This is a genomic window from Pseudomonas sp. W5-01 (assembly GCF_046540435.1).
In the GTDB taxonomy this organism is placed as follows: Bacteria; Pseudomonadota; Gammaproteobacteria; order Pseudomonadales; family Pseudomonadaceae; genus Aquipseudomonas; species Aquipseudomonas graminis_B.
Genome location: NZ_JAXCIP010000002.1, coordinates 572478 through 803163, shown reverse-complemented (window position 1 = coordinate 803163; position 230686 = coordinate 572478). Strand labels below are relative to the sequence as shown.

181 protein-coding genes, 6 pseudogenes and 2 riboswitches (2 of these 189 only partly in view) are annotated in these 230686 nt (G+C 62.0%); of the genes and pseudogenes, 102 read left to right on the top strand and 85 right to left on the bottom strand.

The window, feature by feature from the left end; translation table 11 throughout:
* Together SLW75_RS08895 and SLW75_RS08890 are read left to right on the top strand one after the other, a co-directional pair.
* Positions 1–2711: the 3' portion of a transporter substrate-binding domain-containing protein gene (locus SLW75_RS08895; RefSeq protein WP_410934201.1), read on the top strand. The gene continues 967 nt to the left of window position 1, outside the view; the window shows 2711 of its 3678 coding nt (coding positions 968–3678); its start codon lies off the left edge, out of view; it ends in the stop codon at positions 2709–2711.
* Positions 2708–3175 carry a GNAT family N-acetyltransferase gene (locus SLW75_RS08890; RefSeq protein WP_410934200.1) on the top strand — a complete coding sequence of 156 codons (468 nt, stop codon included), beginning with the start codon at positions 2708–2710 and terminating at the stop codon, positions 3173–3175. The genes SLW75_RS08895 and SLW75_RS08890 overlap by 4 nt, the downstream gene beginning before the upstream one ends.
* 22 nt (positions 3176–3197) lie before the next feature.
* Here SLW75_RS08890 and SLW75_RS08885 read toward each other — a convergent pair whose 3' ends face one another.
* Positions 3198–4139 (bottom strand): LysR substrate-binding domain-containing protein, encoded by a 942-nt coding sequence (locus SLW75_RS08885; RefSeq protein ID WP_410934381.1) that lies wholly within the window; start codon positions 4137–4139, stop codon positions 3198–3200.
* A gap of 106 nt (positions 4140–4245) precedes the next feature.
* Here SLW75_RS08885 and SLW75_RS08880 point away from each other — a divergent pair, with 106 nt between their 5' ends.
* Positions 4246–5430, top strand: coding sequence for an MFS transporter (locus SLW75_RS08880; RefSeq protein WP_065991483.1), 1185 nt, complete (start codon positions 4246–4248; stop codon positions 5428–5430).
* A gap of 146 nt (positions 5431–5576) precedes the next feature.
* Here SLW75_RS08880 and SLW75_RS08875 read toward each other — a convergent pair whose 3' ends face one another.
* Positions 5577–5990 (bottom strand): winged helix-turn-helix transcriptional regulator, encoded by a 414-nt coding sequence (locus tag SLW75_RS08875; RefSeq protein ID WP_296306249.1) that lies wholly within the window; start codon positions 5988–5990, stop codon positions 5577–5579.
* 83 nt (positions 5991–6073) lie between these two features.
* Here SLW75_RS08875 and SLW75_RS08870 point away from each other — a divergent pair, with 83 nt between their 5' ends.
* The 4 genes from SLW75_RS08870 to SLW75_RS08855 all read left to right on the top strand — a co-directional run bounded on the left by SLW75_RS08870 (position 6074) and on the right by SLW75_RS08855 (position 8859).
* Entirely contained in the window at positions 6074–6931 is an 858-nt protein-coding gene (locus SLW75_RS08870) for an SDR family oxidoreductase (protein ID WP_410934199.1), read from the top strand.
* Positions 6932–7048: 117 nt separating this feature from the next.
* Positions 7049–7357: an RcnB family protein gene (locus SLW75_RS08865; protein WP_410934198.1), complete on the top strand. Its 309-nt coding sequence runs from the start codon at positions 7049–7051 to the stop codon at positions 7355–7357.
* 84 nt (positions 7358–7441) lie between these two features.
* Positions 7442–7762, top strand: a complete 321-nt coding sequence (locus tag SLW75_RS08860) for an RcnB family protein (protein ID WP_065991479.1) — start codon at positions 7442–7444, stop codon at positions 7760–7762.
* 167 nt (positions 7763–7929) lie between these two features.
* Positions 7930–8859, top strand: coding sequence for an AEC family transporter (locus tag SLW75_RS08855; RefSeq protein ID WP_192131106.1), 930 nt, complete (start codon positions 7930–7932; stop codon positions 8857–8859).
* Positions 8860–8940: 81 nt separating this feature from the next.
* Here the strand turns inward: SLW75_RS08855 and SLW75_RS08850 are convergent, their stop codons facing one another.
* The gene (locus SLW75_RS08850) at positions 8941–9921 is read right to left on the bottom strand and encodes a serine hydrolase domain-containing protein (RefSeq protein ID WP_410934197.1); all 981 of its coding nucleotides are present in this window, start codon (positions 9919–9921) and stop codon (positions 8941–8943) included.
* A 175-nt stretch (positions 9922–10096) separates the two neighbouring features.
* Between SLW75_RS08850 and SLW75_RS08845 the strand changes: the two genes are divergently transcribed.
* Complete coding sequence (locus SLW75_RS08845) at positions 10097–13465, top strand: P-loop NTPase fold protein (RefSeq protein ID WP_410934196.1); 3369 nt, start codon at positions 10097–10099, stop codon at positions 13463–13465.
* A 211-nt stretch (positions 13466–13676) separates the two neighbouring features.
* Here the strand turns inward: SLW75_RS08845 and SLW75_RS08840 are convergent, their stop codons facing one another.
* Both SLW75_RS08840 and SLW75_RS08835 read right to left on the bottom strand, forming a co-directional pair.
* Positions 13677–13982, bottom strand: a complete 306-nt coding sequence (locus SLW75_RS08840) for a hypothetical protein (RefSeq protein WP_410934195.1) — start codon at positions 13980–13982, stop codon at positions 13677–13679.
* A 254-nt stretch (positions 13983–14236) separates the two neighbouring features.
* Positions 14237–15256, bottom strand: coding sequence for a branched-chain amino acid aminotransferase (locus tag SLW75_RS08835; protein WP_296306259.1), 1020 nt, complete (start codon positions 15254–15256; stop codon positions 14237–14239).
* A 280-nt stretch (positions 15257–15536) separates the two neighbouring features.
* On the opposite strand from SLW75_RS08835, the gene SLW75_RS08830 reads away from it, so the two are divergent.
* Together SLW75_RS08830 and SLW75_RS08825 are read left to right on the top strand one after the other, a co-directional pair.
* On the top strand, positions 15537–16361 hold the full coding sequence (locus SLW75_RS08830) for an HDOD domain-containing protein (protein WP_410934194.1): 825 nt from the start codon (positions 15537–15539) through the stop codon (positions 16359–16361).
* A gap of 260 nt (positions 16362–16621) precedes the next feature.
* Complete coding sequence (locus tag SLW75_RS08825; protein ID WP_410934193.1) at positions 16622–17464, top strand: NAD-dependent protein deacetylase; 843 nt, start codon at positions 16622–16624, stop codon at positions 17462–17464.
* A gap of 68 nt (positions 17465–17532) precedes the next feature.
* Here the strand turns inward: SLW75_RS08825 and SLW75_RS08820 are convergent, their stop codons facing one another.
* Complete coding sequence (locus SLW75_RS08820; protein ID WP_410934192.1) at positions 17533–18648, bottom strand: DUF2817 domain-containing protein; 1116 nt, start codon at positions 18646–18648, stop codon at positions 17533–17535.
* A gap of 1198 nt (positions 18649–19846) precedes the next feature.
* On the opposite strand from SLW75_RS08820, the gene SLW75_RS08815 reads away from it, so the two are divergent.
* The 9 genes from SLW75_RS08815 to SLW75_RS08775 all read left to right on the top strand — a co-directional run bounded on the left by SLW75_RS08815 (position 19847) and on the right by SLW75_RS08775 (position 31653).
* Positions 19847–20701: an energy transducer TonB gene (locus SLW75_RS08815; RefSeq protein ID WP_410934191.1), complete on the top strand. Its 855-nt coding sequence runs from the start codon at positions 19847–19849 to the stop codon at positions 20699–20701.
* Positions 20702–20753: 52 nt separating this feature from the next.
* Complete coding sequence (locus SLW75_RS08810; RefSeq protein ID WP_141695229.1) at positions 20754–21461, top strand: MotA/TolQ/ExbB proton channel family protein; 708 nt, start codon at positions 20754–20756, stop codon at positions 21459–21461.
* Positions 21461–21862 (top strand): ExbD/TolR family protein, encoded by a 402-nt coding sequence (locus tag SLW75_RS08805; protein ID WP_410934190.1) that lies wholly within the window; start codon positions 21461–21463, stop codon positions 21860–21862. Before SLW75_RS08810 ends, SLW75_RS08805 begins: the two co-directional genes overlap by 1 nt.
* Positions 21863–22079: 217 nt before the next feature.
* Entirely contained in the window at positions 22080–24818 is a 2739-nt protein-coding gene (locus tag SLW75_RS08800; protein ID WP_410934189.1) for a TonB-dependent receptor, read from the top strand.
* A gap of 59 nt (positions 24819–24877) precedes the next feature.
* The gene (locus tag SLW75_RS08795; protein WP_410934188.1) at positions 24878–26818 is read left to right on the top strand and encodes an extracellular solute-binding protein; all 1941 of its coding nucleotides are present in this window, start codon (positions 24878–24880) and stop codon (positions 26816–26818) included.
* 1 nt (position 26819) lies between these two features.
* Positions 26820–27890, top strand: a complete 1071-nt coding sequence (locus tag SLW75_RS08790; RefSeq protein ID WP_410934187.1) for a microcin C ABC transporter permease YejB — start codon at positions 26820–26822, stop codon at positions 27888–27890.
* Positions 27890–28912, top strand: coding sequence for an ABC transporter permease (locus tag SLW75_RS08785; RefSeq protein ID WP_410934186.1), 1023 nt, complete (start codon positions 27890–27892; stop codon positions 28910–28912). The genes SLW75_RS08790 and SLW75_RS08785 overlap by 1 nt, the downstream gene beginning before the upstream one ends.
* A gap of 8 nt (positions 28913–28920) precedes the next feature.
* On the top strand, positions 28921–30513 hold the full coding sequence (locus SLW75_RS08780) for an ABC transporter ATP-binding protein (protein WP_410934185.1): 1593 nt from the start codon (positions 28921–28923) through the stop codon (positions 30511–30513).
* A gap of 84 nt (positions 30514–30597) precedes the next feature.
* On the top strand, positions 30598–31653 hold the full coding sequence (locus SLW75_RS08775; protein ID WP_410934184.1) for a permease: 1056 nt from the start codon (positions 30598–30600) through the stop codon (positions 31651–31653).
* A 693-nt stretch (positions 31654–32346) separates the two neighbouring features.
* On the opposite strand, the gene mnmH is transcribed toward SLW75_RS08775, so the two are convergent.
* From mnmH to treS, 4 genes are all read right to left on the bottom strand, one after another.
* Complete coding sequence (gene mnmH, locus SLW75_RS08770) at positions 32347–33456, bottom strand: tRNA 2-selenouridine(34) synthase MnmH (protein WP_410934183.1); 1110 nt, start codon at positions 33454–33456, stop codon at positions 32347–32349.
* Entirely contained in the window at positions 33456–34490 is a 1035-nt protein-coding gene (gene selD, locus SLW75_RS08765; RefSeq protein ID WP_410934182.1) for a selenide, water dikinase SelD, read from the bottom strand. The genes mnmH and selD overlap by 1 nt, the downstream gene beginning before the upstream one ends.
* Positions 34491–34724: 234 nt before the next feature.
* Positions 34725–35873, bottom strand: coding sequence for an MFS transporter (locus SLW75_RS08760; RefSeq protein ID WP_244160403.1), 1149 nt, complete (start codon positions 35871–35873; stop codon positions 34725–34727).
* Positions 35874–36053: 180 nt separating this feature from the next.
* Positions 36054–38123, bottom strand: a complete 2070-nt coding sequence (gene treS, locus SLW75_RS08755; RefSeq protein WP_065991461.1) for a maltose alpha-D-glucosyltransferase — start codon at positions 38121–38123, stop codon at positions 36054–36056.
* Between the two features lie 215 nt (positions 38124–38338).
* Between treS and SLW75_RS08750 the strand changes: the two genes are divergently transcribed.
* The 5 genes from SLW75_RS08750 (at position 38339) to SLW75_RS08730 (ending at position 44566) form a co-directional block, all read left to right on the top strand.
* Complete coding sequence (locus tag SLW75_RS08750; protein WP_410934181.1) at positions 38339–39784, top strand: PLP-dependent aminotransferase family protein; 1446 nt, start codon at positions 38339–38341, stop codon at positions 39782–39784.
* A gap of 617 nt (positions 39785–40401) precedes the next feature.
* Complete coding sequence (locus SLW75_RS08745; RefSeq protein WP_410934180.1) at positions 40402–41508, top strand: Gfo/Idh/MocA family protein; 1107 nt, start codon at positions 40402–40404, stop codon at positions 41506–41508.
* A gap of 273 nt (positions 41509–41781) precedes the next feature.
* On the top strand, positions 41782–43365 hold the full coding sequence (locus tag SLW75_RS08740) for an aldehyde dehydrogenase (NADP(+)) (RefSeq protein ID WP_410934179.1): 1584 nt from the start codon (positions 41782–41784) through the stop codon (positions 43363–43365).
* Positions 43366–43572: 207 nt separating this feature from the next.
* Positions 43573–44151, top strand: coding sequence for a DUF1349 domain-containing protein (locus SLW75_RS08735; RefSeq protein ID WP_410934380.1), 579 nt, complete (start codon positions 43573–43575; stop codon positions 44149–44151).
* Positions 44152–44224: 73 nt separating this feature from the next.
* On the top strand, positions 44225–44566 hold the full coding sequence (locus SLW75_RS08730) for an FKBP-type peptidyl-prolyl cis-trans isomerase (RefSeq protein WP_065991456.1): 342 nt from the start codon (positions 44225–44227) through the stop codon (positions 44564–44566).
* Between the two features lie 287 nt (positions 44567–44853).
* On the opposite strand, the gene SLW75_RS08725 is transcribed toward SLW75_RS08730, so the two are convergent.
* The 11 genes from SLW75_RS08725 to SLW75_RS08675 form a co-directional block, all read right to left on the bottom strand.
* The gene (locus SLW75_RS08725) at positions 44854–47229 is read right to left on the bottom strand and encodes a hybrid sensor histidine kinase/response regulator (protein WP_065991455.1); all 2376 of its coding nucleotides are present in this window, start codon (positions 47227–47229) and stop codon (positions 44854–44856) included.
* 68 nt (positions 47230–47297) lie between these two features.
* Positions 47298–47759, bottom strand: coding sequence for a response regulator (locus SLW75_RS08720; protein ID WP_065991454.1), 462 nt, complete (start codon positions 47757–47759; stop codon positions 47298–47300).
* Between the two features lie 19 nt (positions 47760–47778).
* Positions 47779–50034, bottom strand: a complete 2256-nt coding sequence (locus SLW75_RS08715; RefSeq protein ID WP_410934178.1) for an ATP-binding protein — start codon at positions 50032–50034, stop codon at positions 47779–47781.
* 158 nt (positions 50035–50192) lie between these two features.
* Entirely contained in the window at positions 50193–52133 is a 1941-nt protein-coding gene (locus SLW75_RS08710) for a response regulator (protein WP_369320074.1), read from the bottom strand.
* The gene (locus SLW75_RS08705; protein ID WP_083233199.1) at positions 52123–53022 is read right to left on the bottom strand and encodes a sensor histidine kinase; all 900 of its coding nucleotides are present in this window, start codon (positions 53020–53022) and stop codon (positions 52123–52125) included. The genes SLW75_RS08710 and SLW75_RS08705 overlap by 11 nt, the downstream gene beginning before the upstream one ends.
* Complete coding sequence (locus SLW75_RS08700; protein ID WP_410929070.1) at positions 53015–54040, bottom strand: ATP-binding protein; 1026 nt, start codon at positions 54038–54040, stop codon at positions 53015–53017. The genes SLW75_RS08705 and SLW75_RS08700 overlap by 8 nt, the downstream gene beginning before the upstream one ends.
* Positions 54031–54435, bottom strand: coding sequence for an anti-sigma regulatory factor (locus SLW75_RS08695; RefSeq protein ID WP_065991451.1), 405 nt, complete (start codon positions 54433–54435; stop codon positions 54031–54033). The genes SLW75_RS08700 and SLW75_RS08695 overlap by 10 nt, the downstream gene beginning before the upstream one ends.
* Positions 54432–54794: an STAS domain-containing protein gene (locus tag SLW75_RS08690; protein WP_037010489.1), complete on the bottom strand. Its 363-nt coding sequence runs from the start codon at positions 54792–54794 to the stop codon at positions 54432–54434. Before SLW75_RS08690 ends, SLW75_RS08695 begins: the two co-directional genes overlap by 4 nt.
* Positions 54795–54798: 4 nt before the next feature.
* Complete coding sequence (locus tag SLW75_RS08685) at positions 54799–55650, bottom strand: STAS domain-containing protein (protein ID WP_065991450.1); 852 nt, start codon at positions 55648–55650, stop codon at positions 54799–54801.
* Between the two features lie 266 nt (positions 55651–55916).
* Positions 55917–56396 carry a hypothetical protein gene (locus SLW75_RS08680; RefSeq protein WP_065991732.1) on the bottom strand — a complete coding sequence of 160 codons (480 nt, stop codon included), beginning with the start codon at positions 56394–56396 and terminating at the stop codon, positions 55917–55919.
* 156 nt (positions 56397–56552) lie between these two features.
* Positions 56553–57674, bottom strand: a complete 1122-nt coding sequence (locus SLW75_RS08675; RefSeq protein WP_296308949.1) for a DUF1615 domain-containing protein — start codon at positions 57672–57674, stop codon at positions 56553–56555.
* Positions 57675–57958: 284 nt separating this feature from the next.
* On the opposite strand from SLW75_RS08675, the gene SLW75_RS08670 reads away from it, so the two are divergent.
* The 5 genes from SLW75_RS08670 (at position 57959) to SLW75_RS08650 (ending at position 62545) form a co-directional block, all read left to right on the top strand.
* Positions 57959–58501, top strand: a complete 543-nt coding sequence (locus tag SLW75_RS08670) for a cysteine hydrolase family protein (protein WP_065991448.1) — start codon at positions 57959–57961, stop codon at positions 58499–58501.
* A gap of 14 nt (positions 58502–58515) precedes the next feature.
* A complete protein-coding gene (locus SLW75_RS08665; protein WP_065991447.1) occupies positions 58516–59469 on the top strand; it encodes a 2-hydroxyacid dehydrogenase in 954 nt (317 codons plus the stop codon).
* 232 nt (positions 59470–59701) lie between these two features.
* Positions 59702–60346, top strand: coding sequence for an HAD family hydrolase (locus SLW75_RS08660; RefSeq protein WP_065991446.1), 645 nt, complete (start codon positions 59702–59704; stop codon positions 60344–60346).
* A gap of 82 nt (positions 60347–60428) precedes the next feature.
* Positions 60429–61649 (top strand): putative DNA modification/repair radical SAM protein, encoded by a 1221-nt coding sequence (locus tag SLW75_RS08655; protein ID WP_065991445.1) that lies wholly within the window; start codon positions 60429–60431, stop codon positions 61647–61649.
* Positions 61646–62545, top strand: coding sequence for a TIGR03915 family putative DNA repair protein (locus tag SLW75_RS08650; RefSeq protein ID WP_410934177.1), 900 nt, complete (start codon positions 61646–61648; stop codon positions 62543–62545). Before SLW75_RS08655 ends, SLW75_RS08650 begins: the two co-directional genes overlap by 4 nt.
* A gap of 34 nt (positions 62546–62579) precedes the next feature.
* On the opposite strand, the gene SLW75_RS08645 is transcribed toward SLW75_RS08650, so the two are convergent.
* From SLW75_RS08645 to SLW75_RS08635, 3 genes are all read right to left on the bottom strand, one after another.
* Positions 62580–63647 carry an alpha/beta hydrolase family protein gene (locus SLW75_RS08645; RefSeq protein WP_296308940.1) on the bottom strand — a complete coding sequence of 356 codons (1068 nt, stop codon included), beginning with the start codon at positions 63645–63647 and terminating at the stop codon, positions 62580–62582.
* Positions 63648–64126: 479 nt separating this feature from the next.
* Positions 64127–64732 (bottom strand): FMN-dependent NADH-azoreductase, encoded by a 606-nt coding sequence (locus SLW75_RS08640; protein ID WP_410934176.1) that lies wholly within the window; start codon positions 64730–64732, stop codon positions 64127–64129.
* 911 nt (positions 64733–65643) lie between these two features.
* Complete coding sequence (locus SLW75_RS08635; protein WP_369320080.1) at positions 65644–66579, bottom strand: LysR substrate-binding domain-containing protein; 936 nt, start codon at positions 66577–66579, stop codon at positions 65644–65646.
* A gap of 175 nt (positions 66580–66754) precedes the next feature.
* Here SLW75_RS08635 and SLW75_RS08630 point away from each other — a divergent pair, with 175 nt between their 5' ends.
* The 3 genes from SLW75_RS08630 to SLW75_RS08620 are packed head-to-tail and all read left to right on the top strand — an operon-like array spanning position 66755 to position 69812.
* Positions 66755–69019, top strand: a complete 2265-nt coding sequence (locus tag SLW75_RS08630; protein WP_410934175.1) for a heavy metal translocating P-type ATPase — start codon at positions 66755–66757, stop codon at positions 69017–69019.
* The gene (cueR, locus tag SLW75_RS08625) at positions 69016–69423 is read left to right on the top strand and encodes a Cu(I)-responsive transcriptional regulator (RefSeq protein ID WP_065991439.1); all 408 of its coding nucleotides are present in this window, start codon (positions 69016–69018) and stop codon (positions 69421–69423) included. Before SLW75_RS08630 ends, cueR begins: the two co-directional genes overlap by 4 nt.
* Before the next feature lie 44 nt (positions 69424–69467).
* Positions 69468–69812, top strand: a complete 345-nt coding sequence (locus SLW75_RS08620; protein ID WP_410934174.1) for an MmcQ/YjbR family DNA-binding protein — start codon at positions 69468–69470, stop codon at positions 69810–69812.
* Positions 69813–69842: 30 nt separating this feature from the next.
* Here SLW75_RS08620 and SLW75_RS08615 read toward each other — a convergent pair whose 3' ends face one another.
* Positions 69843–70286, bottom strand: a complete 444-nt coding sequence (locus tag SLW75_RS08615; protein WP_410929062.1) for a DUF1294 domain-containing protein — start codon at positions 70284–70286, stop codon at positions 69843–69845.
* Positions 70287–70293: 7 nt separating this feature from the next.
* On the bottom strand, positions 70294–71124 hold the full coding sequence (locus SLW75_RS08610) for an undecaprenyl-diphosphate phosphatase (RefSeq protein WP_410934379.1): 831 nt from the start codon (positions 71122–71124) through the stop codon (positions 70294–70296).
* Between the two features lie 358 nt (positions 71125–71482).
* Here SLW75_RS08610 and pnuC point away from each other — a divergent pair, with 358 nt between their 5' ends.
* The gene (gene pnuC, locus SLW75_RS08605; protein WP_296309595.1) at positions 71483–72046 is read left to right on the top strand and encodes a nicotinamide riboside transporter PnuC; all 564 of its coding nucleotides are present in this window, start codon (positions 71483–71485) and stop codon (positions 72044–72046) included.
* 5 nt (positions 72047–72051) lie between these two features.
* Positions 72052–72576, top strand: a complete 525-nt coding sequence (locus tag SLW75_RS08600) for an AAA family ATPase (protein WP_369320065.1) — start codon at positions 72052–72054, stop codon at positions 72574–72576.
* Between the two features lie 51 nt (positions 72577–72627).
* Here the strand turns inward: SLW75_RS08600 and SLW75_RS08595 are convergent.
* Together SLW75_RS08595 and SLW75_RS08590 are read right to left on the bottom strand one after the other, a co-directional pair.
* Positions 72628–73539: pseudogene (locus tag SLW75_RS08595) on the bottom strand (sigma 54-interacting transcriptional regulator); the annotation flags it as partial.
* Between the two features lie 69 nt (positions 73540–73608).
* A pseudogene (locus tag SLW75_RS08590) lies at positions 73609–73980 on the bottom strand (VpsR-related response regulator); the annotation flags it as partial.
* Between the two features lie 388 nt (positions 73981–74368).
* On the opposite strand from SLW75_RS08590, the gene SLW75_RS08585 reads away from it, so the two are divergent.
* Positions 74369–74635: a hypothetical protein gene (locus SLW75_RS08585; RefSeq protein WP_065991433.1), complete on the top strand. Its 267-nt coding sequence runs from the start codon at positions 74369–74371 to the stop codon at positions 74633–74635.
* 21 nt (positions 74636–74656) lie between these two features.
* On the opposite strand, the gene SLW75_RS08580 is transcribed toward SLW75_RS08585, so the two are convergent.
* From SLW75_RS08580 to cobW, 4 genes are all read right to left on the bottom strand, one after another.
* Positions 74657–75283 carry a vWA domain-containing protein gene (locus tag SLW75_RS08580; protein ID WP_296309608.1) on the bottom strand — a complete coding sequence of 209 codons (627 nt, stop codon included), beginning with the start codon at positions 75281–75283 and terminating at the stop codon, positions 74657–74659.
* Positions 75284–75336: 53 nt separating this feature from the next.
* A complete protein-coding gene (locus SLW75_RS08575) occupies positions 75337–76377 on the bottom strand; it encodes an ATP-binding protein (RefSeq protein ID WP_410934173.1) in 1041 nt (346 codons plus the stop codon).
* Between the two features lie 88 nt (positions 76378–76465).
* Complete coding sequence (cobN, locus tag SLW75_RS08570) at positions 76466–80230, bottom strand: cobaltochelatase subunit CobN (RefSeq protein ID WP_410934172.1); 3765 nt, start codon at positions 80228–80230, stop codon at positions 76466–76468.
* 2 nt (positions 80231–80232) lie between these two features.
* Positions 80233–81306 carry a cobalamin biosynthesis protein CobW gene (gene cobW / locus SLW75_RS08565; RefSeq protein WP_065991429.1) on the bottom strand — a complete coding sequence of 358 codons (1074 nt, stop codon included), beginning with the start codon at positions 81304–81306 and terminating at the stop codon, positions 80233–80235.
* A gap of 126 nt (positions 81307–81432) precedes the next feature.
* A riboswitch (cobalamin riboswitch) is annotated at positions 81433–81658 on the bottom strand.
* Positions 81659–81783: 125 nt separating this feature from the next.
* A riboswitch (cobalamin riboswitch) is annotated at positions 81784–82017 on the top strand.
* 96 nt (positions 82018–82113) lie between these two features.
* Between cobW and SLW75_RS08560 the strand changes: the two genes are divergently transcribed.
* The 4 genes from SLW75_RS08560 to cobM all read left to right on the top strand — a co-directional run bounded on the left by SLW75_RS08560 (position 82114) and on the right by cobM (position 84419).
* A complete protein-coding gene (locus SLW75_RS08560) occupies positions 82114–82323 on the top strand; it encodes a CbtB domain-containing protein (protein WP_410934171.1) in 210 nt (69 codons plus the stop codon).
* 11 nt (positions 82324–82334) lie between these two features.
* Complete coding sequence (locus SLW75_RS08555) at positions 82335–83054, top strand: CbtA family protein (protein WP_410934170.1); 720 nt, start codon at positions 82335–82337, stop codon at positions 83052–83054.
* 2 nt (positions 83055–83056) lie between these two features.
* A complete protein-coding gene (locus SLW75_RS08550) occupies positions 83057–83491 on the top strand; it encodes a cobalamin biosynthesis protein (protein ID WP_410934169.1) in 435 nt (144 codons plus the stop codon).
* Positions 83492–83672: 181 nt separating this feature from the next.
* Positions 83673–84419 carry a precorrin-4 C(11)-methyltransferase gene (cobM, locus tag SLW75_RS08545; protein ID WP_410934168.1) on the top strand — a complete coding sequence of 249 codons (747 nt, stop codon included), beginning with the start codon at positions 83673–83675 and terminating at the stop codon, positions 84417–84419.
* A 78-nt stretch (positions 84420–84497) separates the two neighbouring features.
* Here the strand turns inward: cobM and nfuA are convergent, their stop codons facing one another.
* The 3 genes from nfuA to SLW75_RS08530 form a co-directional block, all read right to left on the bottom strand.
* Entirely contained in the window at positions 84498–85091 is a 594-nt protein-coding gene (nfuA, locus tag SLW75_RS08540; protein WP_065991425.1) for a Fe-S biogenesis protein NfuA, read from the bottom strand.
* 105 nt (positions 85092–85196) lie between these two features.
* A complete protein-coding gene (locus tag SLW75_RS08535; RefSeq protein ID WP_065991424.1) occupies positions 85197–86216 on the bottom strand; it encodes an acyltransferase family protein in 1020 nt (339 codons plus the stop codon).
* A 231-nt stretch (positions 86217–86447) separates the two neighbouring features.
* Positions 86448–88748, bottom strand: a complete 2301-nt coding sequence (locus tag SLW75_RS08530; RefSeq protein WP_410934167.1) for a fatty acid cis/trans isomerase — start codon at positions 88746–88748, stop codon at positions 86448–86450.
* Between the two features lie 170 nt (positions 88749–88918).
* On the opposite strand from SLW75_RS08530, the gene metH reads away from it, so the two are divergent.
* Positions 88919–92629, top strand: a complete 3711-nt coding sequence (metH, locus tag SLW75_RS08525) for a methionine synthase (RefSeq protein WP_410934166.1) — start codon at positions 88919–88921, stop codon at positions 92627–92629.
* Positions 92630–92845: 216 nt separating this feature from the next.
* On the opposite strand, the gene tssF (SLW75_RS08520) is transcribed toward metH, so the two are convergent.
* From tssF (SLW75_RS08520) to tssL, 7 genes are all read right to left on the bottom strand, one after another.
* Complete coding sequence (gene tssF / locus SLW75_RS08520; RefSeq protein WP_410934165.1) at positions 92846–94612, bottom strand: type VI secretion system baseplate subunit TssF; 1767 nt, start codon at positions 94610–94612, stop codon at positions 92846–92848.
* Positions 94613–94664: 52 nt separating this feature from the next.
* Entirely contained in the window at positions 94665–94928 is a 264-nt protein-coding gene (locus SLW75_RS08515; RefSeq protein ID WP_410934164.1) for a PAAR domain-containing protein, read from the bottom strand.
* A 111-nt stretch (positions 94929–95039) separates the two neighbouring features.
* A complete protein-coding gene (locus SLW75_RS08510) occupies positions 95040–96485 on the bottom strand; it encodes a hypothetical protein (protein WP_410934163.1) in 1446 nt (481 codons plus the stop codon).
* Positions 96482–97765, bottom strand: coding sequence for a DUF6396 domain-containing protein (locus tag SLW75_RS08505; RefSeq protein ID WP_410934162.1), 1284 nt, complete (start codon positions 97763–97765; stop codon positions 96482–96484). Before SLW75_RS08505 ends, SLW75_RS08510 begins: the two co-directional genes overlap by 4 nt.
* The gene (locus tag SLW75_RS08500; protein WP_410934161.1) at positions 97765–99687 is read right to left on the bottom strand and encodes a phospholipase; all 1923 of its coding nucleotides are present in this window, start codon (positions 99685–99687) and stop codon (positions 97765–97767) included. The genes SLW75_RS08505 and SLW75_RS08500 overlap by 1 nt, the downstream gene beginning before the upstream one ends.
* On the bottom strand, positions 99684–102410 hold the full coding sequence (locus tag SLW75_RS08495; RefSeq protein WP_410934160.1) for a type VI secretion system Vgr family protein: 2727 nt from the start codon (positions 102408–102410) through the stop codon (positions 99684–99686). Before SLW75_RS08495 ends, SLW75_RS08500 begins: the two co-directional genes overlap by 4 nt.
* Positions 102411–102412: 2 nt before the next feature.
* Complete coding sequence (gene tssL, locus SLW75_RS08490; RefSeq protein ID WP_410934159.1) at positions 102413–103096, bottom strand: type VI secretion system protein TssL, short form; 684 nt, start codon at positions 103094–103096, stop codon at positions 102413–102415.
* A 1200-nt stretch (positions 103097–104296) separates the two neighbouring features.
* On the opposite strand from tssL, the gene SLW75_RS08485 reads away from it, so the two are divergent.
* Both SLW75_RS08485 and SLW75_RS08480 read left to right on the top strand, forming a co-directional pair.
* Positions 104297–105955: a nitrite/sulfite reductase gene (locus tag SLW75_RS08485; RefSeq protein ID WP_065991414.1), complete on the top strand. Its 1659-nt coding sequence runs from the start codon at positions 104297–104299 to the stop codon at positions 105953–105955.
* Positions 105939–106433, top strand: a complete 495-nt coding sequence (locus SLW75_RS08480) for a DUF934 domain-containing protein (protein ID WP_192135702.1) — start codon at positions 105939–105941, stop codon at positions 106431–106433. Before SLW75_RS08485 ends, SLW75_RS08480 begins: the two co-directional genes overlap by 17 nt.
* Before the next feature lie 196 nt (positions 106434–106629).
* On the opposite strand, the gene sohB is transcribed toward SLW75_RS08480, so the two are convergent.
* Entirely contained in the window at positions 106630–107652 is a 1023-nt protein-coding gene (sohB, locus tag SLW75_RS08475; RefSeq protein WP_410934158.1) for a protease SohB, read from the bottom strand.
* 206 nt (positions 107653–107858) lie between these two features.
* Here sohB and SLW75_RS08470 point away from each other — a divergent pair, with 206 nt between their 5' ends.
* The 5 genes from SLW75_RS08470 to SLW75_RS08450 all read left to right on the top strand — a co-directional run bounded on the left by SLW75_RS08470 (position 107859) and on the right by SLW75_RS08450 (position 112274).
* Entirely contained in the window at positions 107859–108569 is a 711-nt protein-coding gene (locus tag SLW75_RS08470) for a histidine phosphatase family protein (protein ID WP_410934157.1), read from the top strand.
* A gap of 57 nt (positions 108570–108626) precedes the next feature.
* Positions 108627–108941, top strand: a complete 315-nt coding sequence (locus SLW75_RS08465; protein ID WP_065991410.1) for an SCP2 sterol-binding domain-containing protein — start codon at positions 108627–108629, stop codon at positions 108939–108941.
* 207 nt (positions 108942–109148) lie between these two features.
* Positions 109149–110216: a phosphotransferase family protein gene (locus SLW75_RS08460; RefSeq protein ID WP_410934156.1), complete on the top strand. Its 1068-nt coding sequence runs from the start codon at positions 109149–109151 to the stop codon at positions 110214–110216.
* A gap of 24 nt (positions 110217–110240) precedes the next feature.
* A complete protein-coding gene (locus SLW75_RS08455; RefSeq protein WP_410934155.1) occupies positions 110241–111008 on the top strand; it encodes an SDR family oxidoreductase in 768 nt (255 codons plus the stop codon).
* A 126-nt stretch (positions 111009–111134) separates the two neighbouring features.
* Positions 111135–112274, top strand: coding sequence for a Gfo/Idh/MocA family protein (locus SLW75_RS08450; RefSeq protein ID WP_410934154.1), 1140 nt, complete (start codon positions 111135–111137; stop codon positions 112272–112274).
* Positions 112275–112435: 161 nt separating this feature from the next.
* Here SLW75_RS08450 and SLW75_RS08445 read toward each other — a convergent pair whose 3' ends face one another.
* The 10 genes and pseudogenes from SLW75_RS08445 to tssA form a co-directional block, all read right to left on the bottom strand.
* Positions 112436–113458: a serine/threonine-protein kinase gene (locus tag SLW75_RS08445; RefSeq protein WP_410934153.1), complete on the bottom strand. Its 1023-nt coding sequence runs from the start codon at positions 113456–113458 to the stop codon at positions 112436–112438.
* Entirely contained in the window at positions 113455–114183 is a 729-nt protein-coding gene (locus SLW75_RS08440; RefSeq protein WP_065988889.1) for a PP2C family protein-serine/threonine phosphatase, read from the bottom strand. The genes SLW75_RS08445 and SLW75_RS08440 overlap by 4 nt, the downstream gene beginning before the upstream one ends.
* Positions 114183–117494, bottom strand: a pseudogene (tssM, locus tag SLW75_RS08435) (type VI secretion system membrane subunit TssM); the annotation flags it as partial. The gene SLW75_RS08440 and the pseudogene tssM, both read right to left, overlap by 1 nt.
* A pseudogene (gene tssH, locus SLW75_RS08430) lies at positions 117446–119716 on the bottom strand (type VI secretion system ATPase TssH); the annotation flags it as partial. The pseudogenes tssM and tssH, both read right to left, overlap by 49 nt.
* On the bottom strand, positions 119713–120735 hold the full coding sequence (tssG, locus tag SLW75_RS08425; RefSeq protein WP_065988881.1) for a type VI secretion system baseplate subunit TssG: 1023 nt from the start codon (positions 120733–120735) through the stop codon (positions 119713–119715). The gene tssG and the pseudogene tssH, both read right to left, overlap by 4 nt.
* Positions 120699–122486 carry a type VI secretion system baseplate subunit TssF gene (gene tssF, locus SLW75_RS08420; RefSeq protein ID WP_410934152.1) on the bottom strand — a complete coding sequence of 596 codons (1788 nt, stop codon included), beginning with the start codon at positions 122484–122486 and terminating at the stop codon, positions 120699–120701. Before tssF (SLW75_RS08420) ends, tssG begins: the two co-directional genes overlap by 37 nt.
* 107 nt (positions 122487–122593) lie before the next feature.
* Complete coding sequence (tssE, locus tag SLW75_RS08415; protein WP_065988879.1) at positions 122594–123013, bottom strand: type VI secretion system baseplate subunit TssE; 420 nt, start codon at positions 123011–123013, stop codon at positions 122594–122596.
* Positions 123014–123026: 13 nt separating this feature from the next.
* Positions 123027–124502, bottom strand: coding sequence for a type VI secretion system contractile sheath large subunit (tssC, locus tag SLW75_RS08410; RefSeq protein WP_065988878.1), 1476 nt, complete (start codon positions 124500–124502; stop codon positions 123027–123029).
* 25 nt (positions 124503–124527) lie between these two features.
* Positions 124528–125031, bottom strand: coding sequence for a type VI secretion system contractile sheath small subunit (gene tssB, locus SLW75_RS08405; RefSeq protein ID WP_065988877.1), 504 nt, complete (start codon positions 125029–125031; stop codon positions 124528–124530).
* A gap of 32 nt (positions 125032–125063) precedes the next feature.
* Entirely contained in the window at positions 125064–126620 is a 1557-nt protein-coding gene (gene tssA, locus SLW75_RS08400; RefSeq protein WP_410934151.1) for a type VI secretion system protein TssA, read from the bottom strand.
* A 681-nt stretch (positions 126621–127301) separates the two neighbouring features.
* Here tssA and SLW75_RS08395 point away from each other — a divergent pair.
* Complete coding sequence (locus tag SLW75_RS08395; RefSeq protein ID WP_065988875.1) at positions 127302–127820, top strand: Hcp family type VI secretion system effector; 519 nt, start codon at positions 127302–127304, stop codon at positions 127818–127820.
* Positions 127821–127997: 177 nt separating this feature from the next.
* Positions 127998–128279, top strand: coding sequence for a hypothetical protein (locus SLW75_RS08390; RefSeq protein WP_410934150.1), 282 nt, complete (start codon positions 127998–128000; stop codon positions 128277–128279).
* Positions 128280–128290: 11 nt separating this feature from the next.
* Here the strand turns inward: SLW75_RS08390 and SLW75_RS08385 are convergent, their stop codons facing one another.
* A complete protein-coding gene (locus tag SLW75_RS08385) occupies positions 128291–129118 on the bottom strand; it encodes a DMT family transporter (RefSeq protein WP_065988873.1) in 828 nt (275 codons plus the stop codon).
* A gap of 77 nt (positions 129119–129195) precedes the next feature.
* Complete coding sequence (gene gcvA, locus SLW75_RS08380; protein WP_410934149.1) at positions 129196–130101, bottom strand: transcriptional regulator GcvA; 906 nt, start codon at positions 130099–130101, stop codon at positions 129196–129198.
* 97 nt (positions 130102–130198) lie between these two features.
* On the opposite strand from gcvA, the gene SLW75_RS08375 reads away from it, so the two are divergent.
* The gene (locus SLW75_RS08375; RefSeq protein ID WP_167355792.1) at positions 130199–130354 is read left to right on the top strand and encodes a hypothetical protein; all 156 of its coding nucleotides are present in this window, start codon (positions 130199–130201) and stop codon (positions 130352–130354) included.
* Positions 130355–130500: 146 nt separating this feature from the next.
* Here the strand turns inward: SLW75_RS08375 and SLW75_RS08370 are convergent, their stop codons facing one another.
* On the bottom strand, positions 130501–131421 hold the full coding sequence (locus tag SLW75_RS08370) for a LysR family transcriptional regulator (protein WP_410934148.1): 921 nt from the start codon (positions 131419–131421) through the stop codon (positions 130501–130503).
* Between the two features lie 194 nt (positions 131422–131615).
* Between SLW75_RS08370 and tcuA the strand changes: the two genes are divergently transcribed.
* The 3 genes from tcuA to SLW75_RS08355 all read left to right on the top strand — a co-directional run bounded on the left by tcuA (position 131616) and on the right by SLW75_RS08355 (position 135581).
* Complete coding sequence (gene tcuA / locus SLW75_RS08365) at positions 131616–133070, top strand: FAD-dependent tricarballylate dehydrogenase TcuA (RefSeq protein ID WP_410934147.1); 1455 nt, start codon at positions 131616–131618, stop codon at positions 133068–133070.
* The gene (gene tcuB, locus SLW75_RS08360) at positions 133057–134214 is read left to right on the top strand and encodes a tricarballylate utilization 4Fe-4S protein TcuB (RefSeq protein ID WP_410934146.1); all 1158 of its coding nucleotides are present in this window, start codon (positions 133057–133059) and stop codon (positions 134212–134214) included. Before tcuA ends, tcuB begins: the two co-directional genes overlap by 14 nt.
* Before the next feature lie 62 nt (positions 134215–134276).
* A complete protein-coding gene (locus SLW75_RS08355) occupies positions 134277–135581 on the top strand; it encodes an MFS transporter (RefSeq protein WP_065988868.1) in 1305 nt (434 codons plus the stop codon).
* A gap of 84 nt (positions 135582–135665) precedes the next feature.
* Here SLW75_RS08355 and SLW75_RS08350 read toward each other — a convergent pair whose 3' ends face one another.
* Complete coding sequence (locus tag SLW75_RS08350) at positions 135666–137156, bottom strand: MmgE/PrpD family protein (protein WP_410934145.1); 1491 nt, start codon at positions 137154–137156, stop codon at positions 135666–135668.
* Positions 137157–137273: 117 nt separating this feature from the next.
* On the opposite strand from SLW75_RS08350, the gene SLW75_RS08345 reads away from it, so the two are divergent.
* The 8 genes from SLW75_RS08345 (at position 137274) to SLW75_RS08310 (ending at position 146373) form a co-directional block, all read left to right on the top strand.
* Positions 137274–138170, top strand: coding sequence for a LysR family transcriptional regulator (locus SLW75_RS08345; RefSeq protein ID WP_192130515.1), 897 nt, complete (start codon positions 137274–137276; stop codon positions 138168–138170).
* 292 nt (positions 138171–138462) lie between these two features.
* Entirely contained in the window at positions 138463–139623 is a 1161-nt protein-coding gene (locus tag SLW75_RS08340; RefSeq protein WP_410934144.1) for a transporter substrate-binding protein, read from the top strand.
* On the top strand, positions 139620–140204 hold the full coding sequence (locus SLW75_RS08335; RefSeq protein ID WP_065988865.1) for an ANTAR domain-containing response regulator: 585 nt from the start codon (positions 139620–139622) through the stop codon (positions 140202–140204). The genes SLW75_RS08340 and SLW75_RS08335 overlap by 4 nt, the downstream gene beginning before the upstream one ends.
* Positions 140201–141049, top strand: coding sequence for an ABC transporter permease (locus tag SLW75_RS08330; protein WP_265385353.1), 849 nt, complete (start codon positions 140201–140203; stop codon positions 141047–141049). Before SLW75_RS08335 ends, SLW75_RS08330 begins: the two co-directional genes overlap by 4 nt.
* The gene (locus SLW75_RS08325; protein WP_065988863.1) at positions 141049–141975 is read left to right on the top strand and encodes an ABC transporter permease; all 927 of its coding nucleotides are present in this window, start codon (positions 141049–141051) and stop codon (positions 141973–141975) included. The genes SLW75_RS08330 and SLW75_RS08325 overlap by 1 nt, the downstream gene beginning before the upstream one ends.
* Positions 141976–142001: 26 nt before the next feature.
* Positions 142002–143609 carry an ABC transporter substrate-binding protein gene (locus SLW75_RS08320; RefSeq protein WP_410934143.1) on the top strand — a complete coding sequence of 536 codons (1608 nt, stop codon included), beginning with the start codon at positions 142002–142004 and terminating at the stop codon, positions 143607–143609.
* A gap of 77 nt (positions 143610–143686) precedes the next feature.
* Entirely contained in the window at positions 143687–144634 is a 948-nt protein-coding gene (locus SLW75_RS08315; RefSeq protein WP_410934142.1) for an acetamidase/formamidase family protein, read from the top strand.
* Positions 144631–146373 carry an ABC transporter ATP-binding protein gene (locus SLW75_RS08310; RefSeq protein ID WP_410934141.1) on the top strand — a complete coding sequence of 581 codons (1743 nt, stop codon included), beginning with the start codon at positions 144631–144633 and terminating at the stop codon, positions 146371–146373. The genes SLW75_RS08315 and SLW75_RS08310 overlap by 4 nt, the downstream gene beginning before the upstream one ends.
* 16 nt (positions 146374–146389) lie before the next feature.
* Here SLW75_RS08310 and SLW75_RS08305 read toward each other — a convergent pair whose 3' ends face one another.
* Positions 146390–146941 (bottom strand): cytochrome b, encoded by a 552-nt coding sequence (locus SLW75_RS08305; protein ID WP_410934140.1) that lies wholly within the window; start codon positions 146939–146941, stop codon positions 146390–146392.
* A 189-nt stretch (positions 146942–147130) separates the two neighbouring features.
* Here SLW75_RS08305 and SLW75_RS08300 point away from each other — a divergent pair, with 189 nt between their 5' ends.
* The 15 genes from SLW75_RS08300 (at position 147131) to SLW75_RS08230 (ending at position 168406) form a co-directional block, all read left to right on the top strand.
* Entirely contained in the window at positions 147131–147853 is a 723-nt protein-coding gene (locus SLW75_RS08300) for a thermostable hemolysin (protein WP_410934139.1), read from the top strand.
* Entirely contained in the window at positions 147843–149324 is a 1482-nt protein-coding gene (locus tag SLW75_RS08295) for an AMP-binding protein (RefSeq protein ID WP_410934138.1), read from the top strand. The genes SLW75_RS08300 and SLW75_RS08295 overlap by 11 nt, the downstream gene beginning before the upstream one ends.
* Positions 149321–150010 carry a TenA family transcriptional regulator gene (locus SLW75_RS08290; protein ID WP_410934137.1) on the top strand — a complete coding sequence of 230 codons (690 nt, stop codon included), beginning with the start codon at positions 149321–149323 and terminating at the stop codon, positions 150008–150010. The genes SLW75_RS08295 and SLW75_RS08290 overlap by 4 nt, the downstream gene beginning before the upstream one ends.
* Positions 149997–150806, top strand: coding sequence for an SDR family oxidoreductase (locus tag SLW75_RS08285; protein WP_369319613.1), 810 nt, complete (start codon positions 149997–149999; stop codon positions 150804–150806). The genes SLW75_RS08290 and SLW75_RS08285 overlap by 14 nt, the downstream gene beginning before the upstream one ends.
* Complete coding sequence (locus tag SLW75_RS08280; protein WP_410934136.1) at positions 150803–151444, top strand: tetratricopeptide repeat protein; 642 nt, start codon at positions 150803–150805, stop codon at positions 151442–151444. Before SLW75_RS08285 ends, SLW75_RS08280 begins: the two co-directional genes overlap by 4 nt.
* Positions 151445–151454: 10 nt before the next feature.
* Positions 151455–152117 carry a response regulator gene (locus SLW75_RS08275; protein ID WP_410934135.1) on the top strand — a complete coding sequence of 221 codons (663 nt, stop codon included), beginning with the start codon at positions 151455–151457 and terminating at the stop codon, positions 152115–152117.
* Positions 152114–153490, top strand: coding sequence for an ATP-binding protein (locus SLW75_RS08270; protein ID WP_065988853.1), 1377 nt, complete (start codon positions 152114–152116; stop codon positions 153488–153490). Before SLW75_RS08275 ends, SLW75_RS08270 begins: the two co-directional genes overlap by 4 nt.
* A 127-nt stretch (positions 153491–153617) precedes the next feature.
* Entirely contained in the window at positions 153618–162263 is an 8646-nt protein-coding gene (locus SLW75_RS08265; RefSeq protein ID WP_410934134.1) for a GH36-type glycosyl hydrolase domain-containing protein, read from the top strand.
* Positions 162264–162327: 64 nt separating this feature from the next.
* Positions 162328–163050, top strand: a complete 723-nt coding sequence (locus tag SLW75_RS08260) for a Crp/Fnr family transcriptional regulator (protein WP_192130315.1) — start codon at positions 162328–162330, stop codon at positions 163048–163050.
* Positions 163051–163145: 95 nt separating this feature from the next.
* Positions 163146–163907 carry a YoaK family protein gene (locus tag SLW75_RS08255; RefSeq protein WP_410934133.1) on the top strand — a complete coding sequence of 254 codons (762 nt, stop codon included), beginning with the start codon at positions 163146–163148 and terminating at the stop codon, positions 163905–163907.
* Positions 163908–163995: 88 nt separating this feature from the next.
* Positions 163996–164271: a metal/formaldehyde-sensitive transcriptional repressor gene (locus SLW75_RS08250; protein ID WP_192130313.1), complete on the top strand. Its 276-nt coding sequence runs from the start codon at positions 163996–163998 to the stop codon at positions 164269–164271.
* Between the two features lie 20 nt (positions 164272–164291).
* A complete protein-coding gene (dmeF, locus tag SLW75_RS08245) occupies positions 164292–165239 on the top strand; it encodes a CDF family Co(II)/Ni(II) efflux transporter DmeF (RefSeq protein WP_410934132.1) in 948 nt (315 codons plus the stop codon).
* Between the two features lie 35 nt (positions 165240–165274).
* A complete protein-coding gene (locus SLW75_RS08240; RefSeq protein WP_410934131.1) occupies positions 165275–165631 on the top strand; it encodes a hypothetical protein in 357 nt (118 codons plus the stop codon).
* 2 nt (positions 165632–165633) lie between these two features.
* The gene (locus SLW75_RS08235) at positions 165634–165804 is read left to right on the top strand and encodes a DUF1289 domain-containing protein (RefSeq protein ID WP_410934130.1); all 171 of its coding nucleotides are present in this window, start codon (positions 165634–165636) and stop codon (positions 165802–165804) included.
* Positions 165805–165946: 142 nt separating this feature from the next.
* Positions 165947–168406 (top strand): mechanosensitive ion channel family protein, encoded by a 2460-nt coding sequence (locus SLW75_RS08230; RefSeq protein WP_410934129.1) that lies wholly within the window; start codon positions 165947–165949, stop codon positions 168404–168406.
* A gap of 32 nt (positions 168407–168438) precedes the next feature.
* Here SLW75_RS08230 and SLW75_RS08225 read toward each other — a convergent pair whose 3' ends face one another.
* A complete protein-coding gene (locus tag SLW75_RS08225; protein ID WP_410934128.1) occupies positions 168439–170076 on the bottom strand; it encodes an EAL domain-containing protein in 1638 nt (545 codons plus the stop codon).
* 98 nt (positions 170077–170174) lie between these two features.
* Positions 170175–170579 (bottom strand): hypothetical protein, encoded by a 405-nt coding sequence (locus tag SLW75_RS08220; protein WP_296311974.1) that lies wholly within the window; start codon positions 170577–170579, stop codon positions 170175–170177.
* 357 nt (positions 170580–170936) lie between these two features.
* Between SLW75_RS08220 and SLW75_RS08215 the strand changes: the two genes are divergently transcribed.
* The 6 genes from SLW75_RS08215 to SLW75_RS08190 all read left to right on the top strand — a co-directional run bounded on the left by SLW75_RS08215 (position 170937) and on the right by SLW75_RS08190 (position 176960).
* Entirely contained in the window at positions 170937–171092 is a 156-nt protein-coding gene (locus tag SLW75_RS08215; protein WP_410934127.1) for a hypothetical protein, read from the top strand.
* Positions 171093–171629, top strand: a complete 537-nt coding sequence (locus SLW75_RS08210; RefSeq protein ID WP_410934378.1) for a bacteriorhodopsin — start codon at positions 171093–171095, stop codon at positions 171627–171629.
* 26 nt (positions 171630–171655) lie between these two features.
* Positions 171656–172489 carry a Brp/Blh family beta-carotene 15,15'-dioxygenase gene (locus SLW75_RS08205; protein WP_410934126.1) on the top strand — a complete coding sequence of 278 codons (834 nt, stop codon included), beginning with the start codon at positions 171656–171658 and terminating at the stop codon, positions 172487–172489.
* Between the two features lie 335 nt (positions 172490–172824).
* A complete protein-coding gene (locus SLW75_RS08200; protein WP_065988842.1) occupies positions 172825–173676 on the top strand; it encodes a phosphate/phosphite/phosphonate ABC transporter substrate-binding protein in 852 nt (283 codons plus the stop codon).
* A gap of 31 nt (positions 173677–173707) precedes the next feature.
* A complete protein-coding gene (locus tag SLW75_RS08195) occupies positions 173708–176626 on the top strand; it encodes an EAL domain-containing protein (RefSeq protein ID WP_410934125.1) in 2919 nt (972 codons plus the stop codon).
* Positions 176627–176720: 94 nt separating this feature from the next.
* Positions 176721–176960: a hypothetical protein gene (locus SLW75_RS08190; protein WP_065988840.1), complete on the top strand. Its 240-nt coding sequence runs from the start codon at positions 176721–176723 to the stop codon at positions 176958–176960.
* Positions 176961–176983: 23 nt separating this feature from the next.
* On the opposite strand, the gene SLW75_RS08185 is transcribed toward SLW75_RS08190, so the two are convergent.
* The 9 genes from SLW75_RS08185 to SLW75_RS08145 all read right to left on the bottom strand — a co-directional run bounded on the left by SLW75_RS08185 (position 176984) and on the right by SLW75_RS08145 (position 187677).
* Positions 176984–178138: an ATP-binding protein gene (locus SLW75_RS08185; protein WP_410934124.1), complete on the bottom strand. Its 1155-nt coding sequence runs from the start codon at positions 178136–178138 to the stop codon at positions 176984–176986.
* Between the two features lie 213 nt (positions 178139–178351).
* Complete coding sequence (locus tag SLW75_RS08180; protein ID WP_410934123.1) at positions 178352–179185, bottom strand: phosphodiesterase; 834 nt, start codon at positions 179183–179185, stop codon at positions 178352–178354.
* A gap of 22 nt (positions 179186–179207) precedes the next feature.
* Positions 179208–180239: an ABC transporter ATP-binding protein gene (locus SLW75_RS08175; RefSeq protein ID WP_410934122.1), complete on the bottom strand. Its 1032-nt coding sequence runs from the start codon at positions 180237–180239 to the stop codon at positions 179208–179210.
* Positions 180236–181030, bottom strand: a complete 795-nt coding sequence (locus tag SLW75_RS08170) for an ABC transporter permease (protein ID WP_065988836.1) — start codon at positions 181028–181030, stop codon at positions 180236–180238. The genes SLW75_RS08175 and SLW75_RS08170 overlap by 4 nt, the downstream gene beginning before the upstream one ends.
* Positions 181027–181848: an ABC transporter permease gene (locus SLW75_RS08165; RefSeq protein WP_197985849.1), complete on the bottom strand. Its 822-nt coding sequence runs from the start codon at positions 181846–181848 to the stop codon at positions 181027–181029. The genes SLW75_RS08170 and SLW75_RS08165 overlap by 4 nt, the downstream gene beginning before the upstream one ends.
* A gap of 48 nt (positions 181849–181896) precedes the next feature.
* Positions 181897–182901: an ABC transporter substrate-binding protein gene (locus SLW75_RS08160; protein WP_410934121.1), complete on the bottom strand. Its 1005-nt coding sequence runs from the start codon at positions 182899–182901 to the stop codon at positions 181897–181899.
* A complete protein-coding gene (locus SLW75_RS08155; RefSeq protein WP_410934120.1) occupies positions 182885–183916 on the bottom strand; it encodes a substrate-binding domain-containing protein in 1032 nt (343 codons plus the stop codon). The genes SLW75_RS08160 and SLW75_RS08155 overlap by 17 nt, the downstream gene beginning before the upstream one ends.
* Positions 183917–184196: 280 nt before the next feature.
* Entirely contained in the window at positions 184197–186779 is a 2583-nt protein-coding gene (locus SLW75_RS08150; protein ID WP_410934119.1) for a M10 family metallopeptidase C-terminal domain-containing protein, read from the bottom strand.
* Between the two features lie 151 nt (positions 186780–186930).
* Positions 186931–187677 carry an SDR family oxidoreductase gene (locus SLW75_RS08145; RefSeq protein WP_410934118.1) on the bottom strand — a complete coding sequence of 249 codons (747 nt, stop codon included), beginning with the start codon at positions 187675–187677 and terminating at the stop codon, positions 186931–186933.
* Between SLW75_RS08145 and SLW75_RS08140 the strand changes: the two are divergent.
* The 3 genes and pseudogenes from SLW75_RS08140 to SLW75_RS08130 all read left to right on the top strand — a co-directional run.
* Positions 187583–188167 (top strand): annotated as a pseudogene (locus tag SLW75_RS08140) (cupin domain-containing protein); the annotation flags it as partial. The gene SLW75_RS08145 and the pseudogene SLW75_RS08140 overlap by 95 nt on opposite strands.
* Positions 188168–188261: 94 nt before the next feature.
* On the top strand, positions 188262–188681 hold the full coding sequence (locus SLW75_RS08135) for a helix-turn-helix transcriptional regulator (RefSeq protein ID WP_410934117.1): 420 nt from the start codon (positions 188262–188264) through the stop codon (positions 188679–188681).
* Between the two features lie 190 nt (positions 188682–188871).
* A complete protein-coding gene (locus SLW75_RS08130) occupies positions 188872–189255 on the top strand; it encodes a DinB family protein (RefSeq protein WP_410934116.1) in 384 nt (127 codons plus the stop codon).
* A 133-nt stretch (positions 189256–189388) separates the two neighbouring features.
* Here the strand turns inward: SLW75_RS08130 and SLW75_RS08125 are convergent, their stop codons facing one another.
* On the bottom strand, positions 189389–189703 hold the full coding sequence (locus tag SLW75_RS08125; RefSeq protein ID WP_065988829.1) for an RcnB family protein: 315 nt from the start codon (positions 189701–189703) through the stop codon (positions 189389–189391).
* 266 nt (positions 189704–189969) lie between these two features.
* On the opposite strand from SLW75_RS08125, the gene SLW75_RS08120 reads away from it, so the two are divergent.
* Positions 189970–190527, top strand: coding sequence for a GNAT family N-acetyltransferase (locus tag SLW75_RS08120; protein WP_065988828.1), 558 nt, complete (start codon positions 189970–189972; stop codon positions 190525–190527).
* Positions 190528–190629: 102 nt separating this feature from the next.
* Positions 190630–191808 carry an MFS transporter gene (locus SLW75_RS08115; RefSeq protein WP_192130298.1) on the top strand — a complete coding sequence of 393 codons (1179 nt, stop codon included), beginning with the start codon at positions 190630–190632 and terminating at the stop codon, positions 191806–191808.
* 8 nt (positions 191809–191816) lie between these two features.
* Here SLW75_RS08115 and SLW75_RS08110 read toward each other — a convergent pair whose 3' ends face one another.
* Entirely contained in the window at positions 191817–192227 is a 411-nt protein-coding gene (locus SLW75_RS08110; protein ID WP_410934377.1) for a MerR family transcriptional regulator, read from the bottom strand.
* A 68-nt stretch (positions 192228–192295) separates the two neighbouring features.
* On the opposite strand from SLW75_RS08110, the gene SLW75_RS08105 reads away from it, so the two are divergent.
* Positions 192296–192751, top strand: a complete 456-nt coding sequence (locus tag SLW75_RS08105) for a hypothetical protein (protein WP_410934115.1) — start codon at positions 192296–192298, stop codon at positions 192749–192751.
* Between the two features lie 52 nt (positions 192752–192803).
* Here the strand turns inward: SLW75_RS08105 and SLW75_RS08100 are convergent, their stop codons facing one another.
* The gene (locus SLW75_RS08100; RefSeq protein WP_410934114.1) at positions 192804–193691 is read right to left on the bottom strand and encodes a LysR family transcriptional regulator; all 888 of its coding nucleotides are present in this window, start codon (positions 193689–193691) and stop codon (positions 192804–192806) included.
* A gap of 103 nt (positions 193692–193794) precedes the next feature.
* Between SLW75_RS08100 and SLW75_RS08095 the strand changes: the two genes are divergently transcribed.
* The 3 genes from SLW75_RS08095 (at position 193795) to SLW75_RS08085 (ending at position 195677) form a co-directional block, all read left to right on the top strand.
* The gene (locus SLW75_RS08095; protein WP_410934113.1) at positions 193795–194457 is read left to right on the top strand and encodes an NADPH-dependent F420 reductase; all 663 of its coding nucleotides are present in this window, start codon (positions 193795–193797) and stop codon (positions 194455–194457) included.
* A 95-nt stretch (positions 194458–194552) separates the two neighbouring features.
* On the top strand, positions 194553–195182 hold the full coding sequence (locus tag SLW75_RS08090; RefSeq protein WP_410928882.1) for a LysE family translocator: 630 nt from the start codon (positions 194553–194555) through the stop codon (positions 195180–195182).
* A 60-nt stretch (positions 195183–195242) separates the two neighbouring features.
* The gene (locus SLW75_RS08085; protein WP_410934112.1) at positions 195243–195677 is read left to right on the top strand and encodes a GNAT family acetyltransferase; all 435 of its coding nucleotides are present in this window, start codon (positions 195243–195245) and stop codon (positions 195675–195677) included.
* A gap of 87 nt (positions 195678–195764) precedes the next feature.
* On the opposite strand, the gene SLW75_RS08080 is transcribed toward SLW75_RS08085, so the two are convergent.
* Entirely contained in the window at positions 195765–196106 is a 342-nt protein-coding gene (locus tag SLW75_RS08080) for a DUF305 domain-containing protein (RefSeq protein ID WP_065988821.1), read from the bottom strand.
* A gap of 452 nt (positions 196107–196558) precedes the next feature.
* Here SLW75_RS08080 and SLW75_RS08075 point away from each other — a divergent pair, with 452 nt between their 5' ends.
* The gene (locus SLW75_RS08075; RefSeq protein ID WP_410934376.1) at positions 196559–199045 is read left to right on the top strand and encodes a PAS domain-containing protein; all 2487 of its coding nucleotides are present in this window, start codon (positions 196559–196561) and stop codon (positions 199043–199045) included.
* A 30-nt stretch (positions 199046–199075) separates the two neighbouring features.
* On the opposite strand, the gene SLW75_RS08070 is transcribed toward SLW75_RS08075, so the two are convergent.
* The 9 genes from SLW75_RS08070 to SLW75_RS08030 form a co-directional block, all read right to left on the bottom strand.
* Positions 199076–204301, bottom strand: a complete 5226-nt coding sequence (locus SLW75_RS08070; RefSeq protein WP_410934111.1) for a DUF4011 domain-containing protein — start codon at positions 204299–204301, stop codon at positions 199076–199078.
* A gap of 179 nt (positions 204302–204480) precedes the next feature.
* A complete protein-coding gene (locus SLW75_RS08065) occupies positions 204481–205674 on the bottom strand; it encodes an ABC transporter substrate-binding protein (protein WP_410934110.1) in 1194 nt (397 codons plus the stop codon).
* Complete coding sequence (locus SLW75_RS08060) at positions 205671–206675, bottom strand: CobW family GTP-binding protein (RefSeq protein ID WP_410934109.1); 1005 nt, start codon at positions 206673–206675, stop codon at positions 205671–205673. The genes SLW75_RS08065 and SLW75_RS08060 overlap by 4 nt, the downstream gene beginning before the upstream one ends.
* A complete protein-coding gene (locus tag SLW75_RS08055; RefSeq protein ID WP_065989066.1) occupies positions 206672–206971 on the bottom strand; it encodes a hypothetical protein in 300 nt (99 codons plus the stop codon). Before SLW75_RS08055 ends, SLW75_RS08060 begins: the two co-directional genes overlap by 4 nt.
* 64 nt (positions 206972–207035) lie before the next feature.
* Positions 207036–207782 carry an SDR family NAD(P)-dependent oxidoreductase gene (locus SLW75_RS08050; RefSeq protein ID WP_065988816.1) on the bottom strand — a complete coding sequence of 249 codons (747 nt, stop codon included), beginning with the start codon at positions 207780–207782 and terminating at the stop codon, positions 207036–207038.
* 60 nt (positions 207783–207842) lie between these two features.
* Positions 207843–208604 carry an SDR family NAD(P)-dependent oxidoreductase gene (locus SLW75_RS08045; protein ID WP_410934108.1) on the bottom strand — a complete coding sequence of 254 codons (762 nt, stop codon included), beginning with the start codon at positions 208602–208604 and terminating at the stop codon, positions 207843–207845.
* A 24-nt stretch (positions 208605–208628) separates the two neighbouring features.
* A complete protein-coding gene (locus SLW75_RS08040; RefSeq protein ID WP_410934107.1) occupies positions 208629–209969 on the bottom strand; it encodes an MFS transporter in 1341 nt (446 codons plus the stop codon).
* A gap of 27 nt (positions 209970–209996) precedes the next feature.
* Positions 209997–210878 carry a polysaccharide deacetylase family protein gene (locus tag SLW75_RS08035; RefSeq protein ID WP_065988813.1) on the bottom strand — a complete coding sequence of 294 codons (882 nt, stop codon included), beginning with the start codon at positions 210876–210878 and terminating at the stop codon, positions 209997–209999.
* A complete protein-coding gene (locus SLW75_RS08030) occupies positions 210878–212290 on the bottom strand; it encodes an amidase (protein WP_410934106.1) in 1413 nt (470 codons plus the stop codon). Before SLW75_RS08030 ends, SLW75_RS08035 begins: the two co-directional genes overlap by 1 nt.
* A 341-nt stretch (positions 212291–212631) precedes the next feature.
* Between SLW75_RS08030 and SLW75_RS08025 the strand changes: the two genes are divergently transcribed.
* Positions 212632–213624 carry a GntR family transcriptional regulator gene (locus tag SLW75_RS08025; protein ID WP_410929049.1) on the top strand — a complete coding sequence of 331 codons (993 nt, stop codon included), beginning with the start codon at positions 212632–212634 and terminating at the stop codon, positions 213622–213624.
* 575 nt (positions 213625–214199) lie between these two features.
* On the opposite strand, the gene SLW75_RS08020 is transcribed toward SLW75_RS08025, so the two are convergent.
* Entirely contained in the window at positions 214200–215252 is a 1053-nt protein-coding gene (locus SLW75_RS08020) for a GGDEF domain-containing protein (RefSeq protein WP_192130287.1), read from the bottom strand.
* Between the two features lie 263 nt (positions 215253–215515).
* Between SLW75_RS08020 and SLW75_RS08015 the strand changes: the two genes are divergently transcribed.
* Positions 215516–216541, top strand: a complete 1026-nt coding sequence (locus SLW75_RS08015; protein ID WP_065988809.1) for a YrzE family protein — start codon at positions 215516–215518, stop codon at positions 216539–216541.
* Positions 216542–216639: 98 nt separating this feature from the next.
* On the opposite strand, the gene SLW75_RS08010 is transcribed toward SLW75_RS08015, so the two are convergent.
* Complete coding sequence (locus tag SLW75_RS08010; protein WP_296313147.1) at positions 216640–216939, bottom strand: ArsR/SmtB family transcription factor; 300 nt, start codon at positions 216937–216939, stop codon at positions 216640–216642.
* Between the two features lie 85 nt (positions 216940–217024).
* Between SLW75_RS08010 and SLW75_RS08005 the strand changes: the two genes are divergently transcribed.
* Positions 217025–218116, top strand: a complete 1092-nt coding sequence (locus SLW75_RS08005) for an NADH:flavin oxidoreductase/NADH oxidase (RefSeq protein ID WP_065988808.1) — start codon at positions 217025–217027, stop codon at positions 218114–218116.
* A 130-nt stretch (positions 218117–218246) separates the two neighbouring features.
* On the top strand, positions 218247–219125 hold the full coding sequence (locus SLW75_RS08000; RefSeq protein WP_410934105.1) for a LysR family transcriptional regulator: 879 nt from the start codon (positions 218247–218249) through the stop codon (positions 219123–219125).
* A gap of 17 nt (positions 219126–219142) precedes the next feature.
* On the opposite strand, the gene SLW75_RS07995 is transcribed toward SLW75_RS08000, so the two are convergent.
* Positions 219143–219568, bottom strand: a complete 426-nt coding sequence (locus SLW75_RS07995; protein WP_369319969.1) for a VOC family protein — start codon at positions 219566–219568, stop codon at positions 219143–219145.
* A gap of 300 nt (positions 219569–219868) precedes the next feature.
* Between SLW75_RS07995 and SLW75_RS07990 the strand changes: the two genes are divergently transcribed.
* The 6 genes and pseudogenes from SLW75_RS07990 to SLW75_RS07965 all read left to right on the top strand — a co-directional run.
* Entirely contained in the window at positions 219869–220381 is a 513-nt protein-coding gene (locus SLW75_RS07990) for an acyloxyacyl hydrolase (RefSeq protein ID WP_410934104.1), read from the top strand.
* A 333-nt stretch (positions 220382–220714) separates the two neighbouring features.
* Positions 220715–221749, top strand: a pseudogene (locus SLW75_RS07985) (cache domain-containing protein); the annotation flags it as partial.
* A gap of 15 nt (positions 221750–221764) precedes the next feature.
* A complete protein-coding gene (locus SLW75_RS07980) occupies positions 221765–222604 on the top strand; it encodes a methyl-accepting chemotaxis protein (RefSeq protein ID WP_410929048.1) in 840 nt (279 codons plus the stop codon).
* A 137-nt stretch (positions 222605–222741) separates the two neighbouring features.
* Positions 222742–223953 carry a sensor domain-containing diguanylate cyclase gene (locus tag SLW75_RS07975; protein WP_065988804.1) on the top strand — a complete coding sequence of 404 codons (1212 nt, stop codon included), beginning with the start codon at positions 222742–222744 and terminating at the stop codon, positions 223951–223953.
* A 434-nt stretch (positions 223954–224387) separates the two neighbouring features.
* The gene (locus SLW75_RS07970) at positions 224388–230003 is read left to right on the top strand and encodes a putative Ig domain-containing protein (RefSeq protein WP_410934103.1); all 5616 of its coding nucleotides are present in this window, start codon (positions 224388–224390) and stop codon (positions 230001–230003) included.
* A 669-nt stretch (positions 230004–230672) separates the two neighbouring features.
* Positions 230673–230686: the beginning of an iron-containing redox enzyme family protein gene (locus SLW75_RS07965; protein ID WP_410934102.1), read on the top strand. 1342 nt of this gene lie beyond the right edge of the window; only the first 14 of its 1356 coding nucleotides appear in the window; the start codon lies at positions 230673–230675; the stop codon falls past the right edge of the window.

The following is a 230686-nucleotide window of genomic DNA, read 5'->3' as shown; positions in this document are numbered from 1 at the left end:
GCAATTTCAGCGGCGTCACCGCCGACTTGCTCGAACTCATCCGCCTGCGCACCGGGCTCACCTTCAAGGTCAGCCATGCCGCCAGCATGAACGACATGACCAACCAGTTGAGCCAGGGCCAGGCCGACCTGATTGGCGCGATGATTCCCAGCGAAGAGCGCCAGAACCGCTTCAATTTCAGCCGGCCGTACATGGATAACGTGTTCGTGCTGGTCACCCGCAAGGAAACCTCGGCGCCCTCCAATCTCGATCAACTGGACGGCAAGCGGGTGGCGCTGGCCCTCAGCAGCCCGATCCTGCCTTTCCTGCGCGACCAGCACCCGGGCATTTATCCGGTGGAGGTCGACAACCCGGCGCAAGCCCTGGACCTGCTGGCCCACGGCCGTACCGAGGGCGCCATCACGTCGCTGTTCAGCGCCAGTTATTTCCTCTCCTCCCGGGCGTTGAACGACACGTTGCAGATGCGCGTGACCGTCGGGCAGGAACCGGCGCGCATTGCCATGGCCACGTCACGCAATGCGACCGAACTGACCTCGATTCTCGACAAGGCGCTGTCGAGCATCGCCCCGGAAGACCTGGCCGCGATCAACAATCGCTGGCGCACGTATACGCCGCCGAGCAGCGGCGCGTGGCACGACTATGAGCTGTTGATCTATCAGATCATCGGCGGCGCCAGCCTGTTGCTGCTCGGCTCGCTGGCCTGGAACGCGTGGATGCGCCGGCAGATCAAACAGCGCGAACGCGCCGAGCGGGCGCTCAACGATCAGTTTGAATTCATGAGCGCGCTGCTCAACGGCACGCCTCATCCCATCTATGTCCGCGACCGCGACGGCCTGCTGAAAATGTGCAACGAAAGCTACCTCGCCGCCTTTGCCGAGCGGCGCGAGGACGTGATCGGCAAAAGCATTCTGGACGGTGTACTGAGCAACACCGAAGAGGCCCAGGGTTACGTCGAGGATTACAAGCGCGTCATGGCCGACAACGAGCCCTTGATTCTCGACCGCTCGCTGCACATCGGCGGCCGCGAGCTGACGATCTACCACTGGATCCTGCCGTTCCGCGATTCCCTCGGCAAAGTGCAAGGCATCATCGGCGGCTGGATCGACATCAGCGAACGGCGGCAACTGATCGAGCAACTGCAGACGGCCAAGGACCTGGCGGACGATGCCAACCGCGCCAAAAGCACCTTCCTGGCAACCATGAGCCATGAGATCCGCACGCCCATGAACGCCGTCATCGGCATGCTCGAGCTGGCCCTGAAGCGTGCCGACCACGGCCATCTCGACCGACCGGCCATCGAAGTGGCCTACAGCTCGGCGAAGGATTTGCTCGAACTGATTGGCGATATCCTCGACATCGCGCGCATCGAGTCGGGGCGACTGAGCCTGAGCCCCGAGCGCGCCAACCTGCGCCAGCTGGTCGAATCCGTGGTGCGGGTGTTCGACGGTCTGGCCCGGCAGAAAAGCCTCACGCTGGCCCTGGATCTGGACGCGCGGACCAACACCGATGTGCTGATCGACCCGCTGCGCTTCAAGCAGATCCTCTCCAATCTCATCAGCAACGCCATCAAGTTCACCGAAATGGGTCAGGTCAAGATCACCCTGCAGACCGAAGCCGGCCGCAGCCCCCAGCAAATGCGCGTGCAAGTGGTGATTCACGACAGCGGCATCGGCATCACCGAGCAGGACCAGCAGAGGCTGTTTGCGCCCTTCTCTCAGGTCGATCAATCCGGGCAACTGGCGCGCACCGGCGCCGGCCTGGGTCTGGTGATCTGTCGAAGCCTGTGCGAAATGATGGGCGGAAAGCTGAAGCTGAGCAGCCGTCCCGGGGATGGCACGCGCATCGAAATGACCTTCGAGTTCACCACCCTGGAGCCGCTGGAGGCGAAAAGCATCGCCCGTGAAGCGGTCCCCCATGCCTCGGGACAGCTGCATGTTCTGATCGTCGACGACCACCCGGCGAACCGTCTGTTGCTGTTCGAGCAACTGTGCTTTCTCGGGCACCGCTGCGACATGGCGCTTCAGGGTGCCGAAGCGCTGGAACGCTGGCGTGCAGAACGTTTCGATCTGGTGATCGCCGACTGCAACATGCCGGTCATGAACGGCTACGACCTCACCCGGGCCATCCGTCAGCTGGAGCAAACCGAGGCGCGTCCGCGCTGCACCGTGCTGGGCTACACCGCCAATGCGCAACCGGAGGAAAAGCAACGCTGCCGTGATGCCGGGATGGATGACTGCCTGTTCAAACCCATCAGCCTGACCGCGCTGAACGACCGCCTGCGCAAGGTCATGCCGCTGCGGACTTCGTCTGCGCCGGCCACGCTCCCGTCCCTGTCCGCTCTGCCGCCCCAGGCTGTGTTCGACCCGCACACCATCGAAGCGTTGACCGGTGGCAGGGCCGACATGAATGAGCGACTACTGGATCAGCTCATCGCCAGCATGCGTCAGGACCGCGCCGAGCTGAACGCGACCACGCTGCCAAGCCAGCTGAAAGACATCGGCCACAAGGTACGCGGCGCCGCGAACATCATTTCGGCAACCGCGGTCATTCAAGGCTGCGAAGCGCTGGAAGCGGCCTGCGAGGCCGACGCGCCGGAGGCCATCGTCGGCGAGCGGCAGTCTGCACTCAATGCGGCGATGGGCGCGCTGGAGCAGGCGCTGGTGGCTTATCGCGGGAAAGCGCCCGCGTCACAGGCAGGGCCGCAGGTATGAAGCTGATCGCGATGAACGCGGCTGATTTTCAGGGGTTTGCTGCCCGTTCGGTCGCCGGGTACGCCCGGGACATTGCGCGGACCTACGGGCTGCCTGATGCGCTGGCCTGCACAAGCGCAAACGCTGACTTCAATGAACTGTTGGAGGACGGTCTGGACACCGAGGGGCATTACTTCTACCGCGTGTGCAACGCCGATGACACTGAGGTGGGCAGCCTCTGGATAGGGATTGTGGAGAATTCGCCGTTGCCCACCCGACTGTTCGTCTACGACCTGGAAATTGATCAGGCCTTCAGAGGTCAGGGCCTGGGCAGGCAGGCACTGATCGCCGTCGAAGCGTGGGCCCTCGAGCGCGGCATTCGGCGTCTGGAGTTGAACGTGTTTTCGGACAACGTTGCCGCGCGGACGCTCTACGAGACCTCGGGGATGGCGGTCTGCGAGATGACCATGGGCAAGGATTTATAGCCCGCCGCTGTGTGCGCCCGGATCAGGCCGGCCCGGCAGCAGAATCGACGCTGCCGTAGGGCGCCAGATGCTCGCTGAGGTACTTGAGCAGGATGCTGACCTTCGGCAGCGCCTCTCGGGCTTTCAGCCAGACCAGGTTCATCGGCAGGCCATCGGTCGCAAGCTCCGGCAGCACTTCCACCAGCCGACCTTCGTTGAGGTGGGTTTGCACCAGCCAGGTCGGTAACTGGGCGATGCCATGCCCGGCCAGCGTGGCCGATACTTCGCCCTCGCCGTCGCCGACGGCAATGCGCGGATGAATGACCCGCCGCTCCTGATCACCCGGCACGCGCCCGCGAAAATACCAGGGTCCGACCTGCCCGTCGGACTGGCCGTAGGCGATGCAGTGATGATGCTCGAGATCGGCGTCGGTCTGCGGCCGACCGTGCTCGGCGATATAACTCGGCGCGGCACAGAAGACCAGTCGCTGGGCGCCGATGAACCGATGCCCCAGCCCCGCGGCCCAGGCGTCGCGCCCACCGATCCTGACCACAATATCGATGCCTTCATGCACCGGATCGACAAACCGGTCAGAGAACGAAATATGCGGTTGCAGCAGCGGGTACTCTTTGACGAAATTGAGAATCAGCGGCAACACATGGAGGCGCCCGTAGGACGCGGGCAAATCAATCCGCACCCGGCCATGGGGTTCATGCCGCTCCGAGGCGAGGGCCAGCTCGGCTTCTTCGAGGTCTGCCAGCACGCCGCTGCAGGTGGCGTAGAACTTCACACCGGCTTCGGTGAGGGACAACCGGCGAGTGGTGCGGTTGAACAAACGCTGGCCCAACCGTTGTTCCAGGCGGGCGATGCCTTTGCTGACCGCCGAGGCTGTCAGGTTCAGCTTGAGTGCGGCATTGGCGAAGCTGCCGAAATCGGCCACTGCCACAAATACGTCAATGCCTTTGAGACGCTCGGAGGAGAACAACGCGAACACCATTACTGAATTGGATTCGCGATAGTAAGTCATTTATGTCGCGGATGAGAACACAGATCTCCAATAGGCTATGGCATCGTCTTTTGGAGCTTCACCTATGCAACCCTCACACTCCGCAACGGCGTCAGCGCCGGATGCCACGTCTCGGTCAGGGATACAGATCCTGATCATGGCGATCGCCGCCTTCATCATCGTCACCACTGAGTTCCTGATCGTCGGACTGCTTCCGGCGATGGCACACGACCTCGGTGTCTCCATCGCCGTGGCCGGCCAAGTGGTGACGCTGTTCGCCTTTACCGTGATGCTGTTCGGGCCGTTCCTCACGGCAAAACTGGCCGGCGTGGAACGCAAAAAGCTGTTCACCATCATCCTGCTGGTGTTTGCCGCCTCCAACGTGCTGGCGGCGCTGTCCACCAACATTTGGGTCATGGCCCTCGCGCGCTTTATTCCGGCGCTGGGCCTGCCCGTGTTCTGGGGCACGGCCAGCGAAACCGCCGGACAACTGGCAGCACCCGGCAAGTCGGGTCAGGCGGTGTCGCGGGTTTACCTGGGCATTTCCGCCGCCCTGGTGTTCGGCGTACCGCTGGGCACCGTCGCCGCCGATACCCTCGGCTGGCGCGGCAGCTTCTGGGTGCTGGCCGTTATCTCCCTGGTCATCGCCATCCTGATGCAGCTGTGCATGCCGACCTTGCCCTCCTCGCCGGCCAAGCACGGCGAGAAGCAGACCGACATTCTGAAACAGCCGCGCTTTCTCGCCCACGTGTTGCTGTCCGTGCTGGCGTTCACCGCGATGTTCACGGCCTACACCTACTTGGCCGATATCCTCCAGACCCTGGCCGGCGTGCCGACCAATCAAGTGGGCTGGTGGCTGATGGGCTTCGGCGCGGTCGGCATGATCGGCAACCAATGGGGCGGAAAGTTGGTCGACCGCAGCCCGCTGGGCGCCATGGTGCTGTTTCTGGTGATTCTGAGTGTCGGCATGGCCGCCGCCATTCCACTGGCCACTGATCATATCTGGCTGATCGCCGCGCTGGTGCTGTGGGGCGTTGCGTACACCGCACTGTTCCCGGTGTGCCAGGTGCGTGTGATGCAGGCCGGCTCCAAGGCTCAGGCGTTGGCGGCGACCATGAATATCTCGGCGGCTAACGCCGGTATCGGTTTGGGTGCGATCTTTGGTGGCCTGGGCATTGGCCACTTCGGACTTGGGTCGCTCGGCTGGATCGCGACCGGGATCGCCGCCCTGGCGATTGTGGTTGCGCTGTTGATGATGCGTAAGCGTTAAGCGTCTGATCGGTCTGTAGACCGACTGCACGTTGGTTTGGCTGGCAGTGAAGCGAGGGTGGGCTGCTGCCTGGCCAGGCCGAACGCGCAGAGTCGGGATGCCGCTTTTTGAGCGCCCCAGCCCGCCTCTGCAACGAGAAGCACCGCTCACTCCAGCGCCGGTGCTTTCCCTTCCCGCGCCGCCAGAATGCGCGACAGATTTTCCTCGATCCAGGACGTTAACCCGTCCATCTGCAAGGCGACCTCCTCGCCCATCGCGGTCAAACGGTATTCGACGTGGGGCGGCACCACCGGCAGCGCTTTGCGATCGACAAACCCATCTTGTTCCAGGCTCTGCAGCGTCTGCGACAGCATCTTTTCGCTGACCCCGCCGATCTTGCGCCGCAGCTCGCTAAACCGGTGCATGCCGTCCAGCAACACCACCAGCACCAACACCCCCCAGCGGCTGCACACATGATTGAGGATTTCCCGCGACGGGCAATCCCGGGCCAGCACCTCACCGGTACGGATTCGCTCGAGCAACGAGACGCTCCCGGCAGAGGGAGGGGACATATCGTTCATGACACTTACCTTTTCGTACGTACTTACGAAAGGTTAGCACGGTGACTATGCTGATCGCTCAATCACTTCTCTCGGGAATCATCATGATCGTCATCACCGGTGCCTCAGGCCAGCTTGGCCGCCTCGTCATCGCTCAACTGCTCGAAACCGTGCCTGCCTCGCAGATCGTCGCGGCCGCCCGTGACCCGGAAAAAGTGGCCGACCTTGCTGCCCAGGGCGTGCAGGTTCGCCAGGCCGATTATTCGCAGCCGGACACGCTCGACCGCGCTTTCGAAGGCGCCGAGAAGGTCCTGCTGATCTCGTCCAGTGAAGTAGGCCAGCGCGTGGCTCAGCATCGCGCGGTGATCGATGCCGCCCAACGCGCCGGTGTCAAACTGCTGGGCTACACCAGCGTGCTGCATGCCGACTCCTCGGCGCTGGGCCTGGCTGAAGAACATCAGCAGACCGAGGCGGCGCTGGCGCAGTCCGGCGTTCCGGCGGTGGTGTTGCGCAACGGCTGGTACCACGAAAATTACACGGCCGGCGTCGCCCACGCGGTGGCGAACGGCGCGCATTACGGCAGCGTGGGCGAAGGCCGGATCAGCTCCGCCGCGCGGGTGGACTATGCCGCGGCGGCGGCCATGGTGCTGACTTCGCCTGACGATCAGGCCGGCAAGGTGTATGAACTGGCCGGCGACGAGTCTTACACGCTGAAGGAATTCGCCGCTGAAATCGCGCAGCAATCCGGCAAGCCTGTCGTCTACACCGATCTTCCAGAGGCCGATTACAAGGCTGCGCTGCTGCACGCCGGGCTGCCGGCATTCGTCGCCGAGTTGCTCGCCAACTCCGATGCCGCCGCGGCCAAAGGTGCGCTGTTCGACAACGGTCGGCAGTTGAGCCGTCTGATTGGCCGGCCGACCACGCCGTTGTCGGCCAGCGTTGCCGATGCGCTGTCCCTTTGATATTCGTGACCGCCGCCCACCAGAACGGGCGGCGCGCCAGCACCTGCACTGAATGATTTGCGCGGCCCACGGTCGGAACTAATGACAGCGCACCACGCGCTGGCCAAGGAGTTTCGAATGAACAGCAAATCGCTCATTGCCGGTCTGGCGATTCTGGGTAGCATTTCCGTTGCGAGTTTCACGGTGCAGGCCGCCGATGCAACGGAGCCGACCATTCAACCTTCCAGAGACAACATGCGGGAGCTCGAAGTCGGCAGCCGATCGCCGCAGGAATTTCAGCGCCCGGATGCAGCGCTGAAGGACTGGAAAGCCAAGGGCCTGGAAGAGCCGGCAAAGATGAGCCAATGGGTGCGCATCAACAACAAATACGTTGAAGTGCAGACCACCAATGGCCAGATCACCAAGATTGTCCCGATCGAGAAATAAGTCGGGGCAGCGACCCAGCGCGCCGGGTTTGCGTGGCGCCCACCATCTCTTGAAGAACTTATAAGAACGACCAGAGGAATTCCCATGAACATGAAGAAACTGATGGCCTGCGCGGCCGTGTTTACTTGTTTGGGCGGGGCCAGCTTCGCCGCGGCGGCACAGACCCCAGCGACGAAAAGCGTGCAGGCAGAACACACCAATGAGCAGTACAAGGTGGGCGACACCACCCATGACCTGTACAAAGACGAGCGCGTCGGCGTCAAGGACTGGGAGGGCAAGGGCCTGCACGCACCAAAGGAAGGTACCCAATGGGTGTTGATCAGCGATAAATACGCGCTGATCAACATGGAAGACGGCAAGGTCCTCGACATCGCGCCGGGCAACCTCAAACCGCTGAAAAAGTAGTGACCGCTACGCCCGTTACCGTGCCCGACACCCGTCGGGCATCGCTTTGCCAGCACCCTGTCCAAACGCCCGCCCCCGCTGCTTTTCGCTGACAAGAAAAGTTGCACCCTGGCGATGGCGCCCTCTACTCTGCGCCTCTCGTTTGTTGCGCCATAGGCCCGGGTTCGATGTCTTCCGTTTTGAATGTCTTGCTGCCGATCTTCGCTCTCATCCTGGTGGGCTACCTCTGTCGCCGCACCAACCGCCTCGGACCGACCGCCGCGTCTGAAATCAATCGAATGGTGGTCTGGCTGTGCTTGCCGGCCCTGCTGTTCACCGCCACAGCCCACGCCACCTGGGCACAGATCTGGCACCCGGGCTTCGTGCTGACCTTCACCCTGTCGACCCTCGCGATGTTCGTCATGACCTTACTGCTGCGGCGCCGCAAGGCCGGCCATTTCGCCGATGCCAGCATTGATGCCCTCAGCGCGTCCTATGCCAACACCGGCTACATCGGCATTCCGTTGTGCGTCATGGTGCTGGGGCAGGAAGGCCTGGAACCGGCCCTCATCGCCTCGTTGCTGGTGGTCTGCGTGGTATTCGGCATCGCCTTGGTGTGCATCGAAGTCGGCCTGCAAAGCGAGGCCCGGGTGCACCGCATCGTCCTCAAAGTGCTGTTGGCGCTGGCGAAAAACCCGCTGGTGGTGTCGCCCATCCTCGGCGCCTGCTGGGCATCGACCGGCGTGGCATTGCCCGGCGCGCTGGATACATTCCTCAGCCTGCTGGGGGCTGCGACGACACCCTGCGCGCTGATTTCCCTGGGCCTGTTTCTCGCCCAAAAGCAGCAAGGCCCGCGCGAGGGCACGACGTTGCTGGTGCTGATCAAACTGATCGCTCACCCCCTGCTCACCTGGTTTCTGGCGTATCGGGTGTTCCACCTGCCGCCGCTGTGGGCCAACTCTGCCCTGCTGTTGAGCGCCCTGCCCACCGGCACCGGGCCGTTCATGCTGGCCGAGTACTACAAGCGCGAGGCGTCGGTGGTGTCGAGCACGATCCTGATCTCGACGCTGGGCTCGCTGGTCACGCTGTCGCTGTGCATTTATTACATCAACGGATGAGGTGCCCATGCCCGCCTCTTGGCAGGCAAACGCGCGCCTGCAGGTCAGGCGTGCGCGGTGGGGCCAGCGATGCATACAAGGTCACTTCAACGCCGTGACCACCGCATCGAAGAAGGCCATCGGGTCGATGGGCTCTTTGTCCACCGGCTTGGGCTGTGCGCCGAAGGTGACGATCACGACGTTATTGGCCGGGTTGACGTAGATGTTCTGGCCCTGGATGCCGACCGCCGAATAGGCGCCGTCTTTGACGGAGGGCGCGGTCCAGGCGGTCCACCACATGTAGCCGTAATCCAGGCTTTTGCCGCCCTTGAGGGTGGTCGGCAGCGTCGCTTCCCTGACCCAGCCGTCGGGCAGAATCGAGGTGCCGTTGATCTTGCCGTCGTTCATGAAGAACAGCCCGAAGCGCCCGTAATCCCGTAGCGTGGCGCTGATGCCGCTGCCGCCGATCTCCACGCCGTCAGGCGAGTCCAGCCACCAGGTGGCGTCGCTTTCCATGCCGAACGGCTGCCAGATCTTCTTCGACAGGTACTCGGCCAGCGGCATCTTCACCGCACCCCGCACAATCTCGCCGAGAACCTGGGTTTCACCGGTGCTGTAGTTGTTCACCGTGCCGGGCTCGGCAGCGCGCGGCAGGCTTGCCATCAGCGCCATGGCCGAGTGAGGCTGCTGGGAAATCTGCGCCTTGAGCAACGCCCGCCGGTCCGACGCCGGATCGGTGTAGGTCTCGTTCCACTTCACCCCCGACGACATCATCAGCACGTTGCGCACGGTCACCCCGTCGTAGGCGCTGCCTTTGAGGGCCGGCACGTAGTCGACCACCTGGGCGTCAAGGCCCTTGATCAGGCCATCCCTGATCGCCGCCGCCGTCAGGGTCGAGGTGATGGACTTGGCCATGGACATCGACATCCAGCGGGTCTTTTCAGTGTTGCCGCGCTGGTAGGTTTCGAAGACGATCTTGCCGTCCTTGATCACCAGCATCGCGGTAATACTGTCCAGCGCCACGAAGTCGTACAGGTCGTACTTTTTGCCGCAGCTGCACTCTAGACCACCAACGAGAGGCACCGTTCGGGGACTCGTCAATCGATGGACACCATCGGTCTCAGGCATTCCTTCGCAAAATCGACCACTGAAACGCTGGACTCAATTTCTCAGAAAGCAATCGGGCACTTGGCCATCAAAACCAGTATCCTCACACCTATCGGCCACGTCGTAGGGCCTGGAAAGGTGCAAAGGACTGATGAACATCTTAAATTTCCAAAGCGAAAACCCGTCTGAACGTGATGCCTTCAAGGGCGAGAGCCACGATAGAGTCGCACAAGCCATCCATGACTACATTAGTAGCGGAAAAAATCACCGTGTAATTGGCCTTGATGGTGAGTTCGGCTCGGGAAAAAGCTCCATACTCCAGATGCTCGAACGAAAGATCAAGGACAAAGGCTCGAAGTCCGTGCTATGGATATTTGATTGCGAGCAAAACTACCAAGGCTCTATTAAGAGTAATTTTATCGAGCTATTTACCGATCAAATCACTTCTCTCCTCACAAAGACTGGGGACAAAGCTGCTATCCCAGAGGCCCTCAAAACCCGAGACATCGCCTTAGGTCGACACTTCAGCTATACGAAGGACACAAGAAGTCACATAAGCGTCTGGGCTGTATTGCTTATCGCAAGTGGCGTGCTTAGCCCTACCTTTATTCGGGATTATCTGCCTCAGCTTCGGGGAAGTCTGGAATTGTCGTGGTGGCAACATCTACTCTATCTAGGTACAAGTCTTGCACCGCTAATAATTCTGACGCTTGCTTACTTCTTCAATGGAAAGGCGCAAGTTGGTAAGAAACGGTGGAATATCAGCAGCCTCCTGAAGGGCAGCTCGGATGATCAGATCACTGAAACGATCGAGATCAGCAAAGAAGTCAGCCCATTAGACTTGAAAAGGGCCCTGAGGAACCACCTTCACGCTGTTAAAGATCATCACTTCATAATTGTCATCGACAACCTCGACCGGTTACCTCGGGACGTACTTCGTTCGGTTTGGAGTGACCTTGAAATTTTCACTTCAGTAACGGGAACCGAGAACTTAAGCGTAATTGTTCCTTTCTGCTCAACAAAGGTTTCGCAATACCTTAACGGAGACTCTGAGCAAAGCTATGACTCAAGGGACTTCATCGCAAAGAAGTTCCCCGTGGTATTTCGTACACCACCTATTATCACCTCTGGGTGGAAAGACGCATTTAGGGCACTTTGGGCTCAAACCTTCGGCCTAGGGAGCCAAAACGATGCAGATACCTGTAGCGTTATTTTGCAACGCCACAGTCCCATGGCAGCAGGTTTGGTTACCCCTCGACTACAAAAAAGATTTATCAATGACATCGCGACGACCATGTTAGTCACAGCTGGCCGACCGAGCGTGGTGTGCATCGCAGCTTACATCGCAATCTGCAAATACAATAACATTTCTATTGAATCTTTGCTAAAAGAACCGGTTGCGCCTTCAGCCGAAGATACCGCCGCTAGTGGCAAACCTGATGAGAATGAACAGAATGAAAAGAACAGCGCCAATTTAGCCAGGACGAAACGTACTCTTCAAACATTGTTAGGCGAGGACATGGATCAAGGCTGGCCCATTCAAGTCCTTCAGATACACTTCCAAACATCCCCAGATATTGCCATCGCAGAATTGATAGACCAACCCTTGGCTACTGCCATTGAATCCCAAGATGGAAAACAACTAGCTTCGCTAGCAGGGTACTTCGGATTTACCGACTCGTTCCTAAGAGAGCTCGAAGGAGAAGTATCACCTAACAATCTTTTCCTAACACTTCACGAGGCCGCAACCTCAGAAAATTGCGACATTGCCATGTTAATTCCTCATATAAATAAGAAATTTACAGAGAATAATTTACTGGCAGGTCACGTTCCAGAGACCGGTTTTTTTGAAGCGGCAAAAGAGCTGATTAGCCTAGGGCTTAGTAAAACCATATTCGATGGAGAGCTGAAAGCTGCGGGAGACGCATTTTTGCAGATGAATAAGCAGGCATATGACCCAGACGCTACGGATGCCTATCAAAAAACAGTGAACATGTATGACAGCTATCTACACGCATTGGATGAGCCGTTCCCAGAAATCGCTATGGACAGCTCAGAAATTCTCTTTCATACCTTAGTTCCGGATCCTGATCTCCTCGTAGTCGACGTGAACCGCATCACGCTTAGTCAGAAAGGACGCATAGATGCCGTGAGACAGCTTGTTTCGAATGATACGGTTGCATTCGATATGACTCCTCTGCCAAAGGAGGAATGGGTGCACTGCTTCTATCAGTATTTTAGAAACATCCGAATGTCCACCGCGAAGCGTGACTATCACCTAGGCGACGAACAATCGACGGAGATCACAACTGCGATAAACGCTGATCCTACAGAAGAGAGATCTTGGTTAGGCCTGGCATTCTGTGAAAAATACGCAAGCACGGTGCCCGCGCTAATCAAAAGCCATGTACTCACTACAAAGTCGAACCGCATAAAAATTGCGATGGCAGTCGTATATATGCGCCAAGATATGGGTACAGATCTTGCCGAAATCCCAGAAATCGAATCTGCGTTTAATCAAGAGCCAGAATTCCTCAATTCTTTAGCTGGGGCCTTGCTTACTAGCGGTAATCTTTTATCTCTTGCTCTCCAACCTGAGTCAAAAGCGATAGTGACTCCGCTTCTTGCCCATGCAATTAAAGAGCGCCATGTAGCCACGTTATTTGTATTTCACTTATTTCGGCAATACACGGAGCTGCGCGAAACATTGGAAGAAGCGGGCCTAGCGGAAAGCGAATTTCTAGCATGGATCCTTTCATTTCCTACGATTGTTGAACATCTCCCGACACTAGACAAGATAGACCCAGACTTCTTAGACGTGATATTGACCGGATCGAATGACGAACTTCTTCCGCTCAGAGCTCGTGTCCTAAATAGAGACTTTGGCTCTGAGATTGATGCAAGCGGCTGGCTCACTATCTTTAACAGCCCTGATGCTAGGGTAGCCAATACGCTGAATCGAATGGTCAAAGAAAAGCTGGATTTCAAAGGTGAAAAAAATGCTCACCCTGCATTTTCTAAATACGTCTCAGACTTGACAAAACAATCACCCTTTGCATCCCCACCCGCGCCGGTAATGGGTAATATTAAGAACGTGCTAAAGCTTTTCGACAAGGATACTCTATTTGTCATCGGAACAGAGCTCCGGACCTTCGTTTATGATGCTAGTGCCACGATTGAGTCTTCAATATTTATTTTGTCTGAACTCAACTTCCTTCTTCCAAGTGTCACCCCTCGAAACGCAGTTGAGGAAGAACGCTTACTCCAAATACTTTTGTTCCTCCATCGCAACCCAGAGTCTACATCCCGAGTTTCTGACTTCTTGGATGGTCGGTGGGAGCAGCTTGCGGACTGGTCGACTTCCAAGGATCACAAGGATACCTACGCCTCATATGTGACAAAGCTCAAAGATCGGTTACCCAACGTTTATGCAGACCTTTCAAACAAAACAGGCTTCAAAGCGCGGATGAAAAAGTTTGCGAAGGCTTTGCTGGCCCGGCCTACCGATGCGGAGGATTGAAGCTAGCCCCAGAGTGGTCTACGGAGTCGACCGCCATTGATCGTTTCAAATCCTTCGGGCGTCCGGGGTATGGCTTAGATTAGGTGAATCAGCACGATCGAGCTAGAAGCACTCCCAGTCAAAAGAAATACTTAAGCTTTCCCAGCAGGAGCAGGAGCAGGAGCAGGAGCAGTCAAAGCCTTGTGGGTTTTGACACCAAAGCAGGGCCTGTCTAGAAAACCTCGACGGTGAGGCGCACGTTGGGCAGTTGCCGATCCGACTTCGGCAGCGCATAGGGGTGATCGCCGGCCTTGATCGTGTGGGTGGGGAACAGTCGGCCGATATTGCGATAGGTGCTGACCGCCAGGTCCGGGAGCATGGCGCCGTCGTAGATCTGCTCGACCGTGCCAATGGGTTCCTGGGCGTGGGGATAGTCGTCTGCCCATGCACTGGACACCAGGGTGGCGGCGAGCACGCCGACGGACAGGGTCAGCGGCCGCTTGAAAGCGCCGGGACGGAACCAGACGGGTGGGTGCATGAGGTATCCTTTTTTGTCGTCGGTGACGGACGTCGGTCAATTCCCGGCAGGTGTATTGGGTAAATCACCCGCCAAAGCCGGGCCCACTGAAAGAACGCGCGTGCTTGAACCCTAGCTCACCCACCGGCGTCGCACCGGGTGATCAGTTCAGTGGCTTGATACCCTGACGTCTGCGATGACGTACCTGACCAAATCGAAGGCAAAAAAAACCACCGCGCAAGGCGGTGGTTTTCGGACGTGCAAGACGCGTCGGATCAGACTTTGACGATCCAGCCCGCCGGGCCTTCAATGTCCCCGGACTGAATGCCGGTCAGCTCTTTGTACAGGCGCTGGGTCACGGGACCGACGTCGGTTTCGCTGTGGAACACGTGCAGTTTGTCTTTGTAGCTGATGCCGCCGATCGGGGTAATCACCGCCGCCGTGCCGCACGCGCCGGCTTCCTTGAACAGGTCGAGCTTGTCGATGAACACCTCGCCCTCGGTGACCTTCAGGCCCAGACGGCTCTGCGCCAGTTCGATCAACGACAGGCGAGTGATGCCTGGCAGCACGGACGGCGATTTCGGGGTGATGAACTGGTCGTCGTGGGTGATCCCGAAGAAGTTGGCAGAGCCGACTTCTTCGATCTTGGTGTGGGTCAACGGATCGAGGTAGATGGCGTCGGCGAAGTTGGCTTTCTTGGCCTCGGCGCCGGGCATCATGCTCGCGGCATAGTTACCGCCGACTTTCGCCGCGCCGGTGCCTTGTGGTGCGGCGCGGTCGTAGCTGGAGATGACGAAGTTGTGGGGCTTCATGCCGCCCTTGAAGTACGGGCCCACCGGGATGCAAAACACCGAGAAGATGAACTCGGGCGCAGCGCGCACGCCAATGTTGTCACCGACGCCGATCACGAACGGGCGCAGGTACAACGCGCCGCCGGTGCCGTACGGCGGGATGAAACGCTCGTTGGCGCGGACCACTTGCTTGCACGCTTCGATGAACTGCTCGGTCGGCACATGGGGCATCAACAGGCGGCTGCAACTGCGCTGCATGCGCGCGGCGTTCTGGTCGGGGCGGAAGAGGTTGATCGAGCCGTCTTTGGCGCGATAGGCCTTGAGGCCTTCGAAGCATTGCTGACCGTAATGCAGCGCGGTCGAGCCTTCGCTGATGTGCAGCACGTTGTCTTCGGTCAGGGTGCCTTGGTCCCACTCGCCATCGCGCCAGTGAGCCAGGTAGCGTTTGTCGGTCTTGATGTAGTCGAAGCCGAGCTTGTCCCAGTTAATGCTGTCGTTACCCATGACACCCTCTATGTCCAGGCCAGCGCGGCCGGGAGTGTCCGGCGTCTGGCGTTTCATCGATAAGGCCCGGAGCAGGACGCGACCCGTTCCGGTGTGCCGCCATATTACTGATTTTTCTCCCCGCAAACCGCCTCCGCGGCAGATGAGCTGAAAAAGATCCTGGGCGGCCCGACTCAAGCATCGGGGTTTGTGCCGTCTGTAGCAAAACCGCCGGCCGACCCGTGCAGTTTCGCCAATGTTGCCTATGGTGTGTAAATCGTCCGAGACAGGAGCAGCACCCATGGGTATCGATCAATTGTTCGCCGATTTGAGCAGTCTTCCCAGCATTCCCAAGGTGGCGCAGGACCTGATCAAACAGTTCGACAGCCCGTCGTCGGACCTGGGCAGCATTGCCGGCAACATCGAAAAGGACCCGGTGATCGCGGCGAAGATTCTGCGGCTGGCCAACTCCGCGCGCTTTCGCGGGGCGCGGGAGTCGTCGAGCATCGAGGACGCGGCCATGCGCCTGGGCTTCAACACTCTGCGCACGCTGGTGCTGGCGTCGGCGGTGACCGGCGCGTTCAAGGCAGGCCCGAGTTTTGATCTGAAGGGCTTCTGGCTGAAGAGTTTTCAGGTGGCGGGGATCTGCCGTTTGCTGGCGAAACAGTCCGGCGCCGATGCGGAAATCGCCTTCACCTGCGGGGTCATGCACGACATCGGCGAACTGCTGATCCAGACCGGCGCGCCCGCCGTTGCCGAGCGCATCAACAGCGTGACCAAGACCGGGACGACCGGCCGCGCGGCGATTGAAACGTTGCAGCTGGGTTTTGGTTACCCGGAAGTCGGCGCGGAACTGGCCCGGCGCTGGGGATTGCCGGAGGTCATCCAGAACGCCATCGCCTATCAGGCGCGGCCCATGCAGGCGCCGGGGGATGCGACCCAGCCCCGGATCGTGGCTCAGGCATTGACCATTTCTGCCGCGCTGGAGAATCACGGCGGCGCCACCGCGCAGGCCAGGCAGGAAGTCGACGGGCCGTTGCTGGAGGGGATTGACCTGGATGCCCTGTTCGCCGCCCTGCCGAAGGTGCTGGAGGATGACAAGGCGTTTGCGGAGTTGTTGAGCTAGGTACGGTCAGGGCCGGGTTCGAGAGTGATAGTGCTCGCACCGGCCCCTTCCCGGCTGAAGCCGGTCCTACAAATTGACCGCGGCGCCACCGGAGATTTGCAGTGGTCCGACTGACACAACGCGGTCAACCTGTAGGACTGGCTTCAGCCGGGAAGACGTCAGGCGTCACGCTGCAGAATTGAAGGTGCTCACTGGGGCCCCTTCCCGCACGGAGCCGGTCCTACTAGTATCAGCGCACAGCCGATCATGAGGACCTGTGCATGCCTGATGGACCTGACACTCACGTCGATACCCTGCTGCACTGGATGCACGACCGCTCGTTCGTCGTCCTGACCGGCGCCGGGATCAGCACCTCCTCCGGAATCCCGGATTACCGCGACAGCGAAGGCGTGCGCCGGGGTCGGCAGCCGATGATGTTTCAGGAATTCCTCAATGCACCCGAGGCCCGGCGCCGTTACTGGGCCCGGGCGATGCTCGGCTGGCCCCGCGTTCGCGCCGCGCAACCCAACGCCGCCCACGAAGCGATTGCGCGCTTGCAGCAGCACGACCTCATCAGCGGCGTGATCACTCAGAACGTCGACACCTTGCACGATCAGGCCGGCAGCCATGATGGGGTGGAGTTGCACGGCAGCCTGCATTGGGTGCTGTGCCTGGACTGCCGCCAGCGCACCGAGCGCGACATCATTCAGTTGACCCTCGTTGAACAAAATCCCTACCTGGCGGGCGTCGATGCGGTGCAGGCCCCCGATGGCGACACCCTGCTCGACCCGGCGTTCGAAGAGCGCTTCCAGGTGCCCCACTGCCCCCATTGCGGCGGCGAGCGAATGAAACCTGACGTGGTGTTTTTCGGTGAAAACGTCGCGCCGCCTACTGCAGCCAAGGCCATGCAGCGGGTGGAAGAAGCGCAGGGACTGCTGGTCGTGGGCTCATCGTTGATGGCGTTTTCGGCGTTTCGCCTGTGCCGCGCCGTCAGCGATAAGGGCAAACCGCTGATCGCCATCAACCTGGGCAAAACCCGGGCGGATGATCTGCTGGATCTCAAGATAGAAGCGTCGTGCGAGGTGCTGTTGCCAGCGCTGGCGCAGCGGCTGCTGGTGGGTTAACGGACACTGTTCGCTGCGAGATAGCGCGTTCTCTGGAGGACCGGAGTCCTCCCGCCGCGCTCGATCCATTATCGGGTTGCACGAATCCCCGGCAACGCCGCCAACGCCCGGTCCCATACCTGCCGCGTCCTGACCCACGCCACTTCCTGCCAGTCCGGGTCCGCCGGATAGAACTGCTCCAGCAGCCCTTGCTTGATCCGCCGCCCGGTTTCGTCCAGCGGGTCGCCGTGCAGGTGCAGCCAGTGATCGTCACGCAAATGCCCATGCACCGCTGCTCCCGGGTACGTGCCGCATTCAATGACAAACGGCATCAGGTGCACCCCCGGCAAGGCGTCGAGGAGCATTTGCGAGGTGTAGCCGGTGGACGTCGCCGCGACACCCGTTTCGCTGACGCGATTGGCGCCGGTGATCAGGGTGAACAGCCACGGCCCGAATAACGCTTTCGCGTCCTCCAGCGCCGGGTAGGCTGATTCAACGATACTCATCAGCATCGGATGACCGTAGGCACCGGCGCCGGTGTGCAGGTCAAAACAGGTCACCAGCTCGGCGTCCTGCAAATACTGCCCGACGATGCTGCGCAGCGTGCGATTGGACCAGCTCGGCTCGCGGCCGCCGAAGAACAGGCCATCGGGGAATGCGTATTGCCCCGCCTCCACCACCGACATCAGCCCTGCCCAACCCCGCACGTCGATCGCTGCCTGAAACAACGCGTCAGCCTGATCCCGCCGGGGCCCGCGCAACTGATCGCAGGCATAGATAGCGTGGACATCGGCATAGTCGCGGTTATCCGGCAAGGGCCGACTGAAGTCGAGGTAGTTGCGGTTCTGATCGAGGTTGTCCTCATTGAACCGGCGCATCCACGCCGTGCCCCAGGGGTTGATCAGGTGAATCATCAGGATCGCCACGCCCTCGGGCAACGAGCGTGGGTCAAAACCCTCGAGCCAGCGGCTCTGGCAATCGGAACCGTAATAGCCCTCGACGCCATGGGTGCCGCTCAACGCCACCAACACCCGCTGCGCACCCGGGTCGCCGAGCCAGGCGACATCCGTGGCCAGCGTCTCGCCAAACGGCCCCGTCAGCGGGTGGACGTATTCGCTCAATCGTGCGCCAGCGGCTGTGGCTGCCGCGATGAAGCGTTCGCGAAGCAGGCGATAACCCGGACGATCAGGAAAAAGGTGGCTCATTGATGCGCTCCAAAGGTAGTGGCACCGGGGGACAGGCGCTTACGAGACAGGCCGAACGCCACGGAAAAGGGACACTGCGTCAAAAATGTTACAACCGGACACGTTTTGGCACACTTCTTTCTAGTGTTTCTCTTGTGGAACGTCAGTACCACGAAACGCTTCGCGTCCAGCCCCGGCTGCCGCGAGTCTACGCTGCCAAACGGTGCGCACCCCGCACCCACGGGCAGAAACCGGACATTACCCCGTCCGAAACAGTGCAGGACGCCGACCAGAAGTCTGGCGTCCGTCGATAAGGAATTCGATTCGTGCCAGACATGCGCCCCTCACACCCGATCCGCCCACGCCGCGCCTCGCCTTATCCGCTGCACGCCTCCGTCAGCGAGCCTGCCATCCGCCCCATCTCCCTTCAGCGCTCCGGCTGAAACCCAGCGCCAATGCGCTGCAGTGCCTTACCTTTATTTCGTTTCAACGGCTGCCGCTTTTATAGCGATTCAGTAGCCACTTTTTATTGTTCCAATTCGGGACAGGTGCGCCTGCTCCCATAACGTTTTGAATTACCCGCTCGATCGCTCGCTGTTGATCTGCACACACTAAAAGGCATCACTGATCATTTTTAGTCAGTGCACGACAACGATAACGACTCTCCACTCCCTGACCGACAAGTCACACTTTCAGGAAACACCCCAATGATCACTTGAACACTCACGCACCAACTTGCACCTACTTAATCTTGTTTGGTGCATTGCACTTCTGATTCAACCGGAACAGGTCAACGCGCAACCACGCGGTGAACCCGACTGAATAGGTTCGCCCCCTGTTCAGGTAACTGTCCCTGCCTCCATAACGTGAACGGAGCCCGATCAAATGAAATTCGCTAAAAAGTTACAGGAATGCGACATCGCCCCGCCCCAGGCCATGAATGCCGCGCTAGAGCCCTGCGCTGGCATAGCGGTTGCAATAGCGATGATCGTTAGGTAGTCATTCTGAAATAAAGACGTACGTCTTCGTACTCAACAAGAAATCAGGGAAACTCAATGTCTTCTCCATAGCCCACGCTGCAACAGCACTTATAAAGGCAGTTCTCTTAAAGACCTGCTTCCCCAGGCCTCGTGCATCCGACAGCACGGACGTCAACTTCAAACACGGCAACTTGTTTGAACGGACCCTTATTGCCCTTCAACAACCCGAGGGAGCTTTAATGAATGACGCGGTAAAAACGAAAGCCATACCTGACCCGGCACCGGACGAACTGTCCATGGCCTGGCCGCGTATTCCTTTCAAGGAAAACACATCGCGCCCGGGTGAACTAAGCCGCACGCACGTGTTGATATTGATTGCCGCCTCGGTCCTTATTCACGGCGCCCTCTGGTGGTATATTCAGACTGCTAAAGCGGACGTCCCGGAAGTTGCGCCGCAAGTGCCCGAGATGACCGTCGAATTGACCAGCCCGACACCGCCAACGCCCCAAACGCCACCTGAGCCACCCCCGCCGCCTCCGCCCGAGCCGCCACCGCCTCCGCCGCCTCCCGAACCGGAGCAACCGGTCGAGGACCCCGACGCGGTCAAGCCGCCGCCGAAACCGGTGGAGAAGCCCGTCGAGAAACCGAAGGTCGAGAAGCCCAAGCCGGTGAAGAAACCCGAACCGGTGAAAAAGCCAACGCCGCCCGCACCGCCAGCACCCGCTGCGCCGAGCCCGCCTGCGCCGGCCGCCCCGTCACCTTCGCCAGCGCCCCCTGCCCCGGCGCCTGCACCGGCGGCACCGGTCAAGGAATCGGCCGCGATTTCCGGGCTCGCCAGCCTGGGCAACCCGCCACCGGAATACCCCGGTGCGGCGCTGCGCAAAGGCATGGAAGGCCGCGTGATCCTGCGCATCAAGGTGCTGCCCAACGGCCGCGCCGGCACGGTGGAGGTGACCAAATCCAGCGGCAAGCAGGTGCTGGACGATGCGGCGGTGGAAACGGTGCGCAACTGGAAGTTTATTCCGGCCAAGCGCGGCGACACCCCGATCGAAGGCTTCGCGACGCAAACCATCGACTTCAAGCTGCCCGAATGAACCCGGTCAGCCCATCAACAACAACTCTTTATATAGCGGGTGAGGTGTAACCATGAACGAATCGATCTCTTCGATGATTGTCCCCGGCGTGCTCTGGGCGCTGGTGGTGTTTTCGGTGCTGAGCTGGGGACTGTTGCTGATCAAATCCGCACAGTACGTACGCTTGAAGACCCAAAACAAACAGTTCGCCAAAGCGTTCTGGGCAGCGCCGGATCTGCTCACCGCCGCCGAGCACTCCAGTCAATACCCGGGCTCACTGGCGCGGATCGCCAACAGCGGTTTCGAAGCCATGGCGGTGGACGACACGCCGCGCAACACCCAGCAGCTCGCCCACACCATCAACCGCTCCGACCGGCTGGAGCGCAACCTGCGCCAGCAGATCCAGAAAGAACGCCGGGCCCTGGAAGCCGGCCAGGCCATCCTCGCCAGTATCGGCAGCACGGCGCCGTTCATCGGCCTGTTCGGTACGGTCTGGGGCATCATGGAAGCGCTGCAAAGCATCGGCGCCAGCGGTTCGGCGAGCCTGGAAACCGTGGCCGGCCCCATCGGTCACGCCCTGATTGCCACCGGTGTCGGCATCGCCGTCGCGGTCCCGGCAGTGCTGATCTACAACTTCTTCCTGCGCCGTCTCAAGCTCGCCGTCGCCGACATGGATGACTTCGCCCACGACTTCGACGCCCTCGCCCAGCGCAGCGCCTTCGCCATCAACCGTCAGGCCATCGCCAGCAAGCACAGCCAGACTGTGCGGGAGGCGAGCTGATGTCGTTCTCCACCCAAGACAGCGATGAAGTGCTCAGCGAAATGAACGTCACGCCCCTGGTGGACGTGATGCTCGTGCTGCTGGTGGTGTTCATCGTCACCGCGCCGCTGATGACCAACGCCATCAAGGTCAACCTGCCGAAGACCGACGCCGTCGCCCCTGCCGACAAGAAAGACCCGGTGGTGGTAAGCGTCGATCAGGACGGCAAGTTCTACCTGGCCAAATCCGAAGTCGCGCCGGAATCCCTGGAGCTCAGCCTCAAGGACGTCAAGGCCAAGGACCCGGACGTGCGCGTGCAATTGCAGGCCGACACCAACGTCAACTATGGCCAGGTGGCCAAGGCGATGGCGTCGATCGAGCGCTCGGGCATCACCAGGATTTCAGTGATGACGTCCAAATGATCGACACATGACCCGCACCTGATCTGCACCTGAAGCAGGCGCCGCACCCCGCTGCGGCCCTGCGCACCCTACTCCCGATTCACCGCCGTCCGGTTTTTTGCCCCGGAGGGGAGCGGCTTGTTTGAAATAAGGAAATTGCCGACCGCCATCACCGTGTCGGAGCAACGAGGGCTCACAAGGCCATTTCAATAACATCTGGAATAAGTCGGAAACTACCATGCTGATGAGCTTTCCCGGTTTTACCCTCAAGCCCCTTGTTGTTGCCGTACAACGCCACCCCCGTGCGCTGATCTGCGCACTGGCGGTCGGCATGAGCCCGGCCTATGGCGCCGACAGCACGGACAGCGCCGCCGATGCCGCACCTGGCAGTGAAGCCGCTGTCCCCGCGGCGGCGGTGGCTGCTGCGCCGGCGACCACCCAGCTCAAACGGGTGGAAGTGACCGGTTCGGCCGTGCGCCGGGCCGACGCGGAAACCGCCGTGCCGGTGACCATCCTGCGTGCTGACGAACTGAAGAAACAGGGTGTGACCACCACCGAGCAGATGGTCCAGCGCATCACCGGCAGCCAGTCGATGATGAACAGCGCAGGCTCGGTCGGCGCCTCCACCGGTGGCGCGTCCTATGCCGACATGCGCGGCATCGGCGCCAACAAAACCCTGATCCTGCTCAACGGCCGCCGTCTGGCCAACAACGCCTTGTCCGGCGTCGGCACGCCCAACGGCAGCGCCATCGACCTGAACATGATTCCGTTCGCCGCCATCGACCGCATCGAAGTGCTGCGCGACGGTGCCTCGGCGCTGTACGGCACCGACGCCATCGGCGGGGTGATCAACTTCATCACCAAGAAATCCCTGACCGACGGCACCCTGAGCCTCGGCGGCGACACCCCGACCGCCAGCGGTGGCGGCGCCAGCAAAGACGTCAGCGCCAGCTGGGGTTTCGGCGATCTGGACGAAGACCGCTTCAACGTCATGGGCGTGTTCAACTACAACAAGCAGCAGAACCTCGACGCCAACGACCGTTCGTTCGACAAGGATTACGTCCCGGGCCGCGGCCTCAACCAGACCTCCGGCACCGCTTATCCCGGCAACTACTACCAGGGCAATAACAGCACCAACCCCCTCGCGCCCAACTGCGCCGGACCGGGCCTGGTCAGCGTGAACGGGCTGTGCCGTTTCAGCACCCGCGATTACATCAACCTGGTGCCGCAGACCGAGAAGACCTCGTTCTTCGGTCGCGCCACCGGCAAGCTGGCCGAGGACCACAACGTCAGCCTGGAATACTTCTTTGCCCGCAACAACAACGCCGCCACCGTTGGCCCGGCGCCGTTGACCGGCCTGAGCATCGACCCGTCTTCGCCCTACTACCCGGGCAACGGCATCACCCCCGGCCCGAACAACTTCGACCTCGACCCGACCCAACCGGTGGACACCGCCTGGCGTGAGACCGCCGCGGGCCCCCGTGGCAGCAAGGACCAGAACACCAACCAGCGCCTGTTGCTGACCTTCGACGGCACCGTCGGCGGTTGGGATTACAACCTGGGCGCCAACTACAACCAGAGCAAGGTCGTTTCCAGCGTGACTTCGGGTTACGCCAGCGACGCCGCCCTCAAGGCGGGCCTGGCCAGCGGTCTGCTCAACCCGTTCGGCGCGCAATCGGCGGCAGGACAGCAGTACATCGACGATGCGGCGTACCACGGCGAATACTCCACCGCCGTTGGCCGCGTTTATGGCGTGGACGGACGTATCAGTCGCGAGATCGGTAACTGGTTCGGCGCCGGGGAATCCGGTCTGGCGCTGGGCGGCGAATACCGCAAGGAAAAGCTGCATCAGAACTACGAGGACTTCGTCGATGACATCGACAGCCTGGGCCTGGACTCGGCCGGTTCCGTGTCCGGCGATCGCAGCGTCAAGGCCGAATACGCCGAGCTGAACGTCCCCGTGATCGACAGCCTGGAACTGACCGCTGCCGTGCGCCACGACAAATACAGCGACTTCGGCAGCACCACCAACCCGAAATACTCGTTCCGCTTCCAGCCGTTCAAAGAGCTGGTCATGCGCGGCGCGTACAGCGAAGGTTTCCGTGCGCCGTCGCTGTACGAACTGTATGCCCCGCAGAGCCTGGCCTACAGCCAGGGTTATTACGACGACCCGACGCTGTGCGCCGGCGGTACCGTGCAACCGGGCGGCCAGGCCGGGCGTGACTGCAATCAGCAGTTCCTCAACCGCAGCGGTGGCAACGCGAGCCTGTCCCCGGAGAAAGCCCGCAACGTGACCCTGGGCTTCGTTTATCAGCCGATGAACAACCTCTCCATGGGCCTGGATTTCTGGTGGATTCACATTTCCAACCAGATTCAGTCGTTTCCTGAATCCACCGTGTTCGACCAATCGGACCTGTACGGCGACCGCATCATCCGCAACGCCGACGGCTCCATCGCCAACATCGTCACCGGCAACTCCAACCTGGGCATCGTCAAGACCAATGGTGTCGACGTGACCCTGGATTACCGCTTCCCGAACACGCCGTATGGCCAGTTCGGTCTGGGGCTGACCGGGACCTACGTCAACCGCTACGACTTCCAGAACATCATCGACGGTCCGTACACCGACAAGGTCGGCGACTTCCAGGGTGATGGCGTGATCGCGCGCTGGAAACACGTGTTGATCGGCAGCTGGACCCTGGGCGACAGCCGTGCCTCCCTGACCAACCGCTTCACCAGCGGCTATAACGACTACGACCGCAGCACCAACGGCACCGTGCCGTCGTACTCGCTGTGGGACCTGTCGGTGGGCCACACCTTCGAGAAGGTGCTGGACGTCGATGCCGGCGTGCGCAACCTGTTCGATCGCGACCCGCCGTTCACCAACCAGGCCTACAACTTCCAGTCCGGCTATGACCCCCGTTACGCCGATCCACTGGGCCGCACGCTTTTTGCGCGGGCCACGTACCACTTCTAAGCGCTGACGCCCGACGCGCAGGTGCTGCGGCGCGTCGGGCTGCACTCAAGGATGTCCGCATGTCCGCGACCCCCTTTTCGCTGCCGCGCCGCTTACCGGGCGGGGCATTGCTGTACTCGGTGCTGTTGTGTGGCTCGCTGCTGCTGGGTACTTCCCAGGTGTCTGCCGCGCCGGTTCATGCGCTGACCGTCTATGGTGAAGCGCCGAAATACGCCGCTGATTTCCAGCACTTCGATTACGTCGACCCTGATGCGCCCAAAGGCGGTTCCATGAGCCGCGCGTCCGAGGAGATCGGCCAGTTCAACTACCTCATGCCCTATGTCGATCAGGGCATTTCCGTGAGCCAGATCGACACGTGGGTGTATGCGCCGCTGGCCTATCGCTCACTGGACGAGCCCTACACGGTGTACGGATTGGTCGCCGAGAAAATGGAGCGCGACCCCGATAACCTCTGGGTGCGTTTCTACCTCAACCCCAAGGCGCGTTTCGATGACGGCACGCCGATTACCGCCGAAGACGTGCGCTACACCTGGCAGACGCTGATCACCCAAGGCAGCTTCAGCTATCGACCGCTGTACGCCGACGTCAAGGACGCGGTCATTGAAGCGTCGGGGCAGATCCGTTTCGATTTCAAGACCGGCACCAACCGCACCCTCGCACTGGACCTCGCCAGCCTGCGCATCCTGCCCGAGCACTGGTGGAAAACCCGCGACTTCACCAAGGGCGGCGGCTTCGAACCGCCACTGGGCAGTGGCCCGTATCGGGTCTCGCGGGTCGACGCCGGGCGCAGTGTCAGCTTCGAGCGGGTCAAGGACTGGTGGGGCAAAGACCTGCCGGTCAGCCGTGGGCTCTACAACTTCGACGCACTGACGGTGAATTTCTACGGCGATGTCGACGTGGCCCGGCAACTGGTCCAGGCCGGCAACTTCGATTACAACCGCGAGTTCTCCTCGGCTGGCTACGTCGTCGGCTACACCGCGCCGAGCCTGCAGGACGGCCGTCTGCAAAAGACCATTCTGGCTAAACGCCGCCCGGTGGCCGGTCAGGGCTTCGTGTTCAATCTCGACAAGCCGATGTTCCAGGACCGGCGTGTCCGTGAGGCCCTGGCGATGCTCTGGGATTTCGAGTGGGTCAACGGCCAGATCATGCGCAACTTCTATGTGCGCGAACAAACCTACTTCCCGAAGAGCGAGATGGCCGCCACCGAGCTGCCCGACGCCCAGGAGCTGAGCCTTCTCGAGCCCCTGCGCGGGCAGGTGCCGGACGAAGTCTTCGATCAGGTCTGGCACGCGCCGAAGACCGACGGCAGCGGCTACATCCGCGACAAGCAGCTCAAGGCCCTCAAGCTGCTGGCCGACGCCGGCTGGCACGCGAAGAACAACCGGCTGGTGAACGCCGCCGGTCAGCCGCTGGAGTTTTCCTTCCTCGACGGCCAGGGCGGTTTCGAGCGGCTGGTGCTGCCGTACAAGCGGGTGCTGGCGCAGATCGGCATCACCCTGAATTTTCGTCGCGTGGACTCGGCGCAGTACATGAACCGCCTGAACGCCCGGGACTACGACATGATCGTGGTCACGCTGCCGAGCAACGGCAATCCGATCCTCTCCCCCGGCCGCGAGCTGTACAACCTGTTCGGCTCGCAAAGCGCGCGGCAGGTCGGCAGTTCCAACGCCATGGTGCTGCGCAATCCGGCGGTCGATCGCCTTATCGATGGTCTGGTGGCGGCCAACAACCGCAACGACATGCTGCACTACGCCCGCGCCTTGGATCGGGTGCTGCTCTGGGGTTTCTACATGATTCCGAACTATTACTCCCAGGGCACGCCAGTGGTGTTCGCCAACCGCTTTGGCCGGCCGGCGATCGAACCGATCTATGACGTCGGTCTGGAAAGCTGGTGGGAAGTCAGCCGCGTGCCGCTGACCGATGCGCAGATGGCCGCGCAGCTGGCGACACACAGCAACAGCGCTAATAGCCGTGCCGCACCAACAACGGAGGGCCAGTGACATGCTCGCCTACACCCTGCGTCGACTGCTGCTGATCATTCCCACGCTGCTGTGCATTCTGGTGGTCAACTTCCTTATCGTGCAGGCCGCGCCGGGCGGTCCCGTCGAGCAAGCCATCGCCCGGGTTCAGGGCATGGGCCCGGCGGGCGGCATCGGTGGCGGCGGTGGCGAGGTCGCGGCCACCGGCGGCATCAGCCGGGGCGCCCAAGGCCTGGACCCGGAGCTGGTCGAAGCGATCAAGCACCAATACGGTTTCGACAAACCGCTGCACGAGCGCCTGTGGCTGATGCTCACCCATTACGCGCAGCTGGATTTCGGCAGCAGCTTTTTTCGCGGCGCCACGGTGACCGGGTTGATCCTGCAGAAGCTGCCGGTGACCCTATCCCTCGGGCTCTGGGCGACCCTGATCACGTACCTGATCTCGATCCCGCTGGGCATCCGCAAGGCCGTGCTGCATGGCAGTCGTTTTGATGTCTGGAGCAGCACGGTGATCATCATCGGCTACGCCATCCCGGCGTTTCTGTTCGCCATTCTGCTGATCGTGGTGTTTGCCGGCGGCAGCTACTGGAGCTGGTTTCCGGCCCAGGGGCTGTTCTCCGACGACTTTGACAGCCTCTCGCCGCTGGGCAAGCTGCGCGATTACCTCTGGCATCTGGTGCTCCCGGTCAGCGCGCTGGTCATCGGCGGCTTCGCGACCCTGACCATCCTCACCAAAAACAGCTTCCTCAACGAGATCGGCCGCCAGTACGTGGTCACCGCCCGGGCCAAGGGCCTCAGCGAGCAGCGCGTGCTCTACGGCCATGTGTTCCGCAACGCCATGCTGCTGGTGGTGGCGGGCATTCCCCAGGCGCTGATCGAAGTGTTCTTCGCCGGCTCGTTGCTGATCGAAACCATCTTCGGCCTCGATGGCATCGGCCGCATGAGCTACGAAGCGGCCGTCTCCCGCGACTACCCGGTGGTGTTTGGCACGCTGTTTCTGTTCACCCTGTTCGGCCTGTTGATCAAGCTGGTGGGCGACCTGTGCTACACGCTGGTCGACCCGCGCATCGACTTTTCCGCGAGGAGCGCCTGATGTTCGAGTTTTCCCCGCAAAACCGCCGCCGCATCGCCAACTTCAAGGCCAACCGGCGTGGTTGGTGGTCGCTGTGGCTGTTCGTGGCGCTGTTGATCATCTGCCTGTGCGGCGAACTGATCGCCAACGACAAGCCGTTGATCGTCCGTTATCAGGGCGAGCTGTACTTCCCGGCCCTGCATCAATACCTGGAAACCGACTTCGGCGGCGAGCTGCCTTTCGAGCCGGACTACTCCAGCGATTACGTGCGCAAACTGATCGTCGACAAGGGCGGCTGGATGCTCTTCGCCCCGATCCCCTTCAGCTACGACACGGTCAATTACGAACTGCGCGAGCCCTCGCCCAGCCCGCCCAGCGCGCGCAACTGGCTGGGCACCGACGATCAGGCCCGGGACGTCATGGCGCGGGTGTTGTTCGGCACCCGCGTATCGATTCTGTTTGCGTTGGCGCTGACCGCCATCAGCACGGTGATCGGCGTGTTCGCCGGGGCGATTCAGGGCTATTACGGCGGGCTGGCGGATTTGATCGGCCAGCGCTTGCAGGAGGTCTGGTCGGGGCTGCCGGTGCTGTACCTGCTGATCATTCTGTCGGGCTTCGTCGAGCCGGACTTCGGGTGGCTGCTGGGGATCATGTCGCTGTTTTCCTGGCTGGCGCTGGTCGACGTGGTCCGCGCCGAGTTCCTCGGTGGGCGCAACCTGGAATACGTCAAAGCCGCCCGCGCCCTGGGCCTCAGCGACGGCGCACTGATGTGGCGGCACATTCTGCCCAATGCCATGACCAGCACCCTCACCTACCTGCCGTTCATCGTCACCGGCGCCATCGCCACCCTGACCGCGCTGGATTTCCTCGGCTTCGGCATGCCCGCCGAAAGCGCGTCCCTGGGCGAACTCATCGGTCAGGCCAAACGCAACTTGCAGGCGCCGTGGCTGGGCGTCACGGCGTTCTGCGCCCTGGCGCTGATCCTCACGCTACTGGTGTTCATCGGCGAAGCCTGCCGTGACGCCTTCGACCCCCGGACTTGAGCGCTGCCATGACTGACCCTCTGATCCAGATCCGCAACCTGCGCGTGGCTTTCACCGGCGCCGAAGTGGTGCACGGCCTCGACCTCGACATCCAGCCCGGCGAGTGCCTGGCGCTGGTCGGTGAGTCCGGTTCGGGCAAGTCGGTGACCGCGCACTCGATCCTGCGGCTGCTGCCGGCCAAATCCGTGAGCACCCAGGGCAGCATTCGCTACAAGGGTGTCGACCTACTGCAGGCCAGTGACAAGGTGCTGCGGGGGCTGCGTGGCAACCGCATCGCCATGATCTTTCAGGAGCCGATGACCTCGCTGAACCCGTTGCACACTGTGGAGAAACAGATCGGCGAAATCCTCGCCATGCACAAGGGCCTCAAGGGCAAGGCCGCCCGCGAGCGCACCCTGGAGCTGCTCGGGCTGGTGGGCATCCAGAACCCGCCGCAGCGGCTCAAGGCCCTGCCCCATCAACTGTCCGGCGGCCAGCGCCAGCGGGTGATGATTGCCATGGCCCTGGCCAACGAACCCGAGCTGCTGATCGCCGACGAGCCCACCACGGCGCTGGACGTGACGGTGCAGCTGAAGATTCTCGAACTGCTCAAATCCCTGCAACAACGGCTGGGCATGTCGCTGCTGCTGATCAGCCATGACCTCAATCTGGTCCGGCGCATCGCCCAGCGGGTCTGCGTGATGCGCGCCGGCGAAATCGTCGAGCAGGCGGATTGCCAGACGCTGTTCGCCGCTGCGCAACACCCCTACAGCCGCCTGCTGATCAATGCTGAACCCGACGGCGAACCGGTGCCCGGCGAGCACACCCAGACCCTGCTGTCGGTGGACGCGCTGAAGGTCTGGTTTCCCCTGCCCAAGCCGTTGTTGCGGCGCGAGCGGCAGTACATCAAGGCGGTGGACGGGGTGAGTTTCGAGCTGTTGAAAGGCCAGACCCTGGGCATCGTCGGCGAGTCCGGCTCGGGCAAATCGACCCTGGGCCAGGCGATCCTGCGGCTGATCGATTCCGAAGGCAGCATCCGTTTCGCCAACAAGGAGCTGAGCCTGCGCAGCCAGCAACTGATGCGGCCGTTGCGCAAGCGCATTCAGGTGGTGTTTCAGGACCCTTTCGGCAGCTTGAGTCCGCGCATGACGGTGCAGCAGATCATCGCCGAAGGGCTGCTGACCCACGGCATCGGCACACCGGCCCAACGTGAACAGACGGTGATCCGCGTGCTCGGCGAAGTCGGTCTCGACCCGGAGAGCCGCCACCGTTACCCCCATGAATTCTCCGGCGGTCAACGCCAGCGGGTGGCCATCGCCCGCGCGCTGGTGCTGGAACCGGAGCTGATCTTGCTAGACGAGCCCACTTCCGCGCTGGATCGCACCGTGCAAAAACAGATCATTGCCTTGCTGCGGGATTTGCAGATTCGTCACGGCCTCAGTTATCTGTTCATCAGCCACGACCTGGCGGTGGTTCACGCCCTGGCCCATGAGGTGCTGGTGATCAAGGACGGCAAGGTGGTCGAGCAAGGCCCGGCGCGGGTTATCTTCGGTCATCCGCGCCAGCCCTACACCCAGGAACTGCTGCGCGCCTCCGGGCTGGATTTCGGCGGACGGGCGTGAGCCGACATACCTTGCGACACCTACTATAATGCCCGGCCACGGCGTATCATCCCGCCCCCACGATTTCCTGCTCTGGTGCCTGTCATGACTGCCCTCCCGCTCACCTCCGAACGCCGCGGCTGGTCGTTCTGGTGGAAACCCCTGGCGTTCCTGCTGGTGGCCGCCATCGGCTTGTACTACGTCAAGTGGTCGCCGTATTACCTGAAATCCTTCATCGCCGCCGATACCCATAACATCGGTGGTTCGATCATCAACGACAACCCGGCCACACCGTGGGCCGCCGCATTGGCGTACGCCCAAGTGTACTTTCTGGCGATCTGGAAAGCCGCCGTGCTGGCGGTCATCCTCGGCTCGCTGTTGCAGGTGCTGATTCCCCGGGACTGGCTGCTGAAGATGTTCGGCCGCGCCGGACTCGGCTCGACCATTCGCGGCGGCCTGTTCGCCCTGCCGGGCATGATGTGCAGCTGCTGTGCGGCGCCAGTGGCCGCGGGCTTGCGCAAGCAGAACGTGTCGGTGGGCGCGGCGCTGGCCTTCTGGATCGCCAACCCGGTGCTCAACCCGGCCACGCTGGTGTTCATGGGCTTTGTGCTGGGCTGGGGTTTCACGGCGCTGCGGCTGGTGGCGGGCCTTGTGCTGGTGATCGGCGTGTCCCTTGTTGCACAACGCATTTCCCGCCCTGAAGCCGTCCCGGAGCAGGCGCTGGAGGCCGTGGCGAATGCCGAGCGGCCAGAGGAAGGCAGCCTGCTGGTGCGCTGGGGCAAGACGATTTGGCAGTTGTTCTGGACGACGATTCCGATCTACGTCATCGCCGTGTTGATTCTGGGCGCCGCGCGGGTCTGGCTGTTCCCTCACGTTGACGGCGCGATGGGCAACAGTCTGTTGTGGCTGGTGCCGCTGGCGATTGTCGGGACGTTGTTCGTGATCCCGACGGCGGCCGAAATCCCGATCGTGCAGACGCTGCTGGCGTTGGGTCTGGGCACTGCGCCGGCGGTGGCGTTGCTCATGACCCTGCCGAGCGTGAGCCTGCCGTCGCTGTTGATGCTGCGTAAATCCTTCGACGCCAAGGTGCTGGTGATCGTGGGGGTGCTGACCATGCTGGTCGGGGTAATCAGTGGGCTTGTTGGCGCTTTGCTTTTGTAAGGCTTAGATCAAGATCAAGATCTACAGCGGCTCTGCCTAACGGCAGAGCATTTCGCCTTCGGCGAGTTACTTTTAAAAAGCACTAAAAGTAACCAAAAGTGCCTGCTCTCGGCTGGGCCCGACTTCGTCGGGTTCCCTCACTCCGACGACGCTCCGTGGGCCCGCGCCGAACGGACATCCATGTCCTGACGGCGCTCTCGCGGCATCCATGCCGCTCGGCCCACTCCGCGTCGTCTGCGTTCGGCCTGCACCCAAGTCGCGTGTTGCGGTGTCTGGGCTCTTTGCGTTTGAAGATCAAGAGCGAAGGCAAAAGCAAAAGCTTCCCGGCTAAAGCCGGTCCCACTGAAAGCACCGCGTACGCATCGTAGGACCGGCTTCAGCCGGGAAGCCCTTGATGGGCTTTTGATCTTCGTACACAAAATGCCCAGTCACCGCCAATCGCGACTTGGGTGCAGGCTGAACGCAGGTCTCGTGGAGTGGGCCGAGCGGCATGGATGCCGCGAGAGCCGCCCCCCGCCATGGATGGCGGATGGCGGCGGGCCCACGGAGCGGGACCGGAGTGAAGGAACCCTGAGGAACGAAGGGCCAAACCAGGAGCAAGCACCCTTGGTTACTTGGGGTGCTTTTCCAAGTAACTCGCCGAAGGCGAAACGTCTGCCCCCAGGCAGACGCTCTTGATCTTGATCTTGATCTTCAACCGCGGTAGTTCAGTTTCCGCTGTTTCAGATATTCGACAACCGACCTCTGATCTCCGGAAAACTCGATCCGGGGATTCTTGCTGTCCCGCTGGAACGCATACATGGGATCGTAATACTCACTCAACATCCCGCTGATCCAGCCCCGGTGCAGATCCACCGCCCCGCTGCGCGCCTGCTCGGCCAAAGCACTGTCCATAATCGCCGCCAGCCGCTGATAACGCTCACCGCCCAACCGCCGAACGATGCTCGACAGGCTTTGCTTCAGCCGCTCGGCGTACGCCGCAAAACCCGTTTCAACGCCCTGCACGGCGATGAACTCCGCACACAGATCCGTCACATAATCCTTCAGAATCCGCTCGACCCGGCTTTCAAAACTGTCCTCCAACCACACCAGCGGCGCGTCCTGCATGATCCGGTACAACTCAAGGGGCACCGCACGACTGCCGACGATCCGCCCTTCATCCTCGACCACGAACTGATTCACATGCCGCGCGCGCTTTTTCAGAATGTCCACGGCGAGCAGGTTCTCGAAATCGATCTGCCCCGGCTGCGGCGTCGCGTGTTTGCCAAAGCTCGAACCGCGATGGTTGGCATGGCCCTCCAGATCGAGACCGTTGTCGAGTTGCTGCAGCACCTCGGTCTTGCCACTGCCAGTGAGCCCGCCAATCAGCACGAAATCGCACTCGGCCACGGCCTGATCCGTCACCTCGATCAAAAAGCTGCGCATCGCCTTGTAGCCACCGATGACCCGGGGGTACTCGATACCCGCCTCGCTCTTGAGCCACTGCTGAGTGATCTGCGAACGCAGGCCGCCACGAAAGCAATACAAAAAACCCTCGGGGTGGTTGCGGGCAAAACTGGCCCACGCATCGACTCGCGCCTGTTTCACGTCGCCGGACACCAGCGTGTGGCCCAACTCGATGGCGGCCTGTTGACCGTCCTGCTTGTAGCAGGTGCCGACCTTCTGCCGCTCGACGTCGTTCATCAGCGGCAAATTGATCACGCCGGGGAACGCGCCCTTGGTGAATTCCACCGGCGCGCGGACATCCATCATCGGCACGTCGCTGAGGAAAATCTCGCGCAGGTCGACGCTGTTGTCGCGCATCAGAACACCTCGACCGCGAGCGGCTGTCGCTCGACCAGTTCGCCGATCGGCGCAAGGCTCAGGCCCAGTTCACCGGCCATGGCCAGGAACGCCGCTTCTTCAGCGGGCTCCACGGCAATCAACAGGCCGCCGCTGGTTTGCGGGTCACACAGCAGCAACTTCTGCGCCTCGGTCAGGGGGCCGATGCGCTCGCCATAGCTGTCGTAATTGCGGTGGGTGCCGCCGGGGATGCAATCCTGCTCGATATAGAAGTCGACGCTGCCCAGACGCGGGACGGCGGCAGCGTTCAGCCGTGCAGTGACCTGACTGCCGTCGGCCATCTCAACCAGATGCCCGAGCAAGCCGAAGCCGGTGACGTCGGTCATCGCGGTGACGCCGGCCAGTCGGGAAAAACGGCTGCCCGGCTTGTTCAGCGTACACATCACGTCACGGGCCAGGCCGATGTCTTCGTCGCGCAGCAGGCCTTTTTTCTCGGCGGTGGTGAGGATGCCGATGCCCAGGGGTTTGGTCAGGAACAGCTTGCAGCCCACGGTCGCGGTGTCGTTGCGCTTCATGAAGCGCTTCTCCACCAGGCCGGTCACGGCGAGGCCGAAGATGGGCTCCGGCGCGTCGATGGAGTGGCCGCCCGCCAGTGGAATGCCCGCCGCGTCGCACACCGCACGTCCGCCACGAATGACTTCGCGGGCAATCTCCGGGGCGAGCACATTGACCGGCCAGCCGAGAATGGCGATGGCCATTAACGGATCGCCGCCCATGGCGTAGATGTCGCTGATGGCGTTGGTCGCGGCAATGCGGCCGAAGTCGAACGGGTCGTCGACGATGGGCATGAAGAAATCGGTGGTGGACACGACGCCCTTTTCGTCGTCGATGGCATACACCGCTGCGTCATCGCGCGATGCGTTGCCGACCCACAGGCGCGGGTCGAGGTTCTGCGCGCCGCTGCCGGCGAGGATGGTTTCCAGCACCTTGGGCGAGATCTTGCAGCCGCAACCGGCGCCGTGACTGTATTGGGTAAGACGAATCGGGTCGGTCATGGGAAGCCCCTGAGTTTCAAGGCGCCGAAGTCTAACAGACGCGCCAGTGGGTTGAAGAGTGGCTGGATGGTTGGACACGCGATTGTCGTGGGACCGGCTTCAGCCGGGAAAGCATCGGATGCCACGCCGCAAAACCGAGGGTGTCCACACCGGCCCCTTCCCGGCTAAAGCCAGTCCTACCGTCAACACCGCGTGCTGTCAGCAGGACCGGCTTCAGCCGGGAAGGCGACAGCCTCAGCGCTTCGCCATACGCCGTGCCGTGAGCACCTGTGCCAGCATCAGCGCGCCGACGCACAACAGCGCTTCGCGCAGGCCGACCACATGGGCAGCGAAACCAATCAGCGCCGGCCCCAGCAGAATCCCGCAGTAGCCGATGCCGGTGATCACCGCGATCGCCAGCCCCGCCGGCATCGCGGTCTGGGCACCGACCACCGAGCAATACACCGGAAACGTGTTCGACAAGCCCAGCCCGATCAGCGCAAAGCCCAGCAGGAACAACGGCCACGGTTCCAGCAGGATCGCCATGGCAAACCCGACCATCACCAGCAGCCCGCCGCCGATCAGCAGGTTCACGGCGCCGAAGCGGTTCCTTAACCAGTCTCCGGAAAAACGCCCGGCCGCCATGGTCAGGGAGAACACCGCGTAAGCGCCGCCAGCCACCGACACATCGATCTGGTGCATGCGGTTCAGGAACACCGCGCTCCAGTCGAGCATCGCGCCCTCCACCAGCAGCGCGATGAAGCAGAGAATCCCGACGATCACCACGTGGGGGGTCGGCCAGGCGAAGGGCGCTGATGGATCATCCGCGCCGTGGGGCACCAGGTAGCGCGCGTGCCACAACAGCATCCCGCCGATCAGCGCCACCACCACGGCCACGGCCAGCAACGGCGACGCGCCCAGCCACAGCAGCAAGGTCATCAACAGCGCACTGCTGATGCCGCCGAGGCTGAACAACCCGTGAAACCCCGACATCATCGGCCGCCCGTGATCGCGCTCGACCATCAGGCCCTGCACGTTCATCGCCACGTCGATACTGCCCAGCCCGGCGCCGAACACGGCGAGGGCCACTGCCAGCGCCGGCAGTGAAGACAGCGTGGCGAGCAGCGGCAACATGCAGCAGATAAGGGTCCCGCCGATCATCGAGACAAACCGGCACCCCTTGCGCGTGGTCAGCATGCCCGCCAGCGGCATCGTCAGCATGGAACCGAGGCCGAAGCACAACAGCAGCAAGCCGAGCTGGGCTTCTTCAAGCCCGGCGCGGTCGCGAGCGAAAGGCACCAACGGCGCCCACGCCCCCAGGGACATCCCGGACAGCAAGAACGTCAGGCGATAACTCCACAGGTGAACGAAGACGGGGGCACGAACGGATTGAGCGATAGACACAAGCAACGACCTGAACAGGTCTGCGCGAGCGGCAGACGGTGAATAAAAAGCGATCCCTCGCTGAACGCATTCCTTCGTAGGACCGGCTTCAGCCGGGAAGAGGTCAGTGTGGACACCCTCATTTCCAGGGCGTTACCACTGGCGCTTTCCCGGGTGAAGCGGGTCCCACACGAGGCGCGATTACATCATCGGTGCCGCCATGCTGACCACACGCAGCGCCAGGCCTTCGTAGGCGTCCAGCGTAATGGTGAATTCACCTTCTTCGGTCAGGTCGCCTTCGACCCGCTCGTTGATGATGTCCACCACCGGGCCCGGCGCGATGCCCGGCAGGTGCAGGGTCTCGACGATGGCTTCGGCACTGAAGTTCAGCGCGGTGATCTGCGTGCCCTTCCCGGCTGGCAGTTCGTGAACCATGATCAGCAGCCCCGGGTGCTCGACGTCCGGAATCAGAATCTGCCGGCTCGCCGCGATGTCGTAGGCACGGCGCACCGCCAGCAGTTTTTTAAGCTGCGAGGCGAACGAATCCGGGCGCTTCAACTGCTCAGGGAGGCTGCCGTACAGCGCGCGAGCCCGGGGCATGCCGCCTGCGGAGACTTCGCAGTCCGGGTCCATGTCGACCAGGTCATAGCCCCCGCGATGGATCCAGCGGGTATCGCCGTCACCCATCAAGTGCTCCACCTGCTCGGCCGGCAGCGGCAACGCGCCCACCAAGTCCCAGCCGGACAACGCGAACACGCCCGGCTGCATGGCGTTGAACATCACCAGCAGCAAATGAATGTGCTGGATCTTGTCGATGTCGGCGGCGGTCATGCTGTCCAGCTCGCGAATGCCCAGCGCCGCGGTGATGATGCTCGCCGTGGTGCACGACACGCCGTTGGTGACGAACTTCAAGTTGTACGGCGCGTGCTCGCCCGCCAGACGTTCGTACATCTCCTCGCGGATGTGCTCGCGCAGGATGTTGCCCGGGAACGTCTGGCCTTGATACAGGTACTGATCGTGGGCGTGCAGGGTCCAGAAATGCACCAGTTCCAGGGTCAGCTCGTCGTGGTTCTGCAGCGCGTGAATCAGCGATGCGGGGTCGATGCCGAACTCGTGCACCTGACGCAGCATCAGCCGCAGAAACTCGGTGCGACCGGTCAGCAACGCATGCTGGTAGGCCGGGCGGGTGACGAAGTCATAGGACAAGTCGGCACCGCCGTGGGACATCGACGCGATGTCGTCGATGGTCAGGTTCAGCTCCTGAAAGCTGAAACCGCCCGCCTTGCGAATCGCCCCGGCGAGCAACTGGTTGCCGGTGATCGACAGCGGATGGCTCTCGGACCACGCGGTGCCGTCGGCCTTGCGCTCGACGCCAAGGAAACCGTTGGCATCCAGACGCAACACCCGCGCGCCCATAACGTCAATGGCGTGCAGGGCGTCGCCGATGATCATCTGCTGCGCGGCAAAACTCGGGTCCAGCCAGTTCAACGACGGCTGGCCTTCCTTGAAGTAATGCAGATAAACCCAGCGCCGGTCCTTGCCGTCCACGCCAGTCACCACCTGGGTGGCACTCCAGTCGGTTTCTTTCACACCGGGCTCGAAGAAGATCACCCGCTGCAACTGGCCGACGATGTAGTGCTTGTCGCGCAGGGCATCGACGGTGGCGGGCAGCAGGTTGACGGCGTCGCGGCCGGCCGGAACGTCCGGCAGCAGCGACCAGTCTTCCTCCTTGATCTCCACCATGTGATAGAGGCCCGGGTACTCTTCGTAAGCCATTTCGGCCAGGCGGAAATCCGCGCCCTTGCCGGTGTGGGACGGGATCACGTCATCGACGACGATCGCGTTGTGCGCGGCAGCGATGCGGCTGAGGTTGAGAAACTGGGCGTCGGTGCCGAGGTCCGAATCCACTTCGAAGCTGATGCGGTCGAAGTTGCCGTCGATGCTCGGGGTGCGCTCGCGGCCTTTCAAACCGCCGGAAGCTTTCAGCGGGCCGTTATGAATGCCCTGGATGCCGATTTCCGACAGCGCGTGCCAGAGCTGCTCATCGCCCAGCGCTTCGAGCACCGAGCTGCCATCGCGGGTGATGATCGACGCCGGGTAGGCGGTGAACCAGACCGAGCCGATGGCCGAAGCGTCCCTTGGACGGGCCTGGGCGTAAGGCCGCTGCCAGAGACGGCCCTGGCCGCCATACAATTTTGCGCGTTGCTTTGCGGCGTTGAGCATCGATTGCTCAACCAGCCATTCCACGTACTGCTTGTCCGGGGTGGTCATGTGTTCGGGGTTCCATCTTCAAGTGGATGGGAGCGGCGGCCAACGGCGCTGCGAGCGCTGTGCGGACCGTCCTGCCTGTGGGTATCCAGGTTTATGCCTAACTCTAAGAGCACCCTGGCGCGCAAACGTTGCATCGGTTGCTATGCCATGGGCTGCGGCGCTGGCTAAAATCCACCCGCGTGCGTCCGCACCGCCAGCGCTGTTCAGGGGTTTGCGTGGAATTACACATCGTTATCGAGGGCCGCAAGGACCTCGCCCATCAAGTCTACGAACAGCTGCGCGACAGTATCGTGTCCGGCCGGCTGGCGGCGGGCGTGCAATTGCCGCCCAGTCGCCTGCTGGCGGCACAGTTGGGGTTGTCGCGCAAAACCATCTCCGACACCTACAGCCGGCTGACCTACGAAAACTACCTGGTGGGCAAGGTCGGCAGCGGCACGTTCGTCAACGCTTTGAGCGCCTCTTCCGCACCTCGGCCGGCACCTTCGCAGCTGGCCAGCGCCCACATCGTGGCGAAATGGGAACGTATCTCCCTGCCCCTGCGCCACCCTACCCGCGCGGGCACCCTGCGCTACGACTTTCTCGGCGGCGCGACAGCAAAAACCCAGTTCCCCCATGACGAATGGCGGCGCTGCGTGAATCACGCGGTGCGGCAGATGTCCACCGAGCGCGGCTTTTACAGCCAGCCCGAAGGCCTGCCCGCCCTGCGCGCCGCGATTGCCGGGCACATTGCCTTCGCCCGCGGCGTCCGCTGCGGGGCCGATGACGTGGTGGTGTGCAATGGCGCGCAACAGGCCCTGGACCTGATCGCCCGCGTGCTGATCGAAACCGGCAGCCGCGTGGCGATGGAAGACCCGGGCTATACGCCGGCGCGGCTGCTGTTTGCTGCCCAAGGCGCCGACGTCGCCAGCGTGCCGGTCGACAGTGAAGGCATCATCGTCGAGCAGATTCCGGACAACGTCTGCGCCATCTATGTCACCCCCTCCCACCAGATGCCCCTCGGCATGCCCATGGGCCTGGCCCGCCGCCACGCCCTGCTGGAAAAGGCGCGGCGAATCGGTGCGATCATCATCGAAGACGACTACGACAGCGAATTCCGCTACGAAGGCCGCCCGACCGATTCGTTGCAGAGCATGGACGAGCACGGCGTGGTCGCCTACGTCGGCACCTTTTCGAAAACCCTGCTGCCGGAATTGCGCCTGGGTTACGCCGTGCTGCCGGCGGCGATCCTCGAAGCGGTGATCAAAGCCAAGCAACTGACCGACTGGCACACCTCGACACTGCCGCAATGGGCCCTGAGCAAATTCATCAGCGAAGGCCTGCTCAACAAACACATCCGCCGCTGCCACAGCACCTACGCCGGGCGCCGCGAGCGCATCCTGTCACGCATCGCCGGCGACCTGTCGCCCTGGCTGGAAACCATCCCGTGCACGGCGGGCTTCCACATGGCCGTCATGCTCAAAGCCTCCCTTGATCCGGCGATCGACCTGCACCTGCTGGTCGAACGCGCGCGGGACAAGGCCCTGGGCCTCCACCCCCTCCACGGTTTCTACAGCGACGCGACACCGCGCGATGGCTTGATGCTGGGATTCGGCGCCATCGACCTCCTCGACATCGACCCCGCGCTGGACCGGTTGCGGGATCTGCTGAGGGGGTTTGGTTAACCCGGTAAGTCGAGGGCGCTCACCCCGGCCCCTTCCCGGCTAAAGCCGGTCCTACTAAAGCAGCGCGTGCATTCAATAGCAAAGGACGCGGAGCGTCCCGGGATGCATACCGGTCGATCAAAAATCGATGGCGCCTCCACCGGCCCCTTCCCGGCTAAAGCCGGTCCCACTAAAAGCAGACCCCGTACACCCCGTAGGACTGGCTTCAGCCGGGAAGCTGTTGATCTTGATCTTCATACGCAAAATTTCCAGACGACACCCATCGCGACTTGGGTGCAGGCGGAACGGAGGTTTCGCTCCGTGGGCCGAGCGGCATGGATGCCGCGAGAGCCGCCCCCCGCCATGGATGGCGGATGGCGGCGGGCCCACGGAGCGAGACCGGAGTGAGGGAACCCCGAGGAACGAGGGGCCCAACCAGGAGCAAGCACCCTTGGTTACTTGGGGTGCTTTTCCAAGTAACTCGCCGAAGGCGAAACCCGAGGCCGTTAGGCCGACGCCCTTGATCTTCATAAACCACACCGCAGCTCAAGCCGCGATTGGATTGAACTTCTGCCCCATACATCTGCCGACTACACAGCTGCCGGACACACCGTCCGCTGAGAAATGGAGGCTTATACATGCCAGACGCAAACGGCAAAATCCGCTACGCAGTGGTCGCTGGAGGCTGGATCTCCCAAGGCGCTTTCATGCCCGGACTCGAACAGACCGACAACTCCGTCATGACCGCCCTGGTCACCGGCGACCCGGTCAAGGCCGACAAACTGGCGGAACTGTACGACCTCAAGAGCTACCACTACAACGAATTCGACACCCTGCTGAAATCCGGCGAAATCGACGCCATCTACTTGGCAACCCCCAACTTCCGCCACCGCGAATTCGCCGTCCCCGCTTTGAACGCCGGCATCCACGTGCTGCTCGAAAAGCCCATGGCCGCCAACGAAGAAGACTGCCTGGCCATCGCCGAAGCCGCCAAAAGCTCGGGCGCCAAACTGATGGTCGCCTACCGCCTGCACTTCGAGCCCGGCACCGTCGAAATGGTCCACCGCGTACGCGCCGGCGACCTCGGCGACCTGCGCCTGTTCATCGCGACCTTCGCCCAGACCACCGACCCGGCCAACCACCGCATGCAGAGTGGCTTCGACGCCGGTCCCGTGGCAGACATGGGACCCTACCCGATCAATGCCGTGCGCAACCTGTTTGCCGCCGAGCCGATTGAAGTCCACGCCGTCGGCATCAAAACGCCGGGCCGTGAAATCAACACATTCGACACGGTCAACGTCACGCTGCGCTTTGCCGAAGAACGCCTGGCGACCTTCACCGTCAGCTACAGCCTGCCGTCCACCGAGCGCTTCCAGCTGATCGGCACCAAGGGCGAGTTCGAGGCGTCACCGTGCTTCGGTTTCGGCGAAGGCGTGGCAATTGGTTACCGGGCCATCATCGACGGCCAGACCACTGAGCACACCCACCCGGTGGTCGACCAGTTCGGCGGCGAAACCCAGTACTTCTCCGACTGCATCCTGCAAGACCGCGAGCCAGAGCCGGACGGCGACGAAGGCTGGCGCGATGTGCGCGTGGTCGAGGCCATTGAGCGCGCGCTGACCACTGGCCAGCCGCAGAAGCTCGAGCCACTGCCGGAGCGCCCGGGCATCGGCATCGAGCAAGCTCGTCGCCTGCCACTGGCCAAGGTGCCGGAATACATCAATACCGACGAGCCGAATGCATGATCGTGCGGATTGATCACGCGTGGCCCCACGTCAATCAGGCATGGCTTCACGCCGCACGTTGATCACAACTCAAAGCCCGGCTATTTTGATGGCCGGGCTTTGCTCGGCAGCTCATTGCCGCGCGCCTTGCGGCTGAAAAAATGCAGTTGTATGATGACTGTCGACTTTTGCGACGAGCCCTTCAGCCCGTCGCCGCTACGCTTCAAACGATCTCGAATTCCCCATCAGGCGCCACGCCTGATCGATTCGCCCCAAAAATAACAGGAGAAGCAGATGCCTACCGTTCTCGGTCAGAACTTCATCGGCGGCGCCCGCAGCGGCCTCGGCGAAGCACGCCATAAAAGCCTCGACGCCACCACTGGCGAAGCACTGCCTTACACCTTCCATCAGGCCACCGACGCGGAAATCGACGCCGCTGCCTCGGCCGCCAAAGACGCCTTCCTCGAATTTCGTCAACTGAGCCCGGCGCGCCGCGCTGAGTTCCTCGATGCCATCGCTGACGAACTCGACGCCCTGGGCGATGACTTCGTTGCCCTCGTTTGCCAGGAAACCGCGCTGCCGGCCGGTCGTATCCAGGGCGAGCGTGGCCGTACGTCCGGCCAGATGCGCCTGTTCGCCAAAGTCCTGCGCCGCGGTGACTTCCTGGGCGCGCGTATCGATCAAGCGCTCCCGGATCGCAAACCCCTGCCACGTGTCGACCTGCGTCAGCAGCGCATCGGCGTCGGCCCGGTGGCCGTGTTCGGCGCCAGCAATTTCCCGCTGGCCTTCTCCACCGCCGGCGGCGACACCGCTTCGGCACTCGCCGCCGGTTGCCCGGTGGTCGTGAAAGCCCACAGCGGCCACATGGCGACCGCCGACCTGGTGGGTAACGCCATCGTTCGCGCCGCCGAGAAGACCGGCATGCCAAAAGGCGTGTTCAACATGATCTTCGGCAGCGGCGTCGGTGAAGGCCTGGTCAAGCACCCGGCCATTCAGGCTGTCGGTTTCACCGGCTCTCTGCACGGCGGCAACGCCCTGTGCAAACTGGCGTCCGAGCGTCCACAGCCGATCCCGGTGTTCGCCGAGATGTCGAGCATCAACCCGGTGGTCCTGCTGCCCGGCGCCCTGACGGCACGTGGCACCGCCATCGCCGGCGAACTCGCGGCTTCCGTGGTCATGGGTGCAGGCCAGTTCTGCACCAACCCGGGCGTGGTGATCGGCATTCGCTCCCCTGCCCTGACCGCCTTCACCGAGCAACTGATCGAGCACATGGGCGGTCAGGCCCCGCAGACCATGCTCAACGAAGGCGGCCTGCGCAGCTACAGCAGAGGCGTGGAAAAACTGCTGGCGCACAAAAGCGTCACGCACTTGGCCGGCAAGCCGCAGGAAGGCAAGCAGGCCCAGGCTCAACTCTTCAAGGCCGACGTCAGCATGTTGCTCAACGGCGACGAGTTGCTGCAGGAAGAAGTGTTCGGCCCGACCACGCTGCTGATCGAAGTGGCGGACGACGCTGAACTGAAAGCCGCACTGCTCGCCCTTCGCGGCCAATTGACGGCCACGCTGATTGGCGAAACCGCTGACCTGCAGAAGTACCAGTGGCTGGTGCCGGTGCTGGAAGAGAAAGTCGGCCGCATCCTGGTCAATGGCTACCCGACCGGTGTTGAAGTGTCTGACGCCATGGTTCACGGCGGTCCTTACCCGGCGACCTCCGACGCGCGCGGTACCTCGGTAGGCACCCTGGCCATCGATCGTTTCCTGCGCCCGGTCTGCTACCAGAACTACCCGGACAGCCTGCTGCCGGCCGCTCTGCAAAACGCCAACCCGCTGGGCCTCAAGCGCCTGGTGAACGGCGAGTGGAGCACTGACGTCATCGCGTGATGATGGGGCCTGATTCGTCAGGTCCGACGCGTTGGGTCTGATGCCTTGGACCCACGAAAACGGCGCGACCCTGTGAGGGCCGCGCCGTTTTTTTTGCCCTGTGACACGCCTGGAGCGTTGGCACGGCTGGATTTAGCTATGAATGGAGGGGTTAGCCTGGTGGATAAAAAGCAGATTGAAATGGCCAGTCAGAGCGGTGAAGCGTCAATGTGGCAGGCTGCTAAATGGCTGAACCGGCCGAGCCGCTGCCAAATCTCTACTGACCACAGGTTAGAGGTTTTCACTGACCTCCAGACCGATTTCTGGCGTGAAACCCATTATGGGTTCATTCGAGACAGCGGACATTTCCTAGGGTTTGAGATCACTGGAGGTTTCACCGCTCAAGTCAGAGTGAATGCCGATTTTCGTGAGCTCTATGACCAGGCGGGAATCATGGTTAGGCTTAATGAGGAGACCTGGCTCAAGGCAGGAATCGAATATAACGATGGAATGCCCATGATCAGCAGCGTGTTGACACGAGGCACCTCGGACTGGGCGCCCAGCCGCTTTCCTGGCGACCCCACCGATTTCTGGCTTCGGGTGACCGTTTCCGGCGGAGTGCTGCGCTTGCAATACTCCACAGACGGACTGACTTGGCCGCTGCTCAGACTTGCTCCCTTTCCAGAGGCGGAACGCTACACGGTAGGCCCTATGTGCTGCACACCGGAGCGGCAAGGCTTGAGGGTAAAGTTTTCCGAATGGTCGCTGAGCCCACCTCTCGGGCGAGACCTGCACGATTTGACCTAGCCAATCCGCCAGCCAGGCCAGTCAGGCGCCTGGCCGACCCGCATCCCGCCCCTCTCTCTGTGGACACCTGAACATGAATGAAGAACTGAGCATCCTCGATCTGCTGGAAGGCACCGGCAAGGCCGTCGTCAAAGGCGCGCTGATCACCACCCAATACACCGGTACCCTCGAAGACGGCACCGTGTTTGATTCCTCCTGGGCGCGCGGCAAGCCGTTTCAGTGCGTGATCGGCACCGGGCGGGTGATCAAGGGCTGGGACATCGGGCTGATGGGCATGAAGGTCGGTGGCAAACGCAAGCTGTCAGTGCCGGCAGCGCTGGCGTACGGCGAGCGCTCGATGGGGGCGCACATCAAACCCCATTCGAATCTGATCTTTGAGATTGAATTGCTGGAAGTGCTGACGCGGGATGATTGAGGTGGTTTGCGAGCGATATTCATCCGACGCTTTGCGGTATGGCAACCGACGCATTCCCGGCTAAAGCCGGTCCCACCATTCGGAGTCCACCCCAGCCCTGCGGGTGTGCACCACTTCCCGTAGGACCGGCTTCAGCCGGGAAAGCGTCAGGCGTCACACTGCAAAATGAGGGTGATCACACTGGCCTCTTCCCGGCCAGAGCCGGTCCCACAGTTTGTGGTCAACAGTTAGATTGGTTGCACGCAATGCTTTCAGTGGGGCCTGCCTTCGGCCCCACCATTTCGGACCTACGCTTTCATCAAGACCCGGGCCAGTTTCTTGGCCAGCTCTTCTTCCTTGTAGGGCTTTTGCACGATCAGTTTCGGGTCGACGTCGAGGATGTCGATATCGGCGAAGCCGGTGATGAACATGATCGGCAGTGCCGGGTGGTCACGGCGGACGATTTCTGCCAGCTCGCCACCGGTCATGTTGGGCATGGCGAAGTCGGTCAGCAGCAGTTCGATGCCGGGGTCGAGCTTCTTCAGCGCTTCGTCGCCGCTGTCGGCTTCGACCACCGAATACCCCAGCGACACCAGCATCATCGAGGTCACCGACCGCACGGCCGGGTCGTCGTCGACCAGCAGAATGGTGCGGTGCTTGTCATCGGCGTCGGCGCGGCCGGGCATGTCGGACGCGCTGACCACCGGGACCGCCATGCGGGCAACGCTCGGGAGATACACCCGCAGCGTGGTCCCGGCGTTTTCAGCGGTGTCGATGCTCACGCCGCCACCGGACTGCTTGGCAAAACCGAACACCTGCGCCAGGCCCAGCCCCGACCCCTTGCCCACCGCCTTGGTGGTGAAGAAGGGTTCGAAGGCCTTGGCCAGGACCTCCGGGCTCATGCCGCAGCCGGAGTCGCTCACCGACAACACCACATACGCGCCGGGCTCCGGATCTTCGGGACGCTGCGGCAGGCGATAGACCATCTCGTTCCAGGTGCTCAGGCGCAATTGCCCGCCCTGGGGCATGGCGTCCCGGGCGTTGATCGCCAGGTTGAGGATGATCATCTCGGTCTGCGTCGGGTCCACCAACGCACTCCACAGGTCCTCGGCCAGTTCGGTTTCCACCCAGACGCTGCCGCCCAGGGCACGACCGAGCAGCTCGCGCATGCCGTCGATGGTGTCGTTGAGGTTCAGAGCAACGGGCTCCAGACGCTGGCGACGGGAGAACGACAGCAGCTGACTGGTGAGCTTGGCGCCCCGCTCGCCCGCTTCGCGGATGTTCTGCAAGCGCTGCGGAGACTTGGTAAACACGCCTTTTTCCAAGTCCCGGCTGAGGAAATTCGCGCTGGTCAGGATCACCGTCAGCAGGTTGTTGAAGTCGTGGGCGACGCCGGCCGTCAACTGGCCGACCACCTCCAGCCGCTGCATCTGCTGCAACGCGGCCTCGACGCGTTCGCGCTCTTTGATCTGATCGCGCAGACGCTTGTTGGTCGCCGCCAGTTCGTCCACCACGGCGCGCTCGCCGGTGATGTCGCGGACCGCGGCGTACATCAGGCCGTCGTCCGGCACGATGGTCCAGGACAACCAGCGGAATCCCCCGTCGGCGTGGCGCATGCGGTTGACGAAACGAGTCGAGACATGGCCTTCGGCAATACTGGCGGTCTCGCGCAGCGTGGCCGCCAGATCATCCGGGTGAATCAGCTCGCTCAACGGCTGGCGACCGACCTCGTCGCGGCTCCAGCCGAGGGTCGACTCCCACGCCGGGTTGAGCGCGATCGGCGTCATGTCGAAATGCAGCACGCCGAGCAACTCCCGGGACAGCTCCCAGGTGCGGTCACGCTCGCGGGTTCGCTGGACGACGCGTTCGCCGAGAATGTCGTTGAGTTGATGCAGCGCCTCGGTGGCGTGCTTGCGTTCGGTGATGTCTTGGATGACGCCGGTAAAGCGCACGCACTGGCCATCTTCGAAAAGCGAGCGGCCGTTGGAGAACACCCAGCGCTCCTCGCCGTCGTCGGTGATCAGCCGGTGCTCGATCTGGAATGAGGTGTCCACCGTCAGCGCGGCCATGACCTTGCTGTGCAAGTGATCGCGGTCGTCCGGGTGACAGAGCAGAAACATGAGGGCCAGGCTGACGGTGGTGTCGGCGCCAACGCCATAAAGCGCTTTGCAGCGCTCGTCCCACAGCAGCGTGTCGGTGCGCGGATCGTAGGTCCAGACGCCCATGTCGGCCGCTTCGATCGCCAGGTGCGCGCGCACTTCCGCCACTTGCAGCGTCTTCTCCGCATACAGGCGCTTTTCCCGCTCCTGCACCTCCGACACCGCGCGCATGACCGCCTTGGGCAGCATTTTCATGTTCTGCTTGAGGACGTAATCGATGGCGCCCATGCGCATCATCTCGACCGCATGCTGCTCGCCGAAAATTCCGGAGAGAAAAATGAACGGGGTCTTCGGCGCCAGGCGCAGCGCGCTGTTGAGCACGTCGGCGCCGGACGAGCCGGGCAACAGGTAGTCGCTGAGAATGAGGTCAAAACGCGCGGCGGCCAGCTCGCGCTCAACGTCCTGATGGTTGTAGACCAACGTGGCGTCGATCTTCAACCCGCTGTTTTCGAGGGTGAGCAGAATCAGCTCGGCGTCGAGCGAACTGTCTTCGACCAAAAGCAATTTAAGCTGCGATAACGACATGGATAAAAGTCATTGTTCCAGTAAGGGCTTGCGCGAAGCGGGTTTACGCAGGCCAGCAGAAGCCGGATTCAGGAGCCCGGGCGGCGTGCGAGTCGCAGGGAACCCGGTGGTGGCTCGTTCAATACTGCCCAGAACACGCCAAGGTCCGAGATCGCCGAGACGAATTCCTTGAATTCGACCGGTTTGACCACGTAAGCGTTCACACCCAGCGAATAGGCGCGATCCAGGTCGGGTTCTTCGCGCGAAGACGTCAGCATCACCACGGGAATGCTGCGCAGTTCCTCGGTTTCGCGAATGAGCTTGAGCACTTCAAGGCCATCGACTTTCGGCAGTTTCAGGTCCAGCAGCATCACCGCCGGATTGCCGACCACACGATCATGATGGTGGTTGCGGCGCAGCAGGTAATCAAGGGCTTCGGCACCGTCGCGCAGCACGATCACTTCATTGGCCAACTGGCTGCGTTCAAGGGCGACGAGCGTGAGCTCGAGGTCGTTGGGGTTGTCTTCCACCAGAAGAATGGGCTTTAGCACTGGGCGTCTCCTTCGACACTCAAAGAGTTACGGTCAAACCGCGCTTGGGCAGCGCAAAGTAAAAAGTGGCGCCATGGCCCAGCTGGCTATGGGCCCACACGGTGCCGTCATGGCGTTCGATAATCCGGCGGACACTGGCCAGGCCAATGCCGGTGCCTTCGAATTCCTCCATGCGATGCAAGCGCTGGAACACGCCAAACAGCTTGCTGGCGTAGGCCATGTCGAAGCCCACGCCGTTGTCACGGATGTAGACCACGATCCTGTCGTCTTCCTCGTAACTGCCCACCTCGATCACGGCCGGGTCCTGTTTACGGGTGTACTTGATCGCGTTGGACAGCAGGTTGCGCATCGCCAGGTGGAGAAAGGCGGCGTCGGCGATCACCACGGGCAACGACTCTAGGACTTTCCACTCCAGCGCGCGGCCTTCGTAATCGGGCAGCATTTCCCGGCGAATCGACTCGACCATGGCATTGAGGTCGACGTCGGAAAAGCGCATCGCCGACCGGCCCATCTGCGAAAAGCTCAACAGGTTGTCCACCAGCGTACCGGCGAACCGCGCCGAATCACTGATGTTTTCGAGGAAGCGGACGCCTCGGTCGGACAGCTTGCTGCCTTCAATGTCGCTCAACAACTCAGCGTAGCCGGCAATGTGGCGCAACGGCGCGCGCAAATCGTGGGACACGCTGTAGGAAAATGCTTCGAGCTCTTTATTGGATTTCTTCAACTCATCGGCCAGGGCAGCCATTTCTTCAGCCTTGCGCAGGACGATGCCCAGCACCGCCGCACGCAGCTCGCCCACGGCCTCGCAATCCATGTCGTCCCAGGGCCGGGAAAACCCACGCACCGTCTGCTGCCACAAGGCGAAGCTGTGGCGTGGGCTCAGCGAACCGCTCGGGGTGACACTTTTTTCCAGTTTGCCGGCCCAGTTCACGACACGGGTCTGCTCGGGGCGGAACCAGATAATGAAGTTGGAATGCAGCTCGGAGATCGCCGTCGCCAGCACACCGCTGACCGATTTGGCCAGCACCGGCAGCTCGGGGATGTCGCGACTAACGTTGTCGGAGCGGAAGACCTCGTGGGGATCGCGACCGCTCAACCAGCCGGCGAGCTTGACGATCTGTTCGCGCTCGGGGGTTTCGCCGTAGACATCGACGCTGGCGCCGGAAATCACCGCCGCCCCGCTCGCACCGACAAAACCCAGCAACACGTCGGGCATGGCGCGCAGGCCGCCGGTCACGCTGTCGAGGTCGGCCATCGCCGCGAGCATCTGCACGATCTGCCGACGCAGGCTGAGCATGCGCTGGTTGTCGGCGTGGGCTTCCTTGCTCTCGAGCTGCAGGGACAAGACGCTGCCCAGCAACTCACACGCCGTGCGGGTCTGGAAGCTGACCCGCCGCGGCGTGGCGTGGTGGCAGGAAATCAAGCCCCATAACTGCCCGCGCACCACGATGGAGATCGACATCGAGGCCATCGTCTGCATGTTGCGCATGTACTGCAGATGCACGGGGGATACGCTGCGCAACGTGGCGAAGGTCATGTCCAGCGGCGCGCCCGTCAACGGGTTGTAAGCGGGTATCAGCGGCGATGCCTGGTAGTCGACGTCTTCGATCACACGGATCCGGTTGGCCAGGTACATCCTTCGAGCCTGGGCCGGTATGTCGGACGCCGGGAAGCTCAGGCCAAGCATGCTCTCATAACCCTGATCAGCCACTTCGGCGTTGACCAGGCCGTTGCCGTCGGCGTCGAAGTGGTAGGCAAGAATCCGGCCGAAACCGGTGATGCGCTTGACCTCGGCCACCGAACGCTGGCACAGCGCTTCAATGCTTTCGTCAACGCTCATCTGGCTGATGAACCCGCGAATCAGCGGGTACACATTGCCATAGGCGGTGCTCATGTCGCCGGCCGGCTCGAACTCGGCCATCAGCACCTGATCATGACGATGCACCATCATGGTCATCGGCTGACCGGCTCTTGAGCCCTGCAGAAAGCGCACTTCACCCAGGTGAAAGGGGTTTTGCTCTTCATCCGGCAGCGCCCGCAAGCGCTCGAGCAGCAATTCGTGTTCGGCGAACACATTGGAAAGCGCCACGCCAATCAACGACTGTGGATCAAGGCCAAGCCAGTCACTGACATTGGCGCTGACCTGAATGACCGTCGAGGCCGCTTCATTGATGACCAGCAAAAAGCCCTGGGGCTGAATGCTTCCGGGGATCTGGATCGGTTCCTGGGCGCACTTGTCTATCGCGCTCTGGAGGAAATCGTCGGTGAGGGTCAAGGTTTGGCTCCTTCAACCTTCAGCGTTTGGGCAAACGGCGTCGGCAATATGTGCCCCGGGGGGTGGCACGGGTGGGAATGGCGCTCACGGTAACAAAAACCGGCCCGGTCAAATACTCCGAATTGGGTGTTTACGCCAAAAAAACCCACCCATTCGCGTCAGGAATCGAGCATCGCGCGCACTTTCGACAAAAAATCCGCCAAGTGGAAAGGTTTCAGGACCATATCCATCCGTTCGCCCAGGAAATCCTGCCGATTGAGGGCGTTCTCCGCATAGCCGGTCATGAACAGCACCGGCAGGTCCGGACGCCAGACACGCCCCCGCTGCGCGACCTCGCGACCGTTCATCTCAGGCATTCCGACATCGGTCAGCAGCAGGTCGATGGTGGCGTCGCTTTCCAGACACGACAGTGCCGTGGTGACATCCGCCACCGGGGTGCAGCGGTACCCGGCATCGGTGAGCACTTCATTGACGAACATGCGCACCGACGCCGTGTCTTCGACGATCAGCACATGCTCCCCTGCCCCCGGCGCCGCCACGGCAGCGGGCTGCTGAGGTTCGACGCTCTGTACGTCTGCCGCCGGCAGCATCAGGGTCACTTCGGTGCCGTGGCCGACGACGCTGCGAATCTGCACGTCGCCCCCCGACTGCCGGGCGAAACCGTAGATCGTCGACAGGCCCAGGCCGGTGCCCTGGCCGATGGGCTTGGTGGTGAAAAACGGGTCGAACACCTTGTCGATCAGGTGGTGCTCGATGCCGACGCCATCATCGCGCACGGTCAGGGCAATGTAGGCACCATCCGCCATGCGCGAATGGCCCTGGGAATAGGTTTCGAAGGTGCTGATCCAGATATTGCCGCCCGCCGGCATGGCGTCACGGGCATTGATCACCAGATTGAGCAAGGCGCTTTCCAGCTGGCCTGCGTCGACCATGGCCACAGCGCTGCGCGAGGTCAGCTCAAGGGTCAGGGAGATGCCCTTGCCGATGGTGCGGCCGAGCAAGTCCTCAAGGGAGCGCACGTACTGATTGACGTCTGACGCGCGGGTGTCGAGGGGCTGCTGGCGAGCGAAGGCCAGCAGACGGTGGGTCAGCGCCGACGCGCTTTTTGCCGAGGCCAGTGCGGCATCGGCGTAGACCAGAACCTTTTCCGTGCGGCCGTCTTCGGTGCGCTTCTTGACCAGCTCAAGGCCGGTGACGATGCCGGTCAACAGGTTATTGAAATCGTGGGCGATGCCGCCGGTGAGCTTGCCGATGGCGTCCATTTTCTGCGCCTGCAGCAATTGCTCTTCGGTCCGCGCACGCTCGGCCACTTCGTGGGCGAGCCGACTGTTGACCGAGTCCAGCTGCTGCAAATGCGACTGTTCGCGGCGGCGGTGCTCGGTCACGTCTTCGATGAACACCAGGCTCATGCCGGTGACCCGGTACGGCGAAACCTGCCACTCGGTCTCGCGCAGTTCGCCCTTGACCCGCATGCTCAGGGTGCCCATCCAGCGCTCGCCCGTCGCCAGCGCCTCACGCAGCCCGTCCAGCGCAGAGCCCTGATCTTCACTGAAGCTGCGCAGCACCGAATGGTCCCCGGCGTCCTGCCCGAGCAACTGAGCAAAGGCGTGGTTGGCTTCGTGGACTTTCAGGTTGCCGTCCATGACCGCGATCGGGGCCGAGACGTTAGCGAAAATCTCGCGAAAGCGTTCTTCGCTGTCGCGCAGGGCGTGCTCGGTGTCACGCACCCGCAACAGCGTGCGCAGTGTCGCCAGCAGCACGTCGGGGTCCACCGGGTGCACCAGATAGGCGTCGGCGCCCGCTTCCAGTCCGGTGACGATATCGCCGGTCTGAATCGATGCGGCCGACACATGCACCACCGGCAAAAGGGCCGTCCGTGGTGCAGCGCGGAGCTGGCGGACAATGTCGAAGCCGCTCATGTCGGGCAGGTTGACGTCGAGAATCAACGCGTCCGGCAAGCGCTCTTCAAGCAGCGCGAGTCCTTCGGTGCCGGTGCCCGCCTCCGACACCACGAAACCCTGACGCTCCAGGCGGCGACGCAGGGCATAGCGGGTCGCGGTGTTGTCATCGACGATCAGCAGCCGGGTTTCAGGCTTCATCGGCAGGCTCCTGAGTCAGCGCCAGCGGAATCACCACATAGAATGTCGAGCCCACACCGGGCTCGCTGTCCACACCGACGCGGCCACCGAGCAATTCGGCGAAGCGTTTGCACAGGGACAAGCCCAACCCTGTTCCGCGCAGGCGTTTTTGCAGCGGCGAGTCGACCTGAATGAAGTCTTCGAACAGCGCGCCATGGAGTTCCTGGGGAATGCCGATGCCGGTGTCAGTCACGGCAAAGCGAATCGAGTCCTCCGACTCCAGCCGCGCCGACACGCGCACTTCACCGCGCTGGGTAAATTTCAGGGAATTTGAAATGAAGTTGCGCAGGATCTGCGCGAGCTTCTGGTCATCGGTATAGAGCCGTGGCAGGCCCACCGGCTCTTCGAAGATCAGGTCCACGGCGGAGGTGTCGACGATGGGCCGGAACATGCCACGCAGTGCCGAAAACAGATCGAACATGTCGAACCACGCCGGCGAAATGCTGATCCGCCCCGCTTCGATCTTCGCCAGGTCAAGGAGGTCGTCAACCATGTCGCTCAATTCGCGGGCCGCCGTACTGATGAACGCCACCTGCTTGTGCTGTTCCGCACCCAGCGGACCGTCCAGCTCGTCGGACAGCAGGCTGGCGATGCTGAGGATCGAGCCCAGGGGCGTGCGGAACTCATGGCTCATGTACGACAGAAAACGGCTCTTCAGGTCCGACGCCTCGCGCAGCTGGTCGGCCTGATCTTCAAGCTCGGCGTACAGCGCAAGCACGCCCTGATTGGTTTCATCGAGTTCGGCACGCAGCGAGTCAGTTTCAGCGCGCAAGCGTTCCAGCTCGCGCCGGGTCTCGATTTCGACCCCGGCTGAGCCCTCAGGGGTCTCGCGGGCATTGTTGTCAGTCATCGAGCGTCTCCAGAGCCATTACCAAGACCGTTACATCGTCCCTGCCCCGGTTGTAATCACGCTGCAATACCGCTGCAATCACCGCCGGGTGTCGGTACATCAGACCTGGATAGTCGCGAAGATTCCAACGCGATTGCAGGCCATCACTGAACATGATCAACAACTGCCCGGTGCACTCGGTGTAATCGATCGGCGCAGTCTTGCGGTACTGCAGGCCGACGATGCCGGGGTGCGAGGGGATGCCGCGGGTTTTGTCCTGGCCGATCAGCGACGCACCGATATTGCCGATACCGATGAAGCGCAGCTGGCCCGTCGCGCCATCGAACTGCGCCAGCGCAGCGGCACCGCCACGGCTGCCGCGCATGTCGAAGTGCAAGTCATCCAGCAGCACCCCGGGGTCGGCAAAGGGGTTGCGAATGAACGCGCGGGCGCCCGCCATGCCGGCGTTTTCGGCTTCCGGGCCGTGTCCCAGGCCATCGATCATCATGATCGAGACCTGCTGGCCCTTGATCGCGACTTCCCAGACATCGCCGCAGGCCGGGTCATCGTGCAGCGAATGTTGCGCGATGCCCATGCGCAGGTCCTTCACCACGCTTTTGCGCGGGAAGAAGCGCGCCAGCAGCACGCTGCCACGGGGGTCGCTGTGCACGTCGAAGACTTGCGCCTGACGCAGCACCGAACCCAGGCCAATGCCCTGGGTGCCACGGGTGGAGAAGCCATCGGCCATGCAGTTCTGCACGTCGAACCCCTTGCCCCGGTCGATTGCGATCACCTCAACGCCTGCCGCTGCACCCGAAACGTCGCCCGGCAGCGCGCGCACGTGCAGCTCACCGCTCTGCGCATGCTTGAGGATGTTGCTCGCCAGTTCAGTGACGACCAGCGCCACCCGGCCGCAATCGGCCTCGTCGAAGCCTGCCTGTTCGGCCAGCTTCTGGGTCGTGCGTCGGGCGTGACCGACCTGACTGACGTCCTCCACCGACAAGACCTGGGTCAGGTGGCTGTGCAGGTTCAGGTCCATTTACAGATCGTCACGCGGGTGCCGGCGCCGGGCGCGGTGTCCAGCTCGAAATCGTCCACCAGGCGCTTGGCACCGGTCAGGCCCAGGCCCAGGCCGCCGCCGGAGGTCCAGCCGTCGGTCATCGCCAGCTTGAGGTCAGGGATGCCGGGGCCTTCGTCACGAAAGGTAAGACGCAGGCCAACGCGCAGGCCGTCCTCGACAATCTCCCAGTCCATGTCACCGCCGCCGCCATAGACCATGGTGTTGCGCGCCAGCTCGCTGACCGCTGTGACCAGTTTGGTCAGGTCGATCAGGCGCATGCCGCATTCCTGGGCCAGCTTGCGCGCGGTCTGCCGGGCCAGCACGACATCCTGCTCGATGCGAATGGGTTGAGTGCCGCTGCTGCGCACGGTCATTGGGAGTAGGCTCGCTCGCGCAGCAGTTTCATGCCGCGCTCGACGTTCAGCGCTGTGCTGACGCCGGGCAGGGTCATGCCCAGTTCGACCAGGGTGATCGCCACCGCAGGCTGCATGCCGACCAGCACGGTCTCGGCGTCCATGATCCGCGACAGGCCGGAGATCATGCCGATCATGCGGCCAATGAACGAATCCACCATGTCCAGCGCGGAGATGTCGATCAGCACGCCGCGGGCCGAGGTGCGGCTGATGCGTTCGGACAGGTCGTCCTGCAGCGTCAGGGCCAGTTGGTCATGCATGTCCACCTGGATGGTGACGAGCAGAAAGTCGCCCATCTGCAAAATCGGGATGCGCTCCATGGGCTCATACCGCCTTGGTGAGGGTGACGCCCAGACGGCGCAGGGCCAGTGCGAGGGCATCGGCCAGATTGGCTTTGGTCACGACGCCTTGCAGGTCCAGACCCAGGTGCACGATGGTCTGGGCAATCTGCGGACGCACGCCGCTGATGATGCAATCGGCGCCCATCAGGCGGATCGCGGTCACGGTTTTGAGCAAATGCTGGGCGACCAGGGTATCGACCGTCGGCACACCGGTGATGTCGATGATGGCGATTTCAGCGCCGGTGTCGACGATGCGCTGCAACAGCGATTCCATGACCACCTGGGTGCGTTGCGAATCCAGCGTGCCGATCATCGGCAGCGCCAGAACGCCGTCCCACAGTTTGACCACCGGCGTGGACAGCTCGAGCAGTTCTTCCTGCTGACGCTTGATCACCGCTTCACGGGACTTCTGATAGGTGCGGATGGTGTGCAGGCCCAGACCATCGAGCAGCTCCGACATCTGCAGCACTTGCTCGGCAATCAGCAACGGCTGATCAGCGAAGGCATTTTGCAGTTGGGTGAAGAGCGGGCCCTTGAGGGCGAAGATGAAACTGGCGGTCTGCTGGGAATCCTGACCGGCCAACGCGCGCTGACTGGACAGTTTTTCCAGAAAGTGGCGAACGTCATCCCACTCGGTGGTGGTGATGTTGGCGGAGCCACCCTTCTCCAGCGTCGACGTCAGCAGGCGCAGGAAGTCGGCAACTTGCTGGCGGATTTCCTCGGGCTTGAGATTGCGCGTCGCGCCGCTGGCTTCCAGATCGGCGTGCCATTGAACGGCCAGCTGGGATTCGGAGCGCTTGAGCGCGTCTACGGTGATTTGTTGCAATGCTGCCATGAGGGTGGCTCCAGTGAGTGCAGGTCGAGAATTAGAATTAGTCGACGTGAGCAGGCCTGTGAAATACGCGAAAGGGTCAAAAAAACGGCGCAGAACGTTGCGCGGCAGGTTGTTGCAAGGTGTGGACCAAGAAGCTGTCTGACCCTGGGATTGCAGCCGCCGCAGCGGGCGTGCACCGGGCAGACGAGATACGCCTGCCGCGACTAGGTGTCAAGGTAACATCACCCCGCTTTCTTTGTTTCTTTATCGGCGTGGTCCTTGCGGACTTAGAAAACGCTGTCGACGACCTGCACGTAGATCGAAAACGCCCCCAGCAAAAACCAGAACACGGTGAACAGCCACGGCGTGCGCATGGAAAACATAAGCGACTTGCGATAGCCCTTCTCGCTGGACTCGTGTTCGCTGAACAGCGGCGAGTCGTCGTACGCCAGGCCCATGGCCGGCTGGCTGCTAAGCAACTGGGCCTGCTTGAAATGCCAGTGATCGATGATTTCGTACGCCGCGCGAATGCCCGGCCAGGCGTGCATGGAGCTGATCAGCCCGAGCAACGTCAGAAAAGGCGGCACCACCAGGGTGAACATCTTGCCCCACTCCGGATTGAGGTTGGCCATCGACGAGGCGAAGGCGATCACCAGAAACGATTGCGCGGACAGGTAGGCGTTGGTGCGGTTGGACAGAATGGCCGTCTCGTACTGGATTTCCTTGCGGTAAAAATTCAGCCGGTCTTTGGGTGATCCGAACAGCATGGCGTCGGCGACCTGATCACTCGCTGCCTGCTCCTCGGCAGCCGGGTTGCTGCTGGTAATGATGATCGGTGTTTCGATGTCACGGCTCACGAGGATGCCTCCTGCAAATTGAATATGGGACCGGCTTTAGCCGGGAAGCTTTCAGCAATCGTAGCCTCACTTCAAAGACCCGGACGCCCGCGCCATGCAGCGAACTCGCCGTTCTTCCACCCGCTGCGCAAACCAGGCCGTGGTCAGCTTGCGGGTGATCTTGGGACTTTCCAGCACGATGCCCGGCAAAATAGCCCGTGGCAGCGGTTTGCCGGCGGCCTCGTCGGCCATGGCAAAAATCTTCCCGTACAGCTCGGTCTCTTCGAAGGCCAGTGTTTCGCCCTTCTCCAGCTGGCTGCGGATGGTCGTGTTGCGCATGTCCAGCTTGGGGTAAAGGCTGCGCACCGCCAGTTCGGTCTGCCCAAGCGCCGGGCCGAAACCGTAGCTGATCAGGTCGCCGTCCAGGGCCAGACGCTTGCCGGACACACGCGCCACCGCACTCTGGAACGCGGCATTGCGGCTGGCGTACCAGCCGGCGTTAAAGTCGGCGAAGCGATACAGCGGTCTGTCGTAGCTGACCGGATAACCGAGCAGATGGGCGATGCCGAAGTACATGCCACCTCGACGGCTGAACACTTCATGGCGAATCGAGCCCTCGACCGGATACGGATAATCCCGGGCCTGCCGCTCGGCGAATTCGATGCTGACCTGCATGGGCCCGGCGGTATGGACCGGGTTGAAGTTGCCGAACAATGTACGACCCAGCGGGACCATGCCGATGAAGTCATCGAAAATGGCGCTCAGGTCTTTTTCAGTGCGGGCGGCGCTGAGGCGTTCGTTAAAGGTTTTGCCGGTCGAGGAGCGGATGTCCAGGGCGCTGCGCACCAGCAGATTGGGGATGTGCGCCTTGCTGGCGCGACGGTCGATTTCGTCCTGGGCGATTTTGCCCATTCCCGGAACGGCCGGGTCGACCTGAAAGTTGGATTCCTGCTCGGTCACGGCCAGCACGGAACAGAGGTTCTCAACGCTGGGGTTGATCTTCTGCACGTCAAACGCGCGTTGAATGTCCTGGGCCCAGCCTTGGCGGTCGGCGACGCGGGCGGGCAAGAGCCGCACGATTTCACTGCGTACCACCGAGGGATCCGGCGCGGGTTCCTGATGGCGTTGCGAGCTGCAACCGACCAGCAGCGTCAGCAGGATCAGGCTGGCTAGGGCGTGGAGGTGGCGGCTGATTCCATTCACGGTCATGACTTCTCGGTGGTTACTCAAACGGGGTGGCGCGGTATGGACAGCGGGAAGCGCTGCTGATTCAAACAGGCCGTGTGCCAGCAGGACCGCACAACCGGTGGGACTGGCTTTAGCCGGGAAGGCGTCAATCATTACACTGCAAAATCGAAGTTGTGCACACCGGCCTGTTCCCGGGTGAAGCCGGTCCTACTGCCAGTATCGCGTTCAGTCTGTGCAGCGGCAGTGGTTCAGTTCTCGGGTAGGTATTACTCTCAACCACCCACCCCTCCAAGAAGGAAGCCCGAATGTCCAGCACAGCGCTCATCGTAGTTGATATCCAGAACGACTACTTCCCTGGCGGTAAATGGCCGCTGGTTGGCGCCGACGCCGCCGCGGACAACGCCGTCAAGGTGGTTCAGGCGGCCCGCGACGCCGGGGATCTGATCGTCTTCATCCGCCATGAGTCCGGTGCCGACGCGCCCTTCTTCACGCCTGGTTCCGAGGGCGCCAGGCTGCACCCCAAAGTCCTGAACCTTGAGCACGAGCCGGTGGTGCTCAAGCACTTCCCCAATTCGTTCCGCGACACCGGGCTGCAGGCGCTGCTTGAAGAAAAAGGCATCGAGCACCTGGTGATCATCGGCTCCATGAGCCACATGTGCATCGACGCCACCACCCGAGCGGCGGCGGACCTCGGCTACACCGTGAAAGTGATTCATGACGCCTGCGCCAGTCGTGACCTGGAGTTCAATGGCGATGTAGTGCCGGCCGCCCAGGTCCACGCCGCGTTCATGTCCGCACTGGGCTTCGCCTATGCCGAGGTGCTGAATACCGAAGCTTATCTGGCCTGATGAAGGAGAAAACAATGAGCGACAAGAAAGCCGACATTCTGGTCTGGGGTCCGATGCATGCCTCGCTGATGCACCACCTTGAGCGCGATTACAGCGTGCACAAACTCGCCGACATCCACGACATCGACGCCTGGGCCAGCCAACACGGGGCCAAGGTGCGCGGCGTCGTCACCAGCGGTGTGTTCGGCACCGACAATGCCGTTCTCGATCGGCTGCCGAACCTGGAAGTGGTCAGCAGCTTTGGCGTCGGCTACGACGCGGTGGACACCGAGTATCTGGCGCGCCGTGGTATCAAGCTGAGCAACACGCCCGAGGTCCTCAATAACGCTGTCGCCGAAACCGCCATGGCGCTGATGCTCTGCGTGTCCCGCCGCATCAGCGAAGCCGAGCGCTTCGTGCGGGCCGGTCAGTGGCCCAACGGCAAGTTCCCCCTCGGCAATGACCTGTGCGGCAAGACCTGCGGCATCGTCGGCCTGGGCAAGATCGGCAAGACCATCGCCAAGCGCGCCGCCGCGTTCGAAATGAACATCGCCTACTTCCGCCGTGGCCGCGCCTACGACGATGTGCCCTACCGGCACTACGGTGACCTTCGGGACCTGGCCCAGGACTCGGACTACCTGATCGTCATCGTCCCGGGCGGGCCGGACACCCAACACCTGATCGACGCCGACGTGCTTCGAGCCCTCGGTCCCAAGTCATTCCTGATCAACGTCGCCCGCGGCAGCGTCGTCGACGAGAAGGCCCTGGTCGCCTCGCTGATGGCCTCGGAAATCGCCGGGGCCGGCCTCGATGTGTTCGAAGACGAGCCCAACGTGCCCGCCGAGCTGTGGAAGCTGGACAATGTGGTGCTCACGCCGCACATCGGCTCGGGGACCTACGAAACCCGCCAGGCCATGGCTGATCTGGTGTTCGCTAACGTCAGTGGTCATTTCGACAAGGGCACGCTGGTCACCCCGGTCGAGCTGTAACCGATGCGTCACGCGCAGGCCCGACGATGGAACCGTCGGCCTGCTCCCATGGCGGTTAGCCCTCCTGCACACCTTCCCCGTGGACTGGGTGCGCCGTACCGTAAGTCAGTGACTGAACATCGACGCCAACTTTTCTGGATAATGCCGGTCGAATTGCCCCTACCCGCATTCCAGACACCTGAACACGCATTCCGGTCGAGAAAGCCCGATCGAGAGAGAAGGAGAGCCCTGTTTGAATATTGCCGGCGTCATTTTTGACTGCGACGGAACCCTGGTTGACAGCGAACGGCTGGCCGCCGGCCTGCTGCGCGACATCCTCAACAAGCATCAAGTGTTGCTGAGCGTCGACGAAGTGCTGCAACGCTTTCGTGGCGTGCAGTTTGCGCTGTGCCTGGAAGGCCTGTGCCGCGATTATCCATGGCTGCCAAGCGACGAAATCGAACCCGAATTCCGCGCGCGCACCCTGCCGCTGCTGCAGGAACGCCTCGAAGAAATGCCCGGCGCAGTCGAATTCGTGCGAAACCTCTCGCTGCCCAAATGCGTGGCGTCCAACGGCCCGCGCAGCAAGATCGAAACCTGCCTGAGCACGGTCGGCCTGCTGGACGTGTTCCACGGCCTGATCGTCAGCGCCTATGAAGTGCAATCGTGGAAACCGTCCCCGATCCTGATCGAACACGCCGCCGAACTGCTGGGCCTGCCGCCCAATCAGTGTCTGCTGGTGGAAGACAGCATTCCGGGCGTTGAAGCAGGACTCGGCGCCGGCGCCCAAGTGGCGGGTTATGGCGACACGGATTTCTCGGCGTTCATGGACAACGCCAACTTTCATCGCGTCAAAGATTTCGGCGAATTGAAGGAATTGGTACAGCGCATCAGTTGATCGACCGGCCATCCATCCGATCGGCCCTTGTTCATCCCCGGCTAACTCGATACTGTACATAAAAACAGTATCGAGAAAATCCATGCAGCTGATCGACAAGCTGAGCATCCTCGCCGACGCCGCCAAGTACGACGCCTCCTGCGCCAGCAGCGCCGCACCCAAGCGCAGTTCCGAAGGCAAATCCGGCCTCGGATCGAGCACCGGCATGGGCATCTGCCACAGCTACACCCCCGACGGGCGCTGTGTCTCGCTGCTGAAAATCCTCCTCACCAACTTCTGCCTGTACGACTGCCAGTACTGCGTGAATCGCCGGTCCAGCGACGTGCCGCGCGCACGTTTCAGCCCGGAAGAAGTGGTCACCCTGACCATGGACTTCTACCGCCGCAATTGCGTCAGCGGCCTGTTTCTCAGCTCCGGGATCATCCGCTCGGCGGACTACACCATGGAACAGCTGATCCGCGTCGCCAAGCTGCTGCGTGAAGAGCATGAATTCCGTGGCTACATCCACCTCAAAACCATCCCTGAAGCCGACCCTGCGCTGATCGAAGAAGCCGGTCGCTATGCCGATCGCCTCAGCGTCAATATCGAGCTGCCCACCCAGCTGGGCCTGCAAACCCTGGCACCGGAAAAGGAAATGGGCTCGATCAAGCAGGCCATGCAGACCATTTACACCGGTCAGCAGACCGTGCTCAACGAGCCGCGTGCGCCGAAATTCACGCCCGCCGGGCAAAGCACGCAGATGATTGTGGGCGCTGACGAAACCGATGACAGCACCATCCTGCACACCGCCGAATCCCTGTACGGCGATTTCCGCCTCAAGCGCGTCTACTACTCGGCGTTCAGCCCGATTCCGAACAGCCCGAAGAGCGTGCCCCACGCTGCGCCGCCACTGATGCGCGAGCACCGCTTGTATCAGGCTGATTTCCTGCTGCGCAGCTATGGCTACAGCGCGAACGAACTGCTGCAAGGCCCCGGTCATCTGGCCCTGGACATCGATCCGAAACTCGCCTGGGCGCTGGAGCATCGCGACATCTTCCCGCTGGACCTCAACCGCGCGGAGCCAGCGATGATCGCGCGAATCCCCGGCATCGGCATTCGCACCACCAAACGTCTGGTCGAACTGCGCCGCCAACGTCGCATTCGTTACGAAGACCTGACCCGGCTGCGCTGTGTGCTGGCCAAGGCCAAGCCGTTCATCATTACCAGCGACTACCATCCGCGTCAGGCCGAGAGCTCGAGCATCGATTTACGCGAGCAACTGCGCGACAAACCGCAGCCGCAACAGATGGCGCTGTGGGGATGATCATTCTTGATTGCGCCGACTCATTCGACACCTGGCGGCAGCAGGCGCGCTGGCTGCTGAGCCACCAGATCAACCCGGACCAGGTGAGCTGGAGCGTGCAGCAGGACGCCGACCTCTTCGCCAGCGACGCCGATTACCCGGACGAGCCCGGCCCGTTTCGCGCGCGCATTCCCCTCGAATTGCTGGAACTGCTGCAGAACGCCGCGCAGTTCTGCGGCGACCAGCGCTGGACGCTGCTCTACGAAGTGCTCTGGCGGGTCAGTCACGGTGATCGCACGGCCATGCTGGCCGGCGACAAACTGGGCAGCGAACTGCACCGGCGCTTGAAACAGGTCAGCCGCGAAGCCCATCACCTGCACGCGTTCCTGCGCTTCGTGGCGCTGCCGGTGATGGACAATGCCGAAGACGTTGCGGCCAAGGCGGCGTTGCTGGAGATGTCTTGCCTGCCGGAATACGTCGCGTGGCACGAGCCCGCCCATGACATTCTGCGCACCGCCAGCGAGCACTTCATCGGGCGCATGGGCCGTCATCGCTGGATGATCGCAACGCCCAAAGACGGCGTGTTCTATGACGGCAAGCAGCTGATTCATCAGCCTGAATGCCCGGAGGCGTGGCAATCCCTGGCACGCAACGCCGATGATCCCCACGGCAATCTGTGGCTGACCTACTACAGCCACATCTTCAATCCGGCGCGGCTCAATCCGAAAGTCATGCAGGGTCATTTGCCGGCGAGGTTCTGGAAGAACTTGCCAGAGGGGCCGTTGATTCCGGCATTGATCAGCGAGGCGCGTACCGGCGGGCAGCGTGATGGTCAGGCGCGGGAGATTGCCGAGCGGCGCGGCAAAGTGATTCGGGGCAAACCGGCGGGGGCCTCACCCGCTTCAGAAGCCCCTTAAGCTGCGCGAGTCGGTCTGAGCTTTCCGCGCAGCGTTATTGATCGAGGCTGCTGACGGGATCAAATTCACGATGGGCGGCGGTCTGCATCCCGGCGGTGCCGAGGGGCGTACCCAACGCAGTGCCGAAAAAGCGCACGGCTTCGGTGCTCAGGTCGCGGTGAATGCTTTCTCGGTTGACGCCGATGGCATCGGTACACAGGCCCGGTTGAGTGGCTCGCTGCTCGTCATCACAGGGCGCCATGAACACAAAGTGTCCTGCGCCGGCAAACAACTTGAAATCCGAGACATCGGGGAGCTTGCGGGCCAATGCTTCAGCGTTCTTGTCGATGGCGAGCAATTCGTCGCCGTCGCCGCTGTACAGCAACACCGGCACGTGCACCTCAGCCAAGGTCTGCCGACCGAACATCAACCCCAGCGGCGCCATGAGCATCAAGGCCCCCACGCGGGGATCGGCTTGGGCGTGCAGGTCGTCACGGTCTGCCACCAGTTCGCCTTGGGTTTTGCAGGCGTCACGGTCCTGGGGGCGCTCGGTGCAGTAATGGCGCAGACGCTGCAGATCAGGCTGGGCGCCGGCGAGAATCAACGCCGTTTCGCCGCCCGCCGAATAACCGATCACCCCCACCCGACGCGCGCTGATGTACGGCGACAGCATCGGGTCGATCAGCGCGGCACTGATGGCTTCGGAGATTTGCAGCGGGCGACCGTAGAGATTGCTCAGGCTGCCCAGACGGCTGTGGTCCATGTAGTTGTCGCCCGGATGAAACACCGCCACGACGACAAAGCCCTTGCGCGCCAATGACGTCGCGAGGTCGTGCTGCGCCAGCGGCGTGCCGGTGTTGCCGTGGGACAGCATCAGCAGCGGGAAACGACCCATGGCAATGGTGGCGTCTTCCGACGCTTCAATCGGATACCCCTGAACGCGGGTGACGTGCTCATCGTCGGTGGACGGGTAAAAGGCATAGGCGTGCATGGGCCGGGAATCCAGCGGATCGAGAAACGTCAGCTCGTGAAAGCCCACGCTCCAGCTCTGCAGCTCGCTGGCCTGCACCGAAAACAGGCTGCCCAGCAGGCTAATCATCATCACTGCACAAAGACGCATCATTGCAATGCCCCTCACCTTATCAATCCATCCCTGCCGATTCAGACGCTCAAGGCCTGAGGGCCCGTAAAAACGGCGTCTGTCGCTATCTGACCCGCGGGGTTCGATAACATTCCGAAACGTTTGAGGATCAAGGGTGCACAAGGCGGGCCAAGCTCGATGAATGAAAGACAGCGGCCGCCGTTTGACGCAGAACAGACCGATTGGGCCGGCATTCTACGGTGCTGCAACGAGATTACGCGCAAAGATCTCATAAAGCCTGTCGCGGGGCTGAATGACAGGACGCAAAAGCCGAGGGGGACAAAGCCGAGGGTTTACCTGACCGGGAAGGTCGCGTGTATCCCTGCGAGTTCAAAAGCCGAGGGGACAAACCGAGGGGGACTGATTTATTTACAGCGCTTCACCGTAAATCAATCCGTCCCCTCGGCTGCTGAGGGTTTACCGACCGGGAAGGTCGCGTGTATCCCTGCGGGTTGGTCGGGTCAGGCGAACAGCGTTTCGCTGATGTTCTTTTGCGCGGCGGCCATGGCAGCGGCGCGCGGCTCCTCACCATAAGCCAGGCCTTCGGCCACAACGAATTGCAGGTCGGTGACGCCGATGAAATCGAACACCACCTTGAGCAAGTCATTATGGCCTACGCCGCTCGGTAGGCCCTGATGCAGGCCGCCAGTGGTCGAAACGACGATCACCTTCTTGCCCTTGCACAGACCTTCCGGGCCCGCTTCGGTGTAACGGAACGTGCGGCCGGCCACACAGATCCGGTCGATCCACGCCTTCAACTGGCTCGGGATGCTGAAGTTGTACATCGGCGCACCGATGACCACCACGTCCGCCGACAGAAACTCCGCCAGCTTCGCTTCGTTGGTCTCCACGTCCAGCGTCTGCGCCGCATCGCGGCCCTCCACCGGCGTCCCGGCAGCAGCCAGCGTCGCGCCGGAGAAATGACTGAGTGGCTCATTCGCCAGATCGCTGTACACCACCTGAGTGTCCGGGGCAGAAGCGGTGAAAGCCTCCACAACACTGCGGCTCAACTGACGCGAAGCGGAGTGATCGCCGAGGATGCTGGAATCGATGTGCAAGAGTTTCATAAAGTGCTCCCAAGGTGAGAATCGCCGCCTGGCGATCAAGTGGCGTCATCCTACCTTGCGAGGTAATAAGTGATTAGAGGGTGCAAATGCATTAGATCGTCTCACATACAGGACAATCCAAAGATGGAGCATCGATGCTGGTTTAAAGAATGCTAAAAAGCCTGACATTCATAGTGTTCACACCGGCCCCTTCCCGGCTAAAGCCGGTCCTACAAACACCGCGTGCAGTCAGTAGATCCGGCTTTAGCCGGGAATGGACGCAGAGCGTCCCAGGATGCATACCCGCGCAGAGCGTGGGCACGATCAATAACTCACACTGTGGAGCCGACTTGCGGGCGAACGCGTCTATCTAGCCGATGCAATTTTGGATGACTCACCTCGTTCGCCAGCAAGCCGGCTCCTACAGAGGAATGGAGTCAGCCAGCAAAAGCCCGGCAGCCGTCAGTAGGACCGGCTTCAGCCGGGAAGCTGTTGATCTGCTTTTGATCTTGATCTTCATACACAAAAAGGCCAGACGCCGCAGAACGCGACTTGGGTGCAGGCTGAACGCAGGTCTCGCGCAGTGGGCCGAGCGGCATGGATGCCGCGAGAGCCGCCCCCCGCCATGGATGGCGGATGGCGGCGGGCCCACGGAGCGAGACCGGAGTGAAGGAACCCGACGAAGTCGGGCCCAACCAGGAGCAAGCACCTTTGGTTACTTGGGGTGCTTTTCCAAGTAACTCGCCGAAGGCGAAACAGTCTGCCCCCAGGCAGACGCTCTTGATTTTAAAGAACCTTGATCTTGATCTTGATCTTGAAAAACCCGGGGACAGATTAATTTACGGTGAAGCGCTGTAAATAAATCAGTCCCCTACAGCTCTACAGCTAGTCCCTTACAGCTTAATAACTCAGTCCCCTACAGCTTAAGTCCCCTACAGCTTGCCGGCCAGCTCACACGCCTCCCGATCCGCCTTCGCATTCAACCCAAAATCCTCCGCCAGCAAATCCACCAACCCCCGCACCGACGGCAACAACCCCCGGCGAGACGGAAACACCGCATGAATCAACCCGCTTGGCGGCCGAAACCCCGGCAACAACTCAACCAGCCGCCCCTCATGCAACGAATGCCGAACCATAATCTCCGGCATCTGCACCACCCCCACCCCCTCCACCGCCGCCCGGTGCAACGCATCCAGATCCGACGACACAAAGCGTGGCTGATGAGCAACCTCAATCCGCTCACCACCCGGCCCGATCAACGCCCAACGGTGCTCACGGTTTGCCGGCGCCAGATCCATACTCGGCAGCCCTACCAACTCCTGCGGCGTTCGAACCACCTTACCCTCCAGCAGCGACGGACGAACCACCAACCGCTGATGGCTCTCGCCCAACACCTTCATCACCAGATTCTCGTCCTCCAGCGGCGGAAAACGCACCCTCAGCGCGATGTCATAGCCCTCCCCCAACACATCCACCCGTCGGTTCGTGCTCTCCACCTGAACCTGCACTTTCGGGTGCAGCACCATAAACTTGACGATCGTGTCGCTCACCCCCATCGCACCCAGCGCCGGTGGGCAACTGATGCGCACGATGCCCTGGGGTTCGGACCTCGACTGCTCGACTACCTTCTCCGCCGCATCGGCCTCCACCAGCATCGCCACGCAATGACGGTAGTAATCCAGCCCCACCTCGGTCACCGTGAACTTGCGCGTGGTGCGCTGGATCAGACGTACCCCGAGCCGATCTTCCAGTTGAGCGATGCGGCGGCTGAGCTTGGTCTTCGGTACGTCGATCTTGCGCGCGGCGGCGGCGAACCCCTTGTTCTCGACCACCTGCACGAAGTAGTACAAATCGTTGAAGTCGTACACGGTATGCCGCTCGCCTGGCCGAAAGGGTCCGGGATTGTCGCAGGTTGCAAATGGGCTGTCCTGCGCCGCGGCGGACAAACGATCCGGCCAGAAAAAACATCCCGGCACGCCCCTTGACCTTGCCAGAAGGGCAAGGTTGATCCTTACTGGCAATCGACTTACCGGAGTGTCCACGATGCCCAGTCCCGCAACATTCGATCTGCCTATCGCCGGCATGACCTGCGCCAGTTGCGCAGGCCGGGTCGAGCGCGCGTTGCGCAAAGTGCCCGGCGTCCAGGTCGCCACGGTCAACCTCGCCAACGAACGCGCCCACGTCGAAGTAAGCGGGCAGATCGACCCCGCCGTGCTGGTGGCGGCCGTCGACAAGGCTGGCTACAGCGCCAGCCTCGAACAGGATTCAGCCGTCCAGCAGGCCGACCAGCGCCAACGCCACAACACCGAGCGCTGGCAACTGATACTCGCCATTGTCCTGGCGCTGCCGCTGGTGGTGCCAATGCTGCTGCAGCCGTTCGGCGTCCACGGGATGCTGCCGGCGTGGTTGCAGTTTGCCCTGGCCACCCCCGTACAATTCCTCCTCGGCGCGCGCTTTTACGTCGCCGCCTGGAAAGCCGTGCGCGCCGGTTCCGGCAACATGGACTTGCTGGTCGCGCTGGGCACCAGTGCCGGATATGGGCTGAGCATCTACCAATGGCTGAGCGCTGCGCCCGGGACGATGCCGCACCTGTATTTCGAGGCGTCGGCGGTGGTGATCGCACTGGTCCTCCTCGGCAAATACCTCGAAAGCAGCGCCAAGCGCCAGACCGCCAGCGCAATTCGGGCGCTGGAGGGATTACGCCCTGAACGCGCGATCAAGCGGGTGGACGGCCAGGACATGGAGGTCGCCATCAGCACACTGAGCATCGGCGATCAGGTGGTAGTAAAACCCGGCGAGCGCTTCCCGGTGGATGGCGAGGTGATCGAAGGCCAGAGCCACGCCGACGAAGCCCTGATCAGCGGCGAGAGCCTGCCGGTCCCCAAGCAACCCGGCGACAGGGTCACCGGTGGCGCGATCAATGGCGAGGGCCGCCTGCTGATCAGCACTCAGGCACTGGGCGCAGAAACCGTGCTGGCGCGCATCATCCGCCTGGTGGAAGACGCGCAGTCAGCCAAGGCGCCGATCCAGAAACTGGTCGACAAGGTCAGCCAGGTGTTCGTGCCGGTGGTCCTGCTGATTGCCCTGGCGACGCTGGTCGGCTGGCTGATGGCCGGCGCGGCGCTGGAGGCCGCGGTGATCAACGCCGTCACCGTGTTGGTCATCGCCTGCCCCTGTGCCCTCGGGCTGGCCACGCCGACTGCGATCATGGCCGGCACCGGCGTGGCCGCCCGCCACGGCATTTTGATCAAGGACGCCGAAGCCCTTGAACGCGCCCATGAAGTCACCACGGTGGTCTTCGACAAGACCGGCACGCTGACCTCCGGCACGCCGCGGATTGCCCACATGGCCGCCTTCGACGCTGATGAAAACGCCCTCCTGCAACTGGCCGGTGCGCTGCAGCGTGGCAGCGAACACCCGTTGGCCAAAGCCGTGCTGGACGTGACCACAGAACGTGGCCTGAACCTGGGGGACGTCAGCAACAGCCGCGCGCTGGCCGGACGCGGTATCGCCGGCACCCTGGACAGCCGCGAACTGGCGCTGGGCAATCAGCGCCTGCTGCAAGAAAGCGGCTTGCTGCAAGAAAGCAACTTGATCGGGCTCGACCTGTACGGGCGGGCTCAGGCCTGGGAAGCCGAAGGCCGCACGCTGTCCTGGCTGATCGAACTGAGCCCGCAGCGTCAGGTGCTCGGCTTGTTTGCCTTCGGCGACACGCTCAAGCCCGGCGCCGTTGAGGCCATCGCGCAACTGACCGCCCGGCACATCAGCAGTCACCTGCTGACGGGAGACAATCTTGGCAGCGCCAGGGTCGTCGCGCAGGCGCTGGGCATCAACGACGTGCACGCCGAAATACTGCCCGCCGACAAAGCCGCCACCGTCGTGGCCCTGAAAAAAACCGGCGTGGTGGCGATGGTCGGTGACGGCATCAACGACGCCCCTGCCCTGGCCGCTGCCGACATCGGCATCGCCATGGGCGGCGGCACGGACGTGGCCATGCACGCCGCCGGCATCACCCTGATGCGCGGCGACCCGCGGTTGATCCCGGCCGCGCTGGACATCAGCCGCAAGACCTACGCAAAGATCCGGCAAAACCTCTTCTGGGCCTTCGTCTATAACCTGATCGGCATTCCGCTGGCCGCGTTCGGTCTACTCAATCCGGTCCTGGCAGGTGCAGCCATGGCCTTGTCCAGCGTCAGCGTGGTGAGCAACGCCCTGCTGTTGAAAACCTGGACACCCAAAGACCAAGCCAACGACGAACCTATAGACGCCCCCAACGACAAGCCCAACGACACGGGAGACGCTTCATGAACATCGGACAAGCCGCCAAACGCAGCGGCCTCAGCGCCAAGATGATTCGCTACTACGAATCCATCGGCCTGCTCCCTGCCGCTGCCCGCACCGACAGCGGCTATCGCTTGTACGGCCCGGACGAGCTGCACACCCTGGCGTTCATCAAACGCTCGCGGGATCTGGGGTTTTCCCTGGAAGCGGTCGGCAAACTGCTGACCCTGTGGCAAGACCGCGGCCGTGCCAGTGCCGACGTCAAGGCGCTGGCCCACCAGCACATCGCCGAACTCAATCAGAAAATCGAGGAATTGGCCGGGCTGCGTGACACCCTGCAGAACCTGGTCAGCCACTGCCAGGGCGATCGCCGCCCGGACTGTCCGATTCTGGCGGACCTGGCGTCGAATGGAGGTCGCGCCCATGGGTAACCCACGCACTCGTATACCCCTAACCGCCCTTCAGGAACATGCCGATGCAGATTGAAGACGTCGCCGCGTTCTGCCTGAATCTTCCCGGCGCGCGGGAGGATTACAAATGGGGCGGCGTCAGGGTGTTCTCCATCGCCGACACCAAGATGTTCGCGGTGATGGGCCTGGCCGGAAACGACCTGTCGTTCAAGGTCGGCGCCGAGCTGTTCCTCGGCTACGTCGACCGTCCGGGCGTGCGACCTGCGCCTTACCTGGCCCGCGCCCACTGGATCACCCTGACCTACCCGTTCGCCATGGGCGAAGACGAGCTAAAGGAAGCGCCGATCCGCTCCCACCAGTTAGTAGTCGGCAAGCTGTCGAAGCGCCGCCAGGTGGCGTTGAAACTGTAAACGGGTCCATCCAGCGTTTCTGCAAGCCATTCAATACAAGTGGCGCGAAATCAGGCGACCGCCGAACAGCAGCCGGTCGATCCAGAACAATTCGTGCAGCAGCACAATCAGCCAGAACACCAGCTGGTACGAAAACTTGCGGGTCTTGTGGCGAAACACTTGCTGGGCCAGCAGCGCACCCGGCCACCCGCCCAGCAGTTCGCTCACGTGCAGCAGCTTTTCCGGCGTCCGCTGGCCGCCGCGCTGGGCCTGCTTCTTGTCCCAGCCGTAAAACCCAAAGGCGACAACGCTCATCAGCCCGTAGATCGCCGCCGGCAGCCAGCTGCCACCGCGGGTCCAGTAGGTGACGACGCCGTAGACCGGCAAGCCGCACAGCAACAGCATCGCCAGCAGCTTGAGTTTCAGAAAGCGCACGGCGACAGGCTTGGCGGCGGCCGAGCGCCCCGGGTGTTGCGATTCGGAACGTTGAGTCATCGGAAGATCAGCCCTGCACACTGGACCAGTCGACCCAGCCGAATTGCCAGGTCGCGAGAATCAGCAGACCGAAGGCGATGCGGTACCAGGCGAACACGTCGTAGCTGTGGGTGGCAATGAACTTGAGCAGGCCGCGAACGGCGATCATGGCGAAGATGAACGCGGCGATGAAGCCGATGGCGAACACCGGCAGATCATCGGGCTGGAACAGGTGGCGGTATTTGTACCCCGAGTACACCGAAGCCGCGATCATGGTCGGCATCGCCAGAAAGAACGAAAACTCGGTAGCGGTTTTGCGTGACAGGCCAAACAGCAGCCCGCCGATGATGGTCGAGCCCGATCGCGAAGTACCCGGAATCATCGCCAGGCATTGCGCGAAGCCGACCTTCAACGCATCCACCCAGGTCATCTCATCCACGGTTTCGGCGTGAATCGCATGCTCGCGGCGCTCGGCCCAGAGCATGATGAAGCCGCCGACCACCAGTGCAACGGCCACTGTGATCGGGTTGAACAGGTATTCGTGGATCAGATCGGAAAACAACACGCCGAGGACCATGGCCGGCAACACGCCGACGATGAGGTTGGCGGTGAAACGCCGCGCTTCGGGCCGCGTTGGCAAGCCTATTACCACGTCGAGGATCTTGCGACGAAACGCCCACATCACCGCCAGGATTGCCCCCAACTGAATAATGATATTGAACGCCATCGCGCGCTCGCCGCCAAAACCGATCAGGTCCGCAACGATGATCTGATGACCCGTGCTGGAAATCGGCAAAAACTCCGTCAGCCCTTCTACAACCCCAAGTATCAGCGCCTGTGCAGCGGTCCAAAGATCCATCATTCCCCCGGCTGGAACCTGCTCATGGCACGGCTCTCTTGATATGTATTACAAACTGTTGCGCGAACGATAAACGGTCAAACGTAAAAAAAGCATGAACGTTACAGCGCTCTGCCTCGGGCATGAGCGCGGCGATGCTAGCAGACCTTTCTGACGAACGCGCTAGCATGAATACTGGCGCGAAGGCTTTGACGTTTACCCCATCGTCGTTACATTGCCTCTATGAACCCGACGTGCTGCCCAAGCTGTTTTTCTACTGCCTTTTCAGACGCTTCCGACGCATCATCGCGTCCCACCTCGGGCCATAAAGCGCCTACAATCGCCGACCCGTTTTTCCACCGTCTCTTCAGGAGTTGCCATGTCAGGGCTTGAGCTGTTCGCCGCTGCACTCGGTGTCATTGCCGTCTGGCTGACAGTCAAACAGAACCCGTGGTGCTGGCCGATCGGCCTGGTCATGGTGTTGCTCTACACCTGGATCTTCTTCGACGTGAAGCTCTACTCCGACATGCTGTTGCAGGTGGTGTACGCCGTGCTGCAGCTGTATGGCTGGTGGCAGTGGACCCGCCGTGGCGCGGCAGACAACGGCCGCATCGTCACCTCGTTGGGCAGCGGCAGCCTGTTGCTCAGCCTGGTCGCCGGCGCCGTGGTCAGCGTTGTCCTTGGCGCGGCCATGGCCCACTTCACCGACGCCGCGCAACCCTGGCTCGACGCCACACTGACCGGTTACAGCCTGGTCGCGCAGGTCTGGATGGCGCAAAAGCGGGTGCAGTGCTGGCCGCTGTGGATCCTGCTCGACGTGATCTTCGTGGGCCTGTTTCTCTATAAAGCGCTGTACCTCACCGCGGGTCTGTACGCGCTGTTCACCCTGCTCGCCGTGCAGGGCTGGCGCGACTGGCGCGCCGACCCCGCGCTGGCGCGTTGACCGGGATGAAAGTGCTGGTACTCACAGGGCCCGAATCCAGCGGCAAGAGCTGGCTGGCGGAAGAGATTCAGCGGCAGTTCGGCGGCGTACGGGTGGGCGAATACGTGCGGCAGTTCATCGATGAGGTACAGCGGGACACCTGCTACGCCGACATCGACGTCATTGCCCGGGAACAACTGGCCCGTGAGGACGCCGCGCGGTCGCTTAAACCGTCACTGCTGATCCTCGACACCCATTTGCTCAGCAACGTCCTCTGGAGCCGTGCGCTGTTCAACGACTGCCCGGCGTGGATCGAAACCGCCCTCGCCGAGCGCCACTACGATCTGCACCTGCTGCTGTCCCCGGAGGGGGTCGAATGGGTCGGCGACGGTCAGCGTTGCCAGCCAGACCTGGCCGAGCGCCAGGCATTCTTCGAGGCCAGCCGGCAATGGCTGGTGGCCCACGGGCAGCCTTTCGAGGTGATTGGCGGGAGCTGGAGCCACCGCAGTGAGCAAGCACTGCAGCGGGTCAGCCAACTGATCAATGACTGAGAGCCTGCACGCCGGAGGTGAACGCCGGCGGCTGCATCGCGCAAGGCCGGATCAACGAATCTGATGCTTGTGCAGCAGGCGATAGAACGTTGGCCGAGAAATACCGAGCACTTTGGCGGCCACGCTGAGGTTGTCGCTGTGACGAGTCAACACATCACACAGCGCTTGCCGTTCCGCCCGGGACTTGTACTCATCCAGAGTGGCCATGCTGGTGCTGATCTCTTCTTCGCCCAGCAGCCCCAGGTCGAACGCTTCGATCTGCCGCCCTTCCGCTAGCACCAGCCCGCGACGCACCCGGTTCTCCAACTCCCGCACGTTGCCGGGCCAGTCGTGCTTGCCCATGGCAACCAGCGCGTCCTGACTGAAATTGCGTACCCGCCGGCCGGTTTCCCGGCTGTAGAACTGGGCGAAGTGATTGGCCAGCAACGCCAGATCACCGTGCCGCTCGCGCAACGGCGCAGTGCCGACCTGCAACACGTTGAGCCGGTAATACAGGTCTTCGCGAAACCGCTTCATGCGAATCGCCGCTTCCAGATCGACGTGGGTCGCCGCCAGCACGCGCACATCCACCGGGACACGCTCCCCCGCCACTTCAATGTGCCGATCCTGCAGGAACCGCAGCACATTCGCCTGGACCTCCAGGGGCAAATCGCCGATCTCGTCGAGAAACAGGGTGCCGCCATTGGCCTCTTCAATGCGCCCCGTCCTGCGCTGGCGTGTTGCGTCTCCCGCGTCGGCGGTGCCGAACAACTCTTCCTGCAGCCATTGCTCCGACATCGCCCCGCAGTTGACCGAAATGAAGGGTTGCTCGCGGCGCTGGGACTGAGCATGCAGCGTGCGTGCGATCAACTCCTTGCCCGTCCCGCCTTCGCCACGGATCAGCACCGGTGATTCGGTGGGCGCCAGCTTGCTCAGCAATCGGCGCAACTCGCGCATCGGCCGGCTTTCCCCCAGCAATTGCTGGCCAGGGTTCTCTCCAAAGGGGGCGCCTTTGCCATAACCGCCACCGCCGGCAACGCTGGCGCCTTTGGCACGCAGCCGCGCCATGCCGTAGGCGCGCCCCAGCGTGATCTGCACGCGGGCGACGTCGAAGGGCAAGGTATGGAAATCGAAGAACCACTCACAGACAAAATCACCGATGTGCTCGCGGCGCAGGTCCTCGCTGGTCAGCACGGCGATCCATTCGGTGTTGCTTCGGGAGATGAGAGACTTGACCACTTCAGGGTGTTCGAAATGCTCGGGCAGCAGGCGGATGAGGCCAACGTCACAGGGACGCAACGCGGCCTCTTCAAGGGTGCAGCTGTCGACATCCCACCCGGCAATGCGCAGGCCGGGGACCAGTTGCAGACATTCCTCGCACGGTTCGACGATCAGCAGGCGGCGTATGGAGGCCAGATCATGCATGTGAGTTTCCTTGGCGCCGGGGTCGCGTAGTGATCCATGGAGAAAACATTCTTATAAACAGTGCCTTGTGAAGGCCGATTGACACCATAGCAAGGTTTCTGACGCCCCCTTGGATCGATTCTGTATAAGCCTAAGATCGAAACGTGCTTAGCGTTTACGTGCACCATCAAGCGCGCTTGGCAGTGAAGAACCTGGCCTCGCAGGAGTTTGGCTCAGGCGCGGCAAGGAAGCGCGGCAAAAGTGCCGCTTAAAATAAATCAAGAAATTTCAAAATGGGTGTGACTCAGCCCTGGGGGACGGTCATCAGTACAAGTAGCAACACCAGACGCCACCGAGCGAAACGCCCGCCGCCGGTGCACAACGTACACGGGCACTTTGAGGACAGTCCATGAACGCCCCCTTGCGCTTCAACGATGCTTTGCTGATTGCCGGTCACGCCTTTGAACCGTTCCAGTGCGTGGCCTGGGCCCCACAGGATGGCAACGGCGAACTGAGCCTCACCGTCATCGACCGCACCAGCACCCGCATTGGCCGCAAGCAGATCCCCAGCAGCGCCTATTCCGATCCGAAGCAACTGGCGCAGTTTCTCGAACAGGCCCGGGCTGAAATCAGCGGCGAAGGCTACAGCCTCGAGCCGTGGACCATGCCCGCCTGAGACCCGAACGACGACGTGCGCTCAGCACTCGTCGATGTGGCGGTAGTCAGCGTTGAGTTGCACGGCGATGTCCCGGGCGCGGCCCAGCCGTATGGGCCCACGCTCGATGTCGATCAGCAGCACGGGGCCGCTGAACAAGGGAAGCGGCTGCGCCGGTCGTGTTGACAGCGCCGGTATGTCCTTGACCCGCCCGTCAGTGAGAATCAGCACCCGTTGCTGTTCCGCCGGGCAGCGCTTGTGCCGTTTTGCGGACCAGTCAGCCGCCTGATTGATCGCATCCCACAGCGGCGTGCCGCCTCCAGCGCCCAATGCATCGAGCCACGGCTGCAACCCGGCGCTGGCTTTCAGGCCCTGATGCTGCCAGCGCGCGCCGGTGCCGCTGGCGGTGAGCAAGGCCAGTCTGGCGCGCTGCCGATACGCATCATCGAACAACCCCGCCAACAAACCCTTTGCCTGACTCAACGCGTGATTGCGCCGGGTCGACGCCGACGCGTCGACGATCACCAGCCAGAGCTGCTCCGGCCGGCGACTGCGGGGCTGATGCACCAGATCGCTGCGAACCCGGGGGCGGCCACGGAGCAAGGTGGGCAGCCAGGCAATCGCGCCTTCTGCACCCGCGCGGGCCGCGCCGTTTCGGCCGCCGCCCAGTGCACCCGGTCGAGGGCTGGCATTCGCCCCCTTCGACAACCGGGGGCGAATGCCTAGGGCTTTTTTGGCCAGCGGGGCACTTCTTTGCGGTGACCCGTCTGCACGGTGCGGGCAGGCAACTCACCCCAACTGCCCTCGCCTGTTTCCGGCGATTCAGGTTGCGGCGGAGCACCGTCATCGGGTTTCGGCGGGGGTTGTTGTGATGGCGCAGGCGGCTGGGATTGCGGTTGTTGGGGCGGTTGCGGTTCGCGACGACGGTGACGCAGCGCAAAGTCGGCCACGGCGTCGATGTCCGCCTCGGTGATATGCGCAGCGCCGCGCCAGGCAGCATGGGCACGGGCCGCGCGCAACCAGACCAGGTCCGCTCGCATACCGTCGACCCCGGCGGCAAAACAGCGCTCGGTGATCAGGCCCAGACTGGCATCATCCAGTTCAATGCTCGGCAACAGCCCCCGCGCGCTTTCACAACGGGTCTGCAACGCCAGCTGTTGCGGGGCCCATTGCTGACAGAAGGCTTCGGGCGCGGCGTCGAAATCCAGCCGACGGCGAATGATCTGCCCGCGCTGTTGCGGCATTGTCTGCCCGCTCAACGCCACGTTCAGGCCGAAACGGTCAAGCAGTTGCGGGCGCAGTTCGCCTTCTTCCGGGTTCATGGTGCCGATCAGCACAAAGCGCGCGGCGTGGCGATGGGAAATGCCATCGCGCTCCACCAGATTGACCCCGCTGGCGGCGACGTCCAGCAGCAAGTCGACCAAGTGGTCCGGCAGCAGGTTGACTTCATCGACGTACAGCACGCCGCCGTCCGCCTTGGCCAGGACCCCCGGCGAGAACGCCGCGCGGCCCTCGCCCAACGCGGCGTCAAGGTCGAGCGTGCCGACCAGGCGTTCTTCCGTAGCGCCCAGGGGCAGTGTGACGAACTGACCGCTGGCCAGTAAATCGGCGAGCCCTCGGGCTAGGGTCGATTTCGCCATGCCCCGCGGGCCCTCGATCAGCACGCCACCGATTTTCGGGTCGATGGCGGTCAGGCACAGGGCGAGCTTCAGGTCATCGGCACCGACGACGGCGGCCAAGGGGAAATGAGGGGTGTCGGTCATGTTCGATTCTCGTCAAGCCGCGGGGCAGTCATGTGGTTCAAGCCGGTCAGGGGCCTTCGCAGGCTGCCCGGCAGGCGCTCTTCCAAGGTCATGACTCTTCGATGTCCAGCAACAGGTTCTCCAGCGCTTCGCGGTACTCGCCCGGTTCCTGCCACAAGCCGCGCTGCTGCGCTTCGAGCATGCGCTCGGTCATGTCCCGCAACGCGTCAGGATTGTGCTGCTGGATGAAATCGCGGGTCGAGGCGTCCAGCAGATAGGCATCGGCCAGCAGCGCGTATTGGTGATCGTCGATCAACTCGGTGGTGGCGTCGAAGGCGAACAGGAAATCCACCGTTGCCGCCATCTCGAATGCGCCCTTGTAGCCGTGGCGTTTGACCCCTTCGATCCACTTCGGATTGGCCGCCCGCGAGCGCACCACCCGGTTGAGTTCTTCCTTGAGCGTGCGGATCTTCGGCAGATCGGGCTGGCTGTGGTCGCCGTGGTAACTGGCGACTTTTGCGCCGGACAGGCTTTCCACCGCCGCCAGCATGCCACCCTGGAACTGGTAGTAATCGTTGGAATCGAGCAGGTCGTGTTCGCGGTTGTCCTGATTCTGCAGCACCGCCTGGACCTGGCTGAGCCGCTTGGCAAAACCGTCACGGGCGGGCGTGCCTTCGTCGCTGCCGCCGTAGGCATAGCCGCCCCAGTTCAGGTAAACCTCGGCGAGGTCGTCGCGGCTCTGCCACAAGCGTCCGTCGATAGCGTTCTGCACCCCCGCGCCATACGCTCCGGGCTTGGCGCCGAAGACGCGCCAGCCGGCCTGCTTCGCCGCTTGCTCGGCATCCAGGCCGTCACGCAGCAATTGCTCGCGCTCCTGGCGCACGCGGGCGGCCAGCGGGTTCATTTCATCGGGCTCGTCCAGTGCTGCAACGGCCTGCACCGCCGCATCGAACAAGCGGATGAGGTTGGCGAACGCATCACGAAAGAACCCGGAAACCCGCAGGGTCACGTCAACCCGAGGCCGATCAAGCAGGCTCAGGGGCAGGATTTCGAAATCATCGACGCGCTGACTGCCCGTCCCCCACACCGGCCGCACGCCCATCAGGGCCATGGCCTGGGCGATGTCGTCACCGCCAGTGCGCATGGTTGCCGTGCCCCAGACCGAGAGCCCGAGTTGACGTAAATAATCACCATGGTCCTGTAAGTGCCTCTCCAGCAACAGGTTTGCCGACTGGAAGCCAATGCGCCAAGCGGTCATGGTCGGAAGATTACGGACGTCCACGGAGAAGAAGTTGCGCCCGGTGGGCAGCACGTCCAGCCGTCCGCGACTGGGGGCGCCGCTCGGGCCGGCGGGGACAAAGCGTCCGCTCAGCGCGCCAAGGAGGTTGGCCATCTCGGCCGGACCGCACGCGTCAAGGCGCGGAATCACTACCTCATGCAGAGACTCAACAACCTCCGACAAGCCTTTGTTTTCAAAGCTATTAATCACCTCGAATCCAGCGGCAATCTGCTGAATCATCTGCGCAGCCAGCAGCTCCAGTCGCTCGCGGGTGTCACCCGTGGTACGCCAGGGTTCAGCGCTGACCTCATGTAATACCTGAGGTTTATCGCCGGTCCACGGCGCGCCGAGGTCACAGTCCAGCGGGTCGAAATCCAGCGCCAGCGCCTGACTCAAGGCGCGCAACAGGCTCGCCTGACCGCCGCGACCATCACCGCGAGGCACGCGCACCATCGCCAGCAGCGTGTCGATGCGCAGCCGGCCCGTGGGCGACTCGCCAAACACGTGCAGCCCGTCGCGGATCTGCGATTCCTTCAGGTCACACAGATAGGTGTCCAGACGCGGCAGCCACACGGCGGCGTCTTCGTCGCTATTGGCATCCCCGTCCATCGACAGTTCGCGGTCGATATGGGTCTCGCGCACCAGCCTGAGAATGTCTTTCTGCAACTCACGTGCACGGCGCGGATCGAGCAGTTGCGCTTCGTAATATTCGTCTGCCAGCAGTTCAAGGTCGCGCAACGGACCGTAGGTTTCGGCGCGGGTCAGCGGCGGCATCAAGTGATCGATGATCACCGCCTGGGTGCGGCGCTTGGCCTGGGCGCCCTCGCCCGGATCGTTGACGATGAACGGGTAGATATTCGGCATCGGGCCGAGGATCGCATCCGGCCAGCAGTGCTCGGACAGACCGACGCCTTTGCCCGGCAGCCACTCCAGATTGCCGTGCTTGCCGACATGGATGACGGCGTGGGCGCCATAGCGTTTGCGCAGCCAAAAGTAGAACGCCAGGTAACCGTGGGGCGGCACCAAGTCGGGGTCGTGATACACCGCGCTGTGGTCCACGTTGTAACCCCGCGCCGGTTGAATCCCGACGAAGGTCATGCCGAAACGCAAGCCGGCAATCATCATCCGCCCGTCGCGGCACATGGGATCGGTGTCAGGAGCGCCCCATCGCGCGATGACCGCATCGCGATTGGCCTCGGGCAATGCCTGAAACGCGGCCAGGTACTCGTCCATGGCCATGCTCTGGTGGCAAGGCCGCTGATCGAGGCTGTCCGGGTCATTGGTGACGCCGCCGAGCAAGGCATGAATCAGCGCTGTGCCCGATTCAGGCAGACCCTCGACCGGGTAACCCTCGGCCTGCATGGCGTTGAGGATGTTCAGCGCGGCGGCTGGCGTGTCGAGGCCGACGCCATTGCCAATGCGCCCGTCGCGTGTCGGGTAGTTGGCGAGAATCAGCGCCACACGCTTGTCAGTGTTGGCCGTACGGGCCAGCAGCACCCAGCGCCGGGCCAGTTCGGCGACGAAATCCATGCGTCCCGGCTGGGCGCGGTAGCAGACCACGTCGGACTGGCTGCGCTCGCTGTGCCAGGCCAGGTCCTTGAAGCTGATCGGCCGGCTGATGATGCGCCCGTCCAGTTCCGGCAGCGCGATGTGCATGGCCAGATCCCGGGAGCCCAAGCCCTGGGCGCTGGCCTGCCAGGCCGGTTCGTTGTCCTGGGCGCAAATGGCCTGAATGACCGGGATATCCCGGCGAAACGGCCGCACGTCCGGCGCTTCCGGACTGGATTGAGCAAAGCCGGTGGTGTTGAGAATGACCTCGCAATCCACCTCATCGAGCCAGTCCTGCAGCGCGGTCATGCAACCGGCTTCCTTGAGGCTGGCGACCGCAATCGGCAACGGGTTCAAGCCCTGGGCCGACAAGCGCTCGCAGAACACATCAATGAAACCGGTGTTCGCCGCTTGCAGGTGGGAGCGATAGAACAACACCGCAGCCACCGGCTGGTCCGCGCGCCAGTCGGCCTGCCAGCGAGCCAGGTCGGCGTTGGGGTTCTGCGGGTGATAAATCACGGTGCGCGGCAGGGTTTGCGGCTCGGCCCAGGGATAGTCACCGCCCAGCCAGCGCGTGGCGATGAAGCTGAACAGCGATAGAGCGTTGTGCTTGCCGCCCTGGCGCAGGTAGTGCCAGAGCCGCTCGCGGTCTTCGGCGGATTCGGTGCTCAGGCCGCTTAGCTCGGGGTCCGGCCGATCACAGCCGGGCACCAGAATCAGCTTGACGCCCTTCGCCGCCAGCTCCACCAACCGCTCGACGCCGTAACGCCAGTAGCCGATGCCGCCGTGCAGGGAAATCAGGATGACCTTGGCGTGGCGAAGCACTTCGTCGACGTACAAATCCACCGAGGCATGGTTCTGCACCTGCATGGGATTGGCCAGGCGCAGGCTCGGGTAATCGTCCGGCAGTTGCTGCGCGACTTCAGCCAGCAACGCCAGGTTTGAGTCGGCGCTGCACAGGATCACCAGCTCGGCGGGCGTCTGGCCCAGGTCAGCGATGCTGTCGTCGGGAACGAAGCCGCCGGGCTGTGTACGCAGCAGGTGCATGGTTAGCCTTTGATCGCGGAAACGGCAGCGCGCAATTGCGCTTCAAGAACGCCCGCGTCCAGTTCCTGGCCGATCAGCACCAGGTGGGTTTCGCGGGTTTCGTCTGACTTCCAGGCGCGGTCGAAATGCTTGTCGAACCGGGTGCCGACGCCTTGCACCAGCAGGCGCATGGGTTTGCCGGGAATGGCAGCGAAGCCTTTGACCCGCAGGATGCCGTGCTGGACGACGGCCTGGGTCAGCGCGTCGAGCAACAGCGATTCATCGGCCTGGGGCAGCGTGATGGAGATCGAGTCGAAGGCGTCGTGGTCGTGATCATCCGGATCGTCGCCTTCGTGGTGATCGTGGTGGGTCTTGCGGCCATCGATGTGCAGCTCGGACTCAGCGCCCAGGCCCAGCAACACACTGATCGGCAGCTGGCCCCGGTTCGCTTCGACGATCTTCACCGCTGGCGGCAGTTCTTCGGCGACCTCCGCGCGCACGGCGGCCAGTGCGTCCGCGTCGAGCATGTCGGCCTTGTTCAGCACGACGAGGTCGGCGCTTGCCAGTTGGTCGGCGAACAGCTCATGCAACGGCGATTCGTGGTCCAGGTTCGGGTCGAGTTTGCGCTGGGCGTCGACCTGATCCGGGAACGCAGCGAAGGTGCCGGCGACCACGGCCGGGCTGTCGACCACGGTGATCACGGCGTCGACGGTGCAGGCGTTGCGGATTTCCGGCCACTGGAAGGCTTGCACAAGCGGCTTCGGCAGGGCCAGGCCCGAGGTTTCGATGAGGATGTGATCGAGGTCGCCGCGACGGGCGACCAGTTCCTGCATCACCGGGAAGAACTCTTCTTGAACGGTGCAGCACAGGCAGCCGTTGGCCAGTTCGTAGACGCGACCGACGGCTTCTTCTTCCGAGCAGCCGATGGTGCATTGCTTGAGGATGTCCCCGTCGATGCCCAGCTCGCCGAACTCATTGACGATGACGGCGATGCGACGGCCTTCGGCGTTGTCGAGCATGTGCCGCAGCAAGGTGGTTTTGCCCGAGCCGAGAAAGCCGGTGACGATGGTGACGGGAAGTTTGGCCAGTGTTTTCATCGGTTGCCCTCAGGCATGCGGCGGGGCAACGAGGACGAAAACAGCGCAGGCCGGCAGAAACAGGCGCGCGGTTCGATTCGCCACCGGATCACCCCGCCCGGTTGTAGTGGAATTCCTCGGCCGCTCGCAGGCGGTCCGATTCGAGGCAGGTCTCCTGGCTCACGGCGGCCGGTCGCTGACAGGCATCGTCAGGCGACTGGCATTCATTGCGCCTTCCCGCTCGCGCAGTGGCTGTGCAATGAAGCGGTCCGTTTACAGTTGCGGGGGCAGCTGCGGCGTGAAACCGCATTCCCTTCTTAGCGCCGGTGGCTTTCATAAAAGCGGCCGACGAACCTCAAGTGCGCAAGGCTACGCAGTGACCGCAGGCCGGTCAATCGCGCCGTTGCAATGATTGCCGCGCCAATTGACGCACCGATCGCTGCATCGATTGACATGCCGACTGACGGGTCGATTGACGCGCCAAACAGCCCGTGGTCTCCTACACACCTTGTTACGGGTGCCCTTCACAGGGTGAAACGGGAAACCGGTGCGTGCAGAACTTAGGGTGTGCATAAGTCCGGTGCTGCCCCCGCAACGGTAAGCGAGTGAAGAGTCAGATCCACTGTATCCACAGCGATATGGGAAGGCGATTCTTGAAGGCGCGACGGCTGTGAAGGCCGTTGCATGTGCCCCTCGCGAGCCCGGAGACCGGCCCGACAACGTTATATAACAACCCGCGGTGGGCGGGCGCTGTTGAGCACTGCCGGCATTCGCCTGCGGTGTCTTCGCGCCTTTCCGTCCGCTGAATCCACATCAGAGGGAAGCGCCATGTCCACCAGCACACCCCGCCAGACGTCCGGCACCACCACACACACCACGACGGCCGTTGCGAGCACGCAAAGCCAGCGCCTTGTCGCCGCCGTCAGCGCGATGTTTCTCGGTGCGTTTCTGGTGTACTTCGCCGGCTTCTCCCACATCGATGCGGTGCATAACGCAGCACACGACACCCGTCACAGCTCCGCCTTCCCGTGCCACTGAGACCTGCCGCCATGTTCAAGCGAATCGCGCAAACGGCCGGGTTCACCGGACTGCTGGCCGCCCTGTTGTTGACGTTGCTGCAGAGCTTCTCGGTGGCGCCACTGATCCTGCAGGCGGAGACCTACGAAAAGGCCCCGACCACTGAGATCCACGAGCACGCCGAGGGTGCGATGGCCGGCCACGTCCATGACGCCGAAGCCTGGGAGCCGGAAGACGGCTGGCAGCGTGTGCTGTCCACCACTGGCGGCAATCTGGTGGTCGCGGTCGGTTTCGCCTTGATGCTGGCCGCGCTGTACACCCTGCGCACGCCGGCAAGTGCGCGCGAAGGAGTGCTGTGGGGGTTGGCCGGTTATGCGGTGTTTGTGCTGGCGCCGACCCTCGGTTTGCCGCCCGAACTGCCCGGCACCGTCGCGGCGGACCTGACCCAGCGGCAGATCTGGTGGGTCGGCACCGCTGCGTCCACGGCTGCGGGCCTGGCGCTGATGGTATTTGCCAGACACTGGCTGCTGAAGGTCATGGGCGCGGTGATTCTGGTGGTGCCGCACATGGTCGGCGCGCCGCAACCGGCGGTCCATTCGGCACTTGCGCCGGAAGCCCTTGAAGCGCAGTTCAAGATTGCGTCGCTGCTGACCAATGCCGTGTTCTGGATCGCCTTGGGCTGGATCAGCGCCTGGCTGTTTCGTCGCAGTGAAACGCCTGCGGCGCACACGGGTCTGAACCCCGCGCTGTGACCGTGAATGACTCGTGCGACCGACCGCTGTGGGTGGTCGGCCTGGGCTGTCAGCGCGGATGCTCGGCGCTGGAGCTTCGGCAACTGATAGAGGATGGTTTGCGGGAGTGTCAGCTGGCCCCGGCAGACATTGCTGCCCTGGCGTCGATTGATGGCAAAGCCGATGAAGCGGGGTTGCTGGAACTGGGTCATGGGCTGGGCCTGACGGTAGGGTTCTTCAGCGCAGGTGACCTGGCGGCTTACGAGGATCAGCTCAGCCATCGATCCGAGATCGCCTTTGAACGCACAGGTTGCTACGGCGTGGCGGAAAGCGCCGCGTTGGCCATGGTGACGCGGTTGACCGGCTCGCCGGCGACATTGGTCATCCCCCGCCGAAAATGTCCCCATGCGACATTTGCATTGGCAACCGCAACCGGCAGGGCGAGCGCAACCTCTTAGGACCGGCTCAAATTGTGGACCGGCTTCAGCCGGGAAAGCGTCAAGCGTCACACTGCAAATATGAGGGTGTACATGCAGGCCCCTTACCGGCTAAAGCCGGTCCTACAGAAGTAGGCCGCGTGCATTCAGCGACAAGCATCCGGCGAACCATCGTTCAAATGAATTCCAATCAGGACACCCCATGACCGTTTTTTTCATCGGCGCCGGCCCCGGCGATCCAGACCTGATCACTGTCAAAGGCCAGCGGCTGATCCGCGCCTGCCCGGTGATTATCTACGCCGGCTCGCTGGTTCCTGAGGCGGTGCTGGAGGGGCATCAGGCGGTTCAGGTGACCAACAGCGCTTCACTGCACCTGGAGCAGATCATCGAGCTGATGAAATCCGCTCATGCACAAGGGCATGACGTGGCGCGGGTGCATTCCGGCGATCCGAGTCTCTATGGCGCGATCGGCGAGCAAATCCGTTGCCTGCGCGCGCTGCAGATCCCCTTCGAAATCATCCCCGGCGTCACCGCCACCGCTGCGTGCGCCGCGCTGTTGGGCACCGAGCTGACGCTGCCGGACATTTCCCAGAGCGTGATCCTGACCCGCTACGCCGACAAAACCAACATGCCCGAAGGCGAAAGCCTCGGCGATCTGGCGCGGCATCAAGCGACCATGGCGATTCATCTGGGGGTCAATAACCTGGGCAAGATCGTCGCCGAGCTGACACCGCACTATGGCGCGGACTGCCCCATTGCCGTGGTGCATCGCGCCAGTTGGTCGGACCAGGACTGGGTCACCGGCACACTGGCGGACATTGAGGAAAAGGTGCGGATCAAGGGATTCCGCCGCACCGCGCTGATTCTGGTAGGCAGAGTGCTGGGCAACGACGTGTTCAGTGAATCCTCGCTGTATCGCGCCGGCCACGCCCATGTGTTCAGGGCTTAGCCTGCGCCCTCACCCTTACCGAGCGCCCATAAAAAAGCCCCGAACGCGTCGGGGCCTTGCCTGCAACACAATCACTTCTCAGTAATACGCGTTTTCTTTCTGGGTGTGGTCGGTCACGTCACGCACACCGGTCAGCTCGGGGATGCGCTCCAGCAGCGTGCGCTCGATGCCTTCCTTCAGCGTCACGTCCGCCTGACCACAACCCTGGCAACCACCGCCGAACTGAAGAATGGCGACGTTCGCCTCCTCCTCTTCAACAACCTCGATCAAGGTGACCTGGCCGCCATGACTGGCGAGACCCGGGTTGATCTCGGTTTGCAGGTAGTAATTGATGCGTTCGTTGATCGGGCTGTCGGCGTTGACCATCGGCACTTTGGCGTTAGGCGCCTTGATAGTGAGCTGGCCGCCCATGCGATCGGTGGCGTAATCGACAACGGCGTCGTCCAGAAACGCTTCGCTGAACGCGTCGATCCAGGCGGTGAAGCTTTTCAGGCCGATGGCCGTGTCTTCGGGTTTTTCTTCGCCTGGCTTGCAGTAGGCAATGCAGGTTTCAGCGTATTGGGTGCCAGGCTGGGTAATAAACACGCGGATGCCGATGCCGGGCGTGTTCTGCTTTTCCAGCAGATCGGCCAGGTAATCGTGGGCGGCATCGGTAATCGTAATAGCGGTCATGAAAATTCCTCGCAGACGTGGGGCGCAGTTTACGCCAATCAACTGCGCCTGACAAAGCCCTAGTGTTTTAGTCGGGTAAGTGACCCGACCGCTACCCGGTGTCTGTCAGGACAGCGCCGCCTCCTTGCTTGCCCGTCTCTGGTCCAGCCAGCCTTTCATGCGGCGGTACAAGCCCTTCTCGATCCATTCATAACTGAGCCACGCGCCGAGCGCGATGACCGGTACGCACACCGCAAACACCAGATACGGGTTCAGGCCGTAACGCTCACTGACCAGCCATCCCGCATACAGGACCAGCACATGGAGCAAGTACACCGAGTACGAGCAGTCGCCCATGGTCTTCAGCAGGCGATAGTTGCGCAGATAGGGTTCGAGGGAGATGCAGGCGACCACGATCACCGCACTCGGCAGGCCCCAGTTGATAATGCGCGGCGCCGGTTGCAGATGGTCGATGGTGAACAGCGCAGCGCCAATGGCCAGCAACGGCAGCCACAACCGCTCACTGATCCAGCCCCGGCGATACATCACACCCACGAAAATGCCGAGCAGGAACTCATAGACGATGTCATTGGCGTAGAACCGGCTGACCAGCCCCGAACGACCCAGCACGTCGGTGATGGCAAACAGCGCCGCCGCGAGAATCAACGGGCGCAGACGCTGTTGGAACAGGAACACCATCGAGAACAGCACGTAGAACAGCATTTCGTAGTTAAGCGTCCAGCCCACGTTGAGGGTGGGATAGAGGCCGTAGCCGCCCGGGTTTTCCGAGGGTATGAACAACAGCGACAGCACAAAGCTTTGCCAGTCGACGACCTGGTGGGGCAGCAGCGGCTGAGCGACAACCACCAGCAGGCCCATCACCAGGGTGTACAGCCAATACGCCGGGACGATGCGAATGACACGGTTGAGCATGAAGCGGCCGGCGGGAATGTCCTTGTCTACGGTTGACAGGTAGATGACCAGACCGCTGATGACGAAAAAAATGTCGACGCCAACGGCGCCTTTTTCAGTGAAAAAACGGCCGACCGGCCCACTCGGATGGAAGTCGAAAAATATCTGCATGAAGTGGTGACACACAACAGCCCACGCGGCGAGTGCCCGCAGGGCCTGAACCGAAATCAACATCTGCAACCTCTTGCTTCGTCTGGATTGACCTTCGCTGCCACGCCCGAAAAGGCAAGGTGTCGAAGAGCGACTCCCAAGGTCGGACTTCATAAGTTGCGAAAAGGTTCGGCGTCACTGACGGGCTGCATAATGGCTGCGCGCCATGTTTTACAAGGGTTTCCCTGTTTGAAGCAGCATCAGCGGGGCCAACGCGTAGTGTGAAGATTTTCTGCAGGACGGCTCGCGGGCGGCTCAGAGATTCTCATAGCGATTCATGTCCAAGACACCCGCCTCGCGCGGCTCGGTTTCCTGAAGGTAGCGGTCCAGGTCGTGGAAGTACGTCCAGAACAGCGGATGGCTGCGGCGCACGCCCCAGCGCTGGACGATAGCGTCGAACGCCTGCTTGTGATCGTGGGCCTGCTCCATTGCGTCAACGAACGCACCGACCTCGCTGGCCGGGATGTTGAACATGAAATTCGGGTAGCTGCTCAGCACACCCGGATAGATTGTCAGCGTGTCCAGACCGGGCTGGTAGCGGTAATCCTCGCCCATCAGAAAGGCGACGTTACTGTGGGCCCGGTTGCGCAGCATGCTGTAGACGATGCGTTTGCCGCTGCCATCCTGGATCCGCAGCATCGTCGCTTCCGGCAACTGGTGAATGACCTTCAGCCCCGCCGCCGGCCGCGACGTCAGCCGGCTCAATGTCTGCTCCACCTCGCTGAACACCGGGTCCAGTCCCTCACGCGAACAGTAGGCGCCGTCGCAGCGATTGATCGGGTCCGGCGTCACGTTCAAGGTGCCCGCACGCTCGATCAACTTGCGCTCGAAGTCACGCTTGGGGTTGTTCTCATCGAGTGTCAGGCCGCTCGGGGTGTCATCGTCGATGGCCTGGTAATCCAGCCACATCTTTAATTTGCCGCCGTTCTGGTACCAGTCGCCGAGGATGTCATCGCGCTTGTCGGCCGGCATCAGGCGCAGGAAGTTGACCTCGGCGCCGTTGCGGATCAGGTCGAAATACAAGCGCGTCTGCACCTGATGGGAGACGTTGCCGTAGACGTCGAAATTGACTGCCAACTGGTAATAGGTGCGCTCCAGCAAGGGGTAGTCGAACAGCCAGACGCTGTTGGGCAGCGCGCCAATCAGCCCTTTGTTCACCGAGGCGCTGTCGAAGTGGCGGAAGATGGTCAGCAGCGCGTTGTCGTTGCCCGCCCAAAGCGTCGCCCAACCCGGCGGGGGCATGTGCGCGTAGGCATCGCTGCGCAGGTCTTCGTACTGATTGCGCTTGTCGCGGTAGTCGTGCCACAGGGTCAGCACGCTGCCGACGTCATCGTCCTGCCCCGGCATCGCCAGCAATGGCGTGGCCTTGGCCCGGTAGGCCGCGTCGGTGATGTAACGGTCGTGGTCGGGCGCTTGAAACAGCGCCCAGAAATGATCGCGAATCACATCCGTGGCGATCTCGCCCCGACACACCGGGCCGCGAATGAACGTGCGAACGAAGTATTCGGCATTGTCCAGCATGAACTGGTAGCGCGCGTCAGCGGGGATCTGCTTGAACGTTTCGAACGGATTGGCCCGATGCTGCGGGCCATAGCCGGGCAGCTCGGTGGCGTGCCAGGTGCCGCTGTAGAACAGTTGCTTGACCCGGGCCAGCTTCTGCGGGCCCATCGGGTAGGTGATGTGGGTCTTGTGGACGATGACGCCCTGCACCGGCATCAGGCGGTAATAGAAGGTGGTGCCAGGATCGTCGTCGGGACGGCGCGTGGCGATCAGGTCAACCGGCTGGCCGCTCGGCGTGCGCGAGCGCACCCACTGGAAGAAGTGCCCCGGCTCGCCGTCGCTGAAATACACGTGGGCCAGAAACAGGTGTTCGTACAGCCAACGGCCGACCAACGCTTCGCTCGATCCGGGGCGATTGAGCAGGCGCTCCCATTCGGTGATCTGCGCCGCTTCGCCCGTACTCGGTTGCACCGGCGTCTGCTCCACGGGTGCCCCGGCTGCCAGCCAGCGTTGCAGCGTGCTGTATTGAGCGTCGGTGAGGCCGGTCACCGCCAGCGGCATGCCCTGCCCCGGACGCGCCGTGGCATAAGCGGCAAACTCGTTGGGCAACGGGCACATGTTCTGGCGGTTCAGGCCCAGCACGATGTCATCCGGCAGCCGCGCGTTGGGCAGCAATGGCGCGCTGTGCCCGAACTCGAGCATCTTTGCCATCAGCGCCGCCTGATTGCTCTGCCCGTCCAGCACTGAATAGAAGCCTTTCTTGCGCCAGGCGTCAGGGCCCTGCGCGTCGACGAAAATCCGGGTGGGGGCGACCGCCTTGCTGCGGTCGCCTTCGTAAACCGGCACCTTCGATGCACCGCGCAGCACACCTTCGCCGCTGCCCAGGTTCAGCTGGCAGGCAGCATCATTGCAGGCGTGGCAGGCGACGCACTTCTCGGTGAAGATCGGCTGGATATCGCGGCTGTAGGAAATAGCCGGAGACTGAAGGGGTGACTGCGCGAACGCTGCACCGCAAAACAACAAGGCCAGGGAACTGGCGAGCACGCGATGCAACATGGAACGGGCGTCCTGAAAATGAATCGCCGGGATTCTACCGTTTGGCAGTGCCGCGCAACATGAACAGAATTCATGTAAATCCCGGAATGATTTAAATCCGTACAGGTTTGCTATTATTTCGCACCTTTCAGCGCCACCTTATTTCGTACTTCTTCATCCGGGTAACCTTCATGTCAGATCGCAGCGCGCGTCTTCAAGCACTCCAGCAGGCTCTTCAACAGCGAATCCTGATCCTCGATGGCGGCATGGGCACCATGATCCAGAGCTATCGGCTGGAGGAAGAAGACTACCGCGGCAAGCGTTTTGCCGACTGGCCGAGCGACATCAAGGGCAACAACGACCTGCTGATCCTGACCCGGCCTGACGTGATTGGTGCGATCGAGAAGGAATACCTCGACGCCGGTGCCGACATTCTCGAAACCAACACCTTCAACGCCACCCAAGTGTCCCAGGCCGACTACGGCATGGAAGCGCTGGTCTACGAACTGAACGTGGAGGGCGCGCGCCTGGCCCGCCAGGTCGCCGACGCCAAGACCCTGGAAACCCCCGCCAAGCCGCGCTTCGTCGCCGGCGTGCTCGGCCCGACCAGCCGCACCTGCTCGCTGTCGCCGGACGTCAACAACCCCGGCTACCGCAACGTGACCTTCGACGAACTGGTGGAGAACTACACCGAAGCCACCAAAGGCCTGATCGAAGGCGGTGCGGACATGATCCTCATCGAAACCATCTTCGACACCCTCAACGCCAAAGCGGCGATCTTCGCCGTTCAGGGCGTGTTCGACGAGCTGGGCTTCGAGCTGCCGATCATGATTTCCGGCACCATCACCGACGCCTCCGGCCGCACCCTTTCCGGCCAGACCACCGAAGCGTTCTGGAACTCGGTACGTCACGCCAAGCCGATCTCTGTGGGCCTCAACTGTGCGTTGGGCGCCAGCGAGCTGCGGCCGTACCTGGAAGAGCTGTCGAACAAGGCCGAGACCCACGTCTCGGCGCACCCCAACGCCGGCCTGCCCAACGAATTCGGTGAGTACGACGAAGCCCCTGCTGAAATGGCCAAAGTCGTCGAAGAGTTCGCCCAGAGCGGATTTCTGAACATCGTCGGCGGTTGCTGCGGCACCACCCCGGCGCACATCAAGGCCATCGCCAACGCCGTTGCGCCCTATGCGCCGCGGCCGATTCCTGAGATTCCCAAGGCCTGCCGCCTGTCCGGTCTGGAACCGTTCACCATCGATCGCAGCTCGCTGTTCGTCAACGTCGGCGAGCGCACCAACATCACCGGTTCTGCCCGTTTTGCCCGCCTGATCCGCGAAGACAACTACACCGAAGCCCTGGAAGTCGCCCTGCAGCAGGTCGAAGCCGGCGCCCAGGTGATCGACATCAACATGGACGAGGGCATGCTGGACTCGAAGAAGGCCATGGTGACCTTCCTCAACCTGATTGCCGGCGAGCCGGACATCTCCCGCGTGCCGATCATGATCGACTCCTCGAAATGGGAAGTCATCGAAGCCGGCCTCAAGTGCATTCAAGGCAAAGGCATCGTCAACTCGATCAGCATGAAAGAAGGCGTCGAGCAGTTCATCCATCACGCCAAGCTGTGCAAGCGCTACGGCGCGGCGGTGGTGGTGATGGCCTTCGACGAAGCCGGCCAGGCCGACACCGAGGCGCGCAAGAAGGAGATCTGCAAGCGCTCTTACGACATTCTGGTTAATGAAGTCGGCTTCCCGCCGGAAGACATCATTTTCGACCCGAACATCTTCGCCATCGCCACCGGCATCGAAGAGCACAGCAACTACGCCGTGGACTTCATCAATGCCTGCGCCTACATCCGCGATGAGCTGCCGTATGCGCTGACCTCCGGTGGCGTGTCCAACGTGTCGTTTTCGTTCCGTGGCAACAACCCGGTGCGCGAGGCGATCCACTCGGTGTTCCTGCTGCACGCGATCCGCAACGGCCTGACCATGGGCATCGTCAACGCCGGCCAGCTGGAGATCTACGACCAGATTCCGGCCGAACTTCGTGACGCGGTGGAAGACGTGGTGCTCAACCGCAACCCGGAAGGCACCGACGCGCTGCTGGCCCTCGCCGACAAATACAAGGGCGACGGCTCGGTCAAGGAAGCGGAAACCGAAGAGTGGCGCGGCTGGGAGGTCAACGAGCGCCTCAAGCACGCGCTGGTCAAGGGCATCACCACGCACATCGTTGAAGACACCGAGCTCTCGCGCCAGTCGTTCAAGCGCCCGATCGAGGTCATCGAAGGCCCGCTGATGGCCGGCATGAATGTGGTCGGCGACCTGTTCGGCTCGGGCAAGATGTTCCTGCCGCAAGTGGTTAAATCCGCCCGCGTGATGAAACAGGCCGTGGCGCATTTGATCCCTTTCATTGAAGAAGAGAAAGGCGACAAGCCCGAAGCCAAGGGCAAGATCCTCATGGCGACGGTCAAGGGCGACGTCCATGACATCGGCAAGAACATCGTCGGCGTGGTGCTGGGCTGCAACGGCTATGACATCGTCGACCTCGGCGTGATGGTGCCGGCGGAGAAGATCCTGCAGGTCGCCCGCGAGCAGAAGTGCGACATCATCGGCCTGTCGGGCCTGATCACGCCCTCCCTGGACGAGATGGTTCACGTCGCCCGCGAGATGCAGCGTCAGGACTTCCACCTGCCGTTGATGATCGGCGGCGCGACCACCTCCAAAGCGCACACGGCGGTGAAGATCGAGCCCAAGTACAGCAACGACGCGGTGATTTACGTCACCGACGCCTCTCGCGCCGTGGGCGTGGCGACGCAGTTGCTGTCCAAGGAACTCAAAGCCGGCTTCATCGAGAAGACCCGCGCCGAATACGTGGAAGTGCGTGAGCGCACCTCCGCGCGCAGCGCCCGCACCGAACGCCTGAGCTACGGCGCGGCCATCGCCAAGAAGCCGCAGTTCGACTGGGCCGCCTACCAGCCGGTGAAGCCGACGTTCACCGGGGTCAAGGTGCTGGAAGACATCGACCTGAACGTGCTGGTGGATTACATCGACTGGACGCCGTTCTTTATTTCCTGGGACCTGGCCGGCAAATACCCGCGCATCCTCACCGACGAAGTGGTGGGCGAAGCGGCCACCTCGCTGTTCAAGGACGCCCAGGAGTTGCTGCGCAAACTGATCGACGAGAAGCTGATCCGCAGCCGCGCCGTATTCGGCTTCTGGCCGGCCAATCAGGTTGACCACGACGACATTCAACTGCTCGACGATAACGGCGCGCCACTGGCCAAGCTGCATCACCTGCGCCAGCAGATCATCAAGACCGACGGCAAGCCGAATTTCTCCCTGGCCGATTTCGTCGCGCCCCAGGGCAGCGGCGTCACCGATTACGTCGGTGGCTTCATCACCACCGCCGGCATCGGCGCCGAAGAGGTGTCGAAGGCGTACCAGGACAAGGGCGACGACTACAACGCGATCATGGTCAAGGCATTGGCGGATCGTCTGGCCGAGGCCTGCGCAGAATGGCTGCACCAGCAGGTGCGCAAAGAGTATTGGGGTTATGCCCGCGATGAGCAGCTGGGCAACGACGAGCTGATCAAGGAGCAATACACCGGCATCCGCCCTGCCCCCGGCTACCCGGCCTGCCCGGATCACACCGAGAAAGGCGTGCTGTTCGACCTCCTCGACCCGGCCCAGGGCGACGGCAAACCCGGCGTCAGCGGCGTGTTTCTCACCGAGCACTACGCGATGTTCCCGGCAGCGGCGGTCAGCGGCTGGTACTTCGCCCATCCTCAGGCGCAATACTTCGCCGTGGGGAAAGTGGACAAGGATCAGGTGGAAAGCTACACGGCGCGCAAGCAGCAGGATTTGAGCGTGAGCGAACGCTGGCTGGCGCCGAACCTGGGGTATGACGAGTAATCACGGCCCAGTCATTTTCGGCTGACCTGGATTCGGCCACTGCAGGACCTGTGGGAGCGAGCTTGCTCGCGAATACGGCATTCCAGACGCTGAAATAGTCGGCGGATTGCCGCCCTATATCGCGAGCAAGCTCGCTCCCACACCGCTATGTTTGCTCTGCGGCAGCGTAGCGTCTCAATGAAAGAAAATCTGCCACGGTGCTCGCCAATTAACGATTCACCCGGGTACTCGCTGGCTGTGGTTTTCGCTCCACCGCAAATGTTTATCCTGCGGTTGCAGGATCAACGTCAGCTGGTTGAACAGATGAATGTCGGCGTACTGCGCGAAGAAGCGGCTGAGCAGTTCACCAAACAGGCAGATGTCCCCTTCCCCCGCGAAATGGCCTGCCTCCAGCGTGACTTCAATGTCCACACCGCGCAGCAGAAAACCGCCCTCAAAACGTTCAATCAGGTGATGACGAACTTCGATGATCGACTGTAACCGGCGCCGGTTCAGCGCACTGTCGGTCCAGTCGTAAAGCGCCAGCGTATTGCGCAAGACCTCGGCACTGTCGAGCAAGGGCAGAAAGCTTGAGCCCAGGTGACTGAGCACGCGCCAGTGAAAGCGGTCTTTGTCGGGTGCGTAACAAGGCATCGTCGGCGCACAGAGGTTGCGCACCTTCAATGTCCGCCGACTGGACTGCGCAGGCTGGTCCAGCACTGTTTCGGCCAGCGCCATTCGCGGCAGCTCGCCGTTGGTGCCCGTCAACTGCAGTGTCAGGCGGTGTGCCGGGTTCAAGCGGTCCTGTTCGAAACCGTCTCCGCCCAAGATCAGCCATGTGTCGTGGGACCCATCTGGCGCGGGTTTGAGCCGGGTATGGAAATAGCGCTCCGGAGCATCGTCGCGCAGCATTCCGCCCCTGTGCTGAAAATGGCTGAAGGGCACATACTCGTGCCGCGCAGCACGCTTGCCCGCGATTACGCTGTCCACGGAATAGATGTCCGTGTCGGCATCCTCCACCTGCACTGGCCGCAGCCGGTAATCGGTCTGTAAGGGATCGAGGGCCAGAGGGTCCGCCTCCAGGGCAAACAGATTAATGACCGGCACGGCGTGAAGACGAACATGCTCGGCACTGACCGCAACCCCGCGGGGCCAGGGTTGACCGAGCACCACCTCCAGCTCGAAGGCCTTGGTGTTGGCGTCCAGTTTCACCTGCTCCAGGCCCTTGATCGTGAGGAACATGAATTTCTCGGGGAAGCTGAAATACTCCAGCAATAACGGGCAGCCGCTGATACGGTCTTCGCCCTGCGGCCAGAGGCGATCCTCGTCGCCGAAGCCCTTGGGGCTGAATTTGACAGCGACCTCCTCGCGCTCCGAGCTCCCCCTGCGCAGGTAGACCTTGCGGGCATTGAGCGCCAGCGCCTGATGTAAGGCGTTGGCCGCGGGCGCGCTGGCATTCAGGTACAACGGCAGGTTGCCCAGGTCCATCGTGTCCCATTGCAACAGCTTGCCCCGGGAGAAACGCAGCCTGATCACCGAGCGGCCATCCGCCTCCTGTCCAACCCCCACGGCATCAAGGGACAGCGCACGCAGCGTCAGGTCCTGCGTGGTGGTGTAACGGCAGCGAGTCCCCTGTGGGCCGACCGGTCGCGAGCGCACCTCGAAGCCTTTGCGGATCGTCTCGTTGGTCTTCATCTCATGGATGTCAGGCGAGAACTCGACGATCGACAGCGACGGAATCATGCGCAGGTACTGCGGCCTGACCAGGCCGACCAAGCCTTCCGTCAACTCCGGTAGGTCATCGTCGAGCTTTTCCCGCAGACGCCCCATCAGGAACGCAAAGCCCTGAAACAGCTGTTCGACAGCGGGGTCCTGAGCCCCGGGTCTGTCCAGATTCAACGCGGCGGCGCGGTCGGGGAATGCGGCGCCGTATTCTTTAGCCGCTTCGCGCAGGTAGCGCATCTCGGCGTCGAAGTACGCCAGCGTCGGGTTGTCCTTGCTCATGGCAGATGTCCTTGTCTTGGGTGTCTCGGGTGTTGATAAACATCCTGCCTGCTCAGCCGGCGCTGGCTTCCGGGAGGGAGGTGATCAATGCGCAGCCACACTCACAGAGGTCGTCGTGGAACGCGACGGGTACGCCGTCGTCGCTGTAGCCTGAGTTGCCCTGGGCAATGCGGGTGGTGCCATGGCCTGGCAACGGGCAAAGCACGATGTCGCCTACGCGCGCCGCGCCAATGCCTTCGAAGATCATTGCGTCCGAGCCTGTTTTGACGATGCCGCCGCCGGTGGTGGTGTCGCCGATGCGGATGATGCCTTTCATGGTTGATTCCTTTTGCTGAGAAATGTAAGTGATTCATGGCTTCAGCGAAGCCAGGCAAAGAGTAAGACTGTTGTTACAAACGTAAAAACTTATCCAAAGTGGGTAGGTCCGCTAAGTCCCCCATCCACTAATAAAATTCAGCGCTGGGAACTTACTATTTCTCAAGAGCCTATAGCTTGCGCCCCCTCTGATGAGATAGAAGACTCCGTCAACGTCTGCAATATGGAAGTCGGTAGAAGCGGCACCTATAAACTTGCTTACCCCATGACGATGAAAATAAAGAACGTCTTCACCTAGCTGGGCTACAACCCCTTTTACGTTGGCCGATGCCAAAACCTCACGAAATGACCAGCAAGAATGAATCACCCCGCTCGCAGAAACGTCGCACGGAAGTAAAATCTTTGGCTCTCTAAAATCAGCCGCTCCAATATTTATTTCATCTCGGAACGAAACACTACCACTTTTAGATATATAGAAAGTCTTCCATTGCGCATCTGTACCAAAAGGAAAAATAACCTTGAAATCTCTGGGATCAGCACCATCCAAACGTTGACCTCTGAAGTAGACTCCATCGTTCGTGACGCTATATTGCGTGATCTGCTCGTTCTGCCAAGGAAGGTACGCTTCGGAGGACTGAGAAAGCGGCTTGTAGTCTGGGCGAAACCAGATCATATCATCCTTATAATCACTGGGAGACCCTATAAGTCTACCGCGGTCTACTGAGAGTTCATACAGAGTTCCTTGAGTGTGCAGATACCGCTTAGCTTTGTGAGAAAACATATACATGCCAGGGGAAACTTTATTTTCAAAACGAACCAGCTTATATGCGGACAAAAAAATCACATCGTTACCTAACGCGCCGAAAACCCCACCCTTTGCCTGGAGGAGCTGAGCGAGGTCATCCGTCTCGCAGACAGTGAAAGCCTCCGGACATTTAGAGGGTTCGAGCAAGCGAAACAGAGTGAGATCGACATCACCCAGGCTTTGCCCGCCAACAAAGGTCATATTCCCGGTACGAGAGACACTTACAAAGCTCCAAAAATCATGATCACCTAATGGGAAGATAACCGAGAAGTCTTTGGGGTCGGCCCCTTCCAACAACCGTCCTTCGAAGTACACACCCTGTTCGCCCACAGCATATTTGTAGAATTGCTCTTTTTGCCAGTCCAACAGCCCGGGCTCTTTGCTTTCTAAAACTCTGAATCTAGGCGACAGCTTTTCTACCTTGATTAACGTCCGGTGCTCTACTGTCCGAATGTAGCCCTTCATCTCCAACAAACACTTAAAACTAGTTATATTTGCAAGTATCGAATAAACCCCGAACCCGCAGTTTTTTTCAGGTGCATATTCTCGGTCTTCCCAATACACCTGGCCTTTTCGGACCCTGTAGTCACCTGCGAGTACCTGATCATAGGGCAGACAACTATTGTTCAGCGCGCCCCGTCCGTTTACCCGCTCTTCGCAGACTGGCATTTTGCTGTAGAGCTCAAACAACCCTGTGGTCAGCAGCATTGTTGCGGACAGCAGGAAGAACGCCTTCAGAAACCACTTCTTCATGCCAGCCTCCACCAGACCCGCACCGGGCCTTCGTGTTCGCTCTTGGGCAGGGGCCAGATTCGGTCACGGTAATAGCGCATGCGCTCGACAGGGAAAACGTCTCCTTGCTCGAAGTGACGAACAATGGACTGGCCGTCGGCGGTGTGCAGCTCCCGGTGCACGACCACCTGCCACCAACCGCTGACCGGGCACTTGGTCCCGGCGACGCATGGGTCGGCCGACAGGTCTGCCTGGCTGAAGCCTTTGGCGCCCGGCATCGGTCTGCCGGTGGCGGGGTCGAGTTTCAGGTCCTGGGTCAGGCGCTGAATTAACTCAGGCGATGGTTTTTCAGGCGGGACATTGGCTTCGCGGGCTTCCAGCCATTGCAGCTTGCCATCCCACGGCGGCAGTTTGGCCGGGGGCAGCGGGAGGATGTCGTTGATTTCGGGGACTTTGGGGTGGGCGTAGGAATACCTCGCCAGGATGCGCCAGATGGTTTTGTAGCGGTCGGCGCGTTGGAGGTCCTCCTCCAGACCGAGGTAATACAATTCGTCGGTGGGTTCTGGCCCTCGGAAACCGTTCTGCAGAAAACTGGAAGAGCTTTCGTCGCCTGCGGCGACTCCAAGCTGAAATGCTTCAAGAGCATCTGCATGTGCGCCGTTGTCTTGCAGATAGACGCCTAAAATATTCGCGGCCGCGCCATGTCCTTGCTCGGCGGCGCAACGACGCATCTGTCGCGCTACATCCGGCGCCCTGCTGCTAGGCGCCAGCGCGTCCCCGATTTCGTATTGGGCTTGGGCACTGCCCTCGTCAGCGGCCTTTCGCAGATAGCGCAGCGACATTTCCATGTCTTGCTTCAGATCGGCGATACCGTTTTTTAGAAACACCGACACAAAGTAGTAACCCGTGGCTACGTTTGCATCGATCAGGTCTTGACTGAAGCGCAGGTGTTCGTGACCCCGCATTTTGTATTTCCCGCGCAGGCCTCCGTTCTGCAGGTTGATATTGGCCTTGGGGTGACCATTCTCAGTGGCGATCCGGTAAAGCCGTGCGATTTCAAGGTCGATATCCGGATTTTGTTTCAGCTGGTTGTTTTTCTCCAGCCAACGGGCGTATTTAAACAGCACATCGCTGTCGGCACTGGCTGAAGGGAGAGTTTCGTGCTTGCAAGTGAAAGCCAAGTTGTCCTTGATTGCGGCGAGAGATTTCATTTGGATGTCCATGTCCGTCGATGGTCGTAATTCGTTGCGGTTGTCGCATGCGATCAGAGTCAGGCAGGCGAGCAGTAGTAACCGGCGCATCAGTCGAGGTTCGTCCGCGTTGCAGGGCAGTAATGAAACTCGACGAGGGGCGCATAGGGTTCATTTTTCGTCTCGGCGCTCTGCCGGACTTTGTTCTTGATGATGATGTCCTGCCAAGCGACGAACGCCGCCTCCGGATCATCCTGCATCCCCTTCCCCGCCGTATGCAGGTCCCACAACCTCCGCCTCAACGCCTGAGTTTCACTCGCCCACTCATGGGCAACGTTCAATTCGCTATCCACCTGCATGCTGCGGGTATTGATGTTGGCGGAGCCATGGGTGGTAAATACGTCGTCGACGATCATCAGCTTGGAATGGATGTACACCGGCATCCAGTTACCGGGAGGTGAATCGGGCGCCACCAGCGAGCAGATGTGCACTTTGAGGTTAGGGATGTCCTCGGGCTTGAGCACTTCTTGCTGGATGGCCTTGATCTGGTCTTCGAGCACAGCCATCCGGAAGGCCGCCGCGCTTTCGGCGTCGCGTCGCTTTTCGCGGGCCTTCTCGCTGATCGCACTGTCGCCCCCGGTCAGCAGGGTCGTCGAGAGGGACAACAGTTCGGTGGCGAGGGTTGTCGCCTGGTCTGCGATCAATTCGCTCAGGTCCTGCTCCTGCGCGGCGGCTTTTGCCTTTGCAGCCTCGATGCGCTGCAGTTGGGTGATTTTCGGCATGGTGTCGGCGCGCCCCAGGCTGTCGAGCATGCGGTGGGTGTTGACCGTGCCTTTGCCGATGCCGTCGTCGGTCACGTTGGTGATCACGAACAGGTGCAATGCGCCGTGCTTGCCGGGGTCGCGTCCGCCCTGGGTCTGGGCGATGGCGGCCTTCTTGATCATTTCGGCCAGGGGCGGCCAGCGAAAGTACTGGTTTTCGATGTAGATGAAGCCCGTGGCGTTGTTCACCGCTTGCAGGTAGAGCGTCTCGATGTCGCGACGGCCTTCCTGGGCCTGGGTGCGCAGGATCTGGGCGAAGTGCCGTTGCTGGTCGGGCGGGCATTGCAGGCGTTTGCCCAGGGCCATGGCGTCGCGAGTGGTCATCAGGTCTTCGCCCGTCGCGTCGAACCAGGCCGTGGCGAAGTTGTGGTGCAGGTGCTCAAGTATCGGCCCGGCCACCTGGCTGGAAATGTCCTGACGCGGCGTGTCACCCCGAGGCCCGGCATTGGGCGCGGGTTTATTGGCTTTGTCGCGCTTGAGCGCCGAGTGCCGATCCGTGTCCCAATATTCGTCGAGGGTGTTGTGGCCCATGACGAAACCCACCGCGTGTTCGGGCGCTTCATAGTCCACCAGCACGGTTTTCTGATGGTGGGTGACGGCAATACCGAGGGCTGCGAACGTGATGGCGCTCAGGTTCGGATCGGCGCTGTGATACCGGGCCTGGTGAACGATCTCGGCGCGGTCGAACAGGCTGAAGCCGCGACTGGCGTAAGCCGGGTATTGTTCACTGATGCGCTTGGGTGCCTGGCCAGCGGCAATGGCACACTTGGCGAACCAATAACGGTCATAGCCGTATTCGACGTCGGCGGTGTGTTGCATTTTACGATCGTCGAGCGCAAGCAACCCCTTGCCTGGAAGGTTAGCTTCGCCCGCCATGCCTGCGGTATTGAACGGCGCCTCCCAGCCCAATACGCGTACCTTTACACCCTCCTTGGCCTTTTCCATGAGCAGCGCGCCGATGCTGGGGTGCTTCCCCCCGTTGCGAATGAAATACATCGACGGCTGGAACCCCCAACAAATGATATCGACCGAACGTGTCGCGCTTGCAATGGCACGGTGCACGGCACCAAAGGTCTCTTCGCCGTTCACCAGCGGCATGTACGTCGCCAAAGCTGGCGGGTACTCAGACTCCTGCACGAACCAGGGGGGCGTCAGGATCACGGTGTCGGTTTCTTGAAACGATACGGGCGCGACGATTTCGGGCTGCGTCATGGGGCCTCCTCTTCCTGATCGGCGGTGTTATTCAGCACGGCGGCATACTGCGTGCGGTGGTCGGTGTGTGAAGCCGGCTGATTGACCGGGGTGTCCGGCGCGGAACGGTGGTTGTGCAGGCCTTGATTCGCCAGCCTTCCCTGCTCGGGATGGCTGTAAGTGGTCACGGCGGGAATGCGGTAGCTGACGCCGTTGGCCATTTCCAGCCGGTATTCCTGCGTCGTCGGCTGATGATCAACCTCGACGTGCCCGCTGCCGTCCATGACGCCCTCGGTGATCAGTCCGCCATCGGCATAAAGCTTGTAGGGCATGTGAGTCCAGCTGCTGCCAAGGTTGGGCGTTGCGGCCAGCTTCAGGCGCAGGGGCTGGCGGGTCAGCTGTTTCGGGGAGTCGGGATGGTCGGCAGCCATGGTCGCGCCGCCCTTGAGGAATTGAAAACTCGCGGCCTTGAGGAGATGGTCGCCCGCCGTCCCCGACTCGATGAGGCCCTGCTCCAGCGTCAGGTAGCTGCCTGCGGCGTTGAGCACGATCTTCTTCTTGGCGACGATGTGGATTTCGTCTTCGGTGCTGGTGATGCTCAGGCCTTGTCGGGCCAGCAGCTCCAGCGTGTCGTTCTGCGCCTGCACGCTGACCGGGCCTTGATTGGCGATCAGCTTGATGCCCAGCTGGCGCACGAACAGGCTCAAGCCTTTGCCGACCCCGATGAACATCCGCTTGACCACGCTGATGTCGGCTTCGCCGCCGGCGTTGAGCATGAGGTTGTCGTGGGCGGCCAGTTGCAGGTGCTTGCCGCTGGTGAGGGCGATACCCTGCGGCGCGCTGAGCAACAACACGGCGGATTTGAGCTGTTCGAGATTCTGCTCCAGCAAGTCCACTTGCGCCTGAACGCCGGCGGGCTCGGCCCTGCTCGCCTGAGCATCCCGGGACAGCCCTTGCAGTTGCTCCACCGCGTGCTGCAGGTGGGCAATCGCCGCTGCCATCTCCAACTGCTGCCCTTGGGCGCCGGCCTGTTCATCGGCGCTGATGAACAGCCCTTTGCCGCTGCGAATCGCTCCCCACCCATCGGTGCGCAGTTCGAAGCCTTCGCCGCGCTTGTCCTTGTTGGCATCCACCAGATGCCCCAGATTCAGCTGGCTCTTGCCGCTGTGGTCAGTACTGAGCTTGACGTGCTCCTTGCCGCGCTCGTCTTCCATGCGCAGTTTGTTGTTGGCGGGGGTGCGCAGCACATTACGGGTGAAGTCCCGGTCCGCCAGGGTCACCGGGTCCGGGTGCCGGTCGTCGTGCAAGGCATGGGCGATGTAGGGCCGGTCGGGGTCGCCATGCTCAAAGGCCACGGCCACTTCAGTGCCGGCAATCAGCGGCAGGTGCAGGCCGTGGGTGTCGCCGGCGTAGGCCCGGGCCAGACGCAGCCACGCACTTTCTTCACCGGGCTCCCAGGGATCACGGTCGAACAGGAAGTTGACCTTGTAGCGACCTTCCTTGTCGATGTGGCTGTAGGGGTCGTTGGCGATGACGCTGGTGACACGGGCGGCAACGGTGCCGGCGAGCTGCGGCTTGCGCAGCACCGGGGGACGGAAGCAAACGGTCTCGCTGAAGGGAATGGCCACGAAGGCGACTTCGAAACTGCGGTCCCGGGCGGCGCGCAGGCTCAGGCCCGTAATCACGGCGCCGGGTTCAAACGCGTTGGGGGCGTCACCGGTGACGTCGAGGATTTGCCCCAGCGCCAGGGTCGCACTGCTGCTGACGCCGGTTAAACGCGTCTGGGCATTGAGATAACGTTCGTGGCGCAGCCGGCCATAGAAGAAACCGCTTTCGCTTATAAGGTCTTCGTCCTGATCCCGTGCGTCGCCCAGCACGGTATAGGGTTCGGCATAGTGATAGGCCTCGCCGTAGGTGGTGGTGGCGCGGCGGCTCTGGTCCACCTCGCCGTCGAGCCAGGCATTGGCATCCCGTGGGTCGTAGGCACGAAAGTGGATGCGCTTTTCCACCACGCAATGGTCGGATTGCAGCTGCCACACAGCGTCCTGGTCATGGCTGTCCAGCCCCGAGGGCGAGCGACACGGCACCGTGATTTGCGGCCATTGGTAATGGCGCTGATCGTCGTTGAATTCGATCACGTCGATATCGAGACGGGCGTCGTGGGCGAAACGAAACCAGATGCCCGCCTCGGCCAGCAGCCGTGAGATGAACGCCAGATCGCTTTCGCCGAATTGCATCACTTGCTCGCGCCGGGGGTAGTCACGGACGAGCTTGAAGCGGAAATCATGGCCTTCCATGTCGTGGCGACTGCGCAGAATGCTGTCGACAATCTCCGGCACCGACATGTGTTGGTAGATACGGTACTGATGCCCGCGGGACAGCAGCGCCAGCCGCGGTTCAAGGGTGACTTCGTAACGCGCCTCGTCTCTGGAGGCTGACAGGCACTTGAAACCGGTGACCACGCCACACAGGGTGCGCAGCGGGGGTACGGCGGGTAACGGCAAACCGCCCATGGCGCTGGGGAGCACGTGGGGCGCGGTGTGCAGCGTGAACTGCGCGGCGTTGCCGAGCATGTGACCGGCGCCAATATCCTGAACCGTCGAGGTGAACTCGATGACGTAGGTGAACGGCTGGCTGAGGTGTTCTTCGCCCGTGAACGTCAGCACGTCGAGGTCGGCATTCAAGTCGTCGACGCGCAGGGTGTGACGGCTGTGGTCAAAAAAGGCCGAGAGTGAGTCCGTCATGGTCAGACGCCCCTCACGACAAGCTCGTCGACCATGTTGGCGAGCGTACGATTCAGGAACCACCACAGGACTGCCAGCGCGAGTCCCGCGATTGCCAGGTGCAGGAGTGGAGAACGTAGCCACCAGGGGAATGCGCGGACAGGCCCTCTGGCGTCAATCCAGGTCGGCCGCACCGGGAACAGCTGCGGCCCTGCCAGTGCGTCCAGCTGGTTTTTCAGAACCATGCGCTCTTCGTCATCCAGCGATCGATAACCGCCCAGAAACCCCAGCATCATCACCCGCTGGAATAGGGTCACGACGTGCATGTCCGGCGCAGGCTCGCGCAGCACTTCCCGCATTTGCTCATGCAGGATTTCACCCGCTCGATGGCGCCCGCAGAAGCGGGCCTGCAACGATTCGTTGATCCATATCTGTCGGACGCCGTCCCCGACGTTGGTCAACACGGCTTCATCAAGCAGCGCGCATTGCGCATGGATGATCAAGTCCATACTGGGCTGGCTCATGCCTGCTTCCTGCAATGCGCTGCGCGCGCCTTCAACTTGGGCAATACACGTCTCGCGCAATGTTTTGCTGTCGGTCATGGTGCGACAGTGACGCAGTTCAACCGCCAGCAAATAGGTATCCTGGAAGATAAGGTCTACATTAATCGGCACAATACCGGAGGGCTCATGACTTATTGAATTCATAGGTAACACCGAGAGCATTTTCAGGATTGAATGATTAATCGATCACTCAGGCGATAACGTGACCTCCGCCCACATCAATGAAGTGCGCGCAGGGAATAAAGAATATTGCGTCTACGGATTTGCCGTCCGTTTGGACACTCGATATTTTGATGAGGAAATTGGCGTGTGCGAGCATGGACAACGCGGCCCCGGCAGCCTGCCCTTCGGCCCCACAGCCTTGGGCCCGCAGCTACATCGCCCAGATCCCACCCGACGTTGAGGAGCAAGGCTAATGACTGAAAAATTAAAATGCTACCCACGTTTTCACATCAAGAAACTTCTTACAAATATCAGGAGCGGTCCTACGGAAAGTTCTGACACGTTAAGTGAAAAGAATCTGAAGCCAGAATTTAAAGTCAGCTAAAGCCAGCACTGTGAACGCCAACACCAACAGCGAGGATTTATAGCCATCGGTGGGCTGCCCGAATATACATTCTGTTTAATCGAACGCTGACCCATCATTTAAATTTTACATGCAGGCCCTTTAGCCGATTCAGCCGGAAACACCTGAGTATTAAATCGTGAGGGCCGAAGTATGAAGACTGGAAATGGCAAAGCGATCGGCGGATAACCGCGCTTACAAGGCGAGCAGCCTTATAAAGAACGGCATAGGGTGCCCTTCGGAGCCGACTTGATGGCGAGCCCGATTTCACAGACGCCGTTGCAGTGACTGCATGAACGGGTTCGCCAGCAGCAGGCCTACAGATAGGTGGAGGTTATCGCTACTGGTGCGTCACCCAGAACACCACCGCCCCCACCACCAGCACGACAATGAACAGAATGGCCCATGCATCCACATGGCTCTCGGACTTGGCAACTTTCGGGTGATTTCGCATTGCATCGCCTTTTGTCTGTTTTATGGGTGATCGCAAAACTCGCGGACCAGCGACAGGGGTCGTCGGCCATTGCCAGAGTAAAGTCGAGCCATGCCCTTATCACAAGTGAGGTTATGCCGGACCGACGTACTGCTTAGCACTTTTGGTTCTGTGCATATACTCAAACATCACTTTTGCGCATATCCGCAAACTGGTAACCTCCCCCGGCTCCGCAAGGAGTGCGCGGCCGTGCGCGCAGATTTGTTCGGTAGCCTGAAAGCAGACGACAACGCATCGCCTTTCCGGCTGGCCCAGCAGCAGTGAACCGCCTGAGAACAGGACCACCATGTACGTATACGACGAGTACGATCAGCGGATCGTCGAGGACCGCGTCAAGCAGTTCCGCGACCAGACCCGCCGCTATCTGGCCGGCGAGCTCAGCGAAGAAGAGTTCCGCCCGCTTCGCCTGCAAAACGGCCTCTACATCCAACGCTTCGCCCCGATGCTGCGCGTCGCTGTGCCTTACGGCCAGCTGACCTCGCGCCAGGCCCGCATGCTGGCGAAGATCGCCCGTGATTACGACAAGGGCTACGCGCACATCAGTACCCGCCAGAACGTGCAGTTCAACTGGCCGGCACTCGAAGACATCCCCGACATTCTCGCCGAACTGGCCACCGTGCAGATGCACGCGATCCAGACCAGCGGCAACTGCCTGCGCAACGTCACCACGGACCAGTTTGCCGGCGTCTCTGCCGACGAGCTGGTGGACCCGCGCCCCTGGTGTGAAATCGTCCGTCAGTGGACGACGTTCCACCCGGAATTCGCCTACCTGCCGCGCAAGTTCAAGATTGCGATCAACGGCTCGGCCTCCGACCGCGCTGCTATCGAGGTCCACGACATCGGCCTGGAGCCGCTCAAGAATGCTGCCGGCGAGCTGGGCTTCCGCGTGCTGGTCGGCGGTGGCCTTGGCCGCACGCCGGTGGTCGGTGCGTTCATCAACGAGTTCCTGCCGTGGCAGGACCTGTTGAGCTACCTCGACGCCATCCTGCGCGTGTACAACCGCTACGGCCGTCGCGACAACAAGTACAAGGCGCGCATCAAGATTCTGGTCAAGGCGCTGACCCCTGAAGTGTTCGCCGAGAAGGTCGAGGCCGAAATGGCTCACCTGCGCGGCGGCCAGACCACGCTGACCGAGGCCGAGGTGCATCGCGTTGCCAAACACTTCGTCGACCCGGACTACAAGGCGCTGACCGATTACAGCGCCGAACTGGCTCAGCTGGATCAACAGCACCCCGGTTTCGCACGCTGGCGCTCGCGCAACGTCCTGGCCCACAAAAAGCCGGGCTACGCGGCCGTGACCCTGTCGCTGAAACCGACCGGCGTGGCGCCGGGCGATCTCACCGACAAGCAACTGGACGGCATCGCCGACCTTGCCGATCGCTACAGCTTCGGTGAACTGCGCACGTCCCACGAGCAGAACGTGATTCTGGCCGACGTCGAGCAGAGCCAGCTGTTCGCGATGTGGGGCGAACTGCGCGAGCAAGGCTTCGCAACGCCGAACATCGGCCTGCTGACGGACATCATCTGCTGCCCGGGCGGCGACTTCTGCTCCTTGGCCAACGCCAAGTCGATCCCGATTGCCGAATCGATCCAGCGTCGTTTTGACGATCTCGATTACCTGTTCGACATCGGCGAGCTGGACCTGAACATTTCAGGCTGCATGAACGCCTGCGGCCACCACCACGTGGGCCACATCGGCATTCTCGGCGTGGACAAGAAAGGCGAAGAGTTTTACCAGGTGTCACTGGGCGGCAGCGCCAGCCGCGACGCCAGCCTGGGCAAGATCCTTGGCCCATCGTTCGCACAGGACGTGATGCCGGATGTGATCGAGAAGCTGATCGACGTCTATGTTGAGAAACGCAACGAAGACGAGCGCTTCATCGACACCTACCAGCGTATTGGCATCGACCCTTTCAAGGAGCGCGTCTATGCAGCGAATCATTAAGAACAACGAGGTCATCGACGAGACCTGGCACCTGCTGCCCAAGGACACGACGTTCGACAGCCTGTCCAACTGCGATGACCTGATCGTGCCCCTTAACCTGTGGCGCGAGCATGCCCATGCGTTGAAGGCCCGCGACGGCGGCCTGGGTGTGTGGCTGGACAGCGACGAGGAGGCCGAGGAAATCGGCGACGACGCGGATCAGTTCCAGGTCATCGCCCTGAACTTCCCGGCATTCACTGACGGCCGCAGCTACTCCAATGCGCGCCTGCTGCGTGACCGCTACGGTTACAAGGGCGAACTGCGGGCGATTGGCGATGTGTTGCGCGACCAGCTGTTCTACCTGCACCGCTGCGGGTTCGATGCGTTCGCCATTCGTGCCGACAAGGATCCGTACGAGGCGCTGGAAGGTCTGAAGGACTTTTCCGTGACGTATCAGGCTGCCACCGACGAGCCGCTGCCGCTGTTTCGGCGGCGTTGAGTCGCTGCTGCTGATTCCGCGTTTAAACACGCTTGATAAAAAGCCCCGGCTTCGTAAGAAGTCGGGGCTTTTTAATTCAGCTGGCTCAAGGTGCAAACACCGTCAATCTTGCGGTGTGGCGTCCGACGCCTTCCCGGCTAAAGCCGGTCCTTGTATGGGTTCCTGCAGCCTTCACGCGATGCGCTCAAGGGATCAGTCACCAGAACCGCTGCTGCGTCAGCTTGCCCCACCACCCTGTCACCAGGTGGTCAACCGAGGTGCTCGCGGCGATGCCAACCCGCTGTTGCAGGCTCTTGCGTTCGGCGTAGTGCAGGTGGAACACCTCGGCGGTCTTGGCTTTCTCCGACAGGTATTCATCGCTGGTCTTCAGCTCATCCACCAGCAGTTTGTCCTTGGCGGCAATGCCCAGCCAGATCTCGCCGGTGGCGACTTCGTCGATCTGCAACTGCGGGCGGTAGCTGGCGACAAAGTTCTTGAACAGCTCGTGGGTGATGTCCAGATCTTCCTGGAACTTCTCGCGACCCTTCTCGGTGTTTTCGCCAAACACCGTCAGCGTGCGCTTGTACTCGCCGGCGGTCAGCACTTCGAAATCGATGTCATGCTTTTTCAGCAGACGATTGACGTTGGGCAGTTGAGCCACCACGCCGATCGACCCGAGGATTGCGAACGGTGCACTGATAATACGGGTACCGATGCACGCCATCATGTAGCCGCCGCTGGCCGCGACCTTGTCAATGCAGACGGTCAGCGGAATGCCCGCCTGACGAATCCGCGCCAGCTGCGACGACGCCAGACCGTAGCTGTGGACCATGCCGCCGCCGCTCTCCAGGCGCAGCACCACTTCATCCTTGGGGGTGGCGAGGGCCAGCAGCGCGGTGATCTCGTTGCGCATGTTCTCGGTGGCCGAAGCCTTGATGTCACCGTCAAAGTCGAGCACGTAGACCCGCGACTTGACCTCGGTGGACTTCTTGTCCTTCTTCAGTTCCTTGGCCTGGGCCTTGCGCAGCGCCTTGAGCCGCGCCTTGTCCAGCAGCGAACCTTCGAGGCGATCACGCAGCCCTTTGTAGAAGTCATTGAGTTTGGTGACGTGCAACTGACCGCCTGCGCCACGGCGCCCGCGACCGCGCATCGACGCGATGACCACCAGCACCACAATGATCGCGATCACGATGGTGACGGTCTTTGCCAGGAAGCTGGCGTAATCGAAAATGAACTCCACAGAAACTCCTTACCGGTACAGCAGACCCTCGGCAGAGGATCGCGAATGGGGCCAAGCATACCGGCGCGCCGGTGGCCGAGCCAGTGACGCGACGGCGAATACGGGACAGATCGGCCAATTCAAACGAGCGTATGTTTTTTCATTGACAGACCGCGGGCCGTCCTCATAACCTCCCAGCACTTTCAACGTGCCAGGGTGAAGCGGTCGTGGGCAGCATCTATCTCATACGACATGGCCAGGCCTCGTTTGGTGCGGACGACTACGACGTCCTGTCGCCTACCGGTTTTCGTCAGTCCGAAATCCTCGGCGCACACCTCGCCCAGCTGGGTCTGAACTTCGACCGCTGCATCAGTGGCGCCCTGTTCCGCCAGCGCCACACGGCCGAAACGGTGATCGCCCAGCTCAACGCTGCCGGCCTTGTCCCCCCCGAACTTGAAACAGACATCGCCTTCAACGAATTCAACGCAGAAGGCGTGATCCGCGCGCTGCTCCCGGCGATGCTGGATGAAGAACCGGACGCCTTCGAGATCATGCGCGACGCGGCCAACAACCGCGCGGAGTTCCAGCGTCTGTTCGCCGCGATCATCCGCCGCTGGCTGGTGGGCGATCACGACGCCGCCGCCCTGCAGAGCTGGCAGGCCTTCGTCGAGCAAGTCGAAGCCGGCCTGAGCAGCATCCTCGACAGCGCCGGGCCAAGCGACCGCATCGCCGTGTTCACTTCCGGTGGCACCATCACCGCCCTGCTCCACCTGATCACGCAGATGCCGGCCACCCAGGCTTTTGAACTGAACTGGCACATCGTCAACACCTCGCTCAATCACGTGAAGTTCCGTGAGCGCGAGGTGTCCCTGGCTTCCTTCAACAGTTACGCGCACTTGCAACTGATGAAGGCGCCGGAGCTCATCACCTATCGCTGAGCCCGGCCAATCGCACTCGCAAAGTGCTAATCACCACTCATATAAAAGGATCACACCATGAGCTCCGTAGAAAACGCCGTCCACGCCATGAAAGCCAAGTTCAACCCAGCCGCTGCTGCGGGCCTGGACCTGGTGTTCGGTTTCCGCATCGACGAAACCAAGAACTTCTCCCTGATCGTCAAGGACGGCACCTGCGAATTGCAGGAAGGCGAGAACCCGGACGCGCAGGTCACCCTGGTGATGGACGGCGAAACTCTGGAAGGCATCGTCAGCGGCGAGACCGACGGCATGCAGGCGTTCATGGGCGGCAAACTGCGCGCTGAAGGCGACATGATGCTGGCGATGAAACTGAGCGAGCTGTTTCCTTCCTGAGGACGCACCGCCGTTGCGAAAGAACCGAAGCTGCCCGGCTTCGGTTTTTTTTCGTCCGGGCGACGTGCAAGACAGCGCCTCCCGCCTGTGAATCAGGGCGGCTGATTGCGGCGTAACACCCGCGCCAATAGCCCTTGTTCGCGGCCGCCGGTGCGCATTAGATTAGCCAATGATCCTGGCCCACCAAAATAATCTGCAGGGATACGCATGGCGCTCACCGACCAGTCCACCCCGGTTCGATCCGGCGAAGAACTCGACGCTGCATTGATCGACCCGTACCTGAAAGCCCACGTCCCCGGCCTGAGCGGTAGCGTGCAGATCAGCCAGTTTCCCGGTGGCGCGTCGAACCTGACTTACCTACTGAAGTACCCCGAGCAGGAATTGGTTCTGCGCCGCCCGCCGTTCGGTCACAAGGCGAAAAGCGCCCACGACATGGGCCGCGAATTCCGCATCCTCAATCAACTGCGCGACGCATTCCCCTATTGCCCCAGGGCGTACCTGCATTGCACTGACGACAGCGTGATCGGTGCCGAGTTTTACGTGATGGAGCGGGTCAAGGGCATCATTCTGCGCGCGGAGTTGCCCGCCGAGCTGAACCTCGATGCCGCGCAGACCGAAACCCTGTGCAAGAGCTTCATCGATCGGCTGGTGGAACTGCATCAGGTGGATTACACCGCCTGTGGCCTCGGCGATCTGGGCAAGCCTCAGGGTTACGTTGAGCGGCAGATTCGCGGCTGGACCGAGCGTTACGAGAAAGCCCGTACCGCCGATGCGCCGAGCTGGGAAAAGGTTGCCCGCTGGCTGGACGAAAAGCAGCCGGCGGACCACCCCGTCTCCAGCCTGGTGCACAACGACTACCGCTTCGACAACGTGATCCTCGGCCCCGACAACCCGATGCAAATCATCGGCGTGCTGGACTGGGAGCTGACCACGCTCGGTGATCCGCTGATGGACCTGGGCAACAGTCTGGCCTACTGGATTCAGGCGGACGACCCCGCGCCGGTGCAACTGATGCGGCGCCAGCCCAGCCATGCGCCGGGCATGCTCACCCGTGAGCAGTTCGTGGCGTACTACGCCGAGCGCTCGGGCATTGCCATCGACAATTTCGACTTTTACTACACCTACGGTCTGTTCCGTCTGGCGGGCATCGTCCAGCAAATCTACTACCGCTTCTTCCACGGCCAGACCCAGGACAAGCGCTTCGCTCAGTTCATTCACATGAACGCCCTGCTGGAGCGCATGGCCCTGCAAGTGATTGAGCGCTCCAGCCTCTGATTGCGACACGACAAGGAAAACAACATGTCCAAGACCCAACTGTTCGACCTCGATGGCAAGATCGCTTTCATCTCGGGGGCCAGCCGTGGCATCGGCGAAGCGATCGCCAAACTGCTGGCCCAGCAAGGCGCCCATGTCATCGTCTCCAGCCGCAGGATCGACGGCTGCCAGCAGGTCGCGGACGCGATCATTGCCGAGGGCGGCCAGGCCACTGCCATCGCCTGCCACATCGGTGAAATGGAACAGATCACGGCCGTGTTCGCGCAGATCCGCGAGCAGTTTGGCCGCCTGGACATTCTCGTGAACAACGCGGCGACCAACCCGCAGTTCTGCAACGTGCTGGACACCGATCTCGGTGCGTTCCAGAAGACCGTCGACGTGAACATCCGCGGCTACTTTTTCATGTCCGTGGAGGCCGGCAAGCTGATGCGCGAACACGGCGGCGGCAGCATCATCAACGTGGCGTCGATCAACGGCGTCTCGCCGGGGGTGTATCAGGGCATCTACTCGGTGACCAAAGCGGCGGTGATCAACATGACCAAGGTCTTCGCCAAGGAATGCGCGCAGTTCGGCATCCGCTGCAACGCCCTGCTGCCGGGCCTGACCGACACCAAATTCGCCTCGGCGCTGGTGAGCAACGAGAAGATCCTCAACACCGCGTTGGCGCAGATTCCCCTCAAGCGCGTGGCGGCGCCGAGCGAGATGGCGGGGACGGTGCTGTACCTGGCGAGCGACGCGTCGAGCTACACGACGGGCGTGGCGTTGAATGTGGACGGCGGGTTTCTGTCCTGAGTCGTGGAGGTAAACCCACGCCGCTGAGGTGAAACTGAGGTGTTCCTGATGGAATAAAGATTCCATCGGGTGCGCCCAACCGCCTACATTTTCCGCACAACAACACGTCTTAAAGGACACGCTGTCATGCGCGGGAATTCTCTTCCAGAACTGGGCGTCGGCCTGATCGGCACGGGCTTCATGGGTCGGGCTCACGCCCTGGCGTTTCACAACGCACGCACTACGTTCGATCTGCCCTTCAACCTCATCCTTGTCGCGCTGGCCGATGCCGATGCTGCGCGCGCGCAACAGTGCGCAGCCAGTTGGGGGTTCCAGCGCAGCCATGACGACTGGCAACAGCTGATCAGCGATCCAGCGGTCAATCTGGTAGCGATCACCACGCCAAACCAGCTGCATTTCCCCATGGCCATGGCGGCCCTTGAAGCGGGCAAGGCAGTGTATTGCGAGAAGCCGCTGGCGGTGAGTCTGGCGCAGGCGCGGGAGATGCAGGCGGCAGCGCGCAAGGCCGGCGTGGTGACAAGGGTCGGTTACAACTACCAGCACAACCCGATCATCGGGTTGGCAAAGCAAATGATCGAGCGTGGCGAGCTGGGCCGGATCGTCAGTTTTCAGGGGGAATTCAGCGAGGACTTCATGGGCGATGGGCTGTCGCCGTGGTCGTGGCGCTGCGAAGAGGCCCATGCCGGCGGAGCCCTGGCGGACCTCGGCAGTCATTTGCTGGCGATGGCGCGGTACCTGCTCGGCGATGTCGACGCGGTGTGCGCAGACTCGCAAACCGTGTATCCGCAACGCCCGGCCACGCGCGGCAGCGAAGAGCAACGGGCGATCAGTATCGATGACCAGACCTACGCGCTGCTGCGCTTCGCCAACGGCGCGCGAGGTACGTTCGGCAGCAGTTGGCTGAAGCACGGCTACAAGAATCACCTGAGCTTCGAGATCGGTGGCACCGAAGGGACATTGTCGTTTGATCAGGAACGCTTGAACGAGCTGCGGCTGTACCGAACAGGATCCCCGGGACGCGACGGCTTTCAGCGGATTCTGGCCGGTCCTGCGCAACCCGGGTACGCGTCTTTCTGCCCGGCGCCGGGGCATCAGTTGGGGTACAACGAACTGAAGACACTGGAAGTGCACGACCTCATCCAGGCGCTGGGTGGGCAGGTTTCGAGCGGGACGGATTTTGCCGAAGCGATGGAGGTCGAGCGCCTGGCTACAGCGATTCGCATTTCGGCGAAGGAGATGCGCTGGGTGAGTGTGTCGGATATTTGAGTCAGGTCAGACCGAAAGCCAAGGGTGTCCCCACCGGCCCCTTCCCGGCTGAAGCCGGTCCCACAATACGAGCGCGCGCCCGCTGACACACCGCGTGCGGTATTAGTAGGACCGGCTTTAGCCGGGAAGGCGTTGGATCTCGCACCGCGCACGTGATGGCGTCACCAGGATGGGCGGATCTTCCTGTACCACGGCCAGGACGAGGAACCGGTGAACGCGTCTCGCATTTGCCCGGCCGTTATCGCGCGGGCAACGGTGTCAAATGCGAGGGCGGTTCGCAAGGCAGGCCAGCAACGTTTTGGTAGACGGGCTGGCGCCTGCAAGCCGACGTGGAGGTGTTCATCCCGTGCCTGGGTCGAGGGCAGGTGGCGAAAGGGATGTTTGCCGCTTGCCAGTTCGTAGATCACACACGCGACCGCGTAGATGTCAGCGCTTGCCGAAAGCTGCCGGTATTCAAGCAGCTCAGGTGCGGCGTAGCCCGGAGTCCAGGCGTTGAAGCGCTCGCGGCTCAGGTGTGGCAGGCCGGGCAGTACGCCCTCCTCGGCCCTGCCAAGGCCGAAGTCGAACAGGCGCACGCCGTTCTCACTGAGCATGACGTTGCTCGGTTTCACATCCCCGTGAATAACACCGCAGCCGTGGGCGTAAGCCAGTGCGTCCAGCAACGGCAGCACGATCTGCCGCAGTTCTTGCCACGGCAGCCCCAGAGGCCGCTCGCAAAGAAGTTTGTCCAGCGTCAGACCTCGCATCAGTTCCATCGTGATGAAGGCACGCTCGCAGGCGGTGTCGACGTGAAATCCGTGCACACGCAGCACGTTGTCATGCCGCAGGTAGCGGGTCAGGCAAAACTCGCTGTAGAGCACGGCGCTGGCGTCTGGCGATTCGGCGAAGTCCTGGTTGAGGACCTTGAGCGCGACATACGGGTCGGGATCGCCGTACTGCTCGGCGAGCAAATCGCGGGCGCGGTAGACGGCTCCCATGCCGCCGGCGCCAAGCAGTCGCTCAATGCAGTAACGGCCTGCGAGAACGTCGGGCATTGTGCTGAAGGCCGATGGGGCCGACAGGCGAGCGGGTTCACGATTTTTCGACTGAGCGAAGGCGTAGTAGGTGAGATCGCTGGGCGGGTCATCCCCGGGGGGAGCAACGAGCGCTTGTCCATCGGAATCTGTTTGCAGAGGATCGGTCATCCGCGGATCACCACAGCCGTCAGGTTATCTCGGGCGGCACCCCGCAGCGCGTCATCGAACAGGCGCTTGAGTGCCATTGCCGGCAGAGCCAGACTCAACGCATGGCCCAATGCATCGCTGCTCAAGCCCTGATACAAACCGTCGCTGCACAGCAAGAACGCATCACCGGCAAACACCTCAAGCTCCAGCACCTCAAGTGTCAGTTGTTCGGCAGCGCCCACCGCTCGGGTCAAGGCGTGCCCGCCAGGGTGGGCCCGGGCCTGTCGGGCGTTCATCTGTCGTTCATCGATCAGTTGCTGCTGCAGCGAATGGTCCCGGGACAGCTGATACAGCCGCTGACCGCGCCACAAATAGCAGCGGCTGTCCCCGGCCCAGACGCAGGCCGCCCGGTTTTCCTCCATGAGCAGTGCGACCACCGTGCTGCCAATGATGCTGTCCTGTCGGCCTGCATTAACGGTCAGCTCCTGACCCAGCCGCCGGTTCAGCCAGTGCAGGCACCGTCTGATGCCGATAAGCCTGTCATCGAAGTTTCCGTGCAGCGGCAGCTCCGCCAGACTGGCGACGATCATCTGGCTGGCGATGTCGCCCCCCTGGTGGCCGCCCATGCCATCGGCGACCACCCACAGCCCCTGCTCGGGACACTCCAGAAACGCATCTTCGTTACGTTCCCGGACCTTGCCGGCGTGGGTCCGGGCAGCGCTGCGCCAATGGCCGACGACCGCCATCAGAGTTGTGCCGGCATGCGGAAGCTGCGCAGCACGGCCATGTCGAACGGGTTTGGCGAGCGCTGGCTGGTCAGCAGGTAGCTGGCACGCAGCCCCCCTACGTCGGCCTTCAATACCAGGACGTCTCGACCGCTGAGTTCCTCCCGCTGCATCGAATCCAGCAACCGGAACAATGACCACGGTCCCGAGCTTTCTTCGATACCCAATGGGCGGCCCACCATTCTGTCGAGCACCAGGCTGGTTCGACCGGCCTGGGCATCGGTGGGCCACTGAAATGACACCGGGACAATCGGGCCATGGCGGTATTCGAGGGTCTTGTCGCCCAGCTTGAATTCGGAACGGCTGACAGAAGAGTCCAGGGTATGGGGCTCAAGTTTGAACTGCAGCTGTGGCTCGGCCGGGTTGTCCGCAAAGAACCCCTGCCGGATGACCCGGGCCGCGCCCATCTGCTCGAGATACGCACGGGAGATTGGCAGGCTTTGCCCGTCGATACTGCGCAGACGGTAACTGCCCTTCTCGCCACTCACGAACGGCCGCAGAAAACCGTCGAAGAAGCGGTCTGCGACGCCCTGTACCTTGAAGAACTCGCGAAAATCACCGAGTGCGACATCACTGGCACTGTTGGCGTTGAACGGATAACGCTTGCTGATCGCCTTGGCGTAAAAGCTGTACACCTCACTCTGGTAGTGCTGGTTCACGTGTTGATACGCGTCGCGAAGCACCAGCCGCCATGAGTCCTCGGCCAAGGTGCTGAACCACGCGCCCACCGGACGTGGCAGCCGACTGGATGCCGCACGCAAGGTGCCCAGCGCATCACGCTGCCCGCCCATGCGTGACTTGGCCATGTCGAATGCCGCCTGCTCCGGCGAGCTGGCCCTGCCCAGACTGGCCATCTGCATTTGCAGCTCGTTGAGCACTGCCAGAACGGGCACCAGATCAGCCGTCGGCCCGTCCTTGTCGTCGAGCAAGCGGTGCAACGGATCAAAGCGCGTTTGCAGGGATTTGCGCGCGGTATCCGGGACGGAGGCACTCAAGGCTTCAGAACCCTTGCTGGACGCAGCCACCGCCAGTTTGCCGGCTTTGCCCCCTTTGTCCGCCACCTGCGTGGCGACATCGATGGCGTTTGTCAGGGCCTCGGCAACCGGGGTGAAGCGTGTGTTTTCGCGGACTTCCCTGAGCAGGTTGATCACTGGCGAATGGGCCGACGTCAGGCCCGCCAGTTGCTCGGCACTGTCGGCGAAATCGTAGGGGCCGGGCAGCTCGACCGCGCTGACCGCTTCGCCCCAGTAGTCGGCGTAATCGCGGAAATAGAGCTGTTCGAGCTCCACCATCAGACGCCGCATGTCCATGCCACTGAGGCCGGCGCCTTCACCCAGCACCCAGTTGTCCCGCAGGATATCGGCCACCACCCGGGAGCCGTGCACCGAGAAGTACTGCTCGTAGCCCTGTCGGGTGTAGAACCCCGGAATCACATAATCGGTGCCGACGAACAGCGCCGCCTGCGGCCCGAGGTGCTGGTCGAAACTGTAATCCGGCAAGGTACCGGCCTGCTCGCGCAGGATCCGGTAGACAACGTTCGCCAGGGACTCGCCGCGCAGGACCTGCCGTGCCTGCGACACGCGTTGATCATTGAGGGCATGGACGAAAGGCAGCTTCAGCAACCGTTCGAAGTGGCTGTTCAGACCGTCTTGCACCGCGACATTGCCGGGGTACAGCTCGGACCCATCAGCGGCGACCCGCTCCCTGAGCCACGTCGCATCACGCCGGTCTTTTATGCCGAGCATCAAATAGGCACGCAGGCTTTTGAGCAGGCCCTCACGATTCTCAAGGTTGGCGGCAATCTGCCCCTCCAGCATCATCGCCACCTGAGGCAGCAGCAGACGCTCCAGCTCGCGCACGTAAGCGCCTTCCACAACCGGATTGACTGCTTCGCCTTGATAAAGGCCGCCACGCGCCTGGTAACCGACGTCCCCTTTGCCTGGGAAAACCTGGGTCGCCGCGTAACGGGTGTCCAGCACTTTGAGCACTGCGACAAGGTCAGTCTGGACCGTGTGCGCCGACCGCTGTTCGGCCCAGGTTCGAGCCAGGGCACTCACACTGTCGAGCCGTTCATAGTTGCTGGAAAAACTCACGGCCCAGAGGCTGCCAAACAGCGCGAGTGACGCCAGCGCCCCTGCATATAGTGCGCGCTGGGCCCAGTGGATACGGCTGCGCTCGCGGGTGTCCAGGCCGGCAAGGTCCGCCTCCGGGAAGATCACCCTGCTGAGCAGGTGGTTGATGAAACGCGAGCGCCTGCTGCCCAGAGTCGGCAGCGATCCCGTGCTGATCCCCGGACTCACACCCCTGCCGACCGCAGGCGCGTGCATGTCCTGCTCAAAGCCGGGCGCGCTGGTGAGGTAGAAGCCCCGCAACTGGCTGGCTGACTGATAGCGATTGCCAGTGAAGGCCAGTTCCACAAACACGCACACGCGCTCGCCGATTCGACTGAGTTGATGGGGGAAGTCGAGAATGCGGCCACGGCGCGAGGGATCACGCTCTTGATGGATGCGGGTGATCACCTGACTGTTAAGCCGCACCAGCAGTTCGCCGAATTCATCGCGCAACACCTCGGCGTCAGTGCCGCTCTGCCCTTTGCGGAAGGTCGTACCGAGGACCTGATCACTTTCCTCGCGGGTCAATTGATCGAAAAACGCGTCGAACCCCGGAAGACTGTCGGCCTTGCTCAGCACGAGGTAGACCGGCACCTCGGCGTGCAGCTTCTGATGCACCTCCTGCAAACGCGTACGCACCTGCCGTGCGAGGATTTCGAGTTCAGGGTCGCTGTCGTGGAGCAGCGTGTCGACAGGGAGTGTGACGAGTACGCCGTTCAGAGGGCGGTTGCGGCGATATCGGCGCAGCAGGTCAAGCAGCGTGCACCAGGCGCTGCGGTCGATGTCAGTGCCGGGCTGGGTCAGGTAACGGCCAGCGGTGTCGACGAGCACGGCATTGTTGGCAAAATACCAGTCACAGTGGCGAGTGCCTCGAGGGTCACGGGCGAGTGTGCGCTCGGCCTTGTCGAGCGGAAACTCGAGCCCTGAAAAGTCCAGCAGGCTGGTCTTGCCGGCGCCCTCGGGGCCGATCAGCAAGTACCACGGCAGCTCGGTGCGCCAGTGATCACTGCGGCCGCGATACAGGTCTGAGGTCTTCAGTGTTTTCAGCGCGTCCTTGAACCGCGTCGTCAGTTCAGCCTGCTCCTCGTCGATCTGATCGTCGCGCTGCATGCGCGCCTGCGGGCCAGCAGCGCCGGCTTGAAGTGACTCGCGAGCACCGGACGGACAGTGTCCTCAAGCACCTGCGCAGCGGGACGCGCGCCGTCGGCACAGAGGTCACTGATGAGGTCGCTTCCCAAGTTCGAGGTCATCAGGATCAGCGTGTTGGGGAAATTGATCTCCCGCCCTTCCCCGTCGTTGGCCACTCCCTTGTCAAAGATCTGATAGAACAGATTCAACACGTCCGGATCGGCTTTTTCGACTTCATCGAGCAGGACCACGGAATACGGTCTCTGCCGCACCGCTTCGGTGAGCATGCCGCCCTCGCCGTAACCCACGTACCCCGGCGGCGCACCAATCAGACGCGAGACGGTGTGCTTCTCCTGGAACTCGGACATGTTGATGGTGGTGATGAACCGCTCGCCGCCGTACAGCAAGTCAGCGAGCGCCAGCGCGGTTTCAGTCTTGCCCACACCGCTCGGCCCGACCAACAGGAACACGCCCACGGGTGCGTCGGGTTTGTTAAGACCGGCTGCGGTGGCCCGCATCGAACGATCAAGGGCGTGCACCGCGTGCTCCTGACCGCGAATACGGGCGCTCAAGTCCCTTGAAAAGCTGGCTATTTTGGCATTGTGCTCCCGCGCCAATTGCGCCAAGGGCACGCCGGTCCAGGCACTGATCACTTCGGCGACAAGCCGCGGGCAGACTTCGAAGCTCACCAGCCGCTCCCGGGCCTGGGCCTGAGTCAGGGCGAGGTGAATCTCATCGCGTGCGGCTTGCAGGTCTTCGACAGTGTGCGGTTCATCGACATCAACCGCCTGCGCCATTCGCTGACGCAGCTCCAGCAGGCGCTCGGCCAATCCCTTCTGTTCAAGCCAGAGTGACTCGAGCGCAAGGCGTTCTTCATCCGCAGCGCGCAAACGGTTTTCCAGTGCATCCAGTGCCGGATGATCAATGAGCAAACCGGCTTCGGCGTCACGACGCAGCGCCTGACGCTGGCGGCTGCCTTCAGCCAGCTCGTTGCGCAAACGCTCAAGACGTTGGGGGGCGGCGGCAAGGCTGATGCGAACGCGTGCGCACGCCGTGTCGAGCACATCGACGGCCTTGTCCGGCAATTGGCGGCCGGCGAGATAGCGGGCAGACAACTCAGCGGCGGCGACCACTGCGTCGTCCCGCAGATAGATGCCGTGGCTCCGCTCGTAAACGTGAGCAAGGCCACGCAGGATGGTCACTGCTTCATTGATGGTCGGTTCGTGCAACCGCACCGGCTGGAAGCGGCGGGCCAGCGCCGGGTCTTTCTCGATGTATTTTTTGTATTCGGTCCAGGTCGTCGCAGCGATGGTGCGCAATTCGCCACGCGCCAGGGCCGGCTTGAGCAGGTTGGCCGCATCGGAGCCACCCGCCTCCCCCCCGGCCCCGATCAGGGTATGGGCCTCGTCGATAAACAATATGATCGGTTTGGGCGACGCCTTGACCTCGTCGATCACGCCCTTGAGGCGACGTTCGAACTCCCCTTTGACGCTGGCGCCGGCCTGCAACAGCCCCATGTCCAGCGACAGCAGCTCAACGTCCTGTATTGCCTGCGGCACTTCCCCGGCGACGATACGCGACGCCAGCCCTTCAACGATCGCCGTCTTGCCGACACCGGCATCACCCACCACGATCGGGTTGTTTTTCCGCCGACGGGCGAGGATATCCACCATTTGCCGAATGGCGTCGTCACGGCACAGCACCGGGTCGAGCCTGCCGTCTCGGGCCTGTTGGGTGAGGTTATGGGTAAAGCGGGTCAGCAGTGACTCGCCGGCCCCATCGCGGTTGCCGGCGTCGGAATGGGCCTTCTGTGACAAGGCGAATGCTTTCAAACGCTCGATACTCAGTCGGGCGAGCAATGCCTGATAGCGGCTGCCTGCGTAACGCATGGGGTTGCGCAGTAACGCAAGGATCAGCGCCCCTTGTTCAACCTGGGTCTGGCCCAATTCAAGGTTGGCGACCAGCAGCGCATCCTGCAGCCACTGCACCAGTTCCGGGGCAAATACCGGGCTGCGGGACGCACTGTGTTCCATCCGCATCTGCAACGCGGCGCCAAGTTCACCCGCGTCCACACCGGCATCCTGCAGCGCGCGGGAAAGCAGGCCCTGTGGGCGCTCCAGCAAGCACAGCAACAGGTCCTCGACAAGCACCTTGCTACCGCCGCGTCCCACGCAGCGCTCGGCGGCGTGCTCCAGGTCGCGACGGCTTTCGGCGTCAAGCGCCTGAATAAGTTGTTGCAGGTTGATGTTACTCATCGTTCGGCTGTCCTTAATGATTGGCTGCCCAGGGTGACCACGCCGTCCGCGCGGTCGCGGCCCAGCCAACTGGTCCATCCCAGGCGACACGCGTTCTGACCGGCCAGGCGCAGTTCGCGAATTTCTTCCTGACGCAGCGCCAGGCGAACGTCGTAATCAAGCGGGTCACGCAGCGTGAATCGCACCAATGCGCACAGCGGTTGGTAACCCGCGCCGATGGGCAGGAACTCGTGGAAACGCTGCCAGCCAAGCTCTCGAACATGAATGCGGAATTTGCCACTGCGGTCGCGGACGTGTTCGCCAAGCACCAGGTCCTCGCCGAGCTGGCTGTTGGCTCGGCCAAGGCTGTTGCGCTGCTCTTGGAGAATGTCCACGCGACGCTCCATGCATTGTTCAATCGTCAGTGCTGCGTGTTTGAAGTAGTACCGCAGCACCGCCTCAATCAGCGCTGCCGAATGTGCGCGCAGGCTGAGCAAACCCAGGTAGGGCAGCAGTCGCTTCCAGTTCAGCTCCCGCGCCTGTCGAATCTCCTCGCTGCCCAGTCCGATGAGCGCGAACAACTGCGATGAAAACGGATCGATCGCGCCGCTTTCAAAACAGGCGCGGTAGCGGTATTTCTTCCAGATCGGCAGCATCAGCCGATGCAGGCGGTGGTGAAACAGGTCCAGGAACTGGCGGGTCGGGTTGCCTTCCTCGCTGTCGCCCAATGCCTGCTCGCTATAGAACGCAGGCAAAGGCGATCCGGACCCCACAAGTCCCGGCAGGTTGAAGCGCAGGCGTGCACGCATCAGCCCGGACGCTTCAAAAAACTCCACGCGGTCCACATCACTGCCCGGAAAACCGAGGCTCGGGTTGGCCTGGAATTCCAGTTGGTCATACAGGTCGTCATCGCTCAAATGCGGGTGCGCCATGCGCAGCCGGTCGATGACCAGCAAGACGGCCTGAAACAGCGAATATTCGCGTATGCCTTGGGTCAGCCCGCTCAAAGCAGGGGCTGCAGGCCCATACGGGGTGTCCATTGGTACACCTCTCCCTGTGTGCTTTTCACGCGCAGCTCGTGATACGAATTGAGGCTGGCGTAAAGCGCAAAAAACTCATTAAGAACGGAGGCGAACACGAACACGTCGCCGTCGCCGATATAGCCGTGCGGGTCGATGGTCAGCTCGGTGCGCAACCCGCGTACCGGCAGCCCTTTGTGCAGCCGGTCGACATGCTGGTGCCGGATCGACTTGAGCCCGCCCAGCAGGCGCTTGCTGACCTTTTCTGCGTGCGGGTCGTAATAGCGCGGCAAGTCGTAGGTTTCGAGGATCACCTTCAAGGCATTGACGTCCGCCAGGGACAGGTAGTTAAGCGACATGTTGCTGATCAGCTTCCACAGGAAGTCGCGGTTCAGCGGCGGCGCATAACTGGGCGTGGCCGGGGTGATATTGCGGAAGGTCAGACCTTCCGGTGTCTGTTCGCAGGCGATGCAAATGTCACCCAGCTTGAGCTTGCGCGGCAGGTTCTGATGGGTGCACGTCATCTCGATCGACAGGGTTTCAGAGGCTTCGGTGTGACGGATGCCGAAGCTCAGGTAGGTGTCGAGGCCATCGTGCAGCGACAATGAACGCTGGCGAATGCTGTAGTGCGGACGGCGGTTCGGCACATCGAAACTGGGGTCATGCTCAAAGGACTCGAAAGGCACGTAGGTTTCGTAACCCAAGCCACCGGGCTTCCAGCCGATCACCGATTCGACCGAAAACACGCCGCAATTTGCCGGGCTATAGAGCGCCGGCATCAGCAGGTACTCGTCCTGTTTGCCCTCGAGGCGGATCGGCGTGGCGTCATGTTTGAACAGGTTCACGATGGGCGTGCAATGGAGCTTGACGTTGTCCAGCGTCGGTCGCAGGCGCTGCACACCGCTCTTGCGAATGTCGAAACGCAATTCAAGCCCGCGTAGGCGTTTGAGCGTTTCTTCCGGCAATGCAGCGAGCAGGTCCAGACCATTCACGTCCACAAACAAAAACTTGTCCTGGAAAGCGAAGTACTCCTGCAGATAGCGGTAACCGCGGAAGGTATTCAGCGGATACGGGATCAGCGCTTCGTCTTCGGCAAACCCCACGGGCTGGATACGGTCGCCAGGGATGCTGAATGACATGGGCAGGCCGTTGACGCCCTGGATGGGCTTGCCGTCCCCGTCCAACGGCACCAGCTCGATCCGCTCGAGATTGCGCAGAAGGCTCAGATAGAGCATCTGGCTGATGTAACGCTCGCCGGCAAAATGCAGGCGCAAACGGCTCAATTGCAACTCACCAAAATGGCCTTCGCCGCTGATCTCCAGCCGCAAGCTCAACAGTGAGCCCTCGCCCTTGACCGAGTACGTCAGTGCGACCAGGTCGAGCGCCTGGACATCGGTCGGGTAGCAGGTGCGGAAGCAACACTGCACGCCATCGATCGGCACGCTGTCCACCGGCGTATCCCGCTCCACCCTCAGCGCAGGCCCTGCCAGCTTCAGCGGGTCAAATTGCAGAATGCTGAAGGCAGGCAGCGGCTGCATGTAGTTGGGCCACAGCAGTTGCATCAGCGAATGACTGAGCTCGGGCAGCTCGTCATCGAGCTTCTGTCGCAGGCGTCCGGTCAGGAACGCGAAGCCTTCCAGCAGCCGCTCTACGTCAGGATCCCGTCCGGCCTGCCCCAGAAAAGGCGCCAACGCCGGGCTGCGCTCGGCAAACAGACGACCTAGCTGGCGAAGCGCGGTGAGCTCGCTTTGGTAGTAGTGGTTAAAGGACATGGTTTTACCTTCGAGCGCAGCTGTTTGGTTCAAGGGTGGTCGTTGCGGAAAACCGCCTGCTGGTGCCTTCCGTCATCGGGTGCAGTCACATGCAGCGTGTCCTGACATCAGGCTTTTCTGTGGTTGACCTGTACCTGACCGCCGCCCTCCAGGCAGGCGGCGAAAGTGACCTGACGCTTGAAACCCTCAACCTCCAGCAGCCCCTCGATACGAAAGGCGAGCCGAAGCTGATCGTTTTCGTGGGGCAGCGCGATGACCTGGACGCTGCTCAAGCGTGGCTCGTAGGTTTCGATGAAAACCTCAATAGCGAGCCGCGCGTTGGTCAACGCGTCATGAAGGCTCAAACGCATGTCGTTGAGATCCGGCAGCCCATAGTCGATAAGCGTCTGAACGCTGCCCGCACGGGTGCTGAGCATCTTGGCCAGATGGGCAGCCACCGATGCCGTCGCAGCGTCTTCGCGGCTCCAGCCAACGCGCTTGTCGGCGTCGCCACCCAGGCGTTCAAAAAGGCTGCCGTACCCAGTCATGCGTCGACCCCCTTCACTCTTTGTCCAGCTTGCCCACCAGCGACAGGGTGAAATCGGCGCCCATATATTTGAAATGCGGGCGCACGTTCAGGCTGACGCGATACCAGCCGGGTTCACCCTCCACGTCACTGACGATGATCTGCGCTGCACGCAGGGGACGCCGACCACGGACTTCAGCGCTCGGATTCTCCTGGTCGGCAACGTACTGGCGAATCCACTTGTTCAGTTCCAGTTCGAGGTCAGTGCGTTCTTTCCAGGAACCCAGCTGCTCGCGTTGCAGGACTTTCAGATAGTGAGCAAGACGGTTGACGATCATCATGTACGGCAGCTGGGTGCCGAGTTTGTAGTTCAGCTCCGCCGCCTTGCCCTCCGCGCTGGTGCCGAAAAACTTGGGTTTTTGAACCGAGCTGGCGGAGAAGAACGCCGCGTTGTCCGAGCCCTTGCGCATGGTCAGGGAGATAAAGCCCTCCTCCGCCAGCTCGTATTCACGCCGATCGCTGACCAAGACTTCGGTCGGGATCTTGGTTTCGATTTCACCCATGCTTTCGAAGTGGTGCAGCGGTAAATCTTCGACTGCGCCACCGCTCTGGGGGCCGATGATGTTCGGGCACCAGCGGAATTTCGCGAAGCTGTCCGTCAGCTTCGTACCGAAGGCGTACGCCGTGTTGCCCCACAGGTAGTGCTCATGGCTGTTGGCAACGGTTTCCTTGTAGACGAACGACTTGACCGGATTCTCCTGCGGGTCGTACGGGTTGCGCAGCAGGAAGCGCGGCACCGTCAGCCCGACGTAGCGGGCGTCTTCCGACTGACGGAAGCTCTGCCATTTGGCGAACTGCGGGCCCTCGAAATGATCCTTCAGATCTTTCAGGTCTGGCAGGCCGGTGAAGCTTTCCAGGCCAAAGAACCTGGGGCCGGCGGCGGCGATAAATGGCGCGTGGGACATGCAGGCCACGCTGGAAACGTACTGCATCAGCTTCACGTCCGGGGCGCTGGGGGACATGAAGTAGTTGGCGATGATCGCCCCCACAGGCTGCCCACCGAACTGACCGTACTCGGCGGTGTAGATATGCTTGTAGAGACCGGCTTGCATGACCTCGGGGGAATCTTCGAAATCTTCCAGCAAGTCCTCTTTGGACACGTTGAGGATTTCAATCTTGATGTTCTCGCGAAAGTCGGTCCGCTCGACCAGCAACTGCAAACCACGCCAGGACGACTCCAGAGACTGGAAGTCCGGGTGGTGCAAAATCTCGTCCATCTGACGCCCCAGCTTGGCGTCGATCTCGGCAATCATGCGGTCAACCATTGCCTTCTTGACCGGCTCACCCGCATTTTGGGGTTTGAGCAGTTCCTCGATAAACGCCGACACGCCGCGCTTGGCGATGCCATAGGCATCCTCATCCCGAGGCAGGCGAGTTTCGGCAATGATGCTGTCGAGAATGCTGAACTCGCCGGGTTCTTTGCCCTGCTGCTGCGCTGGTGTAGTACTCATGGTGTTGGCTCCTTGGCAGATGGACTCAGGTGTCCTGGGCGGCGGCGTTCAAACCCAGCTCGCCCAGCACGCGACCGCGGGACTCGTCGTTGGCGAGTACGCCTTCAATGGCTTTGCGAAAAGCGGGCGCGTTCCCCAGCGGTCCTTTGAGCGCCACCAGGGCGTCGCGCAGTTCCATGAGTTTTTTCAGTTCCGGCACTTGGTCGACCAGCGAGGCCGGATTGAAGTCCTTCATCGACTTGACGTGCAGTTGCACCGCCAACTCCTCATTCCCTTCCTCCGCTTGGAGACGGTTGGGCACGCTCAGCGTGAGGCTCAGGGCCTGCTTCGCCAGCACCTCGTCAAAGGTCATCTTGTCGATGCTGATGGGCTTGCGCTCTTCGACTTTTCGCTCGTCTTTTCGCAAGGTGTAATCACCGATTGCGAGCAGCTTCAAAGGCAGCTCGATCTCTTCCTGCGCACCCCCCGTGGCGGGCTTGAACGTGACGTTGATACGTTCTTTGGGGGCTACCGATCCTTCTTTGGCCATGGCCGTTCTCCTGGTAATTAGGGCCCTGGGGCCTATTCAAGTACGACTTCGAGGTCGAGGTGGCACAGCCTGCGATAAACCTCTTCCTTGCGTTCCCGGGCGCCATGACCCTGGGGCAGCAATTCGAAACAGCTGTGCAAGAGATGCAGCACCTGCAGCGCAAGATCAGGCTCCCAGGCATTGATGCCTGAGTCCTGCAGGGTTTGGTCGAGGGTTTCGAGCTGGGTCTTGGCGAGTTCGTATTTCCTGGCGGTGAAGCACAACCGGGCCAGGGCGAATTGCCAGAAAAATCGTGCACGCTCGCCCCGGGCGCTGTGCAGGCCCTGCTTCAGGCGCTGGACAGCGGCCCTGAGGCCGTCATCGCGCAGCACCGAGACCGCACACTCCAGGGCGTCTTCCCAGACCGGCTGGTTATCTGTGGTGTCGACGCTGCGAGGCGCGCTGGCAGCCTGCAGGCGAGGTGTGACGCTGGCGCCAATCCAGGCGCGAGTCGCAGGGTCCGCAAACGGGGTGCCGTCGTGGAAACGAAGCTCGATGACCCCGGGGAGCCGCTGAATCAACAGCGCGAACTGGATTTCTACCTCACGCATTGCCACCTCGGCTTTCAGCGCGTGCAGGCACTCCCAGACCATTCGCTGGCCATCGAACCAGAACGGCGCCTTTGCCAGACTCGCCTCCAGCTCGATAATCAGATCGGCGTAGCTGCCCTGATCGTATCGGTCTCGATAACATTTGAGCTTGTCTGCCGGGAGCCCGCGCAGCGCGGTGATGTGCTCTGAGTTGCGCTCCGGCAATGCCTCGATCGGCAACCACAGCAATGTCCGGTTCAAACGCAACGCGCGCAGATCGCTGGCTTTCTGCTTGAGCCACCAGGCACACAATGAGCGCCCGCTATCCTGCTGAAACCGCAGGGACTTTTGCGCGTCTTTCTCGCTGTCGATCAGCGCAGTTGAGGGGAGCGGCGGAGTGGCAGACGGCTTGACTGGCGCATCAGCGCCTCCGGCAATCCTGGCGTCAGGCAGGTTGTGAACCGTGTGCCGGGCCATGTTTTTCAAACGCCGGGACACCGGCAAGAGCAACGGTGCATCGTCGCCCATGTGCTGTGTGAACACCGCATCAAGGTCTTCGAGCATCTCGACGAGGCGACTGAACAGCGGCGACTGCTCTTTGATAGCGACGTCATCAAACAGCACTTGCTCAAGACGGGGGAGCAGCCAGCCGATGGCTGCGGAACGGGTGCGGGCCTTGACGGGATGAACTTCATCCCAGTGGCGTACGCAAAGATGGTGAAGAAGCCCAAGTCCTGCCAACAGCCCCTGGAAAGATTCACGCTGATACAGGGCCCACGTCAGCCAAGCCCCGACGCGCAAATCTTTGGATTGGGTGCGAAGCAGGTTTTCACTTTGTTCACGCACGTTCAGCCAGTCGATCTGGGCCGTTTCATGCATGGACTGAGCTTTATTAACCTCGTTTTCCAACGCCTCGTATTCGTTTGAAAAACGAATGTCTTCACCCGCGAAGCTCACAGTGGATATGCAGGCTTGGGCAGCTTCAAGATAATATTCAGACAGTGGACTTGAATAAGACATTCGAGATCTTCAGCGTAAAAACGCGCCAACGACAGACACTTAAATCGGCGAGCCTGACGAAATTAAAATACAAGCGAAGTGGGCAACCGACATGTAACAAAACGTCTACCCATCAGAGGCCGCGAATAGTACTCAGCGGTAATTACACTATCAAGCTTTCTATAAACGCGATATTTCCACTAGCCTTGTAGGAAGTTTCTCTGAATACCGGGGATTCAGAGAGACTTCTTTCATGAATCTTTTTTATCGATGATCGAACGGCGGAAAACATAGGGTTCAGAGGTCAGAACCGGAGCCTGGAGATCATGCAGCCCCCCCATGCCTGGCTGGATCATTCTTACTCAGCTGCCTGCACTCACTCGCAACAAGCACTATCACTGGGCCTCCATGCGCAAGAAGTTGCGCACTGCCTGAACGAAAAATCGCTGAGCGATAACTTGCAGCCCTTATATCCCGACCTCTGTAGCCAAATGCGCAAGAAGTTGCGCAGCGCTGTGCAACTTCTTGCGCACATCACGGCAGAAAACTTTCCCCTTCACCGGCAAAGAACCGTTTAACCCCCATCAAACCCATGTTTTACAGGGATGAGTTCTTACATGGCACGAAGCTTGAACTAACACCACTGTCCACCAGGCGAACTGGCTGTAGGGCACTTTAATTTATGAGGCAAGGAGCATCTTCATGGCAACACCAGCGTACATGTCCATCACAGGCACCAAGCAGGGCCTGATCACCGCGGGCGCTTTCACCGCAGACTCGGTCGGCAACACGTTTCAGGAAGGTCACGAAGATCAGGTCATGGTGCAAGGGTTTCAACATGAAATGATCATCCCCCGCGACCCGCAGTCGGGTCAGCCGACCGGTCAGCGTGTTCACAAGCCGGTCAAGATCACCAAGGTGTTCGACAAGTCTTCACCGCTGTTGCTGGCAGCCTTGACGTCGGGCGAACGCCTGACCGAGATCACTATCCAGTGGTATCGCACCTCGGCAGCCGGGACACAGGAGCATTACTACACCACTAAACTCGAGGATGCGATTATCGTCGACATCAAAGACTACATGCACAACTGCCAGGACCCGTCGAACGCTCACTTCACCCATCTGGAAGACGTGGAGTTTACCTACCGCAAGATCACCTGGACCCACGAAGTCTGCGGCACGTCGGGCTCCGATGACTGGCGCTCGCCGGTGGCTGGCTGAGTCCGGCTGACCCTCAAAATCCCGGCCGGTAAGACTGGCCGGAATTTCCGAGCCTTCGCGGCGCGGGCTAGCGGATTATGCGGCAGATGCGCTGTCCAACCCCATGTTCGCGGGATCGGCTGCACATCCGTCCCGCGCCCTGTCAGCCCGCGACCGATGTGCTCGCCTGGAGGCCCCATGAATCTGCACACGCCCCTGACCGACGATGCGGGCTCTGCCCCTCAGCAGGACTGGTTCTCAGAGGAGCACCGCGCCCGGATCGACGAGCTGATTGCCAGGCTCAACACCAGTGACACGCGGGAAAGCGTGTCGCGTTACCACGCCATGGCCGAGGGGTATTTGTTGGGACTGCTGGACAGCTATCACGTGAGCGTCGAGCACCACGACGCCGTACGGCAATACCTGCACAACCTGGCCATTGCGCGTTTGAAGGCGGTGAAACCGAAGCTGCGCAAGTGAGCCTGCACGGCTCAGCCAATAATGATCGTGCCGGCCGCAATGACCACGCACGCGAGGATTTTGCGCACGGTCAGCGACTCGCCCAAAAACAGATACCCGAGCAATGCGGCAAACAGCACGCTGGTTTCGCGCAGTGCCGACACGGCCCCCATCGGCGCGAGAGTCATCGCATAGATGACGATGCCGTAAGCAAGCAGCGACACCACGCCTCCGCCCAACGAGGCGACCAAACCGGGCCGGACCGTCAGCAGACTGCGTGCGCCCCGCAGACCGATGTAAGTGATCGGCATCAGCACACCCCACAGCGCGCACATCCACACGGTGTACGCCATCGGCGCGCCGGACAGACGCCCGCCAATGCCGTCCGTCACGCTATAGGCCGCAATGAAACAGCCGGTGCCCAACGCATATGGAAGGCTGGCCGTGTCCAGTTTCCGGCCTTTGAACGCCAGAGAAATAATCCCCGCTGACACCAGTGCAATGCCGATCATCGCGCCGGTCTCGACCACCTCCCCCGCAAATAGCGACGCACACAGCGTAATCAGCACCGGCGATGAGCCCCGGGAGATCGGGTAGGTTTGCCCGAGGTCGCCGCTGCGGTAGGTGCGCACCAGAAACAGGTTATAGCCGACATGCAGCAGCGCAGAGAGCACCGCGTAAGGCCAGCTCTCCGGAGCCGGGGCGTTCATGAACAGTACCCCGGCCAGGCTGACGACGGCCACCGCCACGCACATGATGGTCATTGACCAGAGCTTGTCATTGCCGCCGCGCAGCAACGCGTTCCAGCTGGCGTGCAGCAGAGCGGCGAAGAGGATTAACAGAATGATATGGGTCGGCATGGGGCGGATCTTAGTCAGGCTGACCCACAAAACGGAAGCGAAGTCTGCTCATCGAATCATGAGCAATTGCTCATGCCTCAGCCATAACTAAGCCCGGCTGCAGTCGATTCCCTGATCAACCAGTCGCGAAAACTTGCCACATGGGGCTGCGTTTCGACCCCCTTCGGGCAAACGAAGTAATAGGCCACCGGCGAGGGAAACGGCACGTCGAACAACCTGATCAAACTGCCGTCGCGCAGCTCTTTCTCCACGTGGCCACTTCGAACAAGAGCGATGCCCTGCCCTAACAAGGCCGCCTCCACGGTCATGTTGGTGTCGGGAAAACGCACGCTCTCCTTCAGCGAGGTGACGCCCAGGCCGATGCTCTGAAACCACACCTCCCATTTGGGCACCAGGTCGGAACCGTCCCGGGCCAACAGCGGATAGCGCAACAGCTCGGCCGGCTCCCGGGGCATGCCGAAGCGCTTGAGCAAGTCGGGGCTCGCCACCGGAAAGATGTGCTCCCTGAACATGAATTCCGAGTGCAGCGCGGGGTAGCTGCCGCCGCCCAGGCGGATCGCCACGTCGGCCTCGCCGCTGGCAAAGTTGATCGCGGTGTCTGTGCTGTCCAGCGTGACGAGGATTTCCGGGTGCAGCTGGGATAGATTGGGCAGGCGCGGCAACAGCCATTTGAGCGCGTAGGAATAGGTCGTGCTGACCTTGAGCCTGACCCGGCCGTTCTCTTCCCGGAGGTCCGCAAGCGTCGCCTCCAGGTTCATGAAAAACGTCCGCACGATGGGCGCCAGCGCTGCACCGGCCGGCGTCAGGCTCAACGTCTTGCCACGCTGAAACAGCTGCACGCCCCAGATGTCTTCCAGATTTTTTAATTGGTGACTCACGGCACTTTGGGTAACGTGCAGCTCCTCGGAGGCGGAGGTAAACGTCCCGTGACGGGTGGCAACTTCGAAGGCGCGCAAGGTGGCGGTGGGTGGCAGGTCTCTCATCTCATCGGGCCTCGCGGGCGTGAACGCAGCGGCTCACACCATGAATGACGGCTCATGGTAGAACATTATTTAGATCGACAGAGGGAACGACTTACTCATGACCGGGCAGATCATCTACAGCGTGAAAGGCGAGAGCGACGAACTCAAGGCGGCAGTCACCAACGCTCAGGCCACTTTCAAGTTCTTCTGGCGCGAAACCGCCAAGCCCATGACCGCGCCGGAGCTTGCTTTTCGGGAAGGCCGCCAGCGTTAAAGTGGTGCCTGCCGAAGAAGGCCGGACGCTCATCAGTCATCGATATTGAAGCAGTGCGCTCAGTCAGCGACAGTGAGTGAAAAACCAGGTGCAGGACCGGCTTTAGCCGGGAAGCCTGTAGATGGACCGCCGCAGGTGGCCGCGGCTCAAAGCAAGGTCGCCCCGGGCCACTCGCGCTTCTCCACCAACTCCCTCACCACATCCCGAATCACCACCCGGACCGCCAGCGCCGCAGGCGAAAGCTCGTCGTCCGGCAAACTGGCCAGGGTGTTGCGGCGCATCAGGTGCTTCTCGTGAATCTGCACCACACACAATCCCGACCCGGCAAAGCGTGCCGCCGCAGCCCCGGGCTGAAGGGTGGCGGCGACGCCGTGGCGCACCACGTCCATCAAGGTCGCCAGCCCGTCGATCTCCATCACCACGTTCAACGGCATGCCGGCCGCTTCGAAAGCGTTCGCGAGGGTGGCGCGCAGGCCGTGGCCGCTGCTCGGCAGCACCAGAGGAATGTCGCCGATCTGCGCGAGGCTGAGGGTGTCGCCAGGGGGAATGCCGGGGAAGCCCGGGGCGTGTAGCAGGGTTACGGCTTCGTCGAGCAGCGGAATCATGGTCCAGCGCCGGGCGATGTCGGCCTGGAACACCACGGCGAGGTCCAGCTGTCGCGCGCTGAGCTGGCTGGCGAGGTAGCCGGAGAGCATCTCCACCAGGTGCAGCTGGATGTCCGGATAACGCGCGCGCATCGCTTCGATCAGCGGCAACGCCAGGACGCTGGCCGTGGTCGGTGGCAGGCCAACGCTGACGTAGCCGCGCATCCGCCCCCGTTGCGCGGCCTGCACGGCGGCGTCGGCCTGGCGCAGGGTCAGTTGCGCATGGTGCAGAAACGCCAGGCCCGCCGCTGTCGGGCTGACGCCGGTGGAGGTGCGATTGAGCAGGCGCGTGGCCAACTCGTCTTCGAGCTTGCTCATCTGCTGGCTCAAGGCGGACGTGCCGACATTCAGTTCCAGGGCGGCGCGCCCCAGGCTGGTCATCTCGACGACTTTGACGAAATAGCGAAGTTGGCGCAGTTCCACAGGGGCTCCTCGTTGAGCTATGACGCAAGCTGCGGAAAGTCAGCCGTCAAAGGATACGTATTCCGAGCAGCCTAACCCTTTACTAAAACTAAAGCCCCCTCGCCTTAACCCGCCTTTCGGCCAGCGGCGCCTGTCCCTACTGTTCATCACCGCCAGTTGCACTCTGTCCAGCGCTGGCGTGACGAGGAGTGATGATGGTTGATGTTCTGGTGATCGGCGGCGGTAACGCGGCCTTGTGCGCCGCGTTGATGGCCCGGGAAGCCGGTTCCAGCGTGATGTTGCTGGAAGGCTCGCCGAAAGTCTGGCGCGGCGGTAATTCGCAGCACACCCGCAACCTGCGCTGCATGCACGATGCGCCGCAGGATGTGCTGATCGACACCTACCCGGAAGAGGAATACTGGCAAGACCTGCTCAAGGTGACCGGCGGCCTGACCGATGAAAAGCTGGCGCGCATCGCCATTCGGGCCTCCGCCACCTGCCGCGACTGGATGCGCTCCCACGGCGTGCACTTCCAGCCACCCTTGTCGGGCGCCTTGCACGTGGCGCGCACCAACGCGTTTTTCATGGGCGGGGGCAAAGCCCTGATCAACGCCTATTTCCGCAGCGCCGGACGTCTGGGCATCCAGATTCGCTACGACGCCCAAGTCACTGACATCGAGATGAAGGACGGCGCGTTCGTCGCCGCTCACGTCGGTGAGCGGGAGGTGGATGGGCAGTTGCTCCCCGCTGAGCGCATCGAGGCGAGGTCTTGTGTCATGGCGGCGGGCGGTTTCGAATCCAACCGTGAGTGGCTGCGCGAAGCCTGGGGCCAGAACGCGCGCGGAGAATGGCCGTCGGACAACTTCCTGATTCGCGGCACGCGCTTCAACACCGGCGTTTTGCTACGGCGCATGCAGGACCTCGGCGCCGACATCATCGGCGACCCGACCCAGGCACACATGGTGGCCATCGACGCCCGCGCCCCGCTCTACGACGGCGGCATCTGCACGCGGATCGACTGTGTGTCTCTGGGCGTGGTGGTCAACCGCGACGGTGAACGTTTCTACGACGAAGGCGAAGATTTCTGGCCCAAGCGCTATGCGATCTGGGGACGTCTGGTGGCCGGTCAGCCGAATCAACAAGCGTTCTCGATCATCGACCAGCAAGCCGTCGGCCGCTTCATGCCGCCGGTTTTTCCGGGCACCAAGGCCGACACCCTGGAAGCGCTGGCGGGGCTGCTGAATCTGCCGGAAGCGACCTTCGTCAAGACCGTCGAGGACTACAACCGGGCCTGTCAGGTCGGCACCTTCGATCACACCGCCCTGGATGACTGCCACACCGAAGGCCTGACGCCGGCCAAGACCCATTGGGCCCGGCCGCTGGTCAAGCCGCCGTTTTACGCCTACCCGCTCAAGCCGGGGGTGACCTTTACCTACCTCGGGCTGGCCACCGACGACACCGCCGCCGTGCACTTTCAGGGCAAGCCCAGCCCCAACCTGTTCGTCGCTGGCGAGATGATGGCCGGCAACGTATTGGGCAAGGGTTACACGGCGGGCATCGGCATGGCCATCGGCACTGCGTTCGGCCGTATCGCCGGCGTGCAGGCAGCCGCCTCAGCGGGCTTCGGTCCCTCTTCAGCGCAATCGGAACTTCGACATGCAACTGTTTGATCCACAAGCGCCGAGCGCCTTGATCCCGGTCCTCAACCTGCAGGAGAGCGAAGTCGAGCGGCAGATGACCATCTGCAACGCCTGCCGCTACTGCGAAGGTTTCTGTGCGGTATTCCCGGCCATGACCCGTCGCCTCGAATTCAATCAGGCCGACATTCATTATCTGGCGAACCTGTGTCACAACTGCGGCGCCTGCCTGTCGGCCTGTCAGTACGCGGCGCCCCACGAATTCGCGATCAATGTGCCCAAGGCCATGGCCAAGGCGCGTCTGGACACCTACGCCGAATACGCCTGGCCCAAGGCGCTGGGCACGTTGTACCAGCGCAATGGCTTGACCCTGGCGCTGGCGTCAGGGGCCGGTCTGGCGTTTTTCCTGTGCCTGACGCTGATGGTCATGGGCAACCTGTTCACCGCCATGCCGGGCGGCAACTTCTACGGGATCTTCCCGCACAACACCCTGGCCCTGATGTTCGGCGCGGTGTTCGGCTTTGCCGTGCTGGCGCTGAGCATCGGCGTGGGGCGATTCTGGCGCAATGTGTCGCCCGCACAATCGACGCTGCCATTGAAGGCCAGCGCTGCATTGGAAGCGACGGCCAACGTCGCCCAGCTCAAGTACCTGGACGGCGGTCACGGCGAAGGCTGCACCAACGCTGACGATAAATTCACCTTGTGGAGACGGCGTTTTCACCACTTCACCTTTTACGGATTCATGCTGTGCTTCGCCGCCACCGGAACGGCGACGCTGTATCACTACTTGCTCGACTGGTCGGCGCCCTACCCGATTTTCAGCCTGCCGGTGATGCTCGGGATGGTTGGTGGCATCGGCCTGCTGGTGGGCCCGGCCGGGCTGCTGTGGATGAACCTGCGGCGCAACCCGGACCAGGGTGATGAAAAGCAGAAGCCCATGGACCGCGGCTTCATCGCCCTCTTGCTGCTGGTGAGCGGCAGCGGTCTGGCCCTGCTGGCGTTCCGCGAAAGCAGCGCATTGGGCCTGTTGCTGGCCATCCATCTGGGACTGGTCATGGCCTTCTTCCTGACCATGCCCTATAGCAAGTTCGCCCACGGCATCTTTCGCAGCGCCGCGTTGCTCAAGTACTCCATCGAAAAACGTCAGCCGAATCCGATCAACGCGGGCAGTGACTGAAGCCCGCAACACCGATGCACACACGTTGCCCACTCCATAAAAACAAAGAGTCCTGATTAGCCATGAACAGCACCCCCACCCCCGAAGCCACGCGGTCGCGCGCCGCGAAAGTCGGCGCCATCATCCGCGTCACCAGCGGCAACTTTCTCGAACAGTTCGACTTCTTTCTGTTCGGGTTCTACGCCACCTACATCTCCCAAACCTTCTTCCCGGCCAGCAGCGAGTTCGCCTCGCTGATGATGACCTTCGCCGTGTTCGGCTCCGGCTTTCTGATGCGTCCGCTCGGCGCGATCGTGCTGGGCGCGTACATCGACAAAGTGGGTCGGCGCAAAGGCCTGATCGTGACGCTGGCAATCATGGCCTGCGGCACGGTGCTGATCGCGCTGGTGCCGGGTTACGCCACCATCGGCGTCGCTGCACCGGTCCTGGTGCTGCTCGGACGGTTGCTGCAGGGCTTTTCGGCGGGGGCTGAGCTGGGTGGCGTGTCGGTGTACCTCGCCGAAATCGCGACCCCGGGCCGCACCGGCTTCTACACCAGTTGGCAGTCCGCCAGTCAGCAGATCGCAATCATCCTCGCCGCCGCGCTGGGCTACGGCATCAGCACGTATATGCAGGCCAGTGAGATCGCCGCGTGGGGCTGGCGCATTCCGTTCTTCATCGGCTGCGTGATCATCCCGTTCATCTTCGTGATCCGTCGCTCCCTTGAAGAGACCGAAGCGTTCAAGCGCCGTTTGCACCATCCCAGCACCCGCGAAGTGTTTCGTTCGATGCGCGAAAACTGGCGCACGGTGCTGGCCGGCGGGTTGCTGGCGTCGATGACCACCACGACGTTTTACCTGATCACCGTGTACACCCCGACCTTCGGCCGAACCGTGCTGCACCTGAGCACCACTGACAGTCTGGTGGTGACGCTGTTTGTCGGGCTGAGCAATTTCATCTGGCTGCCCATCGGTGGCGCATTGTCTGACCGCATCGGGCGTCGGCCCCTGTTGCTGGGCATTTCGCTGCTGTGCATCCTCACGGCCTACCCGGCGATGCACTGGCTGGCGGAAGCGGCAAGCTTCGAGCGGCTGCTGGCAGTCTTGCTGTATTTCTCATTCTTCTTCGGCATGTACAACGGCGCGATGGTCGCAGCGCTGACCGAGGTCATGCCCCAGGAAGTGCGCGTGGTGGGGTTCTCGCTGGCCTTCAGCCTGGCAACGGCGGTGTTCGGCGGCTTCACCCCGGCGATGTCGACCTTTCTGGTGCAGGCGACGGGGGACAAAGCTTCGCCGGCGTTCTGGCTGATGTTTGCGGCGATCTGCGGATTCGGTGCGACGCTGGTCTTGTATCGCCAGCGCGCGCAGGTCGTTGCGGCGGCGCCGTGATTCGCTGAGGCGATGGGCGACAGTGTCAGGCAAAAGGTCTCGAGCCACCGTCGCCCTCCCCTGGGCTGTTGACGATCAACGCTGTCAGGCTGCAGACACCGCGGCTTTGCTGATGTCTGCCGCTGAGGCCAACTTTTCCACATCCCAACAGGTACGCATCAGCTTCCGAGCCTGGCTGTCCGGCAATATGCCTTTGGCCAGGTCGAGGAATTTCGCCTCAAGCTGCTGATCGGACATGGGGACCTCGACGCTGCCGAGTGCATGTTCGATGAATTTGTGCAGGGTGCGCCCGTCGTTGAGCGTGATGGTCATGTCGACCTGCTCCGGCCTGATCGCCGGATCCACCGTCGCCACGACCTTTTCCCGCAGGGTGATCACCGCCGGGTCGAGCACTGCCTGATCACTGTACTGCCGCTCCCCGGCCGCGCCCTGAATGATGGCCACCGCAACGGAGTGATAGATGCTGAACTTGCCTTCAAGGCCGATTTTCGGCGTCTTCTTGCCGGTGAGTTCGATGACCAGCGGGTGGACTTTCAATTCGACCCTGGCGATCTGGTCGGCGGTCAGCGTGTACTGATTGCGCAACTGGATGGCCGCATCGAGGGCCGGATGAATCACGATCCCGCACGCAAACGGTTTATAGGTGTTGAGCGCCGCCTCGTAGTGGGTGCCGAGCCCTTCAGTGATCTGGCTGAAGTCCTGCTTGGTGCTGATGGTGTGCGCCCAACCGCGTTTGGCCTCGATCATCCCGTCCGAACTGGTGAAGTTCTGCGCCGCCAGCAGGGCTGCGAACAAGCCGTTACTGGCCGCGCGACCTGGATTGAAGCTTTTGTTCATGGAGCCGAAGGACTCCCGCAGCCCTACCGGTTGTGATGCGGCGAGGCCGAGCGCCCAGACCATTTGCTGCTCAGTGAGCCCAAGCAGCTTGCCCGCCGCCGCGGCAGCACCGAATACCCCCGCTGTGCCAGTGATATGCCAGCCGACATCGTAGTGGTTTGGGTAAACGGAATTGCCAATGCGGCATTCGGTTTCAACGCCGAGTATCAATGCATTGAGAAACTCGGTGCCCGAAACCGGGCGGTATTCCGACAGCGCAAGAATCGCCGAGACCACTGGGCCCGCCGGATGGATGATGGTTTTGAGATGGGTGTCATCGAAATCGAAGATGTGGCTTGCTACGCCGTTCAGGAAGGCGGCGTTCATGATGTCGAAGCGCTCGGTGCGACCGAGCAGACCGGCCTGAGCCGCGCCCGAGAAAGGCTTGAGCGCCGCAATGGCGCGTTCCACGGTTTCGTGATGAGACCCGCCCACCGCCACGCCGACCCAGTTCAGCAGGGTGCGGCACCCTTCTTTGCGGACGTTCTCCGGCAGATCTGTGTACTGCGCTTTGACCAGATAAGCCGCCAGCAGGCGGGTCACGCCCTCCCCATCCGACGGCTCATTCGTTTTAGCGGCGATGGTGGCGTTTGAGACAGCGGCGGCAGGCTGGGCGGCGAAGACAAAGCCCGGTGCAGCGCTGGCGACAGAGGCAACGGCGCCAGCCTTCAACAGGGTGCGGCGGTTAAAAGGGTTCATGGGTGATCCTGTGCTTATGATTATGTGGATGCACGTGCGAGTGCGCACCGGGTCATCATGGCGTACAACCCACCCCAAGTTAATTGCAATAATAATGGGAACTTATGCATGGCCAACATGAATGTCGAGATGGGCGATTTACGTGCGCTGGTGGCGGTTGCCGAACTGGGCAGCTTCAGTGCCGCTGCGAAAGAACTGCACCTCTCCCAGCCAGCGTTATCCCGGCGCATTTCAAAACTGGAGGCCAACCTGGGCGTCCGTTTGCTGGAACGGACCACCCGACGCGTTGAACTGACCGCAACCGGACGCGAGTTCTCGCGCAAGGCGCGGCTGGTGGTGCACACGTTCGAGGAGTCAATGCTGGGGATAAGCGAGGGCAGCGGCAGGATGCGCGGCGAGGTGACCATCGCCTGCGTGCCCACAGCGCTGAACCATTGCCTGCTGGGCACGTTGAAGGCATTTCAGCAGCTGTATCCGCGCATTCTGGTTCGAGTGCTGGACGACGGCGCGAGTGACGTGCTGTCTACTGTGGTGCGCAATGAAGCCGATTTCGGTGTGAACTACATCGGCGCGCAGGAGGCCAACCTGCAATTCACGCCGATCTTCAAAGAACGATTCGTGATGATCTGCCGCCGCGACCATCCCCTCGCCACCCGGGCATCCGTCACCTGGGCGGACCTCAATCGCCACGATTACATTGCCGTCACCAAAGCCAGCGGAAATCGGCTCCTGCTTGACCTCGCGCTGGCGGGCGTACCGGAACTTCCGGAGCCGCTCTGTGAAGCCAGGCATGTGCGCACGGTGGTGGACATGGTTGCTGCCGGGCTGGGGGTCGCCGCAGTTCCGCAACTGGCGATCCCTGCGCACCTTGCCCATACCGAGTTATGCACCGTTGCGCTGACAAGGCCAGTGGTCAATCGCACCATCGGGCTGATCAGGCGCAGAGACAGAATTCTCTCACCCGCGGCCGAGCGCGCTTACCAGATGATTGCAGCCGCCGCCTTGGCGCAGTGAACTCACGGTCGACGAGGGCCTGGACGCTGAGTTGGGCTATAACCCTGCGCCCTGCTTTGAAGCGCTTCATGACCGAGCGCCCCACTGCGGAGCCATGCCGTGCAGACCAACGCCAGCGAAGGCCGTCAACCCGGTGGATTTTCACTTGGCACGCTTATTTCATGCTCAACGCAAACGGCAAGCCGGACCCCGGTCCTTAAGTCTCGTCCACATACGCGCCTCGAATGCGCCAGGTATCGAAGCCTGATCGACCCCCACCGGGTTGATCGGGCTTTTTTTATGGATGCTGTTCATGCCGAACCTTTTGACTCCCGACCTGCGCCCCACCGTTCACGTTGGCTTTCTGCTCTCGACCGAAGGCACCTACCGGCGCATGGGCCGCAGTGCCTTGCTCGGGTTGCAGGACGCGCTTGCCGAAGTCAACGCCGACGCCCGCCCCAGCGTGCGACTGGAGGCGATCTGCATCGACCCCCAAGGCGACCCGGCGGGCTACCGCCGCGGCATCGCGCAGTTGCTGAGTGCGGGGGTCCGGCACATTTTCGGCACCACGCTGTCGGCGAGCCGCAAGGAAATCATCCCGGACCTAGACCAGCACGGCGCGCTGCTCTGGTATTCGAGCCCCTACGAAGGTTACGAAAGCAGCGAAAACGTCTTGTACCTCGGCGGATGCCCTAACCAGACGCTGCTGCCGCTGCTGCGCTACGCCTTGAGCCAGTTTGGACGGCGGGCATTTTTGCTGGGCTCGAACTACGTCTGGGGCTGGGAAAGCAACCGCATTGCCCGGGAAGTGCTGGAAGCCAACGGGGCCGACGTGCTCGGGGAAAAGTACTGGCACTTGGGCTCGACCGGCTTCGACACGCTGATCGACGGGCTGATTCAGGACCCGCCGGCGTTCGTGCTGAACAATCTGGTGGGTGAGTCGTCCTACGCTTTTCTGCAGCAACTGGACCAGGCATCCGAGCACCATGGCCTGCGCCTGCCGGTGCTCAGCTGCAACCTGACCGAAGCGGAACTCAAGGCGGTCGGCCCGATGCGGGCGCTGCGCCTGCTGTCGTGCGGGCCGTTTTTCGAAACCCTGAATCCGGCGTTTTGCGAGGGGCAGCAGCGTCATGGTCCGCGCACCTGTTCGCATTACTACACCAGCGCCTACACGGCGCTGAGGGTGTTCGCCGACGCCTTGCACGCCAGCGAAGATGCATCGCCCAAAGCGATTTGCGAGCACCTTTACGGGCACCCGGTCGCCAGCGTGCTGGGCACCGTCAGCCTGTCGGCGCGCAATCATCACAGCGCGCTGGCCAGTCATATCGCTGAACTGCGCGATGGGCGCTTTCATGTGGTGCAGTCGGCGCCTCATGCGATCGCCGCCGACCCCTATCTCACTGTTACGGATGTACACGCCGACGTGGTCGACCGACACGCCATCCCGGCGCCGCGCTTGAGGATCGTCAAATGAACACACGCGCCTTTCCTGCTTTCGACCAGGGCCACTTGCTGCTGATCGACTGCGATGAACGCAGTCAGGGCAATCTGGGCAAAAGCCTGCAACGCCTGGGGATTCACTCGCAGGTGCTCGAGCACGACGCGCCCTGTGACACCCGGGGCTGTTTCGCGGCGATCCTTGAGATCGAACATTTCGCCAGCCCACTCGCCGTTCAGGCCCTGAACGCGGCCAGCATTCCCATCGTCGCGCTGACGGCTCACGAAACCCTGTCGCAGATCCAGCGGGCACTGCAGCTCGGCGCGACGGCGTTGCTGAACAAGCCCATCAGCCAGGGCTCGGTCTACACCACGTTGATGATGGCGGTGGGATTGCGCGACCGTCAGCGCGCCGATGCCGAACAACTCAACGAGCTGCAACAGCGCCTGGCGCTGCGTCCGCTCATGGCCCAGGCCCTGGCGCGCTTGATGGTGACCCAGCGCATCAACGAGGCGACGGCGTACGAGCGCTTGCGCAGTCTGTCGATGCAGCTCAACCGGCCGATCGAAGCACTGTGTGTGGAACTGCTCGCGGCGCGGGACGAGGACCGCGCATGAACACCCTCAAAGCCCTGCTGCGTCGGCCGGCCGTGGCGGTTTCGCTGTTGTTTATCGTCACCGTGGTGCTGCTCGCGGCGCTGGCCCCGTGGCTAAGCCCCTTCGACCCGGACGAGCAATTCGTCGAGGGGCTGACGATGGAAGGCGCACCGATGGCCCCGGCCACGCCGTACTGGATGGGCACCGACCTGCTCGGCCGTGACCTGCTGTCGCGGTTGATCTTCGGGGCGCGCACCTCGCTGTTCATCGGCGTGCTGGCCAACGGGCTGGCGGTGCTGATCGGCACACTGGTGGGCCTGACCGCAGGGTTCGTGCGCGGCTGGCTCGGCAGCGTGTTGATGCGCCTGACCGACTTGATGATGGCCTTCCCTGCGCTGCTGCTGGCGATTGCCCTGTCGGCGATTTTCCAGCCCAGCGTGTGGATCGTGGCCATGGTCATCGCGATGGTCAACTGGGTGCAGATCGCCCGGGTCATCTACGCCGAAACCGTGGCGCTCAGTGCGCGGGACTTCGTTGCCGTGGAGCGCACCCTCGGCGCCAGTTCCCTGCGCATTCTGTTCTCGCACCTGTTGCCCCATCTGCTGCCAACCATTCTGGTGTGGGCGACGCTGGGGATTTCCACCACCGTTTTGCTGGAAGCCACCTTGTCGTATCTGGGCGTGGGCGTGCAGCCACCGACGCCGAGCTGGGGCAACATCATTTTCGAGAGCCAGACGTACTTCACCTCGGCCCCGTGGCTGGTGTTCATTCCCGGCGCCGCGATCATCCTGCTGTCCCTGGCGTTCAACCTGGTCGGCGACGCCCTGCGCGACGAACTCGACCCCACACTCAAGGGGCGTCGCTGATGCTGCCGTTTATCTGCCGCCGGGTCGGCTACGCGCTGCTGATTCTGCTGGGCGTGACCTTCATCACCTACCTGCTGCTGTTCCTGCTGCCCGCCGACCCTGCGCGACAGATCGCCGGGCGCAGCGCGACCCCTGAGGTCGTCGCGGCGATTCGGGCGCAACTGGGCCTGGACCTGCCCTTCTATCAGCAATACCTGAGTTATCTCGGCAACCTGCTCCACGGCGACCTTGGCCGCTCGTACATCCAGCGCACCGCTGTCAGCGAACTGATCGGCGCGCGACTGCGCCCGTCTCTGGAACTCATGGCAGCCGGGATCGGTTTCGAGCTGTTGATCGGCATCAGCCTGGGCATGCTCGCGGCGCTCAAGCGCGACAGCTTCGCCGACAAGCTGCTCATGGCGTTTTCCTTTGTTGGTGTGTCGGCCCCGCAGTTCATCGCCGCCATGCTGTTTCTGTACTTCTTCGCCGTGCAACTGGGCTGGTTCCCGCTGGGGGGCTATGGCGGCGCCAGCCATTTGATGTTGCCGGCGCTGACACTCGGGCTGCTCGGCAGTGGCTGGTATTCACGCATGGTCCGCTCTTCGATGATCGAAGTGCTGCATCAGGACTTCATCCGCACCGCACGGGCCAAGGGCCTGAGCCGGGCGCGGATCGTGTTCGTGCACGTGCTGCCCAACGCGATCGTGCCGGTGATCCCGATGATTGGCATCGACATCGGCGTGTTCATGGGCGGGCTGGTGGTGGTCGAGTCGGTGTTCGGCTGGCCGGGCATCGGTCAGCTCGCCTGGCAGTCGATCCAGCAAGTCGACATTCCGGTCATCGTCGGCGTCACCACGCTGTCGGCGGTGGCCATCGTGCTGGGCAACCTGCTGGCGGATCTGGTGATCCCGCTGGTGGACCCGCGCATCGACATCAAGCAGCACTGAATCCATCAACACAACGGGGCACAACAATGAAGATCAACGCGCTGACCCTGGCCGTGGCGGCCACGCTGTTTACCACGCCACTGTGGGCCGACACGCCGAAAAGCGGCGGCGATGTGGTGGTCACCTACCAGAACGATGTGGCGACCCTGGACCCGGCCATCGGCTACGACTGGCAGAACTGGTCGATGATCAAAAGCCTGTTCGGCCGCCTGATGGACTACAAGCCCGGCACCACCGAACTGGTGAAAAGCCTGGCCGAGGACTACAGCATTTCCCCGGACGGGCTGGTGTACAGCTTCACCCTGGTCAAGGGCGTGAAATTCCAGAACGGCCGTGATCTGGTCGCCAATGACGTGAAGTACTCCCTGGAGCGCACCGTCAACCCGAAAACCCAGAGCCCGGGCGCCGGTTTCTTCAGCTCCATTGTCGGTTACGACGACGTGACCGGCGGCAAAAGCACGACCCTCAGCGGCATCAAGGTGGTCGACGACCAGCACCTGACCATCACGCTGAGCGCACCGAACGCCACCTTCCTGCACATCATGGCGATCAACTTCGCCTCGGTGGTGCCCAAAGAAGCGGTCGAGCAATGGGGCGCCGACTTCGGCAAGCACCCGGTGGGCAGCGGCGCGTTCAGCCTGGCCGAGTGGAAACTGGGGCAGAAACTGGAACTGGTGAAGAACCCTAATTACTTCCAGAAGGGCCTGCCCTATGTCGACAAGATCACCTTCGAGATCGGCCAGGATCCGACGGTCGCGCTGCTGCGCCTGAACAAGGGCGAAGTGGACATTGCCGGCGACGGCGTGCCGCCCGCGCAATTCCTGCAGTTCAAGAACGACCCGGCGTCCAGGCAGTTGCTGGTCACCGGCAACCAGTTGCAGACCGGCTACGTGACGCTGAAAACGACACTGCCGCCGTTCGATAACCTCAAGGTGCGCCAGGCCGTCAATATGGCCATCAGCAAGGAACGCATCGTGCGCATCATCAATGGTCGTGCGGTGGCGGCGAACCAACCGTTGCCGCCGGCGATGCCCGGTTACGACACCCAATACAAGGGCCTGCCCTACGACGTCGAAGGCGCGAAAAAACTGCTGGCCGACGCCGGTCTGGCCAAAGGTTTCGACACCGAGCTGTACGTGATGAACACCGACCCGCAACCGCGCATCGCCCAGTCGATCCAGCAAGACCTGGCCAAGGTCGGCATCCGCGTGCAGATCAAGTCCCTGGCCCAGGCCAACGTGATTGCCGCCGGCAGCTCCAAGGATCAGGCGCCGATGGTGTGGTCAGGCGGCATGGCCTGGATCGCCGACTTCCCGGATCCGTCGAACTTCTACGGCCCGATTCTCGGTTGCACCGGCGCGGTCGAAGGCGGCTGGAACTGGTCGTTGTACTGCAACAAGGCGCTGGATGAACGCGCCGCCAAAGCCGATGCCATGGCCCGTCCGGAACAACAGGCCGAACGCACCGAGGCGTGGAAGAAGATCTTCACCGACGCCATGGCCGACGCGCCTTGGGTGCCGATCTTCAACGAGCAACGCTTCACCGTGCGCTCCAAGCGCATGGGCGGCGACGACGCGCTGTACGTCGATCCGGTCCACGTGCCGGTCAACTATGACTCCATCTGGGTGAAGTGATTTCCCTTGGCCTGTCCCCAGTAATCCCGCTGGAACAGGCCATTGCGCCTGACCCCTTAGCCACGAGGACCGCACCCATGTGCCAGAACTGCCTGGTCAAGACCATTCACAGCGTCAACAGCCACTTTGGCTGGGACCACAGCTTTACCCCGGTCGAGCGCGTCGCGCCCGGCACCACCTTGCAAATGAACTGCCGGGATTCGTCCAACGGCTATTTCACCGCGCAGTCCCAGGCCGCGGACGTCAGCGTCATGCCCTTCGACCAGATCAACCCGGTCACCGGTCCGATCTACGTCGAGGGTGCCGAGCCTGGCGACATCCTGAAAATCACCCTGGACAGCTTCAAGCCCGGTGGCTTCGGCTGGACCGCCAACATCCCCGGCTTCGGCCTCCTTGCCGATCAGTTTCAGGCGCCGGCGTTGGCGCTCTGGCACTACGACACGCAGACCCTCGCCCCCGCCGCCTTCGGTGATTTCGCCAAGGTGCCGCTCAAGCCGTTCGCCGGGACCGTGGGCGTGGCGCCGGCCGAAGCCGGGCTGCATTCCATCGTGCCACCGCGTCGGGTCGGCGGCAATCTGGACATCCGCGACCTGGCGGCAGGGAGCATCTTGTACCTCCCGGTGGAAGTCGCCGGCGCGTTGTTTTCCATCGGTGATACCCACGCGGCCCAAGGCGATGGCGAGGTCTGCGGCACCGCCATCGAGAGCGCCATGGACGTGGTGGTCACGCTCGACCTGATCAAGCAAACGCCCTTGGCCACGCCGCGTTTCAGCACGCCGGGACCGGTGACCAGCCACCTGGACAGCGCCGGCTACGAAGCCTTCACCGGCATCGGCCCGGACCTGATGCAGGCCGCCCGCCAGGCCGTGGCCAACACCATCGACTGGTTGTGCCGCGAGCACCGCATGCCGGCGGAACAGGCGTACATGCTGTGCTCGGTGTGCGGCGATCTGCGCATCAGCGAAATCGTCGACCTGCCGAACTGGGTGGTGTCGTTCTACTTTCCGAAAGTGGTGTTCCAGTGAAGCCAGACGATCAGCCGAGTCTGTCGGTGGAGCGGCTGAGCATCGACGTCGGCGGCGGCGCGTCACGGCGTCGGGTGGTCGATGAGTTGAGTTTCGCCCTGTACCCGCGCCGCACTCTGTGTATCGCCGGTGAATCGGGCAGTGGCAAATCGCTGTCGTCCCTGGCGATCATGGGCCTGCTGCCCAAGGCGGCCAGCGTTCCCGGTGGCGCGATCCTGTTCGACAACCGCGACCTGCTGAGCCTGCCGGAACGGGACCTGCAAAGCCTGCGTGGCAAGCGCATCGGCATGATTTTTCAGGAGCCGATGACGTCGTTGAACCCGCTGCTGACCGTCGGCCAGCAACTGGCGGAAACCCTGCGCCGGCATGAGGCGTTGAGTCGCAGTGAGATTCACCAGCGCTGCCGGGCCATGCTTGACGCCGTGCGCATGCCCCAGGTCGACAAGCGCCTGACCCAGTACCCCCATGAGTTATCCGGCGGCATGCGCCAGCGGGTGATGATCGCCATGGCGATGCTCTGCCAACCGGAAATCCTTATCGCCGACGAGCCGACTACCGCACTGGATGTGACCATTCAGGCGCAGATTCTTGAGCTGATGCGCGAGTTGCAGCAGCAGTTCGCGACCAGCCTTCTACTCATTACCCACGACATGGGCGTGGTCGCCGAGATGGCCGATGAAGTGGTGGTGATGAATCAGGGCCGCATGGAAGAGCACGGCTCCCTGCATCAGGTTTTCACCGACGCGCAAGCGCCCTACACGCGTAAATTGCTGGCCGCCGTGCCGGTGCTGGGCAGTGCGCCGCCGCCTGATGTCATGACGGAACAGCCGGTAGTGCTCGCGGTTCAGGACCTCAGCGTGCGCTTCCCCTTGCGCCACGGCTGGTTCGAAGCGCCGCGCACGGTGCATGCCGTCGAGGGCGTGAGTTTCGAGCTGCGTCAGGGGGAAACCCTGGGGCTGGTGGGCGAAAGCGGCTGCGGCAAGTCCACCACCGGCAAGGCCTTGATGAACATGCTCAGCTATCAGGGCAGCGTGAAACTGCTGGGGCAGGAACTCAACGGTTTGCAGGGTGACGCATTGCAGCGGGTGCGCCGCGACGTGCAGATGGTGTTTCAGGACCCGTACGCTGCGCTCAATCCGCGCAAGACCGTCTTCGATCTGGTGGGCGAGCCGCTGCTGATTCACGACAAGATGCCCGAACCCCGGCGGCGCGAGCGTGTGGCGCAATTGCTGCAGCAGGTCGATCTGCCACGGGACGCCCTTCAACGCTATCCCCATCAGTTTTCCGGTGGCCAACGCCAGCGCATCTGCATCGCCCGGGCACTGGCGCTGAACCCCAAAGTCATCATCGCGGATGAATCGGTGTCGGCGCTGGACGTGTCGGTTCAGGCGCAAGTGCTGGCGCTGCTGGAACGGCTGCGCGCCGAGCATGGGCTGAGCTACCTGTTCATCTCCCACGACATGGCCGTGGTCGAACGCATCTGCCACCGCGTGGCGGTGATGTACGGCGGCCGTATCGTCGAAATCGGCGCCCGCGATCAAGTGCTGCACAATCCGCAGCATCCCTATACCCGCCGCCTGCTCGCCGCAGTGCCGGTGCCCGAAGTGGGCCGGCGCCGGGATTTCAAGAGCCTGCTCAAAGAGCTGGAACGGCCTGACCCGATCAAGGCAGCGGATTTTGTCGCGCCGGTGCAGCGGTTTTCGGCGGTGGCGGCGGATCACTGGGTCGCGGTGGAGTGATAAAAGCGGTGACCGCTTAACGCTTTTCAGCCGACCACGGCAGCATGCGGCCCAGGGTGTTGTCGCGGACAACATAATGATGAAAGAGCCCCGCCACCGCGTGTACCCCGATCAACCAATAGCCCAGATTGCCGGCCCATTCGTGCCAGCCTTTGATTTGTCTGGCCAGATCAGGGTCGATGGCCAGGGGTGACGGGAGGAAGAAGCCGAAGTACGGCATCGGCTTGCCCCCCGCCGACAGCATCAGCCAGGCCAGCGCCGGTGTCGCGATCATCAGCGCGTAGAGCAGCCCATGAACGAGGTGGCCCATCCCGAGCTGCCAGGTACGAGGGGCCGGCGTGATGGGCGGCGCCTTGTACATCAGTCTGCCGAGCAGACGCAGCCAGACCAGTGCAAATATCGACAGGCCGAACATGCCGTGCATGCCTAGCAACAGCGAACGCAGCGTGCTGCCCCGGGGCGCGAAGCCCTTCAGCTCGATACATGCGTAAACGCCGACGAACAGCGCCAGCATCAGCCAGTGCAGGGACATCGACAATCTGGCGTACCGGTGTGGGGTTGAAATCATAGAGAGCGCTCGCTGAGTGGGAGGATGTTGCTGAATTGCCTCGCACCTTGGGGCCGCTGTCTTAAGGCAGTCTGAAGACATCGCGCAGATCGCCAGGAAAACCGGGCGAGGCAAATTTCTCACCTTCAGACTTCGTTAAGAATCGACCCCGATACTCCACCCCATCACCACTGGGGAGGAGCCACATCCATGCAGGGTCTGGACTGGAATAACCGATTACCACCGAACTCAATGCCGTCCGCTGCGCTGCCTCTGGATTTCCTGCCTATGGGATTCGGCACTGCGCAATCACCGGCCCTCTCGCTCAATCGTGCGCTGCCTCAGGAGCCACTGCGCGACGCCTACGAGACGTTCATCCAGCAGCGCTTCCGCCAGGCGCACAACGCCGAGATCCGTAGCTTCATGCCGGAGTTGTTCGGACTCCACGACAACACCGGCACGGTCTGCGCCGTGGCCGGCGTGCGTGTCGCCACCTCCGGCGCACTGTTCCTGGAGAACTATCTGGATCAGCCTGTCGAGCAGATGATCGAAGCCCGTGCCGGCCGGCCGGTGGACCGTCAGGGCATCGTCGAAGTGGGCAACCTCGCCGCCAGCAACCTGGGCAGCGCGCGGCTTAGCATCATCGCCGTGACCTGGCTGCTCGCCATGAGCGGCCTGGAATGGGTGGCGTTCACCGGCAACGCCGGACTGGTGAACAGCTTCAATCGCCTCGGCCTGCGCCCCCTCACGCTGTGCCTCGCCGACCCTCTGCGCTTGGGTGAAGACCGGCACGCCTGGGGCAATTACTACGACTCTCAACCCAGCGTGCACGTCGGCGACATTCGCTCCGGGTTCCTGCACTTGAGCAGCAGCGGCGTGTTTGAACGCTTCGGATTGCCCCTGGCCCTGGAGGACTGCTGCCATGTCGCCTGAACTGACCGGCTTCCGCCAGCGCATCGCTGATCTGGCGCTCGGGCAGCCCGATGCGTGTGCGCTGTGGGGCGACGACCTGAAACTGAGTTATGCCGAGCTGAACGCCGAAATCAATCTGCGCCAGGAGAGGCTCAAGGACCTGGACGCAAGGGTCGTGGCCCTCGCCCTGGAGAATGGCCCGGACCTGTTGATCTGGGACTTGGCGATTCTGTTCGCAGGACTGGCCTGTGTGACGCTGCCGCCGTTCTTCAGCGCAGCCCAGCGCCGTCATTGCCTGGAGCAGAGCCAGGCTGACGTGGTCATTGCTGACGACGAGTACGCCAGTGAACTCGCCTCCTCGGCATTCCGTCATGAGGAGGGGTTCTGGCTGCGCACGAACCGTCAGCCGTCGCCCCTGCCCGAGGGCACGGCAAAGCTCACGTTTACCTCTGGCACGACCGGCACCCCCAAAGGCGTCTGCCTGGACGCCACCAGCGTGCTGACGGTGGCCATGGAGGTGCAGCGCGCCAGCGAGTCTCGCCAGCCCGCCCACCACCTTTCACTCTTGCCTCTGGCCATTCTGCTGGAAAACGTGGGCTGCTATGCCGCGCTCTACGCCGGGGCGATGCTGAGCCTGCCAAGCCAGCGAACCCTGGGCATTCAAGGGGCCAGCGGCGTGGAATTGCCGCGTCTGCTGTCTACTTTGGCGGTGCGCCAGCCCCACAGCATGATCCTCGTCCCGCAGCTGTTGTTGCTGCTGGTCAGCGCTTGCGAAATGCGCGCGTTCAACCCGGCAGCGCTGCGTTTCATCGCGGTGGGCGGCGCCAAAGTCACCCACGAACTGTTGCTGCGCGCCGAAGCCCTTGGCATTCCAGTGTACGAAGGCTACGGCCTGTCGGAGTGCGCGTCGGTCGTGGCCCTCAACCGCCCGGACGCCCACCATCCCGGCAGCGTTGGCAGACCCCTGCCCCATGTGCAGATACGCCTGGCCGAAGACGGTGAGGTCCTGATTCGCGGGTCGCGGATGCTGGGCTACCTCGGCGAGGCAGAACCCACACCGGAGTGGTGGCCGAGCGGTGATCTTGGTGAGTTTGACGCCAACGGTTACCTCTACCTTCACGGCCGCAAGAAGCATCAGTTCGTGACCAGCTACGGTCGCAACGTCAACCCTGAGTGGGTCGAGGCGGAGCTGACCCAACGCGGTCGGATCGCCCAGGCGTTTGTCTACGGCGAAGCCCTGTCACGCAATCATGCGTTGGTGTGGCCGCTGCGCCCCGACACCACCGACCTGCAGATCAAACAGGCTGTCGAGCAGGCCAACCAGGCACTGCCGGACTACGCACGCGTCCACAGCTGGACCCGTCTCGATCAGCCCTTCACCGCCGCCAATGGCATGGTCACCGCCAACGGCCGACCCCGACGCGACGCCATTCTGGCGAACTACCGACATCTTTTCACCGAGCCCACGCGAGCAAAGGATCTTCAATCATGAGTTTTTTCCAAACGCTGCAAGACGCCACCCGCACCGAGCGCGAGACCCTGTTCAACCTGCCCGTCATTCATCAGGCGCTGCACGGTGAAGTCTCGCTGGAGAGCTATCGCGCTTTCCTGACCCAGGCCTACTACCACGTGCGGCATACCGTGCCATTGATGATGGCCTGTGGCGCGCGGCTGCCTTCCCGGCTGGAATGGCTGCGGGGCGCGGTGTGCGAGTACATCGAGGACGAATACGGCCACGAGCAGTGGATCCTCAACGACCTGCGCGCCTGCGGTGGCGATGCCGATGCCGTGCGCGAGGGTACGCCCGGTCTGCCCATTGAGCTCATGGTCGCCTACCTCTACGACCTCATCGCCCGGGGCAACCCGGTGGGACTGTTCGGCATGGTCAACGTGCTGGAAGGCACCAGCATCGCCCTGGCGACCCATGCCGCCGGCAGCATTCAGCAGCGCCTGGCACTGCCGGCCACTGCATTCAGCTACCTGAGTTCCCATGGCAGCCTCGATATCGGCCACATGGAGACCTATCGCACGCTGATGGACCGCCTTGAGGATCCGGAGGATCAGGCGGCCGTGATCAAGGCCTCGAAAGTGGTCTACGGCCTGTACACCGACATGTTTCGTCATTTACCCCTCGCCCATGCCGAGCCGTTGAAGGAGCGCGACCATGCGGCTGTCTGAAGCGCGCGTGGTGCTGACCGGCGCCAGTGGCGGCATCGGCATGGCCATTGCTCAGGCGCTGTGCAGCCATGGCGCCGAAGTGCTCGCCGTTTGCCGCCATCAGGAGCCGCTGTTGCCGTTGCAACAGCAGTACCCGCATCTGTTGCACTGGGTGAAGGCCGATCTGACCACCGCCGAAGGTCGTCAGCACGTGCTGATGACGGCGCAAGCGATGAGCGGGGTCAACCTGCTGATCAACGCCGCCGGCGTCAATCATTTCGCCATGCTGGAGCAGTTGCCCGGGCACGAGATCGATTCGATGCTCGACATCAACCTGAACGCGCCGATTCAGCTCACCAGCCTGCTGTTGCCGCTGCTGCGCCAGGCCAGCCGCGCCATGGTGGTGAACGTCGGCTCAACCTATGGCTCGATCGGCTATGCCGGTTACGCCACGTATTGCGCGAGCAAGTTTGCGCTGCGGGGGTTTTCCGAAGCGCTGCGCCGTGAGCTGGCGGATACGCGGGTGGGCGTGCTGTACGTCGCGCCCCGCGCTACCCGCACAACGATGAACAGTCCCGCAGCGCGCGCCCTCAACTCCGCCCTGAAAACCGCCGAGGACGATCCGCAGACAGTCGCCGCCGCGGTTGTTCGCGCCATTGTCGGCAATCAGCGCGAGCTTTACATGGGCTGGCCTGAACAGTTCTTCGTACGCCTCAACAGTCTGCTGCCTGCCGTGGTGGACCGCGGGCTGCGCAAACACCTGCCCCTCATTCGCCGCTTCAGCAGCGCCACTCACGAAAAGAGCACCAAGCCATGAAACGTCTACTCGTCGTACTGCTCGCCACCCTCGCCCTACCGGTATGGGCACTGGATGCACCGGACAAGCAACGCCTGACCGGGATTCAGCAGGCGTGGGCACGGATTCAATACCAGTTGCCGGAAGACCAGCGCGTCGCGGCATTTGAACAGTTGGCCGCCACGTCCGCCGCTTTCACCCAGCAGCGTCCCGCCGTCGCCGAGGCCTGGATATGGTCGGGCATTGTCACCAGCAGTTGGGCCGGTGCCCAGGGCGGACTGGGTGCCCTGAGCAAAGTCAAAACGGCCAAAGCCGACCTCGAGAAAGCCATGACGCTGGACCCCAATGCCTTGCAAGGCTCCGCCTACGCCAGCCTGGCTGCGCTGTACGATCGAGTGCCCGGGTGGCCCATCGGGTTCGGCGACCCGGATAAGGCCCAAGCACTCCTGGAGCAGGCGCTCAAGCTCAATCCCGACGGCATCGATCCGCTGTACTTCTGGGGCGATCATCTCTACCGCCAGGGTCACTATGCCCAGGCGAAGGACGCGCTGGAAAAAGCCTTGCTCGCCGCGCCCCGGCCCGGTCGCGAAGTGGCGGACAGTGGACGCCGTAAAGATATCCAGCTATTGCTGGTGGACGTAAACAAGAAACTGAAATGACGGAGCATTCATGCGTTTGCTGCTGGTTGAAGACGATGTCGCCCTCGGCGAGGGCATTCATCAGGCGTTGAGTCGCGAAGGCTACACGGTGGACTGGGCGAAAGATGGCGCCAGCGCCCTCCATGCCTTGTTGAGCGAGGTCTTCGATCTGGCCATTCTCGATCTCGGATTGCCCAGGCTGGACGGCCTGGCGGTGCTGCGGCGCCTGCGTGAAAGTGGCTCGGCTTTGCCGGTGCTGATCCTGACGGCACGGGACGCCACCGAAGACCGCATTGCCGGCCTCGACGCGGGGGCCGACGATTACCTGATAAAGCCCTTCGACCTGTCCGAACTCAAGGCTCGCCTGCGGGCGCTGTTGCGGCGCAGTGCCGGGCGCGCGCGGGTCACGATCGAGCACGCGGGCATCCGCCTGGACCCGACCACCCAGCAAGTCAGTTACAAGGATGATCCCGTCGCCCTCACCCCCAAGGAATACCAGCTGTTGTACGAACTGCTCTCGCCACCGGGCCGGGTGATGACCCGCGAACGCTTGATGCAGTTGCTGTACGGCTGGAACGAAGAAGCAGAGAGCAACACCCTCGAAGTGCACATCCATCACCTGCGCAAGAAGTTTTCCAGCGAGCTGATCCGCACCGTACGCGGCGTCGGCTACCTGGTGGAGGATCGCCCGTGACGTCGATCCGCCGCCGCACGCTGACCCTGATCCTTGGACTGGTGCTGATCGGCCTGCTGATCCTGACCCTGGTCAACCTCCATGACAGCAACCACGAAATCGCCGAAGTCTACGATGCCCAGCTCGCCACCAACGCCCGGTTGCTGCAGGGCGTGATGCGCATGCCCCTGGCGCGGCAGGAGCATGCGCAGTTGTACCAGGCGTTCAATCAGGCCCTGGCTCAGGCCGAACCGCGAGTCGACGGCCACCCCTACGAGAGCAAAATCGCCTTTCAGGTCTGGGACCTTCAAGGCCGGTTGCTGGTGCACACCCCCAGCGCACCGACCCTGACCCATGCGCCTCAATACACCGGCTTCAGCGACATCAATGATCTGGGCAAACATGAATGGCGCACCTTCGTGCTCAGGGATGAGCAGCATGACCTGGTGATCTGGGTTGGCGAGCGCGACGACGTGCGCTCGGACCTGGTCAACCGCATCGTCCGCCACACGGTGATCCCCAATCTGATCGGCAGCCTGCTGCTGATGGGCGCGATCTGGCTGGCCATTGGCTGGGGCCTCAAGCCGCTGGCCGATCTGGCCGCCACCCTGCGCGGTCGTCATCCGGGCTCTCTCGAACCCTTGCAACTGGCGCCCCTGCCCAGCGAGCTGGAACCCATGCAAGCGGCCCTGAACCGATTGCTCGGACAGATTCAGGAGGTGCTGAGCCGTGAACGACGCTTCATCGCCGACGCCGCCCATGAAATGCGCACGCCGCTGGCGGTGCTGCGGGTGCATGCACAGAACGTCCTCGAAGCGCGCGACGACGCGCAGCGCAATGAGTCCCTGAGCTACCTGATCGTGGGCGTTGATCGGACGACACGCCTGGTCAATCAGCTGCTGACCATCGCACGACTGGAGCCCGGCGCGGGGCCCGTGCCGACGCGCAGCGCTGACGTGGTCGCTGCCGTGCGCGACAGCCTGGTGCAGATGACGCCGTGGGTATTGAGCCGAGGGCTGGAGCTGGTGTTCGAATGCGCTGAGCCGTCCCGTGAGGTGACGACCGATTTCGCTGCCATCGACATCGCGCTGCAAAACCTGTTGACCAATGCCGTCAATTTCTCGCCTGCAGGGGGTCAGGTGAGTGTGACCCTGGGCTTCGGCGATGGCGCTTTCCGGCTCAGCGTTGCCGACGAGGGGCCTGGCATCGACGAAGCCGAGCGGGAGCGCCTGTTCGAACGCTTTTACAGCCGCGGCAATGATCAGGGCGTCGGCCTGGGCCTGACCATCGTGCAAACCATTGCGCGGCGCCTGGGCGGGGAAATCATCATGGAGAACCGCGCCGGGAAAGGCTTGCGCGCGACGCTATGTGCGCCAGCGAACAGACAGCCTTGAGAAAGCGTACTCACACTGTCGTGGTCTGAACGCATCGTTCACCAGGGCACATCAGTGCCGGCGCTCCGCTGCGCACACCGCCCAAAACGCTGCGTCCGCCGGAGTGCAAGTCATTTCAGGGAAACTAATGACGAGCACATGGACACGCACCAAACAGGCGATCTCACGGGTCAGGCTGGCGGGTCGCGCCGGGGCTCACCCGAAGCTGGGGTTCGCCTACGAGCGACTGCTGCGCGCCGAACTCTTCAACGCCGACCAGATGGCCAGCCACGGCATAGACCTGGCCACTCAGCATCAGCTCGGTGCAGTGACCACGCGGGACTTCCTGCTGGGCAGGCTGGATGACAACGAGGCATTGCTCAAGGAAAGCTGCAGCGCGTTGACTGAGGCCCAGGCCTCCGACCGCCGGATCACCCCCGCCGCCGAGTGGCTGCTCGATAATTTTTTCCTGATTGAAGATCACATCCGCACAGCCAGATCGCACCTGCCCCAGGGTTACAGCCGTGAGTTGCCGCGCCTGAGCAATGGGCCCTCCAGCGGTTTGCCGAGGGTGTACGACATTGCCCTGGAGACCATTTCCCACGGTGATGGCCGCTTTGACGAACTGAGCCTTACGCGCTTCGTGGTGTCGTACCAGACGGTCATGCCGTTGGCGCTGGGCGAGTTGTGGGCTATCCCGATCATGCTGCGCCTGGCGTTGATCGAGAACCTGCGGCGGGTGGCCTCCCGGGTCATGGCCAACTGGGACGATCGCAATCTGGCGGATGACTGGGCCGAGCGGCTCATCGAGGTGTCCGAGCACGACGTGAAAAGCGTGGTGCTGACTGTCGCTGACATGGCCCATTCGTCCCCGCCCACGACCGCTGCTTTCGTTGCCGAGTTCGCCCGTCGGTTGCAGGGTCAGAGCGCTGCCCTGGCGCTGCCGCTCAACTGGATCGAGCAGTTGCTCGCCGAGACCGGTTCGAGCATCGAGCGGCAGGTGCAATTCGATGCGCAGCAGCAGTCGGCGGATCAGATGTCCATCAGCAACAGCATCGCCAGCCTGCGCCTGCTCTCAGCGACCCCCTGGCGCGAGTTCGTCGAAGGGATGAGCCATGTCGAGCAGACCCTTCAACAGGACCCGGCCGAGGTCTATCCGCGCATGGACTTCGCCACCCGCGACAGCTATCGCCACGTCATCGAACGGCTGGCCAGGCGCAGTGGACGCACTGAAATATCCGTCGCGCAGACCGTTGTGGCGCTCTCCCGAGAACACCGGGACGCGTCAGCCGGAGACGATCTCGCCCGCCATATCGGGTATTTCCTGGTCGGGCCCGGCATCGGGGTGCTCGAGCAAAAGCTGGACGCCCGTGTGCCCTTTCACGAACGCTGGAAACGCCTGCTGCAAAGCTCACCGCTGACGTTTTATCTGGCACCTGCCGGTGCCCTGACCATTATTTTTGCGCTGCCGCTGCTGTCTTCGGCACACCGGGACGGGCTGCCCGATCTCGCGCTCATCGCACTGGCAGTGCCCTGCCTGGTCATGACCAGTCGCCTGGCCTTCAGCCTCATCAACTGGCTGGTCACCTTCAGCCTGCTGCCCGCCATGCTGCCGAAGATGGATTACGCCAACGGGATTCCCGATGAAGCGCGCACGCTGGTCGCCATTCCGACGCTGATCGGTTCGCGCGCGGACGTCGACGACCTGGTAGAGGGCCTGGAAGTCAGGTTCCTCGCCAATCGCGACAGCAATCTTTTCTTCGCGCTGCTGACCGACTTTCTCGATGCGCCGGCCGAAGTGCAGGCAGCGGATGCAGACCTGCTCGACTATGCCTCGGCGGCGATCAACCGACTCAACGGCAAATACGAGGACGAACTGCCCGCGCGGTTTTTCCTGTTTCACCGCCCGCGCCGCTGGAACGCCAGTGAACGCGCCTGGATGGGCCACGAGCGCAAACGCGGCAAGCTGACTGACCTCAACGCCTGGCTGCGGGGTGCGGACGACAACCGTTTTACCACCATCGTAGGCGACACCTCTGCCCTTGGCGCGGTGCGTTATGTGCTGACCCTTGATACCGACACGCTCCTGCCGGGAGAGGTTGCCCGCCAGTGCGTGGCCGCCATGATGCACCCGCTGAACCGCCCGGTGTTCGACGCGCGACGTGAGCGTGTCATTTCCGGCTACGCGCTGTTGCAACCCCAGGTCGGCATCAGCCTGACCAGCACCCCCCGCTCGATCTATTCGCGCCTGTTTGGCAGTGGCGGCGGCGTCGATCCCTACACCCGGGCGGTCTCGGACATTTACCAGGACCTGTTCAAACAAGGCTCGTTCATCGGCAAGGGCATCTACGATGTCGACGCGTTCACCTGTGCGCTGGAGGGCTGTCTGCCGGACAACCAGGTCCTCAGTCACGATTTGATCGAGGGGTGCTACGCCCGGTCAGGCCTGCTCAGCGATGTGCAGTTGTACGAGCAATACCCGTCTCGCTACAGCGTGGACGTCAAGCGACGCCATCGCTGGATTCGCGGCGACTGGCAGCTGATCCCCTGGATTCTGCCCTGGACCCTGAATACCCGCGGCCAATGGGCACGCAACCGTCTCGATGTCATGGCCCGCTGGAAGATTCTCGACAACCTGCGCCGCAGCCTTGAGCCGGCGGCAGTGTTGCTGATGCTGGCCTGGGGCTGGTTCGCCAGCAGTGAACCGCTGGCCTGGACCTTGGCGGTGGTCGGCTTGCTGGTCATGCAACCGTTGCTCAGGACCCTGACCGACGGGTTGCAACCGCCGTTGAACGTGCCTTACCGGCAATACCTCGCCGCGCTGTGCAGGAGTCTGGGGCAGGACCTCGCCCAGATCGCTGCCACCGTCGCATGGTTGCCGTTCGAGATGTATTACAGCGTGGGCGCCATTGCCCGTTCGCTCTGGCGCATCCTGTTCAGCCGTCGCCTGTTATTGCAGTGGCAACCCTCCCGGGAAGTGGAGCGCAACACGCAGAACCCGCTGCCGGGGCTCTACCGCGAAATGTGGGCAGGCCCTGCCCTCGCCCTCTGCGGGTTGGCCGGTTTGATGAATGACCCGCTGGCTCTGCTGATTGCCATGCCGTTCCTGCTCGCCTGGGCTGCCGGCCCCTGGATCGCCTGGCGCCTGAGCGCGATGCCGGAAAATGCCGTGTTCGAGCCCTCGGTGGACGCACTGCGCTTCCTGCAGGTGCTCTCGCGGCGGACGTGGGCGTTCTTCGATGACTTCGTCGGGCCCCAGGATAACTGGCTGCCCCCTGACAATGTTCAGGAGGAGCCGAAATCGGTGATCGCCCACCGGACCTCGCCGACCAACATGGGCATGGCGCTGCTCGCGCATCTGGCCGCCCACGACTTTGGTTACCTCAGCACCGACCGACTGCTGCAGCGTTTGTCCGCATCGCTGGACACCATGGACAGCCTGGAGCGGTACCAACGACATTTCTACAACTGGTATGACACGCAGACACTCAAGCCCCTGCGCCCTCAGTACATCTCCACCGTTGACAGCGGCAACCTGGCCGGGCACCTGCTGACCCTGCGCGCCGGCTTGATTCAGCTGCCCGACGCTGCGGTGTTCGATGCTGCCATGCTCAAGGGTCTGCGCATCACGCTGGACACGCTGCTTGAAACGACGGACACCGCTGGCACGTTGACCGCGCTCTATCCCCTGCTCGACGAGCCCGCCGGAACCAATGACACCCGTGCGCTGTTGACGGCGTTACAGACCGTCCGTGCCCGGGTTGCAGCCATGGCAGCCGGTGGCGGCGAAGACAGCGTGTATTGGCAAAACGCCTTGCTCGCGCAGTGTGATGACTGGCTCGCGGCCCTCGAACGTTATCGACTGCCGCCGCCTTTGGCCGGCCGCCAACCCCGTCGCCGCACACTGCGGGCGCTGTCCCGGCTGGATGAAGCTGACTGGGCTGCGGAGGATCACCCGCGCATAGCAGCAGTGCGCAGAATGGCCCTCGACGCTATCGTCCGGATCGATCGCCTGATTCTGCTGACGGGCGATCTGGCGCAGATGGACTTCTCCCTGCTCTATGACAACAAGCGCGACTTGTTCGTGATCGGCTACAACGCCGACGAGCGTCGCCTGGACACCGGTTATTACGACTTGCTGGCGTCAGAAGTGCGCCTGACCAACTTCGTGGTGATCGCCCAGGGGCAGATTCCGCAGCGGGCGTGGTTCACCCTCGGGCGACTGCTCGGCGACTCCGCCGGCGTACCGACCTTGATGTCCTGGTCCGGCTCGATGTTCGAATACCTGATGCCCATGCTGGTCATGCCCAACTACGACGGCAGTCTGCTTGACCAGACCTGCCGGGCGGCGGTGGCCGTGCAAATCGAACATGGCAAACGCCTGGGCATCCCGTGGGGGGTGTCGGAATCAGGATACTACACGCTGGATGCGCACTTTAATTATCAGTACCGGGCGTTCGGCGTTCAGGCCCTCGGCCTCAAGCGCGGCCTGGGCGACGACGTGGTTGTCGCGCCTTACGCCAGCGTCCTGGCCTTGATGGTGGACGCCGACGCGGCCTGCAAAAACCTGCAGCGCCTGGCACGCAAAGGCGCCTCCGGACGCTACGGACTTTACGAAGCTGTCGATTACACCGAAGCGCGTCTGCCGCGGGGCCAGCGTTACGCCTGGGTGCAGTCCTTCATGGCGCATCATCAGGGGATGAGCCTGCTGGCCTTGACCAGCGTGCTGCTCAACCAGCCGATGCAACGGCGGTTTGAGTCGGACCCGGCCCTGCAATCGGCCCTGCTGCTGTTGCAAGAGCGGGTGCCGAAAGTGGCCGCGCCTTACCTGCAAACCGCCCAGCAGCCCGCCGCCAGTGATACCGGCGCCGGGCAGGAGAACGACCTGAGGGTGTTTGCCAACCCGGGGCATAAGCGCCCGGCGGTGCAATTGCTCTCCAACGGCCGGTACCACGTCATGCTCAGCAGCGCCGGCGGCGGGTACAGCCGCCTCGACAACATGGCCGCCACCCGCTGGCATGAAGATGCGACCCGGGACAACTGGGGCATGTTCTGTTACCTGAGAGACGTTGCCACAGGCGCCGTCTGGTCCAGCGCCTTTCAGCCGACCTTGCACCGGGCCGAGAGCCACGAGGCTATTTTCAGCGATGCCCGCGCCGAGTTTCGCACCCGGGAACTGGGTTTCGACACCCACATGGAAATCGTCGTCTCCCCTGAAGACAACATCGAACTGCGGCGCCTGCACGTGACCAACCGCGGGGAGTCTACGAAGACGCTGGAGATCACCACCTACGCGGAAGTGGTGCTGGCGTCACCGGAAACGGACGCCATGCACCCGGCGTTCAGCAAGTTATTCGTGCAGACCGAATTGCTGCTGCCGCTGCAAGCCATCGTCTGCAGCCGTCGCCCGCGGGCCAGCGATGAACACACGCCGTGGATGTGCCACCTGCTGGCGGCCCATGGCGTTGATATCCAGGCCATCTCCTACGAGACCGACCGCGCCCGCTTCATTGGCCGAGGCCGCAGCACCCAGTCGCCGGCCGCGCTGGACCCGGACTGCGAGCAACTGTCAGGCAGCGCCGGCCCGGTTCTGGACCCGATTGTCGCCATCCGTTGCCGGATTACCCTGCAGCCCGGGCAGCAAGGCACCATCGATCTGGTCACGGGCGTGGCCGACAGCCGCGAAGACTGCCTCTCGCTGATCAACAAATACCGGGACCGACACCTGGCGGACCGGGTCTTCGATTTGTCATGGACCCACAGCCAGGTGCTGCTGCGTCAGCTCAACGTTTCCCCTGCCGACGCCCGTTTGTTTGAACAGATGGCCTCTTCCCTGATTTACGCCAACGCAGGCTTGCGCGCCGACAGCACCGTGCTGACGGCCAACCTGCGCAATCAGCAGGGCCTGTGGGGGCAGTCGATTTCAGGCGACCTTCCCATCGTGCTGTTGCAGGTCAGAAGCCTTGAGAACATCGAGCTGGTCCAGAAGATGATTCAGGCCCACGCCTACTGGCGTCAGAAAGGCCTGCTGACGGACCTCCTCATCTGGAACGAAGATCAGGTGGGTTATCGCCAGCAACTGCAGGACGCGATCATGGGACTGGTCACTTCCGGCAGCGAAGCCACGCTGGTGGATCGGCCGGGCGGCATATTCGTGCGCATGGCGCAGCAGATGTCCAACGAAGACCGCACGCTGATCCTGTCCGCCGCGCGGCTGGTGTTTTCCGAAGGCCTGGGCACCCTGGCCGAACAGGTTCACCGCCGCCGCGTCGTGCGGGTGCACGCGCCGTTTGTCGCTACCGTGGTTCATGTGCCAGCGCCATTAAAGGCCCTTGCGCCGTTGCCCGTTTCGCTGCCGCTGAGCAACGCTTACGGTGCGTTCAGCCAGGACGGCGACGAGTACATCATCAACGCCCCGGCCTCCCATCCCACGCCAGCTCCTTGGGCCAACGTGATTGCCAATGCCCAGATGGGCACGGTGGTCTCGGAGTCCGGCAGTGCTTACACCTGGGCTGAAAATGCCCACGAATACCGTTTGACTCCCTGGCACAACGACCCGGTGAGCGACCCCGTCGGCGAGGTCATTTACCTGCGCGATGAAGACACCGGCCACTTCTGGTCGGCCACCCCGCAACCCGCTTCGGGCACTGGCGCTTACCGAACCCGCCACGGCTTTGGTTACACCGTGTTCGAGCACGAGGAAGACGGCATCCACAGCGAGCTCTGGGTTTACGTGGCGCTGGATGCACCGATCAAGTTCTCCAGGCTGGTGCTGCGCAATGTCTCGGGGCGTGAGCGCAACCTGACGGTGACCGGCTATGTGGAGTGGGTGCTGGGCGATCTGCGCAGCAAATCAGCCATGCACGTGGTCACCCATTCGGATCCTGCCAGCGGCGCACTGTTTGCGCGCAACGCCTGGTCGGTGGAATTCAGCGAGCGCGTGGCGTTTTTCGACACCGACACCGTCGATCACAGTGTCACGGCGGACCGTACCGAATTCATCGGACGTTGCGGCAGCCTGCGGTCGCCCGCCGCGATGCGGCACAAGGGGCTGTCGGGAAAAACCGGTGGCGGTCTGGACCCGTGCGCTGCGATACAAGTGACATTGGCGCTCGCACACGGGCAAGGCACCGAAGTCATTTTGCGCCTGGGTGCGGAGAAAAATCCCCAGGCCGCCACCCAGTTGGCGCAACGCTACAAAGGCGTGCAGGTGGCGGCGGAGCAGTTGCAGAAAGTCAAAGACCACTGGCGTTCGGTGCTTTCGGTGGTTCAGGTGAAGACCCCGGTACCGGCCCTGGATGTGATGCTCAACGGCTGGTTGATGTACCAGGTGATCGCCTGCCGGTTTCTCGCCCGCAGCGGTTATTACCAGTCGGGTGGCGCCATCGGCTTTCGCGATCAGTTGCAAGACAGCATGGCGATGATTCATGCCGATCCGGCGGCTGCGCGGACGCATCTGTTGCTGTGCGCCAATCATCAATACGCCGAGGGCGATGTTCAGCACTGGTGGCACCCTCCCCTCAATCGAGGCGTGCGCACGGCCTGCTCCGACGATTTCCTGTGGCTCGTCGCCGCCACCAGCCGCTACGTCGAGGTCACCGGTGATCTGTCCGTGCTGGACGAACCCGCCGGCTACCTCGAAGGGCGCGCGCTGGGGCCGGGGGAAGAATCCTATTACGACCTGCCCGGTCTCTCTCCCTTGCAGGAGCCGCTGTATCGGCACTGTGTCCGCGCCATCGAGCACAGCCTGAGCCGTGGCGAACACGGTCTGCCGCTGATGGGCAGTGGCGACTGGAACGACGGCATGAACCGCGTGGGCTATCTCGGCCGGGGTGAAAGCGTCTGGCTGGGCTTCTTCGGATGCCATGTGCTTGAGCGCTTTGCGCGGGTCGCCGAACGCCACGGCGACAGCGAATTCGCTGCACGCTGCGGTGAACAGGCGAAACAGCTGCGCGACAACCTGGAAGCGTCTGCCTGGGATGGCGCGTGGTATCGCCGCGGCTGGTTTGACGACGGGCAACCTCTTGGCTCATCACTCAACGATGAGTGTCGGCTGGACTCTATCGCCCAGAGTTGGTCGGTGTTGTCCGGCGCCGGATCACCCGCCCGGCAGCAACGGGCGATGCAAGCGGTGGATCAGTACCTGGTCAAGCCGGACATCCGCGCGGTCCTGCTGCTCGATCCGCCGTTCGACAAAGGTCTGCAAGACCCGGGCTACATCAAGGGATATGTGCCGGGCGTGCGCGAAAACGGTGGGCAGTACACCCATGCGGCTGTCTGGGCGGCGATGGCGTTCGCGCACTTGGGCGACACGGCCAAGGCCTGGCAATTGCTGCACATGATCAACCCGGCCGACCCCCTCAACAGCGCCAGGATCGACACGTATAAAGTCGAACCCTATGTGATGGCGGCCGATGTCTACGGCACTGCACCCCATGCGGGGCGCGGCGGCTGGACCTGGTACACCGGCTCCGCTGGCTGGATGTACCGGTTGGGCGTCGAGTCACTGCTGGGGCTTCAGCGCAGCGGCAACCTGCTGCAGCTGAACCCGTTGATGCCGGAAGACTGGCCGGGGTTCAACCTGAGTTACCGCTTTGCAGGGACGCAGTACCACTTCGAGGTGGTCCGTGGCGAGACGGCCGGCAGCTCGATGACGCTGGATGCCACGCCGGTGGACGGAATGACACTGACGCTGGTGGACGATGGCGTGGAGCGCTGGGTTCGCATCCAGTGCGGCGGTTCGCAGCCGACAGCCCCCAAGCCGGTGGATTACGCGAAAGCGGCCGATGATTGACCTCCAGCGCCGGCGCTGCACTGGAGTACTCTCCGTTGGTCGTCCCCACTCCTGGAGCTCCACCATGTACACCGCGCCGCAGCCCGTCGACAACCACCTGCTTGCTGCGCTGGCCGATGAAGAACTCGTGCGTCTGGCGCCGCACATGGAGTGGGTGCAATTGGTATTGGGTGAGGTGCTGTATGAGCCCGGGGACATTTTGCGTCAGGTGTACTTTCCCACCGACTCGATCGTGTCCCTGCTGCAGGTTACCGAAAGCGGCGCCTCCGCAGAGATCGCCGTGGTCGGCAACGAAGGGCTTGTCGGCATTGCCGTGTTCATGGGTGGCGAGAGCACGTCCAGCCGCGCGGTGGTGCAGAGTGCCGGAGGCGCCTTCCGCCTGCCCGGCCATAAACTCAAGGAAGAATTCGATCGTCACGGCGAGCTGTTGCTGCTCATGCTGCGCTACACCCAGGCCTTGATTGCGCAAATGTCACAGACCGGTCTGTGCAATCGTCACCATTCGATCGACCAGCAATTGTGCCGCTGGTTGCTGCTGTCGCTGGATCGACTGCAAGGCAATCAGCTGACCATGACCCAGGAACTGATGGCCAACATGCTCGGTGTGCGCAGAGAAGGCGTGACCGAAGCGGCGGGCAAGCTGCAGCGCCAAGGCGTGATCGAATACACTCGGGGCCAGATCAAGGTCCTTGACCGCCCGCGACTGGAACGGTTGAGCTGCGAATGCTATTCAGTGGTGAAGGCCGAGTCCGACCGCTTGCTGAGCTATACCCGACGACGTGAGTGATCAGGTCATTATCAGGGTCTTGAAGGCTCAAGGCGGTGATTGCACGGATCGGATGAAAACGGCGTCAGGAACTTCAGCAGCCACGGGACCCTTTGATGGCGATCAGATACATCCGCAGCCTGACCGGCCGAAGACGCACACCGGACGCTAACCGCCACCTCGGGTTTGTCCTGGCCTTTGTGGCCGGCGCCATCAATGCCGGGGGCTTTCTGGCGGTTCAGCAGTACACCTCGCACATGACCGGCATCGTTTCGTCCATGGCCGATAACGCGGTGCTGGGTGCGTACGACCTGCTGCTGCGCGGGGGCAGCGCCCTCTTGTCTTTCATGGCAGGCGCCGCCTGTTCGGCCATCATGGTCAATTATTCCCGCCGCAGACGCCTGCACAGCGCGTTCGCCCTGCCCCTGTTGTTCGAGGCGTTTTTACTACTCTGCTTCGGCTTTCTGGGCCCCAGGCTGGCGGCCGTGGACGGATTGGTCGTGTCCCTCACGGTCATGCTGCTGTGTTTCATCATGGGCCTGCAAAACGCCTTGATCACCAAGGTTTCCAAGGCTGAAATCAGAACCACGCACATCACCGGCATCGTCACCGACATCGGTATTGAACTCGGCAAGCTCGTCTACTGGAACGGCGCTACACCGCCCGGGCAACCGCGAGTGGTCGCGAACCGCGGGCGGCTGAAACTGTTGACTGCTCTGGCATTGAGCTTTTTCACCGGCGGTGTGGTGGGCGCGTACGGGTTCAAACACATGGGGTACACCGCGACCGTACCGCTTTCGCTGGTCCTCGGCATGCTGGCGGTCGTGCCTGCCCTGGACGATGTGCGGCGCTATTTCCGGCGTGCGTGCCGGGGGTGATCCATCGTTGATCCGTGCCCGAGTCAATCCTTGCATAGGTATAGGGGGTACCCCTATGCTGCATCCCGTCTAGCCAGGGGTGTATCCGATGGGTCATGTCGCAGCCAACAAAAACGATCTTCTCAAGCGTGTCAAACGCATCGCCGGACAACTCCAGGCCGTCGAACGGGCGTTGGAGTCGGACCTCGACTGCGCCAAGACGCTGCACCTTGTCGCCGCCACTCGCGGGGCCATCAACGGCCTGATGGAGGAGATCATTGAAGACCACGCGCGCGCGCACGTGGCGGATCCTGGTCTCAGCGAAGCCGAGCGCAACCAAGGTGTCGAAGAGCTGCTTGAAGCCATTCGTCGTTATTCCAAGTGAACACATCCAGGCGCCCGCTTATGCAAAGTCCGAACATCAACTACCTGCACGACCACGTCTTCCTGGGCTCGGCGCACGATGAGAACGCCAGGCGTACGCTGTGGGTGGTGGCGCTGACGGTGGTGATGATGGTCGGTGAAATCACCGCCGGGTATGTCACCGGCTCGATGGCGCTGCTGGCCGATGGTTTTCACATGGCGACGCATGCCGGTGCATTGGGCATCGCCGCGGCCGCCTATGCTTACGCCAAACGCAACGCTTCCAGCCAGCGCTTCAGTTTCGGCACAGGAAAGGTAGGGGATCTGGGCGGCTTCGCGTCGGCACTTATTCTCGGCATGGTTTCCCTGGGGATCGGCGTTGAATCCGTCATGCGCCTCTTGCAGCCCACCGATGTTCAGTTTGGCACCGCTACCCTCATCGCGATTGCCGGGTTGATCGTCAACATCGTCAGCGCCCTGCTGCTGGGCCACGGGCACAGCCATGGACACGATCGTGAGCACGATCATGACCATCAGCATGATCATCACGGCCATCCCCATGCCCCTCATGGCAACGACAACAATTTGAAATCGGCCTATGTCCACGTCCTCGCGGACGCGCTGACCTCGGTGCTGGCCATCGCTGCATTGCTCGCCGGTCGTTATCTGGGCTGGGTATGGCTGGACCCGGCCATGGGCATCGTTGGCGCCCTCGTTATCGCGCGGTGGGCCTGGACCTTGATGGGCGTCACCGCAGGCGTATTGCTCGATCAGACTGACGCACACGTTGCCGAGGAGATCCGCCAGTTGGTTGAAGAACCGGGAGACGCCACCATCACCGACTTGCACGTCTGGCGGGTCGGCCCCCAAGCCCATGCGGCCATCGTCAGCGTCCTTGGCGCCGCCACTGCGAACGCCGACACCATCCGTGAACGTCTCCAGCCGGTCCATGAAATCAGGCACCTGACGGTCGAATTTCGACCGGCCTGATTGAGCGCTTCTGCCCTGCCCCAGAGGAAATTGCCATGCCACCCGGCAAACGTGAACTGGCGCGAATCGAACACCGGTTAATCGCCACGCTGACCGAAGCGTGCGAGACAGCAAAAAGTGAAATCAAAGGCTTCACCTGGCTGACCCACACGGCTGACCTGAACGCGTTGGCTGACACCCTGAAGGTGATCTGGGTGTTCGAAACGCGGGCGGACAAACAGCGCGCTCAGCTTGAAGCGAAGGCGCGCATTTTTGAGCTGACGGCCATTGCGTTGAATGAAGCCTGCATCGACCTGAAACTCTCGGATCGCAATGTTCGCCTTGACTCCGAAGAGGAATGCCAGTGCGCTCATGAGGGCAACTGGCAAAAGCGACTGGTCAAGGGTGACTGACGATGGCCAAAGAAATTGAAAACCCATGCATCGCGGTGTGCCAGCTCAGGAGTGATCTGTGTGTGAGTTGTGGCCGGACGAAGGACGACATCAGAAAGTGGAAACGCATGAAGCGGCCTGAAAAAATGGCGGCGGTGCAAAGGGCGAGTATGCGTTTGAAGGCGCTGAAATAGGCCTGTGGAGGGTCGTTCGCCATGAGACGGTGCCGTAGGCAGGCCAGATGTTCCAAGCCAGGTTTGTATTGGTCACCGGTATATCTGTACTCTCGAAAACGATACAGCCAGTTGACATTTCTACGGACGGACACCCAATTCAATGCGCGTATTGCCAGACTCTGCTTTGTCTTCCGTCGTTCGGCGCTGGTTAACCGGCGCATTGATGTGCTTAGCGACTATTGCCCATGCTGATGCCTTGCCCGGCAGCACTGCGGCATCGGACTTGCCCTCAACGAAGGCATCACCGATCGCACTGACGGATATTCTTGATCGCGCCGCCGAGGATCAACAGCGCGTGGATATGGCCAAGCGGCTGCTTGCCTCGCCGGACCCGGTTATCCACCTGAGCCGCTCACTCGACGATATCGCTCGTCCTGCTCGCGCCAAACAAAATACGGCTCACAGCGTCGTGTTTGGTGAGTTGCCTGTCATGCGAATTGAAAGCCTGGCTCGGCACTGGGAGTTTGACGCTCGCCGCCTGGAGCGTTGGGATATGCAAGCGCGTCGAGTCTTTGGCCCTTACTCCGACGCTGCCTTGCAACTGGCGCAACGCCGGGCGGTCTGGGCGTCGACCCAGACCGCAGGCCTGCTGGACGGGCTGCCGCCGGTGCTCTCCGCTCGCATCACCAACATGCTCACGCAAGTTGACTCTACCGAGGCGAATCTGGGTGTGGAGCTTTCGCGGCAGTTTGCACTTATGCAGCAAGCAAGCGAGCTTAAAGCCACGATCGAAGCTGGCGGCAACGAAGTGGCCCTGGCGCTCGACACTCTGGACCGCCGGCTGCTACGCATCGATGTTGCGCCGCTCTGGCAGGGCCTTGGTTCGAGCATGGATCAAGCCTCAACCTGGGACGCCATGTGGCGAGGTTTAGAGATCGAGGTGCAATTCGCCCGCGACTACCACTCGGCCGGGACCCGCAATCAGCAGGCCCTTACGCTGGTGCAGATACTGCTGCTGCCCCTGATTCTGTGGTTAGTGGTCCGCAGCCGGCGCACGCGGCGTCTTCAGGAGAATCCGGACAAGCTGACGCGCGCATTACGTCGTCCTTTTTCCACTTGGCTGCTGCTGTGCATGCTTGCGGTACTTGTACTGGAGCCGGATGCTCCGCTATTGGCCCAGGAAATTGCGCTGCTGGTGGCCTTGATTCCTGTGCTGCTATTGCTGCCCAGTGGTGCCCTGCGTGCGCTTGGGGTATGGCCTTATATCGCTGTTTCCATGTATGGGCTGGATCGGTTGGGCATTCTGGCTGCCGATAACGGCGGGATTTACCGGATCTACCTCCTCGCGGTCAACGGCCTTGCCTTGGTGCTGACCCTCTGGCTGCTTTGTCGTGCAATCCCGGCGATGCAGAGTCCTGACAGTCGCTTGCAGCAAGTCATGCGTCCCATCGGCTGGATAGCAGCTGCCTTGCTGACCGTAGCGCTTGGCGCCAACGTCGTCGGCAATACCTCGTTGGCCGAAACGTTAACCAGTGGCGTGATCGATAGCGGTTACATGGCCCTGCTGCTCTATGCAGGCATCGCCGCATGCGTGGGGCTGTTTCAGGCGTTGTTAGGGCAACCGGAGCTCGCCAATCGCCACTTCGTTCGACATCAGGAAACGGCGTTGCAATCTGGATTCACTCGCTTGCTGATGCTTGGCGCTGCCATCGGCTGGCTTCTCTACAGCATGGATCGATTTCGCGTGCTGCGGCCGCTCTACGGCGTGGGCAGCACGGTCATGGAGTTTGGTATCGATGTCGGTGAGTTTTCCCTGAACATTGGCCATCTGCTGGTGTTCCTGCTGTCGTCCTGGCTCGCTTTTTGGGCGGCTCGCACCGTAAGGCGATTGCTTCGTGCAGAGCTGCCCAATCACGCAGGCTTGCCGCGAGGCGTGGGAAATAGCATCGCATCACTTATTTATTATGGCGTTCTGATGCTTGGCCTGTTAGTGGCACTGTCTGCGGCAGGGTTCAAGGTCAGTCAGTTGACGCTGATCTTCGGTGCGCTGGGTGTGGGTATCGGATTCGGGCTACAGAACGTCGTGAATAACTTCGTCTCTGGCTTGGTGCTTATGTTTGAACGGCCAATCCAGCCGGGCGACCTGATCGATGCAACGGGGACCTCAGGCACGGTACGCGAGATCGGCCTTCGTGCGACAACCATCCGCACATCAGATGGCGCCGACGTGGTTGTGCCGAATGGCCTGCTGCTCAATGGCAACCTTACCAACTGGACCCTGTTCGACAAGAGTCGGCGTATCGAAATCCCCATAGCCGTCGCACACGGCTCTGATCCTTCCACAGTACTGTCAGCGTTGGCTGCAGTCTTGCGTGATACACCGGGCGTGGCTGAACAGCCTGCGCCGGTCGTCGTGTTGACCGGCTATGGGGATAACGCCCTTAATTTCACGATAAGTGCCTGGACACACGACATCGGTAGCTGGGTAAGGCTGCGCAGTGAAGTACTTGCGCGGGTATTGGCCGCTCTCCAACAGGCGGGGGTTTCGCTTCCCCATAAGCAGGTTGAGGTGAATTTACACACCGTGCAGGATGAGCAAACGCGTTTCCCGTTATCCTGACAGGTCTGCGACACCTGATTGGCAGCGGCGGCTCATCCATCTGCTTTCGCGACAGTGCGTTCTTCCGAGCCCACATAAGAGATGAACCCTTCTGCGCTCATCGCTTTGGCGAACAGCCAACCCTGGGCATAGCGAACGTTGCGGGAACGCAGATAGGCCAACTGTTCTGCTGTCTCGACACCTTCCGCCACAACAGCCAGTCCCAACGATTCAGCGATGTTGATCAACTGGTCCAAAAGGACCGCTGCCTTTTCAGCGTTGGCAATGCCAACGACGAAAGACTTGTCGATTTTCAGGATATCCAGCGGTAGCTGTTGCAAATACTGCAGACTTGAATACCCGGTCCCGAAATCATCCAGCGCCATCACATAGCCCGACGCCTGAGCTCTGCTGATGGTGTCTTTTGCCGCTTCCAAGTCCATGAACGCGGTTTCGGTTGCTTCCAGCCAGATCTGTGATGGCAGTATCCCTGCCCGCTCTCTTATCCCGTCCAGCACGGCGATGAATCGGCCACTGCTTACGTCAGCTGCAGACAAGTTGATGGCCACATGCATTGAACGATCATTCAACAGCAGAGTGCCGAGATCGTATATCACTTGACTCATGACCTGATCGGTAATGGCCAGGATCAATCCGCTCTGTTCTGCCAACGGAATGAACGCATCAGGAGGGACGGATCCATGACCTGGCTTGATCCAACGTACCAGCGCCTCGGCGCCCACGCAGCGTCCATGTGCCAGCTCGATGATGGGCTGGTAATGGACCACGAACTCATGGTTCTTCACTGCGCGTTCAAGTTCTGCCAGAGGTGAAAGACGGCGCTTCGACAGGCGGACAATACCGAATACCGGCACAACTGCCAGTAACAGACCCAGTGGGATCATGTACAGCGCGTGGCGGACAAGCATGCGCATCAGTTCGGCACGGGGAATCGCCGCAACTGCTATCCAGGAGCCCTGGCGGACCGACGTATACAAGTAGCCGTCCTTAAGTCCTTTTGTCGGGCCCGAATGCGCCAGGGTGACGATGCTTTGAGTGCCGTGATCGCTCGCACGTACGAGATCGCCGTTACGGGTGGCTATCGCCAGCCTGACACGATGATCGAACAGCACATCCAACAGTTGCTCTGAATCCACCAGAACGTTAAACGCCGTGTATTCCAGAGCCATCATTGGCTTGGATGATTCAAACAAGGGCGACACGCCGATCGAGACCTTTACGCCATCGTCAGTCGTAAAATCCGCGGGCCGTGCCTCTATTTTCCTGCCGATCATTCCCCACGAGCCACACACGAAGATGTCCTCGTGGATATAGCCCACCGATTTCACTGACAGCGTGTTTACCGCAACAAGACGCATCTGATCGATGCTTTCCGGGCTACAGGGGCGCAACTCGCTGGCGGCAACTGACTTCAGTGCATCGGAAGCCTGTAACAGCGTCGACTGCGCACGCTGCGACAATAACACCGCAATTTCTTCCAGCTGGCGCTCGGTGCTGTGCAGCGTTAGCAGCCATCCTACTCCGCCCATCACGCCTACTGTCAGACACGTGACGAGAGTACTTGCAATTACGCCCTGCCAGATTACAGACGACCGCATCGGCCCCGCCTTGGTGATAGAGAAAAGGACTGACTGCTTACTTCGCAACGATAGCTTATCCCGGCCGAACATTACTGGCCCGCTCCTCGGCCATCCATCGTTGTCAGTGCGCAGAAATCCGGCGTCACCAAGACAACTTTCAATCCATATCAGCGGCCAGTTGCGGCAGATCAGTCGATGCTGAAGGTGATCGCATAGGGCACCGCCTCACCACGCCTGGCTGATGCGCGCATCTGAAACACCTGCACCGTGTACTTGCCCGACGTCGGTAACGCCCCGGACCAATCCGCATCAACACCACCACTGCCCAATGCTGCGGATTGACCGGGCTTGTCGCCAGGCGCAAACACGTTGAAGTTGGCATTGCGACTGCCCGTGATCCGTACCGTCATGTGCTGACCTGACCTGGCAGACAGCGTGTACTGGACGCTGTCATAGCCGTTGAATGATCCGTTGACCTTCGTACTGTTTGTCCCCTTGGCAAAGCTGACCGGCACAGTCGTCACTTTATCGGCAGCCCAACACAGTGAAGAACTGAACGTGAGTGCAAGACCGTAAAGTATCGCTTTGTTCATATGCGCCCCCTTGGAAAGTGGCTTGAAGCAGCACCTGCGCAACGCCTTGGAGGATGCGCTACGCAGAATCCGATAGCTGATCACCGGCCGACACGTTCAAGCCAGACAGGCGAGTTATCTGTAGCCATCATAGCGTCACTTTTTCGGGCTGCTCGGATCGACGACGTTGATCCCGGAGCAACCTAGTGGTGAATGTGGGGAATGCAGGCCCAGGGAGCGGAGTCTGTCAGCACCAGCGAAACATCTTGAACCAATTTAGTCCGTGACTTCTCTATCTGACTGCAGCGCTCGGCAAAACCTTCTCTGATTGGGAGATGGCGTCGCCAAGCGGATCTCATAGACTATCTGGACACCCCAATGACCCCAATACCTCTGCTCCTGGGCTTCGTCATCATGTCGCTTGCCTCGTTGGCCATCTACGCCAAAGGCGCTCACAGCGGCCCATTGCGCGGCCACACACTGGTCCACTCCGCCGTCCCGTTCATTGCGGCAACGGCCTACCTCTGCATGTAGCTGGGCGTAGGCAACCTGATCAAACCGGACGACAGCGTTACCTATCTCGCTCGCTACGTCGACTGGGCCTTAACCACGCCTCTGCTGCTGGCCGGGGTCGTCAGTTCGGCGTATCTGGGCGGCCGTGAGCAGGAAGGCCAAGCCGGCTTCGTGGCGTCTATCGTGACCCTGGATGTGATGATGATAGTGGCCGGTCTGATCGCCTCGTTGGCGCCTTACGGCACCTTGAAATGGGTATTTTTTGCCTGGTCGTGCGCGGCTTTTGTCGGTGTGCTTTATCTGCTGTGGAAGCCACTGGCGAATATCGCCGGGCAGCATCCGGCCATTGGAGCGGCGTACCGTAAAAATATCGGTTTTCTCACTGTGCTCTGGTTGATCTACCCGGTTGTTTTCGCCATCGGGCCAGAGGGGATATGGATGGTAAGCGATGCCGCAACCATCTGGATCTTCCTGGTACTCGATGTTCTGGCCAAGGTCGTGTACGCCTTCACCTCCGAGCGCAAGTTGCACGCCGCTCTGGCGAAGTCAGGCGCCTGAAAGTGAACAGGATGGGCTGGCTAGTCATGCTGTCGACCGCCGTGATTGCCAGCCTGGCCGGGGCAGCGACGCAGATGACGTTTGCGCTGGCGGTAGGGTTGGGCCTGGGGCTTCTCCACGGGGTAAGCGATATGCATCTGGTGGCAACGGCACGACGCCCCGCTTTCCTCTTTTCCTACCTGGCGACAGCCCTTGGCTGTCTACTCTGCTGGCAGCTGGCAAGTGCGACGGCACTCCTGTTGTTTCTGCTGCTGTCGGCCTGGCATTTTTTCCATGAAGATGAATTGTTCCACGAGCGGCTGACATCGCTGGCGTTGGGGCTCTTCATCATTGGCGGTCCGGCAGTGGTGCATGGGACAGAGGTCGCCCGGTTGCTCGCGTTAACCATCGGCTCGGGCGAACCCCATGGACTGGCGGAACGGCTGACGTGGTTGCTCGCCACAAGCGGCGTCATCGCGCTACCGGTATTGCTGCTGGCCTCCTGGCGCCAACGCAGCCTGTGGTTAGCGGCCACGCTGTTTGCCGTGGTGCTGTTACCACCCCTCGTCGGCTTCGCTGTTGGATTTTATAGCTTGCACGCCGCGCCTCAGACCCAGGTTCGCCAGCGTCTGTTGGGCGCGCCTCACCTGTCTGCCTACCTGCGCCTCACTTGGCCAATATGCCTGGGCGCTGCTCTGTTCATCTTGGTTGGAGGTCTTGTCTTCCTGCTGCAGGAAGGCACCGGAATCCGCGCGCTGTTCGCTGTATTAACGGCCTTTGCAGTACCGCACATGATCGTATTGCCGCGTTTTCTGCCAGTGCGTAGAGCGGCGGGTATAGACGGCCCGCCACCCTCGGAAGCGCGAGTGGTTGAGCGGTAACTGACCCGCACACTAACTCTTTGACCCACTCAGGTCGCCTTGCTTCCACCAGGACGAATGCCGGAGCGGGCCAGACGCGTCACCATCAGGAATGCATCCACTGTCGGAATAACGGCTCTTCCTCCAATCACCTCCCTCATCCAAACGAGTATGGGGTAACGGCCTTATCACAGGGACCAATGCGGGCGGATTAGTGGATCCAATAGACTTAACTCATTATTTAAGCAAAGGGTGCTTAAGATCCCCCGCGCCCGGCCGATTATATTGGATTGATGAGTTTGATTTAACTTTAATCACCGTTGGGTCATAAGCTAGTCTACCGCTGGAGTGAACACGTGACGTTACGCCTAACCTGCAAAGCTTTTATTATTGCGCTGTCTTTTGGGTTGTCAAATGTGGCGAGTGCCGAAGACGTTAAAGTCTACAATTTTTCGCCGGTCAATCAATACAACCTTAATCTCTCAGCCAGTTTCTGGAACCCGATCATTCGGTACGTGTCCGACAAAAGCGGCGTGAACCTGACCCTGAAATTAGGGCGTACCTCCTCCGACACCACCAGTTATGTGCTCGCACAAGAAGTTGATTTCGCTTTTACCAACCATCTTTTCAGTCCAGAGCGCGACAAAATGGGTTGGAAGGTGTTTGGTCGCCGTGACGCCCCTCCCCTGGAAGGGCAAATCGTGGTACCTGCCGATTCCCCCATCCATAGCCTTGCTGAACTGGAAGGCCAGGAAGTCGTGTACCCGGGACCCGAAGCGTTCATCGCTTATAAAGTCACCAGCGCCGAATTGGTAAAGAAAGGGATAAATACGTCTACGGTGTTTGCAGGAAACATGGATGGTGCGTTCAGCCAGCTGATCAGTGGCAAGGCCCAGGCAATGGGGGTTAATTCACAGCTGGTCAGCGGCTACACCGAAAGAGAAGGCAAGTCGTTCCGCGTACTGTGGAACTCGTCCTTGTTCAACGATTTAGCCCTCATGGCCTCCCCCAGAGTGTCTCAAAAAGAACTGACGGCGGTCGCCGATGCATTTTTTAATATGCAATATGATAGTGAAGGCAGCAAAATTCTTCATGACGCGACTGAGCTCGTCCATGCACCTGAACCGATCAAGTTTATTCCTGCGACGGAAGCGGATTATGCGTCCTATCGTGATTTTTATAACAGCGCTCCAGCAAACCATAAGTAATCAATCTCACACCTAGCTGGAGAGGCTGTTAATGAATTTCTTTAAAAGCCTGATGCCCAGATCACTGACGTCGCGCATATTGGCGATGCTGTCCATTTTGATCGTGGTATTTCTGACAACCGGGCTGGGGCTTTTTTATAAAAACCAGATGCTCCAGCACATTGAAGAGATACAAGACAGCGCTAACATGCTGATAGAGGTGGCGGCACAGGCCGTTGAAGAAAGTGTCATCATCGGCGATTACGACACCATCAAAAGGACCCTCGAAAAAACCCTGTCTCGCTCACCGTTCAAGTCGGCCATGTTTATTGACCTGTCAGGTGGCGTCATTCGTCTGCAGGCACCCAAGGCGCCTGCTGGAAGAGCCCCTGCGTGGATAGAATCCGAGGTGGCTGCACGGTTATTCGATGTCAACCGTCCGATAACGATCGGGGGCAAAGATTATGGCGTGATGCGCCTGTCTTTCAATGCCGAGAAAATAGCGGCTGAACTGTGTACGTTGGTGGTGCAGGCGACCGTACTGGCAGTGCTTTTTCTGCTGACCAGTTTGCTGTTGATGGGGTTCATGATCAAACGGTCGCTCGCACACCTGGACAAACTTCACTCTTATGAGGCGGAAATCGCTTCAGGTGCGGTGGCAGCAGAAGCGATGTTGGTGGCAGATGCGCCCGTGGAAATACAGGAGGCCATAAAGGCGGTAAACCGTACGGCAGCCAGTATGCGCAACCACTTTGGTCAGCGCATTGAATCGTTGATGAACACATTGGTGCAGCATAAGAATGCCCTGGACGAGGTTTCGATCGTTTGCGAATTTTCACCCTCCGGCCGTATTACCTATGTTAACGAACGATTCGTATCCAGCGCCCAGCGTTCTCGCGCTGAGCTTCTGGCGTTGACGATCGATGAAGTCTGGAACGGCATGTATTGCGCCACTCAGCCGTGGCAATGGACACCTGAACGTGAAGTGTGGAACGGTGAGGTCAGGCTTTCAGGTCGTGCCGGGACAGATAAATGGCATCAACGCACCATCATCCCGATCCTCGATGACAGGGGCGGCGTTGAAAAATATATCTGCATCGACATCGATATCACCGACCGAAAAGAGTTTGAGGTCGCCATTCTGGATAACTCCAGAAGGCAAAACCTGATCGCCTTGTTTGGCCAGCAGGCATTGACCGAGGAAAACGTCAGAGCCCTGGGTCAACTGGCCGCGCTAACGGCGGCGCAAGGTTTAAAAATGAGCAAGGCAGCGCTATCAGTCGTTGACCAAGTGAGTCACGGGGTGATCCTCAGCGCTGAGATTGGCCTGACCCACGATGACATCCGCCGCAGCTACGCGAGCCAGGTGTCCAGCCGCATGGGCGCTTCGACTGAGCTTGCCATTATTTCCGATGGAGCTGATGACACCTACAAGCTGTTGACTGATGACACAGTGGAAACCCATGGCATCAGAAGTACCCTGGAAGTCGATATATCGTGCAGGGACGTTTTCAAAGGCGTTCTTGGGGTGTATGCCACCACTGACTACGTGTTTACCCGTGAAGATGTTAGCTACATCCAGACATTGGCAAACCTGTTGGCAGCCGCGCTTGAAAGGGATGACGCGAAGAAAAAACTCACCCATCTTGCCGAAAATGATTCGCTCACCACCTTGCCCAATCGCTGGTTTCTCAATAATTACCTGCACGCTGCAATCAGCCGCACAGCCTCCGCGCCATCTGCAATAAGCGTCATCTTTATCGATCTCGACAGATTCAAAACCGTGAACGACACCATAGGGCATTCCGTGGGCGATGAATTGCTTATCCAGGCGAGTCGACGTCTGGAAGAGTACATCGATGAGAACAGCATGGTTGCGCGACTGGGCGGGGATGAGTTTTCGATTGTGGTCACACACCCTGTCTACTCGGCAAGTTTCATCAAATCCCTGGCGGCCCATGTTGTTGACGCAATGGAGAAGCCGTTCAACCTTCGCGGCCAGGACATATTTGTTTCAGCAAGCGTGGGCATCGCCAATTATCCGTTTGACGGAGATGACGCCGGCGTCATCCTCAAGAATGCGGATACCGCCATGTACCATGCGAAAAAAAGTGGGCGTAATAATTTCAAGTTTTATAACGCCGAGATGAACGAAAGTGCCGTTAAACGTCTGCAGACTGAAACACTCTTACGGGGTGCGCTGGAACGCGATGAATTTATTCTGCATTTCCAGCCAAAGGTCAGCCTCGCAGATGGCAGCATCAGTGGCCTGGAGGCTTTGTTAAGGTGGAATCATCCCTCGCTCGGCCTGGTGTCTCCCGCTGATTTTATTCCCATGCTTGAGGAGACCGGCCTGATCATTCCGGTGGGCGAATGGGTCATCCGGAAAGTCTGTGAGACGTTGAAAAGCTGGGAAGACAGTCATATCAGGCTGGTACCCATCGCCATCAACCTGTCCGCCAGGCAGCTTCAGGTAAAAGGCCTGGCCAACATCGTCAAACATATCCTGGAAGAATACGGTATCAACCCTACTCTTTTAGAGTTCGAGCTCACTGAGTCGGTGTTGATGATTGAACCCGAGTCGGCGGTTGAAATACTTCGAGACATCAAGTCATACGGGATAGGCCTTTCGGTCGACGATTTCGGAACGGGTTATTCCAGCCTGGCCTACTTGAAGCGATTCCCTATCGACATCCTCAAAATAGACAGAATGTTCATTAAAGACATCATGAGCAATCATGAAGACGAGGCGATCACCCGAGCAGTCATCGTATTGGCGCATAAACTGGACTTGAAGGTCATTGCCGAAGGGGTCGAAACATTCGAGCAACTGGAGCTGCTGGTGAAGCATGGCTGCGATCAGATACAGGGTTATCTTTTCAGCAGACCCGTACCGAGGGATGAGTGCGCTGCGATGATCAAGTCGTCACGTACGCTGGACATAAGATTTGCTGAACCTGATGTTGCGTAAACCCGTGATATTGAGGTCGCCACACTCTCCAGTTATTGACACACTGTGTGGCAATCTCCTCGGGCACCCCGCCCGACTTCTACCTGGACGTCACATGACACCCAACGCAGAACTCTATAACCCCTCCACCGAATACGCTGACAAGCTGATCTCGCGGATTGGCCAAACACCTTCGTGGATCGCAAAGCGTATCGGTGTGACTGACAAGCGCATCCGCTACATCCTGGATGGCGAAAGGACCGTCAAGGGCGAGACCACCCCGATTCAGATGACCTACACCGAGCAGTTTGCCCTTGAGTGCCTTGTCCAAGAGGCCATAGCCCTCAAAAGGTAACCATTTTCCGGGCTGACTCGAGGCTACAAGCCTTCAAGCAGCCCGTCGGCACGAAGCAGATCAACGATCACGTGCTCATCCACCGCGTAAACGCCCCGGGAAGCCTTCCAGACCAGATTCTTTTCCTGTAAGGCAATGAGCGCTTGTTGCACCCCCGGCACCTCAACCTTGATGGTACTTTCGGCAACGCCTGACTGCTTCATCGCTGTGGCGTACAACGCCATGGTAGGCGCCTCGAACGGGGCGAAGTTATCGCCCATGCTGCCCATGACGCGAATGACGGCCGACTGGATCGGGGTCAGGCTGTGGATCACCTTCTTGAGGTTCGCGTTCAGCTCATCCGCCTGCGCCCGGACCAGCTCGGCAAAACGCTCAGGTACATTTTCAGGGTCGATGAAAAAGTCGAAGCGAATAGCATCAGCTGCTGCGCCAAGCAATTCGGGCCGATAGCCACTTTCTTTGAACAGCTGGAACACTTCTGCCGGATCGAGCGGAGATGGCAGGTCGATATTGGCGCACAGCCAGTCGATGTAGTTCTGATCGAGCGTCGGGAAAGGCACCATCGACGCGCCGAAGAACGCCTGATCCTTGCTGTTGCGCAGCATGGCCAGCTTGTCCCTGTTCGAGCCGGTGCAGACGATACGGAGGCCATGGTGCCGGGAGCTGTTGAGTTCGTCCCTCGCCGCTTTGAGCGCGAACAGCGCCGCCACACCCGCCTCGGTAGTGATCGCGTGTTGCGCTTCATCGATCATCAGCACGATGAGCTTCTTTGATTCGTCGGAGAGCGCCACCAGCGCCGTGGTGAGGTCGATGTCCCTGCCAAGCCCGATTTTATCCACGCTGAAGTTCAAGCCGCCGACAACGACCTTCTCCACGCCGGACGCCTTGGCCAGCCGTGTGATGAAACCGTCGCTGCGACCTACCGCTTCGCGGATCGCTTCCACGATGACCAGACCTGGGTCTTTGGTGAGGTCTTGCCAGAGGTCGGCATACAACACAATCGCCCCCGCTTTTTCCAGCGCAGGCCGCAGGTCTTCACGTGCGAAGGTGGATTTGCCGGTACGCCGTGGCGCTGCCAGGAAGACGCCGGAGCTGGCGGAACTGCCCACCGACACCTGCATGATCAGCTTGGAGAGCCGGGTGGCCAGCTCGGGACGGTGGTAGAGGATTTCAGGCATTTGTAGATCTCTGCACAGCTCTATAGGCAATTATAGAGTGACTATAGACCAATTATAGATATGGGTGAAATCTACGTTTATAGGCGATTATAGAACGACTATAGACTGATTATAGGTAACCCAATTCAGTCGTACGCCAACCATCAGCGCCCGCAGAACATTCGGGCGCCGCCAGGCCAAAGCGTAAGGACAGTCCACCGAGATGGGGCGTGCCTAATCGATCAACCCCTGAGCGTCGTAAAACGGGTACGGCCCCGGGTAATCACCGAACACGCCGTTGTGGGTCACCAGGCCCTGCTCCGCTTCCCAGCGATGCAGCAGATAGCCCGCCGGCTCGAGGTTGAAATGCGCCGGGGCGTCGTCGCGCAGGTCGAGCACGATCTGGTGCGAGGTGCCCGGGCAGGTGCAACTGATGCTGCCGCCGAAGCGCCGTTGCATCGGCCGATGCAAATGACCGCACAGCACCCGTTCGACTTGCGGGTGCCGTGTGATGACCTGCTCAAGCGCCGCCCCGTTAATGAACGCTTCGCGCTCCATGTGGCCGATACCGGTGACGAACGGCGGGTGGTGCATGATCACCAGGGTCGGCACCTCCGGGCGCCGACCGAGCACGTCATCCAGCCAGGCCATCTGGCTGTCCAGCACTTGGCCGCCGTGGGCACCGGGGATCGTCGAGTCCAGTCCGATCAGACGCACCGGGTGCTCTTCGACGACCCAATCCAGGGGCGACTGGGGACAGAGCGGCAGGTAAACGTGATCGGCAAATTCGGCCAGCAGGTGCTCGCGGACGTCGTGATTACCGGGCACCAGGTAATACGGCATGCTCAGGCGCGCCAGCTCGGGGTGCAGGACGGCGTATTCATCCGGCCGACCGAAGTCCACCAGGTCGCCACTGATCACCACGATGTCCGGCCGCGGCGCGCTGGCGTTCAGATGATCGACCGCGCGACGCAAGGCGCCGAGGGTGTCGACCACGCCATAGGTCAGCTTGTTGCCGGCTTTAAGGTGCAGATCGCTGATCTGCGCGATGAGAAACGGGGCGTTCACATTCAACTCACTTAAACAAGGATCACGGGTGCAGGGCGAACAGCGCCTGCGGCTCGATGGCCAGGGCAATGAGATCGCCCGGCGCATGAATAACGCTGTCGGCGCTGTCGACCAGCAGCGGTTGCGCGGCGCCGACCTCAATCAGCAAGCGGCTTTGCGCGCCCTGAAAAAACTGTCCCAGCAAACGCCCGTGCAGGTGCCCTTCGCGCGTCACCACCCGCAGATGCTCAGGCCGGCAATACACCGTGGATGGCTCACTCGCCTCAGCCCAGGGCAGCTCGCCGCCGCTGACTTTCAGGCCGTTGACGGTACGGCCTGCCACCGAAAAGGCATTGAGGTTGCCGACAAAACCGGCCACGAAAGGATTGGCCGGCTGCTGATAGATTTCACGCGGCGTGCCGAGCTGGGCGATGCGCCCTTGCTGCATGACCAGAATCCGGTCGCCCAAGGCCATGGCTTCGCCCTGATCGTGGGTGACGAACACTGAGGTGATGCCGAGGCTGCGCAACAGCTGATCGAGTTCGCTCCGCAGGCGTTCACGCAGTTGCGCGTCCAGTGCCGCGAGGGGTTCGTCGAGCAGCAGGACTTTCGGCCGTGGCGCCAGCGCGCGGGCCAACGCCACCCGCTGACGCTGTCCGCCGGACAGCTCATGAATGCCGCGTTTGGCGTGCTCTTGCAGGCCGACCAGTTCCAGCAGTTCGGCGCAGCGTTTGTTGCGCTCGGCAACAGACATGCCGCGCACCTTCAGGCCATAAGCGATGTTGCCTTCCACGGTGAGGTTGGGGAACAGCGCGTAATTTTGAAAGACCATGCCGACGTCGCGACGCTCGATGGGCAGACGGGTGACGTCTTGATCACCGAACAACACCTGGCCTACGTCCGGCCGCTCCAGCCCGGCGATCATCCGCAGGGTGGCGGTTTTACCGCAACCGGACGGGCCGAGGATCGCCAGGGTCTCCCCCGCCTCGATGGTCAGGTTGAGGTCGTGAACGGCAACAGTGCCGTCGGCGAAAGCCTTGCGGCAGCCGATCAGGCGCAGCGTGGTTCCAGTCATCTTTGCTCTCCACGGGAAAGGCGCGCGCTGATGGCCTGCAACGCCACCAGCAGCGGCACGATCATCAGCAGAAATATGAGGGTGTAGGCGCTGGCGACTTCCAGCCGCGCCGAGGCGTAACTGTCCGCAAGACCGACCGGCAGGGTTTTGGTCATGGGCGTGTGCAGCATCCACGTCAGGTTGAATTCGCCCAGGGACAGCGTCACCACCATCAGCACGCCGGCGAGAATCCCCGCCCGGCAGTTGGGCACCACCACGCTGAAAAACCGTCGCAACGGCCCGGCACCGAGACTGGCGGCGGCCTCCTCCAGCGTCGGCAGGTGCTGACGCTGCATCACCGCCATCACTGGCCGCACCAGAAACGGCAACGTGAACAGCACATGGCCGACGAGGATGAACAGCCAACTGCTGCGAAAACTGCCGAACTGGCCGTAGGTCAGCAGCAGGGCCAGGGCGCTGGCCAGGCCGGGCATCGCCACCGGCAAGACCATCAATTCCTCGAAGGCGCGACTGAAGCGGTTGTTCATCCGCACCAGCGCATAGGCCGCCGGGACGCCGATCACGCAGACGCACACCGCACACGCCACCGCCAGTTGCAGGGACAGCCACACCGTCGGCGAATAGGCCTGCCAGACTTGCGCGATCCAGTCGAAGGTCAGTCCGCTGGACACGCCCTGAAAGTAATTGCGGGTGAGCCCGGCCACCAAGGACATCAGCACCGGTACCAACATGAAGGCGCAGACCAGCAGCGTGAACAGCAGCTGCGCGATGAACAGCGAAGAGCGCTTCACAGGACCGTCCTCGATTGCTTGACCATGCGCCGCGCGAGCAGCAACACCGCCCAGGTCAGCGCGCCGAGCACCACCGACAGCGCCGCCGCGACAGTGAAGTTGGCGTAGTTGGTGAACACGTTGTAGATCGCCACGGGGGTGACGTTCAGCTGGGTGCCGAGGGTGAACGCCGTGCCGAACGCGCCCATGGACGTGGCGAAACAGATCGCCCCGCAGGACACCAGCGCTGGCGCGAGCCCTGGAATGATCACGTCACACACCACGCGCCAGTGCCCGGCGCCGAGGGAGTGGGCGGCCTCCTCCAGGCTGCGGTCGAGGCTTTCGCACGCGGCCATAATCGTGAGGATCACTCGGGGAATCGAGAAATACAGGTAGCCGAGGAACAGCCCCGCCAGGGAATAGGCGAACACCCAGCGCTCACCCGCCAGCTTCAGGCCGAGCATGGCGAACAGCCCCTGCCGCCCTGCCAGCAGAATCACCAGAAAGCCCACCACCACGCCAGGAAACGCCAGCGGAAAGGTCAGCAGCGCCACCAGTGTGGTGCGACCGAAAAAACGCTGACGGGCGAGAAATACGCCGGTGATGCCGCCGACCAACAGCGCGGCGAGGGTTACCACAGCAGCCAGCACACAGGTTTGCGCCAGGCTGCCCAGATACTGCGGGCTGCTGAGCACTTGCCAGTAACCGCTGCCGGCGCCGTCCCGTTGCTGTCCGCCGAGCACTATCAGGTGCGCCAATGGCAGCAGCCAGAACGCCGCCAGTACTGCCGCGGCGGGTGCGAGGGCCCAAGCGGCCGTCGGGCGCAGACGCCGTTTCAACAACCCACCCGCAGCCACGTTCTGCGCCTTCGACACCGTGCTGCTCACTTACTTGACCTCGCTCAGGTAACGCGCCGAAAAGGCTTCCTGCACGTCGGCCATGTGCTGGTAATCCACCACACCGGCGCGGGCGTAATCGCTGTCAGGCAGGAATTGCGCGGCCACGTCGGCTGGCATTTTCATGGCGCGAACCGGGCGCAGATAGGCCTTGGCCCACAGCGCCTGGCCCTGCTCGGAGAGCACGAAATCCAGCACCTTCTCGGCGTTGGCCTGATGGGGGGCATTGGCGACCAGGCTCATCACGTAGGGCACGCTGATGCTGCCTTCCTTGGGGATGACGAAGGCGACATTGGCCTTGTCCTTGTAGCGGGCGCGGTAGGCGTTGAAATCGTAGTCCACCAGGATCGGCAGCTCGCCTGAAAGCACTCGCGCATAAGCGGTTTGCTTGGGCACGATCGGCGCGTTCTTCGCCAGTTTCTGGAAATAGTCGATGGCCGGCGCGAAGTTATCCAGGGTGCCGCCCATGGCCTGGTTGATCGCCACAGCGGAGACATAGCCAACGAAGGCGCTGGACGGATCGAGGTAACCGACCATGCCTTTGTATTCGGGTTTGAGCAGATCAGCCCAACTCTGCGGGACCGGCAAGCCGCCCAGTGCATCGACGTTGACCATGATGCCGAGGGTGCCGGAGTGGATCGCGAACCAGTGGCCTTCCGGGTCTTTCAGGCCTTCGGGAATCTGCTCCCAGCCTTTGGGTTTGTAGGTGCCGACGACGCCAGCCTTCTGCGCCTGCAAACCGAATGTCACGCCGTAATACACGACGTCCGCCACCGGCGCGGCTTTCTCGGCCACCAATTGCGCCAGGGACTGGCCGGAGTTCTTGTTGTCCAGCGGCACTTGCACGCCGGTGCTGTCAGCGATCGCCTTGAGCTGGGTGCCCCAATCCGCCCACTCTGGCGGGCAGTTGTAGCAAATCGCGGTTTCGGCAGCCTGGGCCAGGCTGGCCACGCCACACAGCAGCAGTGCCGCCAGGGTTTTACTGAAGCGGATCATGGAGCGTCTCCTCGTAGGGCTGATTGTAGGGTTGAGTACTTTCGCCAGGCCGGATGTGGCACGGCAGGCAATGGGAAGTCGGGGCGGCGCCGGCGATCTGCGCCAGCAATTGATCGATGACGGTGGTCGCCAGCGCGGCGATGGGCTGGACCACGCTGCACAGGGTCGGGTGCATCTGGGTGCCGATGTCGATGCCGTCGAAACCGATGATCGACAGTTGCTGAGGAACCGCCCATCCGTGGCGGCGCAGTTCGGCGATCAGGCTGATCGCCAGCAAATCGTTGGAGCAGACCAGCGCAGTCAGCGCTTGGGGGCCGCTCAATAACGGCGCGAGCGCGCTGAAGTCGGCCTGGGTGTGGCTGGGCATTTCGATGATGGGCATGGCGGCCAGGCCGTGTTCAGCCATTGCGTCGCAGTAGCCGGCGTAGCGCTGCCGCGCCCGGTCGGACTGCAGCGTCGGCCCCGCGACCATGCCGATGCGTCGATGACCGGCCGCCAGCAGATAGCGCGTGGCCAGGGCCATGCCTGCACGGTTGTCCACCGAGACGGCGCTGTATTTGCTGCTGCCGGGCTGGTGATAGGCGAGAACAAAGGGCGTGTCTTCGGTGCTGAGGCTTTGCAGGACGCGGTTGCTGTGGGCGTCGGTGACCGTCAGCACCAGGCCGTCGACCCGTTGGCGCAGCAGCTCTTCAACCACCGCGCTTTCCCGCTCGGCGCTGTAGTCGGTGGTCGCCAGCAGCAGGTTGTAGCCCCGCAACCGCGCGGCGCGCTCCATGGCTTGAAACTGTTCGGCGAACACCGGGTTGAGCAGGCTCGGCACGACGACGCCAATGAGCTGGGTGGTTTGAAGGCGCAACTGACGACCGAGCAGATTGGGCCGAAAACCCAGTTCTCGCGCGGCGGCGAATACCTGGTCACGGGTTGTCGGGCGTACCACTTCGGGGGAGGCGAAACAGCGGGCGGCGGTCGCTCTGGAAACCCCGGCCACCCGTGCGACGTCTTTCAGGTCACTCATGATCACTCGCTTGAGATCGATCTCATTGGCGAGGACATTACGGTGTCAATGTGGCAGTTCAGGGGCGAGGATGTGACAGATTGGAGTCATTGGGTGAGGCAGGACTGACTGCCAGGCGGAAGTCGGACTGGCTCAACCCACTGTAGGACCGGCTTTGGCCGGGAAGGCGTCAGGTGTCACACCGCAAATGTGAGGGTGTGCGGACTGACTGCTTCCCGGCTAATGCCGGTCCTGCAATGAGATCGCGTGCAGCCTGAGAGACCGCATGCATTGAAGGCGATCAGGCGTCGGACAGCACCACATGGTCCATCGGCGCCGCCACGCCCACCACCTTGATCTCAGCCGCATTAACGGCGGCGCTGAAGGCAAAGTCCTCGGCCTTCAGACTGTGGCTGTAATCCCCCGCCAGGGTGACCTGGAATTTCTGGCCGGCGCTGTCCGCTTCGTTGCTGCGCACGTAGGTGCGGTCGCTGTTGGCGTTGTAACTGACCTGCAGAGTGTCGTGACGCCCGTCGCCCAGGCCGGTAAAGCCAAGCGCCGAAACATCCAGCGTGTCGTGGCCAGTGGTGAAATCAGTGATCAGGTCCGCCGCCCCGATGTAGCTGTCGCTGATGTGATCAAAGCGGAAGGTGTCCTCGCCCGATCCGCCGGTGAGCTTGTCGCTGCCGGCACCGCCAACCAATAAATCATCGCCGACGCTGCCGGCCAGCACGTCGTCGCCCGCCAGGCCAAACAAGGTGTCGTTGCCCCAGTCGCCATACAGCGTATCGGCGCCTGCCGTGCCGGTGGCGTTCACCGAGGTCAGCGGCTGGGACGAATCGGTGCGCGTGTCATCGGGGTTGGCGAACAGCACGTTGCTGGCGGTCAGGTCATAGAGGTGATTGCCGCTGAGCAGGATTTCGAAGCGGTTGCCGTCGGCGTCCGGCTCCAGCGACTTCAATGCCGTTTGATCGCCGGCGAGGTTCAGCACCACTTTCAGCGTGCCGTCGTAGCCGTTGCCCAGGCCCTTGTAATTCAAGGCGGTGAGATCCAGGCGATCATGGCCGTTGCTGTTGAAATCCGTGATCAGGTCGCGTTGCGCGTAGCTGCCGCTGGCATCGTTGCGCAGGCTGTCGCTGACGCGGGTGTAGACGAAGGTATCTGCGCCTGCGCCACCGGTCAGCGTGTCGCCGCCGCTGCCGCCGATCAGACGATCCGCGCCGCCGTCACCGGACAACGTATCGCGCCCTGCACCGCCGAGCAGCACGTCGTCGGCAGCGGTACCCAGCAGCTTGTCGTCATTGGCCGTACCGGTGATCGACGAAAAGAAGTTCGCCGCGCTCAGGGAGCTCAGGTGGTTGCCGTCCAGTGCCAGTTGAAAACGGTTGCCGGCGGCATCGGCGTCCAGGCTGGCGAGGTAGGTGATGTTGGTGCCAGCGTTATAGGTCGTTTTCAGCGTGCCGTCGTGACCATTGCCCAGGCCGGACAATCCCAGCAGGGTCAGGTCGAGACGGTCGCTGGTGTCGTTGAAATCGGTGATGCGATCGGTGAATGACGTGGTGGCCGTGCGGTAACTGTCGCTGACCGAGGTAAAGCGAAACACGTCGCTGCCCGTTCCGCCGCTGAGGCGGTCCGCGCCTGCACCGCCCTGAATGACATCATCACCGGCGCCGCCATCGATGCGATCGCGCCCTGCCCCGCCACTGATGAGTTCGTCCGAGCGGCTGCCGATCAGCGTGTCAGCGCCCGCACTGCCGCGCACGATCAGCACATCGCTGTTGTTGTAGACCTGGCTTGCGTTGCCCGCCGCGCTGATGTCGCCGGCTTGAGTGCCGTTGATGACGTTGCCGAAGATCACGCTGCCTTCGACGCTCGCCACGTCCGACGGCACCTCGGCCACGCCCCAGGTCGATCCAGCGCCGCCGGTGATCAGGTTGTCGTAGACGAAATTCTGCGTGCCGTTATCGCTGCCCAGGCTGCGGATGGCCACTTCCGGCACGTCATTGCCTTGCGCATTGGTGTGGATGACGTTGTTAGACACCTCGATGTGGGTCGTGCCTTGCAGATTGACACCCGAGCCGCCGTTGCCGTGGATATCGAGGCGATACACGCCGCCGTATTCGATGCCGCGCATGTGCACGCCATCGCCGCCGTTGCCGGAGACGTCGCCACCGATGACGCTGAAAAAGCCGGTGTCGACGCCACTTTCTTCATGGACGTAAATCCCGTCGCCAGCGTTGCCGGACGCCTGGTTGTCGGTCAGCGAAACCGCTACGCCGCCCAGGCCGACATTGATGCCGTTGGCGCCGTTATCCAGCGCGCGGTTGTCCTGAAAGGTCAGTGCGGGCAGCGAACCTCCCACTGCAAACCCGTCGGAGGCGTTGTCGGTGGCCGTGCTGTTGCGCACTGTCAGATGCACCGACGCGCCGGTCAGGTCGAAGCCACTGCCGCTGAAGTTCGTCGCGGTGACGCCGTCGATCAGCAGGTTGGTACTGTTGGCCCCCGACTGGGACCAGCCACTGACCTGCCCACCGCCGTTGGCCTGATTGCCATCCAGCGTAAGATTGCTGACGGTGGCGTCTCGCACGGTGCTGCCTGCCACCACGCCCAGCAGAGACGTGGTGTTCGAACCGGTGCCATCGGCCAACTGGAGCACGCTGTCACCGGCACCCTCACCGGTGAGGGTGACGTTGCTTTTCAGCGCGAGCGCGTTGCCCGAACCGTCGCTGTCCGACACCCGCCAGGTGCCGCCAGGAATGTAAACCTTGCCCCCACCCGCGGCGCTTGCGGCATCAATTGCCTTCTGGATGGCGACGGTATCGTCAGTAGTGGCATCGCCCTTGGCGCCATAATTGCGGATATCAAAAGTGGGGGTGATGCTCATGCGCTGCTCCTGCCTGGAAAACTGACGACCTGTGAGCCGGTTGTCGCAACCGGCTCGGGGAACAGCTTGGACCGGTGGAGTTCCTGATTGTTAGTTCCCTTGAAGGGGCTTTCGTCGGATGGGCAGCACGATCCGCGATAACAGCGGCTCGTCAGTCTGCCTCCCCCATCAAGGCGACCGCATCCGCGCCCGCCGCGATGCGCATCGGCGAACCAGGGTCGTTCGCCGCCCCCCAGATGGCTTCGGCGACATCCTGGGCCTCGGTCACCAGTGTCGATTGCGACCACTCGCTAAACACGCGTTGAGCCAGATCGGCATACGCGTCCGGAATGCTGCCCTGCATGCGGGGCTGTGCGTTTTTGCCGAAGTCGGTCCCCGGTGCGCGCCCCGGCAGTACCAGGTTGACGCGAATGTTGAACGGCTCAAGTTCCAGCGCCAGGGATTCGGTGAACGCATTTACCGCCGCCTTGCTCGCCGTGTAGATGCTGAGCAATGGCAGTGATTTGATCGTCACGCTGGAGTTGACGTTGATGACGACCCCGGCGCTGCACTGGCGGAACTGCGGCAGTACGGCCTGAGTCATCGCCATGGTGCCGAAGGTGTTGGTGTCGAAGATGCTGCGGATCTTCTGCATCGAGCAGCCTTCGAGGGCGCCCAGCAGTCCGATGCCGGCGTTGTTGACCAGAACATCAATCGGCCCGGCAACGTCGATCGCGTTCTGGATGCTGTCTGGGTCGGTGACGTCCACCGCGAGCACGCGCAGATGTTCGGACGTTTTGAAAAGCGCTGCATCCGGCGTGCGCATGGTCGCGATAACTTTCCAGTTTCGGTCGATAAAATATTGGGCGGTAGTCAGGCCGAAGCCCGAAGAGCAGCCGGTGATCAGAATGGTTTTCATGGTGTGTATCCATCGCGTGATTGACAGTGACGCAACGATAAGCTGTGGTAACCGGACTGAATATCATCGCCCATCCGCTATTCTTTTGCAGGAGTCCGGAATGCTCGATCCGCTCGCTGAAGTGGTCACCCTGCTGCAACCCAGCGCTTCACTGTCCAAAATCGTCAACGGCGCCGGCGCCTGGCGGGTGCAGCGCTCCGTACACGGCCAGCCTTTTTACTGCGCGATTTTACAAGGGGAGTCGAGGCTTTCGGTGGCCGGGCAGTTGCCGATGACCCTGCAGGCAGGCGACTTTGTGCTGATCCCGGCGGCTTACGATTTCGAGATGATGAGCCTTCAGCCCGTTCTGGAGGGTGACGCTGAACGGGTTCCCGTCGAGGTCCGTCCACGGGACATTCGTGTCGGCCCGCCCGATGTGCCCGTCGACGTTCAGTTGTTGGTAGGTCACTGCACCTTCGGATCGCCGGACGCTGCTTTATTGGTCTCGCTGCTCCCGCAACTGATCCACGTGCGCGGCGAGCCCCGACTGGCGACGCTGGTTGGCTTGGTGACCGGGAACCCGGGCTCAGCGGCCAGCAAGGGACGTGATCCTCGCCCATTTGCTGGAAGTGCTGTTTATAGAGGCGCTGCGTTGCACCGCCACCGAAGCGGCGCCACCCGGATTATTACGCGGACTGGGCGACGAACGCCTCGCGGTGGCATTGCGGCAAATGCACGGGCATCCGGGCCGCCCGTGGACCGTGGAACAACTGGCGAGGGAAGCCGCCCTGTCGCGTTCGACGTTCTTCGAGCGTTTTCAGAACGCATTGGGTATGCCACCCATGGCGTATCTGTTGGCGTGGAGAATGGCGCTGGCAAAAAAGCTGCTGCGTGAGCGCGTGGAGGACATTGCCGGGATTGCACAGCGCGTGGGTTACGGCTCGGTGAGCGCGTTCAGCGTGGCATTCAACCGCTACACCGGGCGCGCGCCGGGTCGGTACTCGCGGGAAGGAGACGGTGGGTGACTGACCGCCCGCACATTCAATACGATTTGTCGTTCCAGCCATCTACACGGGGCCCTCGGATGAACAGCTATCTGGCGCAGGCACACAATAATCAATGGTCTAACCGGCGCTTGCTCTCGGCATGCCTTGGCTTAAGCGACGAAGAATACCTGGCGCCGCGAACAGGTTTTTTCCCTCGATCGAGCTGACATTGCGGCACATTCTTGATGTCGATCAGTTTTACCTGGCGGCACTGACGTTTGATCTGAAGGGCCAACGACAGAACCTGCCCGAGAATCTGTCGATTCAGCAACTGGTCCAGCTCCAATCCGGGGCCGACGCCCGACTTGTCACCTATTGCGAAGGCTTGAGTGAGGACGTCTTGAGCAGTCGAGCGCGCGTGGTGCGGGCAGCAGGCATTATTCCTGAACGGGTGGATCGCTTGCTGCTGCACTTATTCCAGCATCAGATTCACCACCGTGGACAGGTTCACGCCATGCTGTCCGGTACCCGCATATCACCGCCACAACTGGATGAATTTTATCTGGATGGGGATTTGCCCTTGAGGGCCGCCGACAGGCCTCTTCCCGGCTAAAGCCGGTCCTACCAGACCACACACATCTAGTCAGGCTAGCGGTGAGCCCACTGTAGGACCGGCTTTAGCCGGGAAGGCGTCAGACGTCACGCCTTCATTCGTTGACTGAGAAATGGGGTCTCAACCAACGGCGTTACTTGTGCCCCTTGGCCTTCGGCACCATCTGTTTGATCGTCCCGGTAGGGATGTCAATCAACGCGTATTTGTCCTTGATTTCCACCCACTGCTGGTTCTTGTCCGGTGCAGTCAGGTGGCGTGCGCGCCAGTCTTTAACGGCGAGGCTCGGACGTTGGTACTGGTCAGGGGCGTTATCGCCTTCCTTGATTTCCTTGACCCCTGCGCCCGGCCGATCCATCGTCACGCTTGGCTGTTCGGCAGCGTACGAAAAGCTGCTGACGGCGCATACGGCGGTGAACAGCAGATGAGGGAGGTATTTCTTTCCGAGCATGATCAGATCCTCTGGCAGACGAGTGCCATTTAATGAATAAAGGGTGACGGTGCATCCGTCATGCTCAGACCGGGACTGATTCGGAGGAGTTCGATCGGATCAGGTGCCATACGCTCCCATCGACTTTCGTGTGCTTGCCAGCGGAGCAACAGCCGAGACCAGAAGCTGGCGATCAACAATGTCCGGGAGCCAGTGGCAGGACGCTTGTTCTCTGCCCAATGAATAGGGCATCAATGTCGCTGCACTGTTTGCAGGGAGAAACCCACATGGACAGCCCCACGCTCCACACGGCTCGACTGATACTCGCCCCGCTGCTGTTGACAGATGCGCCCGCGATTCAACAGGTGTTTCCCCAGTGGGACGTGGTCCGGTATCTGGACAGCCATGTGCCATGGCCCTATCCCGAAGACGGCGCACTGACCTACATCCGCGACGTCGCGCTTCCTGCTGCGGCAGAGGGAAGCGAATGGCACTGGACGATACGCCTGATCGGCGAACCGGCGCGGGTGATCGGCTGCATCAGCCTGCACGATCAGCTCAAAAACCACAGGGGTTTCTGGCTCGCGCCGCAGTGGCGCGGCCAGGGCTATATCCAGGAGGCGTGCGAGGTGGTCAACGCCTTCTGGTTCGAAACGCTGCAGCGGCCAGTGATGCAGGTGCCCAAAGCGGCGGGCAATGATGCCTCGCGAAGGATTTCTCAGCGCGAAGGCATGCGACTGATCGAGCGCCGGGACGGCCATTTCGTCTCGGGTCCGATGGTTCAAGAACTCTGGGAATTGACCCGCGAGGAATGGCTGGCGATGCAAGCGCGGGCCTCGGGATGATGCAACCGCCACTGTTTTCCCGGGACAGTGACTTGATTGCCTGTTGACCTGCCCCGTCTCAATCCCTAGGGTAGCCGGCCTTCTTTACCCCTCGGGAAACCCATGTCCAGCCGCAGCAAGCTCCCCTCCACCGTCTACCTTCTGGGCCTGACGATTTTCTCGCTGGTGACGGCCGAGTTCATGGTCGCCGGCATGATGCCGGCACTGGCCGACGCGTTCTCGGTCAGTCTCGCCCAGGTCGGCAACCTGATCGCCTTTTACGCCTTGGGCATGGCGATCGGCGGCCCGCTTGTGACCGTCCTGCTGCTGTCAAAAGGCGTCAGCAACAAACGCTCTTTGATCGCGCTGCTCGTCTGTTATGTGGTCGCCGGCGCAGTCGCAGCGGCCGCGCAAAGTTATCTGGTGCTCGCTGCTGCTCGCGTGGTCATGGGCATCTCCAGTGCCGTCTGCATCGGTTTGTGCATGACGGTGTGCGCAGGCCTCGTGACGCCGGAACGTCGCGGTCGGGCGGTGTCGGTGGTCCTTGCCGGGCTGATGCTGTCCCCGGTCGTAGGCGTGCCGCTGACTACATGGGTCGAGCAACACTTTGGCTGGCGTGCGAGCGCCTGGCTGGTGGTGGTGCTGGCGATGCTGTGCACGGTGCTGGCGAGCAAGCGCCTGCCGGCGAGCGCCAACGGCAGCGAACCGCCACTGCGCCAACAAGTCGCCGACATGAAGAACCCGCCCCTCTGGGCGGCGTACGTCACCAGCGGGTTGATCATCGGCGCTACGTTTGCCGCCTTCAGCTATTGCACGCCCATTTTGATTCAGGAAGTCGGCGTCGCGCCGAAATTCGTCGCACCGCTGCTGGCGCTGTACGGCGTCGCGAACGTGCTGGGCAACTGGGTGGTGGGCCGGCTGGCGGACCGCTACATGATGGCGATCGTCGGCTGGGGCTTGGCAATCATGGTGCTGGCGTTATCGGGCTTCGCCCTGGCTGGGGATCATCTGTGGCTCAACCTGATGTGCTTCCTTGCCCTCGGACTGACCGGTGTGGCACTGAATCCTGCGATGGTGGCGCGCGTCATGAAAGCGGCCGAGCCCGGTGCGTTGGTGAACATCATGCACACCTCGGTCATCACCGCCGGACTGGCGTTCGGTAGCTGGGCGGGCGGTGTGACGATCGACGCAGGCCTGGGTTTGCGCTCGCCGCTCTGGGTCGGTGCGGCCATGGCCCTGGCAGGATTGCTGAGCCTGGTGCGGCCGATAGCGATGCGTCGCAGCCAGGCGCTGTGCGACTGAAAGCGGCGTTACGGACGGCCGGGCATTGCCAGGTGATGCGCCCTTCCGGGCGAGTCAGCGGCGCCATTGCCCAACAGCGGACAGACCTGCCCGGCCCGCTCGGCCAACAGATTGCGCAGCGCGTGCATCTGCCCGATGCGCTCGTCCAGCAACGCGATTTTCTCGCTGAATAATCGAGCGAGCAGGTCGCTGGAGACCTGCTCGCTGTTCCACAGCAACGGCAGGTTTTCGCCGATCTCCTTCAGCGAAAACCCCAGCTGCTGCGCCAGCTTGATGTACCCCACCAGCTGCAGGGTCTCCTGCGGATAATGCCGATAGCCATTGGCACTGCGCCGGGGCTTGATCAGGCCTTTCTCCTCATAAAACCGCAACGCGTCCACAGACACGCCAGCGTGCAGTGCCACTTCACCTATTTTCATCACGTTCAATGCTCACGTTGACTCTGGACCTAAGACCAGGCTTTAGCCTGCGGGCTCAACTCTGAGGGATGATCATGATCAACGCAAAGACCAACAGGCACCTTGTCAGAGGCAGCGCCGTTTACGACTTGATTATGACGGCAGGCTTCATGACGCCCTGGACTGCAACATGGGTGTTCAGCGCCTTTGCCGCGCTTTCGGCCGCTCTGGCACTGGAGCGGCCCGTGCCTGTGCTGGACGTCAGCGGGATGCTGTTCGCCAACCTGCTTGGCAGCGTGGTGGTGGTCTGGTCGTTGTGGCGCCTCGCGCAACCGAGCCGTCGCGTCGGGTTATACGACGCACTGGCAAGGGCGCTGTTTGCGGCGTGGCAGCTTTATGCAGTCGCTCAGGGAGCGAGTTTTCTGATTCTCGGGTTTACGGTTTTCGAGGTGCTGTTTGTTGTTGCACAGGTCTGGCCGGTCTGGCATTCAGGACAAGCCAGCCAGAGGGAGAAACAGGTGCCAGCGTCGTCCGGGGGGCACTAAACGGAATAGCTGCGTCCTCGAACCAAGCGCGGCGCCCACCTGCACGAAGCGCTCAACCGAACCGCAGCAGCGCCGCATCAATAAACCGGCGCAGCTTGGCCGTTCGCTGCCGGCTGCCGGTGTACAGCATATGCAGGGGCCGGCTCGGCGCCTCATAGTCAGGCAATACTCGCACCAGCTCGCCACTGCGCAAGGCAGGCTCCAGGAATATCAGCGGGCCGAGCACGATGCCGAAGCCGTCCAGCGCGGCCGAGAGCAGCGCGCGGCTCTCGTTGACCCTCAATCGACTGGCCACCTGAACCCGCGCCACCGTCGAACCCTTGCAGAACACCCATTCGCGGTCAGTCGGCTGCGACCACCAGGCGTAGCCCAGGCACTCATGCTGGCTCAGGTCCTGCGGACGTTGCGGCACACCGCGTTCTGCCAGATAGCCAGGCGCCGCGCAGGCGACCAGTTGATACGGCGCCAACGGCCGGGCGGTCAGGCTGGACACCTCCACCGGGCCGATCCTGAATGCGAGGTCAAACCCCTCCTCCACCAGATCAACGAAGCGATCGGTCAACTGCAGATCGATTTCAATCTCGGGGTGCAGCCGCAGGAATGTCGTGACGAAGGGCATGAGTCGAGAGGAGCCGAAGGTGATGGGCGCGCTGATTTTCAGCTTGCCGCGCGGGGTGTCGTTCATCATTTCCCCAAGGGAATCCGCCGCTCTCGCTTCACTGAGAATGTGTTTGCAACGCTCCAGATACGCCTGGCCCAGTTCGGTCAGGCTCTGGCGCCGCGTGGTGCGGTTCAGCAACCGCGCGCCGAGCCGATGCTCTAGCGCAGCGACGTGTTTGGCGACCATCTGCGGCGACAGCCCCATTCGCTCGGCCGCTTTGGCGTAAGACCCGCACTCCGCTGCCGTGACGAAGGCTTCCATGCTGCTGAGACGGTCCATGATTCAACACTCCTGGTAGCGAGACTAAGCGGCTGATGATTATTTATCTGCCGCTGGTTCGCAATCATCATGGCCGCTTCCAGCACATCATCGGAGTTATCACATGCGCATCGGCATCATCGGGGCAGGCTTCATCGGGCGCGCAGTGGCGCAGTTGTTCATCGCGGCTGGCCATGAAGTCATGATCAGCAATTCGCGCGGGCCTGAAACCCTGGAAAATGTGGCCACCGAGATCCCGCAGGCTCAAATTGGCACCATCCAAGATGCAACACGCTTTGGCGATGTTGTTCTCGTGGCGATTCCCTTCAAGCACTACCCAACCCTGCCCGCCGAATGGCTTGCGGGTAAAACGGTGCTGGATGCCAACAACTACTATTCCGACCAGGATGGCCCTATCCCGGCGCTGGACAGGTTCGAAACCACCACCAGCCGGCTGCTCGCCGAGCATCTGCCTCGCGCCCATGTGGTGAAGGTGTTCAACGCGATCCTGGCCGATGACCTCACCCGCGATGCTCGCCCAAATACGGTGTACGACCGACGCGCCTTGCCGGTGGCCGCCGATGACCCTGCTGCGAAAGCGCTGGCCATACAGCTGCTGGACGAGGTGGGATTTGACGCGGTCGACGCCGGCAACCTTGACGACAGCTGGCGATTCGAACGGGCCAAACCCGCTTACTGCATTCCGTTACGCAAGGAGGCGCTGAAGGCCGCGCTGGCCAAGGCTGAAAGGCGCATTGAATTACCCCATGGGTCGTGGCGCCACTGAATGACGTCATCCCGCAAAGCCCTCCAGAGAAGCGCCACCGTCCGGTAACATGCGTGCCTGCACTAGCCGTTTACATGACCTCGGGAAGGGACGTGATGATTGATCTCTCGGTATTACTGCTTTTCGCTGGCGCCTGCTTGGCGCTCACGCTGACACCGGGCCCGGACATGCTGTTGATTGCATCGCGGAGCATGAGCCAGGGCAGAGCATCAGGTTTCGTTTCACTGGCGGGCATTCAGGTGGGCACCTATTGTCACGCGCTGGCTGCCGCACTCGGGCTGTCGCAATTGTTGATCAATGTGCCCGCCGCTTACGACGCGGTGCGGTTCGCGGGGGCTGCCTATCTGGTTTTTCTCGCCTGGAAAGCGTTCAGCGCCCCGTCGCCGCTGCATGCTGATGCCGACCTTGCGCCCACGCCGCTTCTGAGTATTTTCCGGCAGGGATTGGTGACCAATCTGCTCAACCCGAAAATGGCACTGTTCGTCTTGGCGTTATTTCCGCAGTTCGTTGATCCAACGAAAGCCTCGCTGGTCGTGCAGATGCTGATATTCGCCACGGTTTTGAATGTCATCGGTTTACTGGTGAACGGCGCAGTCATCCTCCTGGCCAGTCGGATCGGGCACAAGCTGGCGACCAATGTCCGTATCGCCAAGCGGCTGAATCAGGTGCTGGGTGCGGTTTTTTTGGGGCTGGCCTGTCGGCTGGCACTGGTCTCGGGACGATAAGTCGCGAGTGCCAGCGCAGAAAATCCCTTCGCCCACTACCGCTGAATAAGGAGCCTGACCATGGTTGCCATTACCAACTACTCCGACGCGCTGCATCGCCAGGCCGTGATCGAACTCTGGAACGCTGTATTAGGCTACGAAACCGCCCATAACACGCCCGGCCTCGCCATCGACAAAAAGCTGGCGGTTGCGGACGGTCTGTTCTTTGTCGCCCTGACGGACAATGAGGTGGTGGGTACTGTTCTGGCCGGGTACGACGGGCACCGTGGATGGCTGTATGCGGTGGCGGTTCACCCCTCACATCGCAGAAAAGGCGTGGGCGTGCAGTTGGTTCGTCATGCCGAGCACGCCCTGACATTGCGGGGGTGCATGAAAATCAACCTGCAGATCGTCAGCACCAATGCCAGCGTCCAGGCGTTCTATGAGTCTGTGGGCTACTCAACCGAACCGCGCATCAGCATGGGCAAGAAAATCGACTCGAACATCACAAATTGATGCGCACGCAGCAGCGCCTGCGTTGCCCTGCCACGCCGCATGGGCGGACATCAGCGCCCCTGATCAGGGGCGCAGGGTTTTGCCGCTTTACTTGGCCGGATGCGCTTTCAGCCAGGCCTTCATCTGCGCAATTTCCGCCGCCTGCGCCGCCACAATCTTGCGGGCCAGTTCCAGCATCTCCGGATCCTTGCCGTATTTGAGCTCGATCTTCGCCATCTCCACTGCGCCTTCGTGGTGAGGCAGCATGCCCGCCGCGAAGGCAACGTCAGGGTCGTCGCTCATCATCCCGTGATGCATGTCGTCTTTCATGGCGCCCATCGATTGCTGGTAGGCCTCATGCATCTGTTTGACGTCCTCCGCCTGATCGGCCCTGACGGCGGTTACGGCAAGCAGAGCAATCACGCTGACAACGGCGGCAATCTTTTTCATGACGAAGCATCCTGGATGAGGGTTGAGACGAAGCGGTCACGCTAGACCTTTCCACTGCGGCAAGGTCAAGGGCATTGAGCAGCCCATCGCCGCAGGCTCGATCAACACCGCCAAAACCAACGGAACAGACGCCCCGTCGGGTCTGGCAAATCAACCCTGTGGCTGGAACCTTTGGCTTTCTGCGCGAGTCCTTTCTGAAGCCGAATTGCATTCTGCCAGCATGCAGCGTAAAACGCTGGCCGCCGATACTGCTGGATCAACCGGCTGATGCAGTCCCGGAGGGACGATGGCGCCCCCCGGTCTCAGGTCATAACGTTACGTTTACAGGTGGACACTTGAAGCATTTGACCCGGGAAGCCCTTGAGGCTGAAGTCATGCAGTTGCGTTCGGCATTGAAGAAAAGTGAAGCCCTCAGGCTGGAAAGCCTGTGCACCGGCATTCGACAGAATGCGATGGCGGGCTCGATCGACACTGCGGTTGAGCCCGCAGTCGACGGCGTGGCCGAGCAAGCGATCGAAGAGGCTCAGACCCGCTACCGCCTCGCGGTAAAGGCCACCAACGATGCCATCTGGGACTGGGACCTGAAAGACAACCACGTCCTGTGGAACGACGCCCTGGAACGGGTCTACGGGCATCCGCTCGCCACCATCGCCATGACCGGCGACTGGTGGATGGCACAGATTCACGCCGATGACAGGCAGCGCATCGTCACCTCGATCCACGACGTGATAGACGGCAGGCTGACAGGCTGGAGCGAAGAGTACCGGTTTCGAAGGGTGGACGGCACGTACGCCCAGGTCCTCGACCGCGGGCACGTCATCCGGGATGCTCAAGGTCAGGCGGTGCGCATGATCGGCGCAATGCTCGACCTCACGCCCATCCGCGACACCGAAGCGGCCCTGCGTCAGAGCGAGGAGCGGTTCAGGACCATTCTGGAAACCATCGAGGCCGCCTTCGCCATCGTCCAGGTCAAGTTCGACGCCAACGAAACCCCTGTCGATTACCGCTTTGTCGAGGCCAATCCGGCTTTTGAACGCGAGGCTGGGGTCAACCTGCGCGGGAAGTGGGTCACGGAGTTTGCGCCCGACCTCGAGCAGTTCTGGTTCGACACCTACGGACGTGTGGCAAAGACGCGCGTGCCGGCCACCTTCGAAAGCTATGCCAAAGCCTTTCAGCGCTGGTTTGACGTGCGCGCCGTGCCTGTGGGCGATCCCGCCGAATGTCAGATCGCGATCATCTTCAATGACGTGACGGGGCGGCGGGATGCCGAGGAACGTTTGCGCCAGAGCGAAGCCATCGCCCGCGCCAACGTCGAGCGCGTGCAGCTGGCGCTTGAGGCCGGGGCGATTTTCGGCACGTGGCACTGGGACCTGCCCAGCGACAGTTTCACCGTGGACGAAGCCTTCGCCCGGGCCTTTGGACTCGACCCGATGCTGGGCCACGAAGGGCTCAGCCTGGAACAAGTGGTGGAAACTGTGCACCCGGAAGACCGGGCCGGACTGATGGCGGCGATCAACGAAGCCATTAGCCGCGGCGGCGCCTACGCCCATCAATACCGGGTGCGTCGGGCGGACGGCAAATACTACTGGATCGAGGCCAACGGGCGCGTCAACTTCAGCGAGGACGGCGTCCCCCTCAGTTTTCCGGGTGTCTTGATCGATGTGGAAGAGCGGCGTTCGGTGGAAGCCCAGCGCGACCTGGCGATCGCCGCCCTGCGCACCCTCAACGACACCCTTGAACAGCGCGTGGCTGAACGCACCGCAGCCTTGATGCAGGCCGAAGAGAAACTTCGCCAGTCGCAGAAAATGGAAGCAGTGGGTCAACTCACGGGCGGGCTTGCCCATGACTTCAACAACTTGCTCGCGGGCATCTCCGGCTCGCTGGAATTGTTGAGCGCACGGTTTGCCCAGGGTCGTCTGACGGATGTCGACCGGTACCTCACGACGGCGCAAGGCGCCACCAAGCGGGCTGCCGCCCTGACCCACCGACTGCTGGCGTTCTCCCGCCGGCAAACACTCGATCCCCGCCCTACCGAGATCAACAGCCTCGTCGAGGGCATGACCGAGCTGATTCAGCGCACCGTGGGCCCCAGCATCACCGTGCAGACCGTCGGCTCGCCGGACAGCTGCGTGGCCTTGGTCGACGCGAGCCAGCTGGAAAATGCGCTGCTGAATCTGTGCATCAACTCGCGGGATGCCATGCAGGACGGTGGCAGCATCACCATCGAAACCCGCTGGCAGGTCGTGGGCTCCGCCGAAGCCCTGCTGCTGGAGGTCTCCGAGGGCGAATACCTGACCCTCAGCGTCACAGACACCGGGACCGGCATGCCGGCCAACGTCGTGGCGAAAGCATTCGACCCTTTCTTCACCACCAAACCCATCGGCCAGGGCACGGGACTGGGCCTCTCGATGATTTACGGTTTCGCCAAGCAATCCGGGGGGCAGGTTCGCATCGCCTCTGTGGTAGGGCAAGGCACCACGCTGTGCATCTACCTGCCCCGCCACCACGGAAATCCCGGCGCCCATGAAGCGCACATCCCGAATGCCGCCACCCAGACGGCTGGCGTTGGCGAGACGATCCTGGTTGTGGACGATGAACCCACGGTGCGCATGCTGGTGACAGAGGTGCTGGGCGAGCTGGGCTATTCCGTCATGGAGGCGGCGGACAGTGCCAGCGGACTGACGCTGCTTCGCTCGGACGTGCGCGTCGACATGCTCGTCACCGATGTGGGTTTGCCCGGCGGGATGAACGGACGCCAGATGGCCGACGCCGCGCGCGAACTCCGTCCGGGACTCAAAACGCTGTTCATCACCGGCTACGCGGAAAGCGCGGCCATCGGCGCCAACCAGCTTGAGCCTGGCATGCATGTACTGACCAAGCCCTTCGCCATTGAAACACTGGCCGCTCGCGTGCGCGAACTGATGAACACGCCGATGTAACCCTCACTCCGCACGCGCCGATCAGGCCCCTTACACCGGGTCCTTGTCGGCCACCGCCGGCGCAGCGACGGCTTCATCAACCCGTTCGGCCGCGCTGTCCCGTCGTGATTGATCCAATAGATCGTTCAGCGCGACGTGCAGCTTTTGCAACGCCCCGTGTTTATCCACCCACCAGTCGGTGGACCACAGCCGCAGCAGGTTCCAGCCCAGCCCGGTGAGAATGGCTCCGCGCACTTTGTCCCGGTCCCGGGCAGTGGCCGCGCTGTGATAGGTGGCACCGTCGCACTCAACACCCGCCAGGTAGTCGCCCGGACGATCGGGGTGAACGATGCCCAGATCGATGCGGAAACGTGACACGCCGATCTGCGGCACGACCTGCCAGCCCAGACGCCGCAGCCCTTGGGCGACGGCCTCCTCGAACGGCGAGTCATAGCCGCCGACCGAGCCTTGTATCGCCTCGGCCAGCGCTTTCGGCCCACGTTGAGCGAACTCGATGAAGTGCTTCAAATCCCGCACGGCCCGCGCGTTGGTGCGATTAAGGTCGATCATCGACGGATCGAACGAGGTGAACACCAGCATCTCTCGCCGTGACCGGGTGATGGCGACGTTGAGCCGGCGCCAGCCGCCGTCTTTGTTGAGCGGCCCGAAGTTCATCGACATCACCGGCGCACCGGGTTCGGTAGGGCCATAACCAATGCCGAGCATGATCAGGTCCCGCTCGTCGCCCTGGACCGTTTCGAGGTTTTTGACCACCACCGGCTCGGTCTGGGTGTCCTGGAAGAACGGCTCGATCTGCGGGTATTGCTTGCGGGCCGCGTCCAGCAGGTCGTTGATCAGCTTCTGCTGATCGGAGTTGAGGGTGATGATGGCGATGGAATACCCCGCCGCCACAAACGCAGGGTCGGTGAGGCGCTTGACGGTTTCATCGACGATGGCCTGGGCTTCGGCCTGGTTGTAACGCCCCTTGCCTTTCGCGTAGACGCCCTCGACCTTGCGCCACTCGACCGCACTGGCGCGGGTTTCCGCGGCCGGGAAGGTGATCAGGTTGCTGTCGTAATAACGGTGATTGGAGAAGGCAATCAGGCTTTCATGGCGACTGCGGTAGTGCCAGCTCAGACTGTGACTCGGCACCCCTGCCCCCAGGCATTCGTCGAGGATGCTTTCCATGTCTTCGGCGGTGTCGTCGTCACCGGCGTTCGGGCCACGGTTGAAGAAGTTGGTGGGCGGCATCTGCCGGGGGTCACCGGCGATGATCACCTGCTTGCCCCGGGCAATCGAACCAATGGCGTCCCACGGCGCGATCTGCGACGCCTCGTCGAAGATCACCAGATCGAATGGCGGCTGATCGGCGGGCAGGAACTGCGCAATCGACAACGGGCTCATGAGCATGCAAGGGGCCAGACAATTCAGCGCATCGCCCATCTCGATCGCCAGCTGCCGGACCGGTTTGTGCCGGCGCGACTTCTGCAGCTCGTGTTTGAGAATGGCAAAGCCGCTGCTTTTGGGAATGTCGTTCTTGGACGGAATCAATCCGCAGAGTTTGGCGCGGATATAGCGCACGGTCAGTTTCGCCAGCTCGTCGTCCAGGCGCACGAAGGCGCTGATGTCACTCATGTGCTCGGCCGCGACGAAATTGCGCAGCAACGGTTCGCCGTCGATGCCCTGGGTGGCGAACCAATGGGCATAGGCCGTGACGAAGGTCTCCTCGGTGGTAGACGGCAACAGACTGCCGACTTCCAGTGTCTGGGCAAGATTGGCCAGGCCGGCCTCGGCCGCCTGTTCGCGCACCCGGCACCAGTCGCACCACGCCTTGAGCTGCTCTTCCTGCTGCTGGATGGCAAGTGACGTCGCCCGAAGTGTCGCCACGCTCAGGGACGTTTGAGTGCTTGTGCACGCCAGCGCGGCGAACAAACGCACGGCCGCCTCAACGCGGGACAACGCCTGCTGCAAGGTCGATACGGCGGTAGCGAGTTGGCCATTCGGCGCCAGCATGTCGTTCGCGTCGATTACCAGACGCGCCACGGCGCCGCGCAGGGCAACCAGGTGTTCGGGGGAGTCGGCCATCCCGATCAGCGTGCTGCGCAACCCCTCGGCCAGGGTCACGGCCTGCAGCGTGCGCACCGGGTCGCTCTTCAGCCCTTGCCAGCCAGGGATCGATTGCATGTCGCTGGCCAACGCGTCCATTTCCAGCAGCTGGGCGTGCAGGCGCTCAAAAATAGCGAGGTCGCCGACGGTGTCCGGCAGGCCCGCCGCGCCTCCGAGCGAGGCGAGTTTCTTCGCCACCTTTTTCTGGGCCAGCGTTCCCAGGAACCAGAACTTGCCCTCGGCTTCGTGCCACTCGCTGCGCAGTTGCGCGACCGGCACACGGCGGCACGCTTCATCGGCGTAATCCAGTGACAGGGTTTCTTCAAGCTCCCGATAGCTCTCGAGCAACTGGCAACTGCGCCGGGCCGCTTCGATGCGCGCGGCAGCGTCGGGTGCAAAGGCAAACGACAGGTTCAGGCCATGGGACTCAAGCATCAGGGCGACAAGATCATGCAGCTGCTGGACCTGAGCCACTTCAGCCACCAGCAACGGCACGTGGGTCAGTGCCAGCAGCCGCTCACTGGCGGCGTTCAATTCATCGAGCGACAGGGGCACTTCCCGTGCGGCACCGGCAATCTGTGCCTGCCAGGCGTTCGACCATTGGGTCTGCGCCAGGGCGCCAAACTTACCTGACAGGTCGCGGGCGGCACTTCCATTGAGTCCCAGGCGACGGGCGAGATCTAGCAACCCGGCGTACTCGGCCCCATCGTGTTCCGTGCCCGTTTCCCAGGCCAGCCTTGGCGTCTGCGGGCTGTGGTCGCGAACCACCCGGCCGATGGACTGGTGCAGGGTCAGGCCGTTATCCCAGCGTCGGTGCAGCACGTCGACCAGCTGATTGAGCCGTGAGCGCAGGGCCTGCAGCCGCGCGGCTTCACGCTCCCATTCCTCGGCGCTCAACGCTTCACTCACGTCCCAGGCGCGGTCCAGCTGCTTGAGCACTTCAACCTTCGACGCCTTGCTGGAATGCAGCTCCAGACAGAACTCGCCGAGGCCCTTTTCCGCCAGGCGCCTAAACACTACGTCAAGGGCCGCGCGTTTCTCCGCCACGAACAGCACCCGCCGGCCGAGGGCCAGGTTGTGGGCGATCATGTTGGCAATGGTCTGGGATTTACCGGTGCCGGGCGGACCGTCCATGACAAAGCTATGGGTGTTGGCCGATGCCACCACCGCTGCCACTTGCGACGAATCGGCCGGCAAGGGTGCGAACAGCTGCGCCGGCGTAACGGTCGCATCCAGACGCTCGGGCCGGGGGAATTCGGCCGAACCGGAAAAGCCTTCTCCCGCCGTGTCGGGGTCCAGCAGATGCTTGACCAGAGGGCTTTGCAGCAGCTGCGCCGCGTTGGCGTTCAGGTCTTTCCACATCAGGTATTTGGCGAACGAGAAGGTGCCCAGCACCAGTTCGGTGCTCACCTCGAATCCGGGGATATCGCGCACGGCCCGGCGCACGCTGTTCCAGACGCCGGCCACATCAATGCCGCTCCCGTCGCTGGGCAGCTCACCGTCCAGCCCGGGAATGATCAACTCGAAGTCGTGGCGCAGCAGCTCAAGCAAGGTCAGGTTGAAACGCGGCTCTTCGTCGAGCAGGCTCAGGGTGACGCCGGACAAGGCGCTTTTACGCTCGAGTTTGACCGGCAACAGAATCAGCGGCGCGGAATAGGTTTTCGGGTCGTCGGCGCTTTTCTTCCACTTCAGGAAGCCGATGGCCAGGAACAGCGTGTTGGCCCCGCCTTCCTCCAGATCGCTGCGGGCCTTGCGGAACAGGTCGATCAGCGTGGCTTCCAGCTTGACCTTCTCCAGACTGGCCAGGACTTCGCCGCGCGCCAGTGCCTGACGGGCCACTTCGTCGACCAGGCTCTCGTTGTTCTGCTGTTCATACAGGGCCTCATCGCGGCCGCCGCTTTTCAGGTCTGGGACGGCCACCACGCGGATGCGCTGACCGCTGGAGAGCAGGTCTTCGAGGGCCGCAGGGTCGGGGCACAGCAGACGCACGCCTTTGGCGCTGTCCGGCAAATGCAGCAGACGATTGCGCGTGGTCAGGTCGAGCAGTTTGCGTTGCCACAGCGTCAGTTTCCCGGCCGGGCCCGAGGCGTCTTCATTGATCTCGACATCGAACCCCGGCAGCGACGGCGCTTCCTCCAGCCCCTCAAACACAGGCGGTGCATCGTCGGCCCCATCGACCGGGACAGCTGACACCAGCGCCATCGGGCGAATCTTCTGCATCCGGGCGCGGTGCACATCCACGGCCATGATGAACTGCTCATCGTCGAGCTCCCGTTCGGCGGCAGCCACCGCACGGGAAAAACTCGGCGCCGGCGCCTGGGTCGCCAGGGTCGTCTCGAACACCAGCATTTCTTTCAAATCGAGACGCTTGCGCACGGCCGACGCTTCATCGGTCAGCAACTGGGAAAATTCCTGCGGCTGCAACCAGACACCGGCGAACGCGTGCCCCTTGGTCATGACCAGCAACGCATTCAACCCGGCCTGCTCCAGCGCGGCCGCGAACAACAGTGCGGTATCCAGGCACGTCGCCACGCCGTTTTCCAGCACCACACTCGGCGGTCGGATTTTCTGGCCCTGCTGCTCGAAACTGGCGGGCGGCAGCGCATAGCTCAGTTGGAAGCTGCACACCCCCGACCAGATGGCGGAAGCCAGCTCCCAGGTGCGGGTGCGGGATTTGCTTTCGTAGCCGTCGATGCCGTCTTTCTTGCCGGCACGGCGCAAGACCTGCGAGGCGGCTTTGAGCACCCGGTCCACTGCGGGGTCGTTGGGCATGCAGAACGCGGCGAGCAACTCCGGCATCGCGCTCAACCCGCCCCATTCGGTGCGGGCGAGCACTTCGGTGGGGAAGCGCTGCTCGACGAGCACCGTCTCGCCCTGGGACACGCGCATGATCACGTCGGCGTTCAGGCTTTCCGTCAGGCCGGACAGGTAACCGGCGTTCAGCTTGATGTCGCGATCAGAGACGCTGAGGCGATCACCGGGATGGATGCGGTCAATATTCCAGCTTCGGCTTTCAACGAAGTCCGGGTCAGTGCTTAAGGTCAGTACCAGGTTTTCAAGGGTGGTTTCTTCCTGGTTCCAGAGGCTCAATTCGCGCACGAGGGGAACGGCATTCTGGTGGGAGGCGAAGCCGATCTTGCGGGCGATCAGCGCTTCAATCTTGATGTTCATTCACGGGATCCTGAAGCTACGAGCGCAGGCCTCCTGTAGAGGCCGCCAAATGGCGCCTATAGTCCATGAGTAATCGATGGTTGTGAACGTGTTTATCGGCTAATCAGCCAGCCGGGCATTTTGCAGGGGCGCCAGCGCAGCGGTCCGCGACGCCCCGGCTTACGGCCCGCGCCAGGGCTTCACTGCCTGCGCGTGCCTTTGCTGCCGGCCCGGGAGATGTCCCCCCAGCGGCGCACCAGGTAGTTGTGTTCATCCATCACGGCATTCCACACCGCAATGTGGCCCATGCGCTGCTCGTAAGAGCCGCCATCGCGCACTTCGCCGATGTCGATCAGCGGCAAGCCGTCGCTGCCCATCAGCTGTTCCCGGGCGGGCAGCCCGGCGTACCAGTAATCCCACTCGGCCGCGCTCATGTGTTCGCGGCTGCGGGCCGGATTGCCGATGTAATAACCCTGGCGGGCCATGACCGCGCCGGGCCAGCCGGACAGCCACCAGTTCAGATACGCATAGGCCGCGTCGAGTACCGCGCCCTTGGCATGGCGCGACAGGGACAACCCGCCGAACCAGCCGCGATAGCCCTCACGCGGGACGGCGACCCGGTATTTCACGCCGGCGCGATGCAAGCGCACCAGGGTCGGCGACCACAGGCTCTGGATATCGATGGTCGGGTGCAACATCAGCTCCGCCGCTTCTTCATCGTCAGACCAGAACGCGCCGAACATGCCCTGCCCCTGCTTGCGCACGAGGATGTCGGCCAGCACGTCGATCTCTTCGATGCTCAGGTTGCCGATGTCACTGAACTGCGCCAGCCCGGCGCCTTGCACCGCCAGTGCAGCGTCCAGCGCGCCAATGGCCGCGTCGCTTTGCAGCGCCACCCGCCCGCACCACGCCGGATCAACCAGCCAGCCCCAGCTCTCGTCCGCCGAACTGAAACCGGCGGGAAGGCGCTCGGGGCGATAGGCGAAACTGTCGGCGTTGTGGGTCAGTGGCAACATGCTGATCCGCTCACTTACCGCGCTGCCGAGGCTGCCGTCGTGCTGCACGAACAGGCGCTCGCTGGGCACGCTGCCGCTGCCGAGCCGGTCACTGGCCGACAGCCTGCCGCGCTTGGGCAAGTCATTGATCTCGTGCCACAAAGCGACACGGCGCGTATCGATGGGCTGGATGGCGCGGGCGGGCCAGACGAAATCCACGTTGTGGAACCACTGGTCATAGAGGTCGTAGCTGTCGGGCTGCATGACCGCGATGCGCTGGGCGGTCTGCACGTCATGCACCTGATACACCAGCTTGATGCCCAGGTCCTCTTCGGCGCGAACCCGCAGGGATTCAAGCAGCGTCACCGAAGTGCCCAGGACCCGCAGCGTCACCGTCATGCCAGCGCTTCCCGGGGCGCCGGCGCCAGGCGTTCGGTGAACACCTCGAACGAGCGGCGCAGCAACGCGGTGTCCAGCCCGCGCACGATAAACACCAGTCGCGAACGATGGTCATCGCCAGGCCATGCAGGGAGATGCACCGGCGCATGCAGGCAATGCTGCACACCATGAATGACGACGGGGGCATGGCTGTTTTTCACGTTAAGCAGTCCTTTGACGCGCAGGATTCGTTCGCCGTGGCATCTTAGCAGCATGGACAGCCAGACCCCGAAAGCGACCCAGTCCAACGGACGTTCGAAAGTCAGGCAGCAGACCTGCGCTTCGCCGTGGCGGGCGGGCGTCGAGCGCAAGGCCTTCAGGTGCCAGCGCGCGACTTCCTGCGCGGGATCACTGCTGTGCAGCCCGTCACCGAGCAGCAGCTGATCGCCGCTCTGAATGGCATCCGTGGTCAGCACCGGCGCGGGGTTGATCGACTGCAAACGCCGCTGCAGCGATCGCAGCGCATCGTCATCGGCGAGGTCGGTCTTGCTGATCAGCAGTCGGTCGGCGGCGGCGATTTGGGCCATCCATTCCGGGTGCAGGCGCTCCTGCAGCGCGGCATGGCTGGCATCGACTACGGTCACCACCAGACCGATGTGCACCCGCCCGCGCAGGTGCGGGTCATTGTTGATGGTGGCGAGAATGGGCGCGGGATCGGCCAGGCCCGTGGTTTCAAGCAGGATGCGTCGGAACGCGGGCACTTCACCTTTTGCCCGGCGCTGGAGCAAGCCGGTCAGGGCATCGCGCAATTCGCCGCGAATGGAGCAACAGACGCAGCCGCTGGGCAGCAGGACCGTGTCCGGCGCGACCTCTTCCACCAGCAGGTGATCGATGCCGACATCGCCGAATTCATTGATCAGCAGCGCCGTGTCGCCGAGGGTTTCGCCCTGCAGCAGGCGCTTGAGCAAGGTAGTCTTGCCGCTGCCGAGAAAACCGGTGATGACGTTCAGCGCGATACTCATGGGTGCTGCTCCAGGTGGTCCAGCAGTCGCTCATCGAGGGGGTCCAGCGGGCGGCCGATCAACTGCTCGGCCCGTTGCCACAGTTGGTCGAGACCGCTGGCCAGTTCCTGCTTGCCGGTGGCGCCGAGCAGCAGGTAGGAGACGCCCTGAAAGTCCTCGACCTTCAGACGAAACGGCGCCACCACCTTGTTGATCGCGGCGATCCGGCGCAGGCGTTCGCGGCGACGGGGCAATTCGTCGCCCAGGGGGTCGCTCCAGTGCACGTCTTCGCCCAGCAAGCCGCAGAGTCCACACATGGTTAGTTGCTCCTGCTTTATTTGGTGATGAGCTATTCGCGGCTATGTTCTTTGTGCTTGGGCATCAAGGCATCACATCGCCGGAATTCGGCCCCAGGGTCTGGCCGACGAACAGGTTGCCTCCCGGCTCGCTGGCCAGCAGCACGGCGACGGGCGCCACTTCTTCCGCCAGACCAAAACGCCCCAGGGGCAGCTCCGCCGCCTTGGCGGTTTTCCAGGCACTGCTGATCCCGGCCACCAGCGGCGTTTCGATCGGGCCCGGCGCGATGGCGTTGACCAGCACGTTGTCCTTGGCCACTTCCAGGGCGAGGGATTTGCTGAAGCCGATCACCCCGGCCTTGGCCGCCGCGTAATGGGTCAGCTCGGCGCCGCCCTTGATGCCCAACTGCGACGCGACGTTGATGATGCGCCCCCAGCGCTGCGCCAGCATATGCGGCAAGGCACGCTGACTGGCAATGAACACGCTGGTCAGGTCGACCCGCAGCATGTCATTCCACATGTCCAGGGTCAGGTCGACACAGCGGGCCTGGGTGAGCATGCCGGCGTTGTTGACCAGAATATCGATGCCGCCAAAGTGCTGAACGCAGGCGTCGACGCCGGCCTGCGCGCCCTCGACGGTGCCGACATCGGCGACGCTTTCGACCACCTCGACGCCCAACTCGCGGCAGTGCTGGGCGGTGTTCGCCAGGGTGACGGCGTCGCGGTCGGCCAGGACCAGCCGCGCGCCCTGCTCGGCATACGCCCGGGCGATGGCGGCGCCGATGCCGCTGCCTGCGCCGGTAATCACCGCGCGTTTATTGACCAGTTGCATGGTGTTTCCTCTTTCAGTCTGCGGCTTGTGGCGCAATCAATAGCGGATCGGCGCTACGCCCTACTCCGGCCAACGCACGGTCAGGCCGCCATCGATGACGATGCTTTGTCCGGTGAGATAGCTGGACTCGTCGCTGCACAGGAAGCGCACCAGCGAGGCGACTTCATCGACCCGGCCGACACGGCCCAGCGGGATGGCACGGGCCGCCTTGGCGAGGCCTTCCGGTCCGAGTGAGTTTTTGCTGTCCAGCGATTGCGGTGTCTCGATCAACCCGGGGATCACGGCGTTGCAGCGAATCCCCCGGGGCGCCAGCTCCACCGCCAGTGAGCGACACAACCCGGGCACCCCGGCTTTGGCCGCGGCGTAGTGCGAGTGGTCCTGCCAGCCATAGACGCCCCCGGCAATCGACGAAATCGCCACCATGGAGCCGCCCTCGCCCATGTGCCGGGCCGCCGCGCGGAAAGTGCGCATCACACCGGTGAGGTCGACATCGAGCATCTCGTTCCAGCGCTCGTCGGTCATCTCCAGCAACGGTGCGCGGCGCAGCAGGCCGGCATTGGCGACCGCGTAATCAATCCGGCCGAAGCGGCTGATCGCCTGCTCGGCCAGGGCGTCAACCGAGGCCGTCCGGGTCACGTCCAGCTCCGCCATCAGGCATTCGCCGCCGGCGTCGGCGACCAGCCGCGCCGTGATCTCGGGGTCATGGGGGTCGGCCGGGTAATAGCCGCCCACCACGGCAACGCCCTTGTGCGCGAACGCCACCGCCAGGGCCTGGCCGATCCCGCTGGCGGCCCCGGTAATCAACGCTACGGTGCGAGTCATGTTCAGCTCCTTATTGGACGGTTGCTATTGGACGGATTCGGGGCGCACATGGCGGGCGGCGAACATCAGTACACCGGACAGAAAGCACGGCACGGCGCCGAAATACAGCGCCGACGTCTGCCAGTCGCCGCCAGCGCTCAGTACCGAAGTCGCGCCAAAACCCGCGACCACCGCGCCAATCGGGCCCATGGCGTGGATGATCGCGCCACCGGTGGCGCGGATGCTGGTCGGGAAGCTTTCGCTGATGAAAAACAGGGCCGCAGAATACGGACCGATCAGGAAGAACAGCCCGAGGCTGTACAGGCCGACCACCGTGGGCATGTTGCTGGGGCCGAAGAGCATGCCGGTGAACGACAGACCACCGAGCATCCAGCCCAGGCCGATGACGTTGCGCCGGCCGATCTTGTCGCCCATCCAACCGTGGCTCAGGTAACCGCAGTAACCCACCAGGTTCGACAGCACCAGGATGATCAGCGAGTTCTCGAAGGAGATGTGGTGCACGCTGACGATGACGGAGGTGCCCAGCACGCTGAACACTTGAATGGCCGCCCAGTTGAGCAGGATCGCTGCGCCGATCACCAGCGTGGCGCGCCGCGAGGTGCCCCGGAACGCTGCACCGATGCCAGCCGTGCGATGCTCTTCGTAGTCCACGCCGTAGGTCATCGCCACTTGCCTGGCCTGCTCAGCGTCGCCGGCCTTGCGCAGTTGGGTGATGCGCTGGTGAATCTGGAACTGCGGGCTTTCCTTGAGCTTGCGTGCCATGAACGCGATGACCAGCGCCGGGATCGCGGCGAAGACGAAGCAGCCCTGCCAGCCGATGATCGGCAGCAGCACCGCGGTCAGGCCTGCGGCAATCAATGCGCCGACCGGCCAGCCGCCCTGCACCAGGCTGTAGATGAAGCCACGGCGTTTGGCCAGGCGCGGGTCCTCGGAGGCCGCATAGATTTCGCTGAGGTACGTGGCGTTAACGGTTTCTTCGGCGTACCCCAGCCCGCTCAGGGAGCGGATCAGGATCAGCGGCGACTTGCCCCATGACCCGCCCAGCGCCGTCAGCGCCGAGCAGATCGCGGAACCGGTGACCGTGAAAATGATGCCCATGCGTCGACCGAGACGGTCCACCAACGGCCCGATGGCCAAGGCGATGACCGCTGTGCCGACCGCAGCCCAGGTGGCGATTTCCGCCTGTTCCGCTTCGCCCCACTGAAAGTGCCGACCGATTTCCGGCAGCAAGGTGCCGAACAGGATGAAGTCGTACACCGCAAAGACCCACGCGAAAAAAGCGATCCAGGTGGCGTAGCGCACTTGCTCGGAAGTCAGTTGCTGGGGTTTCCAGCCGGTCAGATCAAGCTTGTTGTAAATGGACATGGGTCACGCCTCGGAATGAAGGGCCAATCAGCTGTGGCGAGGGTTACGGCGGACGAAGTCATCGGCGATTTCGTCGAACGTGACAAACTTGACGCCGGCATGGCTCTGGATGTGCTCGATCAGACGCTCCAGCATGAGCAGCACTTGCGGACGACCGGAGACGTCCGGGTGGATGGTCATGGTGAACACGGCGTGCTCGTGCTCGCGGTAGACCCAGTCGAACTGATCGCGCCACATCTCTTCCAGATGGCGCGGGTTGACGAAGCCGTGGCTGTTGGGCGCCTTTTTGATGAACATCATCGGCGGCAGGTCATCGAGGTACCAGTTGGCCGGAATCTCCACCAGGTCGGTTTCCTGACCGCGCACCAGCGGTTTCATCCAGGTGTCGGGGTGCTGGGTGTAATCGATCTTGGTCCAGCTGTCGCCCACGCGGACGTAGTACGGATGGAAGTCGTTGTGCATCAGACTGTGGTCGTACTTGATGCCCTTCTTGAGCAGCAACTCGTTGGTGACCTTGCTGAACTCCCACCAGGGTGCGACGTAGCCGGTCGGGCGTTTGCCGGTCATTTGGGTGATCAGCTCGATGGACTTGTCGAGGACGATTTCTTCCTGCTCGGGGGTCATGGCGATGGGGTTTTCGTGGCTGTAGCCGTGCACCCCGATCTCGTGACCGGCGTCGAACACGGCCTTCATCTGCTCGGGAAACGTCTCCATCGAGTGACCGGGCACAAACCAGGTGGTGCGCAGGCCGTAGCGCTCGAACAGTTTGAGCAGCCGCGGCGCACCCACCTCACCCGCGAACAGGCCCCGGGAAATATCGTCAGGCGAATCTTCGCCACCGTAGGAACCTAACCAGCCTGCCACGGCGTCGACGTCGACACCGAAGGCGCACAGAATTTCTTTAGCCATCATCGTTCTCCAGCGGAGTTATCGGATCCTTCGTTTCGGGACGTGCGCAACGCGGCCTCAACGGCCAGCGCTGCGCGTAATAAACGTGAGTCTTCGCCACACGGCGCGCTGATCAACAGGCCCGTAGGCAGGCCGAGCGCGTCGCGGCCGCTGGGCAGCGACACGCCCGGCATGTCCAGCAAACTGCCCGGCATGGTCAGGCGCAACGTGGCCAGATTGGTGCGGATGAACAGGTCATCGTCGCTGAGCAATGGTGCAAGCGGCGGCGCCACATGGGCCACGCTCGGGGTGATCAGAAAGGCGCCATCGAGTTCGTCGCTCATCTGTTGCTGAAGGCGCTCGCGGGCGTTGTAGAGGTTGATCAAGTGGCTGGCCGGGAACGCCCGCGCCGCTTCAAGACGGCGTCGTACGCGAGGGTCGAGTTGCGCGGCCGCGTCGCTGTCGAGCAAGGCCTGATGCAGGGCGAACGCTTCCGCCGCACCGAGCCAGCCTTGCTGCTGGATCAGATCAAGCGTGGCCTGAAAGGCAGGCGACGGACGCACTTCGATCAGTGCGCCCTGGGCCTGCACCGCACTCACACCGCGCAGCAAATTGTCACGCACCGCGGGCTCGACGCGATCATCCTCAAGGACAGCCTGATCGACCCAAAACCGCTGGCCGGCCAGCGGGCGTGGCAGCAAAGAGGTCGGTTTCGTGCGACCCCGCAGGATGTCGTCAATGGCGATCGCATCGCGCACGCTGCGTGTCAGCGGGCCAAGGCTGTCGAGGCTGTGCGCGAGGGGAAAGACGCCGTCGCGGCTGTAGCGCCGGCAACTGCTGCGAAAGCCAACCAGGCCGTTGAAGGCGGCAGGGATGCGGATCGAGCCGGCGGTGTCGGTGCCCATGGCGATGGGGACGATGCCCGCCGCCACCGCCACCGCCGAGCCGGACGAGGAGCCGCCCGGAATACGCGGCTGGTCATGCCCGAGGGGATTGCTCGGCGTGCCGAAATGGGGGTTCAGACCCAGGCCCGAGTAGGCGAATTCACTGAGGTTGGTCTTCCCGACGCTGACCATCCCGGCCCGTGACAGCAGGCCGACGGTCTGCGCGTCCAGCAGCGCCGGCGCGACATCACGGCGCACCGCCGCGCCTGCAGTGGTCGGGCTGCCGGCCACGTCAAACAGGTCTTTCCAGGCGATGGGCACACCGTCCAGCACGCTGGCGGGTTGCCCGGCCTTCCAGCGCGCCGCCGAGGCTTGAGCTTCGCGACGCGCCCGGTGGGTGGAGAAGGAAATAAACACGTCATCGACTGCGGCGGCCTGGTTCAGTACCGCGTCCAGGGCCTGCACCGGGTCGCTTCGGCCACTGGCGAAATCTTGTGCCATGGCCAGTGCGTCGGCGAGTAACGGATCCGGGAGGCGAGCGTCGGACATTTCATCTACCTTTAATGTACATATTCGGGAAATGTACATTTAGCAAAGGCAGAAAGCGTGCCAGAGTAGGCGTACGCTGATATCTGGAAAGACCCGATGGACAAGTCTTCGGGCCAGAACGGCCGCGCTAGATACGTTGCCAGGCTTTTGAAGCTGACCGAAGGTGCGGGTTTACGAGGGTAAGGTGATGAGCGGCCTAAATAATGGATATTTACGGAAAGGTACGTTTTAGTGCAGAAAAGTAACAACGGCTCCAATACTGTGCGTTCTGACGTGACCCGCAGTGACAACCTGTCTTGTGCGAGAATCGCCGCCCGCCTCTCGAGAAGTGTATGAAATCGATGTCCGTCGAGGATTCCCGCACCCCGTCCCGCTACGCCACGATCCGGCAGGTCCTGCGCGATGCCATCGTCAACGGTGACGTGGCTGAAGGCTTGGTGCTGCTCGAAGCGCCGCTGGCAGAGCTGTTCGGCACCAGCCGGGTGCCGGTGCGCCGGGCGCTGGACCTGCTCCATGAAGAAGGCCTGATCAGCCGATTCAACGGACGCGGTTATCTGGTCAATCCCGACGGCACCCACGTGGAGCCGCTACGACTGGCCCTGACCCACCACCAATTGGGTCTGGACAGCAGTGAAGAACTGGTCGACACCCGCCCGCTGGGGGAACGGATTTACGAGGAAATCGGCGCGGCGCTGTCGACCTGTATCGCGTTCGGTCATTACCGGCTCGACGAGCAGATTGCCGCCGAACACTATGGCGTGAGCCGGGCCGTGGTGCGCGAGGCGCTGATGCGTCTGCGTGATCGGGGGCTGGTAGAGAAAGAACCCTACTCCCAATGGCTGGCCGGGCCGCTTACGGCTCGGGAGGTGACCGAAGACTACGAGCTGCGCGCCTGCCTGGAGCCTGAAGCGTTGCGCCAGACCGCACCGGGACTGAGCCGCGACGACCTGGTCGCCATGCTTGCGCGGGTCGAAGCGGCGCAGAATAACCCGCAGTGCAGCCTGGCGGACATCGAGCGATTGGAGGAGGACCTGCATCACCACTGCCTGGCCGGCATCACCAACCGCAAGATCGCGACGTTGATCCGCCAGGGCCAGAGCCCGATGATCATCAGCCGGATTTTCTATAGCCAATTGGGTATCGGCCCTGACGACGCGATGCTGGCCGAACACCGTCTGATCCTGGAATTGCTGCTGCACGGCGCCTTCGATGCCGCCGCGCTCAACCTCAAAGAGCACCTCAACCGCGCCAGCCAACGGATGCTGCAGCGGCTGAAAGTCCTGTCCGTGCTGCCTGAGCAGCCCGTGCCGGCGTATCTGACCCGACTCAGTTGAAGAAGAGCGGGCATGCGCGGAGTAGGACCGGCTTTAGCCGGGAAGGCGTCAGAGGCAACACCGCAGAATTGTTAGCGCACGAACCGGCCCCTTCCCGGCTGAAGCCAGTCCCACTGAAATCAAAAGCAGCCGCCACACCGCGCGCATTCGTAGGACCGGCTTTAGCCGGGAAGGCGTCAGGTGCAACACCGCAGAATTGTTAGCGCACGAACCGGCCCCTTCCCGGCTGAAGCCGGTCCCACTGAAATCAAAAGCAGCCGCCACACCCCGCGCATTCGTAGGACCGGCTTCAGCCGGGAAAGCGTCAGGTGCAACACCGCAGAATTGTTAGCGCACGAACCGGCCCCTTCCCGGCTGAAGCCAGTCCCACTGAAATCAAAAGCAGCCGCCACACCCCGCGCATTCGTAGGACCGGCTTTAGCCGGGAAAGCGTCATGTGCGACACCGCGGAATTGTTAGCGTACGCGGCCTCTTCCCGGCTGAAGCCGGTCCCACTGAAATCGAAAGCAGCCGCCACACCGCGCGCATTCGTAGGACCGGCTTTAGCCGGGAAGGCGTCAGAGGCAACACCGCACTCACTCCGCCCGCATCACCCGATTGCGCCCCTCCTCCTTGCCCTCATACAAACGCTGATCCGCCCGGTTCAGCGCATCCCGGAACGTCTCGCCGTCTTTCAAGATGGCCACCGCAAGGGTCGCGCTGAGGGTCAGGCTCATCTGTCTGATCTCCCCGGCCTCCTCGCGAATGTGCGTCAGTATCCGCTCGGCGATCAGCCGTGCATCCTCGAAGGGGGTGTTGGGCATCAACACCAGAAACTCCTCGCCGCCCCAGCGCGCGGCGATGTCGGTGGTGCGCACGCATCGGGCGATGACGTCGGCCACCTGTTGCAGCACCACATCGCCCAGGTCGTGACCGTGCTGGTCGTTGATCTGCTTGAAATGATCGATGTCGATCAGCACCAGCGCCGTGGGTATCTCGCGGCGGCCCCCGCCCAACTGACGCAAGCGCTGCAGCACGCGCCGCCGGGTGTAAAGGTTGGTCAGGCTGTCGCGGTGGGCGGAGTGATAGAGATTCATGTGCATGGACAGGTTGAAGCGTACCGACAGCGCCGTGGCGTGAAGCAACAACGCTGTAGCGGTCAATGCGTTGGCGGCGCCGAACAGGTCCTGGGCGTGTTCGCTGACGCTGATCACCGGCACTTTGTTGCGCATGAGGTACCCGCCCACCGTGACAATTAGCACGGCAGCGCTCAGACAGCCGCGGCGTGCCGGCGAGGAATGAAAGCCGAAGGCGATGATCGGCACGATGCAGAAGACGTACAGATGGAAGTTGCTGTCCCAGCCCAGAACCCAGGTGGCGATGGCCGCATGGGCGATGATTTCGAGGCAGATCAGCATGCCGGCGCATCGATACAGGCGACGTTTGATCGCCAGCAGACAGGCGATGTACGCCGCGACGCTCACTGCATTGGTGACCCACATCACGGGCAGATCCACAATCAGGAACAGACCGAGCAGGAGCACGTGGAGCGCGAAAGCGATCTGCACGATCGGGATGATGTGTTTCCAGTATTCAACGGTGGCTTCCCGAGTGACCTGCGTGCGGTCATCGGCGGTGAGGGTATTCATCAGGATGTCTCGGAAAAAATAAGTGCGGTGGCATGGGCGGTTGCTAAGGACAGTGTGCGGGGTGACGCGATATCGCGATTCTGAATAGCACTAATTCCAATTTAGTCTGCTTGCAGGCCTTTGAATTTCCGGCATTTTTAAAGTTTAGGCATTTTGCCAGCATTTTATTTTTCGCCTGCATAAAACTAATTAAAAAGCCCGAGTGTCATTGAATTACGCGCAAGGACTCTTGCGTTCTGCCAATGACCAAAGGAACTGCCACTATGATTCGCGATGACCGAGTAACGCCCGCTGGCTACGATGATCCTGTCTACCGGGGCACCGCTGTTGCTCCCTTGCTCAAACGTATTTCCTGGGGCGCAATTCTGGCCGGTGTGGTACTCGCACTGGTGGTCTCGCTGATGCTCAGTCTGCTGGGCACCGCCATCGGCAGCGCCAGCATTGATCCGCTGCAGGAAGCCGACCCGCTGGCGGGCATGGGCAAAGGCACTGGCATCTGGCTGGGTGTCAGTATGGTCATTTCCCTGTTCATCGGTGGCTGGGCCGCCGGCCGGTTGGCCCATCGCGAAGGCGCCTTCCACGGCATTCTGGTCTGGGCCAGTGTTTCGCTGATCAGCGTTTACCTGGTGTCCAGCGCCGTGACCGGCGTCGTGCGGGGCGGTCTGAACCTGGCAGGCAGCGGCCTGTCGGCAGTGGGCAGCGGCATCGCACAAGTGGCCCCGGCCGTGGGTGGCAAGATTCAGGAGCAACTGCGGGCCCAGGGCATCGACTTCAATCTGGACGATATCCAGGGTGAAATCGAACAGGCCATGCGCCAGACCGGCAAGCCTGAACTGGACCCGAACAAGGTCAAGCAAGACGTCGCCACGACCCAGGAAGACGCTAAAAACACCGCCCAGCGCAGTGCTGAAGCCCCACAACAGGCCGACCAGCAACTGAGCGGTTTGCTGGACCGCCTGAAAGCCAAGGGCGACCAGGCGTGGGATGCGGCTGACCGCCAGGCGTTCGTCAACCTGATCAAGGCCCGCGGCAACAAGACCGACGCCGAAGCCAACCAGATCGTTGATCAGGCCCAGGCCAGCTACCGTCAGGCGTACGCCAAGTACCAGGAGCTGAAAGCTCAGGCAGAACAGAAAGCCCGTGAAGCGGCTGACGTGGCGGCGAAAAACATTTCCCGCGCCGCCTGGATCCTGCTGATCACCCTCGTGGTGTCGGCCCTTGTCGCGGCAGGCGCTGGTGCAATGGGTCGTCGTACCCAACCGGCTGCGAAGATCGTCGGCGCTGTCTAAGCGTCGCGGATGGCGCAAAAAAAAATGGCCCGATCCTGTGATCGGGCCATTTTTGTTTCAGGTCAACCTCCCCGCCGTACATCTGAAAACCACCGCGCTCAATCCTGAGCCAGTATGCTTCGCAACAATCCCGGAAACCGTGCATCCAGCTCGTCAGTGCGCAGGGAATTCATGTGGGTGGTGCCGATATTGCGGGTGTGCACCAGGCCTGCATCCCGCAGCACGCGGAAGTGATGGGACATGCTGGACTTGGGCCGCCCGCCGTCAAGTTCGCCACAGGTGGCCTCGGACACCGAGGAAAGACAGCGAACGATTTCGAGGCGCACGGGGTCACTTAATGCGTAAAGCAAACGCTCAAGTGTGAGTTCGGTCGGTAACGGATGTTTGAAGGCGCGCATGCCGCCCATCATAGCGGGGGGTTTCATCCTCCGCCATATTTCGAATACTATCGAACAAGCGAATTCAATCATCAGGAGTATTTCCATGTCGGCATTGTTCGAACCCTTCACGCTGAAGGACGTAACCCTGCGTAACCGCATCGCCATTCCTCCAATGTGCCAGTACGTGGCAGACAACGGCGTCATCAACGACTGGCATCACGTTCACCTCGCGAGCATGGCCCGCGGCGGTGCCGGTCTGGTCGTCGTCGAAGCCACAGCCGTCTCCCCTGAAGGCCGCATCACCCCGGGCTGCGCCGGTATCTGGAGCGACGAGCACGCCCAGGCATTCATCCCTGCCGTGCAGGCGATCAAGGCCGCCGGTTCCATCCCCGGCATCCAGATCGCCCACGCCGGTCGCAAGGCCAGTGCCAACCGTCCATGGGAGGGCGACGACCACATGGCCGCCGATGACACCCGTGGCTGGCAGACCATCGCGCCCTCGGCTATCGCTTTCGGCGCCAACCTGCCGAAAGTCCCGCAGGAAATGACCCTCGACGACATCGCCCGGGTCAAGCAGGACTTCGTCGACGCCGCGCGCCGCGCCCGTGAAGCAGGCTTCGAGTGGATCGAACTGCACTTCGCCCACGGTTATCTGGGCCAGAGCTTCTTCTCCGAACACTCCAACCAGCGCACTGACGCCTACGGTGGCAGCTTCGACAACCGCAGCCGCTTCCTGCTGGAAACCCTCGCTGCCGTCCGTGAAGTCTGGCCGGAAAACCTGCCCCTGACCGCGCGCTTCGGTGTGATCGAGTACGACGGCCGTGACGAGCAGACCCTCAGCGAATCCATCGAACTGGCGCGCCGCTTCAAGGCCGGCGGTCTCGACCTGCTGAGCGTCAGTGTCGGTTTCACCATCCCGGAAACCAACATCCCGTGGGGCCCGGCCTTTATGGGCCCGATCGCCGAACGTGTGCGCCGCGAAGCCGATATCCCGGTGACGTCGGCATGGGGTTTTGGCGATCCAAAACTGGCCCAGGCCGCCGTGCAGAATGGTCAGTTGGACCTGGTCTCGATCGGCCGTGCGCACCTGGCGGACCCGCATTGGGCGTATTTCGCCGCCAAAGAGCTGGGCGTCGACAAAGCGTCGTGGACCCTGCCTGCGCCTTACGCGCACTGGCTTGAACGCTACCGCTAAGCGTCACGCGATACAGAATGCCGCCCCATGAGGCGGCATTTTTATTTGCCGACGGCACTGGTTACTATCCGCTGCCGGCCGGCTGCCCATGCGCCCTGCCCGATTTGAATCCCCATCCCAGGACCTGACGATGATCAGAGAGTTGAAAACCTTTGTCTGCGTCGCGCGGCGAGGCACCTTTGCGGCGGCCGGACGTGAGGTCGGGCTGACGCAATCGGCGGTGAGTGCGCAGATCAAAAACCTCGAAGACACCCTCGGCGTGACCCTGTTCGACCGCACCGGCCGCGCCGCCACCCTCAACGCTGCCGGGCAGCGCGCCGTCGCACTGGCTGAAGAAATGCTGCAGTTGTTCGGGCGCATGGGCAGCCCCGACAGCGCCAACGATTTTCGTGGCGCGCTGCGCATCGGCGCCATCAGCACCGCACAGACCGGCATCTTGCCCCAAGCCCTGGTGGCACTGCGCAGCAAGGCGCCTTTTATCGAAGCCAGTCTGGTGCCGGGGGTGTCACTGAACCTGCTCAGCCAGGTGGACGCCTGCGAGCTCGACCTGGCGATCATGATCAAACCGCCGTTCGCGCTGCCCAAGGAGCTGCACGCGGAAGTCATCGCCAAGGAGCCGTTCGTGCTGATCACGCCGGCGAACATGCAAGGCGACGACCCACGGCAGATTCTCAGCGACCACCCCTTCATTCGCTACGATCAACGCTCGTTCGGCGGGCGCCGGGTGACGCAGTTTCTGCGCGAGCGCAAGCTCGAGGTGCGGCAAACCCTGGAGCTCGACGAGCTGGACGCCATCGTCAAAATGGTCCGCGCCGGGCTCGGCGTAGCGCTGGTGCCCATGGCCGGGTTGTGGCTGGAGCATGCGCAGGACGTGCGGATCATTGATCTGGGCGAGATGACCTTCTTCCGCGAGATCGTACTGGTGAGCAAATACCTGCAGCGGCACACGCCACTGCTGGACCTGTTTCGCCGTTGCGTCATCGACACGCTGAATCAGCCGGCGCGCTGAGGGCCATCTGCGGACGGCTATTTGGCGAAGAGTTGACTCATGTCTTTGAAGGCCTTGAATTCCAGGGCATTGCCGCACGGGTCGAACAGAAACATGGTCGCCTGCTCGCCGACCTGGCCCTGAAAACGGATATAGGGTTCGATCACAAACCGGGTTTCGCGGGCGCGCAGCCGCTCCGCCAGTGCTTCCCATTCCGCCCAGTGCAGGATGATGCCGAAATGCGGAACCGGCACGTCGTGACCGTCCACGGCGTTGGAATGCACGGATTCCTGGGAAGCGGTTTTCGGGTGCTCATGGATGACCAGTTGATGGCCGTAGAAATCGAAATCCACCCACTGCTCGCTGGAGCGGCCTTCGGAAAGACCGAAAACGTCACCGTAGAAGTGCCGCGCGGCGGCGAGGTCGTAAACAGGAATAGCAAGGTGAAATGGCGAGAGGCTCATGGTCGATCCTTGGGACGGGAATGATAGGAACGGATTGTTGACCGTGATCGACCGCTGCGAAAGCAGATATCTCTTCTGCTGAGCCTCAACTATTTCGATCAATCACGCCTTCTATTCAACGGCAGCGTTGAAATGTCCAAAGGCTCGGCAGCGGGGTAAGGCAGCTGGGCGTGCAAAAACGCCACACGGCAAAGCAATTTTTCGCAGTGCCAATGGAACTTTAGTAGTGGCATTATGCCCTACATCCGTTCGGGTGATTTACCCCCCCCGGTTCCACTGACCTTCTTGGCTACCTCCACCATGAAAAAGCTACTGCTCGCAGCCCTTTGTCTGTCCACTTTCGCCACCCATGCTGATGCCACGCAAATCTCCGGGGCACTGGGTGCCACCAGCCAGGGTGGCTTGACCGGCCGCGTTGCCCTGGGTTTCGACTGGGACAAGGCATGGCTGGAAAGCTCCACCGGCAAACTGACCGGCTATTGGGATCTGGGCTACACCTACTGGGAAGCGGGCAAACAGGCCGGCGCTCGCCATTCGGCGTCGTTTGCCCCGGTGTTCGTTTATGAGTTCGGCGGCGGCCCGGTCAAACCGTTTATCGAAGCGGGCGTGGGCGTTTCGCTGTTTACCGGCGCGTCCGCGGGCGATCAGACGTTTGGCTCGGCGTTCAACTTTGAAGACCGCCTCGGCGCCGGCCTCAAGTTCGGCGACGCCCAGCGCGTGGGTGTACGCGTGACACACTATTCGAACGCGGGGATCAAAGAGCCCAATGACGGGATCGAGTCCTACGCGCTGGTTTACTGTCAGGCGCTTTGAGGGCTGAAGCTCCATGGGGCTGAGGTTCCAGCGGCAAGCGGCAAGGGGCGTGCCTGACCCTTGAGCCAACGCCGGGCGGACGCCAGAGGGCTGCTTTTGCAGCCCTCTATTTTGGGTATCTGCCCAGCTCCCCTTGCCTGCCTCCTCGCTTTACACACCTTTCGCCTACCACCCTTTAATGACACGCCATCGGTATCACACGACCGATTGTCAGATTCCAGCGAGGCAGAGGCCTGTTTTAACCCGCAAGCCATTCATCTATGGCGCCGCTCGCCGATAGACCGGCAGACAGACTGCAATCCTTTCCCTGCAATCGCTTGAAGGCTCTACGGCATGACAAAATCCCTGAAATTCAGTCACAAGATTCTACTGGCGGCCTCGCTGGTGGTGATCGCCGCATTTACCTTGTTCACCCTCTACAACGATTATCTGCAACGGACGGCCATTCGGGATCAGTTAAGGGAAAGTCTGAATCAGACGGGCGAGAGTACGGCCGGTAATATCCAGAACTGGATGTCGGGACGCATCCTGCTGGTGGAAAACGTCGCCGAGGGCGCCGCCGTGTCGCCGTCCCCTGAGGTGTTCAACCGACTGCTGGGCCAGCCGACGCTGATCTCGACGTTCATGAGCATCTATCTGGGCAGGGCCGATGGCTCGTTCGTGACGCAACCGCCCGACGACATGCCCGGCGATTACGATCCGCGCACCCGCCCCTGGTACACCGACGCGCTGAAGGCCGGCAAAACCACCCTGACCGAGCCGTACCTGGACGCGGTCACCAAAGGCCTGATCGTGACGATCGCAACGCCGGTCAAAGGCCCCTCCGGCGTGGCCGGCGTCGCGGGCGGCGACCTGAGCCTGGAAGTGCTGGTGAAGATGATCAGCGCGCTGCGCCTGCAGAACGAGGGCCATGCCTTTCTGGTCGACGCCAACGGCCGCATCCTCGTGCATCCGGACACCTCGCTGGTCATGAAGACCCTGGCCGAGGTGTACCCGAACGGCACACCGCGCCTGTCCCAGGACATCAGCGAAAGTGAGCACGACGGCAAGACGGAAATCCTCACCTTCGTCCACGTCAATGGTCTGCCGTCGGTCAACTGGTACGTCGGCATCTCGGTGGACAAGGCTCAGGCCTACGCCGCACTGGGCGATTTCCGTAACTCGGCGATCATCGCCACGATCATCGCCGTGGTGCTGATCATTCTGCTGCTGGGCGTGCTGCTCAGCGTGCTGATGCGTCCATTGAATACCATGGGCCGCGCCATGCACGACATCGCGGCAGGCGAAGGCGATCTGACCAAACGTCTGGAGGTCCTCAGCCAGGACGAATTCGGCTACCTGGGCAACGGCTTCAACCTGTTCGTGGAGCGGATCCATGACTCGATGCGCGAAGTGGCCTCCTCCACCGTGCAGCTCAACGAAGTCGCGTTGCGGGTGGTGAGCGCGTCGAACTCCTCGATGCTCAACTCCGACCAGCAGGCCAACCGCACCAGCAGTGTCGCGGCGGCCATCAACGAACTGGGCGCTGCCGCGCAGGAAATCGCGCAGAACGCCGCCATGGCCTCGGGCCATTCCAGCGACGCCCGCAACATGGCGTCCAACGGTCAGGCCGTGGTCGGTCAGAACATTGAGGCGATGAACCGGTTGTCGACGCGTATCAGCGGCGCCAGCGAGCAGATCGAACAGCTCAACACCAAGACCGCCAACATCGGGCAGATCCTCGAAGTCATCACCGGCATCTCCCAGCAAACCAACCTGCTGGCGCTCAACGCTGCCATCGAAGCCGCGCGCGCCGGGGAAGCCGGGCGCGGGTTTGCCGTGGTGGCTGACGAGGTCCGCAGCCTGGCGCATCGCACCCAGGAGTCGGCCAGTCAGGTGCAGAAAATGATCGAGGAGCTGCAACACGGCGCCCGTGAAGCGGTGGCAATCATGAATGACAGCCAGCGCGAGAGCCACGAAAGCGTGAGCATCGCCAACCAGGCCGGCACCAGCCTGGAAAGCGTGACGGTGCGGATCGGCGAGATCGACGCGATGAACCAGTCGGTCGCCACCGCCACCGAGGAACAGACCTCGGTGGTCGAAGCGATCAACGTCGACATCACCGAGATCAACACGCTGAACCAGGAAGGCGTGGAAAACCTGCAAGCCACACTACGCGCCTGTTCCGACCTGGAACGTCAGTCGGCGCGCTTGACGCAGCTGGTGGGCAGTTTCCGTATCTGAGGCAAGGCGCAGCGCTGTTCGTCGCAAACCTGACACTTGATCGGTCAGCCCTTGCGAAATCAGCGCTCCGACGAAATGATGGCACTAGGACATCACTGGTGATGTCTTAGTCCGGTAACCCAGCCCTTTGGTGCAACATGCTTTCCTTTGTCCTCGATCGACCTGGCCCCCATGACGCGCAACTTCTTGCCGAGGTCGATCGCACCATCGCGTCGCGCTTTCGCAGCCTGCGTTTCAGCACCGAGCTGGAGCGTCGTTACGAGGCCGAAACGCTTGAGCAACGCCGCCAGTTTCTGTCCGCCGTGGGCATTGGCGGCATCCTCATCTACAACCTGTTCATGGTCAGCGACTGGCTGAGCCTGAACGATATGTTTACCTACGTGGCGCTGGGCCGTGTCTGCCTGATGACACCGATCTTTATGATTCTGCTGGTCATCGCGCGGCGTGCCAGCACCCGGCGCATCGTGGAAGCGACGGCAGCCATCGGCACCGTGACGTGTTCGGTGATGCCGCTGATTGCGATGATCTACAGCGAAAGTCCGTTCCGCCTGCACTATCAACTGGGGATGCTGCTGATCATGGTGTATTGCACGGTGATCCAGCAGGTGCCGGTGCGCTGCGCAGCGGTGGCCATGGCGTGCATGCTGGTCATCCAGCTGGTCACAACCTACCTGGCTGACTTCGCTGACTTCCAGATCTGGCAGGCCAATGCGCTGTTGTTCTTCTCGACTGCGGCGTTGCTGATGATGGCGTCGTGGTTTCTGGAACACGGCAGCCGGTTGAGTTATCTGTTTGCGTTGCGCGGGCAGTTGCTGCGAGCGCAGCTGGTGGAACTGGCACGCATCGATTCACTGACGCAATTGTTCAACCGGCGCTTTCAGGGCGAGGTGCTGGCCTCGTTGTGGAGCCGTGCGGCGCAGACGCCCATGAACGTCGCGGTGATCCTGCTGGACATCGATCACTTCAAATCCTACAACGATAATTATGGGCATATGCAGGGAGACACCTGCCTGCGGCTGCTCAGTGGCGTGATTCAGCGCACTGCGCAGAAAGCCAACGCCCTGACCTTCCGCTTCGGCGGCGAGGAAATCCTCGTGCTCATGACCCACGCCCACCCGGCCCAGGCCAGGGCGCTGGCGGAAAACCTGCGCTCGGCGGTCGCCGCGCTGAATGTGCCACACCCGGTGCTGGGCGATGGCGCCAGAGTCACCATCAGCCTCGGCGTCGCGATCGCCAGCGCACCGCAGACCAGCGCCGAAGTGCTCATCGCCATGGCCGACAAGGCCCTCTATGTCGCCAAGGGTGAAGGCCGCGACTGCCTGCGTTGCGCCCCGGCGGAAGTGGCCTAACGAGCTCTACCAATCGACCGCGTTCCCTTCAATCGACCGCGATCCCCCTGAATGACCGCCAACCCCCTGAATGACCGCGAGCCCCGTGTAGGACCGGCTTTAGCCGGGAAAGCGTCAGATGCCACACCGGAAGATTAAGGATGTACACACAGCCCTCTTCCCGGCTAAAGCCGGTCCTACCAATTGACCTGCATTCCTACCCAACGATACCCATCGTTCGCAGCAACCCCCCGCCCCTCAAGTGCCAAAAAAGCACAGCCCACAAAACGTCAATTAGGTGACGCATAAAACCACCCAAATGTGCCGGCCGTCACAAAACGACGGTTTCCCGACATACGGCGACAACTTTTCCGTTCAGTTAGGTCATACCTGCTGCAGTGCCGATTGGAAATTGGCACGCAGCGTGACCTCAGCCTGTGACCGGAGATAAGTACATGATTTATAACGTCCAAAATTTTGGCGCCAAAGGAGATGGCGTCTCTGACGACACCGCGGCCATCCAACAAGCGATTGATGCAGCTGCGGCGGCTGGCGGAGGACAAGTCTATGTACCCCCCGGGACCTACATCGTGTCGGGCGGTGAGGAACCGTCGGACGGCTGCCTCATGCTCAAGAGCAACGTCTACATGTACGGCGACGGCATGGGCGTCTCGAACATCAAGGTCGCGGACGGCTCCGACACGAAAATCACCGGCGTTATCCGCTCTGCCTACGGCGAAGAAACCCACGACTTCGGGCTGAGCAACCTCACCATCGACGGCAACCGCGACAACACCACCGGCAAGATCGATGGCTGGTTCAACGGTTTCATTCCCGGCAAGGAAGGCTACGACTCCAACGTCACCCTCGACGGCGTGGAGATCAAGGACTGTTCCGGTTACGGCTTCGACCCCCACGAACAGACCGTTAACATGGTCATCAAGAACAGCGTGTCCCATGGCAACGGTCTGGACGGCTTCGTCGCTGACTTTCTGAGCGACAGCACCTTCGAAAACAACATCGCCTACGACAACGATCGTCACGGCTTCAACGTGGTTACCAGCAGCCACGACTTCACCCTCAGCAACAACGTCGCCTATGGCAACGGTGGTGGCGGCATCGTCGTGCAGCGCGGCAGCGAGAACATCCCTTCGCCGAACAACATCACCATCACCGGCGGTGAGGTCTATAACAACGGTGCCGAAGGCGTGCTGATCAAGCTCTCCAGCGAAGTCACCATGACCGGTGTCGACATCCACGACAACGCCAGCGCCGGCGTGCGCATCTACGGCAGCAGCAACGTCGACGTGATCAACAACACCTTGAGCAACAACTCGCTGGGCGGCGGCGTACCGGAAATCATCATTCAGTCCTACGACGACAGCAACGGCGTTTCCGGCAAGTATTTCAACGGCAGCGACAACACCGTTCAGGGCAACACCATCACCGGCAGCGCGCTGTCCACCTATGGCGTGGCCGAGCGCAACGAAGACGGCACCGACCGCAACGCTATCATCGGCAACACCATCAGCCACACCACCAAGGGCGACACCCTGCTGTACGGCGATGGCAGCTACGTCAGCGCGACCGTGCCCGTTGTGGCCGTGCAAGGCACCGACGGCAACGACACCCTGCTGGGCAGCGACGCCAACGAGATCTTCTACGCCGGCGCAGGCAATGACACCGTCAACGCCGGTGGCGGCAGCGACATCCTCATCGGCGGTGCCGGGGTCGACAAGCTCACCGGCGGCACAGGCGCGGACATCTTCCGCTTCACCAGCGAATCCGACAGCTACCGCACCGCGACCACCAGCTTCGACGACACCATCACCGACTTCGACCCGACCCAGGACAAGATCGACCTCGCGGGCCTTGGCTTCACCGGGCTGGGCAACGGCCGTGGCGGCACCTTGCAGGTGAGTTACAGCGCCAGCAACGACCGCACCTACATCAAGGACTACGACGCCGACGCCAGTGGCAATCGCTTCGAACTGATCCTGGCCGGCAACCTGGTCAGCGCGCTGACCGCCGACAACTTCATCTTCAATCGCACCCTCACCGGCACCGAGGCCAACGATTCGCTGCAGGGCACTGACGGGGCCGACACACTGTTGGGCCTCGCCGGCAATGACAGCCTGGCGGGCGGCGGCGGTGACGATCGTCTCGACGGCGGCGCCGGGCAAGACACCCTCAGTGGTGGCGCCGGTGCTGACACCTTCGTGTTCTCCAGCCGCACCGACAGCTACCGCAACTACAACGCCGGCGGCGCGAATCTGGGCGACGTAATCACTGATTTCGACGTTACCGCCGACAAGATCGACCTCTCCAAGCTGGGCTTCACGGGCCTTGCCGACGGCATGAACAACACCGTCTACGCGGTGCTCAACGACGCCGGCGACAAGACCTACATCAAATCGCTGAACGCCGACGCCGAAGGCAACCGCTTCGAAGTCGCGCTGGTGGGCAACTACCTCGACAAACTGACCAGCGCCAACTTCGTGTTCGCCACCGCACCGACGGTGAATCAGGCCCCCGTGGTGGCCAACCCGCTGCTGGATCAGAACGCCACCGAGAACACGCCGTTCAGCTACGTCGTGCCGGGCACCAGCTTCACCGATCCGGACAACGACAACCTCAGCTACACCGCCACCCTGGCCGACGGCACCGCCCTGCCCGCCTGGCTGACCTTCGACGCCGTGACCCGCACCTTCAGCGGCACGCCGGGCAACACCGCGTCGGGCACCTACGCGATCAAGATCACCGCGAGCGACGCCAGCAACGCCACGGTCAGCGACAGCTTCACCCTCGCCGTGCAGGACGTGCCAGTCACGCCGGGCGAGATCAACGGCACGCCGGGCAACGACACGCTGACCGGCACCACCGGCAACGATCAGCTCTTCGGCGGCGCGGGCAACGACACCCTGAATGGTGGCGACGGCAACGACGTCCTCATCGGTGGCGCCGGTGCCGACAAACTCACCGGCGGCGCGGGCGCGGACGTGTTCCGCTTCACCTCGACCCAGGACAGTTACCGCACGGCGACCACCAGCGCCAGCGACCAGATCCTCGATTTCGATGCCGCCGCCGATAGAATCGACGTCTCGGCACTGGGCTACAGCGGCCTGGGCAACGGCCTCAACGGCACGCTGCAGGTGTCCTACAACGCCAGCACCAACCGCACCTACGTGAAAGACAACGTCGCGGACGCCAGCGGCAACCGTTTCGAACTGTCCCTGGCGGGTAATCTGGCCGGCAGCCTTAACGCCAGTCACTTTGTCTTCGCCAGCCAGAACGTGCCCGTCAACGTGGCGCCGGTGGTGGTGATTCCGCTGCTGGACCAGAACGCGACGGAGAACTCGCCGTTCACCTACGCGGTCACCAGCAACAGCTTCTCCGACGGCAACAACGACACGCTGACCTACACCGCGACCCTGGCCGATGGCAGCGCCCTCCCGGACTGGCTCAGCTTCGACAGCACCCGCCTGACCTTCAGCGGCACGCCCACCAGCACTGCCTCGGGCAACTACACTCTGCTGATCAAGGCGACTGATCCGTCGGGCGCGTCCGTCAGTGACAGCTTTGCCCTCGCCGTGGCCGATGCGCCGGCCAGCACCATCACCGGCACCGACAATGGCGAAGCGATCGCCGGCACCGCAGGCGCCGACCTGATCCTCGGGCTGGGCGGCAACGACACCATTCGCGCCGGCGCAGGCCCGGACATCATCGACGGCGGTGCAGGTCGCGACTCGCTGTACGGCGGCGACGGTGCCGACACCTTCCGCTACACCAGCGTCCAGGACAGCTACCGCGACTACAATACCGGCGGCGTCACCGCCACCGACACGGTTTACGATTTCACCCACGGCGTGGACAAGATCGACGTCTCCGCCCTGGGCTTCCTCGGCCTGGGCGACGGCAGCAACGGCACGCTGTACCTGAGCCTGAACGCAGCCGGCGACAAGACCTACATCAAATCCAGCGTCCCTGACGCCGACGGTCACCGCTTCGAGATCGCCTTGAGCGGCAACTACGTGAACACCCTCACGGCGGACGATTTCGTGTTCGGCTCCCGGGCCGACCAGGACATCCTGTTCCTGCCGACCCTGGGCCAGTCCAACGCACGTCTGCTGCGCATGACCGAAGACGACAGCCAGTCCGGCACCACCATGCTGGTCGACGGCCTGAGCAAGTACACCACCTACGACGTGCGCAGCCAGTTCAACGACGCCGACGGCAATGGCATCGACATCGCGGTGGGCGGCAGCACCGTCAACGGCATGTCGACCCTCAGCGCCGACGAACTGAAACTGTGCTGGTGGCTGACCGACACCGACCAGCCGGGCCCTGCCTTGTTGCGCGCCGTGGCCCTGTTGAACGACCAGCTCACCGAGCTGAAAGCGGTCGACAACGTGACCATGGGCATCATCTGGGGCCAGGGCGAAGAAGCAGCGCAGGAAATCGCCCGCGCCTCGGACAAAGAGGCCGCCGCCGCGGCATACAAGGCCGCGACTTTGTCGGTGTTCGATTACCTGCACGCGCAGTTCGGCAACTTCAACGTCTACATGATGGAAACCGGCCACTACGACCAGGACGCGGCCCGCGCCCGCGGTTTCTCGGAAGAGAAGATCGCCGGCATCGTCGAGGGCGTCGGCTATGTCCGTGCCACCCAGGAAGCGATTGCCGCCCAGCGTGACGACGTGAAGATTGCGGTGGACTACACCGATCTGCCCCTGCGCCACGAGGTCGACCCGCTGGTCTATCCCGATGACGTCTGGCACTTGCACGAAGAGTCTGCCGAGATCGTCGGTCAGCGTCTGGCCGACTACATCGCCGACGACCTGGGCTTCAAAGGCGACCCGAGCGACAACAACAGCGTGCAGGCCATCTTCGACGGCGCGCAGAACGAAGGCGGCCTGATCTTCGGCACCGACCAGGACGACACCCTGGTGGGCTCGGCCGGCAATGACACGCTGGACGGCGACCTTGGCGCCGACAGCATGACGGGCGGCGACGGCAATGACATTTACATCGTCGACAACGCCTTCGACAGCATCACCGAAAGCAGCGACTCGCCGTCGCAGATCGACACCGTGCAGGCGTCGGTCAGCTGGACCCTCGGCGCGAATCTGGAAAACCTGGTGCTCACCGGCGTTTCGGCCATCGACGGCAACGGCAACGAGCTGCGCAACTTCATCACCGGCAACGCGGCAGCCAACGTGATCGACGGCGCAGGCGGTGCCGACAGCATGAGCGGCGGCAACGGCAACGACACGTACTACGTCGACGACAGCGGCGACAGCGTGATCGAAAGCAACGCCGATCGCGTCTCCGGCGGCGTCGACAGTGTGCACAGCACCCTGGCGACGTTCACCTTGGGCAATAACGTCGAAAACCTGTACATCGACAGCATTGACGCGGCGAACGGCATCGGTAACGCCCTGGACAACGTGCTGTTCGCCGGCAGCGGCGATAACGTGCTGGACGGGCGCGGCGGCAACGACACGGTGTCCTACTACGGCGCGCAGGCCGGCATCACCGCCACCCTGTCGACCTCGGCCCAACAGAACACCGGCGGCTCAGGCCTCGACACGCTGAAGAGCGTCGAAAACCTGATCGGCAGCGCCTTCGACGACAACCTGACCGGCAACAGCGGCGCCAACGTGCTCAACGGCGGTGCCGGCAACGACACGCTGATCGGCGGCTCGGGCAATGACCGTTTGATCGGCGGCGCTGGCACTGACACGCTCACCGGCGGCACCGGGTCGGACACCTACGTGTTCGACTCCATCGCCGACATGGGCGTCGGGGCGTTGCGCGACGTGATCAACGGCTTCAAGAGCGCCGAAGGCGACCTGCTCGATTTCAGCGCCCTGGACGCCAACCCACAGACCCCGGGGATCGACGCGTTTACTTTCATCGGCAGCAACGCCTTTGACAGCAACGACGCGACCGGGCAAATCCGCTTTGCTGACGGGATTCTCTACGGCAGCATCAACGCCGACGCGACCCCGGATTTCGAAATCCAGTTGGTCGGCGTCAAGGAGCTGCACGTCACTGACCTCGTTGCCTGATTGATCGCGTAACACAAAAACGGCCTCCGCAATGGAGGCCGTTTTTTTATGGATCGCTCACCTACCGGCTCCTTCCCGGCTGAAGCCGGTCCCACTAAAAGCATCGCGTGCCTCCAATGTGGCTGACTGAGTCCCGGACAGCGCGACCGCATATCCCTCGTAGGACCGGCTTTAGCCGGGAAGACGTCAGATGCCTCAACGCAGGATCCGCTGCGTACTCAATGGCCTATTCCCGGCTGAAGCCGGTCTCACTAAAAGCATCGCGTACCTCCAATGTGACCGACTGAAACCCGGACGGCGCGACCGCATATCCCTCTTAGGACCGGCTTTAGCCGGGAAGACGTCAGATGCCTCACCGCAAGATCCGGTGCGTACTCAATGGCCTCTTCCCGGCTGAAGCCGCTCCCACCAAAAGCAGACGATTACAACGATCCATTGTAGACATCAGCGGCAGACGCAAACCCCGTTGGAGCCGGCTTGTTGCGGTCGCTGCCCTCCCGGCGGTCGGGTCACGCTGTACGATTTTCAGGCCACGCGGCGTCGATTGAATCGAAATATGCGCCATTCATCTCCGACAGCTGTCGATCATCGACTGCCCTGCAACTCGATGGAATTTTCGCGAACTGCCTCCCTCTGACCTACATATCAAGAAAAGTCAGCAGGCTACCCATGACCTCTTTACA

Coding starts and splice junctions, on each gene's coding strand:
- SLW75_RS08620 (WP_410934174.1), top strand. CDS start 69,468: ATGCAGATTGAAGACGTCGCCGCGTTCTGCCTGAATCTTCCCGGCGCG.
- SLW75_RS08160 (WP_410934121.1), bottom strand. CDS start 182,901: ATGATCCGCTTCAGTAAAACCCTGGCGGCACTGCTGCTGTGTGGCGTG.
- SLW75_RS08495 (WP_410934160.1), bottom strand. CDS start 102,410: ATGACGGACTCACTCTCGGCCTTTTTTGACCACAGCCGTCACACCCTG.
- SLW75_RS08060 (WP_410934109.1), bottom strand. CDS start 206,675: ATGAGTATCGCGCTGAACGTCATCACCGGTTTTCTCGGCAGCGGCAAG.
- SLW75_RS08235 (WP_410934130.1), top strand. CDS start 165,634: ATGGCCAAAGAAATTGAAAACCCATGCATCGCGGTGTGCCAGCTCAGG.
- SLW75_RS08265 (WP_410934134.1), top strand. CDS start 153,618: ATGACGAGCACATGGACACGCACCAAACAGGCGATCTCACGGGTCAGG.
- SLW75_RS08775 (WP_410934184.1), top strand. CDS start 30,598: ATGACTGCCCTCCCGCTCACCTCCGAACGCCGCGGCTGGTCGTTCTGG.
- SLW75_RS08085 (WP_410934112.1), top strand. CDS start 195,243: ATGGTTGCCATTACCAACTACTCCGACGCGCTGCATCGCCAGGCCGTG.
- SLW75_RS08685 (WP_065991450.1), bottom strand. CDS start 55,650: ATGGCAGCATTGCAACAAATCACCGTAGACGCGCTCAAGCGCTCCGAA.
- SLW75_RS08070 (WP_410934111.1), bottom strand. CDS start 204,301: ATGAACATCAAGATTGAAGCGCTGATCGCCCGCAAGATCGGCTTCGCC.
- SLW75_RS08035 (WP_065988813.1), bottom strand. CDS start 210,878: ATGGCTAAAGAAATTCTGTGCGCCTTCGGTGTCGACGTCGACGCCGTG.
- SLW75_RS08230 (WP_410934129.1), top strand. CDS start 165,947: ATGCGCGTATTGCCAGACTCTGCTTTGTCTTCCGTCGTTCGGCGCTGG.
- SLW75_RS08155 (WP_410934120.1), bottom strand. CDS start 183,916: ATGAGTGACCTGAAAGACGTCGCACGGGTGGCCGGGGTTTCCAGAGCG.
- SLW75_RS08335 (WP_065988865.1), top strand. CDS start 139,620: ATGAACACACGCGCCTTTCCTGCTTTCGACCAGGGCCACTTGCTGCTG.
- tcuB (WP_410934146.1), top strand. CDS start 133,057: ATGCAACTGTTTGATCCACAAGCGCCGAGCGCCTTGATCCCGGTCCTC.
- SLW75_RS08185 (WP_410934124.1), bottom strand. CDS start 178,138: ATGCCTGAAATCCTCTACCACCGTCCCGAGCTGGCCACCCGGCTCTCC.
- SLW75_RS08600 (WP_369320065.1), top strand. CDS start 72,052: ATGAAAGTGCTGGTACTCACAGGGCCCGAATCCAGCGGCAAGAGCTGG.
- SLW75_RS08865 (WP_410934198.1), top strand. CDS start 7,049: ATGAACAGCAAATCGCTCATTGCCGGTCTGGCGATTCTGGGTAGCATT.
- cobW (WP_065991429.1), bottom strand. CDS start 81,306: ATGAAAACACTGGCCAAACTTCCCGTCACCATCGTCACCGGCTTTCTC.
- SLW75_RS08050 (WP_065988816.1), bottom strand. CDS start 207,782: ATGCAACTGGTCAATAAACGCGCGGTGATTACCGGCGCAGGCAGCGGC.
- SLW75_RS08205 (WP_410934126.1), top strand. CDS start 171,656: ATGCTGTCGACCGCCGTGATTGCCAGCCTGGCCGGGGCAGCGACGCAG.
- SLW75_RS08695 (WP_065991451.1), bottom strand. CDS start 54,435: ATGACCGTGCGCAGCAGCGGCACTCAACCCATTCGCATCGAGCAGGAT.
- SLW75_RS08395 (WP_065988875.1), top strand. CDS start 127,302: ATGGCAACACCAGCGTACATGTCCATCACAGGCACCAAGCAGGGCCTG.
- SLW75_RS08295 (WP_410934138.1), top strand. CDS start 147,843: ATGTCGCCTGAACTGACCGGCTTCCGCCAGCGCATCGCTGATCTGGCG.
- SLW75_RS08025 (WP_410929049.1), top strand. CDS start 212,632: ATGTCCGTCGAGGATTCCCGCACCCCGTCCCGCTACGCCACGATCCGG.
- SLW75_RS07990 (WP_410934104.1), top strand. CDS start 219,869: ATGAAAAAGCTACTGCTCGCAGCCCTTTGTCTGTCCACTTTCGCCACC.
- SLW75_RS08020 (WP_192130287.1), bottom strand. CDS start 215,252: ATGAATACCCTCACCGCCGATGACCGCACGCAGGTCACTCGGGAAGCC.
- SLW75_RS08875 (WP_296306249.1), bottom strand. CDS start 5,990: ATGAACGATATGTCCCCTCCCTCTGCCGGGAGCGTCTCGTTGCTCGAG.
- gcvA (WP_410934149.1), bottom strand. CDS start 130,101: ATGAGAGACCTGCCACCCACCGCCACCTTGCGCGCCTTCGAAGTTGCC.
- SLW75_RS08250 (WP_192130313.1), top strand. CDS start 163,996: ATGGGTCATGTCGCAGCCAACAAAAACGATCTTCTCAAGCGTGTCAAA.
- SLW75_RS08005 (WP_065988808.1), top strand. CDS start 217,025: ATGTCGGCATTGTTCGAACCCTTCACGCTGAAGGACGTAACCCTGCGT.
- SLW75_RS08805 (WP_410934190.1), top strand. CDS start 21,461: ATGTCGTTCTCCACCCAAGACAGCGATGAAGTGCTCAGCGAAATGAAC.
- SLW75_RS08305 (WP_410934140.1), bottom strand. CDS start 146,941: ATGATTTCAACCCCACACCGGTACGCCAGATTGTCGATGTCCCTGCAC.
- SLW75_RS08340 (WP_410934144.1), top strand. CDS start 138,463: ATGCCGAACCTTTTGACTCCCGACCTGCGCCCCACCGTTCACGTTGGC.
- SLW75_RS08745 (WP_410934180.1), top strand. CDS start 40,402: ATGCCAGACGCAAACGGCAAAATCCGCTACGCAGTGGTCGCTGGAGGC.
- SLW75_RS08125 (WP_065988829.1), bottom strand. CDS start 189,703: ATGCTCGGAAAGAAATACCTCCCTCATCTGCTGTTCACCGCCGTATGC.
- SLW75_RS08290 (WP_410934137.1), top strand. CDS start 149,321: ATGAGTTTTTTCCAAACGCTGCAAGACGCCACCCGCACCGAGCGCGAG.
- SLW75_RS08275 (WP_410934135.1), top strand. CDS start 151,455: ATGCGTTTGCTGCTGGTTGAAGACGATGTCGCCCTCGGCGAGGGCATT.
- SLW75_RS08115 (WP_192130298.1), top strand. CDS start 190,630: ATGTCCAGCCGCAGCAAGCTCCCCTCCACCGTCTACCTTCTGGGCCTG.
- SLW75_RS08725 (WP_065991455.1), bottom strand. CDS start 47,229: ATGTCGTTATCGCAGCTTAAATTGCTTTTGGTCGAAGACAGTTCGCTC.
- SLW75_RS08320 (WP_410934143.1), top strand. CDS start 142,002: ATGAAGATCAACGCGCTGACCCTGGCCGTGGCGGCCACGCTGTTTACC.
- SLW75_RS08300 (WP_410934139.1), top strand. CDS start 147,131: ATGCAGGGTCTGGACTGGAATAACCGATTACCACCGAACTCAATGCCG.
- SLW75_RS08440 (WP_065988889.1), bottom strand. CDS start 114,183: ATGGCGGTCGTCGGCCATTGGCGCAGCGCTGCCCGGACCCACGCCGGC.
- tssB (WP_065988877.1), bottom strand. CDS start 125,031: ATGGCCAAAGAAGGATCGGTAGCCCCCAAAGAACGTATCAACGTCACG.
- SLW75_RS08460 (WP_410934156.1), top strand. CDS start 109,149: ATGGCGCTCACCGACCAGTCCACCCCGGTTCGATCCGGCGAAGAACTC.
- SLW75_RS08480 (WP_192135702.1), top strand. CDS start 105,939: ATGCAGCGAATCATTAAGAACAACGAGGTCATCGACGAGACCTGGCAC.
- SLW75_RS08500 (WP_410934161.1), bottom strand. CDS start 99,687: ATGACGCAGCCCGAAATCGTCGCGCCCGTATCGTTTCAAGAAACCGAC.
- tssA (WP_410934151.1), bottom strand. CDS start 126,620: ATGTCTTATTCAAGTCCACTGTCTGAATATTATCTTGAAGCTGCCCAA.
- SLW75_RS08530 (WP_410934167.1), bottom strand. CDS start 88,748: ATGTTGCATCGCGTGCTCGCCAGTTCCCTGGCCTTGTTGTTTTGCGGT.
- SLW75_RS08655 (WP_065991445.1), top strand. CDS start 60,429: ATGCAGCTGATCGACAAGCTGAGCATCCTCGCCGACGCCGCCAAGTAC.
- SLW75_RS08680 (WP_065991732.1), bottom strand. CDS start 56,396: ATGCTGTTCGGATCACCCAAAGACCGGCTGAATTTTTACCGCAAGGAA.
- SLW75_RS08485 (WP_065991414.1), top strand. CDS start 104,297: ATGTACGTATACGACGAGTACGATCAGCGGATCGTCGAGGACCGCGTC.
- SLW75_RS08780 (WP_410934185.1), top strand. CDS start 28,921: ATGACTGACCCTCTGATCCAGATCCGCAACCTGCGCGTGGCTTTCACC.
- SLW75_RS08700 (WP_410929070.1), bottom strand. CDS start 54,040: ATGGACCTGAACCTGCACAGCCACCTGACCCAGGTCTTGTCGGTGGAG.
- SLW75_RS08195 (WP_410934125.1), top strand. CDS start 173,708: ATGAATTTCTTTAAAAGCCTGATGCCCAGATCACTGACGTCGCGCATA.
- SLW75_RS08515 (WP_410934164.1), bottom strand. CDS start 94,928: ATGAAAGGCATCATCCGCATCGGCGACACCACCACCGGCGGCGGCATC.
- SLW75_RS08045 (WP_410934108.1), bottom strand. CDS start 208,604: ATGACTCGCACCGTAGCGTTGATTACCGGGGCCGCCAGCGGGATCGGC.
- SLW75_RS07995 (WP_369319969.1), bottom strand. CDS start 219,568: ATGAGCCTCTCGCCATTTCACCTTGCTATTCCTGTTTACGACCTCGCC.
- SLW75_RS08175 (WP_410934122.1), bottom strand. CDS start 180,239: ATGACTGGAACCACGCTGCGCCTGATCGGCTGCCGCAAGGCTTTCGCC.
- SLW75_RS08260 (WP_192130315.1), top strand. CDS start 162,328: ATGTACACCGCGCCGCAGCCCGTCGACAACCACCTGCTTGCTGCGCTG.
- SLW75_RS08390 (WP_410934150.1), top strand. CDS start 127,998: ATGAATCTGCACACGCCCCTGACCGACGATGCGGGCTCTGCCCCTCAG.
- cobN (WP_410934172.1), bottom strand. CDS start 80,230: ATGCACCTGCTGCGTACACAGCCCGGCGGCTTCGTTCCCGACGACAGC.
- tssL (WP_410934159.1), bottom strand. CDS start 103,096: ATGAATTCAATAAGTCATGAGCCCTCCGGTATTGTGCCGATTAATGTA.
- SLW75_RS08080 (WP_065988821.1), bottom strand. CDS start 196,106: ATGAAAAAGATTGCCGCCGTTGTCAGCGTGATTGCTCTGCTTGCCGTA.
- SLW75_RS08650 (WP_410934177.1), top strand. CDS start 61,646: ATGATCATTCTTGATTGCGCCGACTCATTCGACACCTGGCGGCAGCAG.
- selD (WP_410934182.1), bottom strand. CDS start 34,490: ATGACCGACCCGATTCGTCTTACCCAATACAGTCACGGCGCCGGTTGC.
- SLW75_RS08665 (WP_065991447.1), top strand. CDS start 58,516: ATGAGCGACAAGAAAGCCGACATTCTGGTCTGGGGTCCGATGCATGCC.
- mnmH (WP_410934183.1), bottom strand. CDS start 33,456: ATGCGCGACAACAGCGTCGACCTGCGCGAGATTTTCCTCAGCGACGTG.
- tssG (WP_065988881.1), bottom strand. CDS start 120,735: ATGGACACCCCGTATGGGCCTGCAGCCCCTGCTTTGAGCGGGCTGACC.
- SLW75_RS08630 (WP_410934175.1), top strand. CDS start 66,755: ATGCCCAGTCCCGCAACATTCGATCTGCCTATCGCCGGCATGACCTGC.
- SLW75_RS08355 (WP_065988868.1), top strand. CDS start 134,277: ATGAACAGCACCCCCACCCCCGAAGCCACGCGGTCGCGCGCCGCGAAA.
- SLW75_RS08705 (WP_083233199.1), bottom strand. CDS start 53,022: ATGACTGACAACAATGCCCGCGAGACCCCTGAGGGCTCAGCCGGGGTC.
- SLW75_RS08640 (WP_410934176.1), bottom strand. CDS start 64,732: ATGAAACTCTTGCACATCGATTCCAGCATCCTCGGCGATCACTCCGCT.
- SLW75_RS08040 (WP_410934107.1), bottom strand. CDS start 209,969: ATGTCCATTTACAACAAGCTTGATCTGACCGGCTGGAAACCCCAGCAA.
- SLW75_RS08385 (WP_065988873.1), bottom strand. CDS start 129,118: ATGCCGACCCATATCATTCTGTTAATCCTCTTCGCCGCTCTGCTGCAC.
- SLW75_RS08015 (WP_065988809.1), top strand. CDS start 215,516: ATGATTCGCGATGACCGAGTAACGCCCGCTGGCTACGATGATCCTGTC.
- SLW75_RS08710 (WP_369320074.1), bottom strand. CDS start 52,133: ATGAAGCCTGAAACCCGGCTGCTGATCGTCGATGACAACACCGCGACC.
- SLW75_RS08285 (WP_369319613.1), top strand. CDS start 149,997: ATGCGGCTGTCTGAAGCGCGCGTGGTGCTGACCGGCGCCAGTGGCGGC.
- SLW75_RS08855 (WP_192131106.1), top strand. CDS start 7,930: ATGTCTTCCGTTTTGAATGTCTTGCTGCCGATCTTCGCTCTCATCCTG.
- SLW75_RS08880 (WP_065991483.1), top strand. CDS start 4,246: ATGCAACCCTCACACTCCGCAACGGCGTCAGCGCCGGATGCCACGTCT.
- SLW75_RS08555 (WP_410934170.1), top strand. CDS start 82,335: ATGTTCAAGCGAATCGCGCAAACGGCCGGGTTCACCGGACTGCTGGCC.
- SLW75_RS08870 (WP_410934199.1), top strand. CDS start 6,074: ATGATCGTCATCACCGGTGCCTCAGGCCAGCTTGGCCGCCTCGTCATC.
- SLW75_RS08535 (WP_065991424.1), bottom strand. CDS start 86,216: ATGTTGATTTCGGTTCAGGCCCTGCGGGCACTCGCCGCGTGGGCTGTT.
- SLW75_RS08240 (WP_410934131.1), top strand. CDS start 165,275: ATGCCACCCGGCAAACGTGAACTGGCGCGAATCGAACACCGGTTAATC.
- dmeF (WP_410934132.1), top strand. CDS start 164,292: ATGCAAAGTCCGAACATCAACTACCTGCACGACCACGTCTTCCTGGGC.
- SLW75_RS08450 (WP_410934154.1), top strand. CDS start 111,135: ATGCGCGGGAATTCTCTTCCAGAACTGGGCGTCGGCCTGATCGGCACG.
- SLW75_RS08065 (WP_410934110.1), bottom strand. CDS start 205,674: ATGACGGTGACGCTGCGGGTCCTGGGCACTTCGGTGACGCTGCTTGAA.
- SLW75_RS08690 (WP_037010489.1), bottom strand. CDS start 54,794: ATGGAGCGCATCCCGATTTTGCAGATGGGCGACTTTCTGCTCGTCACC.
- SLW75_RS08075 (WP_410934376.1), top strand. CDS start 196,559: ATGGCGGGCTCGATCGACACTGCGGTTGAGCCCGCAGTCGACGGCGTG.
- SLW75_RS08225 (WP_410934128.1), bottom strand. CDS start 170,076: ATGTTCGGCCGGGATAAGCTATCGTTGCGAAGTAAGCAGTCAGTCCTT.
- SLW75_RS08110 (WP_410934377.1), bottom strand. CDS start 192,227: ATGAAAATAGGTGAAGTGGCACTGCACGCTGGCGTGTCTGTGGACGCG.
- SLW75_RS08255 (WP_410934133.1), top strand. CDS start 163,146: ATGGCGATCAGATACATCCGCAGCCTGACCGGCCGAAGACGCACACCG.
- SLW75_RS08465 (WP_065991410.1), top strand. CDS start 108,627: ATGAGCTCCGTAGAAAACGCCGTCCACGCCATGAAAGCCAAGTTCAAC.
- SLW75_RS08120 (WP_065988828.1), top strand. CDS start 189,970: ATGGACAGCCCCACGCTCCACACGGCTCGACTGATACTCGCCCCGCTG.
- SLW75_RS08840 (WP_410934195.1), bottom strand. CDS start 13,982: ATGCACCCACCCGTCTGGTTCCGTCCCGGCGCTTTCAAGCGGCCGCTG.
- SLW75_RS08280 (WP_410934136.1), top strand. CDS start 150,803: ATGAAACGTCTACTCGTCGTACTGCTCGCCACCCTCGCCCTACCGGTA.
- tssF (WP_410934152.1), bottom strand. CDS start 122,486: ATGTCCTTTAACCACTACTACCAAAGCGAGCTCACCGCGCTTCGCCAG.
- SLW75_RS08730 (WP_065991456.1), top strand. CDS start 44,225: ATGAATGAAGAACTGAGCATCCTCGATCTGCTGGAAGGCACCGGCAAG.
- SLW75_RS08790 (WP_410934187.1), top strand. CDS start 26,820: ATGCTCGCCTACACCCTGCGTCGACTGCTGCTGATCATTCCCACGCTG.
- SLW75_RS08350 (WP_410934145.1), bottom strand. CDS start 137,156: ATGAACCCTTTTAACCGCCGCACCCTGTTGAAGGCTGGCGCCGTTGCC.
- SLW75_RS08585 (WP_065991433.1), top strand. CDS start 74,369: ATGAACGCCCCCTTGCGCTTCAACGATGCTTTGCTGATTGCCGGTCAC.
- SLW75_RS08810 (WP_141695229.1), top strand. CDS start 20,754: ATGAACGAATCGATCTCTTCGATGATTGTCCCCGGCGTGCTCTGGGCG.
- SLW75_RS08325 (WP_065988863.1), top strand. CDS start 141,049: ATGCTGCCGTTTATCTGCCGCCGGGTCGGCTACGCGCTGCTGATTCTG.
- cueR (WP_065991439.1), top strand. CDS start 69,016: ATGAACATCGGACAAGCCGCCAAACGCAGCGGCCTCAGCGCCAAGATG.
- SLW75_RS07970 (WP_410934103.1), top strand. CDS start 224,388: ATGATTTATAACGTCCAAAATTTTGGCGCCAAAGGAGATGGCGTCTCT.
- SLW75_RS08890 (WP_410934200.1), top strand. CDS start 2,708: ATGAAGCTGATCGCGATGAACGCGGCTGATTTTCAGGGGTTTGCTGCC.
- SLW75_RS08615 (WP_410929062.1), bottom strand. CDS start 70,286: ATGACTCAACGTTCCGAATCGCAACACCCGGGGCGCTCGGCCGCCGCC.
- SLW75_RS08815 (WP_410934191.1), top strand. CDS start 19,847: ATGAATGACGCGGTAAAAACGAAAGCCATACCTGACCCGGCACCGGAC.
- SLW75_RS08820 (WP_410934192.1), bottom strand. CDS start 18,648: ATGAGCCACCTTTTTCCTGATCGTCCGGGTTATCGCCTGCTTCGCGAA.
- SLW75_RS08455 (WP_410934155.1), top strand. CDS start 110,241: ATGTCCAAGACCCAACTGTTCGACCTCGATGGCAAGATCGCTTTCATC.
- SLW75_RS08055 (WP_065989066.1), bottom strand. CDS start 206,971: ATGTGTGGACTCTGCGGCTTGCTGGGCGAAGACGTGCACTGGAGCGAC.
- SLW75_RS08670 (WP_065991448.1), top strand. CDS start 57,959: ATGTCCAGCACAGCGCTCATCGTAGTTGATATCCAGAACGACTACTTC.
- SLW75_RS08845 (WP_410934196.1), top strand. CDS start 10,097: ATGAACATCTTAAATTTCCAAAGCGAAAACCCGTCTGAACGTGATGCC.
- SLW75_RS08150 (WP_410934119.1), bottom strand. CDS start 186,779: ATGAGCATCACCCCCACTTTTGATATCCGCAATTATGGCGCCAAGGGC.
- SLW75_RS08610 (WP_410934379.1), bottom strand. CDS start 71,124: ATGGATCTTTGGACCGCTGCACAGGCGCTGATACTTGGGGTTGTAGAA.
- metH (WP_410934166.1), top strand. CDS start 88,919: ATGTCAGATCGCAGCGCGCGTCTTCAAGCACTCCAGCAGGCTCTTCAA.
- SLW75_RS08795 (WP_410934188.1), top strand. CDS start 24,878: ATGTCCGCGACCCCCTTTTCGCTGCCGCGCCGCTTACCGGGCGGGGCA.
- SLW75_RS08375 (WP_167355792.1), top strand. CDS start 130,199: ATGACCGGGCAGATCATCTACAGCGTGAAAGGCGAGAGCGACGAACTC.
- tssE (WP_065988879.1), bottom strand. CDS start 123,013: ATGACTGGGTACGGCAGCCTTTTTGAACGCCTGGGTGGCGACGCCGAC.
- SLW75_RS08575 (WP_410934173.1), bottom strand. CDS start 76,377: ATGACCGACACCCCTCATTTCCCCTTGGCCGCCGTCGTCGGTGCCGAT.
- SLW75_RS08445 (WP_410934153.1), bottom strand. CDS start 113,458: ATGACCGATCCTCTGCAAACAGATTCCGATGGACAAGCGCTCGTTGCT.
- SLW75_RS08510 (WP_410934163.1), bottom strand. CDS start 96,485: ATGAAGAAGTGGTTTCTGAAGGCGTTCTTCCTGCTGTCCGCAACAATG.
- SLW75_RS08215 (WP_410934127.1), top strand. CDS start 170,937: ATGACCCCAATACCTCTGCTCCTGGGCTTCGTCATCATGTCGCTTGCC.
- SLW75_RS08560 (WP_410934171.1), top strand. CDS start 82,114: ATGTCCACCAGCACACCCCGCCAGACGTCCGGCACCACCACACACACC.
- SLW75_RS08860 (WP_065991479.1), top strand. CDS start 7,442: ATGAACATGAAGAAACTGATGGCCTGCGCGGCCGTGTTTACTTGTTTG.
- SLW75_RS08100 (WP_410934114.1), bottom strand. CDS start 193,691: ATGGACCGTCTCAGCAGCATGGAAGCCTTCGTCACGGCAGCGGAGTGC.
- SLW75_RS08740 (WP_410934179.1), top strand. CDS start 41,782: ATGCCTACCGTTCTCGGTCAGAACTTCATCGGCGGCGCCCGCAGCGGC.
- cobM (WP_410934168.1), top strand. CDS start 83,673: ATGACCGTTTTTTTCATCGGCGCCGGCCCCGGCGATCCAGACCTGATC.
- SLW75_RS08785 (WP_410934186.1), top strand. CDS start 27,890: ATGTTCGAGTTTTCCCCGCAAAACCGCCGCCGCATCGCCAACTTCAAG.
- SLW75_RS08825 (WP_410934193.1), top strand. CDS start 16,622: ATGCCTGATGGACCTGACACTCACGTCGATACCCTGCTGCACTGGATG.
- SLW75_RS08090 (WP_410928882.1), top strand. CDS start 194,553: ATGATTGATCTCTCGGTATTACTGCTTTTCGCTGGCGCCTGCTTGGCG.
- tssC (WP_065988878.1), bottom strand. CDS start 124,502: ATGAGTACTACACCAGCGCAGCAGCAGGGCAAAGAACCCGGCGAGTTC.
- SLW75_RS08000 (WP_410934105.1), top strand. CDS start 218,247: ATGATCAGAGAGTTGAAAACCTTTGTCTGCGTCGCGCGGCGAGGCACC.
- pnuC (WP_296309595.1), top strand. CDS start 71,483: ATGTCAGGGCTTGAGCTGTTCGCCGCTGCACTCGGTGTCATTGCCGTC.
- SLW75_RS08315 (WP_410934142.1), top strand. CDS start 143,687: ATGTGCCAGAACTGCCTGGTCAAGACCATTCACAGCGTCAACAGCCAC.
- SLW75_RS08105 (WP_410934115.1), top strand. CDS start 192,296: ATGATCATGATCAACGCAAAGACCAACAGGCACCTTGTCAGAGGCAGC.
- SLW75_RS08220 (WP_296311974.1), bottom strand. CDS start 170,579: ATGAACAAAGCGATACTTTACGGTCTTGCACTCACGTTCAGTTCTTCA.
- SLW75_RS08010 (WP_296313147.1), bottom strand. CDS start 216,939: ATGCGCGCCTTCAAACATCCGTTACCGACCGAACTCACACTTGAGCGT.
- SLW75_RS08145 (WP_410934118.1), bottom strand. CDS start 187,677: ATGAAAACCATTCTGATCACCGGCTGCTCTTCGGGCTTCGGCCTGACT.
- SLW75_RS08190 (WP_065988840.1), top strand. CDS start 176,721: ATGACACCCAACGCAGAACTCTATAACCCCTCCACCGAATACGCTGAC.
- SLW75_RS08505 (WP_410934162.1), bottom strand. CDS start 97,765: ATGCGCCGGTTACTACTGCTCGCCTGCCTGACTCTGATCGCATGCGAC.
- SLW75_RS08675 (WP_296308949.1), bottom strand. CDS start 57,674: ATGACCGTGAATGGAATCAGCCGCCACCTCCACGCCCTAGCCAGCCTG.
- SLW75_RS07980 (WP_410929048.1), top strand. CDS start 221,765: ATGCGCGAAGTGGCCTCCTCCACCGTGCAGCTCAACGAAGTCGCGTTG.
- SLW75_RS08800 (WP_410934189.1), top strand. CDS start 22,080: ATGCTGATGAGCTTTCCCGGTTTTACCCTCAAGCCCCTTGTTGTTGCC.
- SLW75_RS08030 (WP_410934106.1), bottom strand. CDS start 212,290: ATGTCCGACGCTCGCCTCCCGGATCCGTTACTCGCCGACGCACTGGCC.
- SLW75_RS08345 (WP_192130515.1), top strand. CDS start 137,274: ATGAATGTCGAGATGGGCGATTTACGTGCGCTGGTGGCGGTTGCCGAA.
- tcuA (WP_410934147.1), top strand. CDS start 131,616: ATGGTTGATGTTCTGGTGATCGGCGGCGGTAACGCGGCCTTGTGCGCC.
- SLW75_RS08330 (WP_265385353.1), top strand. CDS start 140,201: ATGAACACCCTCAAAGCCCTGCTGCGTCGGCCGGCCGTGGCGGTTTCG.
- SLW75_RS08830 (WP_410934194.1), top strand. CDS start 15,537: ATGGGTATCGATCAATTGTTCGCCGATTTGAGCAGTCTTCCCAGCATT.
- SLW75_RS08835 (WP_296306259.1), bottom strand. CDS start 15,256: ATGGGTAACGACAGCATTAACTGGGACAAGCTCGGCTTCGACTACATC.
- SLW75_RS08095 (WP_410934113.1), top strand. CDS start 193,795: ATGCGCATCGGCATCATCGGGGCAGGCTTCATCGGGCGCGCAGTGGCG.
- SLW75_RS08735 (WP_410934380.1), top strand. CDS start 43,573: ATGTGGCAGGCTGCTAAATGGCTGAACCGGCCGAGCCGCTGCCAAATC.
- tssF (WP_410934165.1), bottom strand. CDS start 94,612: ATGAGCAAGGACAACCCGACGCTGGCGTACTTCGACGCCGAGATGCGC.
- nfuA (WP_065991425.1), bottom strand. CDS start 85,091: ATGACCGCTATTACGATTACCGATGCCGCCCACGATTACCTGGCCGAT.
- SLW75_RS08645 (WP_296308940.1), bottom strand. CDS start 63,647: ATGATGCGTCTTTGTGCAGTGATGATGATTAGCCTGCTGGGCAGCCTG.
- SLW75_RS07975 (WP_065988804.1), top strand. CDS start 222,742: ATGCTTTCCTTTGTCCTCGATCGACCTGGCCCCCATGACGCGCAACTT.
- treS (WP_065991461.1), bottom strand. CDS start 38,123: ATGACCACCCCGGACAAGCAGTACGTGGAATGGCTGGTTGAGCAATCG.